Annotated in this window: 197 protein-coding genes, 2 pseudogenes and 2 riboswitches (2 of these 201 running past the window's edge); of the genes and pseudogenes, 89 read left to right on the top strand and 110 right to left on the bottom strand. The window is 61.7% G+C overall.

The genetic code is table 11. The features are described from left to right. From C4J85_RS27725 to C4J85_RS15985, 6 genes and pseudogenes are all read right to left on the bottom strand, one after another. Positions 1-183, bottom strand: a pseudogene (locus C4J85_RS27725) (hypothetical protein) (it extends 234 nt beyond the left edge of the window). Beyond that, a complete protein-coding gene (locus C4J85_RS16005; protein WP_124410189.1) occupies positions 177-461 on the bottom strand; it encodes a hypothetical protein in 285 nt (94 codons plus the stop codon). The pseudogene C4J85_RS27725 and the gene C4J85_RS16005 overlap by 7 nt, the downstream one beginning before the upstream one ends. A gap of 32 nt (positions 462-493) precedes the next feature. Continuing rightward, the gene (locus tag C4J85_RS16000) at positions 494-856 is read right to left on the bottom strand and encodes a hypothetical protein (protein ID WP_256657782.1); all 363 of its coding nucleotides are present in this window, start codon (positions 854-856) and stop codon (positions 494-496) included. Between the two features lie 23 nt (positions 857-879). Continuing rightward, positions 880-5,721 (bottom strand): RHS repeat-associated core domain-containing protein, encoded by a 4,842-nt coding sequence (locus C4J85_RS15995; protein WP_124410187.1) that lies wholly within the window; start codon positions 5,719-5,721, stop codon positions 880-882. Positions 5,722-5,831: 110 nt separating this feature from the next. After that, on the bottom strand, positions 5,832-8,906 hold the full coding sequence (locus C4J85_RS15990) for an efflux RND transporter permease subunit (RefSeq protein ID WP_124410186.1): 3,075 nt from the start codon (positions 8,904-8,906) through the stop codon (positions 5,832-5,834). 2 nt (positions 8,907-8,908) lie between these two features. Beyond that, positions 8,909-10,015 carry an efflux RND transporter periplasmic adaptor subunit gene (locus C4J85_RS15985; RefSeq protein ID WP_124410185.1) on the bottom strand — a complete coding sequence of 369 codons (1,107 nt, stop codon included), beginning with the start codon at positions 10,013-10,015 and terminating at the stop codon, positions 8,909-8,911. Between the two features lie 100 nt (positions 10,016-10,115). On the opposite strand from C4J85_RS15985, the gene C4J85_RS15980 reads away from it, so the two are divergent. From C4J85_RS15980 to C4J85_RS15965, 4 genes are all read left to right on the top strand, one after another. Beyond that, entirely contained in the window at positions 10,116-11,321 is a 1,206-nt protein-coding gene (locus C4J85_RS15980) for a multidrug effflux MFS transporter (RefSeq protein WP_124410184.1), read from the top strand. 76 nt (positions 11,322-11,397) lie between these two features. Further along, the gene (locus tag C4J85_RS15975) at positions 11,398-12,264 is read left to right on the top strand and encodes a pirin family protein (protein WP_124410183.1); all 867 of its coding nucleotides are present in this window, start codon (positions 11,398-11,400) and stop codon (positions 12,262-12,264) included. Positions 12,265-12,544: 280 nt separating this feature from the next. Continuing rightward, positions 12,545-13,990, top strand: coding sequence for a mechanosensitive ion channel family protein (locus C4J85_RS15970; protein ID WP_124410182.1), 1,446 nt, complete (start codon positions 12,545-12,547; stop codon positions 13,988-13,990). Positions 13,991-14,083: 93 nt separating this feature from the next. Beyond that, positions 14,084-14,521 (top strand): carboxymuconolactone decarboxylase family protein, encoded by a 438-nt coding sequence (locus tag C4J85_RS15965; RefSeq protein WP_124410181.1) that lies wholly within the window; start codon positions 14,084-14,086, stop codon positions 14,519-14,521. A 3-nt stretch (positions 14,522-14,524) separates the two neighbouring features. On the opposite strand, the gene C4J85_RS15960 is transcribed toward C4J85_RS15965, so the two are convergent. Further along, entirely contained in the window at positions 14,525-16,687 is a 2,163-nt protein-coding gene (locus C4J85_RS15960; protein WP_124410180.1) for a TonB-dependent siderophore receptor, read from the bottom strand. A gap of 192 nt (positions 16,688-16,879) precedes the next feature. Continuing rightward, positions 16,880-17,773: a LysR substrate-binding domain-containing protein gene (locus C4J85_RS15955; RefSeq protein ID WP_124410179.1), complete on the bottom strand. Its 894-nt coding sequence runs from the start codon at positions 17,771-17,773 to the stop codon at positions 16,880-16,882. Positions 17,774-17,885: 112 nt separating this feature from the next. Between C4J85_RS15955 and C4J85_RS15950 the strand changes: the two genes are divergently transcribed. Genes C4J85_RS15950 through C4J85_RS15940 form a run of 3 tightly spaced genes read left to right on the top strand, consistent with a single transcriptional unit; the run spans position 17,886 to position 20,147 of the window. After that, the gene (locus tag C4J85_RS15950; protein ID WP_124410178.1) at positions 17,886-18,890 is read left to right on the top strand and encodes an aldo/keto reductase; all 1,005 of its coding nucleotides are present in this window, start codon (positions 17,886-17,888) and stop codon (positions 18,888-18,890) included. 16 nt (positions 18,891-18,906) lie between these two features. Beyond that, positions 18,907-19,704 (top strand): SDR family NAD(P)-dependent oxidoreductase, encoded by a 798-nt coding sequence (locus C4J85_RS15945; protein ID WP_124367338.1) that lies wholly within the window; start codon positions 18,907-18,909, stop codon positions 19,702-19,704. A 26-nt stretch (positions 19,705-19,730) separates the two neighbouring features. Continuing rightward, positions 19,731-20,147, top strand: a complete 417-nt coding sequence (locus C4J85_RS15940) for an SRPBCC family protein (RefSeq protein ID WP_124371000.1) — start codon at positions 19,731-19,733, stop codon at positions 20,145-20,147. A gap of 13 nt (positions 20,148-20,160) precedes the next feature. Here the strand turns inward: C4J85_RS15940 and C4J85_RS15935 are convergent, their stop codons facing one another. Beyond that, on the bottom strand, positions 20,161-20,769 hold the full coding sequence (locus C4J85_RS15935) for an AAA family ATPase (RefSeq protein ID WP_124410177.1): 609 nt from the start codon (positions 20,767-20,769) through the stop codon (positions 20,161-20,163). Between the two features lie 65 nt (positions 20,770-20,834). On the opposite strand from C4J85_RS15935, the gene dapF reads away from it, so the two are divergent. Both dapF and C4J85_RS15920 read left to right on the top strand, forming a co-directional pair. Beyond that, positions 20,835-21,650, top strand: coding sequence for a diaminopimelate epimerase (gene dapF / locus C4J85_RS15930; protein ID WP_124410176.1), 816 nt, complete (start codon positions 20,835-20,837; stop codon positions 21,648-21,650). 154 nt (positions 21,651-21,804) lie between these two features. After that, a complete protein-coding gene (locus C4J85_RS15920; protein WP_124410175.1) occupies positions 21,805-23,010 on the top strand; it encodes a YgcG family protein in 1,206 nt (401 codons plus the stop codon). 193 nt (positions 23,011-23,203) lie between these two features. On the opposite strand, the gene C4J85_RS15915 is transcribed toward C4J85_RS15920, so the two are convergent. After that, a complete protein-coding gene (locus C4J85_RS15915; protein ID WP_124363198.1) occupies positions 23,204-24,619 on the bottom strand; it encodes a cytosine permease in 1,416 nt (471 codons plus the stop codon). Positions 24,620-24,869: 250 nt separating this feature from the next. On the opposite strand from C4J85_RS15915, the gene C4J85_RS15910 reads away from it, so the two are divergent. Beyond that, positions 24,870-25,781, top strand: a complete 912-nt coding sequence (locus C4J85_RS15910) for a LysR substrate-binding domain-containing protein (protein ID WP_124363197.1) — start codon at positions 24,870-24,872, stop codon at positions 25,779-25,781. Between the two features lie 214 nt (positions 25,782-25,995). On the opposite strand, the gene argE is transcribed toward C4J85_RS15910, so the two are convergent. The 5 genes from argE to C4J85_RS15885 form a co-directional block, all read right to left on the bottom strand. After that, the gene (argE, locus tag C4J85_RS15905; protein ID WP_124410174.1) at positions 25,996-27,141 is read right to left on the bottom strand and encodes an acetylornithine deacetylase; all 1,146 of its coding nucleotides are present in this window, start codon (positions 27,139-27,141) and stop codon (positions 25,996-25,998) included. Continuing rightward, complete coding sequence (locus tag C4J85_RS15900) at positions 27,138-27,815, bottom strand: DUF1028 domain-containing protein (protein ID WP_124410173.1); 678 nt, start codon at positions 27,813-27,815, stop codon at positions 27,138-27,140. The genes argE and C4J85_RS15900 overlap by 4 nt, the downstream gene beginning before the upstream one ends. An 11-nt stretch (positions 27,816-27,826) precedes the next feature. Then, complete coding sequence (locus C4J85_RS15895; RefSeq protein WP_063030874.1) at positions 27,827-28,237, bottom strand: RidA family protein; 411 nt, start codon at positions 28,235-28,237, stop codon at positions 27,827-27,829. Positions 28,238-28,259: 22 nt separating this feature from the next. Then, complete coding sequence (locus tag C4J85_RS15890; protein WP_124410172.1) at positions 28,260-29,549, bottom strand: NAD(P)/FAD-dependent oxidoreductase; 1,290 nt, start codon at positions 29,547-29,549, stop codon at positions 28,260-28,262. Between the two features lie 121 nt (positions 29,550-29,670). After that, positions 29,671-30,273: a response regulator transcription factor gene (locus C4J85_RS15885; RefSeq protein ID WP_124410171.1), complete on the bottom strand. Its 603-nt coding sequence runs from the start codon at positions 30,271-30,273 to the stop codon at positions 29,671-29,673. An 84-nt stretch (positions 30,274-30,357) separates the two neighbouring features. Here C4J85_RS15885 and C4J85_RS15880 point away from each other — a divergent pair, with 84 nt between their 5' ends. Next, positions 30,358-31,971, top strand: a complete 1,614-nt coding sequence (locus tag C4J85_RS15880; protein ID WP_124410170.1) for a hybrid sensor histidine kinase/response regulator — start codon at positions 30,358-30,360, stop codon at positions 31,969-31,971. On the opposite strand, the gene C4J85_RS15875 is transcribed toward C4J85_RS15880, so the two are convergent. Then, positions 31,961-32,296, bottom strand: a complete 336-nt coding sequence (locus C4J85_RS15875; protein ID WP_124367328.1) for a hypothetical protein — start codon at positions 32,294-32,296, stop codon at positions 31,961-31,963. The two genes, C4J85_RS15880 and C4J85_RS15875, sit on opposite strands and share 11 nt — an antisense overlap. Positions 32,297-32,470: 174 nt before the next feature. Here C4J85_RS15875 and C4J85_RS15870 point away from each other — a divergent pair, with 174 nt between their 5' ends. Further along, complete coding sequence (locus C4J85_RS15870) at positions 32,471-32,983, top strand: GNAT family N-acetyltransferase (RefSeq protein ID WP_124410169.1); 513 nt, start codon at positions 32,471-32,473, stop codon at positions 32,981-32,983. A 98-nt stretch (positions 32,984-33,081) separates the two neighbouring features. Here C4J85_RS15870 and C4J85_RS27720 read toward each other — a convergent pair. From C4J85_RS27720 to C4J85_RS15850, 4 genes and pseudogenes are all read right to left on the bottom strand, one after another. Next, positions 33,082-33,291: pseudogene (locus C4J85_RS27720) on the bottom strand (HIT family protein); the annotation flags it as partial. Beyond that, the gene (locus C4J85_RS15860; RefSeq protein WP_124410168.1) at positions 33,281-33,763 is read right to left on the bottom strand and encodes a copper chaperone PCu(A)C; all 483 of its coding nucleotides are present in this window, start codon (positions 33,761-33,763) and stop codon (positions 33,281-33,283) included. The pseudogene C4J85_RS27720 and the gene C4J85_RS15860, both read right to left, overlap by 11 nt. Further along, on the bottom strand, positions 33,763-34,371 hold the full coding sequence (locus C4J85_RS15855) for an SCO family protein (RefSeq protein ID WP_124370982.1): 609 nt from the start codon (positions 34,369-34,371) through the stop codon (positions 33,763-33,765). Before C4J85_RS15855 ends, C4J85_RS15860 begins: the two co-directional genes overlap by 1 nt. 381 nt (positions 34,372-34,752) lie before the next feature. Then, positions 34,753-35,229 (bottom strand): hemerythrin domain-containing protein, encoded by a 477-nt coding sequence (locus C4J85_RS15850; RefSeq protein WP_124370981.1) that lies wholly within the window; start codon positions 35,227-35,229, stop codon positions 34,753-34,755. A gap of 279 nt (positions 35,230-35,508) precedes the next feature. Here C4J85_RS15850 and C4J85_RS15845 point away from each other — a divergent pair, with 279 nt between their 5' ends. Then, on the top strand, positions 35,509-35,715 hold the full coding sequence (locus C4J85_RS15845) for a hypothetical protein (protein WP_124363189.1): 207 nt from the start codon (positions 35,509-35,511) through the stop codon (positions 35,713-35,715). Positions 35,716-35,779: 64 nt separating this feature from the next. On the opposite strand, the gene C4J85_RS15840 is transcribed toward C4J85_RS15845, so the two are convergent. Further along, positions 35,780-36,340 carry a type 1 glutamine amidotransferase domain-containing protein gene (locus C4J85_RS15840; protein ID WP_124410167.1) on the bottom strand — a complete coding sequence of 187 codons (561 nt, stop codon included), beginning with the start codon at positions 36,338-36,340 and terminating at the stop codon, positions 35,780-35,782. 30 nt (positions 36,341-36,370) lie between these two features. Further along, positions 36,371-36,874 carry a DUF4142 domain-containing protein gene (locus C4J85_RS15835; protein WP_124363187.1) on the bottom strand — a complete coding sequence of 168 codons (504 nt, stop codon included), beginning with the start codon at positions 36,872-36,874 and terminating at the stop codon, positions 36,371-36,373. Positions 36,875-37,068: 194 nt separating this feature from the next. On the opposite strand from C4J85_RS15835, the gene C4J85_RS15830 reads away from it, so the two are divergent. From C4J85_RS15830 to C4J85_RS15815, 4 genes are read left to right on the top strand one after another with little or no spacing between them, the layout of a single operon-like run. Then, entirely contained in the window at positions 37,069-37,278 is a 210-nt protein-coding gene (locus tag C4J85_RS15830; protein WP_124410166.1) for a hypothetical protein, read from the top strand. Positions 37,279-37,280: 2 nt separating this feature from the next. Next, on the top strand, positions 37,281-37,712 hold the full coding sequence (locus C4J85_RS15825; RefSeq protein ID WP_124410165.1) for a DNA methylase: 432 nt from the start codon (positions 37,281-37,283) through the stop codon (positions 37,710-37,712). Next, entirely contained in the window at positions 37,709-38,446 is a 738-nt protein-coding gene (locus C4J85_RS15820; RefSeq protein ID WP_124410164.1) for a DUF72 domain-containing protein, read from the top strand. The genes C4J85_RS15825 and C4J85_RS15820 overlap by 4 nt, the downstream gene beginning before the upstream one ends. Before the next feature lie 49 nt (positions 38,447-38,495). Beyond that, positions 38,496-39,653, top strand: a complete 1,158-nt coding sequence (locus C4J85_RS15815; protein WP_124410163.1) for an alpha-hydroxy acid oxidase — start codon at positions 38,496-38,498, stop codon at positions 39,651-39,653. 195 nt (positions 39,654-39,848) lie between these two features. On the opposite strand, the gene C4J85_RS15810 is transcribed toward C4J85_RS15815, so the two are convergent. Continuing rightward, complete coding sequence (locus C4J85_RS15810) at positions 39,849-40,775, bottom strand: alpha/beta hydrolase (protein WP_124410162.1); 927 nt, start codon at positions 40,773-40,775, stop codon at positions 39,849-39,851. A 182-nt stretch (positions 40,776-40,957) separates the two neighbouring features. Between C4J85_RS15810 and C4J85_RS15805 the strand changes: the two genes are divergently transcribed. The 7 genes from C4J85_RS15805 (at position 40,958) to uvrA (ending at position 52,532) form a co-directional block, all read left to right on the top strand. Beyond that, the gene (locus C4J85_RS15805) at positions 40,958-41,545 is read left to right on the top strand and encodes an NUDIX domain-containing protein (protein ID WP_124410161.1); all 588 of its coding nucleotides are present in this window, start codon (positions 40,958-40,960) and stop codon (positions 41,543-41,545) included. A 789-nt stretch (positions 41,546-42,334) separates the two neighbouring features. Next, positions 42,335-42,952 (top strand): transcriptional repressor LexA, encoded by a 618-nt coding sequence (gene lexA, locus C4J85_RS15800; RefSeq protein WP_124367318.1) that lies wholly within the window; start codon positions 42,335-42,337, stop codon positions 42,950-42,952. Next, positions 42,952-43,566 carry a translesion DNA synthesis-associated protein ImuA gene (gene imuA / locus C4J85_RS15795; RefSeq protein WP_124363179.1) on the top strand — a complete coding sequence of 205 codons (615 nt, stop codon included), beginning with the start codon at positions 42,952-42,954 and terminating at the stop codon, positions 43,564-43,566. Before lexA ends, imuA begins: the two co-directional genes overlap by 1 nt. A gap of 7 nt (positions 43,567-43,573) precedes the next feature. Continuing rightward, positions 43,574-44,989: a DNA polymerase Y family protein gene (locus C4J85_RS15790; protein WP_124410160.1), complete on the top strand. Its 1,416-nt coding sequence runs from the start codon at positions 43,574-43,576 to the stop codon at positions 44,987-44,989. Positions 44,990-45,125: 136 nt separating this feature from the next. Then, entirely contained in the window at positions 45,126-48,197 is a 3,072-nt protein-coding gene (locus tag C4J85_RS15785) for an error-prone DNA polymerase (RefSeq protein ID WP_124410159.1), read from the top strand. Positions 48,198-48,297: 100 nt separating this feature from the next. Further along, entirely contained in the window at positions 48,298-50,010 is a 1,713-nt protein-coding gene (locus C4J85_RS15780; protein ID WP_124410158.1) for an ATP-binding protein, read from the top strand. Continuing rightward, positions 50,007-52,532: an excinuclease ABC subunit UvrA gene (gene uvrA, locus C4J85_RS15775; protein ID WP_124410157.1), complete on the top strand. Its 2,526-nt coding sequence runs from the start codon at positions 50,007-50,009 to the stop codon at positions 52,530-52,532. The genes C4J85_RS15780 and uvrA overlap by 4 nt, the downstream gene beginning before the upstream one ends. 54 nt (positions 52,533-52,586) lie before the next feature. Here uvrA and C4J85_RS15770 read toward each other — a convergent pair whose 3' ends face one another. After that, positions 52,587-53,669 carry an LLM class flavin-dependent oxidoreductase gene (locus C4J85_RS15770; RefSeq protein ID WP_124410156.1) on the bottom strand — a complete coding sequence of 361 codons (1,083 nt, stop codon included), beginning with the start codon at positions 53,667-53,669 and terminating at the stop codon, positions 52,587-52,589. A 331-nt stretch (positions 53,670-54,000) separates the two neighbouring features. On the opposite strand from C4J85_RS15770, the gene glsB reads away from it, so the two are divergent. Continuing rightward, on the top strand, positions 54,001-54,909 hold the full coding sequence (glsB, locus tag C4J85_RS15765; RefSeq protein ID WP_124365164.1) for a glutaminase B: 909 nt from the start codon (positions 54,001-54,003) through the stop codon (positions 54,907-54,909). Positions 54,910-55,029: 120 nt separating this feature from the next. Beyond that, the gene (locus C4J85_RS15760; protein ID WP_124363173.1) at positions 55,030-55,776 is read left to right on the top strand and encodes an SDR family oxidoreductase; all 747 of its coding nucleotides are present in this window, start codon (positions 55,030-55,032) and stop codon (positions 55,774-55,776) included. A gap of 165 nt (positions 55,777-55,941) precedes the next feature. On the opposite strand, the gene mapR is transcribed toward C4J85_RS15760, so the two are convergent. Both mapR and C4J85_RS15745 read right to left on the bottom strand, forming a co-directional pair. Then, a complete protein-coding gene (gene mapR / locus C4J85_RS15750) occupies positions 55,942-57,351 on the bottom strand; it encodes a GntR family transcriptional regulator MpaR (RefSeq protein ID WP_124410154.1) in 1,410 nt (469 codons plus the stop codon). Between the two features lie 240 nt (positions 57,352-57,591). Continuing rightward, a complete protein-coding gene (locus tag C4J85_RS15745) occupies positions 57,592-57,831 on the bottom strand; it encodes a DUF3203 family protein (RefSeq protein WP_124367309.1) in 240 nt (79 codons plus the stop codon). A 123-nt stretch (positions 57,832-57,954) separates the two neighbouring features. Between C4J85_RS15745 and C4J85_RS15740 the strand changes: the two genes are divergently transcribed. Further along, positions 57,955-58,446 (top strand): MgtC/SapB family protein, encoded by a 492-nt coding sequence (locus tag C4J85_RS15740; RefSeq protein ID WP_124367308.1) that lies wholly within the window; start codon positions 57,955-57,957, stop codon positions 58,444-58,446. Here C4J85_RS15740 and C4J85_RS27515 read toward each other — a convergent pair. Further along, positions 58,424-58,600: a hypothetical protein gene (locus C4J85_RS27515; protein WP_164484545.1), complete on the bottom strand. Its 177-nt coding sequence runs from the start codon at positions 58,598-58,600 to the stop codon at positions 58,424-58,426. The two genes, C4J85_RS15740 and C4J85_RS27515, sit on opposite strands and share 23 nt — an antisense overlap. Positions 58,601-58,805: 205 nt before the next feature. On the opposite strand from C4J85_RS27515, the gene C4J85_RS15735 reads away from it, so the two are divergent. From C4J85_RS15735 to C4J85_RS15720, 4 genes are all read left to right on the top strand, one after another. Then, positions 58,806-60,794, top strand: a complete 1,989-nt coding sequence (locus C4J85_RS15735; protein WP_124410153.1) for an alpha-1,4-glucan--maltose-1-phosphate maltosyltransferase — start codon at positions 58,806-58,808, stop codon at positions 60,792-60,794. A gap of 156 nt (positions 60,795-60,950) precedes the next feature. Continuing rightward, positions 60,951-64,298, top strand: a complete 3,348-nt coding sequence (treS, locus tag C4J85_RS15730; protein ID WP_124410152.1) for a maltose alpha-D-glucosyltransferase — start codon at positions 60,951-60,953, stop codon at positions 64,296-64,298. Continuing rightward, the gene (gene glgB, locus C4J85_RS15725; protein ID WP_124410151.1) at positions 64,295-66,532 is read left to right on the top strand and encodes a 1,4-alpha-glucan branching protein GlgB; all 2,238 of its coding nucleotides are present in this window, start codon (positions 64,295-64,297) and stop codon (positions 66,530-66,532) included. The genes treS and glgB overlap by 4 nt, the downstream gene beginning before the upstream one ends. Before the next feature lie 90 nt (positions 66,533-66,622). Next, entirely contained in the window at positions 66,623-67,750 is a 1,128-nt protein-coding gene (locus C4J85_RS15720; RefSeq protein ID WP_124410150.1) for a diguanylate cyclase, read from the top strand. On the opposite strand, the gene C4J85_RS15715 is transcribed toward C4J85_RS15720, so the two are convergent. Together C4J85_RS15715 and C4J85_RS15710 are read right to left on the bottom strand one after the other, a co-directional pair. Beyond that, positions 67,729-69,933, bottom strand: coding sequence for an ATP-binding protein (locus tag C4J85_RS15715; protein ID WP_124410149.1), 2,205 nt, complete (start codon positions 69,931-69,933; stop codon positions 67,729-67,731). The genes C4J85_RS15720 and C4J85_RS15715 overlap by 22 nt on opposite strands. Positions 69,934-70,105: 172 nt before the next feature. After that, positions 70,106-70,957 carry a CAP domain-containing protein gene (locus C4J85_RS15710; protein WP_124363163.1) on the bottom strand — a complete coding sequence of 284 codons (852 nt, stop codon included), beginning with the start codon at positions 70,955-70,957 and terminating at the stop codon, positions 70,106-70,108. A 176-nt stretch (positions 70,958-71,133) separates the two neighbouring features. On the opposite strand from C4J85_RS15710, the gene C4J85_RS15705 reads away from it, so the two are divergent. After that, positions 71,134-71,805, top strand: coding sequence for a GNAT family N-acetyltransferase (locus C4J85_RS15705; RefSeq protein ID WP_124410148.1), 672 nt, complete (start codon positions 71,134-71,136; stop codon positions 71,803-71,805). A 135-nt stretch (positions 71,806-71,940) separates the two neighbouring features. Here the strand turns inward: C4J85_RS15705 and C4J85_RS15700 are convergent, their stop codons facing one another. After that, entirely contained in the window at positions 71,941-72,543 is a 603-nt protein-coding gene (locus tag C4J85_RS15700) for a TetR/AcrR family transcriptional regulator (RefSeq protein ID WP_124410147.1), read from the bottom strand. Between the two features lie 72 nt (positions 72,544-72,615). On the opposite strand from C4J85_RS15700, the gene C4J85_RS15695 reads away from it, so the two are divergent. Next, positions 72,616-73,215 carry an NAD(P)H-dependent oxidoreductase gene (locus C4J85_RS15695; RefSeq protein WP_124410146.1) on the top strand — a complete coding sequence of 200 codons (600 nt, stop codon included), beginning with the start codon at positions 72,616-72,618 and terminating at the stop codon, positions 73,213-73,215. Position 73,216: 1 nt separating this feature from the next. On the opposite strand, the gene C4J85_RS15690 is transcribed toward C4J85_RS15695, so the two are convergent. The 3 genes from C4J85_RS15690 to C4J85_RS15680 all read right to left on the bottom strand — a co-directional run bounded on the left by C4J85_RS15690 (position 73,217) and on the right by C4J85_RS15680 (position 75,541). After that, positions 73,217-73,606, bottom strand: coding sequence for a hypothetical protein (locus tag C4J85_RS15690; RefSeq protein WP_124410145.1), 390 nt, complete (start codon positions 73,604-73,606; stop codon positions 73,217-73,219). Between the two features lie 32 nt (positions 73,607-73,638). Beyond that, a complete protein-coding gene (locus tag C4J85_RS15685; protein WP_124410144.1) occupies positions 73,639-74,895 on the bottom strand; it encodes a 3-phosphoshikimate 1-carboxyvinyltransferase in 1,257 nt (418 codons plus the stop codon). A gap of 91 nt (positions 74,896-74,986) precedes the next feature. Then, complete coding sequence (locus tag C4J85_RS15680; protein WP_124410143.1) at positions 74,987-75,541, bottom strand: UPF0149 family protein; 555 nt, start codon at positions 75,539-75,541, stop codon at positions 74,987-74,989. 161 nt (positions 75,542-75,702) lie between these two features. Between C4J85_RS15680 and C4J85_RS15675 the strand changes: the two genes are divergently transcribed. Then, positions 75,703-76,515, top strand: a complete 813-nt coding sequence (locus C4J85_RS15675) for a crotonase/enoyl-CoA hydratase family protein (RefSeq protein WP_124410142.1) — start codon at positions 75,703-75,705, stop codon at positions 76,513-76,515. A gap of 5 nt (positions 76,516-76,520) precedes the next feature. Then, on the top strand, positions 76,521-77,354 hold the full coding sequence (gene nudC, locus C4J85_RS15670; protein WP_124370951.1) for an NAD(+) diphosphatase: 834 nt from the start codon (positions 76,521-76,523) through the stop codon (positions 77,352-77,354). Here nudC and C4J85_RS15665 read toward each other — a convergent pair. The 8 genes from C4J85_RS15665 to C4J85_RS15630 all read right to left on the bottom strand — a co-directional run bounded on the left by C4J85_RS15665 (position 77,322) and on the right by C4J85_RS15630 (position 84,712). Then, positions 77,322-78,101 carry a TSUP family transporter gene (locus tag C4J85_RS15665; RefSeq protein WP_124367295.1) on the bottom strand — a complete coding sequence of 260 codons (780 nt, stop codon included), beginning with the start codon at positions 78,099-78,101 and terminating at the stop codon, positions 77,322-77,324. The two genes, nudC and C4J85_RS15665, sit on opposite strands and share 33 nt — an antisense overlap. A 177-nt stretch (positions 78,102-78,278) precedes the next feature. Continuing rightward, on the bottom strand, positions 78,279-78,995 hold the full coding sequence (gene pcsA / locus C4J85_RS15660) for a phosphatidylcholine synthase (RefSeq protein ID WP_124363153.1): 717 nt from the start codon (positions 78,993-78,995) through the stop codon (positions 78,279-78,281). Between the two features lie 148 nt (positions 78,996-79,143). Further along, a complete protein-coding gene (locus C4J85_RS15655) occupies positions 79,144-80,064 on the bottom strand; it encodes a class I SAM-dependent methyltransferase (RefSeq protein WP_124410141.1) in 921 nt (306 codons plus the stop codon). A gap of 49 nt (positions 80,065-80,113) precedes the next feature. Beyond that, positions 80,114-80,602 (bottom strand): DUF1289 domain-containing protein, encoded by a 489-nt coding sequence (locus C4J85_RS15650; protein ID WP_124410140.1) that lies wholly within the window; start codon positions 80,600-80,602, stop codon positions 80,114-80,116. A 131-nt stretch (positions 80,603-80,733) separates the two neighbouring features. Next, positions 80,734-81,984: a ribonucleotide-diphosphate reductase subunit beta gene (locus tag C4J85_RS15645; protein ID WP_124367292.1), complete on the bottom strand. Its 1,251-nt coding sequence runs from the start codon at positions 81,982-81,984 to the stop codon at positions 80,734-80,736. A gap of 226 nt (positions 81,985-82,210) precedes the next feature. After that, entirely contained in the window at positions 82,211-82,927 is a 717-nt protein-coding gene (locus tag C4J85_RS15640; protein WP_124410139.1) for an ABC transporter ATP-binding protein, read from the bottom strand. Then, the gene (locus C4J85_RS15635) at positions 82,924-83,745 is read right to left on the bottom strand and encodes an ABC transporter permease (RefSeq protein ID WP_124410138.1); all 822 of its coding nucleotides are present in this window, start codon (positions 83,743-83,745) and stop codon (positions 82,924-82,926) included. Before C4J85_RS15635 ends, C4J85_RS15640 begins: the two co-directional genes overlap by 4 nt. 10 nt (positions 83,746-83,755) lie before the next feature. Then, positions 83,756-84,712, bottom strand: coding sequence for an aliphatic sulfonate ABC transporter substrate-binding protein (locus C4J85_RS15630; protein WP_124410137.1), 957 nt, complete (start codon positions 84,710-84,712; stop codon positions 83,756-83,758). A 316-nt stretch (positions 84,713-85,028) separates the two neighbouring features. On the opposite strand from C4J85_RS15630, the gene C4J85_RS15625 reads away from it, so the two are divergent. Further along, positions 85,029-85,244 carry a molybdopterin-binding protein gene (locus C4J85_RS15625; RefSeq protein ID WP_003173733.1) on the top strand — a complete coding sequence of 72 codons (216 nt, stop codon included), beginning with the start codon at positions 85,029-85,031 and terminating at the stop codon, positions 85,242-85,244. Positions 85,245-85,264: 20 nt separating this feature from the next. On the opposite strand, the gene C4J85_RS15620 is transcribed toward C4J85_RS15625, so the two are convergent. The 3 genes from C4J85_RS15620 to C4J85_RS15610 form a co-directional block, all read right to left on the bottom strand. Further along, on the bottom strand, positions 85,265-85,951 hold the full coding sequence (locus tag C4J85_RS15620) for a hypothetical protein (protein ID WP_124410136.1): 687 nt from the start codon (positions 85,949-85,951) through the stop codon (positions 85,265-85,267). A gap of 83 nt (positions 85,952-86,034) precedes the next feature. Next, on the bottom strand, positions 86,035-87,180 hold the full coding sequence (locus tag C4J85_RS15615; protein WP_124410135.1) for a MalY/PatB family protein: 1,146 nt from the start codon (positions 87,178-87,180) through the stop codon (positions 86,035-86,037). Positions 87,181-87,258: 78 nt separating this feature from the next. Next, positions 87,259-88,110: a LysR substrate-binding domain-containing protein gene (locus C4J85_RS15610; protein WP_124410134.1), complete on the bottom strand. Its 852-nt coding sequence runs from the start codon at positions 88,108-88,110 to the stop codon at positions 87,259-87,261. Positions 88,111-88,353: 243 nt separating this feature from the next. Between C4J85_RS15610 and C4J85_RS15605 the strand changes: the two genes are divergently transcribed. From C4J85_RS15605 to xth, 11 genes are all read left to right on the top strand, one after another. After that, positions 88,354-89,175 carry a transporter substrate-binding domain-containing protein gene (locus C4J85_RS15605; RefSeq protein ID WP_124410133.1) on the top strand — a complete coding sequence of 274 codons (822 nt, stop codon included), beginning with the start codon at positions 88,354-88,356 and terminating at the stop codon, positions 89,173-89,175. Between the two features lies 1 nt (position 89,176). Further along, positions 89,177-89,983: a transporter substrate-binding domain-containing protein gene (locus C4J85_RS15600; protein ID WP_124404426.1), complete on the top strand. Its 807-nt coding sequence runs from the start codon at positions 89,177-89,179 to the stop codon at positions 89,981-89,983. Further along, positions 89,976-91,397, top strand: a complete 1,422-nt coding sequence (locus tag C4J85_RS15595; RefSeq protein ID WP_124410132.1) for an FAD-binding oxidoreductase — start codon at positions 89,976-89,978, stop codon at positions 91,395-91,397. Before C4J85_RS15600 ends, C4J85_RS15595 begins: the two co-directional genes overlap by 8 nt. Further along, positions 91,394-92,596 (top strand): aminotransferase class I/II-fold pyridoxal phosphate-dependent enzyme, encoded by a 1,203-nt coding sequence (locus tag C4J85_RS15590; protein ID WP_124410131.1) that lies wholly within the window; start codon positions 91,394-91,396, stop codon positions 92,594-92,596. The genes C4J85_RS15595 and C4J85_RS15590 overlap by 4 nt, the downstream gene beginning before the upstream one ends. Further along, positions 92,593-93,318: an amino acid ABC transporter permease gene (locus C4J85_RS15585; RefSeq protein WP_124404423.1), complete on the top strand. Its 726-nt coding sequence runs from the start codon at positions 92,593-92,595 to the stop codon at positions 93,316-93,318. The genes C4J85_RS15590 and C4J85_RS15585 overlap by 4 nt, the downstream gene beginning before the upstream one ends. Next, on the top strand, positions 93,308-93,991 hold the full coding sequence (locus tag C4J85_RS15580; protein WP_124410130.1) for an amino acid ABC transporter permease: 684 nt from the start codon (positions 93,308-93,310) through the stop codon (positions 93,989-93,991). Before C4J85_RS15585 ends, C4J85_RS15580 begins: the two co-directional genes overlap by 11 nt. Further along, positions 93,978-94,802, top strand: coding sequence for an amino acid ABC transporter ATP-binding protein (locus C4J85_RS15575; protein WP_124410129.1), 825 nt, complete (start codon positions 93,978-93,980; stop codon positions 94,800-94,802). Before C4J85_RS15580 ends, C4J85_RS15575 begins: the two co-directional genes overlap by 14 nt. A 16-nt stretch (positions 94,803-94,818) precedes the next feature. Continuing rightward, on the top strand, positions 94,819-95,412 hold the full coding sequence (locus C4J85_RS15570; RefSeq protein ID WP_124410128.1) for a cysteine dioxygenase: 594 nt from the start codon (positions 94,819-94,821) through the stop codon (positions 95,410-95,412). 57 nt (positions 95,413-95,469) lie between these two features. Beyond that, positions 95,470-98,193 (top strand): cystathionine beta-lyase, encoded by a 2,724-nt coding sequence (metC, locus tag C4J85_RS15565; RefSeq protein ID WP_124410127.1) that lies wholly within the window; start codon positions 95,470-95,472, stop codon positions 98,191-98,193. A gap of 106 nt (positions 98,194-98,299) precedes the next feature. Further along, on the top strand, positions 98,300-100,024 hold the full coding sequence (gene ggt / locus C4J85_RS15560; protein ID WP_124410126.1) for a gamma-glutamyltransferase: 1,725 nt from the start codon (positions 98,300-98,302) through the stop codon (positions 100,022-100,024). A gap of 76 nt (positions 100,025-100,100) precedes the next feature. Further along, entirely contained in the window at positions 100,101-100,895 is a 795-nt protein-coding gene (gene xth, locus C4J85_RS15555; protein WP_124410125.1) for an exodeoxyribonuclease III, read from the top strand. Here xth and C4J85_RS15550 read toward each other — a convergent pair. Continuing rightward, on the bottom strand, positions 100,892-101,428 hold the full coding sequence (locus C4J85_RS15550) for an AAA family ATPase (protein WP_124411199.1): 537 nt from the start codon (positions 101,426-101,428) through the stop codon (positions 100,892-100,894). The two genes, xth and C4J85_RS15550, sit on opposite strands and share 4 nt — an antisense overlap. Further along, positions 101,425-101,988: a nicotinamide riboside transporter PnuC gene (gene pnuC / locus C4J85_RS15545; protein WP_124370940.1), complete on the bottom strand. Its 564-nt coding sequence runs from the start codon at positions 101,986-101,988 to the stop codon at positions 101,425-101,427. Before pnuC ends, C4J85_RS15550 begins: the two co-directional genes overlap by 4 nt. 808 nt (positions 101,989-102,796) lie before the next feature. On the opposite strand from pnuC, the gene C4J85_RS15540 reads away from it, so the two are divergent. Then, positions 102,797-105,052 carry an Orn/Lys/Arg decarboxylase N-terminal domain-containing protein gene (locus C4J85_RS15540; protein WP_124410124.1) on the top strand — a complete coding sequence of 752 codons (2,256 nt, stop codon included), beginning with the start codon at positions 102,797-102,799 and terminating at the stop codon, positions 105,050-105,052. Between the two features lie 8 nt (positions 105,053-105,060). Then, the gene (locus C4J85_RS15535) at positions 105,061-105,642 is read left to right on the top strand and encodes a GNAT family N-acetyltransferase (RefSeq protein ID WP_124367282.1); all 582 of its coding nucleotides are present in this window, start codon (positions 105,061-105,063) and stop codon (positions 105,640-105,642) included. Positions 105,643-105,667: 25 nt separating this feature from the next. Here C4J85_RS15535 and C4J85_RS15530 read toward each other — a convergent pair whose 3' ends face one another. After that, the gene (locus tag C4J85_RS15530) at positions 105,668-106,576 is read right to left on the bottom strand and encodes a LysR substrate-binding domain-containing protein (RefSeq protein ID WP_124410123.1); all 909 of its coding nucleotides are present in this window, start codon (positions 106,574-106,576) and stop codon (positions 105,668-105,670) included. 183 nt (positions 106,577-106,759) lie between these two features. Between C4J85_RS15530 and C4J85_RS15525 the strand changes: the two genes are divergently transcribed. After that, on the top strand, positions 106,760-107,098 hold the full coding sequence (locus C4J85_RS15525) for a hypothetical protein (RefSeq protein ID WP_124410122.1): 339 nt from the start codon (positions 106,760-106,762) through the stop codon (positions 107,096-107,098). A gap of 49 nt (positions 107,099-107,147) precedes the next feature. Here C4J85_RS15525 and C4J85_RS15520 read toward each other — a convergent pair whose 3' ends face one another. Beyond that, a complete protein-coding gene (locus C4J85_RS15520; protein WP_124410121.1) occupies positions 107,148-107,384 on the bottom strand; it encodes a hypothetical protein in 237 nt (78 codons plus the stop codon). Positions 107,385-107,610: 226 nt separating this feature from the next. Here C4J85_RS15520 and C4J85_RS15515 point away from each other — a divergent pair, with 226 nt between their 5' ends. Next, on the top strand, positions 107,611-108,168 hold the full coding sequence (locus C4J85_RS15515; RefSeq protein ID WP_124363126.1) for an NADPH-dependent FMN reductase: 558 nt from the start codon (positions 107,611-107,613) through the stop codon (positions 108,166-108,168). Between the two features lie 51 nt (positions 108,169-108,219). Here C4J85_RS15515 and poxB read toward each other — a convergent pair whose 3' ends face one another. From poxB to metH, 5 genes are all read right to left on the bottom strand, one after another. Then, on the bottom strand, positions 108,220-109,944 hold the full coding sequence (poxB, locus tag C4J85_RS15510) for a ubiquinone-dependent pyruvate dehydrogenase (RefSeq protein WP_124367277.1): 1,725 nt from the start codon (positions 109,942-109,944) through the stop codon (positions 108,220-108,222). Positions 109,945-111,007: 1,063 nt separating this feature from the next. After that, positions 111,008-111,502, bottom strand: coding sequence for a DUF934 domain-containing protein (locus tag C4J85_RS15505; RefSeq protein WP_124367276.1), 495 nt, complete (start codon positions 111,500-111,502; stop codon positions 111,008-111,010). Next, entirely contained in the window at positions 111,486-113,144 is a 1,659-nt protein-coding gene (locus tag C4J85_RS15500) for a nitrite/sulfite reductase (protein ID WP_124410120.1), read from the bottom strand. Before C4J85_RS15500 ends, C4J85_RS15505 begins: the two co-directional genes overlap by 17 nt. A 387-nt stretch (positions 113,145-113,531) precedes the next feature. Further along, entirely contained in the window at positions 113,532-113,747 is a 216-nt protein-coding gene (locus C4J85_RS15495; RefSeq protein ID WP_124367274.1) for a DUF2970 domain-containing protein, read from the bottom strand. 177 nt (positions 113,748-113,924) lie between these two features. Further along, on the bottom strand, positions 113,925-117,635 hold the full coding sequence (gene metH / locus C4J85_RS15490) for a methionine synthase (RefSeq protein ID WP_124410119.1): 3,711 nt from the start codon (positions 117,633-117,635) through the stop codon (positions 113,925-113,927). A 348-nt stretch (positions 117,636-117,983) separates the two neighbouring features. Between metH and nfuA the strand changes: the two genes are divergently transcribed. Next, positions 117,984-118,568, top strand: coding sequence for a Fe-S biogenesis protein NfuA (gene nfuA / locus C4J85_RS15485; protein WP_017136914.1), 585 nt, complete (start codon positions 117,984-117,986; stop codon positions 118,566-118,568). Between the two features lie 140 nt (positions 118,569-118,708). Here nfuA and cobM read toward each other — a convergent pair whose 3' ends face one another. From cobM to C4J85_RS15465, 4 genes are all read right to left on the bottom strand, one after another. Next, on the bottom strand, positions 118,709-119,458 hold the full coding sequence (cobM, locus tag C4J85_RS15480) for a precorrin-4 C(11)-methyltransferase (protein ID WP_124367272.1): 750 nt from the start codon (positions 119,456-119,458) through the stop codon (positions 118,709-118,711). 70 nt (positions 119,459-119,528) lie between these two features. Next, on the bottom strand, positions 119,529-119,921 hold the full coding sequence (locus C4J85_RS15475) for a cobalamin biosynthesis protein (RefSeq protein ID WP_124367271.1): 393 nt from the start codon (positions 119,919-119,921) through the stop codon (positions 119,529-119,531). Next, positions 119,918-120,622, bottom strand: coding sequence for a CbtA family protein (locus C4J85_RS15470; RefSeq protein ID WP_124407457.1), 705 nt, complete (start codon positions 120,620-120,622; stop codon positions 119,918-119,920). The genes C4J85_RS15475 and C4J85_RS15470 overlap by 4 nt, the downstream gene beginning before the upstream one ends. A gap of 11 nt (positions 120,623-120,633) precedes the next feature. Then, positions 120,634-120,822, bottom strand: a complete 189-nt coding sequence (locus tag C4J85_RS15465) for a CbtB-domain containing protein (protein ID WP_027606475.1) — start codon at positions 120,820-120,822, stop codon at positions 120,634-120,636. Positions 120,823-120,918: 96 nt separating this feature from the next. Continuing rightward, positions 120,919-121,120, bottom strand: a riboswitch (cobalamin riboswitch). A 184-nt stretch (positions 121,121-121,304) separates the two neighbouring features. On the opposite strand from C4J85_RS15465, the gene C4J85_RS15460 reads away from it, so the two are divergent. The 5 genes from C4J85_RS15460 to C4J85_RS15440 all read left to right on the top strand — a co-directional run bounded on the left by C4J85_RS15460 (position 121,305) and on the right by C4J85_RS15440 (position 129,549). Then, entirely contained in the window at positions 121,305-122,729 is a 1,425-nt protein-coding gene (locus C4J85_RS15460) for a M10 family metallopeptidase C-terminal domain-containing protein (protein ID WP_164487867.1), read from the top strand. Positions 122,730-122,775: 46 nt separating this feature from the next. Continuing rightward, positions 122,776-122,976: riboswitch (cobalamin riboswitch) on the top strand. 92 nt (positions 122,977-123,068) lie between these two features. Continuing rightward, positions 123,069-124,130: a cobalamin biosynthesis protein CobW gene (gene cobW, locus C4J85_RS15455; protein WP_124367269.1), complete on the top strand. Its 1,062-nt coding sequence runs from the start codon at positions 123,069-123,071 to the stop codon at positions 124,128-124,130. Positions 124,131-124,133: 3 nt separating this feature from the next. Further along, entirely contained in the window at positions 124,134-127,895 is a 3,762-nt protein-coding gene (gene cobN / locus C4J85_RS15450) for a cobaltochelatase subunit CobN (protein WP_124410118.1), read from the top strand. Then, on the top strand, positions 127,895-128,893 hold the full coding sequence (locus C4J85_RS15445) for an ATP-binding protein (protein ID WP_124404402.1): 999 nt from the start codon (positions 127,895-127,897) through the stop codon (positions 128,891-128,893). The genes cobN and C4J85_RS15445 overlap by 1 nt, the downstream gene beginning before the upstream one ends. A 53-nt stretch (positions 128,894-128,946) precedes the next feature. Next, positions 128,947-129,549: a VWA domain-containing protein gene (locus C4J85_RS15440; protein WP_124411197.1), complete on the top strand. Its 603-nt coding sequence runs from the start codon at positions 128,947-128,949 to the stop codon at positions 129,547-129,549. Between the two features lie 108 nt (positions 129,550-129,657). On the opposite strand, the gene C4J85_RS15435 is transcribed toward C4J85_RS15440, so the two are convergent. Then, on the bottom strand, positions 129,658-130,605 hold the full coding sequence (locus C4J85_RS15435) for a DUF1853 family protein (protein ID WP_124410117.1): 948 nt from the start codon (positions 130,603-130,605) through the stop codon (positions 129,658-129,660). Positions 130,606-130,771: 166 nt separating this feature from the next. On the opposite strand from C4J85_RS15435, the gene C4J85_RS15430 reads away from it, so the two are divergent. Genes C4J85_RS15430 through pepN form a run of 6 tightly spaced genes read left to right on the top strand, consistent with a single transcriptional unit; the run spans position 130,772 to position 137,272 of the window. Next, positions 130,772-131,662 carry an NAD(+) kinase gene (locus C4J85_RS15430; protein WP_057725186.1) on the top strand — a complete coding sequence of 297 codons (891 nt, stop codon included), beginning with the start codon at positions 130,772-130,774 and terminating at the stop codon, positions 131,660-131,662. Next, a complete protein-coding gene (locus tag C4J85_RS15425; protein WP_124367265.1) occupies positions 131,662-132,633 on the top strand; it encodes a metallophosphoesterase in 972 nt (323 codons plus the stop codon). The genes C4J85_RS15430 and C4J85_RS15425 overlap by 1 nt, the downstream gene beginning before the upstream one ends. Then, a complete protein-coding gene (locus tag C4J85_RS15420; RefSeq protein ID WP_124370921.1) occupies positions 132,630-133,499 on the top strand; it encodes a rhomboid family intramembrane serine protease in 870 nt (289 codons plus the stop codon). Before C4J85_RS15425 ends, C4J85_RS15420 begins: the two co-directional genes overlap by 4 nt. A 14-nt stretch (positions 133,500-133,513) precedes the next feature. Beyond that, a complete protein-coding gene (locus tag C4J85_RS15415; protein ID WP_124367263.1) occupies positions 133,514-133,774 on the top strand; it encodes a YeaC family protein in 261 nt (86 codons plus the stop codon). Next, entirely contained in the window at positions 133,771-134,601 is an 831-nt protein-coding gene (locus tag C4J85_RS15410; RefSeq protein WP_164487882.1) for a DUF2797 domain-containing protein, read from the top strand. Before C4J85_RS15415 ends, C4J85_RS15410 begins: the two co-directional genes overlap by 4 nt. Before the next feature lie 13 nt (positions 134,602-134,614). Beyond that, positions 134,615-137,272 carry an aminopeptidase N gene (gene pepN, locus C4J85_RS15405; RefSeq protein ID WP_124410115.1) on the top strand — a complete coding sequence of 886 codons (2,658 nt, stop codon included), beginning with the start codon at positions 134,615-134,617 and terminating at the stop codon, positions 137,270-137,272. A 170-nt stretch (positions 137,273-137,442) separates the two neighbouring features. On the opposite strand, the gene C4J85_RS15400 is transcribed toward pepN, so the two are convergent. From C4J85_RS15400 to C4J85_RS15375, 6 genes are all read right to left on the bottom strand, one after another. Then, positions 137,443-137,844, bottom strand: a complete 402-nt coding sequence (locus C4J85_RS15400) for a cupin domain-containing protein (protein WP_124410114.1) — start codon at positions 137,842-137,844, stop codon at positions 137,443-137,445. 83 nt (positions 137,845-137,927) lie between these two features. Then, positions 137,928-139,361, bottom strand: a complete 1,434-nt coding sequence (locus tag C4J85_RS15395; protein ID WP_124410113.1) for a PLP-dependent aminotransferase family protein — start codon at positions 139,359-139,361, stop codon at positions 137,928-137,930. A 69-nt stretch (positions 139,362-139,430) separates the two neighbouring features. Next, entirely contained in the window at positions 139,431-140,198 is a 768-nt protein-coding gene (locus C4J85_RS15390; RefSeq protein WP_124363102.1) for an SDR family oxidoreductase, read from the bottom strand. Positions 140,199-140,220: 22 nt separating this feature from the next. Further along, positions 140,221-141,288: a phosphotransferase family protein gene (locus tag C4J85_RS15385; RefSeq protein ID WP_124410112.1), complete on the bottom strand. Its 1,068-nt coding sequence runs from the start codon at positions 141,286-141,288 to the stop codon at positions 140,221-140,223. Positions 141,289-141,458: 170 nt separating this feature from the next. After that, positions 141,459-142,412: a 2-hydroxyacid dehydrogenase gene (locus C4J85_RS15380; protein ID WP_124367256.1), complete on the bottom strand. Its 954-nt coding sequence runs from the start codon at positions 142,410-142,412 to the stop codon at positions 141,459-141,461. A 95-nt stretch (positions 142,413-142,507) separates the two neighbouring features. Next, the gene (locus C4J85_RS15375; RefSeq protein WP_124410111.1) at positions 142,508-143,032 is read right to left on the bottom strand and encodes a cysteine hydrolase family protein; all 525 of its coding nucleotides are present in this window, start codon (positions 143,030-143,032) and stop codon (positions 142,508-142,510) included. 395 nt (positions 143,033-143,427) lie between these two features. On the opposite strand from C4J85_RS15375, the gene C4J85_RS15370 reads away from it, so the two are divergent. Then, positions 143,428-144,705, top strand: a complete 1,278-nt coding sequence (locus C4J85_RS15370) for a serine/threonine transporter (protein ID WP_124370915.1) — start codon at positions 143,428-143,430, stop codon at positions 144,703-144,705. A gap of 407 nt (positions 144,706-145,112) precedes the next feature. On the opposite strand, the gene acnB is transcribed toward C4J85_RS15370, so the two are convergent. Next, positions 145,113-147,722 carry a bifunctional aconitate hydratase 2/2-methylisocitrate dehydratase gene (gene acnB, locus C4J85_RS15365; RefSeq protein WP_124368976.1) on the bottom strand — a complete coding sequence of 870 codons (2,610 nt, stop codon included), beginning with the start codon at positions 147,720-147,722 and terminating at the stop codon, positions 145,113-145,115. Positions 147,723-148,118: 396 nt separating this feature from the next. Here acnB and C4J85_RS15360 point away from each other — a divergent pair, with 396 nt between their 5' ends. Next, positions 148,119-148,589 (top strand): DUF1289 domain-containing protein, encoded by a 471-nt coding sequence (locus C4J85_RS15360; protein WP_124410110.1) that lies wholly within the window; start codon positions 148,119-148,121, stop codon positions 148,587-148,589. Between the two features lie 161 nt (positions 148,590-148,750). Here the strand turns inward: C4J85_RS15360 and C4J85_RS15355 are convergent, their stop codons facing one another. Then, positions 148,751-149,614 carry a universal stress protein gene (locus tag C4J85_RS15355; protein WP_124367252.1) on the bottom strand — a complete coding sequence of 288 codons (864 nt, stop codon included), beginning with the start codon at positions 149,612-149,614 and terminating at the stop codon, positions 148,751-148,753. A gap of 146 nt (positions 149,615-149,760) precedes the next feature. On the opposite strand from C4J85_RS15355, the gene C4J85_RS15350 reads away from it, so the two are divergent. Beyond that, on the top strand, positions 149,761-150,363 hold the full coding sequence (locus C4J85_RS15350; RefSeq protein WP_124363096.1) for a tRNA-(ms[2]io[6]A)-hydroxylase: 603 nt from the start codon (positions 149,761-149,763) through the stop codon (positions 150,361-150,363). Here the strand turns inward: C4J85_RS15350 and C4J85_RS15345 are convergent. Next, positions 150,319-151,521: an MFS transporter gene (locus C4J85_RS15345; RefSeq protein WP_124410109.1), complete on the bottom strand. Its 1,203-nt coding sequence runs from the start codon at positions 151,519-151,521 to the stop codon at positions 150,319-150,321. The two genes, C4J85_RS15350 and C4J85_RS15345, sit on opposite strands and share 45 nt — an antisense overlap. A gap of 156 nt (positions 151,522-151,677) precedes the next feature. Between C4J85_RS15345 and C4J85_RS15340 the strand changes: the two genes are divergently transcribed. Further along, on the top strand, positions 151,678-152,385 hold the full coding sequence (locus C4J85_RS15340; protein ID WP_124410108.1) for a winged helix-turn-helix domain-containing protein: 708 nt from the start codon (positions 151,678-151,680) through the stop codon (positions 152,383-152,385). Beyond that, positions 152,386-153,663 carry an ATP-binding protein gene (locus C4J85_RS15335; RefSeq protein WP_124410107.1) on the top strand — a complete coding sequence of 426 codons (1,278 nt, stop codon included), beginning with the start codon at positions 152,386-152,388 and terminating at the stop codon, positions 153,661-153,663. Positions 153,664-153,859: 196 nt separating this feature from the next. Here the strand turns inward: C4J85_RS15335 and ampC are convergent, their stop codons facing one another. The 3 genes from ampC to C4J85_RS15315 all read right to left on the bottom strand — a co-directional run bounded on the left by ampC (position 153,860) and on the right by C4J85_RS15315 (position 157,158). After that, positions 153,860-155,014 carry a class C beta-lactamase gene (ampC, locus tag C4J85_RS15330; RefSeq protein ID WP_124410106.1) on the bottom strand — a complete coding sequence of 385 codons (1,155 nt, stop codon included), beginning with the start codon at positions 155,012-155,014 and terminating at the stop codon, positions 153,860-153,862. 259 nt (positions 155,015-155,273) lie between these two features. Beyond that, complete coding sequence (yghX, locus tag C4J85_RS15320; RefSeq protein ID WP_124410105.1) at positions 155,274-156,161, bottom strand: YghX family hydrolase; 888 nt, start codon at positions 156,159-156,161, stop codon at positions 155,274-155,276. 106 nt (positions 156,162-156,267) lie between these two features. Next, entirely contained in the window at positions 156,268-157,158 is an 891-nt protein-coding gene (locus C4J85_RS15315) for a DMT family transporter (protein WP_124410104.1), read from the bottom strand. 89 nt (positions 157,159-157,247) lie between these two features. Here C4J85_RS15315 and C4J85_RS15310 point away from each other — a divergent pair, with 89 nt between their 5' ends. Further along, complete coding sequence (locus C4J85_RS15310; protein WP_124410103.1) at positions 157,248-158,573, top strand: PLP-dependent aminotransferase family protein; 1,326 nt, start codon at positions 157,248-157,250, stop codon at positions 158,571-158,573. Positions 158,574-158,602: 29 nt separating this feature from the next. Here C4J85_RS15310 and C4J85_RS15305 read toward each other — a convergent pair whose 3' ends face one another. Both C4J85_RS15305 and C4J85_RS15300 read right to left on the bottom strand, forming a co-directional pair. Then, complete coding sequence (locus C4J85_RS15305) at positions 158,603-159,034, bottom strand: nuclear transport factor 2 family protein (protein ID WP_124367244.1); 432 nt, start codon at positions 159,032-159,034, stop codon at positions 158,603-158,605. Positions 159,035-159,390: 356 nt separating this feature from the next. Then, positions 159,391-161,100: an amidase gene (locus C4J85_RS15300; protein ID WP_124410102.1), complete on the bottom strand. Its 1,710-nt coding sequence runs from the start codon at positions 161,098-161,100 to the stop codon at positions 159,391-159,393. A 121-nt stretch (positions 161,101-161,221) separates the two neighbouring features. Between C4J85_RS15300 and C4J85_RS15295 the strand changes: the two genes are divergently transcribed. Next, complete coding sequence (locus tag C4J85_RS15295; RefSeq protein ID WP_124410101.1) at positions 161,222-161,530, top strand: DUF2834 domain-containing protein; 309 nt, start codon at positions 161,222-161,224, stop codon at positions 161,528-161,530. Positions 161,531-161,666: 136 nt separating this feature from the next. On the opposite strand, the gene C4J85_RS15290 is transcribed toward C4J85_RS15295, so the two are convergent. Continuing rightward, positions 161,667-162,878, bottom strand: coding sequence for an MFS transporter (locus C4J85_RS15290; protein WP_124410100.1), 1,212 nt, complete (start codon positions 162,876-162,878; stop codon positions 161,667-161,669). Positions 162,879-162,975: 97 nt separating this feature from the next. Here C4J85_RS15290 and C4J85_RS15285 point away from each other — a divergent pair, with 97 nt between their 5' ends. Beyond that, the gene (locus tag C4J85_RS15285; RefSeq protein ID WP_124410099.1) at positions 162,976-163,797 is read left to right on the top strand and encodes a helix-turn-helix domain-containing protein; all 822 of its coding nucleotides are present in this window, start codon (positions 162,976-162,978) and stop codon (positions 163,795-163,797) included. Here C4J85_RS15285 and C4J85_RS15280 read toward each other — a convergent pair. Further along, positions 163,790-164,977: an MFS transporter gene (locus C4J85_RS15280; RefSeq protein WP_124410098.1), complete on the bottom strand. Its 1,188-nt coding sequence runs from the start codon at positions 164,975-164,977 to the stop codon at positions 163,790-163,792. The two genes, C4J85_RS15285 and C4J85_RS15280, sit on opposite strands and share 8 nt — an antisense overlap. Further along, complete coding sequence (locus C4J85_RS15275) at positions 164,977-165,999, bottom strand: alpha/beta hydrolase (protein ID WP_124410097.1); 1,023 nt, start codon at positions 165,997-165,999, stop codon at positions 164,977-164,979. Before C4J85_RS15275 ends, C4J85_RS15280 begins: the two co-directional genes overlap by 1 nt. A gap of 173 nt (positions 166,000-166,172) precedes the next feature. Here C4J85_RS15275 and C4J85_RS15270 point away from each other — a divergent pair, with 173 nt between their 5' ends. Further along, the gene (locus C4J85_RS15270; protein WP_124410096.1) at positions 166,173-167,096 is read left to right on the top strand and encodes an AraC family transcriptional regulator; all 924 of its coding nucleotides are present in this window, start codon (positions 166,173-166,175) and stop codon (positions 167,094-167,096) included. Here the strand turns inward: C4J85_RS15270 and C4J85_RS15265 are convergent. After that, positions 167,071-167,577: a GAF domain-containing protein gene (locus C4J85_RS15265; protein ID WP_124410095.1), complete on the bottom strand. Its 507-nt coding sequence runs from the start codon at positions 167,575-167,577 to the stop codon at positions 167,071-167,073. The two genes, C4J85_RS15270 and C4J85_RS15265, sit on opposite strands and share 26 nt — an antisense overlap. Positions 167,578-167,628: 51 nt before the next feature. Then, positions 167,629-169,131, bottom strand: coding sequence for a glycine betaine/L-proline transporter ProP (gene proP / locus C4J85_RS15260; protein WP_124367236.1), 1,503 nt, complete (start codon positions 169,129-169,131; stop codon positions 167,629-167,631). Positions 169,132-169,448: 317 nt separating this feature from the next. Between proP and C4J85_RS15255 the strand changes: the two genes are divergently transcribed. Further along, positions 169,449-169,979, top strand: a complete 531-nt coding sequence (locus tag C4J85_RS15255; RefSeq protein ID WP_124410094.1) for a GNAT family N-acetyltransferase — start codon at positions 169,449-169,451, stop codon at positions 169,977-169,979. Positions 169,980-170,121: 142 nt separating this feature from the next. Continuing rightward, on the top strand, positions 170,122-171,525 hold the full coding sequence (locus tag C4J85_RS15250) for an MFS transporter (protein ID WP_124410093.1): 1,404 nt from the start codon (positions 170,122-170,124) through the stop codon (positions 171,523-171,525). A 42-nt stretch (positions 171,526-171,567) separates the two neighbouring features. Here C4J85_RS15250 and C4J85_RS15245 read toward each other — a convergent pair whose 3' ends face one another. Beyond that, a complete protein-coding gene (locus C4J85_RS15245; protein WP_124370892.1) occupies positions 171,568-172,860 on the bottom strand; it encodes a sorbosone dehydrogenase family protein in 1,293 nt (430 codons plus the stop codon). Next, positions 172,857-173,279 carry a DUF2231 domain-containing protein gene (locus tag C4J85_RS15240; RefSeq protein WP_124367232.1) on the bottom strand — a complete coding sequence of 141 codons (423 nt, stop codon included), beginning with the start codon at positions 173,277-173,279 and terminating at the stop codon, positions 172,857-172,859. Before C4J85_RS15240 ends, C4J85_RS15245 begins: the two co-directional genes overlap by 4 nt. 204 nt (positions 173,280-173,483) lie before the next feature. Here C4J85_RS15240 and uvsE point away from each other — a divergent pair, with 204 nt between their 5' ends. From uvsE to C4J85_RS15220, 4 genes are all read left to right on the top strand, one after another. Continuing rightward, on the top strand, positions 173,484-174,512 hold the full coding sequence (gene uvsE, locus C4J85_RS15235) for a UV DNA damage repair endonuclease UvsE (RefSeq protein ID WP_124410092.1): 1,029 nt from the start codon (positions 173,484-173,486) through the stop codon (positions 174,510-174,512). 39 nt (positions 174,513-174,551) lie between these two features. After that, on the top strand, positions 174,552-175,031 hold the full coding sequence (locus C4J85_RS15230; RefSeq protein WP_124410091.1) for an ATP-binding protein: 480 nt from the start codon (positions 174,552-174,554) through the stop codon (positions 175,029-175,031). Continuing rightward, on the top strand, positions 175,028-175,807 hold the full coding sequence (locus C4J85_RS15225) for a nucleotidyltransferase domain-containing protein (protein ID WP_124410090.1): 780 nt from the start codon (positions 175,028-175,030) through the stop codon (positions 175,805-175,807). The genes C4J85_RS15230 and C4J85_RS15225 overlap by 4 nt, the downstream gene beginning before the upstream one ends. Before the next feature lie 140 nt (positions 175,808-175,947). Then, complete coding sequence (locus C4J85_RS15220; RefSeq protein WP_124367229.1) at positions 175,948-176,409, top strand: NUDIX hydrolase; 462 nt, start codon at positions 175,948-175,950, stop codon at positions 176,407-176,409. Positions 176,410-176,432: 23 nt separating this feature from the next. On the opposite strand, the gene C4J85_RS15215 is transcribed toward C4J85_RS15220, so the two are convergent. Further along, a complete protein-coding gene (locus tag C4J85_RS15215; RefSeq protein WP_124410089.1) occupies positions 176,433-176,987 on the bottom strand; it encodes a cysteine hydrolase family protein in 555 nt (184 codons plus the stop codon). Positions 176,988-177,179: 192 nt separating this feature from the next. On the opposite strand from C4J85_RS15215, the gene C4J85_RS15210 reads away from it, so the two are divergent. Then, positions 177,180-180,683, top strand: coding sequence for an AAA domain-containing protein (locus C4J85_RS15210; RefSeq protein ID WP_124410088.1), 3,504 nt, complete (start codon positions 177,180-177,182; stop codon positions 180,681-180,683). 145 nt (positions 180,684-180,828) lie between these two features. Then, positions 180,829-183,030: an OsmC domain/YcaO domain-containing protein gene (locus C4J85_RS15205; protein ID WP_124410087.1), complete on the top strand. Its 2,202-nt coding sequence runs from the start codon at positions 180,829-180,831 to the stop codon at positions 183,028-183,030. Between the two features lie 318 nt (positions 183,031-183,348). Here C4J85_RS15205 and C4J85_RS15195 read toward each other — a convergent pair whose 3' ends face one another. The 4 genes from C4J85_RS15195 to C4J85_RS15180 all read right to left on the bottom strand — a co-directional run bounded on the left by C4J85_RS15195 (position 183,349) and on the right by C4J85_RS15180 (position 187,896). After that, complete coding sequence (locus tag C4J85_RS15195) at positions 183,349-184,515, bottom strand: cystathionine gamma-synthase (protein WP_124410086.1); 1,167 nt, start codon at positions 184,513-184,515, stop codon at positions 183,349-183,351. Continuing rightward, complete coding sequence (locus tag C4J85_RS15190; protein ID WP_124367223.1) at positions 184,512-185,888, bottom strand: cystathionine beta-synthase; 1,377 nt, start codon at positions 185,886-185,888, stop codon at positions 184,512-184,514. The genes C4J85_RS15195 and C4J85_RS15190 overlap by 4 nt, the downstream gene beginning before the upstream one ends. A 302-nt stretch (positions 185,889-186,190) precedes the next feature. Further along, positions 186,191-186,673 (bottom strand): VOC family protein, encoded by a 483-nt coding sequence (locus tag C4J85_RS15185; RefSeq protein WP_124410085.1) that lies wholly within the window; start codon positions 186,671-186,673, stop codon positions 186,191-186,193. Between the two features lie 44 nt (positions 186,674-186,717). Further along, the gene (locus tag C4J85_RS15180) at positions 186,718-187,896 is read right to left on the bottom strand and encodes an MFS transporter (protein ID WP_124370881.1); all 1,179 of its coding nucleotides are present in this window, start codon (positions 187,894-187,896) and stop codon (positions 186,718-186,720) included. A gap of 94 nt (positions 187,897-187,990) precedes the next feature. On the opposite strand from C4J85_RS15180, the gene C4J85_RS15175 reads away from it, so the two are divergent. From C4J85_RS15175 to C4J85_RS28045, 3 genes are all read left to right on the top strand, one after another. Beyond that, positions 187,991-188,884: a LysR family transcriptional regulator gene (locus tag C4J85_RS15175; RefSeq protein ID WP_124410084.1), complete on the top strand. Its 894-nt coding sequence runs from the start codon at positions 187,991-187,993 to the stop codon at positions 188,882-188,884. Between the two features lie 208 nt (positions 188,885-189,092). Next, positions 189,093-191,702, top strand: a complete 2,610-nt coding sequence (locus tag C4J85_RS15170; protein WP_164487866.1) for an AAA family ATPase — start codon at positions 189,093-189,095, stop codon at positions 191,700-191,702. A 135-nt stretch (positions 191,703-191,837) separates the two neighbouring features. Next, complete coding sequence (locus C4J85_RS28045) at positions 191,838-192,152, top strand: 4-fold beta flower protein (RefSeq protein ID WP_372238416.1); 315 nt, start codon at positions 191,838-191,840, stop codon at positions 192,150-192,152. A gap of 185 nt (positions 192,153-192,337) precedes the next feature. Here the strand turns inward: C4J85_RS28045 and C4J85_RS15165 are convergent, their stop codons facing one another. The 3 genes from C4J85_RS15165 to C4J85_RS15155 form a co-directional block, all read right to left on the bottom strand. After that, positions 192,338-192,919 (bottom strand): NADPH-dependent FMN reductase, encoded by a 582-nt coding sequence (locus tag C4J85_RS15165; RefSeq protein WP_065883890.1) that lies wholly within the window; start codon positions 192,917-192,919, stop codon positions 192,338-192,340. Positions 192,920-193,041: 122 nt separating this feature from the next. Next, complete coding sequence (locus tag C4J85_RS15160; RefSeq protein WP_124367217.1) at positions 193,042-193,785, bottom strand: SDR family NAD(P)-dependent oxidoreductase; 744 nt, start codon at positions 193,783-193,785, stop codon at positions 193,042-193,044. 2 nt (positions 193,786-193,787) lie between these two features. Continuing rightward, on the bottom strand, positions 193,788-194,645 hold the full coding sequence (locus tag C4J85_RS15155; protein ID WP_124367216.1) for an SDR family NAD(P)-dependent oxidoreductase: 858 nt from the start codon (positions 194,643-194,645) through the stop codon (positions 193,788-193,790). Positions 194,646-194,794: 149 nt separating this feature from the next. Between C4J85_RS15155 and C4J85_RS15150 the strand changes: the two genes are divergently transcribed. The 3 genes from C4J85_RS15150 (at position 194,795) to C4J85_RS15140 (ending at position 198,725) form a co-directional block, all read left to right on the top strand. Continuing rightward, positions 194,795-195,754, top strand: coding sequence for a LysR substrate-binding domain-containing protein (locus tag C4J85_RS15150; RefSeq protein WP_256657781.1), 960 nt, complete (start codon positions 194,795-194,797; stop codon positions 195,752-195,754). Positions 195,755-196,010: 256 nt separating this feature from the next. Beyond that, positions 196,011-197,654, top strand: coding sequence for a GMC family oxidoreductase (locus C4J85_RS15145; RefSeq protein WP_124367215.1), 1,644 nt, complete (start codon positions 196,011-196,013; stop codon positions 197,652-197,654). Between the two features lie 324 nt (positions 197,655-197,978). Then, positions 197,979-198,725, top strand: a complete 747-nt coding sequence (locus C4J85_RS15140) for an AAA family ATPase (protein WP_124367214.1) — start codon at positions 197,979-197,981, stop codon at positions 198,723-198,725. Positions 198,726-198,969: 244 nt separating this feature from the next. Here C4J85_RS15140 and C4J85_RS15135 read toward each other — a convergent pair whose 3' ends face one another. Further along, positions 198,970-199,272 (bottom strand): hypothetical protein, encoded by a 303-nt coding sequence (locus tag C4J85_RS15135; RefSeq protein WP_124367213.1) that lies wholly within the window; start codon positions 199,270-199,272, stop codon positions 198,970-198,972. Positions 199,273-199,741: 469 nt separating this feature from the next. Here C4J85_RS15135 and C4J85_RS15130 point away from each other — a divergent pair, with 469 nt between their 5' ends. Then, positions 199,742-200,956, top strand: coding sequence for an aldose 1-epimerase family protein (locus tag C4J85_RS15130; RefSeq protein WP_124410082.1), 1,215 nt, complete (start codon positions 199,742-199,744; stop codon positions 200,954-200,956). 20 nt (positions 200,957-200,976) lie between these two features. On the opposite strand, the gene C4J85_RS15125 is transcribed toward C4J85_RS15130, so the two are convergent. The 22 genes from C4J85_RS15125 to C4J85_RS15015 all read right to left on the bottom strand — a co-directional run bounded on the left by C4J85_RS15125 (position 200,977) and on the right by C4J85_RS15015 (position 229,265). Then, positions 200,977-201,597: a LysE family translocator gene (locus C4J85_RS15125; RefSeq protein WP_124410081.1), complete on the bottom strand. Its 621-nt coding sequence runs from the start codon at positions 201,595-201,597 to the stop codon at positions 200,977-200,979. Positions 201,598-201,702: 105 nt separating this feature from the next. Beyond that, a complete protein-coding gene (locus tag C4J85_RS15120; RefSeq protein ID WP_124367210.1) occupies positions 201,703-201,933 on the bottom strand; it encodes a DUF6429 family protein in 231 nt (76 codons plus the stop codon). Positions 201,934-201,973: 40 nt separating this feature from the next. Next, on the bottom strand, positions 201,974-203,119 hold the full coding sequence (locus C4J85_RS15115) for a sensor histidine kinase (protein WP_124410080.1): 1,146 nt from the start codon (positions 203,117-203,119) through the stop codon (positions 201,974-201,976). Positions 203,120-203,279: 160 nt separating this feature from the next. Continuing rightward, complete coding sequence (locus tag C4J85_RS15110) at positions 203,280-203,519, bottom strand: hypothetical protein (protein ID WP_124363049.1); 240 nt, start codon at positions 203,517-203,519, stop codon at positions 203,280-203,282. A 418-nt stretch (positions 203,520-203,937) separates the two neighbouring features. Beyond that, positions 203,938-205,431, bottom strand: coding sequence for a methyl-accepting chemotaxis protein (locus C4J85_RS15105; protein ID WP_124410079.1), 1,494 nt, complete (start codon positions 205,429-205,431; stop codon positions 203,938-203,940). Between the two features lie 170 nt (positions 205,432-205,601). After that, entirely contained in the window at positions 205,602-207,758 is a 2,157-nt protein-coding gene (locus C4J85_RS15100; protein WP_124410078.1) for a TonB-dependent siderophore receptor, read from the bottom strand. Between the two features lie 158 nt (positions 207,759-207,916). Further along, positions 207,917-208,678 carry a PIG-L deacetylase family protein gene (locus tag C4J85_RS15095; protein WP_124410077.1) on the bottom strand — a complete coding sequence of 254 codons (762 nt, stop codon included), beginning with the start codon at positions 208,676-208,678 and terminating at the stop codon, positions 207,917-207,919. 129 nt (positions 208,679-208,807) lie between these two features. Then, entirely contained in the window at positions 208,808-209,467 is a 660-nt protein-coding gene (locus tag C4J85_RS15090; RefSeq protein WP_124410076.1) for a glycosyltransferase family 2 protein, read from the bottom strand. Next, positions 209,464-210,063, bottom strand: a complete 600-nt coding sequence (locus C4J85_RS15085) for an SAM-dependent methyltransferase (protein ID WP_124410075.1) — start codon at positions 210,061-210,063, stop codon at positions 209,464-209,466. Before C4J85_RS15085 ends, C4J85_RS15090 begins: the two co-directional genes overlap by 4 nt. Next, positions 210,060-210,818 carry a PIG-L deacetylase family protein gene (locus C4J85_RS15080; RefSeq protein ID WP_124410074.1) on the bottom strand — a complete coding sequence of 253 codons (759 nt, stop codon included), beginning with the start codon at positions 210,816-210,818 and terminating at the stop codon, positions 210,060-210,062. The genes C4J85_RS15085 and C4J85_RS15080 overlap by 4 nt, the downstream gene beginning before the upstream one ends. After that, positions 210,815-211,813, bottom strand: coding sequence for an acyl-CoA dehydrogenase family protein (locus C4J85_RS15075; protein WP_124410073.1), 999 nt, complete (start codon positions 211,811-211,813; stop codon positions 210,815-210,817). Before C4J85_RS15075 ends, C4J85_RS15080 begins: the two co-directional genes overlap by 4 nt. A gap of 1 nt (position 211,814) precedes the next feature. After that, a complete protein-coding gene (glgX, locus tag C4J85_RS15070) occupies positions 211,815-213,974 on the bottom strand; it encodes a glycogen debranching protein GlgX (protein WP_124363041.1) in 2,160 nt (719 codons plus the stop codon). A 122-nt stretch (positions 213,975-214,096) separates the two neighbouring features. Beyond that, positions 214,097-214,366, bottom strand: coding sequence for a DUF2934 domain-containing protein (locus C4J85_RS15065; protein ID WP_124367203.1), 270 nt, complete (start codon positions 214,364-214,366; stop codon positions 214,097-214,099). A 23-nt stretch (positions 214,367-214,389) separates the two neighbouring features. Next, the gene (locus tag C4J85_RS15060; protein WP_124410072.1) at positions 214,390-217,140 is read right to left on the bottom strand and encodes a malto-oligosyltrehalose synthase; all 2,751 of its coding nucleotides are present in this window, start codon (positions 217,138-217,140) and stop codon (positions 214,390-214,392) included. Then, positions 217,137-219,221 carry a 4-alpha-glucanotransferase gene (malQ, locus tag C4J85_RS15055; RefSeq protein ID WP_124410071.1) on the bottom strand — a complete coding sequence of 695 codons (2,085 nt, stop codon included), beginning with the start codon at positions 219,219-219,221 and terminating at the stop codon, positions 217,137-217,139. The genes C4J85_RS15060 and malQ overlap by 4 nt, the downstream gene beginning before the upstream one ends. Further along, positions 219,218-220,963 (bottom strand): malto-oligosyltrehalose trehalohydrolase, encoded by a 1,746-nt coding sequence (treZ, locus tag C4J85_RS15050; RefSeq protein WP_124410070.1) that lies wholly within the window; start codon positions 220,961-220,963, stop codon positions 219,218-219,220. Before treZ ends, malQ begins: the two co-directional genes overlap by 4 nt. 19 nt (positions 220,964-220,982) lie before the next feature. Next, entirely contained in the window at positions 220,983-222,539 is a 1,557-nt protein-coding gene (gene glgA, locus C4J85_RS15045) for a glycogen synthase GlgA (protein ID WP_124367199.1), read from the bottom strand. 467 nt (positions 222,540-223,006) lie between these two features. Continuing rightward, the gene (locus tag C4J85_RS15035; protein ID WP_124410069.1) at positions 223,007-223,960 is read right to left on the bottom strand and encodes a D-2-hydroxyacid dehydrogenase family protein; all 954 of its coding nucleotides are present in this window, start codon (positions 223,958-223,960) and stop codon (positions 223,007-223,009) included. Between the two features lie 20 nt (positions 223,961-223,980). Then, positions 223,981-224,982, bottom strand: a complete 1,002-nt coding sequence (locus tag C4J85_RS15030) for an alpha/beta fold hydrolase (protein WP_124410068.1) — start codon at positions 224,980-224,982, stop codon at positions 223,981-223,983. 78 nt (positions 224,983-225,060) lie between these two features. Further along, positions 225,061-225,525 carry an SRPBCC family protein gene (locus C4J85_RS15025; RefSeq protein WP_124367196.1) on the bottom strand — a complete coding sequence of 155 codons (465 nt, stop codon included), beginning with the start codon at positions 225,523-225,525 and terminating at the stop codon, positions 225,061-225,063. An 88-nt stretch (positions 225,526-225,613) separates the two neighbouring features. Continuing rightward, positions 225,614-227,608 (bottom strand): methyl-accepting chemotaxis protein, encoded by a 1,995-nt coding sequence (locus C4J85_RS15020; RefSeq protein ID WP_124363032.1) that lies wholly within the window; start codon positions 227,606-227,608, stop codon positions 225,614-225,616. 754 nt (positions 227,609-228,362) lie between these two features. Continuing rightward, a complete protein-coding gene (locus tag C4J85_RS15015) occupies positions 228,363-229,265 on the bottom strand; it encodes an AraC family transcriptional regulator (RefSeq protein WP_124410067.1) in 903 nt (300 codons plus the stop codon). Positions 229,266-229,367: 102 nt separating this feature from the next. Here C4J85_RS15015 and C4J85_RS15010 point away from each other — a divergent pair, with 102 nt between their 5' ends. Continuing rightward, positions 229,368-229,928, top strand: a complete 561-nt coding sequence (locus C4J85_RS15010) for a carboxymuconolactone decarboxylase family protein (RefSeq protein ID WP_124410066.1) — start codon at positions 229,368-229,370, stop codon at positions 229,926-229,928. Between the two features lie 40 nt (positions 229,929-229,968). Then, positions 229,969-230,686 carry the 5' portion of an acyl-CoA dehydrogenase family protein gene (locus tag C4J85_RS15005; RefSeq protein ID WP_124367190.1) on the top strand. 344 nt of this gene lie beyond the right edge of the window, so only the first 718 of its 1,062 coding nucleotides appear in the window; its start codon is at positions 229,969-229,971; the stop codon falls past the right edge of the window.

Genomic DNA, 230,686 nt, shown 5'->3' with positions numbered 1-230,686 from the left:
TAAGTCTGAGCTTTTTTCAACTATATATTTTTTGATTATCTTCTCTCTGTCGGCGGCATTGTTGATGTTGTAGGTTGCAAGCACTTCACCTAACGTTTCTTCGCGATCATAGATGTCGAACGGGCCGAGAAAGTATCGAAGTTTAGGCTCGTAGGGTATGTCTAGGAAGGGATGTTTTAGCATTGGTGGTTACTCACTGGGAATACGGTATAAAGCCTTTTAGTTTCGCGATCGAATTTTGCGATTGCTGCGTCCATATTTTCATCAAGTATAGGCTCGTTCAGGTCTGCTGAATTAGGTATGTATCCTCTACCACAGCCTTGCATTTCTATGCGGACGATGGGGTTGCCGTAGTAATCTTCTCCGGTAAACGGGGGCAGCTTACGGACTTCTCTTGTGGTAGCCTCATTTAGTACGGAAAATTGCATTTGATGGCTTTTAAACTGCGTGCTTAACTGCATGGAAACGTTTTCCTTTTATTTGGTTGAGGGCTTTACAGGTGGTTGTCTGATTGTTGTTCACTTGTGACGGCTTCTAGATTGTAATATTGTAAGCAGCTTAGTAACACTCTCATGAATTCTTGCTGGTCGAGTACTTCAGTGCCGAAATAAGTTGTCATTTTTTTGAATACGCCATCGAAGCTATCGCCAGCCGCCAGGAAGTGCTCGATTGAATCAATAAACCAATCTTGCTCGGATTTGGTGTATTCCAGGAATTCTGGTCTGGTCAGCTCGTTAAAAAGCTCGACGAGTTCTTTTCCATTGTTTACATCTTTTGACGCGATAAACTCTTCTCTTTTCGGGTCGTCGGTATTCTCGATGTCATAAGTAAATAGCAGTCCGCGAATTATTGACATGCTGGGTGCTCTTTTATTCATAATCATAATTCCGCATAAGCTGTTTTAGGGTTGCCATCTCTATTCAGTATTACTCGGGCTTTGGATTGTTGGCTATATTTCATCTCGGCGCCAGAGTATCCTTCGCCTACAATTTTCCCCATATCCATTGGTTTTAATGATTGGGCAAGTCCGTTCCTTCTGAAAATGAGTTGTGCTCGATATATTGCATTTAATTGATCCCGATGGCTAAGAAAGTGGGTTGCAGCAGGTGGGTATTTAGGCTCCCCGATTTGTGGTCCTGAGGTGAAATATTCAACTACTCCTGTTGTTGGATTCTTTGCTGTTTGTAACCTTTCCAGTTGAGACGCGAGCGTTGTCTGTTTTCCGTGTTTTTCTAAAAAATGTGCGCCGGATGTTGCTTTTTCAAGCTCGTCTAAACGCCTATAGGCGTTCGCTTCAGCAAGCTCATCAATTCTAGCCTGCCGTTCCGCACGGGTCAGTTGCGGTAAGCCTGGCTCTCCGTGGTTCACACTCTCCGTAGGGTTTTGAGCACTAACGCTGGGTTTACATCCGTCGCCGCCTGGGCATGTATTCAAGCCTAGCGGGTCTACCCAGCCTGTCGGATTGGGCACGTACTGGTATGCATTGATCCCACCCGCCAGCTTCACCGGGTCAGGCGTCAGGTAGCGGCCAATATCCGGATTGTAGTAGCGATGGCGGTTGTAGTGCAGGCCGCTTTCGTGGTCGAGGTATTGGCCTTGGAAACGTAGCGGGTTGTCAATTTTGCCTACATCGAGACGGCTGATTTCGCCGTAGGCGCGGTAATGGGCGGACCAGACTATTTCGCCGTCGGGATCGGTGAGTTCCTGCGGCGTGCCGAGGTGGTCGAGTTGGTAGTGGTAGGGCTTGGTCTCTGCTGGGCCGAAGCCTTCCAGCAGTGCCAATGGGCGGAAGCTGTCGGGTTCGTAGATGTAACTGCGATGACGATCCGCGTGGTGCTCAGCGACTACTTTGTCGCCTTGCCAGAAGAACTCCGTGGTAATGCCATCCACGGTTTTGCTGATGCGCCGACCGAACGGGTCATAGCGATAATTAGCAGTTTGGCCGTTAGGCTTGGTGATGCCGATCAACCGGTACTGACAGTCGTAACGGTATTCGGTAACGAGTGAGTGACCCTTGCCACGTCGCTCGCGTATCAGGTTGCCGAAGGCGTCGTAGTCGTAATGGTGATCGCCTTGGATCATCAATCGATTACCCGCAACGATGTCCGGGCCCGGTCTGTTTTGCATGAGCAGGTTGCCGGCCGGGTTGTGGCCGAAGCGTTCCTGGACGTCTTGCGAGTGTTCGGCGCGGGTCAGGCGGTGGAGTGGGTCGTAGTGGTAAAGGTGTTCGCCTTTGCGGGTGTCGTGCAGGCGGGTGAGGTTGCCGGTTTTGTCGTAGTCGTAGTGGCGTTGGTAGAGGTGGTTTTGCTGTTGCGTGACGGCGTGGGTATGTAGCCGGTTTTGCTCGTCATAGTGGTAATGGCTGAGCAGTTGGCCTTGTTGGCGTTGGTGTTCGCGACCGGCTTTGAACAGGTGTGAAGTCAGCAACGAACCGTTCAGTTCGACGGTGGCGAGATGACCGCCTTTGTCGTGGTTGAAGGTGAGGCGGTTGTTGTCCGGTAGTCGTAAATGCTGAAGTTGGCCGCAGGCGTCGTAGCCGTAGCGCAGGGTGCCCCAGCCTTGGTGTTCGGCGGTGAGGCGGTTTTGGCGGTCGTATTCGTAGGCCAGGAACCAGTGGCCGTCGTCGACGCTGAGGAGGTTGCCTTGGCGGTCGTAGGCATAATCGACAGCGCTGCCGTCGGGCAGGGTTTTTCTTACGAGGCGGCCGGCGTGGTCGCGTTCGTAGCGGGTAATTAACTGACTGCCGTCGTCGCCGTATTCCGTTTTCTCCAACAGGTTGCCGTTGAGGTCGTAGGCATACGCAGTGCGTTGGCCATCAAAACCGGTTTCCTGCTGGATCAGGCCGTTGGGGTGGTAGTCGAGCTGGTAGGTTTCGCCGACTTCGTTTTCGATGGCGGTGAGCAGTAGCCGGGCATTGTCGTAGCGGTACTTGACCTGGGTGCCGTCGGCATTGATGCGGCGGCTGATCAGGTGCAGGCCGTCGGCGTATTCGTAGCGGGTGACGTGGCCGAGTTCATCGCGCTCGGCGATGATTTTTCCGTAGGGGTTGTAGCTGAATTCCCGGCAAGTACCGTCGGGTTGGGTCAGTTTCTGCAGGCGGCCTACGGCGTCCCATTGATACTGGGTCAGCGAGCCCTGTTCATCCTCACGCGCAACCTGCCGGCCCAGGTCGTTATAGCGGTAGCGCTTGATCCCGCCATTGGGCAACTGCTCTTCAACGAGCTTCCCGCGTTCATTCCACACCAAGCGATGGCAGCTGTTGTCGGGATACCAAACCCCGGTCAGTTGCCCCTGCTGGTCGTAGCTGTAGTCGGTCGCGTTGCCATCCGGATCGATCTGGCGAATGACATCGCCCTGGTCATTGCGCTCATATTTCCAGACCGCCTCACCGCGGCGCATAACCCGTACGAAACCGTTGTCATGCTCGTAGGACGTCGGCTCATCATCCCCCGGAAACAGCGCGATCAAGCGTCCGGCGTCGTCGTATTGATAGGCCGTCACCGCGCCCAGCGGGTCTTGCTCGACCGTCAGGCGGCCCTTGTCATCGTAGGATTTGAAATGCTGGGCGCCGTCGGGATCGATGCGCTGTACCAGCCGCGCCCGCTGGTCATGTACGTAAACTTCCTGGCTGCCGTCGGCGTTGTACACGGTGACGCGACCGTCATCGCCCCAGGCATACCGCGTGTCCATCTGCGAAAAACTGGCCCAGTGCCGAATACAGCGCGCTGCCTTGCCAGCGCGTTCCCATTCCCAGAAGAAACTCGCCCCGCCGGCCAGTTGCCGTTCAAGAATGACGTGCTGTTCGTCGTACCGATAACGCTCACACTCACCGACAGCGTTGGTCGCTGAAACCAGTCGTCCGGCGCCGTCATAGGCGTAGGAAACGACGTTCTGCTCGGTCACCCAGACGAAGGGTTCATGCCCTGTGGCGCGATGAACCTGGTAGTCCACCGCCACGATGCGATCCAGCTCATAGCGCAAGAGCAAAGAGCGGCCCACGCCGTTATCCAGCCGCTCAATCCGTCCCAACCGATCCCGGACAACCAACAACCGGTTGTCATACGCATCGCTGATCGCCGTCAGCACACCGTCGCGAAAATGGTAGAAGCGCGAACCCTGGGCCAACACCAGTTCATCAGGCAACGACCCCAAGTAAATCGCCGCTTCCGCCAGGCTGTTGGTAATCGCCGGTCGAGCAGCCGTCGGCAAGGGCAGGGTGGTCGCGCGATTCTCATGGTCGGTCCACACCACTGAGTCGCCCGCCACCACAAGCCGCTGCGCCAGCGCATGGCTCCAGCCAAACCCCAAGCCACAATCCACTTCCACCGCACTGCTGCGATACAAGCGCGTCCACTCAAACGGCAAGACCCCATCCAGCGCGCCATCGGTAAGGGTCAGCAGTTCCTCGCCGGTAACCATCGACACCGGGCAGCCGTGGGTGACGGTCTTTTCCGCCGGAGCCGCCGCATCGCCCTTCGGATTCGACGCAACAGCAGGCACATCATCCACATGCTCCTGCCGCACCAACGCCGTACGCTGGGTCTTGCTGCGCACCGCCGGCACCGCGTTCGAAACCAGCGTGTCACCCGCCTTCAACGGCGCCACCGGCACCGCCTTGATCGGTATTGGGGCACTGCCCAGCAGCACCGGCTTAAGCGCTTCGGTGTGCTCCTCCAAGCGAGCTGTGCCGAACTGCGCGGCTATCTGCTCCAGCCACCTGCGCACCCGACGTGACTCGATGCCGGCCAGCACTTTGGTGCTGATGCGCACTACAAAACCCATGCCGGCCGACGCCAGTCCCAATAACAGGGTGATGACGATCTCGGCGCCAATCGACCCGAGCATTTCGTTCATATACGGCGGTGGCAGCATGCGCATCCAGCTGACCAGGGCCGCCAGGTGAACGAACAGCAAGGGCTCATCGCTGAGCACCAGCAAACCCTTGGCGAGGGTCTCGGCACTTAACGCGAGTAACTTTTCAAGCTCGTCCTGGGAAAGGTAATGCAGTAGCTTTTCAGCGTTGGCCAGCGGGTCGGACAACCACTGGAGTAACTGCGTGATGTTGTCCCAAACCGAGTAAAGAACTTCGCCAAAGCCTTGGGCATAAGCGCGGTGCAGCGAGAGGTAGCGCTGGAGAAAATTCGCTTCGGAATAGTTCTTCCACAGCGGTTCGAAGGTGGTGTCCCATTCACTGCGCAGCCAGCCTTCCAGTGGCGTGATGACCGACTGATAAGAGGCGTACAGCGCCTTGAAATGCGCCGAGGAAACGTCGGGGTAGAAACTGATCCGGTACCGCTGGTTGCGGTCGCACTCGGTGACTTCGAGGATGCCGCTTGGGCCGATGGTTTTATGGATCGGCTCGCCCAGCGGGCCACCGTCTGGATCGATGCGCTGCAACATCACCGGCGTATTGCCGATCGGCACGAACCGCGAGCTCTGGAACATATGCACCAGCGTCAGCGTGCCGTTGGCCTGGCATGTAGCGACGGTGCTGCTAGGAAAGATCGAACGGTTGATCGGGGCGACCAGCGCCACCTCATTCCCGACCTTGAACACCTGCTCCACATCCAGTGCCGACGCGCTGAAAAAGCCCTGTGCCCAGGTATCGTAGTGGTTGAGGCAGCCGCGAAAATCGCTGAGCACGGATTCGACGTCCCGCGTCTTTGAATCCATCGCGGCCAGCACCAGAAAGCCAATGGCTCGGCCGGTTGCTTCGATCATGGGTGAGCCCCATCGATCAGGGCTCTCACTGGAAAAACCATCTGCACTCCCTCGCGCTGTTTAATCAGGCGAGGGACTTTGCAGAGGTTTTCAGGGCAGGGGAGTAGAGCTTATCCGGCGGTTACGTGGGAAGTTTCAGCAACCCTGTCGCGCAGCACCAGGCTGCACAGCGCCGGCAGGAACAGCAGCGTCAACACCGTGCCCACCAGCACCCCGCCGATCAGCACGTAGGCCAGGGATGACCAGAACACCGACAGCGTCAGCGGAATGAACGCCAGCGCCGCCGCCAGTGCGGTGAGGATCACTGGCCGCGCTCGGCGCACGGTGGCCTCGACGATGGCCTCGCGGATCGGCATGCCGTGGTCCTGGTTCTGGCGAATCTGGTCGGTGAAGATCAGCGTATTGCGCATCAGAATGCCGCCGATGCCGATCAGCCCGAGAATCGCATTGAACCCGAACGGCTGGTTGAACAGCAACAAGGTCGGCACCGCGCCAATCAGGCCCAGCGGCGCGGTGGCGAAGACCATCAACATCACGCCAAAGGAGCGCACCTGGAACATGATCACCGTGAGGGTCAGCAGGATCATGATCGGGAACAGCGCCGCCAGGGCGACGTTGGCCTTGGCGCTTTCTTCCACCGGGCCGCCGATGTCGATCCGGTAGCCGGTGGGCAGTTGGGCGATCAGCGGCTGCAGGTCTTTGTACACGGCCATTTCCACATCGGGTGGTTGTACGCCGTCGATGATGTCGGCGCGCACTTCCACGGTGGTGGCGCGGTTGCGGCGCTTGAGGATCGGTTCTTCCATCACTGCCTGGAAATGCCCGACCTGGGCCAGCGGCACCGACGTGCCGGCGCTGTTGGTCAGGGTCATGTTGTTGAGGTTGCCGAGGTCTTCGCGCTGGCTGCCCTGGGCGCGGGCCACCACGGACACAGTGCGGTTGCCTTCACGCACTTCGGTGATCGGGTTGCCGCTGAGCAGGGCGTTGAGCTGCGACTTGACCTCGTCGGGGGTGAAACCCAGCAGGCGCAGGCGATCCTGGTCGAGCACCAGGCGGTAACCGCTGGCGCGCTCGCCCCATTCGAGAAAGGCGTCGCGGGTCAGTTTGTTGCCGGCCACCACTTGGCGCACCTGCTCGGACAGCCCGCGCAGCGTGTCCAGGTCCGGCCCGGACACACGGAACACCACGGGGAATGGCACCGGCGGGCCGAACACCAGTTGCGTGACGCGCACCCGCGCCGCTGGAAACTCGCCGGCAGCGATGCGCTCGCGCATGCGCATTTTCAAGGCGTCGCGGGCGTGGGAATCCGGGGTTTGCACGATCAGCTTGGCGAACGCCGGGTCCGGCAGCTCAGGGTTCAACGACAGGAAAAAGCGCGGTGCGCCGCCACCTACATAGGTGTCGACCAGGCTCGTCTGCGGTTCCTGCAGCAGGGCTTTTTCCACCTGCGCCACCACCGCTTCGGTGCTTTTGAACGCGCTGCCGGGCGGCATGTACACCTCCAGAATCAGCTCGGAACGGTCGGAGTCGGGGAAGAACTGTTTCTTCACCACCGCCATCCCCAGGCCGCACAGCACAAACGCCGTCACCACCAGCCCGGTCACCAGCCAGCGCCCTCGCACACAGGCCTCCACCAGGCCGCGCAGTTTCTGGTAATAGCGCCCGGCGTAAATCGCATCATGCCCGCCGGGCACCGGCTTGATCTGCGGCAACAGCTTCACGCCCAGATACGGCGTGAACACCACCGCCACCAGCCAGGATGAAATCAAGGCAAAGCCTACGATCCAGAAGATATTCCCGGCGTACTCGCCGGCACCGGATCGCGCGAACCCCACGGGTAAAAAGCCGATGATCGTTACCAGCGTGCCGGTCAGCATGGGCGCCGCCGTGGAGCTCCAGGCATAGGTGGCCGCATGGATGCGGTCAAAGCCTTCTTCGAGTTTCACCACCATCATTTCGATGGCGATGATGGCGTCGTCCACCAACAGGCCCAGGGAAATGATCAGGGCGCCGAGGGTGACGCGGTCGAATTCACGGCCGGTGACGAGCATGATCACGAACACGATCGACAGCGTCAGCGGCACGGCCGCAGCCACCACCAACCCCACGCGAAAGCCCAGGGCCAACAGGCTGATCAGCATCACGACCGCCAGGGCGACGAAGAACTTGAGCATGAACTCGTTCACCGCCAGGCTGATGTTTTTTGCCTGGTCGGACACCTTGGCAAAATTTACCCCCAGGGGCAGGTCGGCCTGGATTCGGGCCTCCTGGGCCTGCAGGCTTTTGTCCAGTTCCAGGCCGTTCCAATGCTTCTGCATGATCACCCCGAGCATCAGCGCCGGGTCGCCCTGGTGGCGGATGCGGTAGCTGGGCGGGTCTTCATAGCCACGCCTGACGGTGGCCACATCGGCGATGCGCAGCACGCGGCCATTGGCTTGCACCGGCACGTTCTCGATCAGCGCCAGGCTGTCGAAGGCGCCATCGATACGGATGTAGGCGCGGGCGCCGGCGGTTTCGACGAAGCCCGAGGGCGCCACGGCGTTTTGCGCGGCGAGGGCGGCGAAGATCTGTTCGGGCTTGATGCCCAGGGTCGCCAGGCGCTCATAGGAGAACTCGACAAACACGCGCTGGGCCTGCTCGCCAAGGATATTGACCTTCTTCACCCCCGGCAGGTTGAGCAGGCCCTGGCGCAGCGCTTCGGCCATTTGCACCTGCTGGCGGTGGGGCAGGTGTTCCGCCTCCAGGGCGTACAGCGCAAAGTAGACGTCTGAATACTCATCGTTGAAAAACGGCCCGATCACGCCCTTGGGCAGTTTCGCGGCTTCGTCGCTGAGCTTTTTACGGGTCTGGTAGAACAGCTCCTGTATCTCGCTCGGGCGCGTGGATTCAAGAAAGGTCATGCGCATCGAGACGAAGCCCGGTTGGGCTATGGTCTCGACGCGGTCGTAATAGTCCAGTTCCTGCAGGCGCTTTTCCAGGCGGTCGGCAACTTGTTCCTGCATTTCTTCGGCAGTGGCGCCGGGCCAGGCGGCGGTGATGGTCATGACCTTGACGGTAAACGAGGGGTCTTCGGCGCGCCCCAGTTTGCCGAACGAGAAGATCCCGGCAGCAATAATCGCGATGATCAGGAACAGCGTGACGGCGCGGTGCTTGACCGCCAGTTCCGAAAGGTTGATTCCACGCATGCTCATTGGTCCTGTTTGCGGTTGAGGGCCAGCGCCTGGGCGGGCAGCAGGCGTACCTTGTCACCGCTGTGCAACAGGTGCACGCCGAGGGCGACGATGGTTTGGCCGGGCGTGACGCCGCTGTCGAGCAGGGCCTCTTCCTGGCCGAGACTGGCGACTTTCACCGGGGCGAAGCTGATCCGGTTGTCTTCACCGATCAGCCATACGCCGGTGCCTTGCCCCGCATCCTGCAACGCACCGATGGGCACGCGGGTTTGTTGGGCCTGGCCGTTGCCTTGCAGGCGCACGGTGATGGTGGAGCCGAGGGCGAAACGTTCGAGCGGGCCATGCAGCACATAGCGCGCGCGGTAGGTGCGGGTGGTGGGGTCGGCGCTGGCGGACAACTCGCGCAGGGTAGCGGTGACGGCCTGGTCCGGGGCGCCGAAGGGGAAGGCCAGGGCGTTTTGCGCGGCCTGGGCGCGCTGTTGTTCGGGCAGGTTGACGATGGCTTCGCGGGCACCGTCATGGGCCAGGCGCGCGACAATCTGCCCTTCGGCCACCACCTGGCCGCGATCGGCCAGGACGTCAGTGATGACGCCGTCGCCATCGGCCTTGAGCACGCTATAAGTACGCCGGTTTTCGATCTGGCTGGCATCCGATTGCGCCGCCGCCAGTTCCGCTTCGGCGACGCGCAGGTTGGTCGCCGACTGGTCGAAGATTTGCCGCGACACCGCGCCGGTACTGGCCAGGCGCTGGTAGCGGTTTTCGTCGTCGCGGCGCTGGCGCAGTTGCGCCTGGGCGGCGTTGACGCGGTTTTTTGCCGAGCGCAACGCCAGTTCGAAATCGCCGATATCCAGCACCAGCAGGGTGTCGCCCCGGGAGACGTGCTGGCCGGGATCGACCTTGCGTTCGATCACCTTGCCGCTGACCCGAAAGCCCAGGTTACTTTCGGTACGGGCGGCAACCACACCGGTGTACGCGCTTTGCTGGGTGCCGCCAGCCTCGACCTTGACGGCCAGTACCGGACGCGGCGGGGAGGTTTGAGCGGCACTATCGGCCTTGCTGTTGCAGCCACTGAGGACCATCAACAGAGCCAGGGGCGTTAAGAGGCGAAGCGGAAAGGGCGACATGACGGACTCCAGGGTGGCCATAGGGCAAAAAATTATGGACATAATTTTTCGCTCATATTATGGTCGAAATATAAATTAATCCAGCCCCCGGACATTCCCCATGGCAAACGCCCCGGCACCTTCGCGCCGCTTGTTGTTCTTACTGGTTGCGCTGACAGCGCTGGGTGAAGTCTCGACGCAATTGATCATCCCGGGCCTGGGCGCCATCGAGCAGGCGCTGGCGGCGCCGCCAGGCTCGGCGTTGATGGCACTGTCGGTATTTGTGGCCGCGTTCGGTCTGGGGCAGTTGCTGTTCGGGCCGCTGTCGGACCGTATCGGCCGCCGCCCGGTATTGATTGGTGGCCTCACGCTGTACGTGCTGGCGACGCTGTCGATGCTGCTGGTGACGGATATTCAGCAATTTATCGCCGCCCGCGTGCTGCAGGGCCTGGGGGCATGCGCCGCGTTGGTGCTGGCGCGCACGGTGGTACGCGATGTGTGGAAAACCGAGGCGGGCCCGGCCCTGGCGCTGACCATGATCGGCATGCTCTATGCCATTGTCATGGCGCCGATGGCGGGCGGCTTGCTGATCAAACTGTTCGGTTGGCACGCGCCCATCGTGCTCGCTGTGGTCATCGGCAGCGTCGTGTTGCTGCTGGCGGTGGCGTTCTTTCGCGAGAGCAACCCTCACCTCGATCCCAAGGCCGCACATTGGCGCACCCTCGGCGGGCAATACCTGGATTTGCTCAAGGGCCGCCAGTACCGCGCCTATGCTGTGGCGCTGGCTTGTACCTACGGCGCGATGTTTGCGGTGATTGCCGGTTCGTCGGCGGTATTCATCAACCTGCTGGGGTTGAGCAGCCTGGAGTACGGCATCAATTTTGGCCTGATCGTGTCGATGCTGATCGTCGGTTCCACCTATACCCGGCGCAACATTTTGCGCCTGGGACCGCAGCGGATTGTGACGATGGGCGTGACGCTGGTGGCGGCCGGTGGGGTGTTGGCTCTGGTGATTTATGTGCTGTTCGGGCTCTCGATGGCCGGCCTGGACCTACCCATCGCCCTGGCCACGCTCGGGGGCGGGCTGGTGCTGCCCGGTGCGGTCACGGGCGGGGTAATGCCCAACGCCCATCGCGCCGGGCTGGCGGCCGGGTTGATGGGGTTTGCGCAGATGTTCGGGGCCACCTGCAGCGGCGTGCTGTTGAGCCATTTACGTGATGGCAGCGCGACACCGATGATCGTCATTCAAGCCGTTTTTGCCGTCGCGGCCTTCGTCGCGTTCCACCTGTTGCGCCAGCGCACGCCGAAGGCATTGTCCTATACATAGAACGCTCAAAGCCGCGTTCGCCGGCTAGTGCTCAACGGTCGGGAGACTTATGGTGTATGCACTTTGGAGGTACACCATGAAAAAACTGATCGGTATCTACACCAGCCCCCGCGCCCATTGGGTCGGCGACGGCTTTCCGGTGCGCACCCTGTTTTCCTACGACACGATGGGCAAACACATCAGCCCCTTCCTGTTGCTGGACCACGCCGGCCCGGCCGATTTCACGCCTACCGAAACACGTCGCGGTGTCGGTCAGCACCCCCATCGCGGCTTTGAAACAGTGACCATCGTCTATGACGGCGAAGTCGAGCACCGCGACTCCACCGGTGCCGGCGGCAAAATCGGCCCGGGTGACGTGCAATGGATGACAGCCGCCAAAGGCATTCTCCATGAAGAATTTCATTCTGAAGCTTTCGCGCGCAAAGGCGGGCCGCTGGAGATGGTGCAACTGTGGGTCAACCTGCCCGCCAAGGACAAAATGGCCGACGCCGGTTACCAGACCATTGTCGATGGCGAGATTCCGGTGTTGGGGCTGCCGGGCGACGCGGGGCAACTGCGCTTGATCGCCGGTGAGTTCGCCGGCACTCAAGGGCCTGCGCGTACCTTCACACCGATTGACGTGTGGGACTTGCGCCTGAAGGCCGGTAAGGCCGTTACGCTGGACCTGCACGCCGGGCGTAACACCGCGCTTGTGATCCTGAGCGGAACGGTGTTGATCAATGGCGAGGAAGTCGCGCGCCAAGGGCAACTGGCACTGTTCGAGCGTGACGGTGACCGGCTCACCCTTGAGCCCAATGACGACGCCAAGGTGCTGTTGCTCAGCGGCGAGCCGATCGACGAACCCATCGTCGGCCACGGGCCGTTCGTGATGAACACCGAGCAGGAAATCCACCAGGCCTTTGCCGACTTCCAGTCGGGCAAGTTCGGGCGGATGCAGGCCTGACAGCCCGTGGGAGGGGGCTTGCCCTAATGCCAGTCAGTTAAGAAGTAGCAGGAGCGAGAGCTAACTTGTGGCGAGGGAGCTTGCTCCCGCTGGGGCGCGAAGCGGCCCCAAACAATGGGACTGCTGCGCAGTCCAGCGGGAGCAAGCTCCCTCGCCACAGGTTCGGTGTCGCCTTGACTGACTGGCATTAGGGCTCGCTCCCTCCCACATTTTTTCCAGCGCTATACCCGCCATCGTCATTTCATGCGATCTTCTCGGCATTCGCCCTGGAGTCGCCTGGATGCCCTCATTTATCGCTGTTCACCCGATGTTGTGCGCCGTGGCGCTGATCCTTATCGACATCGCTGTGTGGCGCCTTATCTCGCCCAACCTCGCCAACTGGAAGCTCGCGGCGCGGCTGGTGATCTTTGCGGTGTTCAGTGCGGTGTTGTTCAACGACGGCATGAACCCCATGCAAGCGGCGCCCTACGCCGATGACACCACCCTGCACCTGGCGGCCACCGCGTTGCAGATCGGCTGGTGGCTGTTCGCCGCGCGCACCCTCACGGTATTGCTCGGCGCGGTGATGATGCAGCGGGTCGGCCATACCGGGCGGTTGTTGCAGGACCTGATGGGCGCCGTGATTTTCCTGATCGCGATCATCGCCGCCATGGCTTACGTGCTTGATCTGCCGGTCAAAGGCGTGCTCGCCACCTCGGGCGCCGTGGCGATCATCGTCGGCCTGGCGCTGCAAAGCACCCTGAGCGACGTGTTTTCCGGGATCGTCCTCAACACCACCAAGCCTTACCAGATCGACGACTGGATCTCCATTGACGGCACCGAAGGCCGCGTCACCGATATCGACTGGCGCGCCACGCGCTTGCAGACGTCCCAGGGCAGCCTGGCGGTTATCCCCAATTCCCTGGCGGCCAAGGCCAAGATCATCAACTTCTCGCGCCCGGCGGATATGTTCGGCCTGGCGGTCAGCCTGCAAGTGAGCCCCCATGCGCGCCCGCAAACGGTGATCGAGGCCCTCGAGCGGGCGATGCAGGGCTGCCGGGCGCTGCTGGCCAAGCCGGCGCCCAGCGTGGCGTTCAAGGTGTCGAGCAGTGGCGGCGTGGAGTATGAAATCAGTGGCTTCGTGCCGGCCATGGGCCTCAAGCGCGAAGTGCGCAACCAGCTTTACGACCTGGCATTCCGGCACTTGCAGGCGGCGGGCGTGGGCCTGTTGTCTGCCACCGAAGGCAGCACGCCCGCCACGGTCTCCGGCGCGCGAGCCTTGCTTGAGCGTTCGTCGATCTTTTCCACGCTGCGCCAGGAGGAAAAAGACACCTTCAGCCAGAACATGACCCTGCACACCTACCGCGCCGGTGACATGATCCTGCCGGCGGGGGAGGTCAGCGACCATTTGTTCATCATTGAATCCGGCGTGGTTTCGGTGATGTTGCTCAAGGGTGGCCATAAGTTCGAAGCCGGGCGCATGGGACCGGGGGAGGTGATTGGCGAGTCCGGCATCCTGTCCGACCAGGCCACGCTGGCGGACTTCACCGCCAAGACTTATTGCACCCTGTACCGCATCGAAAACGAATACCTCAAGCCCTGCCTGGATGCACGGCATGACATCGGCGAAGCCATGAAGGCGCTGTTGGATTTCCGCGTGCATGCCGCCCAGGCGCTGACCGAGGACGCGCCGGTGGTGCCGGTGAAGAAGGGTTTCCTGCAGTGGTTGAAGAATCGTGGCCTGTAGATTGGTCACCTGTTCTTCGCCCGGATTGGCTATTTCTCCAGAACGCCCAGGTGACTAATCTGCTCACCAATCCCACCGTTCTGGAGTTCCACCATGCAAACCCGTACCGATTTCTACACCGCTTCCCCCGACGCCATGAAAGCCATGCTTGCCCTCGAGGCGGCGGTCGGCAAACTGTCCATCGAACTGCCGCTGCTGGAACTGGTGCGCCTGCGCGTCTCGCAGATCAACGGCTGCGCATTCTGCCTCGACATGCACACTGCCGACGCACGCAAGGGCGGCGAAACCGAGCGCCGCCTGTACACCCTGTCGGCCTGGCGTGAAACGCCGTTCTTTACCCCGCGTGAACGCGCCGCCCTGGCCTGGGCCGAAAGCCTGACCCTGCTCAGCGAGACCCACGCCCCGGACGCAGACTTCAACGCACTGGCCGCTGAGTTCAGCCCGCAGGAACAGGTTGACCTGAGCGTGGCGGTCGCCACCATCAACAGCTGGAATCGCCTGGCCGTTGGCTTTCGCAAGATGCCCAAGTAACCCTTAGAAATTCACCGAGGCACTCAGGCGCGCCGTCAGCGGCGCGCCCTGGAACAGGTAGTCATCGCCCATGTATTCGCCCGCGTCGCGCCAGTAGCGCTTGTCGAACAGGTTGTCGACGCTCAGGCGAAACACCGTTTCATAGCCATCGACCCGGGTGGTATAGCGGCTGCCGATATTGACCACCGCATAATCGCCCACTTGCACAGTGCCGTTGCGGTTGGCGTACTTTTTGGCGCTGTATTGCACACCGCCGAGCACCGCCAAGCCATTGACCCAAGGCAGCGCATAGTCGGCATACACACTGGCGCGCAGTTTGGGCACGTTGATCGCCTGGTGCTCTTCGTATTCCGGCGTACCGCTGCCGTTCACCCGCGCCCGGATCGCCGCGACGCTGGTGGAAACCTGCAGGCGCTCGGTGGCCCAGCCGTTGGCCGACACTTCGATCCCGGTGTTTTTCTGCTCGCCTTGTTGCACGTAGGTGAACTCGCCGTCTTCGGGCTTCGCGTACTGATAGGCCTGGCGTGTCTGGAACACAGCGGCGGCGAAGCTGATGCGGCGCCAGTCGTATTTCACCCCGGCTTCGATCTGCCGTGAGGTGGTAGGCGCCAGGGTTTCATCGGCGTTATTCGCAAACCAGGGCGCGGTGCCGCCCAGGGACAGCCCTTTGCTATAGCTGGTGTACAGCGAGACGTTTTCAATCGGTTTGTAGATCAACGAAGCCTGCGGCAGGAACACATACTGTTGGGTGTGGCGGGCCTGGTTGCCGGTGACGCCGTCGAAGGCTGTTTCGTCCAGGCGTACTTCGCGGCCGCCGAGGATGGTTTGCCATTGCTCGTTGAAGCGAATGCGGTCGGTGACGAACAGGCCGTATTGGCGGCTGTCGAGGTTGCGGTGGCTGTCGTTCAACGGTTTGTCAGTCGGCGGGAAGCTCGGCGCATCTGCGTCGATATTGGCGGTGCCAATGAGCTCATTGACCGACTTGCGCTTGTCGATCACCCGGCGAAACGCGCTGGTGCCGAAGGTCAGCTCATGGCCTATGCCTGCGGTGTCGAACAGGCCGGTCATGGCGGCCTGGACTTCGTCGTCACGCCGCGTGTCGTCAGGGCTGCGGTAGTCGTAGACGTCGTAATTGCCTTCGGGGCTGAAGTAGTTCGGCACGCTTGCCGAGCTGCAGCTGGCCGAGCCGTAGCAGCCCCACGCAAATGAGCTGTAATCGTCAATCACCACCTTGCTGCGCGCCGCGCTGATGTTGCCTTTCCACTGATCGCTGAAACGGTATTCGAATTTGCCGTTGAGGTTCAGTGAGTCGATGCCCACTTGTCTGGAACCGGTCTGGTGGCCAAGCAGCTTTTTCGGCGAGGCGTCGTGGGGTACCTCGGTACCGCCGAGCAATTGATAACCCGGCACCGAACGCTGCTGTTTGTTCTGGTATTCGGCATCCAGTTGCAGCACGGCATCCGGGCTGATATTCCAGTCGAAGGCCAGGGACACAAAATCGCGCTGGCCGTTGGCATGCTCCACGTACGAATTCAGATCCTCGTGGGCGACGTTGGCGCGCAGGCCGAACTGCTGTTCACTGCCGAACCAGCCGCCGACATCGGTGGCCACATAACCGCTGCCGCGATCATCGCTGGACACCGTCACCGAACGCACGTCCTCGGGGCGCTTGGTCACGTAGTTGATCACCCCGCTGGGCTCGGAAATCCCGCTTTGCAACCCGGCCAGGCCCTTGAGCACTTCCACCTGTTGCTTGTTTTCCAGGGCGACGTTCTGCTCGCCGGTGATGGTGCGCCCATTGATCTTGTAGCTGCTGGCCGCATTCAGCGAGAAGCCGCGCACCACGAAGTTTTCGTAATAGCCGATCGGCGCGTAGCTGTCGCCCACCGAGGCGTCATTGCGCAGCACCTCACTGAGCAGGCGGGCCTGCTGGTCCTTGATCAGCGCGGCGTTGATCACGCTGATCGAGGCGGGCGTATCGAGCAGGGGCGCCTCATCGAAGCCACCGACCGCGGCGGTTTGCGTGCGATAGCCGGCCTCATCCTGGCCCTGGATCTGCACCGCCGGCAGTTCAACCTGCGCCGCCAGGCTGTGACCGATGCCTCCACTGAACAACAGGCCAAGGGCGAAACGTGAAGTGACGACGGGACGAAAACGCAAAACCATGGGGCAAGGCCTTAAAGCGCTGGGCGGGGGGGCGCATAAGCTAGGGGGAAGTGCGGGAATTTACAAGATGCCAGTATGGACTCGGTCAAACTGTGGGAGGGGGCTTGCTCCCGATTGCGGTATATCAGCCATAGATGAGCTGACTGACCCACCGCTATCGGGAGCAAGCCCCCTCCCACAGTTTGGATTGCGTCAGCCTTGGGGTTCGGTCAGCACTTTGCGAAACGTCTCCACCAGCGGCCGCAGGTTGATCCGGTGCCAGGCCGCCCACAGCGGGGTGGTGTAGCTAAGCCAAGGCAGTTCGCGCAACACCACGCCCGGCGGTGCGTTGCGGCTCAGGCCTTTTTGGACCATGGCTACGCCCAGTCCGGAGGCCACCAGGCCCAAGGCGGTGAAGGGCTCGCTGGCTTCCATGGGGATCTGTGGGGTGAAACCGGCACGGATGCACGCGGCGACAAAGTCGTCAGCCGGGCTGGCGCCGGGTTTGCGCTGTACGCCGATCCATTGTTGGTCGGCCAGGTGCTCGGGCAACAGCTCGTGTTGCTGCGTCAGCGGGTGATGTTCGGGCAAGGCCAGCAGCATGGGTTCATCGAGCACCTGGCGGGCAGTCAGGTCCGGGTCGTCGGCCACTGGTGGTTCGCCCACCAGGGCAATGTCCAGGCTGCGCTGGCGCAGGCCTTCCAACTGTTCAAGGGAGGGCAGGTTATACAGCTTGATATGCACGTTAGGCCGGTCATCGCGCAGCACGCGCAAGGCAGTGGGCAATACCCCGGCGTGCATGGCGTTCTCGATATAGCCGATGCACAAACCGCCTTCTTCCCCCCGGCCCAGGCGCTTGCCCAGGGACTCCAGCCGGTTGGCGTGGGTCAGCAGCGCCTTGGTTTCGGCGAGGAAGGTCTCGCCGTCGCGGGTCAGGCGGATGCGTTGCTGGCTGCGTTCGAACAGCGTCAGGCCCAGGCGCTCTTCAAGCTGGGCGATCTGCCGGCTCAACGGTGACTGGGAGATGTGCAGGCGCTCGGCGGCGCGGCCGACGTGTTGTTCTTCGGCGACCACTTCGAAGTAGCGCAGTTGGCGTAGATCAATCATGTAAGACCTATCGGGACTCAAGTAGGTCGTAGTATGTCTTGGACGGTCCGATCCAGGCAATCTAGGATCTGCTCAACGGTCATCGCGACCCTGAACCGATTGAGGAACCACCATGAGCTTGAAAGACAAACTGCCCGGCGTCCTGGGCTTTGGCACCGCACCGCTGGGCAATATGTTCCGCGCGATTCCTGAAGAAGAAGCCCAGGCCACCGTCGAGGCCGCCTGGAATCACGGCGTGCGTTATTTCGATACCGCGCCGTTCTACGGTTCGGGGTTATCGGAAATCCGCTTGGGCCAGGCCTTGTCCCATTACAACCGCGACGACTATGTGCTCAGCACCAAGGTCGGCCGGGTGATTCTCGACGAGGTCGAAGACAGCGCCCGTGACCTGGGCGAGAAAAGCGGCGTGTTCGAGCACGGCCGTTCGAACAAAATGCTCAATGACTACAGCGCCGACGCCACCTTGCGCTCGATCGAAGACAGCCTTGAGCGCCTGCGCACCGACCGCCTGGACATCGTGTGGATTCACGACATTGCCCAGGATTTCTACGGCGATCAGTGGCTGGAGTACTTCAACCAGGCCCGTACCGGCGCGTTCAAGGTGCTGACGCGCTTGCGCGAAGAAGGCGTAATCAAGGCCTGGGGCCTGGGTGTGAACCGCGTCGAACCGTGCGAGCTGACGCTGGAACTGGCCGAAGCCCAACCCGACGGCTTTCTGCTGGCTGGTCGCTACACCCTGCTCGACCACGACCGAGCCTTGCAGCGCCTGATGGACGCGGCCCTCGCACAGCACGTTGAGATCGTGGTCGGTGGCCCCTACAGCTCCGGCATCCTTGCCGGCGGTGCGCACTTTGAATACCAGCAGGCCAGCCCGGCGATCATCGGCAAAGTCGAGCAGATCAAGGCGATTGCCCAAGCGTTTGGCGTCAGCGTCAAGGCCGCTGCGCTACAGTTTTCCCTGGCTCACCCGGCCGTGGCCGCGGTGATTCCCGGTGCCAGTCGTCCGGGGCGTATTGCCGAAGACGTGGCGGCGTTGTCTGAGCAGATTCCAGCAGCCTTCTGGCAGGCGTTGCGCGATGCGCAGTTGATCTCGCTTCGCGCGCCTCTGCCGCTTTAACTTCAGGAGTTCAACCATGAAAATCGATGTGAGCGGCAAAGTAGCCATCGTCAGCGGCAGCACGGCCGGGATCGGCCTGGGCATCAGCCAGGCCCTGGCGCAATCCGGTGCCACCGTGGTGGTGATCGGGCGTGACAGCGGCAAAGTCGACGCTGCACTGGCGAGCATCCGCCAGGCGGTGCCAGGCGCCGATCTGCGCGGGTGCGTGGCCGACCTGGGCACGGTCGAAGGCGCCGAGACACTGTTCGCCGCCGAACCCCGCGCCGATATCCTGGTCAACAACCTGGGCATCTTCAATGATGTGGATTTCTTCGAGGCACCGGACAGTGAATGGACGCGCTTCTATGAAGTCAACGTGATCTCCGGCGTGCGCCTGGCGCGGCATTACGTACCCGGCATGGTCGAGCAGGGCTGGGGGCGGGTGATCTTTGTGTCGTCTGAATCCGGCGTGGCGACCCCGGCAGACATGATCAATTATGGCGTGACCAAAAGCGCCAATCTGGCAGTGTCCCATGGTTTGGCCAAGCGCCTGGCAGGTACCGGTGTGACGGTCAACGCGATCCTGCCGGGGCCGACGTTCACCGATGGCCTCGAGCACATGCTCAAGGACGCCACGCAACAATCCGGGCGCACCGCGCGGGACGAGGCCGATGTGTTCGTACGCAACGCGCGGCCGACTTCGATCATCCAGCGCGCGGCGAATGTGGATGAAGTGGCCAACCTGGTGGCGTACATTGCTTCACCGCTGTCGTCTGCCACTACCGGCGCCGCATTGCGGGTCGACGGTGGTGTTGTCGACAGCATGGCGATCTGATTTTTTAACGGTCTGGAGTATTTATCGTGGCAACAGCGTCTTCTGTGATTGAAATCCCTGCGTCGGCTGACCAGGTCTGGAAACTCATCGGTGGCTTCAACAGCCTGCCTGACTGGCTGCCCTTCATCGCCAAGAGCGAGCCGAGCGACGGTGGCCGCGTGCGTCACCTGCACACCGCCGATGGCGGCCAGATTGTTGAGCGGTTGCAGACCTTCGACAACGTGGCGCGCACCTACAGCTACACCATTGAGCAGTCGCCGTTTCCGGTGAGCGCATACTTGGCGACCGTGCAGGTTGAAGCGCTGACCGAATCGTCTGCCAAAGTAACCTGGTCCGGCGTGTTCACGCCGGCCGAGGGCACCACGGATGCAGCGGCGGAGACGTTGTTTGCCGGCGTGTACAACGATGGCCTGGAGGCGTTGCGCGCCAACTTCCCCGGCTGACGCCAACCCTCTGTCAGGGCTCGTTCCCACGCTCCCGCGTGGGAATGCCTCCTGGGACGCTCCGCGTCCCCTTGCGCAGGTGACGCAGAGCGTCACGGGCTGCATGCCCACGCGGAGCGTGGGGACGATCAAGCAGTGCGCGGGCCGACGCGATGGCCTGTGCGGGTGTGAGCCGCGCCGTATCGAGCAGGAACGGCGGCTCATCCCAGGCTTCGTATTCATGTGCCAGCACCGACTGCCAAGTCGGCGGCAGCAACCCTGGAATATCGCTTTCACGGCTCTCGACCCTGCGCCGATGCTCCTGCTGATCAGAACAAATTACCTGGATATCGACCAGCTCAACGCCCGCCGCCCGCGCTACGCCTCGCCAAGCCTCGCGGCTCTCCCTCACCGGGTTCACACAGTCAGCGATCACTCGTTGCCCCAGCCGCACATTACTCAGTGCCAACGCATTCGCCACGCCATAACCGCTGGCACCCACATCGCCCGCCAACCCGCCAGCCTCCCGCAACGATTGCTCGATCACGTCGATGCGCAGGTAAACCGCACCCATCTGCCGGGCCAGCTCCCGGGCAATCGTGGTCTTGCCGGTGCCGGGCAGGCCGCTGAATACGATAAGCATGGTCCATCTCCTCGCTGCTACGGGGTGTTAGAGTGGGGCTGTTTCGTTCGACTACAGGACCGTTCATGACCTTGCCCTTCGTGAAAATGCACGCCCACGGCGACGACTTCATCATCATCGACCGCCGTGGCCAGGATAACCCTATCACGGCGCAGATCGCCCGACGCCTGGGCGACCGGCACACCGGCATCGGTTTCAATCAACTCGCGGTCATGTTCGACTGTGACGACGCCGCCGCCCGCATTCAGTTCTGGAACTGCGACGGCACGCCGCTGCAAACCTGTGGCAGCGCCACACGAGGCGTGGCCGACCGCTTGATGCATGAGGCCGGCACCCATGCCGTGGTGCTGCGTACCGACCGTGGGTTACTCACCTGCGTACGCGTGGACGGGCAGCGGGTGTCGGTGGACATGGGCGAACCTTCGTTGGCGTGGGAGGCGGTGCCGCTGGCGCGGGCGATGGACACCCGCGTGCTGCCCATCGACGGTGAGCCGGCCGCCTGCGGCATGGGCAATCCGCACTGTACGTTCTTCGTGGAGGACATCGCTGCGGTGGATGTCGAAGCGGTGGGCCCGGTTCTGGAATATCACCCGCTGTTCCCGGCCAGGACCAATGTGCATTTCGTGCAGGTGCTCGAGCGTAACCGTATCCGCCTGCGAATCTGGGAGCGTGGCGGCGGCGTACCGCTGGGTTCCGGGTCATGTTGCTGCGCGGCGGTGGTCAATGGCGTTCGACGCGGGCTGCTGGATGACAAAGTGGAGGTCGAATGCGATGGCGGAACCCTGACGGTGCAATGGGACGGGCAGGGCGGGGTGGTATTGACGGGCAGCGTCGAGCCGATCATGCAGGGTGCGGCGTACCTGCCTGGAACGTCACGCTGAACGTGGTGCCGCGCGTCGCGCAGGAGTTCACCGCCACATCGCCGCCATGCACCCTGGCCAGTTCGCACGTTAGAGAGTCGCTGGCCCTGGGTCGCGTTTGCGCGTAGATAAGGTAAAGTCGGCGCCTTCAGGAAGAAACTTCAGGTAACAATACATGATGCTGATGCTGCGGCAATCCGTCTTGAGTTTGCTGGCCCTGGTGTTTGCCAGTCTGTGGAGCACCGCCCAGGCCGACACGTTGCCCATCGGCGTTGCGCTGGATAAGCGGGTCATAGACCTGACAAACACCCTCGACGCGGGCAGCGTCTTGCGCCTCAAGCAGCAACTGGCTGACCTTGAGCAGCGCAAAGGCGCGCAGCTCGCGGTATTGCTGGTGCCCAGCACCGGCGACACCGGCATCGAAGACTACGCCAACCAACTGTTCCGCGCCTGGAAGCTGGGGCGCAAGGACGTCGACGACGGCATCCTGCTGGTGGTGGCCAAGGAGGACCGCACCGTGCGCATTGAAGTGGGCTATGGCCTGGAAGGTACGGTCACCGACCTGCTGGCCCATCGCATCATCGAAGAGCGCATCACCCCGGCATTTCGCCAGGGCGACTTTGCCGGCGGCGTTCAACAGGGTGTGGACGCCCTGACCGTGCTGGTGGACGGCGGCGACCTGCCCAAAGTGGCCGGGCCTGGGATCAATCCACAAATCATCGCGGTACTGGCGGCGTTTGTCCTGGGCGGCCTCATTGGGGCGCTGCTCGCCGCCGGCAAGGTGCATTGGCGCAAGGCCTTGATCGTCGCCGTGGCGGCCACGTTATTGCTGGCGCTGCTGGGCGGTGGTCGGGAATGGCCGATGTTTCTGTTTGTAATACCGCTGACCCTGTTGATTGGCGGCGCCACCTTCGGCGCGTTGTGGCAGCTACGGCCGCTGTTTTACGGCGTGGTCGGGCTGCTGGTCTACAGCGCCGCGTTGGGGGTGGCGGATCGGTATGTGAACGTCAGTTTTATCCATTGGCTGGCGTGGCCGCTGGCTGTGTTGGTGGTGTTGGGGTTGTATCTGCTGCTGTTGATGATCATGAGGCACACCTGGAGGACCAGCCGCACAGGCTTTGTCGTGCGGCTGCTGGCGGCAGTCGCCGTCTATGGGGTGGCCGGGTGGATGCTGGATGACGGTCGCGACGGTTGGCTGCTGGCGTTTCCTATCGCTTCGTTCGTGGCGCTGATTATTTTCGGCAAGGTCGGCGAGGGCTCGGGATCGGGGTCTGGCGGTGGGTCGGGTTCGAGTTCCAGCGGTTCAAGCTCCAGTTCCAGCAGCAGCTCGTCCGGTGGTGGGGGTTCCAGTGGCGGCGGTGGGGCGTCGGGGAGTTGGTAGCGCGCCGCTGAGGTGGCTGCCAGGTCTGCCTGATGTATGAAGGTCCAATGTGGGAGGGGGCTTGCTCCCGATAGCGGTAGGTCATTCACTCCACCAGTGACTGATCCACCGCTATCGGGAGCAAGCCCCCTCCCACAGTTTTGATCGAGTTCGACATACGGGCCTTAGTCAGGGGCGCAACCGAGCGTTTGTATCAGACCCCCGCCGCCAACTTGCCCCCCTCCATCCGGCGCTTATACGCACTGTCCCGGCTCGCCAACCAGAAGTACAACGGCGATGTCACCACCAACCCCACCACCCAGGACAGATCCGCGCCGTTGATGTGTTCGGAAATCGGCCCGACGTACAGCGGCGTATTCATGAACGGAATCTGCACCGCGATCCCCACCGCATACGCCAGCAGCGCTTGTGGGTTGTACTTGCCGTAGATCCCGCCATCCACGCGAAAGATCGAGGCGATGTCATATTGGCCTTTGTGGATCGCGTAGAAGTCGATCAGGTTGATCGCCGTCCACGGCACCAGGACCACCAGCAGCACCAGCACCATGTCGACGAAGTGGCCGATGAAGTCCTTGGAGGCGAATACCGCCGCAATCGCGCAGGCGGCCAGCACCACCACCGAGATCACCGCGCGGCTTTTCGCCGTAGGGATCCAGCGGTAGGCGAAGGTCTGCACCAGGGTGATGATCGACAACACCGCGCCGTACAGGTTGAGGGCGTTGTGGCTGATCACGCTGAGCAGGAACAGCACCAGCATCAGCGGGCCGATGGCGCCGGTGGCGAGCTTGACGGCGTCCATGGTGTCCATGCCCACGGGGGTGGCGAGCACGGCGACGGCGCCGAAGATGAAGGCCAGGCTCGAACCCAGCGCGGAGCCCAGGTAGGTGGTCCAGAAGGTGGACGCGACGGGCACATCGGCCGGCAGGTAGCGGGAATAATCCGAAACGTACGGCGCAAAGGCGATCTGCCACAGCGCGGCGAGGGAAACGGTGGCCAGCCAACCGGAAATGTTGAAGCTGCCGCGGGTCAGGAAATCAGTGGTCTGCACATGGGTGAAGATGTAGCCGAAGCCCAGCACGATGCCGGCGCCGAGTACCCAGGTGCCGATGCGGTTGAGCACATGAATGAAGCGATAGCCGATGATGCCGATGATGCCCGAACCAATGGCGCCGATCACGATGCCGACGGGCACCGGCACCGCATCGACCACGCCATGCAAGGATTTGCCGGCCAGCACGATGTTGGAGGCGAAGAAGCCGATATACATCACGCCGGCAATCACCACCACCAGCAACGCGCCGAGGGAGCCGAACTGGGCACGGCTCTGGATCATTTGCGGAATGCCCATTTGCGGGCCCTGGGCCGAGTGCAGTGCCATCAACACACCGCCGACCAGATGGCCGACCAGGATGGCGACGATGCCCCATACCAGGTTGAGGTGGAACAACTGCACCCCCAATGCGCCGGTGACGATCGGCAGCGGCGCGATGTTGCCGCCGAACCACAGGGTGAACAGGTCTCTTACCTTTCCATGGCGATCTTCCGGGGGCACGTATCCAATCGTGTGTTTTTCGATAAGCGGGGCGGAGGATGTTGCAGTGGTAACCATGACGAGCTCCAAGGCAAGGTGAGTACGTGGACGTACTTCGCTGTGCGCAGCAACGGCGGCGCTTTGTTGTTGGAGTGATCATCTGCAATGGGCACGGGGAGGTAAATTAGTAAGTTTGTTGCTATAGACCTTAAAAAAAGTATCTCGCGGCGGTTTTTGCTCCGGTATGTTGCATGGGCTTGAATCGATGAAATAAGCCGGTTTTTCTTGCACGTTTTTGGGGCGAAAACCCCCGTTTTCGGAGGCCCCGATGGCTGCCTACAACCTGCGCCAACTCAGATATTTCGTCACCACCGCCGAATGCGGCAGCGTCGCCGAGGCGTCGCGCAAGCTGTATATCGCCCAGCCGTCGGTGTCCACCGCCATCAAGCAGCTGGAAGACAGTTTTGGTGTGCAGTTGTTTATCCGCCATCACGCCCAGGGTGTGTCGCTGACCCCCAGCGGCGCGCGGTTCTATCGCAAGGCGCTGGAGCTGCTGCGGGTGGCCCATGAGTTCGAACAGAACGCCTTGGCCGACAATGATGTGGTGGCCGGGCAGATCGATATCGGCTGCTTTGAAACCGTGGCGCCGTTGTACCTGCCGCGCCTGATCGCCGGGTTCAAGACACGCTGGCCGGGGGTGGAAATCCGCCTGCGTGACGGTGAGCAACAGGAGTTGGTGCAGGCGCTGACGGCGGGCACCATCGATGTGGCGATGCTGTTCGAGCACGACCTGGGCGGCGCCATCGAAACCACGCCCTTGATGCCGCCGCAGCAGCCATACGCGTTGTTGCCGGCCGATCACCGTTTTGCACGGCAGGCCAAGGTGTCGTTGGTCGACCTGGTGCTGGAGCCGATGATTCTGCTGGACGTGCTGCCGAGCCGGACTTACTTCGTGAGCATCTTTGATGAGCGTGGGTTGACGCCGAATATCGTGTTCAGCTCGCCGTCGATCGAGATGGTGCGGGGCATGGTGGGGCGCGGGTTCGGGTTTTCGATCCTGGTGACCAAGCCGTTCAGCGAGTACACCTATGATGGGCAGAAGGTGGTGTGTATCCCGCTGGCGGAAACCGTCACTGGCTCGGGGTTGTCGGCGGTGTGGCTCAAGCGCGCGCCGCTGACCAAACCGGTGCAGTTGTTCGTCGATTACTGTCGCGAAGAACTCGCCCGATTGCTCGGATAAACACAGAGCCCAATGTGGGAGGGGGCTTGCCCTAATGCCAGTCAGTTAAGCGTACACCGCCCTCTGTAGGAGCGAGCTTGCTCGCGAAAAATGTCAACGATAACGCGTGCTTCCTGAATAAACGCGGTGCCTGTGAGTTTTTCGCGAGCAAGCTCGCTCCTACAAAAAGCCTTAACTTAGGGCTTGCCCCTCCCACATTTGATTTGTGGTGTATTCACATGCGTAGCGAGTCCAGCATCCGCTTCAGCATTGCGTCGCAGCCGCTGAGCTGCTCCACGCTCACAAACTCATCCGGCTTGTGCCCCTGGTCCATGCTGCCTGGCCCGCACACCACGGTGGGAATACCCGCTGCATCAAACAGCCCACCCTCAGTGCCAAATGCCACGGTGCCAAACTCACTGGAGCCGCAAAACGCCGCAATCAATTGCGCGGCATGGCTGTGCTCATCGGTGACCAAGCCCGGGTAGGCGGACAACTCGGTGAACCGGATCGAACTCTGCGTGCTCACGGCCTGCATGCGCGGCAGTACCTGCTGCATGGCGTAGGTGTGCAGTTCGTGCGCCACTTCACCGGGATCCGTCGAGGGCAGGGCGCGTACTTCGAAATCAAACCGGCAGTCGGCGGGCACGATATTCAGGGCCTTGCCGCCGCTGATCACGCCGGTTTGCACGGTGCTGAACGGCGGATCGAAGCGAGGGTCCTGGTGCTCACGCAAGCGTTGGCCAATGCGCCCCAGTTCGCCGATCAACTCGGCGGCATGCTCGATCGCATTCACGCCGGACGGTGCATACGCCGAGTGGCACGCCTCGCCCTGCACATCGCAGCGCATCGCCAGCTTGCCCTTGTGGCCGAGCACCGGTTTGAGCTCGGTCGGTTCGCCAATAATGCACAGCATCGGCTTCACCGGACGTTGCGCCAACACGTCGAGCAGCGAGCGTACCCCGAGGCAGCCGACTTCTTCGTCGTAAGACAGGGCGATGTGTACCGGCAGGCGCAACCGCGCCTCGACCAACTCCGGCACCAGCGCCAGCACGCAGGCGATGTAGCCTTTCATGTCGGCGGTGCCACGCCCGTACAGCTTGCCGTCACGCTCGGTCAGTTGAAACGGCGGCAGCGTCCAGGGCTGTCCATCCACCGGCACCACATCGGTATGCCCCGACAACACGATGCCGGGCAATTCCACCGGGCCGACGCTGGCAAACAGGTTAGCCTTGCTGCGCGACGCGTTGTAGATCAGCTCGCTGGCCACGCCGAACCCCTCCAGGTAGTCGCGCACGAACTCGATCAACTGCAGGTTGGACTCGCGGCTGGTGGTATCGAACCCCACCAGCGTCTGCAACAACTCGCGGCTGCGGCTCATCGCTCGTCTCCGGCCACGCCATAGCCTGGGGAGCGATCAGGGGCAAGGGCGCGGTCGATGTAGTCCTGCATTTGCGGACGGTAGGCGTCCCACAGTGTTTGCAATTGACCGATGGGGGCTTCATCGGCCCAGTCCACGCGCAGGTTGATGATCGGCCAGGTCAGCTCACCCACCACCACCAGCGCGGCGGAATGCACCGGGCCGGCTTCGCCACCGGCGCCGATGGCGGCATGCATTGCCGCGAGCAAGCGGTCCGCCAACTGGCCTTCGCCGTGTTCGAAGGCGCTGACCATTGCCTCGATCACCCCTCGGTCGGCGAGCATATTCCCCGCCGCCACGCATTGCTCGCCCGACACGGCGTTGTGGGTGCCGAGGGTTTCGCTGCCGCTGAAATGCACGCTGCGGCCCAGGTGATCAATTGCGGTCAGCTGGCGGTATTGGCTGTAGCCGTTGCGCGTCAGGGCTGTGTCGACGGCATCCGCCGGCGTGAGGCCTTGCTCCAGGCAGTCGAGCACTTGCGGGCCAAGGGCCGGTAGCGTGATGTTCTGGGTGGCGACCGCACCTACACCCGGCCGCAGCCATGGGCAACGCGCGCCCACGGCGATGCTCGAGGAACTGATGGCGATGCCCAGCTGGCCGGTCTCCGCGCAGCGACCCACGATTGAAAAGGTCATGGCTAGTCTCCTTACTCTGGAATAACCGCGATCACATCGATTTCCATCAGCCACTGCGGCTGGCCCAGCGCTGAAACCACCAGCCCGGTGGAGATCGGGAACACGCCCTTGAGCCACTTGCCGACTTCTTGATACACCGGTTCGCGGTAGCGCGGGTCGATCAGGTAGGTGGTGGTCTTGACGATATGCGACAGATCGGAGCCCGCTTCCTCAAGCAGTTGCTTGACGTTGCGCATGGCTTGTTCGGCCTGGGCACGCGGGTCGCCCAGGCCGATCAGGTTGCCGTCGAAATCGGTGCCCACCTGGCCGCGCACATACACGGTATTACCGGCACGTACGGCTTGGCACAGGTCGTTGTCCAGGCTTTGGTTGGGGTAGGTTTCTTTGGTGTTGAACATGCGGATGCGAGTATGAGTAGGCATCAAAAAAACTCCGGCAAAGGGATCAGGCGCTGACAGGGGAGGGGCGAGCCACTGGGGCGGCTTCGCGGTACTCAAGGTATTGACGCTGAATGGCGATATGGTCGGCCACGTACTTGGCGTCGTGCCACACGCCCCAGATAAACGACGAGCCACGGCGCGACTGCCACGGCAGCCCCAGGAAATAAATCCCGGCTTCGCTGGCTACGCCGCGCTGGTGCCGGGGCTTGCCGGCTGCGTCGAATGCGTCGACCTTGAGCCAGCTGTAGTCCACGGCAAACCCGGTGGCCCAGATGATCGAAGTGATGCCGGCCTGGGCAAGGTCAAGTTCCAGGATCGGATGCTTGATGCAGTCGGCATCCGGGAATACGCGGCGGGCTTCAGGCTCAAGCGGCAAGTCGAGGCCGTTGCGCTCGATGTAGGCATCGGCCGCATCCAGCAGGGCCAGGTAGTTCTCATCGCCACGGGCCAGATTCTCTACCAGGTTCGGTTGGAACGTGGCGACGTTGCCGTTAAACGCTTGGGTGAGACCGACCAGGGTCATGCCTTGCTGGGCCAGTTCCCGAAAGTCGATGGTCTTGCCGCCGTGGGCGCCGCTCACCGCGATGGTCACATGCTCGCGGCCGGGTTTCATCGCGGCCTGGTCCCACTCGCCCAGCACTCCCAGCCACCAGCAGAAATCCCGGTTGCGATAAGCCCGAGGCGGCCGGTCATGGGCGCCGACCGACAGGTACACCTGACGACCGGAACGTTGCAGTTCATCGGCGATTTGTACGCCGGAAGAGCCCGCACCTACCACCAGCACGGCGCCCGCCGGCAGTTGCGCCGGGTTGCGATAATCGGCGGAATGCAGCTGATGCAGCGCGGTATCTATCGGTGCAATCGCCGGAATCACCGACTTCTGAAACGGCCCGGTGGCGGCCACCACGCGGTTGGCTTCGATCACGCCTTGGCTGGTGTGTACGGTAAAGCCTGGACGGCCTTCATTGCGCACCACCGACGTCACCTCCACGCCCGTACGAATCGGCGCATTGAACTTGCGCGCATAGGCTTCAAAGTAGTCCGCCACGCGCTCCTTCGGCGCAAAGCCATCGGGGGCCACATCATCGAATTCCAGGCCGGGAAAACGGTCATGCCAGGCCGGCCCGTTGGCTACCAGTGAATCCCAGCGCCCGGTGCGCCAACGCTCGGCGATACGACTGCGCTCCAGCACCATGTGCGGCACGCCGTGCTTGCTCAAATGCTCGCTCATGGCCACGCCGGCCTGGCCGGCGCCGACCACCAGGGTGTCGGTTTTTGTTATTGCTTGAGTCATGTGTCTGTCCTTGCGTCATGCAGTTGGATTCAACGTGGGCATGGCTTCAAGGCTAGGGGGAGGGTGGTTTTTAATAAAATATTATTAAGCTTGGGAGTGAGCATAAATATCGGATGCAGCGTCAGAGTTCGCCGTAATATTTCACCGCCGCCGCAGCCCGCGACGGCACCTTCAAACTGCGCAGCAACGACGACACATGAATGCGCACGGTAAACGGCGAGATCGCCAGGGCCTTGGCGATTTCCTTGTTGGTCTTGCCCTCGGCGATCAGGCGCAGCACTTCTCGCTGGCGGGCGGTAAGCGTGTGAATGTCGAGGGGCAACAGGCCCGAGGGGGCGAACTTGACCAACACTTCACCTTCACGGATCGCCAACAGCGCCTGGCCGATCTCGTCGGGGGCGATGTTCTTGCCGATAAAACCGTCGACGCCCAGGTTCATCACCTGTTCGATCAGCGCCGGGTCATCCACCATCGACACGACCACCAGCGTGGTGCGCCGCAGTTGTCGGCGCAGGTCGGCGAGCTGGCTCATGCAGGTCAGGCCGGGGAAGCGCAGGTCGAGGATCAGCGTGTCGATGTCGTTGGGGTCAAGCAGCAATCCATGCACGTCATCCAGGGTGCCGGCTTCCTGTACCACGGCCTCGGGTATCAGGCGCTGTACGGTGCGCGCCATGCCTTCGCGAAACATCGGATGGTCGTCGGCGATGATGATCCTGTCGGTCATGGTGGGCTCCTTCCTGGGGCATGGCTGTGCTGAGGCATGTTACTTTACCACCGCGCCCGCAAAGGGCATGTCAAGGATATGACTATGAGTCTTGAGACCAACTCCGAACTCGACCAGGCCAACCTGCGCATCATGGTGGCCGCGATCGCCATTGTGTATATCGGCGTGCTGGGTTTTTTGCCCGGGCATTCGCTGGACACCTATCTGCCGGTAATTCTGTACATTTTCGTGTTCCTGCTCGCGTCCATCGCTCTGCGCCAGGTGATTGCGCGCTGGCCGGGGCATTACCCTGCGCGGCGGATTTTCGGCATGCTGCATGATTACACTGGCACCTCATTCGGCCTGGTCGTGGGTGGTGAAGCGGCGTTGCCGCTGTATGCGGTGATGGTGTGGGTCAACTTGGGCAATGGCATGCGTTACGGCTCGCGTTACCTGGCGATTGCCACCGGGCTGGCGTTGCTGGCGCTGCTGGTGGTGTACCGGCTTACGCCGTGGTGGCAGGCGCAGCCGTTCATGGTGCTGATGCTGATGATCACCAGCACGGTGATCCCGGTCTACGCGCACATACTGCTGGAGCGCACGCGCAAGGCCTCCGAAGAAGCCATCGCCGCCAACCTGGAAAAGTCCCGCTTCCTGGCCCAGGCCAGTCATGACCTGCGTCAGCCGATCCACTCCATCGGCCTGTTCACCGCCTGCCTGCGTGAAGCCCGGCTGGGCGATGAAGAGCGGCGATTGGTGGACAATATCGACCGTTCGTTGCTCAACGTGTCGCAGCTGTTCCGCTCGATTCTTGACCTCTACACCCTCGATAACGGTCGGCTCCTGCCCAAGTACCAGGTGATCGATCTGGGGGAGTTCCTTGCTGACCTGGTGCGCCAGAACGCCGAAGCGGCGCGCTGGGCCGGGGTGCACTTGCAGTTGCGCCCGTGCGCGCACTGGGTGCAGGTGGATCCGGCGTTGTTGGCGACCATGGTGCAAAACGTGCTGTCCAATTGCTTCAAATACGGTGCGCAACGGCCGGTGTTGATCGGCGTGCGCAGGCGTGGCGGTGGTTTGGCGGTGGAGATTCATGACCGTGGGCGGGGAATTGCCGAGGAGCATCTGTCAAAGGTCTTCGAAGAATTTTATCGGGTGCGCCACGTGCGCGACAAAGACGTCGAAGGCGTGGGGCTGGGGCTGTCGATCGTCAAGCGCCTGGGACGCTTGATGGACCTGCAGGTAAGTCTGCGCTCGCGGGTGGGACATGGCACTTCGGTCAGCCTGTACGGCCTGACGCCAGTCTCCGCGCCACGTCAGCCGGCACCGCGCGATGAGGCGCGCCAGGCTGGGCTGCTGACGGGTTTGAAAGTCTGTCTGGTGGAAGATGACTACAACGTATTGCTCGCTACCCAGGCCTTGCTGGAGCGCTGGGGCTGCCAGGTGCAGGCAGAGTCATCAGGGCATGATCTGGTCAGCGACTGCGACATCATCGTCGCTGACTACGACCTGGGCAATCATGCTACCGGCATCGAATGCATCGACCATCTGCGCCGGCAACGCGGTTGGGCGGTGCCGGCGCTGATCCTCACCGGGCACGACGTGGAGAAAATCCAGGCCGCGTTGCACGATCGTCAGATCGCGATCCTGTCCAAACCGGTACGACCTGCGCAATTGCGCGGCACCCTGCGTGAGCTCAGTCGGGAACAAATTACTGCATAAATGGGGTCAGCGCGTTGCCACGTGCCCCTTTGGGTTGGCAGAAAGCGGCAGGCTTTATCAGGCCAAAGCTGCCGACTGCATGCAGTGCGCCACCCACGCCGGTTGAGAGCACGCAGTTATAGTCACCGGACGCGGTGCTCGCGATGTAATAGGTTGTCATGGAGTCGCTGCGCACATTGGCAATACGCTTCACGGGTTCACCCAAGTTGGTCTCCGACAGCGTCTTGAGATGGTCTTCGGTGGGTTTGATATTGCTGCAACCGGCGACGCCGATGATCAGTGCGCCAAGCAGGGCGAGACGAGTAACGGGGGAATGGAGTTTCATGGTGCTTCTTCCTTGGGTTGTTATGGTTTTTCCAATGCGCAACGGCGCCTCACGCGCTGAATACGTGGTGTTGGTTGGCGTTGGAAGTGCCGAGGAATATAGCGCTGGGGGAGATGTGGGTCGATTAGCACAAATGGGCTAATGGCAGTTTGAATCCTGGAGAAGGGGAGCGCTGTGCTGGAGATAAAACGAGCCACACCAGACGACGCTGACAGGGCGTTTGAGATTCGTCGCGAGGCCATCCGCAGCCAGTGCATCGGCGCCTACAGCGCTGAGCAAATGGCGCTCTGGACCCGAGGTCGCGCAAGCGACGGTTACAGCACATTGATGGAAAAATTGTTCTACATGGGTTGGGTGAACGGTGAAGCCGTCGTCACGGGCATGCTTGACCTGGCCAACAATGAACTCGGGGCGTTGTTCGTACGGTCCGCATTCACCGGGCGCGGTTATGGCAAGGCGATGCTTGACCACCTGGAAGACGTTGCGCGGCAGCGGGCGGTTGCAGAGGTGGTGCTTGACTCGACGTTGAACGCGGTGAGCTTTTATAGAGCGTGCGGGTATGTGGGGCATGAGCAGGCGGTGTATCGCTCGCCAGCGGGACTGGTGTTGGCGTGTGTGCCGATGGTGAAAAAGCTTGCGCAGAATTCCAGTGCGGCAGGCGACCAAAGCGAGTGCCTGGTTACGTAATCGCCTGCTCCGTCGATCACCGTCCTGCCAGCCACTGCGCTCAGGTGACGCAGAGCGTCACGGGCTGCATTCCCACGCGGGAGCGTGGGAACGATCTTTACAAACAGCGTCAGTTCAGCCCCATCGGTCAGGGTTTTGGCCTGTGCTTGCGAGCCGAAATTGTGCAGTATGCGATAGCGTTCATCCTGCCAGAACGCTTGGTCTACCCAGTCATAGACAGGGATGAAATGAAAGTGCAGCGCGAATCCAGGCATATGCCCGTAGCGGCTGATATACAGCCACGGCCGGGTTCGAGCCTCAATGCATCTTGCTGTGGTCCATCTGGCTGTGGTCCATCCCGTCAACACCCCGCGCAGCAGCCTTCACTTCAATGCTTTGCTCAGCGCCCTTGGCATCTTTTACCGTCAGGGTCAGCGGCACCTGGTCGCCTTCCTTGATCTGGCCGGTCAGGCCCATCAGCATCACGTGGTAGCCATTCGGGTCGAGGGTCACGGCTCTGCCGGCGGGCAGCGCCACCGAGTTCACCGGGCCCATGCGCATTACGTCGTCCTTCATGCTCATTTCATGGATCTGCACGTCCTTGGCCACGGGCGACGCCACGCGCAGCAACTGGCTGTCGCTGTCGGCGGTGACGGTCATGAACGCGCCGCTGGAGGGCTGGCCCGGCACGGTGGCGCGGACCCAGGCGTCGGTCACTTGCACCTGGGCGCTGGCGTGGGCGGCGAGGCCGAGCAGGGTGAGGCCGAGGGTGAGACGCTTGAGGTGTTGAACGGCAGTCATTAGCAGACCTCCATGACGGTGAGCAGGTCTTCTGCGCACTCTTTAGCGGTAAGGGACGCCTGCAAGCCAAGGCGCAGGTTGCCACGGGTGTCGAATACGAAGCTGGTGGCGGTGTGGGACAGGGTGTAGGTGTCGCCGGCGGGGATCTTTTCATAAAAGATCCCGAACTCCTTGGCGGCCACGGCGATTTCCTGCGGGGTGCCGTAGAGGGCTTCGAAACTTGGGTCGAAGGCCTTGACGTATTTGTCGAGAATCTCGGGGGTGTCGCGCTCGGGGTCCAGGGTGATGAACACCACTTGCATGATTTCACCGTCGCGGCCCATCAGTTTCTTGGCCTGGGCGGCGCGTGCCAGCGTGGTCGGGCAGACCGCCGGGCATTGGGTGAAGCCGAAGAACACCACGGGCATCAGGCCACGGTACGAGCTGAGGGTGACGGTTTCGCCGGCGGTGTTCTTGAGCTTGAAGGTGCGCCCCATGATCTTGTCACTGAGGTCCTTGCCGTACTTGAAATTCAGCTTGGGGCTGTAGTCACAGCCGCCCAGCAGGCTGCCCAGGCCTAACAGGCCCATGCCGGTCAGCACTTTGCGACGGGTGAATAACGTACTCATCAACTGTGCGTCCTGTGAAACGCCTGAATGGCTGTGCAGCGGCCCACCCGGCTTTGAAAAGGAGTAACGAGAAGGGTGCAGAGTCTACCAACCTTGGCCACCGCGCGTAATCTGCGACGTTCTGCCACAGGGCAGCATTGCGCTGCGTCCTTTTGCGGGTTCGGTAGTAGCGGCGGCGCATGAAAAGGGGCGTCTCGGTTTCCGATAAAGGGTTGGCTGACCGGTGTTCCAGTAACATCCCGAACTACTTTGCCTGCTCGAGTGCAGCGCCGTTACCGTCGCGATCATATTCATGATTTTTCAGTTGCGATGGAACGCGACAGGGCCTGTGAGCAGGCCTGTCGCTACCGCAAAATCAGGGAAGGGCTTGAAAACAGGGGATCACGCGGCCAATGGCTTACTCGCCAAAGATTTCTTGTAAGTTGCTTTCATCGCTTCCATTTGCGCGCCCAGCTCGTCCAGCTTCGCCTTGCCCAGCAGTTTCTTGGCCTGGGGAAACATCTCGGTTTCTTCTTCTTCGATATGGTGTTCCAGCAGTTCCTTGACCACTTTGACGCGGCCGGAAAACTCGGTGGAAGACGGATCGGTCTGCTTCAGGTCAGGCAGCACCAGTGAATCGACAGTGCGGTGCTCTTCCTTGGCTTCGTGGTACATGATGTCCTGTTCCTTGCCGCCGGCTTCCCTGAAAGCCGGGTAGAGGATTTCTTCTTCCAGCTTGGTATGCAGGGTAATTTCCATCTCCAGCTTGGCCAGCAACTCGGTGCGTTTTTTCACCCCGCGCTCGGTGGATTCGCTCAGTTGGGTCAGCAGGGTCTTGACGCGTTCATGGTCGGCTTTGAGAAGGTCGATGGCATTCATGTGGAACCTCACGGGTAGTAGTCGGGCATGTCGAAACGCACGCCTCGTGAGTCAGAAGATTGCATTACGCGTACCAACTTTTACGCAAAATAAATTGTCTTAAAAATCATATATATAGCGTCAAGCTAGCGTTTCGCTGTCGTGCAGCTTGCATGATCGGTCGTTGCCGGGATTGCACAACGCACATTTACCGCGTCGGCCCAGCTTCCGGTTGAAAAAATCCAATGGAACCCTTGGCGCTTCTGCTTGACCTAAGCCTTAGACATCAGGAGGTGAAGCATGGAAATAAACTATATCTGGATCGTACTGGCGGTGATTCTGCTGCTGTTGGAACTGTGGGCGATCAATATCGTATTGCGCAGCACTGGGGGCTGGGAAACCAAGGGGTTGTGGGTGGTGGTGCTGGTCTTCGTACCGCTGCTGGGGCTGATCGCCTGGGCGATGTTCGGGCCCAAGCGGGAGATGGCGCAAGAGCGCAAAAACTAAAAGCATTCAGCGATAAAAAAAACAGGCGCCCCATGGGGCGCCTGTTTTGGTTGCGGCCTAAAGATCAGCCCGCGACTGCCTTGGCAATCGCTTCATTGAACGCCGGCAGATCGTCCGGCGTGCGCGAAGTGATCAAGGTCCAGCCATTGGCTTTGCATTCCTGCACCTGGGCATCGACCACGCCGGCGGCACCGGCGTTTTCCAGGTCGATACGCACGCTTTTATACGCGGTGAGGGTCTTGCCTTTGACCACGCCGGCGTCGATCAACGCCCACGGGCCGTGGCAGATCGCCGCGATGGTCTTGCCGGCCTGGGCGAACTCATTGATCAAGCGCAGCGCGGCGGCGTCCTGGCGCAGGGTGTCGGCATTCACGGTGCCGCCGGGAATGACCAGCGCATCGAAGTTGCCGCCGACCACGTCCGACAGTTGCACGTCGGACTCCACGGTCTGGTCCTTTTCCGTATCGCCGACAAAGGTCTGGGTGGTGCCGCCTTTGCTGGAAGCGTGCGTTACCGTCGCGCCGTAACCGCGCAGGGTTTGCAGGGGCTTGAGCAGTTCGTCACGCTCGATGCCGGTGTTGGAGGTGATGACGAGGATGTGCTTGCCGTTGAGTTGCGAACTCATGGTCGAGTGTCTCCTTGGGTCATGGATGGATTAATGGGCGTGTTTGGCTTGCAGCTCCTTGGCCATTTTCAGGTGTGCTTCCAGGGTTGGCAGAGTCTTGGTGGCGAAGGCCTTCAACTCGGCATTGTCCGAGGACTCAGCTTCCTTCTTGAACAGGTCGACGGTTTTTTGATGGGCGTCGACTTGGTTGTTGGCGTACGCCTTGTCGAACGATTCATCGCGCATTTCCAGGATGGCTTTCTTCGCCTTGTCGGTCAGGGCGGCGTCATCCGGTACTTCGATGTCGAGTTTTTTCGCCAGGGCCATCAGTTCCTGATTGGCCTTGGTGTGGTCAGTAATCATATGTTGGGCAAAAGTTTTCACGTCTGCCGAGCTGCTTTTTTCCAGGGCCAGCTTGCCGGCTTCCACTTCGGTGATACCACCCTCGGCGGCATTGTCGACAAAGTCGTTGGACGTGGCGGCCATCGCGGTGGAAATCGAGCCCGCAACCAGCGCGAATGTCAGGCCCATTTGTTTCATCAGTCGAGTCGTCATGGTGTCTCTCCTTGGGAAATGGCGTGATGCCGTTACATCAGTGTTGAGCCGCGCCCTGCGCAAAAGGTTTAAATTTTTTTTGCGTGAATTGACCCAACGGCCAAGCGGGCAATTTCCTTGAACTAATCCAAATTCCCAGGGTTCTGCTGCATAAGGCTGCCGCTGTGGGTGGCCGTTTACCAGGAGATAGCACTGTGACCGATCACACGCCCACCGATAAAACCCCCGCACCCATCAGTTCCGAAGACGCGCAAAAAGGCCATGCCGACGGCGCCAAGGGGCAAACCCTGGAACGTCCGAACCCCAAGACCGAAACCATCGACAAAGTCGTGACGCCGACCTCGATCAAGGATATCGAGCGCCAGACGGATGCGATCAACGAGAAGCTCAGCAAGGGGCAGTGAGCATGGCCCGTTCCATCAGCGCGGCCGAGTTGGGCATCGTGCTCAAGCCTGACGATGACAGCAGCCTGTTCAAGTGGTTTATCGCCAGTTTCCTGATGGGCAAGCGCATTCAGGCGCCCATTGCCGCGCAAGCCTACAAGGTGATCGTTGAAGAGGAGGGCCGCGACACCCCGCGCAAGTTGCGACACTGCACGTCGCGGGAGCTGGTGGCGATGTTGGGGCGCGCGCATTACGTGCGCTACGACGAAACCACTGCGCAGCGCCTGTTGGACCTGAGTGCGAAACTCAACGCCGAGTACAGCGGCAAGATCACCCGCATGCTTGAGGCCAGCGATAACCGCCAGGCGTTCGAAAAACGCTTGGGTGAGTTCGAGGGTGTCGGCCCCAAGACCATCGAGATTTTCATGCGCGATGCCGCCACGGTGTTGTTTTGACAGCACCTCTGTATGTGGGCTGCGCCGGCTGGAGCTTGCCCCGCGAGCATTGGCCGGCGTTCGCTGAGCAGGGCACGCATTTACAGCGCTATGCCTCGCGTTTCAACGCGGTGGAAATCAACAGCTCGTTTTATCGACCTCACCTGCCGAAAACCTACGAACGTTGGCGCGAGTCGGTGCCTGCGGGGTTCCGTTTTTCCGTCAAGATGCCCAAGCGGATCACCCACGAACTGCGCTTGCAGGAGTGTGGCACTGTCTTGGATGAGTTTCTCGCGCAATGCCTGCAACTGGACGAGAAGCTGGGTTGCCTGTTGGTGCAGCTGCCGCCGTCCCTGAGGTATGAGCCGTTAGTTGCCGGCGCTTTTTTCGAGGCGCTGCGCCAACGGTTTGCCGGTACCGTGGTGCTGGAACCGCGCCATGCCAGTTGGCTCGCGGCTGGGGCTTTGTTGCAGTCGCTCGAAATCGGTTGGGTCAGCGCCGACCCTGCGGTGATCGCTGCCGGTGATGCCTGGCACGGCGTGCGTTATTGGCGTCTGCATGGCTCGCCGCGGATTTATCACAGCGCCTATGGGCACGAGCGGGTGCAGGCGTATGCGCGGTTGCTGCGCCAGTCGATTGAAGAGGGCATTCCCACCTGGTGCATTTTCGACAATACCGCCAGCGGCCATGCGGTCGCCGATGCCCTCGACCTGCTCGACGTCTACCCGCACCTCGACGCTTGGCAAGGCTTATAAACGCAACGGCTGGTTAGCTGGGCGAGGGCCGGGTACTCTTTGTGACCCGATGTCGTTGATCACAACCATCGAAGACTTACGCAAGCTTGCGCAAAAACGTGTCCCGGGGATGTTCTACGACTACGCCGATTCCGGCTCCTGGACTGAGAGCACCTACCGGGCCAATGAAAGCGACTTTGCCCGGATCAAGTTCCGCCAACGCGTGGCACGCAATATCGATGAGCGTTCGATTCGCGCCAGTATGATCGGCCAGGACATGACCATGCCGGTAGCCCTGGCACCCACCGGCCTGGCGGGCATGCAGCACGCCGATGGCGAGATTCTCACCGCCCGCGCCGCTGCGGCGTTTGGCCTGCGCTATACCTTGTCGACCATGAGCATCTGTTCGCTGGAAGACATCGCCGAGCACGTCGGCCAGCCCTTCTGGTTCCAGTTGTATGTGATGCGCGACCGTGGGTTTATCGAGCGTTTGATCGAACGGGCCAAGGCGGCTGGCGTTGATGCATTGGTGTTGACGCTGGACCTGCAGATCCTCGGGCAGCGCCACAAGGACCTGATCAACGGCCTGTCCGCGCCGCCCAGGCTGACCCTGCCGAACATCCTCAACATGATGACCAAGCCGCGTTGGGTGATGGGCATGCTGGGCACCCAGCGACGTGGCTTCGGCAATATCGTCGGGCATGTGACGGGGGTGGCCGATATGCGTTCGCTGTCGGCGTGGACCGCCCAGCAGTTCGACCCGCGCCTGAGCTGGGACGATGTGGAGTGGATCAAAAAGTGCTGGGGCGGCAAGCTGATCATCAAGGGCATCCTCGATGTGGAGGACGCGCGCCTGGCGGCCAATACCGGCGCCGATGCGTTGGTGGTCAGCAACCACGGCGGCCGCCAGCTGGATGGCGCGCCGTCGAGCATCAGCCAGCTGCCAGCGATTGTCGAGGCGGTGGGCAAGCGGATTGAAGTGTGGCTCGACGGGGGTATCCGCTCCGGCCAGGATGTACTCAAGGCCATGGCGCTGGGCGCCAAGGGCACCATGATCGGGCGCCCGCACCTGTATGGCTTGGGGGCGATGGGCGAAGCGGGCGTGACAAAAGCGCTCGAGATCATCGCCCGTGAGTTGGATGTGTCGATGGCACTGTGTGGCTATAACGATATACGCGAGGTGAATCGCGAGATCTTGCTGCCTGGCACGTTTCCTGACGGCGCGTGATGCGCAAAAAAAACCTGAAAAAGTAAAAAGAGTTGTCCACGAAAACCGTGGGTATCTCTGTGGATAACTTTGCAAGGGCCCGGCAGCGTTGGCGATTTAACCTGCGGTCAATATTTGATCAACTTTCAATGGGGGCCAATATGGCCAGGGTTTGCGCTTGACAGGCCTGAGCGAACCCAGTGCCGAAAAGCGCATTTATGAGTCGCCCACGCGGCCTGTGGAGTGCGTGACCAGCGGTGAAGGCATGCTCGTTTGCATCAGCTTGTGCAGCGCCTGGCCATAATCGCGCCCGGCCAGGCTCATGCTGTTGTTATGACTGGCACCCGGCACCAGTAACAGCCGCTTGGGCTCCTGGGCGGCTTCAAATAATTGCTGGCTGAAACGCGATGGCACGTAGCGGTCATCGAGGCCATGCACCACCAATAAGGGCATATGGATATCGGCCATCTTGTCGATGGAGTCGAATTTCTGCGAGAGCAACCAGCGTACCGGCAACGAGGTATTGGCAACCGCCGTGGCAACATCTCCCAGGGAAGTGAACGTGGATTCGATCACCAGCCCGCGCACCGGCAGCGGTACCTGTTTGCTCAGCTCTGCGGCGAGGTCGATGGCCACTGCGCCACCCAGGGAATGCCCGTAGAGCAGGCGTTTTCCGGGGTCGGGTTGCAAGGTCTGGAAGCGCTCCCAGGCGATGCGTGCGTCTTCATACACCGTGGTTTCCGAAGGCAGGTCGCCCTGGCTTTTGCCAAAACCGCGATAGTCGATGGCCAACACCGAAAAGCCCATGGCGTGCAATTGTTCGATGCGAAACAGCTGGCCGGTGAGGTTCCAGCGTACGCCGTGCAAGTAGAGGATGGCGGGCGCATCTTTCTGCGCGGCCGGGTACCACCAGCCATGAATATTCTGGCCGGCTTTGAAAGCGGCGGGCTTGATATCGAACTCCTGTACGGCGTTGGGCAGCCCGGTGTACCAGCCTGCGGTGCCCGGCTCGATGCGAAATACCAGTTCGCGCTCCTTGTGTTGCAGCACGGCGCAGCCCACCGGCAGGCCGACGATCAACACGGCCATGCACAGCAGCGCCAGCCAGCGCAGGCCCCGGCGGGGCATAGAACGAGATGACATGAAGGTTCCATTACAAAGGGCGAAGCACGGGTTGTACCAGATGAGCCGGGAGGGGGAGAAATTAATGCGACGGCCGTGACCCAGGATTGCTTGCAAAGTGTTGCAGCGATGCAGCGGGGCGACCGGCTTGACGCTGCATGACCTGCACGCGATGCTCCGTTTCTTTGAGCAAAGGCCCGACCATGGACAACAGCCCCGTGCGCATCACCGCCGAAGAAACCCTTTCGGACAACTGGTACCTCCTGAAGAAATACAGCTTCGAGCTGCGCCGCCGTGACGGCAGTTGGCAAGCCCAGACCCGCGAGGTGTACGACCGGGGCAACGGTGCGACCATCCTGTTGTACAACCGCGAGCAGCGCACGGTGCTGTTGATCCGCCAGTTCCGCATGCCCACGTTTGTCAACGATTACGCCGGCTACCTGATCGAAGCGGCGGCCGGGTTGCTTGACAACGCCAGCCCCGAAGAGCGCATCCGCCTGGAGGCCGAGGAAGAAACTGGCTACCGCGTGGGGCATGTCGAGAAAATCTATGCGGCGTTCATGAGCCCGGGGTCGGTGACCGAGCGGATTCACTTTTTTATCGGTGAATACCAGCCGGGCGACCGGGTTGGGGCTGGCGGCGGCCTGGCGGAGGAGGGCGAGGATATCGAAGTGCTGGAGCTGGGGTTCGAGCAGGCGCTGGGGATGGTGGCCAGTGGGGAAATCGTGGATGGCAAGACCATCATGCTGCTGCAGCATTTGGAACTGCGCATGTTGAAAGAGCGGTGGTAGCTCGATCGAGCATGAAGATCAAAAGGTGGGGAGGGGGCTTGCTCCCGTGGCGGCCTATAGCTATCTGACTGATGCCGCGCGATCCAAATGTGGGAGGGGGCTTGCCCTAATGCCAGTCAGTTAAGCGTACACCGCCGTCTGTAGGAGCGAGCTTGCTCGCGAAAAACGTCAACGATAACGCGTGCTTTCTGAATGAACGCGGTGCCTGTGAGTTTTTCGCGAGCAAGGGCTAGCCGCCCGCCTCGTTCCTACAAAAAGCCTTAACTGACTGGCATTAGGGCTTGCCCCCGATGGCGGCCTGACAGCCGACCAGGATGTTGGATCAAGGCGAGTACATATCCGTTGCTGCGGTAGCGGCGGCTTAGGGTTCCGCCCTTACGGCGTCTCACTTTTGAAAAGCGCAAAAGTAAGCAAAACGCTCTTGCCCCACCACTCGGCACCTCGCCTAGGCTCGGTGTGCCCGTAATCCGACAGTGATTTGGGGGGCCGCCGCCACGCGCCATCCATGGCGCGGGGCGGCTAAACCGGCATCCCTGCCGGTTTACCCCCCAAATCACTGTCGAATTGCGGCCAGCGTGGTTTAACGGGGCGCTTAAGATCAAGAGCAAGATCAAGAGCGACTCGCTTCGCATCGTGGTTACCGTAAGCTGTTACACAGTTGTGTAGATACCCATGGTCATCGAGGGCAAGTCGAATCGTCGCACCGCCCCTCCCACATTTGGACCGAGGTGTATCAGTGGGTCACCGCCGACTGACGGCTATTGTCAGAAATTTCCCACAAGAGTACAAATGTACTCCATGACGACCCTGACCCCCCGCCGTACCGCCATCCTGACCTTCATCCGCGAGCGCATCGCGCAGCAAGGTCAGCCTCCGAGCCTCGCCGAGATCGCCGAGGCGTTCGGCTTTGCCTCGCGCAGCGTCGCCCGCAAGCATGTGGTGGCCCTGACCGAAGCCGGCTTTATCGAGGTCAACCCCAACCAGGCCCGGGGTATTCGCCTGCTCAACCAACCGCCGCGCCCGGAATGGCTGGACATCCCGGTGCTCGGCCGTGTGGCCGCAGGTCTGCCCATCGGCGCGGATGCCGAAGTGCACAATCGCCTGCAGCTGGACCCCGCCACCTTCGCCAAGACCCCGGACTACCTGCTGCGCGTGCAGGGCGATTCGATGATCGAAGACGGCATTCTCGATGGTGACCTGGTGGGCGTGCGGCGCAGTGCCGAGGCCTTGAACGGGCAAATTGTGGTGGCGCGCCTGGACGGTGAAGTCACCATCAAGCGTTTCGAGCGCCATGGCGACAAGGTGCGCCTGCTGCCGCGCAACCCGGCGTATCAACCCATCGTGGTCGGGGTCGATCAGGACCTGGCCATCGAAGGGGTGTTCTGCGGCCTGGTGAGGCAAGGCTGATGGGCGCCGTGGTTGCCCTGGACTCGCTGTTCAATGGCGGGCGAGTCTGGAAGGGTCGGCCCGCCGCGCCACCGGCCAGTGTGCATCCCACCGGGCTTGCGGCGCTGGATGCGGTGCTGCCCAGCGGCGGCTGGCCGGAGGCGGCCTTGAGTGAAATCCTGATGGCCAAGGACGGTGTGGGCGAGCTGCAACTGGTGCTGCCAACCCTGGCGCGCTTGTCGGCGATGGGCGAACGTATTGTGCTGGTGGCACCGCCCTACACGCCGTATCCCCATGCCTGGCAGAACGCCGGGGTGGATGTGCGCCAGCTCGCGGTGATCCAGGCCCAGGAGCGTGACGCGCTGTGGGCGGTGGAGCAATGCCTGCGCTCCGGCAGTTGTGGCGCGGTGTTGTGTTGGCCGCGCAAGGCCGATGACCGTGCCTTGCGCCGTTTGCAGGTGGCCGCAGAAACCGGGCAGACCCTGGCGTTTGCCTGGCGCGCCTTGAGTGAAGCGATCAACCCATCGCCGGCCGCTTTGCGCCTGGCGGTCGAGGCAAGGCCTGCGCAAGTGCGCGTGCTCAAATGCCGGGGCGGCCTGGCCCATCCGGCGCCGATTGCCCTGGCGGGGCATTGAGGTTGCCATGCGCTGGGTCTGTATTGTCTTCCCGCAATTGGCGCTGGACGGGGTGCTGCGGGCCCATCCCGAGCCCGACCAACCGCTGGCACTGCTGGCCGGTACGCCGCAGCGGCGCGTGCTGCAAACCGTCAATGCCGCCGCCCGCGCTCTGGGGTTGCGCCCCGGCCAGTCGCTGACGGCGGCGCATGCGCTGGCCAAGACCTTCGCCTGTGCCGAGTACGACCCGCTGGAAATCGAGCGTTGGCAGCAGTTTCTCGCCGCCTGGGCCTACCGCTTCAGTTCCCAGGTCAGCGTGTATTACCCACGCGCCTTGCTGTTCGAGATCGAGTCGAGCCTGGGCCTGTTCGGGCCCTGGCCGCAGTTCGAGGCGCGTTTGCGCAAAGAGTTGACCGAGCTGGGCTTCCGTCACCGCATCGTTGCCGCGCCCAACCCGGCGGCGGCACGGGTGTTGGCCAACCGTTACGATGGCCTGGCGGTGGCCGACGACAGCGCCTTGATGCAGGCCCTGGCGCCGTTGCCGGTCGACCGCGCCGGGATTGATCCGCAGGCCGCCACCGCGTTGTCGCGCATGGGCCTGCGCACGTTGGCCCAAGTGCAAGCGCTGCCCCGGCACACCCTGGCGCGGCGCTTTGACGCCAGCCTGCTCAAGCACCTCGACGCCCTGAGCGGGCAGCGGCCGTTGGCCCTGGGTTTCTATCAGCCGCCGGACCAGTTCGATGTCCGTATCGAGTTGAATTTCGATGTGCAATCCCACCAGGCGCTGCTGTTCCCCCTGCGCCGTCTGACCGCCGACCTGGCCGCCTTCCTGTGCGGGCGAGACAGCGGCGTGCAGCGTTTCGACCTGCACCTGGAACATGCCCAGGCAGCGGACAGTGTGATCAAGGTCGGCCTGCTGAGCGCCGAGCGCGAGCCTTCGATGCTGTTCGAACTGGCCCGGGGGCGATTGGAGCAGGTGCAAGTCACTGCACCGGTGCGCGGGTTTCGCCTGGTGGCCCAGGACTTGCCGGTATTCGTGCCGCAGCGCCAGGACCTGTTCGACGACCGTCCGCAACAGTCCTTGCCCTGGGAGCAATTGCGCGAACGCCTGCGCGCGCGCCTGGGCGATGAGGCGGTGCAGGGCCTGCGTTTCCACGCCGACCATCGCCCTGAATGCGCCTGGCAAGCCACCGTCGACAACCACCCATGCCCGAGCCTGAACAAGGTCCGGCGCCCTGGCTGGTTGTTGAACCAACCGACCTTGCTGGCCGAGCAGGGCGTACAGATCCTGATGGGCCCGGAACGCATCGAATCCGGCTGGTGGGATGGCGCCGATATCCGCCGCGACTATTACCTCATCCAGACCCGCGCCGGTCAGCAAGGCTGGGCCTACCGCACGGTGGGGCAACAGGATGGCCTGTGGCTGCAAGGCTGGTTTGCATGAAAGCCCATAGGTCGCCACCCTCTGTAGGAGCGAGCTTGCTCGCGAAGGTGGTTAACGATAACGCGGGGCACCAGAATGAATGCGGCGCCCTTGGGCTTTTCGCGAGCAAGCTCGCTCCTACAGGGGCGGGGCAGGCATGAATTACGCCGAGCTGCATTGCCTGTCCAACTTCAGCTTCCAGCGCGGTGCCTCCAGTGCGCTGGAACTCTTCGAGCGGGCTAAACGCCAAGGCTACAGCGCCCTGGCGATCACCGACGAATGCACCCTGTCGGGCATCGTGCGCGCCTGGCAGGCGGCGAAAGCGCTGGAGTTGCCGCTGATTATCGGCAGCGAAGTGCGCATCGAGAACGGGCCGAAACTGGTGCTGCTGGTGGAAAACCTGAGCGGTTACCAGCACCTGTGCCGGTTGATCACCCTGGCCCGCCGCCGCGCCGAAAAGGGCAGCTATCGCCTGCTGCAGGAAGACTTCGAGCAACCGCTGCCCGGCCTGCTGGCGTTGTGGGTGGCGCAGGACAGCGACACCCAAGCCAGCATCCAGTGGCTGCGCTGTACCTTCGCCGAGCGCCTGTGGCTGGCGGTGCACTTGCACTGCGGGCAGGACGATGCACGGCATCTGGAGCAACGCCTGCAGCTGGCGGCCAGCCTGAAAATCCCGGCCGTCGCCTGCGGTGATGTGCACATGCATGCGCGTGGGCGCCGCGCCCTGCAAGACACCATGACCGCCATCCGCCATCACGTACCGGTGGCCGAAGCCGGCCTGCATTTGCATCCCAATGGCGAGCGGCACCTGCGCAGTCTCGACGCCCTGGCCGCGCTGTACCCGCAAGCCTTGCTCGATGAAACCCTCGTCATCGCGCGGCGCTGCAGTTTCGACCTCGGCCAGTTGCGTTACCACTACCCACGCGAGCTGGTGCCCGCAGGCCATGACGCCGAATCCTGGCTGCGCACCCTCACCAAAGAAGGCATCGCCCAGCGCTGGCCCGACGGCATCGATGCCAAGACCCTGAAGCAGATCAACACCGAGCTGGAGCTGATCAGCGAGTTGGGTTACGAAAGCTATTTCCTCACGGTGCACGACATTGTGCGCTTTGCCCGCAGCCGTTCGATCCTGTGCCAGGGCCGTGGCTCGGCGGCCAACTCGGCGGTGTGTTTTGCCCTGGGCATCACCGAGATCAACCCGAGCCTGAGCAACGTGCTGTTCGAACGCTTCCTGTCCAGGGAACGCAACGAGCCGCCGGATATCGATGTGGATTTTGAACACGAGCGCCGCGAAGAGGTGCTGCAATACGTGTTCCAGCGCTATGGCCGCACACGTGCGGCGTTGACGGCGGTGGTCAGCAGTTACCACGCGACCGGCGCGGTGCGGGATGTGGCCAAGGCCCTCGGCCTGCCAGCGGACCAGGTCAACGCGTTGGCCGAGTGCTGCGGGCGTTGGAGTGACGACGCGCCGCCGTTGGAGCGCCTGCGTGAAAGCGGCTTCGACCCGGACAGCCCACTGCTGCGCCGCGTCTTGACCTTGACCCAGCAGTTGATCGGCTTTCCTCGGCATTTGTCCCAGCACCCCGGCGGCTTCGTGATTTCCGAACAGCCGCTGGACACCCTGGTGCCGGTGGAGAACGCCGCCATGGCCGAGCGCACCATCATTCAGTGGGACAAGGACGACCTCGACGCCGTCGGCCTGCTCAAGGTGGATATCCTCGCCCTGGGCATGCTCAGCGCGATCCGCCGCTGTTTCGATCTGCTGCGCCGCCATCGCAACCTGGACTTGAGCCTGGCAGGCATGCCCAAGGAGGATGCGGCCACCTACGCGATGATCAGCAAAGCCGACACCATCGGCGTGTTCCAGATCGAATCGCGGGCGCAGATGTCGATGCTGCCCAGGCTCAAACCGCAAACCTTCTATGACCTGGTGATCGAAGTCGCCATCGTGCGGCCGGGGCCGATCCAGGGCGGCATGGTGCACCCGTATTTGCGTCGCAGGAATAAAGAGGAGGAAGAAACCTATCCGTCGCCGGCATTGGAAGTGGTGTTGAAGCGCACCCTGGGCATCCCCTTGTTCCAGGAACAGGTGATGCAGATCGCCATGGTCGCCGCCGACTACAGCCCTGGCGAGGCCGACCAGTTGCGCCGCTCCATGGCCGCCTGGAAACGTCACGGCGGCCTGGAACCGCATCAAAAGCGCCTGCGCGAAGGCATGCTGAAAAACGGCTACACCGAAGCCTTTGCCGCGCAGATTTTCGAGCAGATCAAAGGCTTTGGCAGCTATGGTTTTCCCGAGTCCCACGCGGCCAGTTTTGCCTTGCTGACCTACGCCAGTAGCTGGCTCAAATGCCATGAGCCGGCGGCCTTTGCCTGCGCGCTGATCAACAGCTGGCCGATGGGCTTCTACAGCCCGGACCAGATCCTGCAGGACGCGCGCCGGCATCGCCTGCAGATCCGCCCGGTGGACGTGCAGGCCAGCGACTGGGATTGCAGCCTGGAACCCATCGACGGCCAGCAGCCGGCGATCCGCATGGGCCTGCGCATGATCAGCGGGTTTCGCGAAGAGGATGGCCGGCGCATCGAGGCCGTGCGCCAGCACCGCGCCTTCAGCGACATCGCCGACCTTGACGCCCGCGCCGGCCTGGATGCGCGCGCCCAAGCGCTGCTGGCGGATGCCGGCGCCTTGCGCGCGTTAGCCGGTAACCGCCACCAGGCGCGCTGGGAAGTGGCCGGCGTGCACACGCAACTGGGCCTGTTTGCCGGCCTGCCGAGTCCCGATGAAGCGCCGGTGGCGTTGCCCCAGCCCACGGTCGGCGAGGACTTGCACGCCGATTACGCCACGCTCGGCACCACGCTTGGGCCGCATCCCCTGACGCTGCTGCGCGCGGAACTGCGCAGGCGCCGCTGTCGCAGTTCCCAGGAGCTGCTGACTGTGGAACATGGGCGCAATGTCAGCGTCGCCGGCCTGGTCACCGGGCGCCAACGCCCGGGCACCGCCAGCGGCGTGACCTTTGTCACCCTGGAAGATGAATTCGGCAACCTCAATGTGGTGGTCTGGCGCGACCTGGCCGAACGTCAGCGCCAGGCCCTGGTCGGGTCGCGCCTGCTCAAGGTGGACGGGCGCTGGGAGGCGGTGGGCGAGGTGCGGCATTTGATCGCTGGGCGCCTGACCGACCTGACGCCGCTGCTGGACGGCATTGTGGTGCGCAGCCGGGATTTTCACTGAGGCCAGTAGTTTCTTCGGCTTAAGTTAGCCAAGATGAAACCATCTATCGCCGCTGCGCTCCAAAACCTGCGACTGTCCTCTCACTGCCCAGAGCCCGAACATGCAATTCTTATCCAACCCCCACGGCTGTGAAGGCTGGTCCGGTGAAATGGCCCAGCGGATTCGCGGGTTTGACTGGTCAACCACCGACCTCGGCCCGATTGATCGCTGGTCCACCAGCCTGGCCTGCACCGTGCAGATGATGCTCGCCTCGCCTGTACCCATGGTGATGTTGTGGGGGCGGGCGGGTTACATGATCTACAACGACAGCTACTCAATGTTTGCCGGCGGACGCCATCCGTACTTGCTGGGCACGCCGGTGGAACTGGGGTGGCCGGAAGTGGCCGAGTTCAATCGGCATGTAGTGGATACATGCCTGGCGGGCGGCACCTTGTCGTTCAACAACAAGGAACTGGTGTTGTCGCGCAACGGCAAGCCGGAAACCTTGTGGATGGACCTCTATTACAGCCCCGTGGCCGGTGACAACCAGCAACCGGCCGGGGTGCTGGCGATCGTGGTAGAGACCACTGAACTGGTGCGGTCCGAGCGCGTGCGCCAGGAGCTGACCCACAATCTGGAGCAGCGCGTAGCCGCCGAAGTGCAGGCGCGTTCCGCCGCAGAAGAGCAGTTGCGCCAGTCGCAGAAGCTGGAAGCGATTGGCGGCCTGACCGGCGGCGTGGCCCACGACTTCAACAACCTGCTGCAAGTGATTGCCGGCAACTTGCACCTGCTGGCCCGTCATGAGCCGGACAACGCGCAGGTGCAGCGGCGTGTTTCTGCCGCGATTGCTGCGGTGGAACGCGGGGCCACCCTGTCCTCGCAACTGCTGGCGTTTGCCCGGCGGCAGCCCTTGTCGCCGGCGGTGTACAACCCGCAACGTATCTACGCCGGTCTCGGTGAACTGCTGCAACGCGCGCTGGGCGAAACCATTCATATCGACGTGCAATTGCCGCAGGATTCCTGGTGCATCAACGTCGACCGCAACCAGCTGGAAAACGCGCTGCTCAACCTGGCGATCAATGCCCGCGATGCCATGCACGGCGAGGGCGTGATTCGTATCACTGGCGAAAACATCATTCTCAACCCGGCCGAATGCGCGGGCAAAAGCATCAAGCCCGGCGAGTACGTGCGCCTGGCTGTCACCGACACGGGCACTGGAATGCCGCCCACCGTGCTCAAGCGTGCGTTCGAGCCGTTTTTTACCACCAAGCGCGAAGGGCAGGGCACTGGCCTGGGGCTGAGCATGGTGTTTGGCTTCGTCCGGCAAAGCGGCGGGCATGTGGACATCTGGAGCGAGGAAAACAAAGGTTCGGTGGTGCAGATGTATTTCCCGCGCAGCCTGGAACCGGAGCATCTGGAGCCGGACATTGGCCAGGAGAGCCCTTGTACCGGCCAGGAAACCATCCTGGTGGTGGAAGACAATGAAGGCGTGCGCCTGGCCGTGGTGGAGCTGCTGCAACAATCGGGCTACACGGTGCTGACGGCCGAAGACGGCGACCAGGCCATGGCCAAGCTGCAGGCCGGCCTGCAGCCGGACTTGATTTTTACCGATGTGGTGATGCCCGGTCGCATCAAGAGCATCGACCTGGCCAACTGGGCGCGTGAGCAGGTGCCGCCGATCCCGGTGCTGTTCACCTCCGGCCACACCCGCGACATTCTTTCCTCCAATCATCTGCTGAGCGCTGATATTCACCTGCTGAGCAAGCCCTACAGCCCCGATGCCCTCACGCAACGGGTGCGCAGCGTTCTCACCGCCAGACAAGGTTGTCCATGACTTCACAACGCAACACCCCAGCACCGACCGCTCAGCACACCGGCTTCGTGCGGGTGCGCGGCGCCCGCGAACACAACTTGCGTAACGTCGATGTGGATATTCCCCGGGATGCCCTGGTGGTGTTCACTGGCGTGTCCGGTTCCGGCAAATCGTCCCTGGCGTTTTCCACCGTCTACGCCGAGGCCCAGCGCCGCTATTTCGAGTCGGTGGCGCCCTATGCGCGGCGCTTGATCGACCAGGTCGGCGTGCCGGATGTCGACAGCATCGAAGGCTTGCCCCCCGCCGTGGCCCTGCAACAGCAGCGGGGCACGCCGAGTGCGCGTTCATCGGTGGGCAGTGTGACCACCTTGTCGAGCCTGATCCGCATGCTGTATTCCCGTGCCGGCAGCTACCCGCCGGGGCAGGCGATGCTGTATGCCGAGGACTTTTCGCCGAACCTGCCCCAGGGCGCGTGCCCGCAATGCCATGGCCTGGGCCGCGTGTATGAAGTGACCGAAGCGCTGATGGTGCCCGACCCGTCGCTGACCATCCGCCAGCGCGCGGTGGCAGCCTGGCCGCTGGCCTGGCAGGGGCAAAACCTGCGCGACATCCTCGTGACCCTGGGCTACGACGTGGATATCCCGTGGCGCGACCTGCCGAAAAAACAGCGCGACTGGATCCTGTTCACCGAAGAAACCCCCACCGTACCGGTGTACGCCGGCTTCACCCCGGCGCAGACCCGCGATGCCTTGAAACGCAAGCTGGAGCCCAGTTACCAGGGCACCTTCAGCGGCGCGCGGCGCTACATCCTGCACACCTTCGCCCACACCCAAAGTGCACTGATGAAAAAGCGCGTGTCGCAGTTCATGCAAGGCAGCGCCTGCCCGTTGTGCGAGGGCAAGCGCCTGACCAAGGCTGCGCTGTCGGTGAAGTTTGCCGGGGTGGATATCGGTGAGTTGTCGCAACTGTCCCTGACCCGCCTGGCCGAGTTGCTGCGGCCGGTGGCGGCGGGGCAGGACAAGATGAAGTTGTCAGTGGAAAAACGCCTGGCGGCCCAACGCATCGCCGCGGACCTGCTCGAACGCGTCAATACGTTGATCGAGCTGGGGCTGGGCTACCTGGCCCTGGAGCGCAGCACGCCGACGCTGTCGTCCGGAGAGTTGCAGCGCTTGCGTCTGGCCACGCAACTGGGCTCGCAGTTGTTCGGCGTGATCTACGTGCTCGACGAGCCGTCCGCAGGCCTGCATCCGGCCGATGGCGAGGCCTTGTTCAGTGCACTGGCGCGGTTGAAAGCGGCCGGCAATTCGCTGTTTGTGGTGGAGCATGACCTGGAAACCATGCGCCGCGCCGACTGGCTGATCGATGTCGGCCCGGCCGCTGGCGAACACGGCGGGCAAGTGCTGTACAGCGGCCCGCCGGCGGGGTTGGCGGATATTGCCGCGTCGCAGACCCGTGAATACCTGTTTGCCGAGCCGCGCCCGGCGAACCCGGCGCGGCGTCAACCCAGCGGCTGGCTGAAGCTGCAAGGCGTGACGCGCAATAACTTGAAGAATCTTGCGGTGGATTTCCCGCTGGGCTGCTTCACGGCAGTGACCGGGATTTCCGGTTCGGGCAAGTCCAGCCTGGTCAGCCAGGCGCTGTTGGAACTGGTCAGCAGCGGCCTCGGGCGCGTGTTGGAAAACGTCGAAGAGCCCAGCCTGGAAGACGCTGCGCCTTCCGCCAGCGAGGGCCGCATCAGCGCCGGGTTGGAACATATCCGCCGTCTGGTGCAGGTGGACCAGAAACCCATCGGCCGTACACCGCGCTCCAACCTGGCGACCTATACCGGGCTGTTCGACAACGTGCGCAAACTGTTCGCCGCCACGCCAGCCGCGAAGAAGCGCGGTTACGATGCGGGGCAGTTCTCCTTCAACGTGGCCAAGGGCCGTTGCCCGAACTGCGAAGGCGAGGGCTTTGTCAGCGTCGAATTGCTGTTCATGCCCAGCGTGTATGCGCCATGCCCGACCTGCCACGGTGCGCGCTACAACCCCGAGACCCTGGCGATCACATGGCAAGGCTTGAACATCGCCCAAGTGTTGGGCTTGACGGTGGAGCAGGCCGTCGACGTATTTGCCGAACAACCAGGCGTGCTGCGCGCTCTGCAGGTGCTGCGCGATATCGGCCTGGGCTATCTGCGCCTGGGCCAACCGGCCACTGAGTTGTCGGGCGGTGAAGCGCAGCGCATCAAGCTGGCGACCGAGCTGCAACGCAATGCGCGGGGCGCCACGTTGTACGTACTGGACGAACCCACCACTGGCCTGCATCCCAGGGATGTCGACCGCTTGCTCAGCCAGCTCAACCAATTGGTCGAGGCGGGGCATACGGTGGTGGTGGTCGAGCATGAGATGCGCGTGGTGGCGCAGAGTGACTGGGTGATCGACATCGGCCCGGGTGCCGGGGACGCGGGCGGCAAGGTGGTTGCCAGTGGTACGCCGCAAAAAGTTGCCAGCAGCAAAACCAGCCGCACGGCGCCGTTCCTGGCGCGGGAATTGAGATTGAGTTAGTCGCCAGGTTAGCCGCCAGAAATGTGGGAGGCGCGAGCGTCCTCCCACCGGTTCTCAAGCGACTTGCCTGGCCCGCTCGCGTTCAGCGACCAACTGGCGGGTCAGCGGTATCAGCGCCTTGCCATAGTCGATCGCGTCATTGAGCGGATCGAACCCACGAATCAGGAATGTGGTGATACCCAGATCGTAGTAATCGAGCAGCGCCTGCGCGACTTGCTCGGCCGTGCCCACCAGCGCCGTGGAATTGCCCTGTGCGCCGAGCAAGGCGGCAATCCCGGTCCACAGGCGTTTATCCAGGCGCGAGCCTTGCGCTGCCGCCGCCAGCAACCGGCGCGAGCCCTCATTGGGCGGTTCGCGCCGCACAAAGCCGCTCTGTTCGGCCAGCGCCGTGGCTTGCTGCAAAATAGTGTCTGCCCGCTGCCACGCCAGTTCCTCGGTCTCGGCCAGGATCGGGCGCAATGACAAGCTGAAGCGAATCGTACGCCCATGCCGGGCCGCCTCGGCACGCACCTGGGTCACGACCTCGCGCACTTGCTCATAGGTTTCGCCCCACAGCGCATACACATCCGCATGCTTGCCTGCCACCGCGATCGCCGCCGCCGACGAACCGCCGAAGTACAACGGGATATGCGGCTGCTGCGGCGACTTCACCGTGGAGTGCGCGCCTTCGACCTGATAGTAGGCGCCGGCGAAGTCGAAGGGCTTGTCGCTCGTCCATTCCTGGCGCACCACGCTCAAATATTCGTCGGTGCGCGCGTAACGCTCGTCCTTGCCGATATGGCTGCCATCGGCGCGCAGTTCGCGGTCGTCGCCGCCGGTGATGATATGCACGGCGGTACGCCCGCCGTTGAACACATCCAGCGTGGCGAACTGGCGCGCGGCCAAGGTGGGTTGGGCAAAGCCTGGGCGGTGGGCGATCAGGAATTTCAGACGCTGAGTCACGCTGGCGGCATGAGCCGCGATCAGCGTGCTGTCCGGGCTGGTGGAGTGGAAGGCCACCAGGGCGCGGTCGAAGCCGGCCTCTTCATGGGCGCGCGCCACACGCTCAACGTAGTCTGGCTGCAGCGTCGGGCCGCTGCGCGGGTGGATCTCGGAGGCGTGGTGGCCGCCGATGTAGCCGATGAATTCGATGCTCATGGTCAGGTCCTTGTTGAAGTCGATAAACAAGCCTCCACCGGGCAGGGGGTCGGTCCGTAGCGTGAAAGTAGGCCGCACGGGCGCGTCTGTAAAAGGCCGATTAGTTCTAACCTAATTATTAAATTATGGAATTATAGTTTTTATTATTATCAGTAGATTGCATTTAGTCGGCGGTCTTGCGTTCGCTTTCACTTGGCGCTGCAAGTTGTTGATCCTGATTTATCGGCTGGTTGCCGAGCGGGCCCTAGAGATTGTGTGGGGCTATCGCGCCCATTGAAGTATCCTGCGCGCCTCGCTCACCACTGATCCAAAGAAGATGACAGGACAAGACATGCAGGCGCTGCTGGAGTCGATCCTCGACGAAGTGCGCCCCCTGATCGGCCTCGGCAAAGTCGCCGACTACATCCCCGCCCTGGCCGACGTGCCCGCCAACCAGTTGGGCATCGCGGTCTACGGCAACGACGGCGCGGCCTACTGCGCCGGTGATGCCGACACGCTGTTCTCGGTGCAGAGCATTTCCAAGGTGTTCAGCCTGGTGCAGGCCATCGACCACGGCGGCGAAACCATTTGGGAACGCCTGGGCCACGAACCGTCGGGGCAACCGTTCAACTCCATGGTGCAGCTGGAATTCGAACGCGGCCGCCCGCGCAATCCGTTTATCAACGCCGGCGCGCTGGTGATCTGCGACATCAACCAATCACGCTTCGCCGTGCCGATTCTGTCGATGCGCGATTTCGTACGACGCCTGTCGGGTAACCCGCAGATCCTGGTCAACAGCGTCGTCGCCGATTCGGAAGCGCAGCACGGTGCGCGCAACGCCGCCATGGCTTACCTGATGAAGGCTTTCGGTAACTTCCACAACGATGTGGACGCGGTGCTGCACAGCTACTTCAATTACTGCGCGTTGCAAATGAGCTGCCTGGACTTGGCCAGGGCGTTCAGCTTCCTGGCCAACGAGGGCGTGAGCGCCCACAGTGGCGAGCAGATTCTGACCGCGCGCCAGACCAAGCAGGTGAACTCGATCATGGCCACCAGCGGGCTGTATGACGAGGCCGGCAATTTTGCCTATCGGGTCGGGCTACCGGGCAAGAGCGGGGTAGGCGGCGGGATTGTCGCGGTGGTGCCGGGGCAGTTTACGGTGTGTGTCTGGTCGCCGGAATTGAACGCGGCGGGGAATTCACTGGCGGGGATGAAGGCGCTGGAGTTGTTGAGTGAGCGGATTGGGTGGTCGGTGTTTTAAGATCGTTGCCACGCTTCTCGTGGGAACGATCCCAACACGCGCACGCGCCTGACAAAAGCCCTGCGTGACGGGTATTCTTCAACCCAACCCCAAACATCAGGTTGAGTCAGGAGACTGCACATGGACAGAGTCGTCATCATTACCGGAGGCAGTCGCGGGATTGGCGCCGAAACAGCCTTGCTGGCCGCTCGCCAGGGCTATCGCATCTGCATCAACTACCAGTCCGACGAAAACGCCGCCCAGCGTGTACTGGAACAGGTGCGCGGCCTTGGCGCACAGGCGATTGCGGTACGCGCGGACGTCAGTAACGAAGATGAAGTGATCGCCCTGTTCAACCGTGTCGATACCGAGCTGGGCCGCGTCACGGCGCTGGTGAATAATGCGGGCACTGTCGGCCATAAGTCGCGGGTCGATGAGATGTCTGAGTTCCGTATCCTGAAAATCCTCAAGACCAACGTACTGGGCCCGATCCTCTGCGCCAAACATGCGCTGCTGCGCATGTCGCCCAGGCATGGCGGGCAGGGCGGCAGTATCGTCAACGTCTCGTCGGTGGCGGCGCGCCTGGGCTCGCCGGGGGAATACGTTGACTATGCCGCGTCCAAGGGCGCGCTCGACACCTTCACCCTCGGCCTGTCCAAGGAAGTCGCGGGCGAGGGCATTCGCGTCAACGCGGTGCGCCCCGGCTATATCTTCACCGACTTCCACGCCCTCAGTGGCGACCCGGACCGGGTCAGCAAGCTGGAGTCCGGCATCCCCATGGCCCGTGGCGGGCGCCCGGATGAAGTGGCAGAGGCGATTATCTGGTTGCTGTCGGACAAGGCCTCGTATGCCACCGGTACGTTTATCGATCTGGGGGGCGGGCGCTGATCGCGCGTTTCCCCAACCGATGCATGCCGACTGTAGGAGCGAGCTTGCTCGCGAAGAACTCAGGGCCCCCGGGGTTATTCAGAATGAATGCGTTGCCTAGACGTTCTTCGCGAGCAAGCTCGCTCCTACAAAGAGCCTTGACTGGCCGGAGCGCCATTGTGCAACTCAAAACGAGCGTACGATCCGGCCCAGGGTCTCCATCGCCTGCTCCGACGCTTCGGTCCACGGGCTGCCGTAGTTCAACCGGATGCAGTTGCGAAAGCGCCGGGTTGCCGAAAAGATCGGCCCCGGTGCGATGCTGATGCCTTGTGCCAGGGCCATCTGAAACAACTTCAATGAATCGGTGTGCTCCGGCAGTTCCAGCCACAGGAAATACCCGCCGGCCGGTTGGCTGACTCGGGTCTGCGCCGGGAAGTAACGGCCGATCGCCGCGAGCATCGCGCTTTGCTGTTCTTCCAGGGCATAGCGCAGTTTGCGTAGGTGCCGGTCGTAGCCGCCGTGTTGCAGGTAATCGGCAATCGCGGCCTGGGCCGGCATCGACGGGCACAGCGATGTCATCAGTTTCAAGCGCTCGACCTTCTGCGCGAAGCGACCAGCCGCCACCCAGCCAACGCGATAACCCGGCGCCAGGCTCTTGGCAAAGGAGCCGCAGTGCAGCACCAGCCCCTCGGTATCGAAAGCCTTGGCCGGTTTCGGCGCATGCTGCCCGTAATACAGCTCGGCATACACGTCATCTTCGATCAGTGGCACCTGGTGGCTGCGCAGTAGCTGGACCAAGGCGCGCTTTTTTTCTTCCGGCACCGTGGCGCCCATGGGGTTCTGGAAGCTGGTCATGCTCCAGCAGGCTTTGATCGGGTAACGCGCAAGGCTCTGCGCCAGGGCGTCAAGGTCGATGCCGTCGCGCGGGTGCACCGGAATTTCCACGGCTTTGAGCTTCAGGCGCTCCAGCACTTGCAGGCAGGCATAAAACGCCGGTGCTTCAATCGCCACCAGGTCGCCCGGCTCGGTGACGGCCTGCAGGCACAGGTTCAGCGCTTCCAGGGCGCCGTTGGTGATCAGCAGTTCTTCCATGGGCAGCATCAGCCCGCCGACCATGTAGCGCAGCGCAATCTGACGGCGCAGTTGCGGGTTGCCGGGGGACATGTCGGTGACCACCAGGCGCGGGTCCATCGCACGGCTGGCACTGGCCAGGGAGCGGGCCAGGCGCGGCAACGGGAACAGCATCGGGCTGGGGAAGGCCGAGCCGAAGGGCACGGTGTTCGGGTCTTTGATCGAATCCAGCACCGAAAACACCAGCTCACTCACATCGACTTCGGTGCTCTCGTGCACCTGCGCGCTCACCACCGGTTCGGAAAACGGGTTGGGCGCATGGGTATTGACGAAGTAACCGGAGCGCGGTCGCGCGCGGATCAGGCCACGGCGCTCCAGCAGGTAGTAGGCCTGGAACACCGTGGACGGGCTGACGCCGTAAGTCTGGCTGGCGTAACGCACCGAAGGCACGCGCTGGCCGGGGCCGAGCACGCCGGAGCGGATCAGTTCTGCGATGTCTTCGGCGAATTTTTCGTAGCGTTTCATGGGGGCCTTGGGTGCTGATTTCCCCCGGGGACTATACCCGCACCTCTGTTTGCATAACAGAATCAAGTAGTGCGACAAAAAGCGGATCAGATGGCGCAACCCGCCTCAAAATGTGGGAAGGGGCTTGCCCTACTGTAGGAGCGAGCTTGCTCGCGAAGAACTCCGGGTCCCCGCATTTATTCAGAATGAACGCGTTGCCTGGGCGTTTTTCGCGAGCAAGCTCGCTCCTACAGGGACAGGTTAAATCACCGAGCCAGGTGCATCAGCCTTCACATGCTGACGCCCATCATGGGCCCCCGCAACGGTCAGGGCGTCGGCCTCGGCTTCGGTGATGTAGATCCGCTCGGCCGCCAATTCTACGTACGACATGGATTTTTCGGTGTCGGTCGCAATATTGACTCGGGTCGCAGGCACGCTGTGTTCCTGAGCATTGTCACCGAGCGTGAAGTAGCACAGCTGATCTTCGATACGTAGGGACATGCCGGTCTCCTTTGTTCATGGGCGATGAAGGTTAGGGCGTTGCGGTTGTAGGCAGGTTCCGCGCAACTGACTGGCGGTCGCCGCTGTCCATCCTTTACCTATAAAAAACACAGGAGGGCATTCATGGACGCTTGGTTGCATGAAGCGTGGCAAACACTGCAGGCTGAATTTGCCGATATCGGCGACGCCAGGCAGCTCACCCAGATGACCGTGCGCCTGCTGATGGCCGCGCTACTCGGTGGCATCCTCGGGTTTGAACGGGAGAGCAAGGGCAAGGCCGCCGGGGTGCGCACCCATATGCTGGTGGCGTTGGGCGCAGCGCTGTTTGTGATGGTGCCGCAGATGTCCGGCAATCAGGCCGATGCCATGAGCCGGGTGGTGCAGGGCGTGATTGCCGGGATTGGTTTCCTGGGGGCCGGCACCATTATCAAGGGCAAGGATGACGATGCCGGCCACGTCAAGGGCCTGACCACTGCCGCCGGTTTGTGGATGACCGCTGCGATTGGGGTTTCGGCCGGTCTGGGCCGGGAATCGACAGCAGTACTCAGTACCTTGCTGGCCCTGGCGGTGTTCAGCGTGATGCCGAAAATCGTCAAGCGTTTCGAGAAGGACTGACGATCACAGGCGGCATCGTGGTCGGCGGTTCCTGCACCGGTGGCGGCTCGTTCTCCGGCGGTTCTTTTTCCGGAATCGGTGCAGGCTCGGTGGGGGGCAGCGTCGGGTTGTCGATGTTCGGGTCCGGGGTTTCAGCCGGGATGGGGATATTCATCGGTGTGGCCTCCTTTGTGCTTTGCTCTATGGGTGGACAGCCGTCGGTGGGAATTGATTCCCCGCCGGGTGGCGGCATATTCACCTGAACTTTTGCCCGAAGCCCAGGCTCGGACCTAATACGGGCCTGCTCAGCGAGCGCGCCGCCATCTCAAGAATTCGGATCAAGCACAGAGCGTCCACAGGGCGTAAGGGGAATATGCTCGATGACTGCTGAAACACTGGTTCCAGAAGAGTCTTTATTGCCGTTGTCCCAGGCGCTGCTATTACCCAGAATTGCGATTGAAAGCACCATGCCGGTGATCGATGGTGGCGAGTTTGCCGTCAAGGCGGTCGTTGGCCAGCGCGTCAACGTGACCAGTAAAGTATTCGCCGATGGCCATGACCAGCTGGCGGTGCTGGTGCGCTGGCGCCCGCGCGGGCAGGAAAACTGGCACAGCGTGGTCATGAGCGATGTGGGCAACAACGGCTGGGAAGGTGCATTCACCGTCACCACCCAGGGGCCCCATGAATACTGCATCGAGGCCTGGATCGATACCTTCGCCAGCTTCTGCTATGAATTGCGCAAAAAGCACGAAGCCGGGGTGCCGGTCAGCCTGGAGCTGCAGGAAGGCCGCAGCCTGGTGCTGCAGGCCGCCGAGCGCAGTGACAACGAACTGCGCGACCGCTTGATGCTGCTGCATCACGAACTCTCCGGCCTGCTGGAAACCGAGCAGGTCGCGCAGTTCCTGCACGAAGACAGTGCACACCTGATGACCCAGGCCGACCACCGCGCCTATTTGAGCATCAGTCGCGTATACCCGATCGACGTGGAGCGCGAGCGCGCCCAGTTTGCCAGCTGGTACGAGCTGTTTCCCCGCTCGATCACCGACGATCCGGCCCGGCATGGCACTTTCAACGATGTGCATTCACGCTTGTCGATGATCCATGACATGGGCTTTGACGTGCTGTACTTCCCGCCGATCCATCCCATCGGCCGCAGCCATCGCAAGGGCAAGAACAATTCCCTGAACGCCGGCCCCGATGATCCCGGCAGCCCCTACGCAATTGGCAGCGAAGAGGGCGGGCACGAGGCGATCCACCCGCAACTGGGCAGCCGCGAGGATTTCCGCCGTCTGGTCAAGGCCGCTGCCGACCACGGCCTGGAAATCGCCCTCGACTTCGCCATCCAGTGCTCCCAGGACCACCCGTGGCTCAAGCAGCATCCGGGCTGGTTCAACTGGCGCCCGGACGGCACGATCAAATACGCGGAAAACCCGCCGAAAAAGTACCAGGACATCGTCAACGTCGACTTTTACGCGGCGGATGCGATTCCCGGCCTGTGGACCGAACTGCGCGACGTCGTGGTGGGCTGGGTGGAAGAGGGCGTGAAGACCTTCCGCGTGGACAACCCGCACACCAAGCCGCTGCCGTTCTGGCAATGGTTGATCAGCGATGTGCGGGCCAAATACCCGGAGGTGATCTTCCTGGCCGAAGCCTTTACCACCCCGGCAATGATGGCGCGCCTGGGTAAGGTCGGTTATTCCCAGAGCTACACCTATTTCACCTGGCGCAATACCAAGGCCGAACTGAGTGAGTATTTCACCCAGTTGAACCAGTCGCCGTGGCGCGAATGCTACCGGCCGAATTTCTTCGTCAATACGCCGGACATCAACCCTGGCTTCCTGCACGAGTCCGGCCGCGCGGGCTTTCTGATCCGCGCCGCGCTGGCCACCATGGGCTCGGGCCTGTGGGGCATGTATTCCGGGTTCGAATTGTGCGAGTCCGCGCCGGTGCCGGGTAAAGAGGAATACCTGGACTCGGAGAAATACGAGATCCGCCCGCGCGACTTCACTGCGCCTGGCAACATCATTGCCGAGATCGCCCAGCTCAATCGCATCCGCCGGCAAAACCCGGCGTTGCAGACGCACCTGGGGCTCAAGCTCTACAACGCCTGGAACGACAACATCCTGTACTTCGGCAAGCGCAGCGAGGACGGCAGCAATTTCGTGCTGGTGGCCGTCAACCTCGACCCGCACAACGCCCAGGAAGCGCACTTCGAGTTGCCGCTATGGGAGATGGGCTTGCCGGACGACGCCCAGACCCAGGGTGAAGACTTGATGAACGGCCATCGCTGGACCTGGTATGGCAAGACCCAATGGACTCGGCTGGAGCCGCAGATGCCGTTCGGAATCTGGCGGATTACCTCTTCCTGAACCTAGTGAAGATCAAAATGTGGGAGGGGGCTTGCTCCCGATAGCGGTGGGTCAGTCACCTGATTTATCAACTGAAGCTCTGCTATCGGGAGCAAGCCCCCTCCCACATTGACCCGGTTTCAGTCCGCAAGAATTATCCAGTTCCAGGAGTTTCCAATGGCGAAAAAACCCAAGGCTGCCACCTTTATCAAGGACCCGCTCTGGTACAAGGACGCGGTGATTTACCAGGTGCATGTCAAATCCTATTTCGACTCCAACAACGACGGCATCGGCGATTTTCCGGGGCTGATCGCCAAGCTCGACTACATTGCCGACCTCGGCGTGAACACTATCTGGCTGCTGCCGTTCTATCCCTCGCCACGCCGCGATGACGGCTACGACATCGCCGAGTACCGTGGCGTACACAGCGACTACGGGACCATGGCCGACGCCAAGCGTTTCATAGCCGAGGCCCACAAGCGTGGGCTGCGGGTGATCACTGAACTGGTGATTAACCACACGTCCGACCAGCACCCCTGGTTCCAGCGCGCCCGCAAGGCCAAACCGGGCTCGGCGGCGCGGGACTTCTACGTGTGGTCGGATGACGACCAGAAATACGACGGTACGCGGATCATCTTCCTCGACACCGAGAAGTCCAACTGGACCTGGGACCCGGTGGCCGGCCAGTACTTCTGGCACCGTTTCTATTCGCACCAGCCCGACCTTAACTTCGACAACCCCCAGGTGATGAAAGCCGTGCTGTCGGTGATGCGTTACTGGCTCGACCTGGGCATCGACGGCCTGCGCCTGGATGCGATTCCCTACCTGATCGAGCGGGACGGCACCAACAACGAGAACCTCGCCGAAACCCACGGGGTGCTCAAACAGATCCGCGCCGAAATTGACGCGAATTACCCAGACCGCATGCTGCTGGCCGAAGCCAACCAATGGCCCGAAGACACCCAACTCTATTTCGGTGACAGGAAGGGCGACGACGGCGACGAATGCCATATGGCTTTCCACTTCCCGTTGATGCCGCGCATGTACATGGCCCTGGCCCAGGAAGATCGCTTTCCGATTACCGACATCCTGCGCCAGACCCCGGAAATTCCGGCCAATTGCCAGTGGGCGATTTTCCTGCGCAACCACGATGAACTGACCCTGGAGATGGTCACCGACAAAGAGCGCGACTACCTGTGGAACTACTATGCTGCGGACCGTCGTGCACGCATCAACCTGGGTATTCGCCGGCGCCTGGCGCCGTTGGTGGAGCGTGACCGGCGCCGCGTGGAACTGCTCAACAGCCTGTTGCTGTCGATGCCCGGCACGCCGACCCTCTACTACGGCGACGAAATCGGCATGGGCGACAACATTTACCTGGGTGACCGCGATGGCGTGCGCACGCCGATGCAATGGTCCATCGACCGCAATGGCGGTTTCTCCCGCGCCGACCCGGCCAGTCTGGTGCTGCCGCCGATCATGGACGCGCAATACGGCTATCAGTCGGTCAACGTCGAAACCCAGGCCCAGGACCCGCACTCATTGCTGAACTGGACGCGGCGCATGCTGGCGGTGCGCAAGCAATCCAAGGCGTTTGGCCGGGGCAGCCTGAAAATGCTGTCGCCGAGCAATCGCCGCATCCTGGCCTATACCCGTGAGTACACCGGAGAGGACGGCCGCACTGAAACAATCCTTTGCGTGGCCAACGTCTCGCGCAGTGCCCAGGCAGCGGAGCTGGACCTGTCGGCGTTCGCCGGCATGGTGCCGGTGGAGATGCTCGGCGGTAACGCGTTCCCGCCCATCGGCCAACTGAATTTCCTGCTGACCCTGGCGCCCTATGGCTTTTATTGGTTCGTGCTGGCGGCGGAAAACCAGATGCCCAGCTGGCATGTGGAACCGGCCCAGAGCATTCCTGACTTCACGACATTGGTGTTGAAAAAACGTATGGAAGAGTTACTGGAAGACCCCTGCCGCACCACCCTGGAGCACACTTCGCTGCCGGCCTGGCTGCCCAAGCGCCGCTGGTTCGCCGGTAAGGACGCCACCATCGATAGTGTGCATATCGCCTACGGCGTGCGCTTCGGCGACGCCCAGCACCCGGTGCTGCTCAGCGAGATCGACGTCACCAGCGCGGGCCAGACCAGCCGGTATCAGCTGCCGTTCGGCTTTCTTGGCGAAGACCAGCTCACCAGCGCCTTGCCGCAACAATTGGCAATGGCCCGCGTACGGCGCAGCCGCCAGGTAGGGCTGGTCACCGACGCGTTCAGCCTCGAGCATTTTGTGCGCAGTGTGATCCAAAGCCTGCAGGCCGGCACCGTACTCAATAGCAGCGAGGGTGACCTGCGCTTTGAGGCCACGCCGCACCTGGCAGCCTTGCAGCTGACGGATGAATCAGCGGTGCGCTACTTGTCTGCCGAGCAGTCCAACAGTTCGGTGGTGGTCGGCGAGAGCCTGGTGCTCAAGCTGATCCGCAAAGTCAGTGCCGGGGTGCACCCGGAACTGGAAATGAGCGCCTACCTGACCGCAGCCGAATACCCGAACATTTCGCCGTTGATGGGCTCGATGAGCCGGCGCGACGCCGAGGGCCAGGACAACCTGCTGATGATTGCCCAGGGCTACCTGAGCAACCAGGGCGACGCCTGGAGCTGGACCCAGAACAACCTCGAACGCGCCATTCGCGACGAACTGGCCGAGGCGATTTCCGAACAGGAGCAGCATTACAACGCCCTGGGCGAACTGGCCGACTTTGCCGGCCTGCTCGGCCAGCGTCTGGGCGAGATGCACGTGGTGTTGGGCGCGCCCACCCAGAACAAGGACTTCAAGCCCGAAGTCACTTCGGTCAAGGACACCCAGGCCTGGGCCAAGGATGTGGGGGCGCAGATCGAGCGGGCCCTGCAGTTGCTCAAAGTAAATCAAAGCCAGTTGAACCCCGCCGATCAGGCGCTGGTCAGTGAATTACTGGCGCAGAAAAAAGCCATCGGCAGCCATGTCCAGGCACTGGCGAAAGCCACGCTGGGCGGGTTGCGGATTCGCGTCCACGGTGACTTGCACCTGGGCCAGGTACTGGTGGTCAAGGGCGATGCCTATTTGATCGACTTTGAAGGCGAACCGGCGCGCCCGCTGCATGAACGGCGCGGCAAGCACAGCCCCTACAAGGACGTGAGTGGGGTGTTGCGCTCCTTCGATTACGCAGCGGCCATGGCCCTGAACGTGCAAGGGGTTGATCAATCGCCGGAAGCCGACGCCGCGCGACGGCGCGTGACCGAGCGTTACCTGAGTGAAGCCCGCCAGGCATTTACCCAGGCTTATCAGGCGGCGACGGCTACACTGGCGCATGACTGGCAGGATGCCAACGGCCAGGACGCCGCGCTGACGTTGTTCAGCCTGGAGAAGGCCGCGTATGAAGTGGCCTACGAAGCGGAAAATCGCCCGAGCTGGTTGCCGGTGCCCTTGCAAGGGTTGCACGGTTTGCTCAGCGGGCTTACACCTGAATCGAAAACTGCACGCGGTGGGGAGACGTCATGAGTTTTACGCAAAGAGAACCGCTGCAGCCCAAGTTGACTGCAATGCCGGCGTCCAAGGACGTCGAGGCGCTGGTACGCGCCGAGCACCACGATCCATTCTCGATCCTTGGGCCGCATGATGATGAGCAGGGCGGGCAATTTATCCGCGCGTTCCTGCCCGAAGCCTTGAGTGTCCAGGTACTGGCACGTGACAGTGGCGAGCCGATCGGCAGCCTCGACGCCAGCCAGGTGCCGGGGCTGTTCGTCGGGCACTTCAGCACGCGTCAGGCCTACCTGCTCAAGATCCAGTGGGCCGGTGGCGAGCAGATCACCGAAGACCCGTACAGCTTCAACCAATTGCTGCTCGGTGAAATGGACCTGTACCTGTTTGCCGAAGGCAACCATCGCGACCTGGGCAGTTGCCTGGGCGCCCAGGTGACCACGGTCGACGGCGTGCAGGGCGTACGTTTCGCCGTGTGGGCGCCGAATGCCCGGCGGGTCTCGGTGGTGGGCGACTTCAACATCTGGGACGGTCGCCGGCATCCGATGCGCCTGCGCCATCCATCGGGCGTGTGGGAGATTTTCATCCCGCGTCTGCAACCGGGGGCGGCCTACAAGTACGAGATTCTCGGTGCCCACGGCATTTTGCCGCTCAAGGCCGACCCGATGGCCCTGGCCACCCAGCTGCCGCCGGACACCGCCTCGAAGGTCGCCGCGCCGTTGCAGGTGGACTGGCAGGACCATGAGTGGATGCAGGCTAGAGGTGACAAACAGAAATCCACCGCGCCGCTGTCGATCTACGAGTTGCACGTAGGGTCATGGCAATGCGAGCTGGACGAGGCCGGGGAAGTGTCACGCCAGTACGGCTGGCGCGAACTGTCCGAGCGGCTGATTCCCTATGTGCAGCAACTGGGCTTCACCCATATCGAGCTGATGCCGATCATGGAGCATCCCTTCGGCGGTTCGTGGGGCTATCAGGCCTTGTCCCAGTTCGCGCCGAGCGCACGCTTTGGCTCGCCGGAAGATTTCGCGTATTTCGTCAACGCCTGCCACCAGGCGGACATCGGCGTGATCCTTGACTGGGTGCCGGCGCATTTCCCGACGGACACCCATGGCCTGGCGCAGTTCGACGGCACCGCGCTGTACGAATACGCCAACCCGCTGGAAGGTTTCCATCAGGACTGGGACACGCTGATCTACAATCTGGGCCGTACCGAGGTGCACGGTTTCATGCTCGCCTCGGCATTGCATTGGCTCAAGCACTTCCACGTCGACGGCCTGCGCGTAGATGCGGTGGCGTCGATGCTGTATCGCGACTATTCGCGCAAAGCCGGTGAATGGGTGCCCAACCGTCACGGTGGCCGCGAGAACCTGGAAGCCATCGATTTCCTGCGCCACTTGAACGACGTGGTGGCGCTGGAGGCGCCGGGCGCCCTGGTGATCGCCGAGGAGTCCACCGCGTGGCCGGGGGTGAGCCAAAGCACCCAGCAAGGTGGCCTGGGCTTCAACTACAAATGGAACATGGGCTGGATGCACGACTCGCTGCATTACATCCAGCAAGACCCGGTGTACCGCGCCCATCACCACAACGAGCTGAGTTTCGGCCTGGTGTATGCCTGGTCCGAGCGGTTTATCCTGCCGATTTCCCACGACGAAGTGGTACACGGCAAGCACTCGTTGATCGACAAGATGCCCGGCGACCGCTGGCAGAAATTCGCCAACCTGCGCGCCTACCTGAGTTTCATGTGGATGCACCCCGGCAAGAAGCTGCTGTTCATGGGCTGCGAGTTCGGCCAGTGGCGCGAGTGGAACCACGACCAGCAACTGGACTGGTACCTGTTGCAATACCCCGAGCACCGTGGGGTGCAGAAGCTGGTGGGCGACTTGAACCGCCTGTACCGCGAGGAACCGGCGCTGCACGAGCAGGATGACGCGCCCCAGGGCTTCCAGTGGCTGATTGGCGACGATGCGATCAACAGCGTCTATGCCTGGCTGCGCTGGAGCAAGGACGGCAAGCCAGTGCTGGTCGTCGCCAACTTCACCCCGGTGCCGCGTGAGGCCTATGCGGTCGGCGTGCCTTTCGCCGGACGCTGGAGCGAAGTGATCAACAGTGACGCCGACATGTATGCCGGGTCCAACTACGGTAATGGCGGTGCGGTACAGACCCTGGATGAGCCCCGCCACGGGCAGCCGGTGTCGCTGTCGCTGAACCTGCCACCCTTGGGTGTGTTGATTCTGCGACCACAGGAGAGTTAAACGCGCCTGGCGCGACGGATGCTGTTGTCCGGGCTACTGGCAGGGTGCCACAATGGCACCTTTGTCGTAGCACTCAGACAGGCGAATCGCATGAATAGCCATGGGCTTGGGCAAGACCCGGACCGTGTTATCGAACAGCAGGTGCGCACCGACCGTTTGCACCAGCTGTTTCGCCAGTCATTCCCGGCGCTGTTTGGCAGCTACCTGGCCGCTCTCATGCTGTGCTGGCTGTGCTGGGAGCGCTTCGACCAGCAGCTGATCCTGGTATGGCTGGTGCTGCTGGCCGGTTCCTCACTGCTGCGCCTGCAATTGTTCCTTGAATGGTTCCGCTGTCCCGACAGCGAGCGTACGCCGGCGCGGTGGGAGCGGCGTTACTGGCTGACACTGATGCTGTCGGCGGGCATCTGGGGGGGCGGGGCGCTGGCGGTGATGCCGGTGGATGACCGCGTGTCCCAGGTGCTGGTCATGCTGTTCGCCGTGGGCATGTCGGTCGGCGCGGTGTCCTGCTATTCGGCCTATCGCTACATGTCGCTGGGGTCCATGGGCCTGGTGCTGTTGCCTTGTACCCTGTGGTTGCTGTTCCAGCCATCGCCGATGCAGGTCGGCGTGGCGCTGGCGGTATTGGTGTTCTCGTCCTTTGTGGCGGCCGCCACGCACAAACTGTCCGACGCCCTGGAAAAAGCCTTTCGCCTGACCCGGCAAATGGAGCGCGCCCACACCATTTCAACCCACGCCTCCCAGACCGATGAGCTGACCGGGTTGATGAACCGTCGGGCCTTTTTCGAACAGGCCCAGGCGCTCTATGCCCAGTGCCGGCGCGAGCAGCAGCCGCTGTGTGTGCTGATGCTGGACATGGATCACTTCAAAACCATCAATGACACCTACGGGCACCAAGCCGGTGATCAGGTGTTGCGCCAGATTGGCAGCGTGATCAGCACCTCGTTTCGCCAGGTCGATGTGTACGGCCGCCTGGGAGGCGAAGAGTTCGCAATATTGCTGCCCAATACCTCCCTGGAAACCGCGCGCAGCATCGCCGAGCAACTGGTCCAGGCCATTGGCGACCTGAGGGCCGACCCAGTGCAGGGCTTGAGTGCCAGCCTGGGCCTGGCTTCGACCCATACCCAGGCGCTGGACTTGTATGGCTTGATGGACAGCGCCGACAAGGCGCTGTACCGGGCCAAGGCGCTGGGCCGCAATCAGGTGGCCGTGGCGGGCTGATCCTTGGCCATGGCCTTGGCCAACGCGCGCGCAACCTGTTCGGCGGAGTAGGGTTTGGCGAGGAATTCAAAGCCTTCATAACCACTGTCCGCCAGTTCTTCGCTGTATCCGGAGACCAGCACTACCGGCAGGTCCGCCCGGCGCTGGCGCATCAGCTTGGCCATGGCGACGCCAGTCATCCCAGGCATCACCACATCCGAGAACACCGCGTCGAAGGCCTGGGCGTCGTTGCCGGCCAGCGTCAGCGCCTGTTCGGCGTTGGTGGCCCAGGTGGTCTGGTAACCCAGATCCTTGAGGATCTGGCTGGCGAAGCGTCCCACCTCCAGGTTGTCCTCCACGATCAGTACATGCCGTTGGGCCAGGTCCAGCGGGGGTGGAAGGTCTTGCTCTGCGTCCTGCCGGGGCGCGGCTTCGCCTTCCACCTCGGGCAGGTACAGGGTGAACACCGTGCCTTGCCCCAGGGTGCTGGCCACATCGATATTGCCGCCCGATTGCTTGGCAAAGCCGAACACCTGCGACAAGCCCAGGCCGGTGCCCTTGCCGACGGCCTTGGTGGTGAAGAACGGCTCGAAAATGCGTTCGACGGTATCGCCGGGAATGCCCACGCCCGTGTCGGCCAGGGAAATAGCGATGTAGGGCAGGCGCGACTCGGCATCCCCGCGGATGCGCGGCAGCGGTTGCTGGGCGGCGACCTTGATGGTCAGGCTGCCCTGGCCGTCCATGGCGTCGCGGGCATTGAGGGCGATGTTGATCAGGGCGGTTTCGAACTGGCTGGGATCGATGCGCGCATAGCAAGGCTGGTCAGGCAATTGCACCTGCACCTGAATGCGTGCGCCGGTGACGCTCTCGAGCATGTCGCCGATGTTGCGCACCCGTTGGCTGACATCGAACACCTGCGGATTCAACGGCTGGCGGCGGGCGAAGGCGAGCAGTTGGCTGGTGAGCTTGCTGGCCCGCTCGACGGTATCGGACACCGCGCCCATATAGCGTTGCCGGCGTTCTTCCGAGAGCCCCGGCTGGCGCAGGAAGTCCACGGATGAGCGAATGATCGTCAGCAGGTTATTGAAATCATGGGCGACGCCGCCGGTGAGTTGGCCGATGGCCTCGAGCTTTTGCGACTGGCGCAACGCGGCTTCGGCCTGGGCGAGGGCGCGTGTGCGTTCTTCGACGCGCTGTTCCAGGGTCGCATTGAGTTCGGTATAGGCCGCCAGGCCCTCACGCACCACAGCATCGGCGCGTACGCGCTCGATATGCGCCCAGGAACGTTCGGTGACTTCGCCCAACAGCGCCAGGTCATAGGAGGACCAGTGGCGGGGCTGTTTGTCGTGCACGGCCATCAGCGCGGTGAGGCGGCCGTCTTTGATCAACGGCATACAAATCGTCGCCGTTACACCGAGTGCCTGGAAGTTCGCGGCTTCATGGGCCGGCAACTCGAGCAGGTTATTGCCGATCACCAGAGGCTCGCCGGCGCGCAGGCAGGCCACCGCGCGCTCACCGAACGCAGCCAGGCTGTAATGGCCGATGATGCTCGGCGAGCCTTGCGCCGACCAGTCGCCGCGAATGGTAAAGCTGTCTTGATCGTCTTCCATGTCGGCGTAGGCGCAAATCGACACTTGCAGGTGTTCGGCCAGCAAGCGGGTGGTCGACATCATGATCGCTTCGGGGTCGGTGGCCGTGGCAACGCTGTTGCCGATGGCGTCCAGCACGGCCAGGCGCCGGGTGAGGAAGACCGTGGCGGTGGTTTCGGTCACGGTATCGAGCAACCCCACTACCGCGCCTTTTGCATCACGGATCGGGCTGTAGCAAAAGGTGAAGTACGCTTGTTCAGGCGTGTCGTCACGCAGGATCAACAGCGGAAAGTTTTCGATATAGGTGGCCTGCCCGGCGAACGCGGTGTCGGCGATAGGGCGGATGTCATCCCATGCCTCGTGCCACACCTCGTTGAACGGACGGCCCAGGGCGTCGGGCTTGTTGCCCAGGATCGGCACGAATGCATCGTTGTGAAGCGTGATCAACTCAGGCCCCCAGACGATGGCTTGGGGAAAGCTGGAGGCGAAGCACAGCGCAACGGTTGTCTTCAACACGTCCGGCCAGTGTTCAACCGGCCCCAGGGGCGTACTGGCCCAATCATGCCGACGAACCCGCTCTGCCATTACGCTGCTGCCTTGCAGCCAATTCATCATTGGGTTCACACCTTGCTCGCTACGCGTTGTTAGGCTTTGAAGAGGTCAGACCGACTAGCAACAGACCGGCCTGACCTGGATCAGTTCAGCGCGATTATCTCCTAGATAGCACTTTGATTTCATTGCCCATTTGGCGGGGCGAGTCGTCGCAGGGCCGGGCCGCCGCCCACCGTTATTGCGCGCCGAACAGCCCCGTCCAGTAGATGCCCGCATCGCTTTTCGGGTCCATCGCATAGGCCGCGCCCAATTCACGAAATTGCGGGTTCATCAGGTTGGCGCAATGGCCGGGGCTGGCGAGCCAACCGTCGAGCACCTTGCGTGGGGTATCGAGGCCGGCGGCGATGTTTTCGCCGATGTTTTTTGCGATATACCCGGCCAGCTCGGCGCGATCGCCGGGGGTACGGCCGTCGTGGTCGAGATGATCGAAAAAGTTGCCGTTGGCCATGTTGCGGGTATGGCTGTTGGCGGCACCGGCCAGATCGTCGTTCCACGACAGCGGCGTAGTCGCCGTGAACGCCTGGGTGCCGCACTGGCGCGGCTGGGCGCGGGCGGCGTTGATCAGGTCGAGCAGTTTGCGGCCTTCGGTCTGCCAGTCGCCCAGGCCGCTGGTCAGCAGCGGGCGGGCGAGCACGATGCGCCAGTCCTGGCCGCTGTTGCTCACGCCGATGTCGACGAATTGCGGGTCGAGTACCACGCGACAGAAGCTTTCACGCACCGCTTTCATGGCGGCTTCGGCATCCCTGGGCCCGGACAGGCTGATGGCCTGCACGTTGACCATGGGGTACGCGGCCCGCGCCAGCGACTGCTGCAAATCACCGACATTGGTGGCCGGCAGCACCAGCCGTGTATCGCTGTTGAGCGGCGGCAACTCCTGGGAACCCTGGTCGCCGCAGCGCTGCACCTGGCTGCGGTACTGGTTGATCTGTTGCACCAACTGACTTTCTTCATTCGCCATCGCGCTGGCGCAGAACACCGTACTGGCGGCCAGCGTCGTAAGACCCATCATCAATGACAGAACGCGCATGGACGTTACTCTTGAGCTTGAAAGTGCCCATGATGCGCGATCCAGGTGCGTGCATGCACCCGTTGGTCCGAACTTTTTTTGTTCAATGCTTGAGTGCCGGCGGTTCAGGGCCGAGGCTTCACGGCGTGCAACAGGTACAATCGCCACTGCCTTGACGTGAAACCCCAGGAATTTGCATGTTCAGCCTTACCCGCTACACCACGCCGTGCCCCGAACCGATCAACAGCCAGATCCTGCAGCTGGTGGTCGACAACCTCACCGACATCAGCAGCGTGGCACTGGCGCCCAGCAACCTGCTCTACAACATTTACCAGTACGCCATCGGGTTTGAGGTGCACCTGTACCTGGAGGCGCTGGATGGATCGAAGGGCATCAGCGTTGAACTGCTCGTGGCGATGCAGGAGGAGACCGTCGTTGGCTTTTGCCTGTACCTCCCGGTGAAGGACGACCCTCAAGCCTGTGGCGTGGCCTTTATGGCCGTGCACTCGGGGTTCAGGCGCCAAGGCGTGGCCCGGGCCATGCTGGGTGACGTGTTGGCGCGCTATCCCCATGGGGAGCTGGCGTGCTCGGTGGAGAAGGTCCCGGCATTCGAAGCGATGGGCTTGCAGGTGCGCGGCGCGCGTGGCACCCAAGTGCTGATGAATACGCGGGACTACGGCACCGATGGGTTGATGGGCGTGCTCGACGTGGCGGCTATCTACAGCTCATTGGAAGTGCGGCAGATCCATACCTACCTGCTGCAAAAGCACGGAAAGCGCGCGATGGTGGACGCGGAAAAGCAGCGCGACCGGCACCTGGATCAATTGACGCGCAAGGTGCAGCGGTTTGTAAACGAACGCTTGGGTTGAGAACCGGTGACACTGTGGGAGGGGGCTTGCTCCCGATGGCGGTGTGTCAGTCACCTATCAATCGACTGAACCACCGCTATCGGGAGCAAGCCCCCTCCCACATTGATCTGCTTTTAGCCGATGACCTTTCCAGCCTCAGGCGGCGCCGCGCTTGACCATCGCCAGGATGGTCGCCAGCAGTTCCTGCTGCGCTTCTTCGCGGCTGATTTCCGCGCTGGCTGCGGCATGGGACAAGGCTTCGGCCGCGCCCAGCATGGCGCGCAGGCCCGCTTGGGAAAGCGTGCCTCCCGGCGCGAAGGGCGCCAGGGCATCGCGGCATTTGTCGAGGAAGATGGCCTCGTACTTGCGCTTGAGCGCCTCCAGCTCCGGCGAGCCACTGAGCGCCGCCGTCACCCCCGGGATCTCGCGGCCCTGCAGCAACACGCAATCCACATAGGACGAGGCAATCACCCACGCACGCGCTTCAAGCGTCGCGCTGCTGGCCTCGATGGCGTCGACAAACACCTGGTTCTGGCGCCCATCGAAATCTTCATACAGCGCGGCCAACAGGCCAGAGCGCGTGACGAAATGGTCGTACACCACCGGTTTGGTCACTCCGGCCAGCTCGGCCAGACGGCCCAGGGTCAGGGCGTCGGTGCCTTCCTCGCGCACCAGTTGCCAGGCGGTTTCCAATAATTGTTGCAGGCGTTCTTCGCGGGAAAGACGTCGACGCGGGGCAGGGGATTGTTCGCTTGACATGCTTATATACCAAAAGTAACTTAAATAAGGTAACTTACTAAAAGTAGATTAAGCCTAAAAGGAGTCAATGTCATGCATGCACTCATCGTTGTGGCTCATCACGACAGCCAATCCCTGACGCACAGCGTGGCCGCGCAGGTGGGTGGCGGTTTGAGCGCCTCCGGGCACACCTTTGAAATCGCCGACCTGGCGGCCGAAGGTTTCGACCCGCGCTACACCGCCGCCGACCACCAGGTACACCGCAGCCGCGCCACGCCGCCGGCGGATGTCCTCGCCGAACAGGCCCGCATCGAGCGCGCCGACGCGTTGGTCGTGGTGTTCCCGATCTACTGGTGGTCCATGCCGGCGTTGCTCAAGGGCTGGATCGACCGTGTCTTCGTCAACGGCTGGGCGATCGATTACGGCCCGGATACACCGGTGACCAAGAAGTTGCGGCACTTGCAGGTGCACCTGCTGGCCTTGGGGGCTGCCGATGCCGATGCCTTCGACCGGCACGGTTATGCCCAGGCCATGCGCACGCAGATCGACTACGGGATCTTCGACTACTGCGGAGCGCAAGTGTTGACCTCGCAGTTGCTGCTGGAGTCGGAAAGCGACAGTGCCGAGGCGCATCTGCGCAAGGCCAGGGAGACAGGACAGACGCTGTTTGTGCGCGAGACGGTAGCGGGGTGATTCAAACGTCGCGAAACAGGTCGTGGGCGTCCAGCAAGCGGTAGGCAATCTCGGGCTGCTTCTCCAGGCCGCGACGGATCGCCGCCGGAATCGATTGGCGGGTCTTGCGACACAGGCCGGGCAGCTCGTCGATGACGATCTGGATGCCGCGCATGCTCTTGACCTCGGTGTGGCCCGGCGCGATATGCAGGCGGATGCCCAACTGTTCGAACATCCGCTGCTGCAGATGCTCGAGGTCTTGCAGGCTCTTGAGGTTCTCCAGGCGCTCGAGCAGGCGTTTTTCTTCCTGGCGTGTCAGGTTGAGAATGCGCAGGTCGGGCTCGGGCGCCTCCAGTAAACGTTCGCGCTCGCAGTCACAGACGCCGGGCGGGCAGGGTTGGCGAATGGTCATGTGCGTGCCCTCCCTGAACCTGCGCTGTTGGCTTAGTAGCTTAGCGTTACGCCCAGGCTGCCCAGGGCTTTCCAGTACCCAGGGTAGGTCTTGGCCACGCAGTCCGGGTCCTGGATGCGAATGCCCGCGACTTTCAGCCCGGCCAGGGCAAAGCACATGGCGATGCGATGGTCGGCGTGGGTATCGATCAAGGCGCTGCAGGACGTGCCCGCCAGGGCCGGGTCAGCCGCAACCAGCAGATCGTCGCCCTCGATGGTCGCCAGGCCCGCACGGATTGCGTTGAGGCCGTCGTGCAGCGCCTGCACGCGGTCACATTCCTTGACGCGCAGGTTGGCCAGTTCCGTGAAACGCACCGGGGTATTGTTGAACGCGGCGAGCACCGCCAGGGTCGGGATGGCGTCCTGCATTTGCGAGCCCACCACCGTGGCCTGCATGTTCGGGAACTGGGCGATCACCGCCTGGGCCTTGGCGTCCGGCTGGGTGAACGCCTCGGCGGCGACACCGATGTCGATACGGCCGCCGGTCAATACCTCTGCGGCCCACAGGTAGGTGGCTGCGGAGGCGTCGGGTTCGATCAGGTAATCATGGGCGGTGTAGCCGGTCGGGGCCACGCGCCAGGTGGTGTCGTCGACGGCTTCCACCTGGGCGCCGAAGGCACGCATGCAGTCCAGCGTCAGGTCCACATAGCCACGGGCGCCGATGTCCTTGCCGGTCAGGGCGACTTCAATCGGCGCTTCGCCGCATGCCGCGAGCATCAGCAGCGCCGAGACATACTGGCTGGACAGGCCGCCATCGATCTCGAAACGCTTGGCCTGGACTTTGCCCACGCCGTGCACGGTCACCGGTGGGCAGCCGGTCGGGCTGTCGACCTGGATGCCGTTCTGGCCGAGGGTGGCGAGCAGCGGCCCGATCGGGCGCTTTTGCATGTACTCGTCGCCGTCCAGCACCACGGTGCCGTGCACGGTTGCCACGGCAGCGGTGAGAAAGCGCATGGCGGTGCCGGCATTGCCGAGGAACAGCGGTTGTGGCGGCAATTGCAGTTTGCCCTGGCCGGTGACCACGAACGTAGTGTCGTCCGGCTCGTCGATACTCACGCCCATCTGCCGCAGGGCCACCGACATGTGACGGGTGTCGTCGCTCTTCAGGGCGCCGCTCAAGCGGCTGGTGCCCTTGGCCAGGGCCGCCAGCAGCAGGGCGCGGTTGGTAATGGATTTGGAGCCGGGGGGCGCGACCTTGCCATTGAGAGGAAAGTTGGGCGGGGTAACGGTCACGGTTTTCTGCGAACTCAAGGGACAAGGCTCCTGATCAAGGCGAGGTGGCATGGAGTGGCCGACGGGGCGGACCCGAATAATCGGCCAAAGGTGCGGTGCTTGTCGAGATTTAGCGCTTGCTCAGCCAGTAATCGTGCAGCGCCCGCGCCGCCGGTTCGATTTCGCTGACCCGCTGCTGATGGGCCTGCACATCCAGGTCCGTCGGTAATTCGAAATTATCCTGCTCGGCGCACCAGGAGATTTTCTCGAACTGAGTGGCCAGTTCGGCGGGCAGCGGCGGCCAGTTGCCGATGGCCGCGCCACGGATATAGCCGAAGCACCATTCTTCGGCGAGGGTCACGGACTGGCCGTGGTGCTCTTTTTCATCGAACAGCGCCTTGAACGCCTTGGAATTGCCGGCCAGTTGCGCCGCCAGCGTATTGAAGTGGCGTACACACAGGTCCAGGACCTGCCCGGCCTCTTCGGGGCTTTCCCAGTCCGGGTTCTGCCCGCCCCAGATGGCCGGAAACCACTCGGCGATATCCACCTGCGTCGGGCTCGATACCAGCGCGGTGAAATAGCCGTCGAGTTCGGCTACGTTGAGCACCGAAAGGTCGTCGCCGTACTTGAGCAGGGTTTCTTCGATCTGGTCGAACTCGGCGGGGGTGAGCGGCTGGGCGTGCATGGGGCATATCCTTCAAACGTCGAACGCCGCAGTGGGGCGGCTTAAAGCGCCAAGGATGGCGCCTGGCAAGGTTTTTTGCCAGTCCCGCTTTTGGCCGATGCGCCGTTGCCTGCCCTTGTTATAGTTCGGGCCTTATCACTCGCCAGTCAGGGATCACGGCCATGTCCGAATACCAAGCGTTCGTAGTGGAACTCAGCGGCAACGTTGCCCATGTGCAGATCAATCGCCCGGAAAAGATCAACGCGATGAACGCGGCGTTCTGGAGTGAAATCATCGAGATCTTCCAATGGGTCGACGACACCGATGCCGTGCGCGCCGTGGTGCTCAGTGGTGCTGGCAAGCATTTTTCTTCCGGCATCGACCTGATGCTGCTGGCCTCGGTGGCCAATGAGTTGGGCAAGGATGTGGGCCGCAATGCGCGCCTGCTGCGGCGCAAAATCCTCGGGCTGCAAGCCTCGTTCAATGCGGTCGACAACTGCCGCAAGCCGGTACTGGCAGCGATCCACGGCTACTGCATCGGCGGCGCCATTGACCTGATCAGCGCCTGCGACATGCGCTACGCCGCCGAGGACGCGCAGTTCTCGATCAAGGAAATAGACATGGGCATGGCCGCCGACGTCGGCACCTTGCAACGCCTGCCCCGCATCGTCGGCGACGGTATGTTGCGCGAACTGGCCTACACCGGTCGTCAGTTCGGTGCCGAGGAAGCGCGCAGCATCGGCCTGGTCAATCGCGTGTTTGCCGACCAGCAAAGCCTGTTGGCCGGGGTCATGGCCATTGCTCATGAAATCGCCGCCAAGTCGCCGATTGCCGTGGCGGGCACCAAGGCGATGATCAGCTATATGCGCGACCACACTCTCAACGACGGCCTGGAATACATTGCCACCTGGAACTCGGCTATGTTGCAATCCAACGACCTGCGCGTGGCCATCGCCGCCCATATGAGCAAGCAGGCACCCGAATTCTTGGATTGATCGATATGACCCCAGGCTGGATTACCACAACGCTGTTGGACAATGACGCTGCCGGCGGCTGGGCCGTCGCCCGCAGCCGCGACGGCTTTTTGCAGGATGCCAATGGGCCGCTGTTCCCTCGGGAGTGGCTCAAGCGCCAGGACCTGTCGGTGTTTGCCGAACATGGCATCGGCCACCTCGATGGCGAGCCGGTGTACCTGCTGGAACTCGACAGTGCTGGCGAAGTGCCGGGTTGCAGCTGGCAGGGCCTGCGCGGCTTTATGCTGCAAGGCGACCACACCCTGTACAAAGTGCTGGGCTATGCCGCGCAGATCGGCACCTGGGCGCGCGAGCATCGGTTCTGCGGCAGTTGCGGCCAGGCCATGGTCCAGGTGCCACGGGAGCGGGCGATGTACTGCCAACCCTGCGACCTGCGCAGCTATCCGCGAATTTCGCCGAGCATGATCGTGCTGGTGACCCGTGGCGATGAGGTTCTGCTGGCCCGTTCGCCGCGCTTTGTCACCGGCGTCTACAGCACCCTGGCCGGCTTTGCCGAGCCGGGTGAGTCGGCCGAAGACTGTTTGATCCGCGAAGTGCGCGAAGAAGTGCAGCTCGAGGTGAAGAACCTGCAGTACATGGGCAGCCAGTGCTGGCCGTTCCCGCATTCGATGATGCTGGGTTTCCATGCCGAGTATGCCGGTGGCGATATTGTGCCCCAGGCCGACGAGATCGAAGACGCGCAGTGGTTCAATATCCACGACCTGCCACCGTTGCCGGCGTCACGCTCGATTGCGCGTTACCTGATCGACCTGTATGTGGCCCGTCGCTTAGGCCACGCTGAACCAGTGCTGCCAGGCTAGGCGCACCGTCAGGCCGAGCACCACGGTGATGAATACCGGGCGAATGAACTTGGCGCCGCCGCTGATTGCGCTGCGCGCGCCAAAGAACGCGCCGCCCATCACCGAGATACCCATTGCCAGGCCGACCACCCAGTCCACCGAGCCGTTGATGATAAACACTGTCAGCGCCGCGGCATTGCTGACGAAGTTCATGCTGCGCGCCACGCCGCTGGCCTTCACCAGGTCGATCGGGTGCAGCAGCATGGTGCTCACGGTCCAGAACGCACCGGTTCCGGGCCCGGCCACGCCGTCGTAGAAGCCCAGGCCGAAGCCCTGGGTGGCCTGCCATTTCTTCTTGATCGGCGCCTCGGCGTCCAGCGGTGCCTTGGGCGTGCCGCCGAACAGCAGGTACACCCCGCAGGCGAACACAATCACCGGCAGCATCTTGTTCAGGGTCTCGGCGGGCAAATAGTGCGCGACCACGGCGCCGGTCAGCGCGCCGATCAAGGTACCGACGATGGCATGCACCCACTGGCGCGGGTGGAACAGCTTGCGGCGGTAGAAGGTGAAGCTGGCGGTGGCCGAGCCAAAGGTGGAACTGAGTTTATTGGTGCCCAGTACCAGGTGCGGCGGCATGCCGGCGGTCAACAGGGCAGGGGTGGTAAGCAAGCCACCCCCGCCGGCGATGGCATCGATGAAGCCGGCGATAAAAGCCACGACGGCGAGAATGGCGAGGGTGGTCAGGTCAACGCTGAGTTCGAAGGGCATGGGCAGGGCTTATTGTTGGGTGAGCACGCAGGCCCGCCATCTTACCTGCCGGATGTGCGCATAACCAAATGTGGGAGGGGGCTTGCTCCCGATGGCGGTCTGTCAGTGACAAATAAGCTGACTGATCCACCGCTATCGGGAGCAAGCCCCCTCCCACATTTTACTGTGTTCGCCTGGCTATTTATGGGTTCCCATCCACTCCAGCGCCGTGCGCCAGATGCAAATGCCCAGGAAGTACGCCGACATCAGCGACCATAAGCCGAACGTCCACGGGTTGGTGTTCGGATAATCCACCACCATCAGGAAGCTGCACAGCAGCCAGATTGTGGTTACCGCGATATTGATCGGCATGAACCGCTTGACCCGGAACGGGTGCAGGAACTTCATCGGCGTCACGGTCAGCAGCGCCAGGCCGATTACAGTGAGCAAGGTGATCCAGGCGTCGGGCTGGATGATGTACACACACAAGGCCACCACGTTCCATGCCGCCGGGAAGCCGACGAAATAGTTGTCCTTGCTTTTCATATTGACGTTGCAGAAGCAGAACAGCGACGACACCAAAATCACCGACACCGCAAACAGATGGGTGAAGTCCGGCAGGTCGATATAGCGGTAGATAAACAGCGCGGGGATGAATACGTAGGTGAGGTAATCGATCACCAGGTCCAATACCGAGCCGTCAAAGCTGGGCAGTACCGTGCTGACGTTGACCCGTCGCGCCAGGGAGCCGTCGACGCCATCCACCACCAGTGCCAGGCCCAGCCACAGCAAGCAGGCCTTGGGGGAGTTTTCCAGCAGCGCCAGGGTGGCCAGGAATGCCAGTACCACACCGGTGGCGGTAAAGCCGTGGGCGCCCCAGGCTTTGATTCTGGCTACATGCAGGGTCGATATCACGGGCGGTTCTCCAAAGGGTCAAACGGGGCAGCCGACAGCGTAACGCTGTCGAGTCTGGCCGGGGAATGCAGGTATCGACCGGGAAGGCAGGGATAAGGTTCACCGCCCGGCGTATGCCCTAGCGTAGCAAGCGTAGGACTTTTCGGCATCAGCCTTGGCGAAACACCAGGGCCTTCAACCCGCTTTGCGGGTCGATATCCGGGAATTCCGGTGGGTTTGCCAGGCGTTCTACAAAGCGCAGGCCCGGTGCCTCGCGGGTGACGCCGTCGATCAGGAAGTCTTCGCCAAACGCCGGATCGTTCATGCACGCCAGCACCGTGCCCTGGGCCGTGAGCAAATCCGGCAGGCGGCGCAGTACGCGCTGGTAATCCTTGGTCAGCAGAAAGCTGCCCTTCTGAAAGGACGGCGGGTCGATGATCACCAAGTCATAGGGGCCGCTGTTGGTGACTTTGGCCCAGGACTTGAACAGGTCGTGGCCCAGAAAGCTTACCTTGCTCAGGTCGTGGCCATTCAGGCGATGGTTGTCGCGGCCACGGCTCAGGGCGCCACGGGCCATGTCCAGGTTCACCACGTGGTCGGCGCCGCCTTCGATAGCGGCCACGGAGAATCCGCAGGTGTAGGCGAACAGATTAAGCACGCGCTGGCCCCTGGCTTGCTCGCGCACCCAGTTGCGCCCGTAACGCATGTCGAGGAACAGGCCGCTGTTCTGCTTTTTACCCAGATCGATCAGGTAACGCAGGCCGCCTTCGGTGATGGTCAGCTCATCGATTGCCTGGCCCACCAGCCACTCGGTGGTGCTTTGCGGCAGGTAGCGGTGTTGCAGCGCCACGGTATGGGCACCGAAACTTACCCAGTCGATCTGCAGCAACTGCTGTTTCAGGGCCTGCAGATGCTCGGTTTCCTTGAACAGCGCTACCAGCACCACGCCTTGCAGCCAGTCCACCGTCACCTGCTCAAGGCCCGGCCAGCAGCGGCCACGGCCGTGAAACAGGCGCCGGGTTTCAGCCGGAGCGCTGGCCAGGGCGGTGAGCAGATGGGCGTGCAGGGTAGCGAGTGCGTCTGGGGTCATCGTTGAGCGTCAGTCGTTGAGCGGGCGGCATTTTAAACACAATTGCGCGTCAGAACGTGGCGATCAGGGCTGGACCAAAGGAATCGCGCAGAAAAACCGGCGCGATATAGCGCTCGTAATGTGCCTCGGACAACAGGAAAAACTCCCGGTCAATCGCATCGCGCAGGTCCGTGAGGCTACGTTCACGAAACTCCGGCAGCAACGCCAACCCATAGGCGTCCAGCTTCGACATCACCCGCGCACCCCGCGCAATCAGCTGGTATGCCCAGCAATACGGCGACTGTTGCGGCATGAAGCGAATCTTGCGGTCTTCCAGTTGTTGGCGCAGACGCTGCGGGTCGACCACTTCCAGCTTGCTGGCCATGACCTGCACCAGCAACTGCTCGAGGCGCAGCCACACCGCGTGTTTTTCCTCGGCGTTATAGCCGTTCCACTGGATCACTTCGTGGTGGTAACGCTTGCAGCCCCGGCAGACCAGGTCACCGTAGACGGTGGAGCACAGGCCTACACAGGGCGTCTTGATGGTTTGGTTGGGCATAAAAGGCAATTTCGTTCTCAATGTGGGAGGGGGCTTGCTCCCGATAGCAGTGGTTCAGTTAAAGCAGCTGTGACTGATACACCGCTATCGGGAGCAAGCCCCCTCCCACATGTTGGATCTGTGCTGCTAAATCAATCCCAGCTCAACGCGCCGCCGGTCTGATACTCGATCACCCGAGTCTCAAAGAAATTCTTCTCTTTCTTCAAGTCCATAATCTCGCTCATCCACGGGAACGGGTTGGTCGTGCCTGGGTACTCTTCCTTCAAGCCAATCTGCGACAGGCGACGGTTAGCGATGAACTTCAGATAGTCCTCCATCATCGCGGCATTCATCCCCAGCACCCCACGCGGCATGGTATCCCGCGCATATTCGATCTCCAGTTGGGTTCCTTGCAGGATCATCTGGGTCGCTTCTTCCTTCATCTCGGCATCCCACAAATGCGGGTTTTCGATTTTGATCTGGTTGATCACGTCGATACCGAAGTTCAGGTGCATCGACTCATCGCGCAGGATGTACTGGAACTGCTCGGCCACGCCGGTCATTTTGTTGCGGCGGCCCATGGAGAGGATCTGGGTGAAGCCGCAATAGAAGAAGATGCCTTCCAGCACGCAGTAGTAGGCGACCAGGTTGCGCAGCAGTTCCTTGTCGGTGTCGACGGTGCCGGTTTCGAACTTCGGATCGGAGATCGAACGGGTGTATTTCAGGCCCCAGGCGGCCTTTTTGGCCACCGATGGAATCTCGTGGTACATGTTGAAGATCTCGCCTTCATCCATGGCCAGGGATTCGATGCAGTACTGGTAGGCGTGGGTGTGGATCGCTTCTTCGAAGGCCTGGCGCAGGATGTACTGGCGGCACTCCGGGTTGGTGATCAGGCGGTACACGGCCAGCACCAGGTTGTTGGCGACCAACGAATCCGCCGTGGAGAAGAAGCCCAGGTTGCGCATGACGATGCGGCGTTCGTCGTCGGTCAGGCCTTCGGGGTCTTTCCACAGGGCGATGTCGGCGGTCATGTTGACCTCTTGCGGCATCCAGTGGTTGGCGCAGCCGTCGAGGTACTTCTGCCATGCCCAGTCGTACTTGAAGGGCACGAGCTGGTTGAGGTCGGCGCGGCAGTTGATCATGCGTTTTTCGTCAACGGCGACGCGGGCGGAGGCGCCTTCGAGCTCGGCGAGGCCTTCGGCGACGTCGAGTTTGTCTAGGGCGGCCTTGGCGCGCACGATGGCGGCGGAGTCATTGGCGGTGACGGCGCGTGCTTCGATGGCGGCGGCGGCGCCGGCACCGTCGAGGCGGTCCATGTTGGCTTCGGTGGCGTGGCCAGCGTTGGCGCCTTTGATCACGGGGGCAACGCTGTCTTCGCTGTCGACTTCATCCCAACTCAGCATCGAAATACTCCTTCCTGATCTGTTTTGACGGTGCGTGGAACCGTCCAAAAAATATGCGGTTTGCAGGCTTCAAGGCATTGAAATACGGCGCATAGTGTGGTCGGAAATTACCGAGGCTGCACACTATATAGTGGTTCGTTCTGTTTGTGGGCACACTATATGGTGTGTGACGGCGATGGTCAACGCGCAAGTCGGAGCCTGGGCGTTGACCGCTGGAAGGGAAAACTCAGATGACGTGGGCGTGTTGCAGCTCGGTCAGGCACAGCGCCTTGAGCCGGGCCAGCGACGGATCGCGCCGGTCCCGCGGGTGCGGCAAATCCACCGCCAGCACCTGGCGAATGCTGCTGGGCCGATTGCCCATCACCAATACCCGGTCGCTGAGGTACAGCGCCTCGTCCACATCATGGGTCACCAGCAGCAAGGCGATGGCATGGTGTTCGGCCAGTTGCAGCAGCAGGTCCTGCAGCTTCATGCGCGTGAACGCATCCACGGCGCTGAACGGTTCATCCAGCAGCAACACCTGCGGCCGTGAATACAGGCCCCGTGCGATCGCGACCCGTTGCGCCATGCCGCCGGACAACGCCTTGGGCAGCGTCTGGGCAAAGCCCGTGAGGCCGACTTCTTCGATCAACTGCGTGACCCAGGCCTTGTCGTAGTGATTGTCCGCGCTGAATCCGATGTTTTGCTCCACCGTAAGCCAGGGCATCAACCGGGGTTCCTGGAACACGAAGGCCACCTCGCCGTTGGGGCTGCGCAGTTCGCCCTGGTAGTCGTTGTCCAGTCCCGCGACAATGCGCAACAAGGTGCTTTTGCCGCACCCGCTGGGCCCCAGCAGGCTCACGGTTTCGCGCGGTTGCAAGGCCAGGCGCACATCGTTCAATACGGTGGCGCTGTCGAAGCTTTTGCGCACAACGTGAATGTCCAGCAGCGGTTGCACACTCATTGTCCGGCTCCCTGGAAAGTGTCGCGCCAGGCCAGGCAGCGCTTTTCCAGTGCCGCGAGCAGGCCATCGCTGACCTTGCCGAGCAGCGCCAGTACGATGATTGCCGCCAGCACGATATCCGGCCGCGAGGTTTCCCGCCCATCGCTGAGCAGGTAACCCAGCCCTTTGGTGGCCGCGATCAACTCGGCCGCCACCAGAAACATCCAGGCCAGGCTCAGGCCGCTGCGCAACCCGGTAAACAGGCCGGGCAGGGCCGCCGGTAAGAGGATGCGACGTACCAGGCGGCGCCGATTGAACCCATACATTTGCCCGACTTCCACCAGCTTGCGATCGATATCGCGGATGGCCGCAACGCCATTGAGGTACACCGGGAAGAACGCGCCAATCGCGATCAGCACGATCTTGGAGGTCTCGTCGATGCCCAGCCACAGCAGCAGCAATGGCACCCAGGCCAGGCTCGGGATCGAGCGCAACCCGGCGAAGGTCGGCTCCAGATAGGCCTCGGCTTCGCGGCTCAAGCCCACCCAGGCGGCGAATACCAAGGCCAGGCTCGCACCAATGGCAAAACCCAGCAGCACCCGCACCAGGCTGGCGCTGATGTGTTTCCACAGGGAGCCTTCGGCGAGGTCCGCCAGGGTCACGGCGATCTCGCTGGGCGCCGGCATCTGGTACGACGGCAGCCAGCCCACGCGCACCACCGCCTCCAGCACCAGCAGAATCAGTACTGGCAACACCAGGCCCTTGAGCCGTCGCGGCCAGGCACTGCGGTTGATCTGCCGTGGCGGGGCGAGTGGCAGGGCTTGGGTTTTGCTGGTCATCACGCGCTCCTCAGCGGCCGAACGAGGTGTCGAGCAACTGGTCGATCACCTGGTCCACATTCACCCCTTTGCGCACCAGCTCTTCGGACACCAGGATCGGCGCGGCGGCCTTGGAGGCGAGCACATCCTTGCTGCTCAAGAACGGCGTGCTCAGGTCGGTACGCGACAGCTGCAGCTTGGCCACTTCCAACGGCAGGCCGGATTCATCGGCGAGCAGCTTGGCGAACTCATCCGGGTGCTTTACCGCCCAGTCCCGGGCTTTTTCATAGGTGCCCAGTACCGTGGTGATGGTCTGCGGATGCGCCTTGGCGAACTGCTCGGTGACGCTGACCACGCCGTAGCTGTTGAAGTCCTTGTTGCGATACAGCAGGCGCGAACCGGCCTGTATCTGGCTGGCGGCCATATGCGGGTCGAGGCCGGCCCAGGCGTCAACGTCACCTTTTTCCAGGGCGGTGCGGCCGTCCGGATGCTGCAGGTGCACCAGTTCCACATCGTCCTTGTTCAGCCCGGCCTGTTGCAGGCTGCGCAGGGTGAACAGGTAGGGGTCGGTGCCTTTGGTAGCGGCGATTTTCTTGCCCTTGAGGTCGGTGACGCTGTTGAAGGGCGAATCCTTGCGCACCACCAGGGCCGTCCACTCGGCGCGGCTGTACACATACACCGATTTGATCGGGCTGCCGTTGGCCCGGCTCAGCACCGCGGACAAACTGGCGGAAGAGGCGAAATCCACGCCGCCGCTGTTGAGGTATTCCAGCGAACGGTTACTGCCCTGGCTCAATACCCAGCCTACCTTGGAATTCGGCAAGGCTTGTTCAAGCCAACCAAAATGCTTGAGCACCAGGCTGACGGGCGAGTAGTAGGCGTAGTCGAGATTGACTTTTGCGGGATCGGTGTCGGCGGCCTGGGCCAGCGGCTGCAGGCACAAGGCGAGGGCGCATGCGCCAAGTAAGCGTTGGGCGAAGGGTTTCATGGAACAGCTCCGGGCACGTGGGCGTTTAGAGGTTTTCTTATATTCAGAAAATTAGTTCGCATGTTCCATCATGCTTTTCAGGAATATGCAGTCTCTATGCCATCTGCGTTGTCGCGTGTTTGCGCGTGTGTGCCGAGTGGAGGCTGTGGTGGATGCAGGCAGATTGTTGAAGTGCTGTTGGCTGGGCAACAGTTTTTATATATCCATATCGAATAAATAAAGAGTTATATATTCCTTTTATTGTTCTTTCCGAAAGCGCATTTTGAGTGCCTGCGCATTCGTGCGGATTGACTCAACAGCCAAAAGGAAAGCCGACATGACCATTAAAGCGATCAATGTGCGCAACCAGTTCAAGGGCGTGATCAAGGAAATTCTGCTGGGTGAAGTGGTGTCGGAAATCGACGTGCAAACCGCGTCCGGCATCGTCACGTCGGTGATCACCACCCGCTCGGTGCGTGACCTGGAGTTGAAGGTGGGCAGTGAAGTAATTGCCTTTGTGAAATCCACCGAAGTGTCGATCGCCAAGCTTTAAAAAGCCTCAGGCGGGCGCTTTCAGTCGACGCGATCAAACACGCTGGCGACGTCTTCGCGACTGAGTACCCCTTTACCGGGTCCGTCGAGCAATTTGAAGGTGCCATCGGCATTGATTGTGATGCCGGTGGAACTGGCCAGAGTCACTGCCGCGCCTGAGCGGCCGATGAGCAGGTCCCGTAGCGGCTGCTCGCCGTGCAGGGTTTGCCCGATGGTCGTTGCCATGCCTTGCAGGGAACTTGAATTCACCCCGGCTACCAGGATCACATGACTGTTCTTGTCCAGCGATGCCTGCAATCTGTGCATCAATGCTCGAGTATCGCTATTTCCCGGATTCAGGCCCAGCTCCAGATTACTGCCGGTAAGATGCATCAAGGTGCGATTCTGGTAGGTGGATCCGTTCCAGCCGGTGAGCACTGCCAGCGCCGAGCAGTCCGACAACCCGCGGGTAGCAAGCGGGTCGTGGCCTCCATTCAAAGAGACTGACCGGCCCATTTCAACCTCCACAGTCTTGATGTCTGAACGCGTGCCGGGCGGGTTAGCCAGAGGATGTTTCAGCCCCACAAAGCGCATCAATCGATGCGATGCGGTGGAGGCAGCGGCCTTTAGAGCCGAGCCCGTTGGTGCAGGTTCGCGCGGTGACGGGTTCGGCTTGAATGCTTCTGTGAATTGCACAGGGCCGTTGGTTGCAGGGCGTGTCGACAGCATAGGGCGCAAAGCTCCGGGAAAGGTTCAGCCGCACAAGGGGATTCCCTTGAGTGCTGAAAAAGCCTTTCGCGGTTCCAGCCCATTCAGCGGTTTTTCAGGCTGCGTTCCATGCGCTGCAGGCCTTCTTCCAGCATCGACCGTGGGCAGCCGAAGTTCAGGCGCACGAACTGCTGGCTGTCATCGCCGAACTCAATGCCGGCGCTCAACCCGACCTTGGCCTGTTCCAGGAAGAACTGCTGCGGGTCTTCCAGGCCCAGGGCGCTGCAATCGAGCCAGGCCAGGAAGGTGCCTTGCGGCGCATGCATTACCACGCCGGGCAGGCGGGTGTGCACGGCATCGAGCAGGTAATCACGGTTGGCTTGCAGGTAGTGCTTCAGCGCGTCGAGCCAGGCGCCGCACTCGCTGTAGGCGGCGCGGGTGGCTTCCAGGCCCAGGGGGCTGACGCTGTCGACCATGCCGCAACGGGCCTGGTTGAAACGCTCGCGGACCTCGGCATTCTGCACCACGGCAAAACAGGTCTTCAGGCCGGCCACGTTATAGGCCTTGCTCGCCGACATCAGGGTGATGGTGCGCTGGGCAATCTCTTCGCTGAGGCTGGCGATCGGGATATGCCGACGGCCGTCAAAGCACAGTTCGGCATGGATTTCGTCGGAGATGATCAGCGCACCGCTTTCCAGGCAGGCGTTGGCCACAGCCAACAGTTCTGAGCGGGGGAAGACTTTGCCGATGGGGTTGTGCGGGTTGCTCAACAGCAGCGCACCGGCGCCGCTCAGTGCCTGGCGCAGCGCCGGCAGGGGCGTGCGGTATTCGCCCTCGATCCACTCGAACGGGAGTTCAATGCGTGGCAAATTCCAGTGGCCGGGCGCCAGGCGAATCGGCCGGTAGTTGGGGGTTTGCAGCACCACCGGCTGGCCTGGCTGGACAAACGCGTGCAAGGCCATATTGAAACCCGGCTCGACGCCCGGCAGGAACAGCAGTTCATCCGGTTGCACGCGCCAGGCGTACTTGGCCCACAGGTCGGCGATGATCGCCTCGCGCACATCCGGGCCGGCGACGCTGTAGCCGAGCACCTGCTGGTCGAGGCGCGCATGCAATGCTTGAAGGATGGCAGGTGGGGCGGCGATGTCCATGTCGGCGATCCACATTGGCAAGACGTCTTGCGGGTAGCGGTTCCACTTGGTGCTGCCGGTGCCGAGGCGTGGGTGGATCGTGTCGAAATCAAAGCTCATGGAGGGGCTCGTATCAGGAAGGCGGGCAGGATAGGGCGGTGATTCTAACGGGATAACATCCAGTTGCCAGCAGCGTGTTTACAAGCCCTGGCTCCCACGAATCAAGTCATAGGCTTTCCTGGCAATCGGGTTGGCCGTGTTCGGGCGGATCCAGAGGTAATACGTCACCTCCGGCAGGCGCGGCAGCCCGTCCGTTTCGCCCAATACGCGCATGTCCGGGCCAAGCATCTCCATGCTGCGCGGCGTCACCCCCAGCCCGGCACGGGTCGCCGCCTTGATCCCGATCAGGTTCGACGCCAGGTACGCCTGGCGCCAGGCAATATTGGCCCGCTCCAGCGCCTCCAGCGCATAGCGCCGGTAAATGCTCGGCTCATCCACCAGAATCAATGGCAACGGCTCGCTGGGCTGGTGAATGTACTGCGCCGAGCAAATCCACCAGACCGGCGAGGTGCGCAAGGCAAACCCTTCCAGGGTGGGGTCGGAGCGGGTGGAAATGACCATGTCGACCTTGCCTCGGTGCAGGTCGTCCATCAGGAACGGGCTGCGCCCCACATCGATTTCCAGGCGCAGGCGCGGCGCCGAGCGGGCGATGTGGCTGAGGATCGGCGGCAGGATGGTATCGGCAATGTCGTGCGGCGAGCCGATACGCAACACGCCGCTCAGGCTGCTTTCACGCAGGGAATTCAGCACCTCGTCATTCAACGACAGCATCTGGCGCGCATGGCGCAGCAACTGCAGTCCGGGCTCGGTCAGTTGCTTTTGCCGCCCGCGCTTCTCGAACAGGCTGACCCCCACCTGCTGCTCCAGGCGCTGCATATGCTGGGTCACGGAAGATTGGGTGCGGGCAAGGTGCAGGCCGGCTTCGGCGAAGCTGTGGTGATCGACCACGGCGACAAAGGTGCGCAACAGTTCTAGGTCGAGGGTCGACATGGCCGGTTCCGGAGGCGGTTTTATATCAACGGTGTGAAGTTAAACATTACATTTTTTTATGTTTGGGGGAAGCCTGTTTTTATTCAGTCCAGCAAAGCATGGCTTATTGCGCAATCGAAGGTGGCGCCTCAAAGGAAAGTTATAACGATATGAGATATTTGCATTTCCGTTGCCCGCCCACTCTCCCTAGCATGCCCCTCCATCAGGTCGGGGCTACGCCGATCATTCGCCAGGTGAAATCCAATGAAGTTGAAGAAATGGTTGCCGGTGGCTCTCGGGTCGATGATCGCCCTGGGCGCCAGCGTGGCGGCGCAGGCCGATGCGACCCTGGACAAGATCGAGCAGCGCCATGTGCTGGTGGTGGGCGTGCTGTTGTCCGGCGGGCCGTTCGGCAGCATCGACCCGACGACGCAACAGCCCAAGGGCTTGAACGTGGACCTGGCCAACGAATTGGGCCGCCAGCTTCAGGCCCAGGTGCAACTGGTGCCGGTACTGCCCGCCAACCGTGTGCAGTTCCTGCAGCAGGGCAAGGTTGATCTGCTGATCGCGAACATGGAATGGACCGCCGAGCGCGGCGAAATCCTCGGGTTTGTGCCTACTCCGTTCTACCGCGTCGGCGGCGCCGCAGCCGTACTCAAGAGCAGCAAGATCGCGCGCTGGGAAGACCTCAAGGACCAGCCGGTGTGCACCTCCCAGGGCAGCAGCTACGTCAAGCCTCTGACCGAATCCGGCGCGCAGATCAAGGCGTTCAAAAGCTCCTCCGAATCGCTGCTGGCCCTGCGCGGTAACAACTGCGTCGCGGCGGTGCATGACGCCACCCTGATCAACCCGCTGATCAACGACAGCGCCGAATGGCAGGACTACCGCGTCATCGGCCCGGAACTCAACCCGGCGCCATCGGTGATCTGGACCCGTCGCGGCGAAAGCGACACCCAGGCCAGGCTCGACCCGATCATCAAGCGACTGCACGGCAGCGGCTGGCTGATTGAAGCCCAGACCCGCAACCGCATCAGCCCGGCCTCGCCGGCGCTGGTGGAGTTGCAGCAACAGTTCAAGGGGGCCTGACATGCCGTTCAAAAGCCTCCTCGCGCTCGGCCTGGCCCTGTGCGCAGGCGTGGCCCATGCCGACGCCACCCTCGACAAGATCGGCCAGCGCCACGCCATCAGCGTCGGGGTGATCCTCAGCGGCCCGCCGTTCGGCACCCTCGACCCCAAGACCGGCGAGCACCTGGGTTACAACGTCGAACTGGCCAAGGCCGTCGGCCAGGCGCTGGGCGTCGAGGCCAAGACCGTTTCGGTGCTGGCGCCCAATCGTGTGCAGTTCCTGCAGCAGGGCAAGGTCGACATTCTGATCGCCAATATGCAGTTCACCGAAGAGCGCGCCGAGATCCTCGACTACGTGCCCACGCCGTACGAAGAAGTCGGCGGCGCGGCGTTGATTCGCAAAGGTGCGGGCATCAAGCAATGGGCCGACCTCAAGGACAAGCCGGTGTGCGTGTCCCAGGGCAGCAACTTCATCAAGCCGTTGCAAGACACCTACGGCGCGCAGATCAAGGCGTTCCGCAGCCAGTCCGAATCGCTGCTGTCGTTGCGCGGCAATGGGTGCGTGGCGGCGGTGCACGTCAGCCCGACCATGCACGCCTTGCTCGGCGACGCCGAGTGGGCCGGTTATGAGATACCGCTGCCGGGTGACCTGATTCCCTCCAACTCGGTGATCTGGATTCGCAAGGGCGAGCACGACACCCAGGCCCGGCTCGATGCCATCGTGAAGGGCTGGCATAAAAGCGGCTTCCTGATTGCCCTGGGCGAGCGCACCGGCATGGCGCCGTCCCAGGCCCTGCGCGATTTGCACGAGCAGTACAGCCATGAGTGATGCGCTGTTCGCCACCCTGCAGCAACTGCTCGGCAGCGCCCATGTGCAGAGCAGCGCGCAGGCGGCGCAGTACCTGACCGACAAGCAGGGGCGCTACACCGGCCAGGTCGTCGCGGCGGTGCACCCGGCCAACACTGAAGAAGTGGCGGCGGTGGTGCGTGCCTGCGTGGCATTGAAGGCGCCGATTGTGGTGCAGGGCGGTAACACAGGGCTGATGGCCGGCGCCACGCCGGATGCCAGCGGGCGCTCGGTATTGCTGTTGCTGGACCGGATGAACCGCGTGCGCGATGTCGATACCGACAACGACACCCTGACCGTGGAAGCCGGTTGCATCCTGCACGACGTCCAGGCCACGGCGCGTGCGGCCGGCCGCCTGTTTCCCCTGAGCCTGGGCGCCGAAGGCAGTTGCACCCTCGGTGGCAACCTCGGCACCAATGCCGGCGGCACGGCGGTGCTGCGCTACGGCAATACCCGCGAGCTGACCCTGGGGCTGGAAGTGGTGACGGCCGAAGGCGAGATCTGGCATGGCCTGCGCGGTTTGCGCAAGGACAACACCGGCTACGACCTGCGCGACCTCTACATCGGCAGCGAGGGCACCCTTGGCATTATCACCGCCGCCACCTTGAAGCTGTTCCCGCAGCCCTTGGCCCAGGCCACGGCGCTGCTGGCGTTCGATGAACTGGCCCAGGCCGTCGCCTTCCTGTCCCATGCCCGTGCCGGCTTCGGCGCGAACCTGACTGCCTTCGAATTGCTCTCTGCCGATTGCCTGGCGCTGCTGCGCGAGCAGTTCCCCCAAGGCCCGCAGCCGTTCAAGGGCGCGCGCCAACCCTGGTTCGCCCTGATCGAACTGTCCGACAACCACGGCGAAAGCCATGCCCGCGAAGCCTTCGAACACGTCTTGGGTGAGGCCTTCGAACAGCGATTGATCAGTGATGCGCTGATCGCCGAGAGCCTGGCGCAGAGCCAGGCCCTGTGGCTGCTGCGCGAAAACATGAGCGAGGCGCAGAAACGCGCCGGGCGCAACATGAAGCACGATATCTCGGTGCCGATTTCCCAGGTGGTGGCGTTCGTGGCCCAGACCGATGCGTTGTTGCAGCAGCACTTTCCCGGCGTGCGCCACTTCACCTTCGGCCATCTGGGCGACGGCAACCTGCATTACAACGTGGCGCATCCGCTGGGTTCGACGGTGGAGGCGCACATGGCGCACTACGCGCAGTTGAGCGCGATGGTGCACGACAGCGCCCACGCCCACGGTGGCTCGATCAGCGCCGAGCATGGCATCGGCCAGCGTAAGGTCGGCTTGCTGGGTCGCTACAAAAGCGCGGTAGAGCTGGACCTGATGCGCCGTATCAAGCAAGCGCTCGACCCGCACAACCTGCTCAATCCCGGAAAAGTCCTCGAGGTGCAGCCATGAGCGTACGTCTGTCGCGGCGCGTGCAGCGGGTGTCGCTGTCCGCCAACGCCGCCGCCAAATCCCGCGCCACCGAGTTGCGCGAGGCCGGGCGCGACATCCTCGACCTCACCACCGGCGAACCGGATTTCGACACCCCGGAGCCCGTCAAGCAGGCCGCGTATGCCGCCATCGCCGCCGGCGCGACCAAGTACACGCCAACGCCGGGGGTGAAGGCATTGCGGCTGGCGGTGCAGGGCAAGCTCGCCGCTGAAAACCGCTTGGACTACCCGCTGGCCGGCATCGTGATCGCCAATGGCGCCAAGCAGATCATCTTCAATGCCTTCGCCGCCACGCTGGATGACGGCGATGAAGTACTGGTGCCGACGCCTTACTGGCCGTCGTTCCCGGACAGCGTGCGCTTCAACGGCGGCGATCCGGTGTTGATCGAATGCGGCCTGGAACAGGGCTGCAAGTTGCTGCCGGCCCAACTGGAACAGCACCTCACCCCGCGCACACGCTGGTTGATTCTCAACAGTCCGGGCAACCCCAGTGGCGCGGTGTACAGCCAGGCCGAGCTGACGGCGCTGGCCGAGGTGTTGCGCCGCCATCCCCAAGTGCTGATCCTGCTGGATGAACTGTATGAACATATTCGTTTCGACGGCCGCCCGGCGCAGAGCCTGTTGAATGTCGCCCCGGACCTGCAGACGCGTTGCCTGCTGGTGGGCGGCGTGTCCAAGACCTACGCCATGACTGGCTGGCGTATCGGCTTCGGCGCCGGACCGCAAACGCTCACCGACGCCATGACGGTGGTGCAGTCGCAATCCACCTCCGGTGCGTCATCGGTGGGCCAGGCCGCCGCGTTGGCGGCGTATTCCGGCGGACTGGATTTTCTCGCGGAACAGGTCGCCACTTATCAAGTGCGTCGGGACAGGCTGGTCCAGGCGTTGAGGCAGGTCGACGGCCTTGACGTGCTCGAGCCCCAAGGCGGTTTCTTCGTGTTTGTGCGCTGCGCCGGGCTGCTGGGACGCTTGCGCCCGGATGGCCTGCGCCTGGACGACGACGCTGATGTGGTCGCCTGGCTGCTGGAACAGGGCGTGGCGGCGGTGGCGGGCAGCGCCTATGGCCTGTCGCCGTGGTTTCGCCTGTCCATTGCCACGGCGACCGACAGCGTTGTCGAGGCCGGACGGCGTATCGCCAACGCCTGCGAGCAGTTGCGATGATGGAAGTGTTCGTGCACTGGGCCGCCGGTATTGGCCTGAACTACAGCTTTCTGCTCGATGCCTACCAGCGCGGCTCCCTGGTCCAGGGGGCGTTGACCACGGGTTTGCTGTGCCTGTTCACGGTCATCGGCAGCCTGCTGGCGGGCATCGGCCTGGCGGCGATGCTCACCTCGGGCAACCCGTGGTTGGCCAGGCCTGCGCGGGTATTTATCGAAGTCACACGCAATACGCCCACCCTGGTGCAGCTGTATTGCGCGTTCCTGGTGCTGAACATGCTGCTGACCCAGGCGGTCGGCGCGGCCAACCCGCTGACGCCGTTCGCCTGGGTGGTGATCGTGATTTCCCTGCACAAGGGCGCGTTCCATGCCGAGGCCTTGCGCGCCGGCATCGAGGCGGTGCCCGCGGTGACGCTGGAGGCCGCCAGTTCCCTGGCCTTCAGCCGCCGCCAACTGCTGTGGAATGTGCAACTGCCGCTGGCGCTGCGCTTTGCCTTGCCGTCGCTGATCAACAACCTGATCGACCTGGTGAAGATGACTGCCGTGGCCTCGGCCATCGCGGTGGGCGACATCACCTACGCGGCGATCATGATCTGGACCCAGAGCGACAACGTGCTGGAGCTGATGATCCTGATCCTCGGCTTTTTCGGCCTGCTGAGCTTTATCGTCAATTGTGTGGGGCGCTGGCTCGAAGCGCGCCTGAGGATGCCCGGCTATGGCCACTGATTCATTTGCGGTGCTGTCGGCCTTGCTACAATGGTCGCCGGCGCTGCTGGCCGGTTTCGGCCAGAACATTCTGATCAGCCTGCTGGCGATTGCCATCGGTTCGGTGCTGGGCCTGTTGATTGGCGCACTGGCGCTGTCGCCCCTGGGGTTTGTCGCACTGCTGTGGGTGCAGGTGTTTCGCAATGCGCCGTGGCTGGTGCTGATCTATTTCACCACCTACGTGTTTCCGTTCGAAATCCACATTGGCAACAGCTACGTGTCGTTCCCCGATTGGGTCAAGGTCACCCTCGGCCTGGCGCTGCCGGCCAGCGCCAACGTGGCGGAGATCTTTCGCGGCGCCATCGGTTCGATCCCCAGCACCCAGTGGGAAGCTGCGCGCTCGCTGGCCTTCACCCGTGGCCAGTTGTTCCGCTCGATCATCCTGCCGCAGTGCTTCAAGCGCATGTTGCCGCCCTGGATGAACCTTTACGCCGTGGTCACCATGGGCACCGCACTGGCCTCGCTGGTGGGCGTGCATGACGTGATCGACACCGCGCAGATCGCCAGCAACACGGTGAACATGACCGGCTTCACGGTGGTGATCTACCTGAGCCTGTTGGTGCTGTTCTTCGCCTATTGCTACCCGATCTCCCGTCTCACCCAACACCTGGAGCGCCGTTATGCCTTCTATTGAACCCTTGGTGAGCCTGCGGGATGTGCACCTGTCGTTCGGCGCCAACCCGGTGCTCAAGGGCATCGATCTCGAGGTGCTGCGCGGCCAGGCGGTGTCGATCATCGGCCCGTCGGGCTCGGGCAAGTCCACGATCCTGCGCTGCATCACCGGGCTGCTGCAGCCCCAGCGCGGCAGCATCCGCGTGGGCCAGACCCAGGTCGACACCCTGGCCCAGGAAGCCCAGCGCATCGAGCTGCGCAAGCGCGTCGGCTTTGTGTTCCAGCAGTACAACCTGTTTCCGCACCTGTCGGTGCTGGAAAACCTGGTGATCGCGCCGCGCAAGGTGCTCGGGCGCAACCGCGCCGAGGCGGAAAAAGACGCGCGGGCGCTGCTGGCCAAAGTGCGCATGGAGCACAAGGCCGATGCCTACCCCGGCCAATTGTCCGGCGGCCAGCAACAGCGCGTGGCGATTGCGCGCGCCCTGGCGATGCGCCCGGAGCTGATCCTGTTCGATGAAGTGACCTCGGCGCTCGACCCGGAAACCGTCGGCGAAGTGCTGACGGTGATCCGCGAACTCACCGAAGAGGGCATGACGTGCGTGCTGGTCACCCACGAAATGCGCTTCGCCGAAGAGATCAGCGATGTCGTGTACTTCACCGAACACGGGGTGATTGTCGAGCATGGCAGCGCCGCACACATCTTCCAGAACCCGGCCAACGAGCGCACCCAGACGTTCCTGCGCCATGCCCTGGGCGACGCGGGGCGCCGTGGCCCGATTGCCCACGACCCGTACCTGCTGGCCAATTTGAGCCGCTACAGCCTGTCTGTCTGACCTGAGGAAATTCGTCATGAGTACCGAAAACCGTGCCGCCGTCATCGAAGCGTTTTTGCAACAGGTCCGTGTGATCAACCAGCGTGGCGTAGACCGCGCAGCGCTGGTGCAGATCGTTGGCCTGCTGGAACGCCTGGCCGAACGTCGCGACCTGTTCAACTTCGACCAATTCCCCGCACCGGTGCCGGGGCAGGGCAGCACGGCGTTCCGTTATCGCCTCAACGATGACGGCGACACCCCGACGCTGTACCTCAACTCGCTGTTGCCGGGCAAAAGCACGATCCCGCACAACCACGAGACGTGGGCGATCATCACCGCGATTGAAGGCCAGGAAATCAACTACGTCTATAGGCGCAGCGACGCGGGCCGCGAACCGGGCTTCACCACCCTGACCCTGGAACAGGAAGTGATCGTGCAGCCGGGCACCTCGATCTCGTTCCTCGGCGAAGACCTGCACGGCATAAAGGTTGAAGGCGAACAGGCGACGTTGCATTTCCACCTCTACGGCCTGCCCTTGGAATCGTTGAACGGCCGTTACGGCGTGGAAGCGGACGGCCGCATCCTCAACTACAACGCCTCGCAGATGGCACCGTCGATTCGCGCCTACTGATCGTTCCCCTGTGGGAGGGGCGTCGCAGTCACTTTTCTTTTAATTGTTGGGACTTCCATGAGCCAGACCATCACCCCGCATCAACTGCAGCAGTGGCTGTTCGACGGGCAGGAAATTGCGCTATTCGACGTGCGCGAACTCGGGCAATACGGCGAGGCCCACCTGTTTCACGGGGTGAACCTGCCCTATAGCCGCCTGGAGCTGGAAGTACGCCGCCTGGCGCCCAACCCCCAGGTGCGCCTGGTGATCTACGACCAGGACGGCGGTGAGGTCGCGGCAGCCGTGGCCACGCGGTTGCAGGCGCTGGGCTACAGCCGTGTGAATGTGCTGGAGCGCGGGGCGGACGGCTGGCAGGCGGCGGGCTTGCAGTTGTTTGCCGGGGTGCATGTACCGTCCAAGGCCTTCGGCGAATTGGTCGAAGCGGCCAGCCATACGCCCCACATCACCGCGCGGCAATTGGCCGAGTGGCAGGCGCGGGGCGAACCGCTGGTGCTGCTGGACGGGCGACCGTTCGAGGAGTACCGCAAGATGACGATTCCCGGTTCCATCTGCTGCCCCAACGGCGAGCTGGGCTATCGCGTGCATGACCTGGTGCCGGACGACACCACCCCCATCGTCATCAACTGCGCCGGTCGCACCCGCAGCATTATCGGCGCGCAGACCCTGATCAACCTCGGCTTGAAGAATCCGATCTACGCCCTGGAAAACGGCACCCAGGGCTGGCACCTGGAAGACTTGCCGCTGGAGCACGGCAGCACGCGACGCTATGCCGATCCCGCCAGCCCGCAGCTGGATCGCCAGCGCCAGGCCGCACGGCAGCTGGCTGAGCGGGCAGGTGTGGAACAGGTTTCGGCGGATCAGGTGCGCCAGTGGGCCGACGACAGCCAGCGCAGCCTGTTCCTGTGTGATGTGCGTACCTTCGAAGAATTCGCCGCCGGCAGCCTGCCGGGTGCGCAACATACCCCGGGCGGGCAGTTGATCCAGGCCACCGACCTCTACATCGGCGTGCGTCAGGCGCGGGTGGTCGTGCTGGACAGCGAGGACGTACGCGCGCCGATCGTCGCCAGTTGGCTGCGCCAGCTGGGGCATCAAGCCTACGTGTTGAGCGGCGGCATCGACAGTGGCCTGGCGTTGCCGACAGTGCAGCCGGTGGCGTACGAACCGCTGCCGTTGATCAGCGCCGCAGCCCTGGCGCTGGAATTGAACGAGGTGGACCTGGTCGACCTGCGCCCCAGCATGGCGTATCGCAAGGGGCATATCGCCGGCTCGCGCTGGTCGATTCGTCCGCGACTCACGGCGGGGCATCGGCCCCAGGTGCTGGTGGCGGACGATCCCGCATTGGCGGCCTTTGCCGCGCAGGGGCGCGCGGTACGCCTGCTCGAGGGTGGTTTCGCGGCCTGGGTCGCGGCCGGCCTGCCGGTGGATGCAGACCCGCACTCGCCGCCCGACGCGCAGTGCATCGACTTTCTGTTCTTCACCCATGACCGTCACAGCGGTAACAAGGACGCGGCGCGCCAGTACCTGGCCTGGGAAATCGGCCTGCTGGCGCAGATGAGCGCGGCGGAGATCGCCAGCCTCAAGCCGTTGGCGCCGGTGTCGCGGGTGCGTACGCGGTTGATTCACGCCGCTCGGACTGAAAGGGGCCACGGCGGCCGCGCGGTCAATGTGCCGATCACGCGCCTGAGTACGGTGCTGTTCGACAACCTGGCGCAGATGCGCGACGCCCGGGCCCGGCGGGACAGCGAGCGGGTGCTGAGTTACGGCGCGCGGGGCAACCCGACGGCCCATGCCCTGGAAGACCTGGTCACCGAGCTGGAAGGCGGCTATCGCACCCGGCTGTATGGCACCGGCCTGGCAGCGGCGGCCCAGGTGTTTCTGGCCTACCTGCGCCCCGGCGACCATGTGTTGATCACCGACGCGGTGTATTCACCGGTGCGCAAGCTGGCCCGTGAATTTCTCCAGCCGTTCGGCATTGAGGTGAGCTATTTTCCCGCCGATGGCCAGGGCCTGGAACACCAACTGCAGGCCAACACCCGGCTGGTCTACGCCGAAGTGCCGGGTTCGCTGTTGTATGAGCTGTGCGATCTGCCGGCGATTGCCGCGCTGTGCAAGCCACGCGGGATTCTGCTGGCGGTCGACAATACCTGGGGCTCGGGCTACCTGTACCGGCCCCTGGCACTTGGCGCGGATATTTCCATCATGGCCCTGACCAAATACCTCGGCGGCCACAGCGACGTGATGATGGGCAGCGTGTGCACCACCGCCGCCGCCTGGCCGGCGCTGGGCAGGATGAGCGATACCTTCGGCAATGCGGTGAGCGCCGACGATGCCTACCTGATCCTGCGCGGCGCGCGCACCCTGGCGTCGCGCCTGGATGTGCATGAACGCCAGGCCTTGCACATTGCCCAGTGGTTGCAGGCGCAACCGCAGGTCAAGCGGGTGTTCCATCCGGCGCTCCCCACCCATCCTGGGCACGCCTTGTGGCGCCGGGACTTCACCGGCAATAACGGCTTGTTATCGTTTGAGCTGGCGAAGGCTGACATCGGCTACCTCGAACGTTTTATCGATGGCTTGCAGCTGTTTGGCCTGGGCGCCTCGTGGGGCGGCTATGAAAGCCTGGTCACCGTGGCCGACACCCAGGACCGCGACAGTGCCACCGACCGTGGGTTGAACCCGGTGGTGCGGCTGCATATCGGCTTGGAAGATGTCGCGGCATTGCTTGAAGATCTGCAGCGCGGCTTTGCACGGGCCGGTGAACGGCTTGAAGGCTCACCGGCTTGACGTGCGTTCCATGACCGACAGGTTCTGTAACAAAAGCGCCATCGCGCTGGGGATTGAATAAGGGAAGGGCTATTTTGGTGCATCTCAATAAATAGAGTAGCCATGGATGAAATACCAACCCTTCAGCTGCACCTTGATTGCCACTGCCCTCCTGTTGACGGTCAGTGGTGTGCACGCCGCTTCCCAGGCCCCGGTGGCCGGTGAAAATGGCATGGTGGTCACCGCCCAGCATCTGGCCACTCAGGTCGGCGTGGAGGTGCTCAAGGCCGGCGGTAACGCGGTGGATGCGGCGGTGGCCGTGGGCTATGCGCTGGCGGTGGTGTACCCGGCGGCGGGCAACCTGGGCGGCGGCGGTTTCATGACCGTGCAACTGGCGGACGGGCGCAAGACCTTCCTCGACTTTCGCGAAAAAGCCCCGCTGGCGGCCACGGCCGATATGTACCTGGACAAAGACGGCAATGTGGTCGAAGGCCTGAGCGCCAAGGGCCACCTGGCCGTCGGTGTACCTGGCACTGTCTCCGGCATGGAGTTGGCGCTGAGCAAGTACGGCACCCTCAAGCGCGCCCAGGTGATCGCGCCGGCGATCAAACTGGCGGAGAACGGCTTTGCCCTGGAGCAAGGTGATATCGACCTGCTGCACACCGCCACCGGCGAATTCGAGAAAGACCAGGATCTGCGCGGGATCTTCCTGCATAACGGCCAACCGATGCAGGTCGGCCAGAAACTGGTGCAGAAGGACCTGGCCAGGACCCTCAAGGAAATTTCCGCCAAGGGCAGCGATGGCTTCTATAAAGGCTGGGTCGCCAACGCCCTGGTGGAGTCGAGCCAGGCCGGCAAGGGCCTGATCACCCAGGCTGACCTGGACACCTACAAGACCCGCGAACTGGCGCCTATCGAGTGCGATTACCGTGGCTACCATGTGGTCTCGGCGCCGCCGCCAAGCTCTGGCGGCGTGGTGATCTGCCAGATCATGAACATCCTCGAAGGCTACCCGATGGCAGACCTGGGGTACCACTCGGCCCAGGGCTTGCACTACCAGATCGAAGCGATGCGCCACGCCTATGTAGACCGCAACAGCTACCTCGGCGACCCGGATTTCGTGAAGAACCCGATCGCCCATCTGCTGGATAAAAATTACGCGGCCAAATTGCGCGACGCGATCGAGCCACACAAGGCCGGGGATTCCCAGGCGATCAAGCCGGGCGTGCCGCCCCATGAAGGCAACAACACCACCCACTATTCCATCGTCGACACTTGGGGCAACGCCGTTTCCGTCACCTACACCCTCAATGACTGGTTTGGCGCGGGCGTGATGGCGAGCAAGACCGGGGTGATCCTCAACGATGAAATGGACGACTTCACCGTCAAGGTCGGCGTGCCGAACATGTACGGCCTGGTCCAGGGTGAAGCCAACGCCATTGCGCCGGGCAAGGCGCCGCTGTCGTCGATGAGCCCGACTATCGTGACCAAGGATGGCAAGACGGTGATGGTGGTGGGCACGCCAGGCGGCAGCCGCATTATTACCGCGACCTTGCTGACCATCCTCAATGTCATCGACTACAAGATGAACATTCAGGAGGCCGTGGACGCGCCGCGCTTCCACCAGCAGTGGATGCCGCAGACCACCAACCTTGAAACCTTCGCGGTGAGCCCGGACACCCAGAAGATCCTCGAGAGCTGGGGGCATACGTTCGCCGGTCCCCAGGACGCCAACCACCTGGCCGCGATCCTGGTGGGCGCGCCGGCGCTGGGTGGCAAGCCGGTGGGCAACAACCGCTTCTATGGTGCGAATGACCCGCGTCGCAACACGGGCCTGTCGTTGGGTTACTGAGGCCGACTCGCTCGCGCATGGAACATCTGCGGCATTTCGGGGCTCTATCCCAAGAGCCCCGAAAGGACCCCACCCCATGAAAGCGCTGAAAATCGCCACCTTCAACATCAACGGTATTCGTGCCCGTCTGCCTAACCTGCTGCAATGGCTGGCCCGCGAGCAGCCGGACGTCGTTTGCCTGCAAGAACTCAAGGCGCCGGAAAGCCTGTTTCCCTATGCTGATTTCGAAGCGGCCGGCTACGGCGCGATCTGCCTGGGCCAGGCCTCATGGAACGGTGTGGCGATTCTGGCCAAGGACGCGCAGCCGCTGGAAAGCCGGCGGGGCCTGCCCGGTGACGAGGGCGACCAGCAAAGCCGCTATATCGAGGCGGCCGTGCACGGCGTGTTGGTCGGCTGTTTGTACCTGCCCAACGGCAACCCGCAACCGGGGCCTAAATTCGACTACAAGCTGGCCTGGTTCGAACGCCTGATCGACTATGCCCAGGCGTTGCAAGCCAGTGATCACCCGGTGGTGCTGGCCGGGGATTTCAATGTGGTGCCCACCGACCTGGACATCTACAACCCACGCTCCTGGCTCAAGGATGCGCTGTTGCAACCCGAGAGCCGTGCCTGCTATCAACGCCTGCTTGACCAGGGCTGGACCGACTCAGTGCGTCATTTGTACCCCGAAGAGCGGGTGTATACGTTCTGGGACTATTTCCGCCAGCACTGGCAGAAAAATTCCGGCCTGCGCATCGACCACCTGTTGCTCAATCCTGCGCTCAAGCCCTATCTCAAGGACGCGGGCGTCGATGCCTGGGTGCGTAACGAGGCGCATGCCAGCGACCACGCGCCGACCTGGATTCAGCTCGGCACGCGCAAAAAGCGTTAACCGACCGTTGTCGCCCCGAGCAAGCGCTCGACGGCGGCAAACGCTGCGTCCCGGCGCGCTTGCCAGTCTCCCCGGATCACCACCACAGGCTGGTGGTGCGCGTGCAGCCAGTCCAGGCTGGCCTGGAAGAACGCTCGGCGGTCGGCCAGGTCGGGTTGGCAGCGCTGGCCGTCGGCGCTCCATTCCACGTCTTCGGGCGACAACAGCAGATGCAGGTCGTAGTGACGGGCCAGCAGTTCGCTGTCGAGCCAGCTGGGGCAGTCGCCGAACAGGGTCTGGCTCCAGAGTGTGTTGGTCAGCAGGTGGGTGTCGAGGATCAGCAGAGCAGGCTGTGCTGCGCGGGCGGCGTCTTCCCAGGCCAACTGGCCCTGGGCAATCGCCGGGATATCCGCCAGGCAGGTATCGCGCTGGTGATGGTCGATGAAATGACGCACGTATTCACCCACCATCAGCCCGCCGAAGTGCGCGTGCAGCTCAGCCGCCAGCCAACTTTTGCCGCTGGATTCAGGGCCCGCCAGCACCACCACTTTCATGCGTGCAACGCCGGGTCGGCGCGCCATTCACGCCAGCCTTGCACGGCAATCACGGTGAACAGTGCGTAGAGCGCGGCGGTGAGGTAGAGACCTTTGTAGAGGAATAGCCCGACGAAAATCACATCCACCACGATCCACAGCGGCCAGCACTGCACGCGTTTTTGCGCCATCCACAACTGCGCTACCAGGCTGAAACCCGTCAGGGCCGCGTCGAGCCAGGGTTGGGCGGCGTCGGTCCAGTGGGCCATGGCGGCGCCGAGCAACAGGCTGAACACCGCGCCGACGACCAGGGCGGTCAAGATCGCCGGCCAGCTCAGGCTGCTGACCTGACGGCCTTGCTTGACCGCGCCGGCACGGGTCCATTGCCACCAGCCGTAGACTTGCAGCACGGCATAGACCCCCTGCAGCAACATGTCGGAATACAGCTTCACGTCAAAGAACACCCAGGTATAGAGCAACACCATCACCAGGCCGATAGGCCAGCACCAGGGGTTCTGCTTGACCGTCAGCCACACAGCGATCACCCCCAGGGCGGCGGCGAACAGTTCAAGCCCGGACATGGCGGTTCCTTGGGAGAGTGGAAGAGGGCGCTGATTGTACCTACAGGTCATCCATCCTCAAACAGCGGAGGGCTAATGTGGCAATGGGCGGGTTCCCGAAGGCTGGGATCAGTCGCTGGTGGCGGTGACTGACACACTGCCATCGAGGCATAGGTATCTACACAACTCTGTAGCAGCCTACGGTAACCACGATGCGAAGCGAGTCGCTCTTGATCTTGATCCTGCTCTTGATCTTAGGCGCCCCGTTAAACCACGCTGGCCGGAATTCGACAGTGATTTGGGGGGTAAACCGGCAGGGATGCCGGTTTAGCCGCCCCGCGCCATGGATGGCGCGTGGCGGCGGCCCCCCAAGTCACTGTCGGATTACGGGCACACCGAGCCTAGGCGAGGTGCCGAGTGGTGGGGCAAGAGCGTTTTGCTTACTTTTGCGCTTTTCAAAAGTGAGACGCCGTAAGGGCGGAACCCTAAGCCGCCGTTACCGCAGCAACGGATATGTACTCGCTCTGATCCAGCATCCTGGTCGGCTGTCAGGCCGCAATCGGGGGCAAGTCGAATCGTCGCACCGCCCCTCCCACATTTGGAACGTGGGGCATCAGTTAGAGAGGCTTCGGGTCCCGAGCCGCCACAGGTTCAGGGCCATACCAAAGTTGTGTAGATACCCATGGCCATCGGGCGCAAGCCCTAATGCCAGTCAGTCAAGCGAAAGTGGTCCACTGTAATTGATCTTCATTGTCTGTGAAAATCTTCATTCGCCACTTTCGCTTCCAGCTTCTACCCTGAGTGCAAGCCCTCAGGAGTAGGAGCGCCCATGTACAAAGACCTGAAGTTTCCCGTCCTTATCATGCACCGCGACATCAAGGCCGACACCGTTGCCGGTGATCGGGTTCGAGGCATCGCCAGGGAGTTGGAGCAGGAGGGCTTCAGTATCTTTTCCGCCGTGGACTACGCCGAAGGGCGACTGGTGGCGGCCACCCACCACGGCCTTGCCTGCATGCTGATCGCCGCCGAGGGCGCCGGGGAAAATACCCATTTGCTGCAAAACATGGTCGAGCTGATCCGCCTGGCGCGGGTGAGGGCGCCCAACCTGCCGATCTTCGCGCTGGGCGAGCAAGTCACCCTGGAAAACGCCCCGGCGGATGCCATGAGCGAACTCAACCAGTTGCGCGGCATCCTGTATCTGTTCGAAGACACCGTACCGTTTCTCGCGCGCCAGGTCGCGCGTGCGGCGCGCGCCTACCTCGATGGTTTGTTGCCGCCGTTCTTCAAGGCCCTGGTGCAACACACCGCCGACTCCAATTACTCCTGGCACACCCCGGGCCACGGCGGTGGCGTGGCGTATCGCAAAAGCCCGGTGGGGCAGGCGTTTCACCAGTTCTTCGGGGAAAATACGTTGCGTTCGGACTTGTCTGTCTCGGTCCCCGAGCTGGGTTCGCTGCTCGATCACACCGGGCCGCTTGCGGAAGCCGAAGCCCGCGCGGCACGCAATTTTGGCGCTGACCACACGTTTTTCGTGATCAACGGCACCTCCACCGCCAACAAGATCGTCTGGCACTCCATGGTCGGTCGCGATGACCTGGTCCTGGTCGACCGCAATTGCCACAAGTCGGTACTGCATTCGATCATCATGACCGGCGCGATCCCCTTGTACCTGTGCCCGGAGCGCAACGAGCTGGGGATCATCGGCCCCATCCCCTTGAGCGAATTCAGCGCCGACTCGATCCGCGCCAAGATCGACGCCAGCCCGCTGACCCATGGCCGTCCGGCGAAGGTAAAGCTGGCGGTGGTCACCAACTCCACCTACGACGGCCTGTGCTACAACGCCGAGCTGATCAAGCAGCAACTGGGTAACAGCGTCGAGGTGCTGCACTTCGATGAGGCCTGGTATGCCTACGCGGCGTTCCACGAGTTTTTCGCCGGGCGCTACGGCATGGGTACCTCGCGCACGCCGGACAGCCCGCTGGTGTTTACCACGCACTCCACCCACAAACTGCTGGCGGCCTTCAGCCAGGCGTCGATGATTCACGTGCAGGACGGCGGAGCGCGGCAACTGGACCGTGACCGCTTCAACGAAGCGTTCATGATGCATATTTCCACCTCGCCGCAATACAGCATCATCGCCTCCCTGGACGTGGCGTCAGCGATGATGGAAGGCCCGGCGGGTCGCTCGCTGTTGCAGGAAATGTTCGATGAGGCCCTGAGTTTCCGTCGTGCGCTGGCCAACCTGCGTCAGCATATCGCCGCTGATGACTGGTGGTTTTCGATCTGGCAGCCGCCGTCGGTGGCCGGTATCGACCGGGTCGTCACCGCGGACTGGCTGCTGCACCCTCAAGATGACTGGCATGGTTTTGGCGACGTGGCTGAAGATTATGTGCTGCTGGACCCGATCAAAGTCACCCTGGTTATGCCCGGCCTAACCGCCGGCGGCGCCTTGAGCGATCGCGGGATTCCCGCCGCCGTGGTCAGCAAGTTTCTCTGGGAGCGCGGCCTGGTGGTGGAAAAAACCGGGCTGTATTCTTTCCTCGTGCTGTTTTCCATGGGCATCACCAAAGGCAAATGGAGTACCTTGCTCACCGAGTTGCTGGAATTCAAACGCAGCTATGATGCCAATACCAGCCTGGCCAGTTGCCTGCCCTCGGTCTATGCCCAGGGGCCGGTCCGTTATCAGGGCCTGGGGTTGCGCGACCTGTGCGACCAGTTGCACAGTTGTTACCGCAGCAACGCGACGGCCAGGCATCTGAAACGCATGTACACGGTGTTGCCGCAGATCGCGATGAAACCGGCCGATGCCTACGACCAGTTGGTCAGGGGCGAAGTGGAAGCGGTATCCATCGATGCCTTGCCAGGACGCATCGCAGCCGTGATGCTGGTGCCGTATCCGCCGGGTATTCCGCTGATCATGCCGGGCGAGCGCTTTACCGAGTCAACCCGTTCGATCATCGACTATCTGGCGTTTGCCCGGACGTTCGATAGCAGTTTTCCCGGTTTTGTCGCCGATGTGCATGGGTTGCAACACGAAGATGACGGCAGTGGTCGTTGTTACACCGTCGATTGCATCAAAGGTTAAGGAACGTTATGCAAGCTGTCATGAACCCGAAGTATCCAGGGCTCAGTGTGCGAGTCGCCGACGAAGGCTTCGACGCTTATGTATGGGGCAATGACTTCAGTTTTGAGGTCAGCGCCTATGGTGTGCCGCAGATGGGCAAGCGGGTCGATCAATGGCCGGTGGAGCGCATCCTGCCGTACCGCAAGTGTTACGGCATCGACCCTGAAGAATTCGCCAGCTTTCGCAGTGCGGCCGACAGCGCGGTCTTCATGGCCTATCTGGATGATTGCGCGGTGGGCCACGTCGTGATCAGTACCAACTGGAACGGTTTTGCCCATGTCGACGAGTTGGCGGTGGCGCTGCCTGCGCGGCGTCACGGTGTCGCCAAGGCGCTGTTGGACGTGGCGCAGTTCTGGGCACGCAAGAAGAACCTGCCGGGCATGATGCTCGAAACCCAGAACAACAACCTCGGTGCCTGTCGCCTGTATGAACGTAGCGGGTACGTGATGGGGGGTATCGATCAACTGCGCTATCGTGGCATCGACCCGCAAACCCGCGAAGTGGCGATTTTCTGGTATCGGCTGTTCAAGAGCGAAGTCGAATCGATCTGAGACGGGGTAGCACGTCAGCTCGCGTCTACTGCGGCTTGGTGTCGTTGGACAGCAGGTTTTCGGCCTTTTGCGTGACGATCTCCAGCAGTGCATTCAGGGCCGGTGAAGCGGCCCCGTCCTGCAAGGTCAATGCATACAGGTTGACGCTGATCGGGGGTGATATCGGGCACACATCCAGCCCCGCGTCCCGCGCACCGAAGGCGGTGAACGGGTCGACCACCGCCAGGCCTTCTCCCGCCTCGACCATGCTGCGCATCATCTGGTACGTCTGTACCCGCGTCTGCACCACCGGCAGCGGGCGCAGGGCCTGCAGCTTGGCGTCCAGCAGACGACTCAGCGGGTCGTGGCCTTCCAGGCCAATCATCGACTGTCCCGCCAGATCCTGCAGCGCAATGTACTTCTGCTTGGGTTTCAGCCAGCCATGGGGGGCAAGCAATTGAAGTTTGCCTTGGGCCAGCACGCGACTCTGAATGTGCGGGTGTTGCGGGTCATGCAGGCTCAGGCCCACATCGGTTTCATGCAGCAACAGGCGCCTGACGATCTCCCGGGTCGGCTGGCTCGACAGGTTGCACGGCGTATCCTGGAACCGTCGGCGCAGCAGGGCGATGCTCTGGGGCAGTAATTGGTTGGCCAGCGGCGGGGTGCACAGCACGCGCAAGGTCGGCGCGTGATGGTGTTTCAAGCGGCTGGCCAGGCGCTGTATTGGCTCAAGCGCGTCGTACAGGGGGGCGATTTGCGCTTGCAGTTCCAGGGTTTCGCGGGTGGCTTGCAGGCGCCCGCGAACACTGGCAAACAGCATGAAGCCCAGTTGCAGTTCGGCATCCTTGAGCGTGGCGTCTACCTCGCCCACGGAGAGCTGCAACCACTCGGCGGCCGTGCCGAGGTGTCCGGTCTGCAAGATGGCCTGAATCACTTCGATATGACGTAAACGCATGGCCGGAGTCTATGTGCAGTGGGGTGGGGATTCAATGGCGCAGGTCCCCGTGCGCAAAAAAGACTGCACGGGTCGCCCCTGCCTATGGCGTTAAGCCAGGACCTCACTAGAATGAGGCGTCTGATCAGCAACGACCAATGCCGGGTACCCCGGTACTTACAACAAAAACAGGTCTGGTCTCAAATGCCTCTACCCTCGACGCTTTTCGGGGTAACGGCCAAGCAACTCCTGGTCCTGGTGACCGTGGGCTGCATGGCGGCTTACTTCTTCAATAATCACGATGAATACGCGCCGGAAAACCTCGCACTCGAAGCGTTTATCCGTTCCCAGGAACAGGTCGCCGAGCAGGTGGGCGCGGTGCTCGGTATGACGTTGATCAGGCAGGTGGAGGCGTATCCCGCTTACGATCGGTCGGGCTACAAGCGTTCGATGTATGCGGTGGAGGGGGAGAGAGGGCAGTTGGTGGTGACGCTCAAGCAAGGCGAGCAGGGCATTGAAGTAACGGAAATCCGCAGCCCGTAAGCATCCCCAGCCCAGTCGCCGGGACTGGGCAGGTGGACAGGGCGAAATCTTATGACACGCTGGTGGTTTTGGATTCGCGCACGATAATCGTGCCCAACTGGATCAATTTGAACTCATCACCTTCCAGTTTTTCTACACGGTCGCCAATGGCCAGCTTGTAGGAGGTGGTAGACGCCGAGCCAGCCAGGTCGCCGTGCGCCGGGTTGGATTCCTGGAACTCATGCACCGAATACACGCGGCCTTCCGCGTCTCTGGCATGAAACTGTCCGACTAATACTGCTGCCATCTGTTTAGAACCTCTGGAGATAAACACTCGATTTGCGGTTCTGTAGACCGTCAGTGAGCGGGGTAGTTTACCTATAAGAAAAAAATACTATTCGTTTAAAGTTTCAGATGTTTCCTACGCGGGCGCGAGCGTGGCGACTTCTTGGGCATTCGCAAAACACTCTGGTGCACGCGCCGCGAAGCCTTTATAACTACTCGCTCCTTTAGTCACACGTCGGGAAACCTCAATGAGCAAGGTCTACACGATTGCCGTCCTGGTTGGCAGCCTGAGAAAAGAGTCGATCAACCGCAAGGTCGCCCTGGCATTGGCCGAACTGGCCCCCGCCAACCTCAAGTTGAATATCGTCGAGATCGGCGATCTGCCGCTCTACAACGAGGACATTGAAGGTGCGGCAGCGCCCGAAGCCTACAGTACTTTCCGCAAACAGGTGAGTTCATCCGACGCAGTGCTGTTCGTGACCCCGGAATACAACCGTTCCGTGCCCGCGCCGTTGAAGAATGCCATCGACGTAGGCTCTCGCCCTTATGGGCAGAGTGTCTGGGGCGCCAAGCCGGGGGCGATCATCAGCGTGTCGCCGGGCGCCATGGGTGGCTTTGGTGCCAACCATCACCTGCGCCAGTCTTTGGTGTTTCTGGATGTTTGGTGCATGCAAACGCCGGAAGCCTACCTGGGCGGCGCGGGCAGTGTGTTCGACGAGGCGGGCAAGCTGTCGGAGAAGACCAGGCCGTTCCTGCAGGCATTTATCGATGCCTTCGGCCAGTGGGTCGAAAAACAAAAGGGCTGAATTGACAGGGCGTGCTGATGTGGGAGGGAGCAGGCTCCCTCCCACATGGCATCATCGCAGCCAGTTGGTGCGTGCCAGCTCGATCACTTCATCGCCACGCCCGCTCATCACGGCCTTGAGCATATACAGGCTGAACCCCTTGGCCTGTTCCAGCTTGATGCTCGGCGGCATCACCAGCTCCTGAGTCGCGGTCACCACATCTACCAGCACCGGGCCGTCGTGGGCCAGGGCGCGGCGCAGGGCCGGCTCCAGGTCTTCGGATTGCTCCACACGGATCCCCAGGATGCCCATGGCGTTGGACATGGCCGCGAAGTCCGGGTTTTTCAGCTCGGTTCCTGTGTCCAGGTAGCCTGCGGCCTTCATCTCCATCGCGACGAAACCCAGTGACGCGTTATTGAACACGATCAGTTTCACTGGCAGGTTCAATTGCGCCAGAGAAATGAAATCCCCCATCAACATGGTGAAACCGCCGTCGCCAGACATCGAGATCACCTGGCGCCCAGGGAATGCCGCTTGGGCGCCGATGGCCTGGGGCATGGCGTTGGCCATCGAACCGTGGTTGAACGAGCCGATCAGCCGGCGCTTGCCGTTCATTTTCAAATAGCGCGCGGCCCATACGGTCGGTGAGCCGACATCGGCGGTGAAGATCGCGTCGTCATCGGCCAGCTCGCTGAGCAAACGTGCGACGTATTGAGGGTGGATCGGCCGATCCGCCTTGGACGGTTGCGCCAGGTCATCCAGACCTTGGCGGGCTTTTTCGTAGTGCTTCAGGGACGTTTCGAGAAAGCTGCGATCCGTCTTGCGGGTCAGGCGTGGCAGCAACGCATCGAGGGTTTCACTGACATCGGCGGCGATGCCCAGGTCCAGGGTCGTACGTCGTCCCAGGGCCTGGGGGTCGCGGTCGACCTGAACGATCGTCGCGTCGGTCGGGTAGAACTGGCGGTAGGGGAAGTCGGTGCCGAGCATGATCAGGGTGTCGCAATCGAGCATGGCGTGGTAACCGGAGCTGAACCCGATCAGGCCGGTCATGCCGACGTCGAACGGGTTATCCCACTCCACATGCTCCTTGCCGCGCAGCGCGTGCACCACCGGCGCGCCGAGGGCATCGGCCAGCGCGACCACTTGATCATGGGCGCCAGCGCAACCGCTGCCGCACAGCAGGGTGACTTTTTCACTGCTTTGGAGGATCTCGCTCAGCCGCTGCAGATCGGCCTCTGCCGGCAAGGTGCGCGGTGCATGCAGCGCCGGCCAGGGCTTGAGCTTGTCCTCCACTTCCAGCAGCGAGACATCCCCGGGGATCACCACCACCGCCACGCCCCGATTGAGGATCGCCGAACGCATGGCGCGATGCAGCACCTGGGGCATTTGCTCGGGGTTGCTCACCAGCTCGATGAAATGGCTGCACTCCTTGAACAGCTCCTGGGGATGGGTTTCCTGAAAGTAGTTCAGGCCGATCTCCGAGGACGGAATTTGCGCGGCAATCGCCAGTACCGGCACATGGTTGCGATGGCAATCGAACAAGCCATTGATCAAGTGCAGGTTACCCGGCCCGCAACTGCCGGCGCACACCGTCAGCTCACCGGTGGCGGCGGCTTCGGCACCGGCGGCGAACGCGGCCACTTCTTCGTGGCGCACATGCATCCACTCGATGCTGTCCATGCTGCGCAGGGCGTCGGTAAGGCCATTGAGGCTGTCGCCGGTCAGGCCCCAGATGCGCTTGATACCCGCCTGTTCAAGGGTGGTTGCCAACTGCTGGGCCAGGTTGATTTTCGCCATGAAGAACTCCAATCGTCAGTGAGGTGAATAACTGCTGATCAGTAGAGGACAGTTCGATCACGGCGAATGCTCCGCCTCTAATGTGAAGATTGCGTCATGGCTGCGCGGTATTGGCGGGTGCGTCGAGTGAGGAGCCATTGGTCACTTGACCGTGTTCGCCTGGCTATATGTGGATTGCTATCTATTCCAACGTCGTGCGCCCGCCGCAAAAGCTGCCGGATGTACGCAGATCCAACTGGGGAGGGGGCTTGCTCCCGATGACGGTGGGTCAGTACCTACTAAGCTGGCTGACCCACCGCAATCGGGGGCAAGCCCCCTCCCACATGTTTAACCGTGTTCGGCTGGCTATTTGTAGGGTTCCCATCTACTTCAACGCTGTGCGCAGATGCAAAATCTGCCGGATGTACGCAGATCCAAATGTGGGAGGGGGCTTGCTCCCGATGGCGGTGTGTCAGTCCCATCTAAGCTGGCTGGCCCACCGCCATCGGGGGCAAGCCCCCTCCCACATGTTTAACCGTGTTCGGCTGGCTATATGTGGGGTGCTATCTGTTCCGACGTCGTGCGCCAGCGCAAAATCTGCCGGATGTACGCAGATCCAAATGTGGGAGGGGGCTTGCTCCCGATGGTGGTGTGTCAGTCCCATCTAAGCTGGCTGGCCCACCGCAATCGGGGGCAAGCCCCCTCCCACATGTTTAACCGGGTTCGGCTGGCTATATGTGGGTTGCTATCTATTCCGACGTCGTGCGCCAGCGCAAAAGCTGCCGGATGTACGCAGATCCAAATGTGGGAGGGGGCTTGCTCCCGATGGCGGTGTGTCAGTCCCACCTAGGCTGGCTGGCCCACCGCAATCGGGAGCAAGCCCCCTCCCACATGTTTAACCGTGTTCGCCTGGCTATTTGTAGGGTTCCCATCTACTTCAACGCTGTGCGCAGATGCAAAATCTGCCGGTTGTATGCAGCACCCAATGTGGGAGGGGGCTTGCTCCCGATGACGGTGTGTCAGTCCCACCTAAGCTGGCTGACCCACCGCAATCAGGAGCAAACCCCCTCCCACATTTTTTTACTCAGCGACGCCGGAACAGCGGTAGCGGCTCATCCGTTGCAGCCTGGTACGTCACCGAAAAATCCTTGAGACTTTCCAGCGCTTCGTACGGGTCTTTGTCGGCGCGCAAGGCGAAGGCATCGAAGCCGCAGCGGCGCAGGTAGAACAGTTGGTCGCGCAGCACGTCGCCAATCGCCCGCAGTTCGCCCTTGTAGCCATAGCGCTCACGCAGCAGACGGGCGTTGGAGTAGTTGCGCCCGTCGGTGAAGGCCGGGAAGTTCAGGGCGATGACCTGAAAATGCTCCACATCATCACCGATCTCCTCGGCTTCTTCATCGGCGTCCAGCCACACGCCCAGGCCGCCGTCGCGGGCCTTGAGGGCGTGGCCGTGTTCGCGCCACAGGGCCAATGGGACGATCAGGTCGTCGCAGTTGGAAATGCCGTCGAAGCTCGCGTCCTTGGGCAGCAGGTGCCAGGTTTCGTCGACGACTTCGTTGTGCTTAATGATTCGCTGCATAGACGCGCTCCTTGAACAGGTCAATGCCGATGCGCTGGTAGGTGTCGATGAAACGCTCATCTTCGGTGCGCTGTTCGATGTACACGTCGATCAGCTTGCCGATCACCTCGGGCATGGCTTCCTGGGCGAAGGACGGGCCGAGGATTTTGCCCAGGCTCGCCTCGCGGCTGGCGCTGCCACCCAGGGACACTTGGTAGAATTCTTCGCCTTTCTTGTCGACGCCCAGGATGCCGATGTGGCCGACGTGGTGGTGGCCGCAGGCGTTCATGCACCCGGAGATGTTCAGGTCCAGCTCGCCGATGTCGAACAGGTAGTCCAGGTCGTCGAAACGGCGCTGGATCGATTCGGCGATCGGGATCGACTTGGCGTTGGCCAGGGAGCAGAAGTCGCCGCCCGGGCAGCAGATGATGTCGGTCAACAGGCCGATGTTCGGCGTAGCGAAACCGCCTTCGCGCAGTTCGCCCCACAGGGTGAACAATTGGCTCTGCTCGACGTCCGCGAGAATGATGTTCTGCTCGTGGGAGGTGCGCAGCTGGCCGAAGCTATAGCGGTCGGCCAGGTCGGCGACGGCGTCCAGCTGCTTGTCGGTGATGTCGCCTGGTGCCACGCCGGTGGGTTTGAGCGACAGGGTCACCGCCACATAGCCCGGTTGTTTGTGCGCCAGGGTATTGCGCGTGCGCCAGCGGGCGAAGCCCGGATGCTGCTGGTCGAGCGCCGCGAGCTCGGCGTCCTGATTGCTCAGGGTTTTGTATTGGGGGTCGACGAAGTGCTTGGCCACGCGCTGCACTTCCGCTTCGGTCAAGGTCGTCTGGCCGCCGCGCAGGTGTTCCATCTCGGCGTCGACTTTCTGCGCGAACACCTCAGGGGTCAGCGCCTTGACCAGGATCTTGATCCGGGCCTTGTACTTGTTGTCACGACGGCCGTAGCGGTTATAGACCCGCAGGATGGCGTCAAGGTAGCTCAACAAGTCCTGCCACGGCAGGAACTCGTTGATAAACGCGCCGACTACCGGCGTACGGCCCAGGCCGCCACCTACCAACACGCGGAAACCCAACTCGCCGGCGGCGTTGTGCACCGGCTCAAGGCCGATATCGTGCACTTCGATGGCGGCGCGGTCCGACGTCGAGCCATTGATGGCGATCTTGAACTTGCGCGGCAGGTAGGCAAATTCGGGATGGAAGGTGGTCCATTGACGCACGATTTCACACCAGGGACGCGGATCGATCACTTCATCGAAGGCGACGCCGGCGAATTGGTCGGTGGTCACGTTGCGCAGGCAGTTACCGCTGGTCTGAATGGCGTGCATCTGCACGGTCGCCAGTTCAGCCAGGATGTCCGGCACGTCCTCCAGGGCCGGCCAGTTGAACTGCACGTTCTGGCGGGTACTGATGTGGGCGTAGCCTTTGTCGAAGTCGCGGGCGATCTTGGCCATCATGCGCGTCTGGCGCGAGGTCAGTTGGCCATAGGGCACAGCCACCCGCAGCATCGGCGCAAAGCGCTGAACATAAAGGCCATTTTGCAGGCGCAGAGGGCGGAACTCTTCTTCGCTCAGTTCACCTGCTAAGTAGCGTCGGGTCTGATCACGGAACTGCTTGACGCGGTCCTCGATGATGCGCTGATCGTATTCGTCGTATACGTACATATAGGTCCTGTTCTCGGCAAATCTGCGCGCACGGCCGCGCACTCCCAACGGAGCCGGCGCACGATACCAGTTTGCGTTTATGCGCAAAAGTGATGTTTGAGTATATGCAAATAACCAAAATGACTAATGGGAAGGGTTATTGCGATATCCACATTTGTCATAGGGGCAAGTCTGGTCTTTACTGGTGTCGAGTCTTAGGGCGATCACCTATAAAACCGACAAGAGGCGATGCGATGAGCAATTCGACAAAAATACGTAAACCCGACAGCACCGTGGATGCCTGGGCGATTCTGTTCCTGATCATCCTTGTAGTGGGCACCGCTGTGTTCTGGGTCAGCCACCAGTAGTCATCCTTTCAGCTTGCAGTCCTTGCCGCCTCGGCCGGCTTCATACCCCGGCCAGGTGCAGCACCAGCTTGACAATGCCAAACAGCGTCAGCGCAAACACTGCCGTGAATACAATACCCATTATCACGAAGTGGCTCGGCTTGCCGTGAGTGAAGTCGCGGGCGCGGTTCTTGCCGCTTTGCACGCCAAAGGCGGCGGCCATGACGCTGTGGAGCATCTGCCAGAACGTGGGCGGTTTGTGCTGTGGGTCGTCCATGGATTCCTCGCAATGAGGTGCGACTGAGTGAGGTACGACAAAGCATAGCCGAGCCCCCGCGCCATGGCGGCCCATATAGCTAACTACCGCCTACACGATTACCGGTGCTTACCCGTTTGGTTTGTAGACCGCAACGCCCGTGCAGGGGCTCGGCAAGCCCCTGCACGGCGGGGGTCATCAGTTGTCGTAGCCCAGATTCGGCGCCAGCCAGCGCTCGGTCACGCTCAGGTCCTGGCCCTTGCGCACGGTGTAGCTCAGCACCTGGTCCTTGTCGACCTTACCCACCGCAAAGTACTGCGCCTGCGGGTGGGCGAAGTACCAGCCGCTGACGGCTGCCGCCGGGAACATCGCATAGTGCTCGGTGAGGAACACACCGCTGCGGCCGGCCTGCATTTCGCGGGCCTCTGGGTCGAGCAGCTGGAACAACTGGGCCTTCTCGGTGTGGTCCGGGCACGCCGGGTAGCCTGGGGCAGGGCGGATGCCGCTGTATTGCTCCTTGATCAGCGCATCGTTGTCCAGCTGTTCGTCCTTGGCGTAGCCCCAGTGTTCTTTACGCACTTGCTGGTGCAACCACTCGGCGCAGGCTTCGGCCAGGCGGTCGGCGAGGGCCTTGACCATGATCGAGTTGTAGTCGTCGCCGGCGTCCTGATAGGCCTTGGCGACCTCTTCGGCGCCGATGCCGGCGGTGGTGATGAAGCCACCGATGTAGTCGGTCACGCCGCTGTCCTTGGGCGCGACAAAGTCGGCCAGGGAGAAATTCGGCTTGCCGTCGGTCTTGATGATCTGCTGGCGCAGGTGGTGCAGCCGGGCGATCGGCTGGCCGTCTTCGCCATAGACTTCCAGGTCATCGTCCTGCACCTGGTTGGTCGGCCAGAAGCCGAACACCGCGCGGGCGCTGATGAGTTTTTCATCGATCAACTTCCTGAGCATTTCCCGGGCATCGGCATACAGCGCGGTGGCCGCTTCACCCACCACTTCATCGGTGAGGATGCGTGGGAATTTGCCGGCCAGGTCCCAGGAAATGAAGAACGGTGTCCAGTCGATGTACTCGGCCAGCACCTTGAGGTCGATATTCTCCAGCACCCTGGTGCCGGTAAAGGTCGGCTTGACCGGGGTGTACGTGCTCCAGTCGAACTGCGGCTTCTTGGCAATCGCCGCCGGGTAGCTCAGGCGTTCGGTGCGGGCGCTGCGGTTGGCGGTGCGCTCGCGTACGTCGATGTATTCCAGGCGGGTTTTCTCGACGAAACCGGCTTTCAATTCCTTGGACAGCAACTGCGTGGCCACGCCCACGGCACGCGAGGCGTCGGTCACGTAGATCACCGCGTCATTGCTGTACTTGGGCTCGATCTTCACCGCCGTGTGCGCCTTGGAGGTGGTTGCGCCACCGATCATCAATGGCAGGTGGAAGTCCTGGCGCTGCATCTCGCGGGCCACGTGCACCATCTCGTCCAGGGACGGGGTGATCAAGCCGGACAGGCCGATGATGTCGCACTTCTGTTCCTTGGCCACCTGCAGGATCTTTTCCGCCGGGACCATCACGCCGAGGTCGACGATGTCATAGCCGTTGCACCCCAGCACCACGCCGACGATGTTCTTGCCGATGTCGTGCACGTCGCCCTTGACCGTTGCCATCAGGATCTTGCCCTTGGCCTCGGGTTTGTCGCCCTTTTCCAGCTCGATAAAGGGAATCAGATGGGCCACGGCCTGCTTCATCACACGGGCGGACTTGACCACCTGGGGCAGGAACATTTTGCCGGCGCCGAACAGGTCACCGACGATGTTCATCCCGGACATCAGCGGGCCTTCGATCACCTCGATCGGGCGCGCGAACGACAGTCGCGACTCTTCTGTGTCTTCGACAATGTGTGTGGTAATGCCCTTGACCAGCGCGTGTTCCAGGCGCTTGTTCACCGGCCAGCCACGCCACTCTTCGGTCTCGGCTTCCTTGACGCTGCCGTCGCCCTTGTACTTGTCGGCAATGGCGAGCAGGGCGTCGGTGCCGTCCGGGGTGCGGTTGAGCACCACGTCTTCCACCGCATCGCGCAGCTCGGCCGGGATCTGGTCGTAGATCTCCAGTTGGCCGGCGTTGACGATACCCATGGTCAGCCCGTTGCGGATCGCATACAGCAGGAACACCGAGTGGATCGCCTCGCGCACCGGGTTGTTGCCACGAAACGAAAACGACACGTTGGACACGCCACCGGAGGTCAGCGCGTAGGGCAACTCGTCGCGGATGTAGGCGCAGGCATTGATGAAGTCGACGGCGTAGTTGTTGTGCTCTTCGATGCCGGTGGCGACCGCGAAGATGTTCGGGTCGAAGATGATGTCTTCCGGCGGGAAGCCCACTTCATTGACCAGGATGTCATAGGAGCGTTTGCAGATTTCCTTCTTGCGCGCTTCGGTGTCGGCCTGGCCGGCTTCGTCGAACGCCATCACCACCACGGCTGCGCCATAGCGCTTGCACAGCTTGGCGTGGTGAATGAACTGCTCCACGCCTTCCTTCATGCTGATGGAGTTGACGATGCCCTTGCCCTGGATGCACTTGAGGCCGGCTTCGATAACTTCCCACTTGGAGGAGTCGATCATGATCGGCACGCGGGAGATGTCCGGTTCGCCGGCGATCAGGTTGAGGAAGGTCACCATGGCCTTCTTCGAATCGAGCATCCCCTCGTCCATGTTGATGTCGATCACCTGGGCGCCGGCTTCCACCTGCTGCAGGGCGACTTCCAGGGCTTCGGTGTAGTTGTCTTCACGGATCAGCCGGGCGAACTTGGCGGAACCGGTGATGTTGGTGCGCTCGCCGACGTTGACGAACAACGAGCTGCGATCGATGGTGAACGGCTCCAGGCCGGACAGGCGGCAGGCCTTGGGAATGTCCGGGATCGAGCGCGGCGCATAACCGGCCACGGCCTTGGCGATGGCTTCGATATGCCCCGGCGTGGTGCCGCAGCAGCCACCGACGATATTGAGGAAGCCGCTCTGGGCGAACTCTTCGATGACCTTGGCCGTTTCCGAGGGCAGTTCGTCGTACTCGCCGAACTCGTTGGGCAGGCCGGCGTTAGGGTGCGCGGAAACGTGGGTATTGGCCTTGTTCGACAATTCTTCCAGGTACGGGCGCAGTTCGCTGGCGCCGAGCGCGCAGTTCAAGCCGACCGAAATCGGCTTGGCGTGGGCTACGGAGTTCCAGAACGCTTCGGTGGTCTGGCCGGACAACGTGCGCCCGGAGGCATCGGTGATGGTGCCGGAAATCATGATCGGCAGCTCTACGCCCAGTTCCTCGAACACGCCTTGCACCGCGAAGATCGCGGCTTTGGCGTTAAGGGTGTCGAAGATCGTTTCGATCAGGATCAGGTCGGCGCCGCCTTCGATCAGGCCCTTGGTGGCCTCGGTGTAGTTTTCCACCAATTGATCGAAGGTCACGTTGCGGTAGCCGGGGTTGTTCACGTCCGGCGACAGCGAGCAGGTGCGGCTGGTGGGGCCGAGAACGCCGGCGACGAAGCGCGGCTTGGCCGGGTTCTCGAGGGTCTTGGCGTCGGCCACTTTACGGGCCAGGCGCGCGCCTTCCACGTTTAACTCGTAGGCCAGCTCTTCCATGCCGTAGTCGGCCATGGAAATGCGCGTGGCGTTGAAGGTGTTGGTTTCAAGGATGTCGGCACCGGCATCCAGGTAGGCCTTTTCAATTCCACCAATCACGTCAGGGCGGGTGAGCACCAGCAAGTCATTATTGCCCTTGACGTCGCTTGGCCAGTCGGCGAAGCGTTTGCCACGGTAGTCCTGCTCCTCAAGCTTATAGCTCTGGATCATCGTGCCCATGCCACCGTCAAGGATCAGGATGCGTTCCTTGAGGGCTTGGTGAAGGGCTTGCAGACGAGCGCTACGATCGGACATGGGACTACTCTAAGTCAGGCATTACGGAGGGTATCGATCATACCAAACCTGTGCGAATTTTAAGCGTGCCGGGATTAACATGAATATCACTCATGTTGGCGAAGGCGCTGGCCGTTGGGATCGCCGCCACTTAATAGAGCGCATACATTGAACCCGGACCGGGTACCTATACGCTTGGTGTAATCGTCAGCGCCGTCCTGGTGCTGGAGAAGGAAAGGAAACCTATCGCTCGCTCAAGCGTTGGCTAGGCGTGGAGGATCGGGTAATTATTTCCCGACAAAAATACTAGGACTTTGTACCTCTGTAATGATTTGGCGTAAACTGCCGGCAAGCCTGTGAGGAGTTTCCATGACTGCCATAACCATTACCGACGCCGCCCACGATTACCTGGCTGACCTGCTGTCCAAGCAGAACACCCCAGGCATCGGCATCCGCGTCTTTATCACCCAGCCCGGCACCCAGTACGCCGAGACGTGCATTGCCTACTGCAAGCCTGGGGAAGAGAAACCTGAAGACACCGCTCTGGGGCTGAAAAGCTTCACCGCGTATATCGACAACTTCAGCGAAGCCTTCCTCGACGACGCCGTAGTCGACTACGCCACCGACCGTATGGGCGGCCAGTTGACCATCAAGGCGCCGAACGCCAAGGTGCCGAACGTCAACGCCGACAGCCCGGTCAACGAGCGCATCAACTATTACCTGCAGACCGAGATCAACCCGGGGCTGGCCAGCCACGGCGGTCAGGTCAGCTTGATCGATGTGGTTGAGGACGGCATCGCCGTATTGAAATTCGGCGGCGGCTGCCAGGGCTGTGGCCAAGCGGATGTGACCCTGCGCGAAGGCATCGAGCGCACCCTGCTGGAGCGTATTCCAGAGCTCAAGGGCGTACGCGACGTGACTGACCACACGCAGAAAGAAAACGCCTACTACTGAGTAAGGTGTTCACTGCGAGCATAAAAACGGCGCCCCGTGAGCGCCGTTTTTTATTGTTTTTTTTCAAGTAGTTGCGCGACATTGCTGACGCAGAACATTAACTGTGGGAGCAAGCCCCTCTCCCACAGTTTTGGCGGTGTTTATCCGGGGCGATAGAGATGGGCATGGCCGGCACGGTAAAGCGATGACCCGCTGAAGCTGTCATTGGTCAGCACGCGGCCCACCAGGATCAGCGCGGTACGCCGGAAACCTTTTGCCTCAACCTTGGCCACAATATCCTCAAGCGTGCCAACTGCCCAATCCTGATCTGGCCACGTCGCCCGATGCACCACGGCAATCGGGCAGTCCGCGCCGTAATGCGGCAACAGTTCGGCGACGATCTTCTCCAGGTGGTTGACCCCCAGGTGAATCGCCATGGTCGTGCCGTGTCGCGCCATGCTGTCGAAGTCTTCGCCCGCCGGCATGCTGGTTTTATCGGCGTAGCGCGTCAGGATTACGCTTTGGGCGATGTCCGGCAGGGTCAGCTCGGTCTCAAGCAGCGCTGCACACGCCGCTACTGCGGTGACGCCAGGAATGATCTGGAACGGTATGCCCAGCTCGCGCAAGTAACGAATCTGCTCGCCAATCGCGCCGTACAGGCTCGGATCTCCGGAGTGCACGCGTGCCACATCCTGGCCATTTGCATGGGCGACCTTGATCAAGTCGATGATCTGCTCCAGGTGCAGTTCAGCGCTGTTGACCACGTGTTCGGCGTTATGACCTTCCAGCACCGCCGTTGGCACCAGCGAGCCCGCGTAGATGATCACCGGGCAACTGCGAATCAGCCGCTGGCCTTTGACGGTAATCAGTTCCGGATCGCCGGGGCCGGCGCCGATGAAGTAGACGGTCATGGGAGATTCCTGTCGAAAAACGGGCGAGCATGAAGACTGCTCATGATCGGAAGGGACGATTATCGAGGTTTTAACCGGCGCAGGCCAATGCAAAGGTGGCCTGGGCGGTTTTTTTGCGGGTGATCAGCAGGCGTGCGGGGGCGTTGGCAAGATGTTCGGCGAGGGCCAGGGCAGCGCTTTCGGCGACCCCGTGGCAGCCGGTATGCGTAAAGGCAACGGCCGATTTATGGCTCAGCCGATCTTCATAGACGGCCAGTTGTTCAGCGCTGAAACACTGCAACGGCAAGCCCAGCAATCGGGACAGGGCGAGCAGCCCCGGTTCCTCGCGCTTGAGGTCGATACTTGCCAGTGCGGTAATGCCTTGGCGTTCAATCCCGCCCTCGGTGAGGGCGGTGTCAAAGAGGCTCAGCAGGGTGTGAAGATCACAACCGCGCTGGCAGCCCAGGCCGACCACCAGGGTCATGCCGAGTATTGATCGTCGCGGTTGCGGCGAAACAGCCAGGCGCTGATCAGGCCCAGTGCCAGCCAGAACGCCACGTTGGTCAGCTGCGACGCGATCTTGAACTGGGCCTCCAGGGCTTCTGGCGCGAGCATCGAATGCACTTGCGGTTGCGGCGCACCGACCACATGCGGCACGGCCAGGATCGCCACGCCCAGCACTTTGAGCAGCCAGTTGCGGCCGAACACGATCAGCGCAATACCGGCGGCGGTAGAGGCGGCAGTACCGATCCACCAGATCTGGCGTTGGGCCAGGTCAGCGGCAGCGGTGCCCGGCAGCTCTGGCGGCAGGCCCAGGGTCGGCGCCAGCACGAAGGTCGCGTAACCGGCCAACCCCCATAGCAGGCCTTGGGCCGTGCGGGTCGGTGCGCGCAGCGTGTAGAGGCCGGCCAGCATCAGGGCGAACCCGACGGCAACTACCAGGTTGCCACCGGTTGTGGACAGCACGCGCTGCCAGCCGTCTTCCGGCTCCCAGGCTTCGGCATCGTGGGTATGGGCGGCGGCGCCTGCGGCATGTTCATGCGCTGGTTCGGTGGCTGCCGGGGCGTTTTCAAAGGTTTCCGCCTGCAGAATCAGCGGGGCGACCCAGAAGCTTTGCAGCAGGGTCAGCAGCAGGGCGGCCAGCAGGCCTGTGAAACCTGCGGTTTGGGCAATACGCTTGATCATGTCGACAGGTCTCAGTGGCACGGGAACGCGGCGCTGTGGCGGGTATCGTGAGCAGCGTTGTGCACGGCTTCGATGTGTGAGAAACCCGCGAAATACACCAGGCACGCGCCGAGGATCGACGCCCCGATAGCGGCGGTCAGGCGTTGGCTCAGGGTGGCGGAGCTGCTGGCGGTGTGCGAGGTGCTGCTGATGATCGACATGGCGCGTCCCTTCTGGGTGTCAGGGTGAAACGAGCGCATGAAAACCCCGCGAGCCGGGCACGCAGGGTTCTGAACAGCGCCCGCCCACCGCGGGTTTGTTATCTGAATTTTTCGGGCCGGTCTCCGGGCTTGCGAGGGGCGCTAGGCCTGTCAAGCATCTCCTTCCCATGCACAGCACAGTGGATTTGACGCTTCGCTCGCTTACCGTTGCGGGGGCAGCACCGGACTTGCCATGGGTCTATGGCGCACCGGTTTCCCGTTTCACCCTGTGAAGGGCACCCGAAACAAGTTGCATAGGAAAACACGGGCGAGACCTGGGCGTCAATTGAGGTGGGGGCGGGCGCTGGATGGGGAGGGCGTGAGCAGCTGATGAGTAATATCTTTAATTGGTTTGTGTGGGTGTCGCGCTTTATTTTGAATGTTTCTTGTTGGAAGCTGGGCGCCTTGAATGTTGATGTGTCATTTATGAGGCTTAGTTCACGATGAGTGTATCTCGCGCCAAGTTTAATCCGGGTAATGTTTGCGCACATACGGATCAACCGCACAAGTTGCCCGAGTCCCAGCAAGCATTCTCAAGCGTTAACGCCCCTGCGCATGGAGATCGCTCCCAGCGCGCCGATGATCCGTATTCCCGCGCAAGCTTCAATAAACCTGTGTGGTCGTTGAGCGATATGGCGCACCAGATCGATCGTAAGGGGCGTAGATTGAATGACAGTAATGGCGACCACACAGTGCAACTCTCTTATACGTTTAATGAAGTTGCAAAAAATGAAAGTAAGTTTAATGAAATACAAAAAAATCAGGCCCGACGCTCAATGCAGTCCTGGGCGGATGTTGCGAAGGTTACTTTTAAAGAAGATGCCATTGAATCCGAAGGCAGGTTACGGTTTGTCAACGACAAGGCGCCCACAGTCGCCGACGCTTTGTTCTCACATTATCAGGGCCGGGTGCGTGTGAACCCCGGCTATGCGGATAACCGTGCACCGCAGGTCAACGGCTTCGGGCGCCAAACGCTCACGCACGAGATCGGCCACATCCTGGGCGCCGCACATACAGGCGATTATGACGCTACTCGTGGCCCCGCCACCTACCACGCGCAGGCCGCCTATGCACAAGACAGTCGGGCCTACTCAGTCATGAGCTATTTTGACGTGAGCCATACTCATCAGGATTTCAAGGGGCAACACGCCTCCTCGCCATTGATGGCCGACATCGCCTGGGCTCAGAGGGTGTTTGGTGCCAACCATCAGACGCGCAATACAGATACTACCTACGGGTTCAACTCCAATACCCAGCGAGACGATCTGTCCTTGAATTCGTCTCGCGACGGTGCTGTGTTTTGCGTCTGGGACGGCGGCGGCAACGATACGTTGGACTTCTCTGGATATCATCAGGACCAGGTGATCAACCTGCGCGCCCAGTCTTTTTCCGATGTAGGAGGAATGAAGGGCAATGTTTCCATCGCCAAGGGCGTTACCCTGGAAAACGCCATCGGTGGTTCAGGTAAAGACGTGCTGATCGGAAATGACGCTGACAACCGCCTCACCGGCGGCGCCGGCGCGGACCACATGCGAGGAGGCGCGGGCAGCGATACGTTCATCTACCAGCATGCCAGTGATTCGACGTTATACGCCCCGGACCAGTTGATGGACTTTGTCAGTGGGCAGGACAGCATCGATATTTCCCCGCTGTTGCGCAGGCATGGCCTTGGCTCGCTGATTTTTGTCAGCCAGTTCACTGGGCGGGCAGGCGAGGTGGGCGTGGGTTACGATCCGCAGACGGACGAGTCATGGGTTGTACTCGACCTGACCGGCAACGGCGAAATTGATTTCTATCTCCAAAGCCACGGGCAGATACGGCATACCGACATTGTTGGCGATGTGCCTGTCAGCTTTCATCACGCGTGAACCCTGCCTCCCGGGTAGGGGACATTGACCGCCGACCCTGCACTGCGTAGCCTTGCTCGCTCGAGGTTCTTCGGCCCAGGCCGAAGCTAAGAAGGGAACGCGGTTCAAGCCGCGGCTGCCCCCGCAACTGTGAAGGGTTCTACTGACTGCCACGCCACTGCCGATCCGGCGGGAAGGCGCAGTCAGCGCCGGTCGCAAGACCCGCAAGCCCCAAGCCAGGAGACCTGCCTCGCACTCGATTTTTCAATTCAACCGGGCGGGGTGATCCGGTGACGAAATCCGCTGCTGCGCGCCGTCGCAGGGCCTATCGTCCCGTATGCCCGCCCCAAAGGGCATCCGATGAAAACACTGGCCAAACTCCCCGTCACCATCGTTACCGGTTTCCTCGGCTCGGGAAAGACCACCTTGCTGCGCCATATGCTCGACAACGCCCAGGGCCGTCGCATTGCGGTGATCGTCAACGAATTCGGCGAGCTGGGCATTGACGGGGACATCCTCAAGCAGTGCTCCATCGGTTGCACCGAAGAAGAAGCCAACGGCCGCGTGTACGAGCTGGCCAATGGCTGCCTGTGCTGCACCGTGCAGGAAGAGTTCTTCCCGGTGATGCGCGAACTGGTGGCCCGGCGTGGCGACCTCGACCATATCCTCATCGAAACCTCGGGCCTGGCCCTGCCCAAGCCGCTGGTCCAGGCGTTCCAATGGCCGGAAATCCGCAATGCCTGCACCGTGGACGCGGTGATCACCGTGGTCGACAGCCCGGCCGTGGCCGCCGGCACCTTCGCCGCGTTCCCGGACCAGGTCGACGCCCAGCGCAAGCTCGACCCGAACCTGGACCACGAGTCGCCCCTGCACGAGCTGTTCGCCGACCAACTGGCCAGTGCCGACCTGGTGATCCTCAACAAGGCCGACCTGATCAGCGCCGAAGACCTGGCCCGCGTGCGCCTGGAAGTGGCCGAGGAGTTGCCGCCGGCGGTGAAAGTCATCGAAGCCAGCAGCGGTCGCGTACCACTGGACGTGCTGATCGGTCTGGGCGCCGGCTCCGAGGCGCATATCGACGCGCGCCATAGCCATCACGACCATCATCATGAAGGTGAGGACGATCACGACCACGACGCGTTCGACTCCATCTCCATCGACCTGCCGCCAGCCGACGAAGCCCTGCTGCTCGACGCCCTGACGCAATTGGTGGTGCAGCACGGCATCCTGCGCGTCAAGGGCTTCGCCGCCATCCCGAACAAACCGATGCGCCTGCTGATCCAGGGTGTGGGCACACGTTTCGACAAGCATTTCGACCGTGCCTGGGGCGCCGATGAGGCACGCACCACACGCCTGGTGCTGATCGGCCAGGCGCTTGACGCGGCAGGCCTTGAAGCGCAACTGCGCGCCGCCATCAGCGCCTGACCCATGCACCTGCTCAGGACCCAGCCCGGTGGCTTCGTCGCGGACGACAACATCGCCGACCTTGGCCAAACCCCCGCCGAGTTGGTGATCCTGTGCAGCGGCGATTCCAGCCTGGCGCTGCTTGCCGAGGCGGCCCGGCAGTTGCCCGAGGATTACCCCAGCCTGCGCCTGGCCAACCCGATGCAGGTGCAGAACCATGCCTCGGTCGACCTGTACGTCGATGACGTGCTGCGCCACGCCAAGGTCATCCTGATTTCGCTGCATGGCGGCATCGGTTACTGGCGCTATGGCGTCGAGCGTCTGGTGGCGTTGGCGGAGCGTGGCGTCACGCTGATCCTGGTACCGGGGGATGATCGCCCAGACCCGGAACTCAGCGGCTTGAGCAGCGTGGAGGCGCCCGAGCGTGACCGGTTGTGGCAGTTCCTGCGCCAGGGCGGCCTGGGTAACGCGCTGGACTTCTATCGCTGCCTGGCCGCCAGCTATCTGGGGCGCGACTATGCCTGGGCTGAGCCGCAAAGCCTGCCGCGCACCTCGATCTATCACCCGCTGACCGCCAACGCCCACCTGGCTGATTGGCAGGCGCAGTGGCGCGCGGATTATCCGGTGGCGGCGGTGCTGTTCTACCGCTCGCACTTGCAGGCCGCCAATACCGGGTTTATCGACGTGTTCTGCCAGCGCCTGCAGGCAGCGGGCCTTAACCCCTTACCGATCGCAGTCGCCAGTTTGAAAGAGCCCGGTTGCCTGGCGGTGGTCGAGGACCTGTTGGATGAGGTGCAGGCGGCGGTGATCCTCAACACCACCGGCTTTGCTCAATCGAGCCCCGAAGCGCCGCATCTGCGCCCGTTTCGCCGCAATATCCCGGTGATCCAGGCGATCTGCGCCCAGGACAACCAGCCCGGCTGGCAGGCCAGTGAACAAGGCCTGGGCCCTCGCGACCTGGCGATGCACATCGCCTTGCCGGAGCTGGACGGGCGCATCATCAGCCGGCCGATCAGCTTCAAGGACCTGGCCTGGCGCAGTGAGCGCAGCCAGTCGGACGTGGTGTGCTACCGCGCCGCGCCCGAACGCATGGATTTTGTCGCCGAACTGGCGCGCCGCTGGGTCGAGCTGGCGCGGGTGCCGAATGAGCATAAGCGCGTGGCCTTGATCCTGGCCAATTATCCAACCCGCGACGGCCGTATCGGCAACGGCGTGGGCCTGGATACGCCGGCGGCGGCGCTGAATATCCTGCGCGCGCTGCACGCCGAAGGGTATCCGGTGCCTGCCACCTTGCCGGACAGCGGCACGGCCTTGATCCATGCGTTGCTGGGCGGCGTCACCAACGACCTCGACAGCCTCGACCTGCGCCCGTGTCATCAGAGCCTTGCGCCGGACGACTACGCGGCGATGTTCCAGCGCCTGCCCGAAGCCAATCGCCAGGCGGTGCTGGAGCGCTGGGGTGCGCCCCATCAGGACCCGATGTGCCGCGACGGTCGCCTGATGATCGCCGGCCTGCGCCTGGATCAAACCTTTGTGGGCATCCAGCCGGCGCGCGGTTACCAGGTCGACCCGAGTGCGGTGTATCACGACCCCGACCTGGTGCCGCCCCACGGCTATCTGGCGTTCTATTTCTGGCTGCGCCATACCTACGGCGCCCATGCGCTGATTCACGTTGGCAAGCACGGCAACCTCGAATGGCTGCCGGGCAAGGGCGTGGGCCTGTCGGAGAACTGCTGGCCGGACGTGCTGCTCGGCCCGCTGCCGAATATCTACCCCTTTATCGTCAACGATCCCGGCGAGGGCGCCCAGGCCAAACGTCGCACCCAGGCGGTGATCATCGACCATTTGATGCCGCCCCTGACCCGCGCCGAAACCTACGGCCCGCTGCGCAACCTGGAGCTGCTGGCCGACGAATATTATGAAGCGCAGTTGCTCGACCCACGACGCGCGCTGGAACTGCAGAAAGACATTCTCAAGCTGGTGCGCGAAACCCATATCGACGAGGAGCTTGAGCTGGACGGCAATGCCGATGCCGACAGTTGGTTGCCGCGCCTGGATACCTACCTGTGTGACTTGAAGGAATCCCAGATCCGCGACGGCTTGCATATCTTTGGCGAGTCGCCGGCGGGGCGCTTGCGCATCGATACCTTGCTGGCCTTGTTGCGCATCCCTCGGGGCGATGGCCGTGGCGCGCAATCGAGCCTGTTGCGGGTGCTGGCCAAGTCGTTCGAGCTGGGCTTCGACCCTCTGGACTGCGCGCTCGCCGAACCGTGGACCGGGCGTCGGCCCGAGGTGTTGCGCGACCTTGACGCGCAGGTGTGGCGCACCGCCGGCGACACCCGCGAGCGTCTGGAGCTGTACGCGGCGCGCTTGATCGAGCAGGCGCTGGAAGGGCCGCTGGAAGAGCTGGAGGAACCTGGCTGGGAGGACGTGAAGGCCGTTGTCGAAAGCCTGCGCGTGGTCGTGGCGCCGCGTCTGGATGCCTGCGGCCCGGCAGAAATGCGCGGCCTGCTGGACGCCTTGAGCGGTCGCTTCGTGCCGGCCGGCCCCAGCGGCGCGCCGAGCCGCGGCCGCCTGGATGTGCTGCCCACGGGGCGCAATTTCTTCACGGTGGACGTGCGCAACCTGCCGACCACCACGGCCTGGCGCATTGGGTTCCAGTCGGCCAACCTGCTGCTCGAACGGCATCTGCAGGACCACGGCGATCATCTGCGCCAGATGGGCCTGTCGGTGTGGGGCACGGCCACCATGCGCACCGGCGGCGACGATATCGCCCAGGCCATGGCGCTGATGGGCGTGCGGCCGGTCTGGGCCACCGGCAGCCAGCGCGTGGATGACTTCGAAATCCTGCCGATCAGCCTGTTGGATCGTCCCCGCGTCGACGTGACGTTGCGGGTGTCCGGCTTCTTCCGCGATGCGTTCGCCAACCTGATCCGCCTGTTCGATGCGGCGGTGCAAGCGGTCGCCGCCCTGGACGAGCCGGACGACATGAACCCGCTGGCCGCCAAGGTGCGCAGTGAGCGCCAGGCCTTGCGCGAATCGGGCCTGGATGAAGAGGCTGCGGCGAAACAGGCCGGTTGGCGCATTTTCGGCGCCAAGCCGGGCGCCTATGGCGCGGGCGTGCAGGGCGCGATTGACGGCCGCCTGTGGCAAAGCCGCGAAGACTTGGCCGAGGTCTACCTGAACTGGGGCGGCTACGCCTATGGCGGCGCTGACGAAGGCACCGCCGCCCGCGAGCAGTTCGCCCAGCGCTTGAGCCAGGTGCAGGCGGTGTTGCAGAACCAGGACAACCGCGAACACGATGTGCTCGACTCCAATGACTACTATCAATTCCAGGGCGGCATGCTCGCCGCCGTGGAAACCCTGAGCGGCGCAAAGGCCGCCAGCTACCATGGCGACCACAGCCAGCCGGACCTGCCGAAGATCCGCACCTTGAAGGAAGAGCTCAACCGAGTCATTCGTTCCCGCGCGGCCAACCCGAAGTGGATCGAGGGCGTGAAGCGTCACGGCTATAAAGGCGCGTTTGAAATGGCCGCGACCGTGGACAACCTGTTCGCCTTCGACGCCACCACGGCGCTGATCGACGACCACCAGTACGCGCTGCTCGCCGACGCCTATCTGCTCGACCCAGACACCCGCGCCTTTGTGCAACAACACAACCCCGACGCCCTGCGCGACATGGCCGAGCGCCTGCTCGAAGCCCAGCAGCGCGGCCTGTGGCAAGCGCCGGGCGCCTACCGCGAAGCATTGGAAAACCTGTTGCTGGATATAGAAGAAGACCGCTGATGACCGATATTCCGCATTTCCCGCTGGCCGCCGTGGTCGGTGCCGACGCGCTGAAACTGGCGCTGTGCCTGACCGCGATCGATCCTCAAATCGGCGGTGTGCTGATCGAAGGCCCGCGCGGCATGGCCAAGTCCACCCTGGCCCGTGGCCTGGCAGACCTGCTCGCCAGTGGGCAGTTTGTCACCTTGCCCCTGGGCGCTACCGAGGAGCGCCTGGTGGGCACCCTGGACCTGGACGCCGCGCTCGGCGAGGGCCGCGCACAGTTTTCCCCCGGCGTGCTGGCCAAGGCCGATGGCGGCGTGTTGTATGTCGATGAAGTCAACCTGTTGCCCGATCACTTGGTCGATCTGCTGCTGGACGTGGCCGCCAGCGGCACCAACCTGATCGAGCGTGACGGCATCTCCCATCGGCACTCGGCGCGGTTTGTGCTGATCGGCACGATGAACCCGGAGGAGGGTGAGTTGCGTCCACAACTACTCGACCGCTTTGGTTTCAACGTGGCGTTGAGCGGGCAAACGCTGCCCACCGAGCGTGGGCAGATTATTCGTCGTCGCCTGGATTTCGACCGTGATCCCGCTGCGTTCTGTCAGCAGTGGCATGAGCCGCAGGCGGCGCTGCGCGAGCGCTGCACCCAGGCGCGGGCGCGGCTGGACGGTATTGAACTGGATGATCATGCCTTGGCGCAGATTACCGAACGTTGCTTTGCCGCAGGCGTCGACGGTTTGCGCGCCGACCTGGTCTGGCTGCGGGGCGCCCGCGCTCATGCCGCGTGGCGGGGCGCTGACAGGATTGCCGAAGAAGACATTGAAGCGGTTGCGGAATTTGCCTTGCGTCACCGGCGCCAGGAACAGTCGCCACCGGCCAGCCCGCCAAATCCAGGGCAGTCGCCGCAACCCTCGGATACCTCGCCGGGCCAAGGCCAATGGGGCGACATGCCTGCGCCGGCCCTGGCCACCGGTTCCCGTCGCGATGTGCCCACCTGGCCAAAAAAGCCCTAGGCATTCGCCCCCGACCTGACGCGGGGGCGGATGCCCGGCCCAAGGCGGGGCGACTGGACAATGGCAGGCAGGGCAAGGCGCGCAGTGCGAAGCTGGGGTTGATCAACTGGCCGGGCACCTTGCTCGGTGGCAGGCCGCAGCGCCATGAGGATCTGCGCTGGCAGGTGCGCAACCGTTCGGCCCATGAGCTGTGGCTGGTGATTGTCGACGCCTCGGCCTCCACCCGACGGCATCGGGCGTTGAGCGATGCCAAGGGCCTGTTGGCGCAGCTGTTCGATGACGCCTACCGGCAACGGGCGCGCCTGGCGTTGTTGACCGCCAGCGGGCAGTCGCCGCAGTGGCAGGTGCAGGGTTTGAAGGCCTCGAAAGGCTTGGCGGATTGGCTGGAACAGCTAGGCGCTGGTGGCGGTACGCCGTTGCTGGCAGCCTTGAGCGAGGCGGCCCATTGGTTGGTGGCGCGGCGTAAGCGTTACCCGGCGGAGCAGCAGCGGGTGCTGGTGATGACGGATGGGCGGCTCAAGGCGATCGATGGGTTGGCGCAGTTGGCGTGTCCGGGGTTACTGGTGGACATCGAGCGCGGGCCGATCAGGCTGGGGCGGGCGCAGGAGCTGGCTGCCGGGTTGCAGCTGGAGTATCGGCATATCGACCAGTTATAGCGCCTGAGCCAATGCATTCGGGAGCAAGCCCCCTCCCACATTTGGAATGCATTCCCCTGTGGGAGGGGGCTTGCTCCCGATAGCGGTCGCCAGTACAGCACAGATTTATCAGCCAGCCCCCGGCACATTCGGCCAAAGATCCGCCACTAGAAACAGCCGCTCGGCTTCCTCCCAGTCCTCATCCTTCTGCACCAACCGCACCAGTAACTGTGCGGGCGCCATCGGGTCCAGGTCTGCCAGCCAGCCCTGCATCTGTTCCTCGCTCCACACCTCGCTTGCCGGGTAATGCGCCGGCGCCAGCCAGGCATGCCGAGGCAAGGGTTGCCAGCGGCCTGCCGCGCTCGCGCTGACAAAGTCCGGCCAATCCCGCTGATGCAACCACCGCCCACGCAAGTGCTGCGGATGGGCGCCATGGGGTGATTCGGCCTGGCCCGGCCACGGATACAGCAGATATCCACCCAGCCACAAGTGCGCATCGAACTGCTGGATATCCAGCGCCGCCAGGGCTTCGCGGCTCTCCGGGCGTGCTGAGATCGGTAATTGATGCTGGGCCAGGTGCGCCAGTTTGCGGTCGAGTCGGTCATGGCAGCCCGGCCCCAGCCACTGCGCCGTGTCGCGGCCGTTGCCAGCCTGCGGGCCCAGATACAGCTTGATCGCCAGTTCCAAGTGATGCACGCCATCGCGGTCGCGCAGCAGCATGTCCAGCTCGCCCAGGGTGTGCCCGGCGCGGCGGATCGGCAGGTTGGCCGCCAGCAGCTCCACGCCCGGCGCATGTTGCACGGCAAACTGCCACAGGCGCTCGTAATAAAGGCCCAGGCGGCGGGTGCGCGCCAGGCTCAGCCAACGCTGTAGCGCGCTGTTGTCCTGATCGAGCGCACGCAACCAGGCTTCGAGCAACTGCGGCGCCTGTACCCAGTCACTGCCAGCCAGCGGATGGCGCTGCGGCCAAGGCGTGTGTGCGAGCATCGGTGGCGCCAGCATCACCCACGCCAGGTCGCGCACTTCGGGGTGTCGCAGTTGGCGGGGCAGGGCGTGCAAGTCGGGGAACAGAGTCATGGTGCGAGCATAGCCTCTTAAGTTGCGTGCAGGTGCCTGAGAACCGCCTGGGAACCGCCTGAGAACCATTGTCATCAAGGCGCGGCGGCGACAAAGGATTTTGCCTGAGCCGGCCTTTCGCCCATAATCCTTTCTTTTTGCCGCACCCTATGCCCGCAGGAGCCCCATGGAGCAATTTCGCAATATCGGCATTATCGGTCGCCTGGGCAGTACCCAGGTGCTGGACACCGTCCGCCGGCTGAAAAAATTCCTGCTGGAACGCCACCTGCATGTGATCCTCGAAGACACCATCGGCGAAATCCTGCCGGGACACGGCCTGCAGACTTCCTCGCGCAAGATGCTCGGCGAAGTGTGCGACATGGTCATCGTGGTCGGCGGCGACGGCAGCCTGCTCGGCGCAGCCCGGGCGCTGGCGCGGCATAACGTGCCGGTGCTGGGGATCAACCGTGGCAGCCTGGGGTTTCTCACCGATATCCGTCCGGATGAGCTGGAAGTCGAAGTGGCCAAGGTGCTCGACGGCCATTACCTGGTGGAAAACCGCTTCCTGCTGCAGGCCGAAGTACGCCGCCACGGCGAAGCCATCGGCCAGGGCGATGCCCTCAATGACGTGGTGCTGCACCCCGGCAAATCCACGCGAATGATCGAGTTCGAGCTGTACATCGACGGCCAGTTCGTGTGCAGCCAGAAGGCCGACGGCCTGATCGTCGCCACGCCGACCGGCTCGACCGCGTACGCGCTGTCGGCCGGCGGCCCGATCATGCACCCCAAGCTCGATGCCATTGTGATCGTGCCGATGTACCCCCATATGTTGTCGAGTCGGCCGATTGTGGTCGATGGCAACAGTGAGCTGAAGATCGTGGTGTCCAAAGATATGCAAATCTACCCACAAGTGTCCTGCGACGGGCAGAACCATTTCACCTGCGCTCCCGGCGACACCATCACCGTGAGCAAGAAGGCACAGAAGTTGCGCTTGATCCACCCGCTGGACCACAACTACTACGAAGTGTGCCGCACCAAGCTGGGCTGGGGCAGCCGCTTGGGGGGTGGAGGCGACTGATGCTCGATCCCGCGCGTAGCTACGACCTGATTGGTGACGTGCACGGTTGCGCCCACACGCTGGAGCACTTGCTCGACCAGATGGGTTACCACAAGCAGGGCGGCACCTGGCGCCACCCGTCGCGCATGGCGGTGTTTCTCGGCGATATCATCGACCGCGGCCCGCGCATCCGCGAAGCGCTGCATATCGTCCACGACATGACCGAGGCCGGCCAGGCGCTGTGCATCATGGGCAACCATGAGTTCAATGCGCTGGGTTGGACCACGCCGGCACCGCCGGGCAGTGGCAAGCAGTTCGTGCGCGAGCACACCCCGCGCCATGGGCGGCTGATCCAGGAAACCCTGACCCAGTTCGAGCAGCACCCGGCCGACTGGCACGACTTCCTCGGCTGGTTCTACGACATGCCGCTGTTTGTCGACGCCGGGCGTTTCCGGGTGGTGCATGCGTGCTGGGATGAGGGGTTCATCCAGCCGCTGCGCGCCACGTTCCCGGATGGCTGTATCGACCAGCATTTCCTGCAGGCCGCCGCCGTGCCTGGCAGTTTCGCCTGCAACGCGTTCGATCGCCTGTTGCGCGGCACCGACATGCGCTTGCCCCACGGGCTCACCCTGACCGGTGGCGATGGCCTGACGCGCTCGTTCTTTCGTACCAAATTCTGGGAAGACGACCCGAAGACCTACGGCGACATCGTGTTCCAGCCCGATGCCTTGCCCGAGCCGGTGGCGCGCACGCCATTGTCCTCCACTGAAAAAAATTCCCTGCTGCGCTATGGCGTCGACGAGCCGCTGTTGTTCGTCGGCCATTACTGGCGCAGCGGCAAACCGGCACCGATCCGCCCGAACCTGGCCTGCCTGGACTACAGCGCGGTGCTGTACGGCAAGCTGGTGGCGTATCGCCTGGACCAGGAAACCCAACTGGATCCGCATAAATTCGTCTGGGTCGACGTTGAGCGACCTGAGGTTAGTCAATGAGTACCGTGGCTGTATTGCGCCTGCCCCTGAGCGTCGACCTGGGCGGTTTCGTCAAGTTGCTGCAACGCATGCAGGTGCCTCATCGCGTCAGCGAGGAAGCCGGCGAACAAGTGCTGTGGGTGCCCGAGAGCATCAGCGACGATGTGCGCGTGTTGTACCAACGCTTTCCCGCCGGTGACCCGGACCAGCAACTGGACATTCCCGAACAGGCGCCCGTGGCGCGGCCAGGGTTTGTCCAGCAGGTACGCCATAGCCCGGTCACGGCGCTGGTGCTGTTGGCCAGCCTCATCGTCGGCGCGGTGACGCTGCTCGGCGAAAACCTGCAAACCATGGCCTGGCTGACCTTCCTGCCGTTCCGGGTGCTGGGCGAATACATCCAGTTCACGCCGCTGGCCGACAGCCTGGCGTCCGGGCAGTGGTGGCGGTTGGTCACGCCAATGCTGATTCACTTCGGCATTCTGCACCTGGCCATGAATGGCATGTGGTACTGGGAGCTGGGCCGGCGCATCGAAGCGCGCCAGGGCAGCATCAACCTGCTGGGCCTGACCCTGTTGTTCAGCCTGGTCTCCAATTACGCGCAGTATGCGTACGGCGGCCCGGGCCTGTTTGGCGGTTTGTCCGGCGTGTTGTATGGCCTGCTCGGGCATTGCTGGATCTTTCAACTACTCTCGCCCAACCCGGCATATCGCCTGCCCCGTGGGGTGCTGGCGATGATGCTGGTGTGGCTGGTGCTCTGCCTGTCGGGGCTGGTCTCGATGATCGGTTTCGGCGAAATCGCCAACGCGGCCCATGTGGGCGGCTTGGTTATCGGTTGCCTGACCGGTTTGCTGGGCGGGCTGTACAACCGTCGCAAATCGTCTATTTGATAAGGAAGAGCCTTATGTCCTCTTTTGCTGAAATGATCGAAAACATCACCCCGGACATCTACGAGAGCCTCAAGCTCGCCGTGGAAATCGGCAAATGGTCCGACGGCCGCAAGCTCACCGCCGAACAGCGCGAGCTGTCGCTGCAAGCGGTGATTGCCTGGGAACTGCAGAACCTGCCCGAAGACCAGCGCACCGGTTACATGGGCCCGCAGGAATGCGCGTCGAAATCGGCACCGGTGCCGAACATCCTGTTCAAGTCGGATGCGATCCATTGATTGAAATCGGTCGCGGTGCAGTCAGCAAAATGTCGGCGAAACTCGGTGAGCCGACCGTTCAATACGCGTTTCGTCTTGGCGACACCGAGGTTGCGGTCAACCCGTTGATCGGCACCCATATTCGCCTGGAATACCTGGGTGCCATTCATTGCAGCCATTGCGGGCGCAAGACCAAAAACAGCTTCAGCCAGGGTTATTGCTACCCATGCATGACCAAGCTGGCCCAGTGTGACCTGTGCATCATGAGTCCCGAGCGCTGCCATTACGACGCTGGCACCTGCCGCGATCCGGGCTGGGGTGAAACCTTTTGCATGACCGACCACATGGTGTACCTGGCCAACTCGTCGGGGATCAAGGTCGGCATCACCCGCGCTACGCAGTTGCCGACCCGCTGGCTCGACCAGGGCGCCAGCCAGGCGCTGCCGATCATGCGCGTGGCCACCCGCCAGCAATCGGGTTTTGTCGAAGACCTGTTTCGTAGCCAGGTGGCCGACAAAACCAACTGGCGCGCGCTGCTCAAGGGCGACGCGCAGTCGGTCAACCTCAAGCAGGTACGCGATGAGTTGTTCGCCTCCTGCGCCGAAGGCTTGCTGGGGTTGCAGGAACGCTTTGGCCTGCAGGCCATCCAAACCATTGCCGACATCGAACCGATCGAGATCCGTTACCCGGTGCAGCAGTACCCGGCCAAGATCGTCAGCTTCAACCTGGACAAGAATCCGATTGCCGAAGGCACGCTGCTGGGGATCAAGGGCCAATACCTGATCTTCGATACCGGCGTGATCAATATTCGTAAATACACGGCCTACCAGCTCGCCGTGCATCAGTAGAAGGATGCCACCCATGCGCACCGAACAACCGAAGATGATTTACCTGAAGGACTATCAGGCGCCGGACTACCTGATCGACGAGACGCACCTGACCTTCGAGTTGTTCGAGGACCACAGCCTGGTCCACGCGCAGCTGGTGATGCGCCGCAACCCCGAGCGCGGCGCCGGGCTGCCGCCGTTGGTGCTGGACGGCCAGCAACTGGAGCTGCTGAGCGTGAACCTCGCCGATCAAGCGCTGACGGCTGCTGACTACCAGTTGACCGACAGCCACCTGACGCTGCAGCCACAGAGCGAAACCTTCACCCTCGACACCACGGTCAAGATTCATCCGGAAACCAACACCGCCCTCGAAGGCCTGTACAAATCCGGTGGCATGTTCTGCACCCAGTGCGAGGCCGAAGGCTTTCGCAAGATCACCTACTACCTCGACCGTCCGGACGTGATGAGCGTATTCACCACCACGGTGATCGCCGAGCAGCATCGCTACCCGGTGCTGCTGTCCAACGGCAACCCGATTGCCAGCGGCCCCGGCGAAGACGGGCGGCACTGGGCAACCTGGGAAGACCCGTTCAAGAAGCCGGCCTATCTGTTTGCCCTGGTGGCCGGTGACCTGTGGTGTGTCGAAGACAGCTTCACCACCATGACCCAGCGCGAAGTCGCGCTGCGCATCTATGTCGAGCCGGAAAACATCGACAAGTGCCAGCACGCCATGACCAGCCTGAAGAAATCCATGCGCTGGGATGAACAGACCTACGGCCGCGAGTACGACCTCGACATCTTCATGATCGTGGCGGTCAACGACTTCAACATGGGCGCCATGGAGAACAAGGGCCTCAATATCTTCAACTCCAGCGCCGTGCTGGCCCGCGCCGAAACCGCTACCGATGCGGCCCACCAGCGTGTCGAAGCCATCGTCGCCCACGAATACTTCCATAACTGGTCGGGCAACCGCGTGACCTGCCGCGACTGGTTCCAGCTGTCGCTCAAGGAAGGCTTTACCGTGTTCCGTGACTCGGGCTTTTCCGCCGACATGAACTCGGCCACGGTCAAGCGCATCCAGGATGTGGCGTACCTGCGTACCCACCAGTTTGCCGAAGACGCCGGCCCCATGGCCCACGCGGTGCGCCCGGACAGCTTTATCGAAATCTCCAATTTCTACACCCTGACGGTGTACGAAAAGGGTTCGGAAGTCGTCGGTATGCTCCACACCTTGCTCGGCGCCGAAGGCTTTCGCAAAGGCAGCGACCTGTATTTCGAGCGCCACGACGGCCAGGCCGTGACCTGCGATGACTTCATCAAGGCCATGGAAGACGCCAACGGCGTCGACCTCAGCCAGTTCAAGCGCTGGTACAGCCAGGCCGGCACGCCACGCCTGGCGGTGAGCGAGTCCTTCGATGCGGCGGCCAAGACCTACAGCCTGACCTTCCGCCAGAGCTGCCCGCCAACCCCGGACAAGGTGGAAAAACTGCCGTTCGTGATCCCGGTTGAGCTGGGTCTGCTGGACGGCAACGGCGCCGCTATCGCCTTGCGTCTGGACGGTGAAGCCACGGCCGGCGCTACCTCCCGCGTGATCTCGGTGACCGAAGCCGAGCAGACTTTCACCTTTGTTGACGTCGCGCAAAAACCGTTGCCTTCACTGCTGCGTGGCTTCTCGGCACCGGTGAAACTGAGCTTCCCGTATGACCGCGACCAACTGATGTTCCTGATGCAGCACGACAGCGACGGTTTCAACCGCTGGGACGCCGGCCAGCAATTGTCGGTGCAGGTGCTGCAGGAACTGATCGGCCAGCATCAGGCGGGGCAGCCGCTGAAGCTCGATCAACGCCTGATCGACGCGTTGCGCACGGTATTGAGCGACGAACGCCTGGACCAGGCCATGGTCGCCGAGATGCTCTCGTTGCCGAGCGAAGCCTACCTGGCCGAAATCAGTGAAGTGGCGGATGTCGATGCGATCCACGCCGCCCGCGAATTTGCCCGCAAGCAACTGGCCGACAACCTGTTTGAAGGGCTGTGGCTGCGCTATCAGGCCAACCGTGACCTGTCCCGGAAAACGCCCTACCTGGCAGAAGCCGAGCACTTTGCCCGGCGCGCCCTGCAGAACATCGCGTTGTCCTATTTGATGCTCAGCGGCAAGCCTGAAGTGCTGGCGGCGACGCTGGATCAATTCGACACCAGCGACAACATGACCGAGCGCCTGACGGCCCTGGCCGTGTTGGTGAACTCACCATTCGAAGCGGAAAAAGCCCAGGCGCTGGCGGTGTTTGCCGAGAACTTCAAGGACAACCCGCTGGTCATGGACCAGTGGTTCAGCGTACAGGCCGGCAGCACCCTGCCGGGCGGCCTGGCGCGGGTCAAGGCATTGATGGAACATCCGGCGTTCACCATCAAGAATCCGAACAAAGTGCGCGCCCTGATTGGCGCCTTTGCCGGGCAGAACCTGATCAACTTCCACGCGGCGGATGGTTCGGGCTACCGCTTCCTGGCGGACCTGGTGATCCAGCTCAACACGCTGAACCCACAGATTGCTTCGCGCCAGTTGGCACCGCTGACGCGCTGGCGTAAATACGACGCCGCACGGCAAGCGCTGATGAAGGCGGAACTGGAGCGCATCCTGGGCGCGGGCGAGCTGTCCAGCGATGTGTTCGAGGTGGTCAGCAAGAGCCTTGCCTGACAATGTAGGAGGGGGCTTAGTCTGTAGGAGCGAGCTTGCTCGCGAAAAACTCACAGGCACCGCGTTCATTCAGAAAGCACGCGTTATCGTTGACGTTTTTCGCGAGCAAGCTCGCTCCTACAGGAAGCCAGGGCAAGCCCCCTACCACATTGATCGGAACGGGATGCAGCTTATTGGGCAAGCGGCGTCAGCACCTCGGCCTTGTCATCCAGCACCATCACCACCAGCAGCCTGGCAGGCTGGGTCTGGCTGGCGTTGCTCGATTCGAAGTGCCGTGAACCGGCGGGCTCGTAGAACGACTCGCCGGCCTTGTAGGTCACGGCTTTCTCATCGTTGACCCGTGAAGTGACTGCACCTTCCAGCACATAAGCCACGGCAGTGCCGGTGTGGCTGTGGGGCACGGTGGCCTGGCCGGGGGCGTAGTCCACGGTGAGCATGATGGTTTTCTTGCCGGGCACGTTGGTCAAGGCGTGCGCTTGCAGCACCTTGAGGGTTTCCTGGTTGTACACCGGTTCATGGGCGTACGCCGTGAGCGACGTGAGTATCGCGGCGGTGGCGAGCAGTCGTTTCATGATGGGATTCCACGAGGTTGGAGACCTGTTCACCCTACGCCCGGGGGCAGGATCGACCAATGACCAATCCGCCGGAAAACCCCCTAGCCAATCCGCAACAGGATGTCGCGCACCCTATCCAGCGCCGGGTCGATATCGAGGGTTTCGATGGCACCGAAGCCGAGAATCAGCCCCGCGCGTGGCGCAACGTCGTGGAAAAAACCATCCAGAGGGTACAAACCCACCTCCACCTCCCGCGCCAGCTGCATCAACAGCGGGATATCCATCGGCACCTTGCACAGTGCTGCCAGGTGGAACCCGGCTACCGTCGGCACCGCCTCGAACCAGGGCGACAGGTCGCCCGCCAGGCGCTGCAGGATCCGTTCGCGCCGCCCCGCATACACGTTGTGGCAGCGGCGAATATGTTTGAGCAGATAGCCTTCGCTGATGAACTTGGCCAGCGCCCATTGCGGCAGGGTAGAGCTGTGCTGGTCGGTCAATTGCTTGGCCTTGAGCACCGCGCCATGGATCGCCGGCGGCAGCACCGCGTAGCCCAGGCGCAACTCGGGTAGCAGGGTTTTCGAAAAGGTCCCGACGTAGGTCACCACGCCTCGCGTGTCCAGGCTTTGCAGGGAGTCGGTGGGGCGGCCCTGGTAGCGGAACTCACTGTCGTAGTCGTCTTCGATGATGATCGCGCCGAGTTCGATCGCGCGGTCCAGCAAGGCTTTGCGCCGCGCCAGGCTCATGGGCATGCCGAGGGGAAACTGGTGAGACGGCGTCACGTAGACGAGCCGCGTGCCCTCGGGGATCTGGTCGACCTGAATGCCCTGTGCATCGACCGGAACGCTGGCGACCTTCGCCCCCATCGCCACGAACAACTGGCGCGCCGGGCTGTAGCCAGGGTCTTCCATGGCGACGATGCTGCCTGGCTCGAGGACCACGCGGGCGATCAGGTCCAGCGCCTGCTGCGCGCCATTGGTGACCACGATGTCACTGGCGCGGCATTTCACCCCGCGTGAAAACGCGATATGCCCGGCGATGGCCTCGCGCAGTGCCGGCAAGCCCTCCGGTTGGCTATAGAAACCGCTGTTCTTGGCGATACGGCGTAACGCATCCTGGGTGCAGCGCCGCCATTCTTCCTGGGGGAACTGACTGCGCGTGGTTGCCCCGCCGATGAATTCGTAGCGCAGGATGTCGCCGCTGGCGGGGTGGTGCATAGGCGAGGGCAGTGCCGCCCATTTGCTCAGGTTGGCGGCGCAAGCCAGGTCGGTGGCGGTCTGTACACGGTCGGGCTGCGGGGCCCAGGCGTTGACGAAGGTGCCTCGGCCAATCCTGCCGACCAGCAGGCCTTCATACGTCAAGGTGGCGTAGGTATCCGAGACCGTTTTGCGCGATACGCCCAATTGCTCGGCGAGCAGCCGGCTGGGCGGCAATTGCGCGCCGGCTGCCAGCCGCCCGGTGGCGATGGCTTCGCGCAGTTGCTGGTAAAGCTGGGCCGCCAGGTCCTTGCGGCCATTGATGACGAGGTGCAGTTCCATGTTTCATCCTGGGGCAGATCGATCTGCGCCAAGGTTACGCGCAAATCGATCGGAAGAAACCCGGCGGCCTCAGGACAGGAAACCACCGTCCACATTCAACGACACACCGGTGGTGTAGCTCGACGCATCGCTGGCCAGGAACAGCACCGCGCCGGCCATTTCGCTGGGGTCGGCCACGCGCTTGAGCGGTATCTGCGCCAGGGCCATCTTCAGGATCGCGTCGTTCTTGACCAGCGCCGAGGCGAACTTGGTGTCGGTCAGGCCTGGCAGCAGCGCGTTGCAACGAATGCCGAATTCGGCGCATTCCTTGGCGAACACTTTGGTCATGTTGATCACGGCGGCCTTGGTCACCGAATAAATGCCCTGGAACACGCCAGGGGAAATGCCGTTGATCGAGGCGACGTTGATGATGCTGCCACCGCCGTTGTCACGCATCAGCTTGCCGGCTTCCACCGACATGAAGAAGTAGCCGCGGATGTTCACGTCGACGGTTTTCTGGAACGCGCCGAGGTCAGTGTCCAGCACGTTGCAGAACTGTGGGTTGGTCGCGGCGTTGTTGACCAGGATGTCCAGGCGGCCGAACTGTTCACGGATACCGGCGAACACCTGGGTGATCTGCTCCATTTCACCGATATGGCAGGCCACCGCAGTAGCCTTGCCGCCGTCGGCGATGATCGCGTCTGCAACGTGCTGGCAGCCTTCGAGTTTGCGGCTGGAGACAATCACATGGGCGCCTTGCTGGGCCAGCAGCTTGGCGATGGCCTCGCCGATGCCACGGCTGGCGCCGGAAACGAAAGCGATCTTGCCGTCGAGGTCGAACAGGTGGGTCTTGGACATGAAGGGTTCCTTGTGATTGTTATCAGAGGGCGGATTTGCCGATGACCGCCAGGCTCATCTGTTCCAGCAGCTTGTTCATGTGGATGAACTGGGCAAAACGTTTGTCCTGGGTCTGGCCATGGAAGAAACGGTAGTAGATCTGCTGCACGATGCCGGCCAGGCGGAACAGACCGTAGGTGTAGTAGAAGTCGAAATTGTCGATCTGGATGCCCGAGCGTTCGGCGTAGTAGTCGACGAACTGGCGGCGGGTGAGCATGCCAGGCGCATTGCTTGGCTGGCGACGCATCAACTGCACGGGCGCGGGGTCAGCGGCTTCGATCCAGTAGGCAAGGGTGTTGCCCAGGTCCATCAACGGGTCGCCGAGGGTGGTCAGCTCCCAGTCGAGCACGCCGATGATCTGCATCGGGTTGCGCGGGTCGAGAATCACATTGTCGAAGCGATAGTCGTTGTGCACGATGCTGGAGGTCGGGTGGTCGGCCGGCATTTTATCGTTGAGCCAGGCGCGCACGGCTTCCCAGCGCGGGGCATCGGGGGTCAGGGCTTTTTCGTAGCGCTCGCTCCAGCCGCGGATCTGGCGTTCCACGTAGCCTTGGGGCTTGCCCAGGTCGGCCAGGCCGCAGGCGGTGTAGTCGACCTGATGCAGTTCGACGAATTTGTCGATAAAGCTTTTGCACAACGCTTCGGTTCGGCTCGCGTCCAGGCCCAGTTCGGCCGGCAGGTCGGAGCGCAAAATAATCCCATTGACCCGTTCCATGACATAGAACTCGGCGCCGATCACCGTTTCATCGGTGCAGTGCACGTAGGCCTTGGGGCAATACGGAAAGCCATCCTTGAGCTGGTTGAGAATGCGGTATTCACGCCCCATGTCGTGGGCAGACTTGGCCTTGTGGCCGAATGGCGGGCGACGCAACACGAATTCCCGGTCCGGGTATTCCAGCAGATAGGTCAGGTTGGAGGCGCCGCCGGGAAACTGGCTGATCTTGAGCGTGCCGTGCAGGCCGGGAATATGGGCCTTGAGGTAGGGATCGATCAGGCCGGCATCAAGTTCTTCGCCGGGGCGAATCTGGGTCGATTGGTCGTTAAGCGCCATGCTTATCCCTTCTGCTTATTTTAAAGGCCTTGGACTATTGGCTAATCTAATGCGCGTCACCGCCCAGCGACAAGGTCGGGGCGGCTTAATAGGTTAGCGTGTTGGGGAATGATCAGCGGGCCTGATCCACGCAAATCACCAGGGCGGCACGGCCCCGGCGCGGGTATTCGCTACGGGTTGCGCGACGGGAGTGTCACGGGGGTCAGTACAGGGCGACCGGCAAAGTATTCCACCAGATTGTCGGCGACCCGTTGCACGGTGTCGTGGGTGGCTTCGGGCGACAGGCCGGCTACATGGGAGGTCAGCACGGTATTGTTCAGGCGCTTGAGCGCATCGGGCACCTTGGGTTCGTCGTCGAAGACGTCCAGCGCGGCGCCGCCGATACGTCGCTGTTCCAGCGCAGCCACCAGGTCGGCGGTGACCACCACGCTGCCACGACCGATATTGACCAGATAACCGTTCGGCCCCAGGGCGTCGAGGGCGTGGCGATCGATCAGGTGGCGAGTGCTGGCGCCACCGGGCGTGGCCAGGATCAGGAAATCCGAAGTGCGTGCCAATTCCACGGCGGTTGAGCAGTAGGTGTAATCCACGTCATCGCGGGGTTGGCGGTTGTGGTAGCTCACCTCCATGCCAAACCCCAGGGACGCGCGCTTGGCGATCTCCAGGCCTACGGCGCCCAGCCCGAGAATCCCCAGTTGCTTGCCGCCCAGGGAAGGGCGCATCACCTTTGGCCATTCACTGCGGCGCACGGCGGCGTCAGTCTGGGGGATACCGCGCACCAGCGACAGCAGCAAGGCCATGGCATGGTCGGCCACCGACGGCGCATTCACCCCGGCGCCGTTAGTCACCACAATCCCACGGTTGGCGGCGGCCTGCAGGTCTACATGTTCGTAGCCGGCACCGATCACGCAGATAATCTCCAGCAGCGGCAGCGCGGCGATTTCCTCGGCATACAGCCCAAGCGGGCCACGGGTGAGCACAGCCTTGATCTGCCCGCCATGGACCTTGATCGCCTGGGCTCGTTCGACAGGCGTCGGTGCCAGGATCACATGGAAATCATTGCTCTCGATGATTTGCAGGTATTCGTTGATGGTCTCAACCAGGACCAGAACAGTGGTAGTCATGCAAGGTTCTTCCTGAAGTGCTTGAGCGCATGAGTATGCGGGATTTGTAAGACGGAACGTAGGTTGCTGTAGGAGCTGGCGCTCCTACGGTAGTTTCAAAAGCCAATCTCGGCGGCTTGCATGCGCTTCACAAACGCTCCGGCCAACGTCTCATTGTGGTGATCAATGATCGCCTTGGCCGTCAACGCCGGGGTATCCATGCACGTATGGGCGTCCTCCGGCAACATCACCGAGAAGCCCAGCTCTACCGCCACTCTGCAGGTGGCGTCGACACAGAACTGGGTTTTCATGCCCACAATTACCAGTTCATCGACCTGCGCTTGCTTCAATTGTTGCGCCAGATCGGTGCCCAGGAAACAGCTCGGGCGGGTCTTGTCGAACAGGTAATCGCGGGATTCGTCGACCTCCAGGCCGCTCCACAGCTGCCACAGCGGGCTGCCCGCTGCGATGGGCGAATCGGCGGGCCCGGTATGACGTGCGACGAAGATGGGGGCGCCGGCCGTGCGGGCGCGCCGGATCAGCTGGTTGATGGTGTGCAGCACCCGTTCACGCTCGAAGGGTTTGTGCGGTCCGTCGTACAGGCCAGTTTGCATGTCGATAATCAAAAGGGCGGCTGCCATGGTGTTGCTCCTGGTGAGTGCCGGATGGCGGAGCAATAAAAAGGCCCCGTCCATCGCTGGCGGGGCCTTTGGGTGCTTCAGGGTGTCGTTAGATGAACCCCCCACAGCAACCGCACGGCCCGCCATAAGCGGTCGTGGTGGTGGTGCGGGTGAGGCGCATCTGAATAAGGCTCATGCCCGGATCATGCTGGGACGGGTGCGAGGCTGTCAACGCGCAGACGGTTTTTTCTGAAGCCATCAACGACCTGCGGGGGCTGCACCACCGAACCATTCCTCAGCTAAGTCTTTGCTTATTCGAGAGAATCCCGGACAATCGCGTCCCTGTTGAGGTCGGGGCGCTGCCTGTCAGGTTTTTCTGACTCGTCCCGGCCGTGTGAATGCGGAGATCCGACCGGATGAATGATCAGGCCAATAGCGTCGACGAACGCTATGCAACGACACCTGCAATGCTCACAAGCTGGAGCCGCCAGGACACCACCTGGATGCTTGGGCTGTTCGGCACCGCCATCGGCGCCGGTACTTTGTTCTTGCCGATCAACGCGGGCCTGGGGGGCTTCTGGCCGCTGGTGATCCTGGCGCTGCTGGCCTTTCCAATGACGTTCTTTGCCCACCGTGGGCTGACCCGTTTCGTACTCTCCGGCCGGGAAGGTTCCGACATTACCGATGTGGTCGAAGAGCATTTCGGCATTAAAGCCGGCGCGTTGATCACCTTGCTGTACTTCTTTGCAATCTTCCCGATCCTGCTGATCTATAGCGTGGCCCTGACCAACACCGTCAGCAGCTTCATGGAACACCAACTGCACATCATGCCGCCGCCTCGGGCAGTCCTGGCGTTTGTGCTGATCCTGGGCTTGCTGGCGGTGGTGCGTTGCGGCGAAAAGGTGATCGTCAAGGCCATGAGCCTGATGGTGTATCCGTTTATCGTTGCCTTGCTGTTCCTTGCCGTGTACCTGGTGCCGCATTGGACGGGCGGCATCCTGAGTACCGCCCGTGAGATTCCGGCGCCGTCGGCCTTGCTCAACACCTTGTGGCTGGCGATTCCGGTAATGGTGTTCTCGTTCAACCACTCGCCGATCATCTCGGCCTTCGCGGTGGACCAGAAACGTCAGTATGGGGCACACGCCGACGAGCGCAGCTCGCAGATCCTGTCCCGCGCGCACCTGTTGATGGTGGTGATGGTGCTGTTCTTCGTGTTCAGCTGCGTACTGACCCTGTCACCGGCGCAGTTGGCCGAGGCGAAAGCGCAGAACCTGTCGATCCTGTCGTACCTGGCCAACCACTTTGACAACCCGACCATCGAGTTCGCCGCGCCGTTGATTGCATTCGTGGCAATTGCCAAGTCGTTCCTGGGCCACTACATCGGTGCCAGCGAGGGCCTCAAGGGCCTGGTGCTGAAGACCGGCCGCCGTCCGGCAGCCAAGTCCCTGGACCGCATGACGGCCGCCTTCATGCTGGTGGTGTGCTGGATTGTCGCCACGCTTAACCCGAGCATCCTCCGCATGATCGAGACCCTGGGCGGGCCGGTGATTGCATCGATCCTGTTCCTGATGCCGATGTACGCCATCCGCAAAGTGCCGGCCATGGCCAAGTACCGGGGGCAAGCGTCGAATGTGTTTGTAACGGCGGTGGGGTTGGTGGCGATTACTGCGTTGGTGTATTCGCTGATGGCTTAAGGTCTGACGCAATCTCCAAGGCTGTCCCAGAACTAAATGTGGGAGGGGGCTTGCTCCCGATAGCGGTATGTCAGTCACCTATGAATTGACTGAACCAACGCTATCGGGGGCAAGCCCCCTCCCACATGTGTTTCGTGGTGTTGCTGGGATTGTATTCCAGGCCTAAAAATGCCGCGTATCTCTGCTCTGGTTGACTCGCTGATGGCTTAAGGTCTGACACAGCCCGCAAGGACTCCAGAGATCCAATGTGGGAGGGGGCTTGCTCCCGATGGCGGTGTATCAGTCACCTATGAATTGACTGAACCACTGCTATCGGGGGCAAGCCCCCTCCCACATTTGTTTGTATTCCAGGCATAAAAAACGCCGCGTACCTTGCGATACGCGGCGCCTGTCACATCAACACACCGTTAAGCTTGAATCACCGGGATGTTGGCGCTTGCCGCGATCTTGCGGAACTCGGCGATCTGGTCGAAGTTCAGGTAGCGGTAAACGTCACTGGCCATGGTGTCCAGTTTCGCCGCGTAGCCCATGTACTCTTCGACGGTCGGCAGGCGACCCAGGGTAGAGGCGACTGCCGCCAGCTCGGCCGAGGCCAGGTAGACGTTGGCGCCATCGCCCAGACGGTTCGGGAAGTTACGGGTCGAGGTCGACACGACGGTCGAATTCGGCTCTACACGTGCCTGGTTACCCATGCACAGCGAGCAGCCCGGCATTTCCATGCGCGCGCCAGCCCTGCCGTAGATGCCGTAGTAGCCTTCTTCGGTCAGCTGGTGAGCGTCCATCTTGGTCGGCGGCGACAGCCATAGGCGGGTTGGCAACTGGCCCTTGACCTGCTCCAGCAGCTTACCGGCAGCGCGGAAGTGACCGATGTTGGTCATGCACGAACCGATGAACACTTCGTCGATCTTCTCACCGGCAACGCTCGACAACAGACGGGCATCGTCCGGGTCGTTCGGTGCGCAGAGGATCGGCTCGTTGATTTCCGACAGGTCGATCTCGATGATTTCGGCGTATTCGGCGTCGGCATCGGCTTCCATCAGCTCCGGGTTGGCAACCCAGGCTTCCATCGCTTGGGCGCGACGTTCCAGGGTGCGTGGATCGCCGTAGCCTTCGCCGATCATCCAGCGCAGCAAGGTGATGTTGGAGTTCAGGTACTCGGTGACGGAGTCCTTGGACAGCTTGATGGTGCAACCGGCAGCCGAACGTTCAGCCGATGCGTCGGACAGCTCGAAAGCCTGTTCCAGCGTCAGGTCGTTCAGGCCTTCGATTTCCAGGATGCGGCCGGAGAAGGCGTTTTTCTTGCCTTTCTTCTCTACGGTCAGCAGGCCAGCCTGGATCGCGTAGTAAGGAATGGCATGCACCAGGTCACGCAGGGTGATGCCAGGCTTCATCTTGCCTTTGAAGCGCACCAGGATCGATTCCGGCATGTCCAGCGGCATCACGCCGGTGGCAGCAGCGAACGCGACCAGGCCGGAGCCGGCCGGGAACGAGATGCCCATCGGGAAGCGGGTGTGGGAGTCACCACCGGTACCGACGGTGTCCGGCAGCAGCATGCGGTTCAGCCAGCTGTGGATGATGCCGTCGCCTGGACGCAGCGATACACCGCCACGGGTCATGATGAAGTCAGGCAGGGTGTGGTGGGTGGTCACGTCGATCGGCTTTGGATAAGCCGCGGTGTGGCAGAACGACTGCATCACCAGGTCGGTCGAGAAGCCCAGGCACGCCAGGTCCTTGAGTTCATCACGGGTCATTGGACCGGTGGTGTCCTGGGAACCGACGGTGGTCATCTTTGGTTCGCAGTAGGTGCCAGGGCGCACGCCTTTGCCTTCCGGCAGGCCGCACGCCTTGCCGACCATTTTCTGCGCCAGGGTGAAGCCCTTGCCGGTGTCGACAGGCGCTTCAGGCAGCTTGAACAGGTCGGTAGGGCCCAGGCCCAGTTCGGCACGGGCCTTGTCGGTCAGGCCGCGACCGATGATCAGCGGAATACGGCCGCCGGCGCGTACTTCGTCCAACAGCACCGGGGTCTTCATTTCGAAGGTGGTGATGACTTCATCGGTGCCGTGTTTGCAGACTTTGCCAGCATGCGGGTACAGGTCGATCACGTCGCCCATGTGCATGTTGGTGACGTCGAACTCGATCGGCAGTGCGCCCGCATCTTCCATGGTGTTGTAGAAGATCGGAGCGATCTTGCTGCCGAAGCAGAAACCGCCGGCGCGCTTGTTCGGAACAAAGGGAACGTCGTCGCCGAAGAACCACAGTACGGAGTTGGTCGCCGATTTACGCGACGAACCGGTACCGACCACGTCGCCAACGTAGGCGATCGGGAAGCCTTGGCCGCGCATTTCTTCGATCTGCTTCATCGGGCCGGTCTTGCCTTGCTCGTCCGGCACGATGCCTTCACGGGCCATTTTCAGCATGGCCAGGGCGTGCAGCGGGATGTCAGGGCGCGACCAGGCGTCCGGGGCAGGGGACAGGTCGTCGGTGTTGGTTTCGCCGGTGACCTTGAACACGCGCAGGCTGATCTTGTCGGCCAGGGTCGGACGGTTGCGGAACCATTCGCCGTCGGCCCAGGACTGGATCACGCCTTTGGCGTGTTCGTTGCCATTGCGGGCTTTTTCCGCCACGTCGTGGAACGCATCGAACATCAACAGGGTGTGCTTGAGTTGGGCGGCCGCGACAGGCGCCAGCGTGGCGTCGTCCAGCAGCTCGACCAACGTCACGATGTTGTAGCCGCCTTGCATGGTGCCAAGCAGTTCAACAGCGCGCTTTTTGTCGATCAGGGGGGAGGTGGCTTCGCCCTTGGCCAGGGCGGACAGGAAACCGGCCTTGACGTAGGCTGCTTCGTCAACGCCCGGTGGAATGCGGTTGGTGATCAGGTCAACGAGGAATTCTTCTTCGCCAGCCGGGGGATTTTTCAGCAGCTCGACCAGGCCTGCGGTTTGTTCGGCGTTAAGCGGCTGGGGCACGATACCCAGGGCGGCACGCTCTTCGATATGTTTGCGGTAGGCTTCAAGCACAGTTATTACCCTCATCAGTGGTCCCACGGGACGCTCATCCAGGAATGACCGGCACGCGTGCGCTCGGGGGCTTTTTGGGCCGCAAAGCCAGCGCTGCCGACCGTCCTTACAGAAGCTGCTTTCAAAGTTTTACGCCTGCAGAACGGAGCTGATGAGGGTTGGCGCAAGTGTTGACCTACCTGGGTCAAACCTGCGCCAACACCGTTCTGAAGGAACGACTGTGCTCGTGACGCTTTGAAAACAGCTTCCAGCGGATTATTGGCGCCTTACAAGGCCGGGTGATTCTACGGCAAAAAAAATCTAAAGGTAAGTTGCGTCACCAAGTTTGCAGGGTGATCAACCTTAGACAAAGGGCTAACATGGCGCACTGTTTCGCTGATCTGCGTGTTTTCGCCCATGTCCAACCAAACCATCAAGACCCCCTGCGTCGGCCTGTGCTCCACGGTCTACGGCGATCTCGTGTGTCGCGGCTGCAAGCGCTTTCACCACGAAGTGATCCAGTGGAATGGCTATAACGAAGAAGAAAAGCGTGCGGTCTGGCTCAGGCTCGAGCAATTGCTGGTGCAGGTGATGGCCGGCAAAGTCGAGGTTTTTGCCCCCAAGACCCTGCGCGGGCAGCTGGAACAGCGCAAGATTCGCTTCGTGCCGCACCAGTCCGAGTATTGCTGGGCCTATCAGTTGATTGCGCGTGGGGCGCGGGTGATCAATAACCTGGAGGCCTATGGCATGGTGCTGCTACCGGAGTTTCGCGAGTGGCCCTTGCCAGACCTGCGCGATGCGATTGATCGGGAGTTCTTTATCTTGTCCGAGGCGCATTACCAGCGTTATATCGCACCGGGATTCCTGAAGGATGCGCTATCTACCTGACGGTACAGGGGGCCCCTGTAGGAGCGAGCTTGCTCGCGAAAAACGCCCAGGCAACGCGTTCATTCTGAATAAACGCGGGGGGCCTGAGCTCTTCGCGAGCAAGCTCGCTCCTACAGAAAAGCCTTGAGGCAAGCCCCCTCCCACATTTGATCTTCATTGGTTCAGGCTTGGGTGGCGAGTTCTTCGAGATGGTCCATCAGCGTCTGCGGCTTGAGCACCAGCACATCGCTTTCCACCGCATCCAGCACCACCTCTGCCGTATTGCCGATTAACGCCCCGGAAATTCCAGTGCGCGCCACGGTGCCGATAATCGTCAGTGCCGCCTGCAACTGGTGGGCGATATGGGGAATCAGCACATCCGCCGGGCCTTCCTTGATATGCAGGTGTGCGTCATCCACATCGAATTCGGCCTGGAAGGCCTGGCACTGCTCGCGATAACGCGCCTCGATGGTTTCCCTGAGTTGAAACGTCGGGTCTGCCGCCGACAGCATCGGCGAGGGATGCGCGCTGATCACATGCAACTGCGCCTTGGCCAGGCTGGCGATATCAAAGCCGTGGTCGATGATGGAATTGTGCAGCGAGCGGTGTTCGCCGTCGGAATTGCCCACGTCGACGGCCGCCAGAATCACGCCGCCGGCCCAGGGCGTGGCGGTCTTGACCAGCAGCACGGGCGTCGGGCAATAGCGCAGCAGTTTCCAGTCTGCCGGCGTCAGCAGGGCCTTTTTCAGCGGGCTGTCGGCAAAGTGCTGCTTGATCACCAGGCCGCAGCCCTCGGCCTGCTGCACGTCGACGATGGTTTCATGCAAGCTGTCGTTCCACGCCTGTTCGGTCGTGACGCTGTACCCGTCCTCCTGCAGGCCGGATTTGAGCAGGCTCAGCAGCGCCGAATGTTCATGCTTTCTGTCACAGACCAGCAAATGCAGGTGCGCGTCGGTGACCCCGGCGATCAGCTTCGCGCGCTTGAGGGCCAGGCTTTCGGGATGCTCGGGCTCGATGACCACCAGGATGCTGCGGATGGCTTGCATGGTCGGTTCTCCAGGAGTGGGCCTGCAACAACTATAGTTGCTGCACGCGTGCCGTCATCTTGATGTACATCAAGGCCCATGGCTGGTGGTCTGCGGCGTGGTCGGTATAATCGGCGCCCTTTTGTGATCCTTTGCCCGTGAGCCCGATGATCCTGCCCGAAATCCACGAATTCCTCGGTTGCCGCACCCCCGACGCCTGGGTCCAGGCCGCGCTGGCCGACCAGGACACCCTGCTGATCGACCACAAGAACTGCGAATTCAAAGCCGCCAGCACCGCCCTGAGCCTGATCGCCAAGTATCACGGCCACCTCGACCTGATCAACATGATGTCGCGCCTGGCCCGTGAAGAGCTGGTGCACCACGAGCAGGTCATGCGCCTGATGAAAAAACGCAAGGTTGAACTGCGCCAATTGTCCGCCGGCCGCTACGCCTCGGGTTTGCGCAAGGTGGTGCGCAACCATGAGCCGGTCAAGCTGGTGGATACCCTGGTGGTGGGGGCCTTTATCGAAGCGCGCAGTTGCGAGCGTTTCGAAGCGCTGGTGCCGCATTTGGACGAAGAACTCGGCAAGTTCTACTTCGGCTTGCTCAAAAGCGAAGCGCGGCACTTTCAGGGTTACTTGAAACTGGCCTACCAGTACGGTGACGCCAAGGACATCGCCCAGGTGATCGAGCGGGTGAGGGCGGCCGAGCAGGCGTTGATCGAGTCAGCCGACGTCGAGTTCCGCTTTCACAGTGGCGTGCCAGCCTGAGGCCACGGCTACGCCGATCAAGGCGCTGAATCCGGTCAGCAGCAGAATCACCGTTTGCGTGCCAAGCGGCGCTGCCAGCACCGCAATCAGCAAGCCCGCCAAGGGCTGGGCGAGGTTGTTGAGCAGGGTGATCACTCCCACGGTTTTGCCGAAATCCTGCACCGGAATCACCCGCTGACGGGTGCTGCGCATGTACACGTTGAACATCTTGTCGAAACCGCTCACCAGCAGGAAGCCCACGGCGTACACCCATACGCCGGGGCTGAGGGCGGTGATCAGCGCGCCCACGGCAATCATCGAATACGACAACCCGCCGAGCACCTTCAGCGCCAGGCTCGAACGCGCGAGGTAAAACAGAATTACCAGGGTGACCACCGCGCCAGCGGCTTGCAGCAGGGCGTAGGCGTCCTTGTCCGCCGCATATTGCCCGGTGACCAGGGCCGCCGACGTGGCCAGCGTCACGCCGACGATCAGGTTCACACCGATGGCCAGGGTAATGATGCGCTTCAACTCCACCCGGCTGCGGATGTGGCCCAAAGCGGTGCGCAGCGGCTGCAGCCAGAGGCCCGGGTGCTGCGGCGCATGGAGCTGCAGGTTCACGCTGGTATGGCGCTGCCATGTCAACATCGCCAGGTCCGCCAGCACAAACAGTGCGGCGATGCCCAGCACTACCCAGGGCCACGCCCAGACTTCCAGCATCAGCGCCGCCACCAACGGCCCGAGTACCAGGCCGCTCTGGTCGGCGATCTGCGAATAAGACAACGTCCTGGTGTAGGTGTAATGCTGGAAAATATGCGGCATCAGCACTTCCCGCGCCATGATGCCCTGGGTGGTCAATACCCCGCACAACGCCGACAGGATCACCAGCCATTGGATACCGTCGAACAGCCCGTACAGCGCCACCGCTACCACGCAGGCCAGCGCCCGATACACTTGGCTGACATGCAGGATGCGCACGGGTGAAAACCTGTCGCACAACGCCCCGCACACCGGAAAGGCCAGGTAGCGCGGCAGTGACTCGACAAAGAACGCCAGACCCGCCCAAGACACACTCTGGGTGGTCTGGAACACGATCAGCGGCACGATGAACAGCAGAATCTGGTCCGCCAGCCGCGACAGGAACAGTGAAACGAAGAACGCCAGGTAATCCTTGCGCATATAACTCCCTGTAAATGGCGTAAAAGAGTGCAGGCTATTTGTTAAAAACTCTTAAAAGCATGAAGCTTGCTGGCGCCCTGCGTGCGGTGGCTCCCGTTGGGCAGCTTGCCACCTATACTGCCGGCCTTTCAATCGGCGTTCGCACAATGAGAACTTATGGAAAACCTGGGTCTGGGCAAAGTCCTGCTCGTCGAGGACGATGAGAAGCTGGCAGGACTGATCGCGCATTTTCTGTCGCAACATGGTTTCGAGGTGCAGGCGGTGCACCGGGGCGATTTGGCCTTGGCGGCATTCCTGGCGTTCAAACCGAAAATCGTCGTGCTCGACTTGATGTTGCCGGGCCAGAGCGGCCTGCATGTGTGTCGCGAGATCCGCGCGGTGTCCGACACACCGATTGTGATCCTCACCGCCAAGGAAGATGACCTGGACCATATCCTGGGCCTGGAGTCCGGTGCCGATGACTATGTGATCAAACCCATCAAACCGCCGGTATTGCTGGCGCGCCTGCGGGCGCTGCAACGTCGGCAAGTGCCCGAGACGACGGTACGCGATTACCTGGAATTCGGCCGGTTGTCGATCAACCGCAGTTGCCGGGTGGTCAGCCTGGGCGATGAAAAAATCGACCTCACCACCATGGAGTTCGAATTGCTCTGGTTGCTGGCGAGCAGCTCGGGAACCATCCTTTCACGCGACGACATCCTCAACCGCATGCGCGGCATTGCGTTCGATGGCCTGAACCGCAGCGTCGATGTGTACATCAGCAAACTGCGCGGCAAGCTCAATGACAACCCGCGCGAGCCGGTGTGCATCAAGACCATCTGGGGCAAGGGCTACCTGTTCAATCCGTTCGCCTGGGAGATGTAGATGCTGCGCCTGTATCTGCGCTTGTACCTGATCCTCGCGCTCGGGTTGGCCGGTGCGATCTGGTTGGTCAACTATGGCCTGGACGCGTACATGCCCGAGTCCAATGAAACCTATAATCGCGAGGCCCTGCGCGGCCCAGCGTGGGCCCTGGTGGAACAACTGCGGCCGGTGCAGGGCGAGGCGCGCCAGGCGCGTCTGGATCAGTTGCAACCGCATTACGGCCTGCGCCTGCAACTGGTGCAGCGCGACAGCCAGCACCTGAGCGCGCGCGAACAGGCACTGCTGGCGGCCGGCCAAGTGGTGGTGCGCGAGGACTTCATGAAGTTCCTCGCGCCCATCGACGACGGCCCGCAGTTGCTCGAAATCCAATTGCCGGAAGAACCGAAATGGTTGTATCTGTGGGCCTACGGGCTCCTGGGCGTGAGCCTGGCCATCGTGTTGTACTTCTGGGTGCGCCCGCACTGGCGCGACCTGGAGCACATCCGCCTGGCGGCGCAGCGCTTTGGCGACAACGACCTCGGCTCGCGCATCCTGTTGCCGCGTCGCTCCACCGTGCGTGCGCTGGCCGGGCACTTCAACCAGATGGCCGAGCGCATCGAAAGCCTGATCGCCAACCAGCGCGAACTGACCAACGCGGTATCCCACGAACTGCGCACGCCGATTGCGCGCTTGTCCTTCGAGCTTGACCAGCTCAAGCAACAGGCCGATCCGCGCCAGAGCCGCGAACTGATCGCCGACATGTACGCCGACCTTGGCGAGCTGGAAGAAATGGTCTCCGAGCTGTTGACCTACGCCAGCCTGGAGCGCGGCGCGACCCAGGTCACCCGCGAAAGCATCGAGGCCCACAGTTGGCTGGACAGCGTGATCGGCAGCGTGGCGCTGGAGGCCGAGGCCGCAGGTGTGCAGTTGTCGCTGCGTACCTGTGAGGTCGATGTGATTCGCATCGAGCCACGATTCATGGCGCGCGCGCTGATCAACCTGCTGCGCAACGCCATTCGCTATGCCGACCGGCGGGTTGAAGTGTCGTTGATCAAGTTCGGCAGCGGTTACGAACTGCAGGTCAGCGACGACGGTCCCGGTATTCCGGTGGAGGGCCGCGCCAAGATCTTTGAACCCTTCATGCGCCTGGATTCAAGCCGCGACCGCCGTACCGGCGGCTTTGGCCTGGGCCTGGCGCTGGTCCAGCGGGTCAGCCAATGGCATGGCGGACAGGTGCAGGTGCTGGACTCGGAGTGGGGTGGCGCGTCGTTTCGGATGACGTGGGCGTATGCCGAGTAAGTATCCGTAAACAACGACAAGCCGATGTGGGAGGGGGCTTGCCCTAATGCCAGTCAGTTAAGAACCAGGAAGGGTAAAAAGTAACCTGTGGCGAGGGAGCTTGCTCCCGCTGGACTGCGCAGCAGTCCCATTTTTGGGGCCGCTTCGCGGCCCAGCGGGAGCAAGCTCCCTCGCCACAGGTACAGTGCGCTGGGTATTATTTATCCAGGGCACTCAAGATCCCATGGGCCACTTTCACCCGTTCGGCATTCGGGTAGTTCCTGTTGGCCAGGATCACCACGCCAATATCCCTGCTCGGTACATACGCCACGTAGGCGCCGAAACCATTGGTTGAGCCGGTTTTGTTATAGAGCACATTGGCCGGTTGGGCCTGCGCCGGTTGCAGCCACTTGACGGTGTGCGACTCCAGCGCCATTGGTGTGGAGTTGCCCTCTATCAAGGCCTGCTGGGTGATGGGGTAGGGGTAGTATTCCCAACCCAGGCCCTGGGTCATGCCGTCGACGCTGTAGTAACCGCTATGTGTGGTGGCGATCGCCTGTTGCAGCGGCGCGCTCAAGGTCTCGGGGTGCAGGTTGAGCATCACGTAGCGCGCCAGGTCCTGGGTGCTGGTCTTGATGCCGTAGGCTTCGCTGTCGAGTGCGCCTGGGCCCACGCGCACGGGTTTGCCCTGCTTATCGTAGCCTTGGGCGTAGTGGCCCAGCTTGTCGGCGGGCACGTTGAGGTAGGTGTTCTTCAAGCCCAGCGCCGGCAGCAAGGTCTGTTCCATGGCGACATTGAACGGCTGGCCCAGGCTTTTGGCCGCGAGGTAGCCGAACAGGCCGATGCTCGGGTTGGAGTAGAGGCGTCGCGTACCGGGGGTGTCGGCGGGTTGCCAATGCCTGTAGTAATCGAGCATGGTCGCGGCGCTGTCGGCTGCGCTGGGGAATTGCAGCGGCAGGCCGCCTGCGGTGTAGGTCGCCAGTTGCAACAGGCTGATGTGGTCGAACGCACTGCCGGCCAGTTCGGCCCAGTGCTGGCTGGCGCGGTCCGACAGCTTCAACTTGCCGCTGGCCTGGGCAAAGCCACCGAGGGTTGAAGTGAAGGTCTTGGACACTGAGCCGACTTCGAACAGGGTGTCTTGCGTGACGGGCTGCTTGCCTTCCCTGGACGCCACGCCGTAGTTAAAGTATTGCGCCTGACCCTTCTGCACCACGGCCACCGACAGCCCGACGATGCCCTGTTGTTGCATCAGCGGTTTGACGCGACTGTCCACCACTTCGCGCAGGTCGGGTGCTGCCAGGCACGGAGTAGCAACCAGCAGAGACGCTGAAATCAGCAGGTTTCGTACGCTAAAACGGGATTTTTCCTGCATGTTATTTTCGTTTCCCTGTAACGGATTGACTTAGGGTGAAGCCTGCGCGGGTGCCGCCATCGGGGGCAAGCCCTAATGCCAGTCAGTTAAGGCTTTTTGTAGGAGCGAGCTTGCTCGCGAAAAACGTCAACGATAACGCGTGCTTTCTGAATGAACGCGGTGCCTGTGAGTTTTTCGCGAGCAAGCTCGCTCCTACAGACGGCGGTGTACGCTTAACTGACTGGCATTGGGGCAAGCTCCCTCCCACAGCTGGAGTGTGTCAGGCAAGGTACTTGCGAAACCATCCCAGGGTGCGCTCCCACGCCAGGTTCGCTGCTGCCTCGTCATAACGCGGCGTCGAATCGTTGTGAAAGCCGTGGTTGGCTCCCGGGTAGATAAATGCCTCATACGTCGTGCCGGCGGCTTTAAGCGCCTGCTCGTAGGCCGGCCAACCTTCGTTGATGCGCGCATCCAGCTCCCCGTAATGCAGCATGATCGGTGCCTTGATGCGGGGTACGTCCTTGGCCTCGGGTTGACGCCCGTAGAACGATACGGCCGCCGCCAGTTCCGGGTAGGCCACCGCCGCCGCATTGGTCACGCCACCGCCATAGCAGAAGCCGGTGATGCCGACTTTGCCGGTGCTGCTGTCGTGGTGCATCAGCCACTCAATGGCCGCGAAAAAGTCGTTCATCAGTTTGGTGGGGTCGACGGTCTGCTGCAGGGCCACGCCTTTTTCATCGTTGCCGGGGTAGCCGCCCACCGAGGTCAGGCCATCGGGCGCCAGGGCGATAAAGCCGGCTTTGGCCAGGCGCCGCGCCACGTCTTCGATATACGGGTTGAGGCCGCGGTTCTCATGCACGACCACCACCGCAGGCAGTTTGCCGGCGGCCTTGGCCGGGCGCACCAGGTAGCCGCGCACCGTGCCGTTACCCTTGGGTGACGGGTACGTGATGTAGTCGGCAACGATAGCGGGGTCGGTGAATTTCACCTGTTCGGCGAGTGCGTAGTTGGGACTCAGGGCGGCGAGCAGGGCCGAGGCGGTCAGGCCACCGAAGGTAAACAGCGCGGCGCGGTCGAGAAACTCGCGGCGGTTCAGCGTGCCGTGGGCGTAGCCATCGTAGAGTTCCAGCAGTTCGGGAGCGAAGTCTTTGGCGGTGAGACGAGTCATCGGTGCAGTCCTCGATTAGCGGTTGCCGTCAAATGTAGACCAGGATCAACCCGTGCGACCACGGGCGCGGACGCCATTTCTGTTTAGCAGCCCCTGGCCCGTAGCGCTAGCGCGCGAAGCGCTTCGCGCCGGCCACGCAGCCGATCACCGCCACCGTGACCAGCAGCATGCCCAGGCTGACCTGCTCATGCAGCAGGCCCGCCGCCAGCGCCAAACCAAAGAACGGTTGCAGCAACTGCAACTGGCCGACCGCAGCGATGCCACCCTGGGCCAGGCCGCGATACCAGAATACAAAGCCGATCAACATGCTGAACAGCGCGACGTAACCCAGGCTCAGCCAGGCCGGCAGGCTGATGCCGGTGAACGACGCGGGCGCCAGCAGCCAGCTCAACGGCGCGACGACGGGCAGCGACATTACCAGGGCCCAGCAAATCACCTGCCAGCCGCCCAGGCTGCGCGACAGCTTGGCGCCTTCGGCATAGCCCAGGCCGCAGACCAGCACCGCCAATAGCATCAGCAGGTCCCCGGCGGGCGCGGCGCTCAGGCCCTGGGTGAAGGCGTAAGCCATCACCAGCGCACTGCCCAGCCCCGAAAACAACCAGAACACCGGTCGCGGCCGCTCGCCGCCGCGCAGTACGCCGAAGATCGCCGTCGCCAGCGGCAGCAGGCCGATAAACACAATGGAGTGCGCGGAGGTCACGTATTGCAGCGCCAGCGCCGTGAGCAGCGGAAAGCCGATCACCACGCCGAACGCGACGATGGCCAAGGGCGCCCATTGCGGGCGGGTGGGGCGTTTTTCGCGGAACCACCACAACAGGCACAGCCCCAGGATGGCCGCAAGCGTCGCGCGGATCATGGTCAGGAACACCGGGTCGAATTCCATCACCGCCAGGCGCGTGGCCGGCAACGAACCGCTGAAGATCACCACGCCAATAAAACCGTTGATCCAGCCTTGGGTGCTGCTGTCCAGGGTGCCGAAAGGCGAGGTGCGTTCCATAGGGGTATGTCCGAAAAGGGAAGTTGCGTACTCGGCATCCTAGGGCTGAAGATTAAGGCAATCAAAAAATTGTCATGGATACATCGCCAATGCCGCGCGCCCGCTACAAGTCGCTGGTCGATACCTTCGCCGAGGCCATTCGTGCGGGCAAAATGCCGCCCGGCACGCGCCTGCCCACGCACCGCCAACTCGCCGCCGAGCATGGCTTGGCGCTGGTTACCGCGAGCCGCGTGTACGCCGAGCTGGAGGCGATGGGGCTGGTCAGTGGTGAAACCGGGCGCGGCACTTTTGTGCGCGAACTGGCGTTACCGCCGGGCCAGGGCAGTGGGCAGATGCCCGTCGCGGCAGGCATGCTCGATTTGAATTTCAACTACCCGTCATTGCCCGGCCAGGCCGAGCTTTTGCGTGGCGCACTGCGCCAGTTGGCGTTATCCGGCGACCTGGAAGCGCTGTTGCGTTACCAGCCCCACGCCGGCCGCCTGCATGAACGCGCGGCGGTCGCGCAGCACCTGTTGCAGCGCGGGCTGGCGGTGCAGGCCGAACAGGTATTGCTGGTCAGCGGAGCCCAGCACGGCTTGGCGGTAACCCTGATGGCGCTGCTCAAACCCGGCGATGTGATCGCCGTCGACGCATTGACGTATTCGGGCTTCAAGGTATTGGCCGAGACCCTGCACCTGGAAATCGTCGCGATCCCGGCCAGCGCCACCGGCCCGGACCTCGATCACCTGCAGGCCCTGTGCCGCAAGCGGCCGGTGCGCGCGGTCTACAGCATGCCCACCCTGCATAACCCGCTGGGCTGGGTGATGAGCCTGGCGCAGCGCGAGCGCCTGGTGGCGATTGCACGAGAGCACCACTTGATGATCATCGAGGACGCCGCCTACGCCTTCCTGGCCGAACACGCACCGCCGCCGCTGGCGAGCCTGGCGCCTGAATGCACTGTCTACGTGGGTGGGTTTTCCAAAAGTGTCGCCACCGGCTTGCGCGTCGGTTTTATCGCGGCGCCCCTGGCTTGGGTCAAGGTATTGGAGCGCACCGTCATGGCCACCACCTGGAACGTGCCGGGGGTGATGAGTGCGATTACCGTGGCCTGGATCGAAGATGGCACCGTTGCGCAGTTGGAGGCGCAAAAACGTGCAGATGCCCAGGCGCGACAAGGTTTGGCGGCGCAAGTGCTGACGGGGCTGAGCTATATCAGCCATCCCTCATCGTATTTTTTGTGGCTGCCGCTGGGCGAAGATGTCCGCGCCGATCAGGTGGCCATGACCTTGCAGCGCGAAGGTATTGGCGTTTCCACCGCCGAGCCGTTTGCCGTCTCGGCCCATGTGCCCCATGCGCTGCGCCTGGCCTTGGGGTCGGTGTCGATGACGGCGCTGCGTGAGGCGTTGCTCAAGGTGCGCAAAGTAGTGCAATGGTGAGCCGTGGCTGAGCGGCTCACCGGCAAGGGTCAGTATTTGTAGGCCTGGCGGCCGATCAGCAGCCATTGGCCTTTCTGTTTCTGCCAGACCTGGAAGTTATCGATATCGGTCGGCACTTCGACGCCACTGTTCACCGCCAGGGCGTGAAAGTGGTTGCGCACCAGAGCGGTATCGCCATTGAGGGTGATGCTCTGGTTTTGCATTTCCAGGGTCTTGAACGCGCTCTTGTGAGTTTCCAGGTCTTCGATGAACTGCGCCTTGTTCTGCACCTTGCCGCTGGAATGGCCGTAGGTGAGGGTGTCTGCGGTCAGCGCATGCAGTTGCTTGAGGTCCAGGTGCAACATAGCCTGGGTCAGTTGGTCGACCGCCTGGGCTACTTCCTTCTCGGCGGGCGCCGGTGCGGCCGCGACGTAGCCGGAGAACAGGCACAGGAAAGCGATCAGCACTTTGAGATTTTGCATGGGGAGTCCTTATTGTTGTTGGGGAGCGACACGATGAGGTCTGTCGTCGTACAACCATGCAATAAATTGGCAGGGGAAGGAAAGGGGGTTCTTGAAATATTCTGAAATTACTTATTTGCCGACGTGGAACTCGGCTGAACCTGTGGGAGGGGGCAAGCCCTAATGCCAGTCAGTTAAGGCGACACCGAACCTGTGGCGAGGGAGCTTGCTCCCGCTGGACTGCGCAGCAGTCCCATTGCTTGGGGCCGCTTCGCGCCCCAGCGGGAGCAAGCTCCCTCGCCACAAGTTAGTTCTCGCTCCTGCTACTTCTTAACTGACCGGCATTAGGGCAAGTCCACACCCACATGGGGCGGTGATCAGCCGGCTGACAACGGCGGTGTACGCGGTGGAATCATGCGTTTGCTGCCGGTGGCTTCGTACGCTGACGCCAAGCGCAACAGAGCCGAATCGTCATACGCCCGCCCGGCAAATGTCAGCCCGACCGGCATGCCGATATCGGCCATCACGCCCATCGGCACGGTGACGGTAGGCACGCCAAGATGGCGAATGGCGAGGTTGCCGTTGGCCACCCACACGCCATTGCTCCAGGCGATATCGGCGGAGGCTTCGTTGACATCGGCATCGGCCGGGCCCACGTCGGCCACGGTGGGGAACAGCACCGCGTCGAGCCCCAGGCGGTCCATCCAGTCTTCCAGGTCCAGCCGGCGGGTTTGCTCGAGGCCGCGCAAGCCGTCGGGCAAGCTGCTGATCTCGTTCCACGGCGTGATGCCGCGCTGGGCCATGCGCACGTATTCATCCATGCCGGCGGCCAGGTCGTCTTCGCGGTTGGGCAGGGTGCCGGGGTCGTGGGGGAAGATCTTCGGGCCATCCACATCCGCCAGGTGGTTCAACGCCGGGTCGCCGTTGGCACGCAAAAAGTCATCGAACGCCCAGGCCGACAATTCCCACAGTTCATCGTGGAGGAATTGCCGGGACACCAGGCCACGGTTGAACACTGTGGGCGCGCCGGGGCGGTCGCCTTCGCAATTGGACACCAGTGGGAAATCCACTTCGATGACTTCGGCGCCTGCGGCTTCCAGGGCGTGGCGTGCGGCTTGCCACAGCTCGATCACTGAGGCGCGGGTGTGGATTTTCTGCCCGGTCGGTCCGCCGATCCCTGGTTTCTCACTGGTGCCGGCCTCAGGGTCGGCGTTGATGTACATGCGCGGCACGCCGAAGCGTTTGCCGGCCAGGGCCGCGCTGCCCGCCGCGAGTTCGGCGTAGGACGCCGGGCGCACCGAACTGACGCTGGGGATCGGCACCCAGGGTTGCAGGCGCCACAGGTCGCCACGGGTGTGCGGGTCTTCGGCGACCACCACGTCGAGTACTTCCAGCAGGTCAGCCATGGTGCGCGCATAGGGCACCACCACGTCCATGGTCGGGGTCAGCGGCCAGTTGCCGCGTACCGAAATCACCCCACGCGAAGGCGTGTACGCACACAAGCCGTTGTTGGAGGCCGGGCCGCGACCGCTCGACCAGGTTTCTTCGGCCAGGCCAAACGCGGCGAAACTTGCCGCCGTGGCCGTGCCGGCGCCGTTGGACGAACCCGAGGCGAACGGTGCGGTGAGGTAATCGGCGTTGTACGGGCTTTCGGCGCGGCCATAGACGCCGCGTTGCATGCCGCCGTTGGCCATGGGCGGCATATTGGTCTTGCCCAGGCAGATGGCCCCGCCAGCGCGCAAACGCTCGATGGTGAAGGCATCACGCTGGGCGACCAGCTTGGCGAACGCCGGGCTGCCGGACGCGGCGGTGAGGCCCTTGACCAGGTAACTGTCCTTGGCCGTATAGGGAATGCCATCCAGCGGCCCCAGCGTCTGGCCTTTTGCCCGGCGTGCATCGGACGCCTCGGCTTCCTGCAAGGCCTCGGGGTTGCGCACCACCACGGCGTTCAGCGCGGTGGCGGTCTGCGGGCCGTCATAGGCGTCGATCCGCGCCAGGTAGGCCTGCACCAGTTCAACGGCGCTGGTCTGGCCGGATTCAAGCGCAGCGCGCAATTGAGCAATGGAGACTTCGGTAACTTGCATCAGGTTTTTTTCGCCGCCTTCAAGTGGAGGTATGGCGGCAGTCTACGTACAGATATTTCCCAGTGCCAGCTTGCTGCTAAGGTAAGCGGCTTGATGATCCATATTGCACTCCAAGGAGGAGAACATGCCCAGACCCTATATCGCCCTGGCCGGTTTGCTCGGGTTTTCGCTGTATACCGTGGCGACCATGTTGACGGCCGAGCAATCGCTCATTGCGTTTGGGCAGGAGTTGATGTCGCGGCCAGATACGGCGCAGGTGGTGATTGACCTGTACCTGATGGCGATACTGGCGTGTGTGTGGATGTACCGGGATGCGCGGGGCCGGGGGCGCTCCGTGGCGTCGTTGATCCCCTATTTCCTGCTGACGGCGGTGTTCGTGTCGATAGGGCCGCTGCTGTATATCGTCGTCAATGGGTTCACGCGACGCACCTGACGACAAAATACCAATGTGGGAGGGGGCTTGCTCCCGATAGCGATGCGTCAGTTGACATCTACTTGACTGACACACCGCCATCGGGGGCAAGCCCCCTCCCACATTGTTCAGCGTGGTCACTTGGACAGCGGCAGCCTCACACCCCTTTGGTCGACGGCAACAATATCGTCAAAATGCCCGCCAACGGCAGGAACGAGCAGATCTTGTAGACGTATTCGATACCGTGGCTATCGGCGAGCAAGCCCAGCAGTGCCGCGCCGATCCCGCTGAAACCGAACATCAGGCCGAAGAAGATCCCGGCGATCATGCCGACATTGCCCGGCACCAGTTCCTGGGCGAACACCACGATGGCCGAGAACGCCGAGGCGATGATAAAGCCGATGATCACGCTGAGTACGGCAGTCCAGAATAGGTCGACATAGGGCAGGGCGAGGGTGAACGGCGCGGCGCCGAGAATCGAAAACCAGATGACTGTCTTGCGCCCGATCTTGTCGCCGATCGGCCCGCCGGCGAAGGTGCCCACGGCCACCGCGCCGAGGAACAGGAACAGGTACATCTGGGAGTTGGCGACCGACAGCTGGAATTTTTCGATCAGGTAGAACGTGAAGTAGCTGGTCAGGCTGGTCATGTACCAATATTTGGAGAATACCAGCAGCGCCAGCACCACCAGGGCAAAGGTCACCCGGCCTTTGGACAGGCCATGGGTCGGTTTGCCGCCTTGCTTGAGCTTGAACAGGTTGAGGTGGTGGCGGTACCAGCGGCTCAAGCCGTACAGCACCAGGATCGCGAACACCGCGAACAGGCCGAACCAGGCGATATGGCTCTGGCCGTAAGGAATGATGATAGCCGCCGCCAGCAGTGGACCGAAGGCGCTGCCGGTGTTACCGCCGACCTGGAACGTCGATTGCGCCAGGCCATAGCGGCCGCCGGAGGCCAGGCGTGCCACGCGGGACGTTTCCGGGTGGAACGTCGACGAGCCGACACCGACCAGCGCCGCCGCCAGCAAAATCAGCGGGAAGCTGCCGACAAACGCCAGCATCAGAATACCGATCAAGGTGCAGACCATGCCCGCCGGCAGCAGCCAGGGCTTGGGATGACGGTCGGTGTGGTAGCCGATCCAGGGCTGCAGCAGCGATGCGGTGAGTTGGAAAGTCAGGGTGATCAGGCCGACCTGGGTAAACGTCAGGCCGTAGTTGGCCTTGAGCATTGGGTAGATCGACGGCAGCACGGCCTGGATCAGGTCGTTGATCAGATGCGCCAGGGCGCAGGCGCCGAGCACGCGCATGACCAAAGGGCTGACCTGAGGCGTCGCGGTGGCAGCGGCGGGTGTCGCGGTGAGGGTCGACATGCAGGCATTCCATACAAGGCAGCGAACAGGGGCCGACACTACTTGAGCGGGCGGCCCATTTCTAATTATTTCGGGAGCCATGCTAGAGTCGACGCAAATGCCTGTCTCGCGCAATTCGGGCGTAATTCATCGCAAAAAGGGCGAAATCATCAAATCCCTCGACAAATTCCTCCAGGAGATCGATGAAGGCGATTGGGCCGTCATCAGCTCGGCCACTGACTACCCGGAAAACTGGGTGATTCCCGAGCACAGCCACAACAAGCATCAACTGCTCTACGCTATTGGCGGCGTGATGGTGGTGTATTCGGCGTTGAACCAGTGGACCGTGCCGCCCAATCGCGGGTTCTGGATGCCCTGTGGCCAGGTGCATGCGCTGCGTTGCGTGGGCACCTTGAAAATGCGCAGCGTATTCGTGCGCCCGGACAGCTTTCCGGACCTGCCGACCGAGCCGAAGACGGTGACGGTGTCGCCGCTGCTGAGTGAATTGATCAAAGTCTCGGTCAGCTTGAAACCGCCCTTTGCCGAGGATTCGCGCGACGCCAGGATCATGCGCCTGATCCTCGATGAGCTGGCTATCCTGCCCGCGCTGCCATTGTCGCTTCCTCAGCCCGCCGACCCGCGCATCAATCACATCTGCCTGACGCTGCAGCAAGACCCGGGCGATGCGTCCACCGTCGCCGATTGGAGCCAGCGCCTGGACCTGGATCAAAAAACCATTCAACGCCTGTTCCGCCGCGAAACCGGGATGACCTTCGGCCAGTGGCGCCAGCAGGCCCGTTTGCTGTTGGCGCTGGAGCGCATCGCGGTGGGCGAGAAAATTATCGATGTGGCCCTTGAGTTGGGCTACGAAAGCCCCAGCGCCTTTAGCAGCATGTTCAAGAAACAGTTCGGCAAGACGCCGAGTCAGTTTTTCAGCTAGCGCTGCTGATAACGCGGGCAGGCCGCGGGCGGCGTGACGCCAGGTAGGCCAGCACGGTGGCGACCACCAGCAAGGCCGCGCTCAGTTCGAAGGTCGCCTGGTAACCGCTCAGGTCAAACGCCACGCCGCCGACCGTGGCGCCTGCGGCAATCGCCAATTGAATGATGGCGACCATCAAGCCACCGCCGGCCTCCGCGTTGTCAGGCGTGGTTCTCGATAACCATGTCCACCAGCCCACCGGCGCGGCGGTCGCCACCAGGCCCCAGCTGCCCAGCAACACGCTGGTCATGAGGGTGGAACTGCCGAACGCCACCAGTGCAAGGGCGATGCCTGCCATTATCAGTGGGATGGCAATCAGCGTCGGGTACAGGTGGTGCTTCAGGAAGCGTTCAATCAGGAACGTCCCCGCCAGGCCCGCCAGGCCGAGCACCAGCAGCATCAACGACAGCGTGGAGACGTCAACCCGGGTCACGCTTTCCAGGAACGGCCGCAGGTAGGTGAACAGCATGAACTGGCCCATGAAGAACACGCTGACGGCCACCATCCCCAGGGCTACCGTGGGGTTTTTCATCAGGCTCAGGACATTGCCGGCTTTCGCCTCGGCCTTGTTCTTCAGCGCAGGCAGGCTCACCAGCAGCCACACCAGTGCAATCACGGCCACCGGCACCACACAGAAAAACGCGCCACGCCAGCCGATGATGCCGCCCAGAAAGCTGCCCAGCGGTGCCGCGATCACCGTCGCCAGTGCGTTGCCGCCGTTGACGATGGCCAGGGCACGCGGCACCTGGGCTTGGGGCACCAGGCGCATCGCCGTGGCCGCCGACAGTGACCAGAAGCCGCCAATCGCCACGCCGATCAACACACGACCGAGCATGAACACCAGGTAGTTCGGGGCGAACGCCACCACGCTGCCGGAGACGATCATCAGCAGTGTCAGCGTCATCAGCAGGCGCTTGCGATCCACTCGCGCGGCGATCGAGGCGATCACCAGGCTGGTGAGCAGGGCAAACACCCCGGACACCGAAATGCCCTGGCCAGCCTGGCCTTCAGTGATGTGCAGGTCGGCGGCCAGGGGTGTCAGCAGGCTTACCGGCATGAATTCGGAAGCAACCAGCGCGAATGCCGCCAGCGACATCGCCAGCACGGCGCCCCAGCGTTGGGTTTGGGATGTAGCAGACATCACTTCAAATAGCCCTGGAAGAAGGTGGTGAGTGTGGCGAACGGGATCAGGTCGACCCGGTCGTAGAGATCGACGTGCCCCGCGTTCGGGATGATCAGCAATTGCTTGGGCTCGGCGGCGCGCTGGAAGGCGTCTTCGCTGAATTCACGGGAGTGCGCGTCGGCCCCGGCAATCAGCAGCAGCGGGCGTGGGGAGATCGTCTCGATGTCGTTGAACGGGTAGAAGTTCATGAACTTCACGTTGCTGGTCAACGTCGGCCGGGTGGTGGTGAGCTTGGAGGCGCCTGGCGGCGTGACTTCACCGCGCGGGGTGCGGTAGAAATCGTAGAACTCATCGCCCACCGCGTCGCCGGTGAGGGTCTGGGGCGTGCCGCCGGTGTAGACGGTCTCGCCGCCCTGGAACTCGACATAGCGCTGGTTGGCCGCCTGGCGCAACACCTGCTGGCGCTGTTGCAGCGTCACGCCGTGCTTGAGGCCGTTGCGGTTGGCGGCGCCCATGTCGTACATGCTGACGGTCGCTATCGCCTTGATGCGCGGATCGATCTTCGCCGCGCTGATCACGAAGCTGCCGCTGCCACACACGCCGATGGCACCGATGCGTTCACGATCGACCTGGGGGCGGGTGCCGAGGAAGTCCACGGCGGCGCTGAAGTCTTCAGTGTAGAGGTCGGGCAGCACCGCGTTGCGCGGCGTGCCGGCGCTTTCGCCCCAGAACGACAGGTCCAGGGACAGCGTGACGAAGCCCTGTTCGGCCATTTTGGTGGCATAGAGGTTGGCGCTTTGTTGCCTGACGGCGCCCATGGGATGGCCGACGACAATGGCGGCGCTTTTGGATCCGGCGGCGAGGTTTTTAGGCGTGAACAACGTGCCCGCAACCTGCATACCGTATTGATTGTTGAAAGTGACGTTCTCGGCCGTCACCGTGTCGCTGGTGTAGAAGTTATCAGCACCGTTGGACATGTCGGCTCCTGATGAAGAAAGGGAGGTCACCAGCAAACCCAGCGCGAGCAGGAGGCGTTTCATAGGGATGTTCCTTGCGAAGTGTCCGAGCATTTTCCCGATGGCGGCAGGGCTTCTGTAGTGCATTTGAGTGGATTACTTGCCTGATCCTCTGAGTTTCACGGTTTGGCGGCGACGCCTGCGCCTGGCGCGGGTAAAGTCCTGCCAAGACAGTCAGTGAAGCAGTGGAGGGCCCTATGACGATCCATCAATCACCGCTGGACGCGCTGATCCAGGCCATCGGCTCGCGCATCCCGGCGCCCGGCGACTACCCGATGCCGATCCCGGGCCTGGGGTTCTATCGGCGTGAACAACCGGCCGCGCCGGTGGTGTGCATGGTCGAACCGAGCATCGTGCTGGTGGTACAGGGCGAGAAGCGGTTGTGGGTCGGCGGTGAGGGCTATCCCTACGACAGGTCGCGATTTCTGCTGACCTCGCTGGATATCCCGGCCAACTCCGAAGTGCTGGTCGCCAGCCCCGGGCAACCGTGCCTGGGGCTGATGTTCAAGCTGGACCTGCGCATGCTGGCCGAGCTGATCGCCCAGGGCGGCCTGCCGCCAACCCGTGAGCGCGCGATGATGAAAGGGGTTGGCATCGGCCGGGTGACGGACGGCATGCTGGCAGCATTCGCGCGCTTGGTGGCATTGCTGGATGAACCTGACGCAATCCCGGTGCTGGCGCCGTTGATCCAGCGCGAGATTCACTACCGGTTATTGAAGAGCGACCAGGCCGGCCGACTGCGCCAGATCTGTTCAGTGGACGGGCAGGGGTATCGGATCGCCAAGGCCATCGATTGGCTGAAATTGAATTTCGACAGCGCGCTGCGCGTGGAAGAACTGGCCGCACGCGTGCAAATGAGCGCGGCAACCTTTCACCATCACTTCCGCCAACTGACCTCGATGAGTCCGTTGCAGTATCAGAAATGGCTGCGCTTGAACGAGGCCAGGCGCTTGATGTTGAACGAGCACCAGGACGTGTCCAGTGCCGCGTTCAAAGTCGGTTATGAAAGCCCGTCGCAGTTCAGCCGTGAGTACAGCCGCCTGTTCGGCGTACCGCCCAAGCGCGACATGGCCGCGCTGCGGGGCAGGGCAGGTGTTACTGATCTGACGGAGTCAAGTTAGCGTAAAAGATGCAACCGATCAGTCGTGCGAACAGGCTCAGGGTTTCCGGCAGGTTGGGGTCGTCGAACAGCATGGCGCGCGAATCCAGCGCGCACAGTGCGCCGAACAGGCGCCCGTCGGGCAGGAAAATCGGCGCGCCGGCATAGCTCTCGATGGCGAATTGCTTGACCACCGGGCGTGCGGCAAAGCGGCCGTCGAGGCTGATCTGCGGGACGAACAAGGCTTGGGGATCGACGCAAAACTCACTGCACAGGGTGGTTTCCAGGTCGAGCACGTCGTCGACATGGATGCCCATCTGCATGGGGTCGTAGGCCGAGCAGACTATCCATTCCAGGTCAGTGAATTTGGCGATGCCGGCGAAGCGCATGCCGGTCAGGCGGGTGACCAGTTTAAGGATGTTGGTGGTCGCTTCGATTTCTGCGATGGCAGCGCGTTCGTCGGCGCTCAGCAGCGATTGGGCAGAGGTGACGCTTGGAATCATGTGAACGCTCCAATGGCGTGGCCGCAAGCAGCGACCACGCACAGCCAGGTCTTAATTGATCCGTGGATGCTGCTGCACCAAGTTTTCGCGCTTGGCTTGGAGCGCCGCAATCTCAGCATCGATGTCCTCGATCTTCTGCTCGATATTGTCATGGTGCTCCTGCAACAATTCCTTGGCTTCTTCCATGTCGGAGGCCGCCGGGGCCGCCCCTCGCAGTGGTTTATTGGCAGTTTCCTTCATGGTCAGGCCCGTGACCAGACCGACCACGGCGAATACCATCAGGTAGTAAGCAGGCATGTACAAGTCATTGGTGCTTTCTACCAGCCAGGCCACTGCCGTTGGCGTGATACCGGCGATCAATACCGAGACGTTGAAGGCACTCGCCAGCGCGCTGTAGCGCAGGTGAGTCGGGAACATCGCCGGCAGCGTCGATGCCATCACGCCGATAAAGAAGTTAAGCACAATTGCTAGAATCAGCAGGCCGCTGAAGATCAGCCCGGTCTTGCCGCTGGTAATCAGCATAAACGCCGGGATCGACAGAAACAGCAGGCCAATGCTGCCGGCAATGATGAAGGGCTTGCGGCCGATCTTGTCGCTGACAAAGCCAATGAACGGCTGCACGAACAACATGCCGACCATGATCGCGATGATGATCAGCACACCGCTGTTTTCGGCGTAATGCAGGTTGTGCGACAGGTAGCTGGGCATGTAGGTGAGCAGCATGTAGTAGGTCACGTTGGTGGCCGCGACGATACCAATGCAGGTCAGCAGGCTGCGCCAATGCTTGGTGGCGATCTCTTTGAAGGACACCTTGGGGCCATGGCTGAGGCCTTCGCGGTCACCCTGTTCGAGTTTTTCGACATGTTGCTGGAACGCCGGAGTCTCTTCCAGCGCGTGGCGCAGGTACAGGCCGATGATGCCCAGGGGCAGGGCCAGGAAAAACGGCAGGCGCCAGCCCCAGGCCTCGAAATCCGCCTCGCCGAGCACGGTGGAAATCAATACCACCACGCCGGCGCCCAGCACGAAGCCGGCAATCGAGCCGAAGTCCAACCAACTGCCGAGGAACCCGCGCTTGCGGTCTGGGGCGTATTCGGCGACGAAAATCGACGCGCCGGTGTATTCGCCGCCCACCGAGAAGCCCTGGGCCATTTTGCACAACAGCAACAGGATCGGCGCCCAGATGCCAATGGACGCGTACCCCGGAATCAGGCCGATGGCGAAGGTGCTCAAGGACATGATCACGATGGTGGCAGCGAGGACTTTCTGTCGTCCGTACTTGTCACCCAGAGCGCCGAAGAACAGACCGCCCAGTGGGCGGATCAGGAAGGGCACCGAGAAGGTGGCCAGTGCCGCGATCATTTGTACGCTGGGGGACGCGTCGGGGAAGAACACCTTGCCCAGCACATAAGCGACAAACCCATAGACGCCAAAGTCGAACCATTCCATGGCGTTGCCCAGTGCGGCGGCGGTGATTGCCTTGCGCATCTTGTTGTCGTCGACAATGGTGATGTCGTTCAAACCGATGGGTTTGACGCGTTTCTTACGTAATTTCATGCGGGCCACTCTAGAAGCTGAACGGGAGGTGCCATCGCAGCGATGGCACCGCTCTGTCACTTCAGATACAAGCGGACACTAAATAATTCACCCATCGCGGGATTTTTTCTCGCATTGGCGAAATATCGTTGGTGTGAGGCCTGTGGGAGGGGGCTTGCTCCCGATGGCGGTGTATCAGTCAGCAAATTCGCCGCTGACCCACCGCCATCGGGAGCAAGCCCCCTCCCACATTGTCCAGTGCTGTGCATGACAGAGGTGTGTCTTTGCTGGTTACACTGGGCTCGCAGCGTTATGCCGCCAATAGGGAGGTCATTTGTATGCCAAACAACCCTTCACGCCTCATCTACCGCCAACCACAGCCTGCTGACGTGGGGCGATTATTCGCCATCTACAGCGACCCCCAGACCAACCTGTTCAACCCTGCCGGCCCCATGGCCAGTCTTGACGATGCGCAGCGCCTGCTGAAGCGCTGGCTCGACCAATGGACTGCCCTGGGCTACGGCTGGTGGGCGGTTGCACGGCGTGAGGCTCCCGAACACGTCATCGGCTTCGGTGGCATTGCGCCGCTCAACTACTTGACAGTGCCGCGCATCAACCTCGGCTATCGCTTCGCCGTCGAAGCCTGGGGGCAGGGCTATGCCACTGAGTTGGGGCGCGATGCCTTGGTGCTGGCATTCGAAACACTGGGCTTGCCGGAGGTTTTCGGGTTGGTACGACCGGAGCATGCCGCGTCGATCCGGGTGTTGGAGAAGATCGGCATGCAGCCATTCGGCCTGCTCGATGATGTGCCCGGCCAGGCACCAAGCCGGGTGATGCGCGTTTGTCATCCTATAACTGCTTCAGCCTGACAGTTTTCACACCCCTGTAAATCCTCGTTCACAGCAATCTTTCAGATTGACACTGTCCAGACAGCCCGATATAAAAGCCACAGTTGTACGACGACATATGACGTTACATATGTCCTACCTAACAAAAATAAAAAGTGATGCCATGAATCTGAACGAGCCCATCAGTGCCCATCGTGTCGGCCAGGCGGTCGGCAGCTATCGCTGGACGATCTGCGCGATGCTGTTTTTCGCCACTACCGTCAACTACCTCGACCGCCAGGTGCTCAGCCTGCTGGCGCCGCAGTTGTCCACGCAATTTGGCTGGAGCAACACCGATTACGCCAACATCGCGGCGGTGTTCCAGTTCGTCTACGCGATTTCCATGCTGTTTGCCGGGCGGTTTGTCGACAAGATCGGCACCAAGGCCGCCTACGTCGTGGCGATCGGTATCTGGTCCACCGGCGCGATCATGCATGCCTTCTCGGTGCAGATGGGCGAGGGCCTTGCGGCAGTCAGCACTGCGGTCGGGCTGGCGGTGATTCCGGTGTCGATTGCCGGTTTCATGCTGTCACGCGCGGTGCTGGCGATTGGCGAGGCGGGCAACTTTCCCATCGCGATCAAGGCCACGGCCGAGTACTTCCCCAAGAAAGAGCGTTCCTTCGCCACCGGGATCTTCAACTCGGGTGCTAACGTAGGCGCGATATTGGCGCCCATCTGTGTGCCATTGATCGCCGGGATGTGGGGCTGGGAAGCGGCTTTCATGGTCATCGGCATGCTCGGCTTCGTGTGGGTGGCCGTGTGGGCCGCCGTGTACGAAAAACCTGAGCAGCAAAAACGCCTGTCGGCCGAAGAACTGGCCTACATCCGCAGCGACCAGACCGTACAACCCTTCACGCCATTGGCTGCGGGCGTAACGCCGAAAAAAGTCTCGTGGTTCAAGTTGCTGACCTATCGCCAGACCTGGGCCTTCGCTTTCGGCAAGTTCATGACGGACGGCGTCTGGTGGTTCTTCCTGTTCTGGCTGCCGACTTACCTGTCGGCGCAATACGGCATGAAGGGCGCCGATATCGTGATGCCGCTGGCCGTGCTGTACAGCATGACCATGGTTGGCAGTATCGGGGGTGGCTGGTTTCCTAGTTATTTCATGGCACGGGGCGACGCGCCCTACGATGGCCGCATGAAAGCCATGCTGGTGATCGCGCTGTTCCCGCTGGTGGTGCTGCTCGCGCAGCCGTTGGGCTACATCAGCTTCTGGGTCCCGGTATTGCTGATCGGCGTGGGCGCCTCGGCACACCAGGCGTGGTCGTGCAATATCTTCACCACAGTATCGGACATGTTCCCGCAAAAAACCGTCGCTTCGGTGGTCGGTATCGGCGGCATGGCGGGAGGCTTGGGCGGAGTGGTGATGACCAAGATCGGCGGCTGGGTGTTTGACTACTACAAATCCATCAACGACATCCACACCGGCTACATGATCATGTTCGCGATCTGTGCCCTGGCGTACCTGGTGGCGTGGAGCGTGATGAAGACGCTGGTGCCGCGCCATAAGGAAATCACCGACCTCTGAGTGAGAGTGCCGGAGCGGGCAAGCCGCTCCGGCAGTGTCGGTTCAGCGATTACGCGTTACCCGCCACACTGTGTTGGCCAAATCATCGGCAATGATCAGCGCACCTTTCGGGTCCACCGTCACACCGACCGGGCGACCACGGGTCTTGCCATCCTCCCCGCGAAAACCGGTGGCGAAGTCCACAGGCTCGCCAGCCGGTTTGCCGTTGCTGAACGGTACGAAGATCACCTTGTAGCCCACCGGATTATCGCGGTTCCAACTGCCGTGTTCGCCAACGAACACGCCGTCGGCGAATTTTTCGCCCATGGCCGGGATGGAGAAATCCACACCGAGTGCCGCAACGTGCGAACCGAGGCTGTAATCGGGCTTGATCGCCGCAGCCACTTTGGCCGGGTTCTGCGGTTGTGCACGCGGGTCGACGTTCTGGCCCCAGTAGCTATAAGGCCAGCCGTAGAAGGCGCCTTCGCGCACCGAGCTGAGGTAATCCGGCACCAGGTCCGGGCCCAGTTCATCGCGCTCGTTGACCACCGTCCACAGCTGCCCCGAACCCGGTTGGATAGTCAGCGCCGTCGGGTTGCGCAGGCCGGTGGCATAGGGCTTGTGCGCACCGGTCGCGGCATCGATCTGCCAGACCATCGCCCGGTCGATTTCCACTTCCATGCCGCGCTCGGTGATGTTGCTGTTGGAGCCGATCCCGACATAGAGCTGGCGACCGTCCTCGCTCACCGCCAGGGATTTGGTCCAGTGGTGATTGATCTGCGCCGGCAGGTCGGTGACCTTGGTCGGGGCGCCGCTGGCCTTGGTCTGGCCGTCGGCATAGTCGAAGCGCACCAGCGCATCCTGGTTGGCCACGTAGATTTTCCCATCGGCGTAAGCCAGGCCATAGGGCGCGTTGAGGTTGTCGGCGAACACGGTCTTGAGTTCATAAGTGCCGTCACCATCGGCATCGCGCAACAGCGTGATGCGGTTGCCGCTCTTGACCTTGGTATTGCCCTCGGCCTTGATCAGGCTGGCGATCACATCCTTGGGCTTGAGCTTGGCCGCGCTGCCGCCACGGCCTTCGGCGACGAGGATATCGCCGTTGGGCAGTACCAGGGTCTGGCGCGGGATGGCGAGGTCGGTGGCGATCGCCGTGATGCTGTAGCCCTCGGGTACCTTGGGTTTCTGGTCGCCCCAGGCGACGGGCTCGGCGATCTTCATGCTCGGCAGCAGGCTGCTTTGTTGGGCCGGTAACTTGGGGTCGGGGCCGTGGACCTGAGTCTTGTCGCCTTCGCCGCCGCACGCGGCCAGCAGCAACGCTGCGCTTAACAGGGTCAAGGTGTGGGTGGTTTTCATTGGTCAGCTCCCGAGCGCAGGTTAGTCAGGCCGATCCACGTCGCCACCATCGCCAGCAGCGTGACGATCACCGACAGCACCAGGCCGGTCGGCATCATGGCGTAGGCATCCTTGGCGTGCTGGAAGGCGTTGATCAGCCCCAACACCCAAGCGGCCAACAACAGCAGAAAGTAGGCGGCAGGGCGCCCGGCCTTGCGTTCGGCGCGCAGCAGGTTGACCAGAGCGAATAACAGGGCAAACCCACTGAACACCAACGCACCGGCAATCAGCCAGGAGGCGAAATTGGCCCACTGAATCTGGTAGGTCTGGCCGTAGGCAATGTCACTGAGCGTAGCGCCGAGGAACAGCGGCACGCTGCCGGCGAGCAAGGTCGCATGCAGCGGGCCTGGCGTGCAGCGGTAGGCGGGAAGGGTAGTCATGGGGGATGCAGCTCCTTATCGTTCGGCACGCCTGGCTAGGCGTGCGATGACTTTGCATAGGCTTTGCACATAGGCTTTGCATAGGAAAGGAGCGCGCTGTTTGTGAGAAAGTTCACCGAAGGTTCGTGTCCGGATGTTTTTCGAACCCTTGGCCGCCGGATTCACCTAAGCCTCTAACCTTCATTGCTTATTACAGGCGTTCCCATGACCCACCCGCGCATCGGCTTTGCATGCCAGTACAAGCATCCCGAACGACTGCCTTCGGCCAGTGCCTTGAAGCTGATCGAAGGCCCGTTCAACCCGCGTACCACCACGTTGCGCTGGATGAACAGCGTCGAGCCCAAGGTGGCGCGGGATAAACTGGTCGAGGTAGTCACCCATAACCTCGCCGCCCAATTGCGCCTGCTGGCGTACGTTGCCGAGCTGCCGCCGACCCTGCGCATGCTGCGCCTGAGCAGTGACCTGTTGCCGTTCTACAGCCACCCCGACGTTGCCGCTGTGTATCAGGACCCGGCGATCCAGCGCCAATTGCAGGAAGGGTTTGCCGCCATCGGCGAGCTGGCGCGGACGTCGGATATCCGCCTGTCGTTTCATCCCGGCCAGTACTGTGTGCTGGCTTCGGAAAACCCCGGCGTGGTGGAGAACAGCCTGGCCGAATTCGAATACCACGCCGACATGATTCGCATGATGGGTTACGGCCGGCGCTTCCAGGACCTCAAGTGCAACGTGCATATCGCCGGGCGCCTGGGTGTGGAGGGCACGCGGGCGGTGTGGTCGCGCCTGTCCGAAGTGGCGCGCAATTGCATCACCTTTGAGAATGACGAGAAAACCTACGGCCTGGACCATTGCCTGCAAGTCGCCGACCTGGCACCGGTGGTACTGGACATTCACCATTGCTGGATCAACGAAGACCACTACATCGACCCCGACTCCCCACGCGTCGCCCAAGTCATCGACAGCTGGCGTGGCGTTCGGCCCACGATGCATTACTCCCAGCCCCCGGAAAGCCTGCAGGCACTGGGGTTTGACGCCGAGCACAAACTGGAAATGGCAGCCTTGCTGAAGGTGGTGTCCAAGCGCGACCTCTACGCCCACAGCGCGCAGATGTGGAACCGCTGGACCAACGACTATGCCCTGCATTTTCTGGATCGCTTCGACATCATGCTCGAAGCCAAGGACAAGAACATCGCCGCCCTGGCGTTCTATACGTATTGGCAGCACCGATCCGCCTGAAACATGGCATGCTTTGCGGCCCCACAAAGGAACCGTCCCATGGCTACCCTGCATCTGCTTTGCGGCAAGATTGCGTCCGGCAAGTCTACGCTCGCCAGCAGTCTTGCCACCGATCACGCTGCCATCTTGCTCAGCGAAGACCATTGGCTCGCCACGCTGTATCCCGGTCAGATCAAGACGATTGCCGATTACCTGGCCTGTGCCCGGCAGATCCGCGGTGTCGTGGAGCCGCTGGTGATCGATCTGCTGAAGTCGGGCGTCAATGTGGTACTGGATTTTCCGGCCAACACACTGGCCAATCGCGAATGGCTGCTCACCCTGGCGCAGGCCGCCCAGGCACCGCATTGCCTGCATTACCTGGCGCTGGATGACGCCACCTGCCGGACTCGACTGCACGCACGCAACGCCAGCGGCGAGCATGATTTCGCCGCCACCGATGCCGAATTCGACCTGATTACCCGCCACTTTTGTGTGCCGAGTGAGGAGGAAGGGTTGGTGATCGAGGTGCATAGCTTATGAGTGCTGAACCACCTGTCGGTGTTGACGCCAATGGCTATGTTGTCACCGTGGGCGCCGCGCCCGTGCAGCCAGAATTCGAGCCTTTACTGGCGGATGTGCTGGCGACGCTTTCACAGCCGGCGTTCGGGCTGGATGGCATCTATCTTTACGGCAGTGTTGCCCGGGGTGATGCCAGTGCCGAGGCGTCTGATCTCGATCTGACTCTGGTGTTGAGTGATCCCCCTCAGGCAGCCGTGCTTGAACAGCTTGAACGGGCGCGGCTGGCGCTGGAGCAGCGGCATCCCTGTGTCACGAAGGTGGATTTCGACATTGGCCACCGCGCACAGGTATTGGCACCGCAGAACCATAATCGCTGGGGGTTTTGGCTCAAACATCATTGCCGGTGCCTGTGGGGCGATGACCTTGGGTTGCGGTTCGAGCCATTCCGGCCAAGCCGCGATATCGCCCTGGCACTCAACGATGATTTCGTGCAGGTGCTGACCCGCTATCGAACAGACATCGTGCAGGCCGCGAACACACCGCACCGCCTGCGTTTGCAGCGCGAAGCCGCGCGCAAGTTGATCCGTTCCACGCATACGCTGCGGTCAGCAGAAGCCACGATGTGGCCGCAGACGCTGGAGGAGCATGTGGCGCTGTTCCGGCAGCGTTATCCGACCATGATTACCCAAATCGCCTACTTCCTGTTCGAAGCCAGAAATCCCGGTGCCGAGCGCGAGGCGTTCCTGCTGCGTCTCGATGCATTTGTTGACTGGATGGCCTCCCAGCCAAACCCATAACCTGTGGCGAGGGAGCTTGCTCCCGCTGGGGCGCGAAGCGGCCCCGCTCTTCGCTTTAAAAGAATGGGCCTGCTGCGCAGTCCAGCGGGAGCAAGCTCCCTCGCCACAGTGACCGTTGTGATCGGAAAGGAATCAATCTAATGCGCGAGCGCAAAGCCTCACGACTACTGGTAATAAGCCCCTCGAACGAAGTACTTCTTTTCAGGTTTGTCCATAAAGCAGGCGCCCTGGCCGGTAACGACTATTGGGCCACGCCAGGCGGAGGCGTTGAAGCCGGCGAAACCTTCGAGGCTGCAGCGATTCGCGAGCTGCGCGAGGAAACCGGCCTTACGGTCAGCGGTGTGCAGCCCCCTGTAGCAGAGCGCAGCTTCCCCTTGAGGCTGCCGAGCGGCGAAACGGTGCTGGCGATTGAACGCTACTTCGTCGTGCATGCGCCAAGTGAGGCAGTGTCCCGTGCCGAATGGACTGAACAGGAAGCGCAGGTCATGGCCGATCATCGCTGGTGGTCGGCCCAGGCACTGCGTTCGACGGATGACACCGTATGGCCGCAAGGGTTGGCCGAGATGTTGGTGGATGCCGGGGTTTTTCGATCTGCGCCTTGAGCGGTTTACGCCTGAACAAGCGCTCAGGCCAGCAGCGCTTGGGCCTCGACCACCCTCGCATAGTCCATCGCCAGGTTACTCAACGACAACGCATGTACATCTTCCGCCGGCCACAGCCGCCCCGATAGATCAGTCTGATCGAAGGTAAAGCAGGCGTCTGCGACCACGATCACGTCAAAGCCCAGATTGCCAGCCGAGCGGGCCGTTGCCTCGACGGAGTTGTTGGTAATGACGCCAACGATCACCACTTGCCTGATCGAGCGCGTATGCAGCCAGCGCTCAAGGCCCGTGGTGATGAACGCATCCGGGACGTTTTTTTCCATCACCTGTTCATGGGCGAGGGGCTGCAGCGCGTCCTGGAATTCGCAGCCGGGTTGACCAGGCCAGAACACCGAGCCAGGGGAACGAGAGATATGTCGCACATGAATAATTGGACGTTGCGCCTGTCGCCACGCGGTAAGAAGCTGCTGCATGCGTAGTTCGGCGTCTGGGTTGTTGCGTCGACCAAGAGTGGGGTCGCTCATGCCTTTTTGCATGTCGATGATCACCAGCGCCGCATTTATCGCTAACGGTTCCATGGGCTGTCCTTTTGCGTGTGAGGCGCGAAACATAGCAGTCAGGGCCTGTATTCAAACAGTAATTCATCAAGCCTGCGCCGTTTGCTTTTAAACCCAAGTGATTGCCCACCTGCTCCCTGAACCGTTACCCTCGGTCCACATCCCCACCCACCGACCGTAACAGTGAGTCACGGTCTGCACTGAATCAGGACGATGAACGATTATTCTCTGAAGCTTGCCAACTACTGGCGCACCTCGCTGGCCGACGCGGAAAACGGCAATGGCGCCTTATCCCCGAGCCATGTCAAAACCTACTCCTCAGTACCCTTGGCTTCGCTGGCCGCCGGTTGTTTGCCGGTTGAGCACGTGGACAGCCTATTTGCCGACGAACCGGCCCAACGGCTCCAGGTGGAGGTCACGCTACGCCCGTTCGTGTACGCCTCACGCCAGGAGCACCGTCAGGCGCGCAACGGGCTGCCGGCGTTCATCACGCCGATCATTTGCCGCGTGTCGGTCACCCGCGACGGGCTGATCTATCCGACCGGGCCCACGCTGGTGCCGCGCGATATTCTGGAGCCGTTGGATCGCGACAATTTCACCATCGGCGCCCAACATGACCTGGATACGTTTCTAACCGCACAAGATGCGCCGCAGTTCGAGCCGCCACCCGCCGGCACAGAGGTGCAGCCGGAGCACTACCGCGAGCAGTGGATTACCTACCTGCGCTATTGCAAGACGATGTTCCAGACCGTCTGCAACGCCTGGAACGGCGCGGAGGACGGTTTTGATCCGGTCAACTATTGCTATGTGTTCAAGGAACAGAAGGCCGAAGGTTTCAGCCGCAATATCGTGGCGCTGTACGATCATTTGCGCGTTGGCAAACCGGATGCGCCGTTGTTCGAGCGGTTCGCACAACGCGAGCGCATGCCCGATGAGCCGTGCCTGCCTGCCAACAGCCTGTTCGCCGGGCGAGGAGGGCATGCCGGCGACGAATACGCGCTGGCGCCTGCCCAACGCGACAGCCTCGCGCACCTGCTGGCGGGCAACGCCGGGGATATCCTGGCGGTCAACGGGCCGCCGGGTACCGGTAAGACCACGTTGCTCTTGTCGGTCGTCGCCTCGCTCTGGGCCAAGGCCGCTGCCGAGGGCGGCGAGCCGCCGGTGATTGTCGCCAGTTCTACGAACAATCAGGCGGTCACCAACATCATCAAGGCATTTGGCAAGGACTTCTCGGCAGGCACCGGCCCCTTTGCTGGGCGCTGGCTTCCGGATATCAACAGCTTTGGCGCTTACTTTCCAAAGGCCGCTGCGGAAGCGGAGATGGCCCGCACCTACCAGACCAAAAGCTATTACCTGGAGCTGGAGACGCAGGCCTATCTGGATAAAGCGCAGCAGGCTTATCTGGAGCATGCCGCCATCGCCTTTCCCGGGCCGTCGCAGCCCACGCTCAAGGGCACCGTCGACAAGCTGCAGGCCCTGATTCAACTGCGCCAGCAGCAACTGGGCGATATCGAGAAGGGCTGGGCAAGATTGAACGCGGCGCGCGACGCCATGAAGGCCTTGCTCGGCGATAATCCATACACGGCGATTGCGACGCTTGAAGGGCAATGTCGGGCGCAGTCCGATCAGTTGGCAAGCGCCAAGGCACGCCTGAAAGATTTCAAGCATTACCTGGCCCATGAGTCATTGATTTACACGCTGTTCGGCTGGTTCGGCCCGATTGCCGCCAAGCGCCTGCGCTTGGCGAAACTGCACATTGATGAGACTGATGCACAGCTGCAGAGCGCCAACGATGTGCATGAGATAGAGCGCCTGCTGACGGCCGCCGTGGCGCACACCGCTCAAAGCTTGAAAATCCTCGAAACCCAGCGTGAGCGTGTTGAGCACTTGCGGCGCGATGAGCAGCGTGAGCTGTTGAACTGGCAGGCGGTGATTGCCCGGTTACCCAATGCCGTCGGCAAGCCCGCCGCCGAGGTGACGCTGGAGGACTGCGACCGTTGGGCGGACACCTCGCTGCGCTTCGAGACGTTCCTGCTGACCACGCATTACTGGGAGGGCCGCTGGCTGTTGGAAGTCGCCGATGAGCTGCCACTGATTCTTAAAAGCCGCAAAAAAAACGGCCGCAAGACCCTGGAAAAAAACTGGCGGCGCTGGATGAAGCTCACGCCTTGCGTGGTGGCGACGTTCTACCGCTTGCCGGCCGAGCTGTCGTGCAGCCGCCGTGACGGCAATGGTTATGTCGCCGATTACGCGCTGAACTTCATCGACCTGCTGATCGTAGACGAGGCGGGCCAGGTGCTGCCCGAAGTAGCGGCGCCGTCGTTCGCCCTGGCGCGGCAAGCGTTGGTGATTGGCGACACGCAACAAATCGAGCCGATATGGTCGGTGCCGCCGTCGGTGGATATCGGCAACTTGCTCGCTGCCGGCCTGCTGTCGCGCAGCCGTGTGGACGATGAGTACGAGGCTTTCTGTGACAGCGGGCGCAGTGCCGCCAGTGGCAGCGTCATGGCGATTGCGCAGTCCACCAGCCGCTATCACTACGACCGCGACCTGGCCCGCGGCCTTTATCTGTATGAACACCGCCGTTGCTATGACTCGATCATCGATTACTGCAATGCGCTCTGCTACAAGGGCAAGCTGCAACCGCGACGCGGCGCCAAACCGCAGGGTGGTTTGCCGGGCCTGGGTTACCTGCATATCGACGGGCTCTGCCAGCAGAAGCAAGGCGGCAGCCGTCATAACCTGCTGGAGGCACAGACCATCGCTGCCTGGATCAAGGCCAATGAACAGCAACTGACCCAGCGCTATGACAAGGAGCTCTGGGAAATCCTCGGGGTGATCACCCCCTTTGGCGCGCAGACCCAGGCCATTACCGAGGCATGCACCGCCCTGGGTATCCGTACCGGCAAAGGCGACGGTGAAATGACCGTCGGCACCGTGCACTCCTTCCAGGGCGCCGAACGACCGGTGGTGATTTTTTCTGCGGTGTATTCCAAGCATGCCGACGGTGCGTTTATCGACCGTAGGGACAGCATGTTGAACGTGGCGGTTTCCCGCGCCAAAGACAGTTTCCTGGTGTTCGGCGATATGGACCTGTTCAGCCAGATCCCCGCCAGCAAGCCGCGTGGCAGGTTGGCGCAGTACTTGTTGAACAGCGCGGACACTGCGCTCACCTTTGATTTCCAGCCTCGGGCGGATTTGCTGACGGCGCGAACCGGGTTGAGCCACCTGCATGAGTTTGCCGAACATGATCAGTTCCTGTTGCAGACCCTGGAGACGGCGCAGCAGCAGGTGCAGATCGTGACGCCCTGGGTGCGCCTGAGGGGGATGCGCGAAAGCGGCGCCCTTGAGGCCATGTGCGGCACCGTGCAGCGCGGGGTGCCGGTTACGGTGTATACCGATTTGCACTTCAATACTGGCATCGGCCGCAGCAAGTCCGAGGGTGACCCCGGCAAAGTCGCCGAATTCAAGGATGCGCTGGCCACTTTGAAGCACCACGCCGTGCAGGTGCGAGTGGTCAACAAGGTGCACAGCAAGCTGGTGATGGCCGATGAAGCGCTGTTGTGCGTGGGCTCGTTCAATTGGCTGAGCGCAGCGCGCTCGGGCGATTATGTGCGCCATGAAACGTCCATGGTCTATCGCGGGCCGGACGTCAGCAGCGAGTTGGCGATCAATCGAACCAGCCTGGCGCAACGCCTGATTTCGCGCGAACTCTGACCGGCCATCACGTTATGCCAGCGGCTCGAGCGCTGCTGGCATAGCGATACCGATCAGCAGCCCACACGCAAAACCCTGAGACTTCCCGACGAAAATCTTCATAATGGCGGCCATTTTGTTTAGCCCGTTATTCTGGTGTGCCCGCATGGAAATTAAGGTCAACTTTCTCGACAACCTTCGGCTTGAAGCCAAGTTCGATGATTTCACGGTGATTGCCGACCAGCCGATTCGCTACAAAGGCGACGGTTCGGCGCCGGGGCCATTCGATTACTTCCTGGCTTCGTCGGCGTTGTGTGCGGCGTACTTTGTGAAGTTGTACTGCGCCACGCGCAATATTCCCACGGAGAATATTCGCCTGTCGCAGAACAACATCGTCGACCCGGAAAACCGCTACAACCAGATTTTCAAAATCCAGGTCGAGCTGCCGGCGGATATCTCGGACAAGGACCGCCAGGGCATCCTGCGCTCCATCGACCGTTGCACCGTGAAGAAAGTGGTGCAGGCCGGGCCGGAGTTCGTGATCGAGGAAGTGGACAACCTCGACGCCGACGCCCAGGCGCTGTTGATGCCCAGCTCGACGTCGGAGGCGGGCACCTACATCGCCGGCAAGGACCTGCCGCTGGAGCAGACCATCGCCAACATGTCCGCGATCCTGGCGGGCCTGGGCATGAAGATCGAAATCGCCTCGTGGCGCAATATCGTGCCCAACGTCTGGTCGCTGCATATCCGCGATGCCCACTCGCCGATGTGTTTTACCAACGGCAAGGGCGCGACCAAGGAAGGCGCGCTGGCGTCGGCGTTGGGCGAGTTCATCGAGCGGCTCAACTGCAACTTCTTCTACAACGACCAGTTCTGGGGTGAGGAACTGGCCAACGCGCCCTTCGTGCATTATCCCGACGAGCGCTGGTTCCAGCCGGGCCCGAACGACGAGTTGCCGAGTGAAATTCTGGATGCCTACTGCCTGAAGGTCTACAACCGCGACGGCGAGCTGCGCGGTTCGCACCTGTTCGACACCAACTCGGGCAACGAAGCGCGGGGCATCGTCTCGCTGCCGTTCGTGCGCCAGTCCGATGGCGAGGTGGTGTATTTCCCCTCCAACCTGATCGAAAACCTTTACCTGAGCAACGGCATGAGCGCCGGCAACACCCTGGCCGAAGCCCAGGTGCAGTGCCTGTCGGAGATTTTCGAGCGGGCGGTGAAGCGCGAAATCATCGAAGGCGAATTTGCGCTGCCGGATGTACCGGCTGAGGTACTGGTCAAATACCCCGGCATAGTGGCCGGTATCGAAGGCCTGGAAGCCCAGGGCTTCCCGGTGCTGGTCAAGGATGCGTCCCTGGGCGGTGAATTCCCGGTGATGTGCGTGACCCTGATGAACCCGCGCACCGGCGGCGTATTCGCCTCGTTCGGCGCGCACCCAAGCATGGAAGTGGCGCTGGAGCGCAGCCTCACCGAACTGCTGCAAGGCCGCAGTTTCGAGGGTTTGAACGACTTGCCGCAGCCGACCTTCGAAGCCCAGGCGGTGACCGAGCCAAACAACTTCGTCGAGCACTTTATCGACTCCAGCGGTGTGGTGTCGTGGCGCTTCTTCAGCGCCCAGTCCGATTATGAATTCGTCGAATGGGACTTTTCCGGCCACGGCGACGACTCCAACGTCCAGGAAGCCGCGACGCTGTTCGGTATTCTGGAAGGCATGGGCAAAGAGTCGTACATGGCGGTTTATGAGCACCTGGGCGCCACCGCTTGCCGCATCCTGGTGCCGGACTACTCGGAAATCTACCCGGTGGACGACCTGATCTGGGACAACACCAACAAGGCGCTGTTTTTCCGTGAAGACATCCTCAACCTGCACCGCCTGGACGAAGCGCAGTTGCAAGCGCTGGTCGAACGTTTAATCGAAAGTGAGCTGGACGACTACACCGACATCACCACGCTGATCGGCATCGAGTTCGACGACAACACCGCCTGGGGCCAACTGACCATTCTGGAGCTGAAGCTGCTGATCTTCCTCGCGCTGCAGCAGCACGAGGAGGCCAAGGAATGCGTGGAAATGTTCCTGCAGTACAACGACAACACCGTCGAGCGCGGGCTGTTTTACCAGGCGGTGAACGCGGTGCTGGAGATGGAACTGGACGACGACTTGGACCTGGCCGACTACGAAGCCAACTTCCGCCGCATGTTCGGTAACGAACGCATGGACGCGGTGATTGGCTCGGTCAACGGCAGCGTGCGGTTTTATGGGCTGACGCCGACCAGCATGAAGCTGGAAGGGCTGGACCGGCATTTGCGCCTGATCGACAGCTACAAGAAACTGCATGCGGCAAGGGCAAACGCTACCTCGGCACATTGATGGCTATCTGATGCATGAGGGGCAAAATGTGGGAGGGGGCTTGCCCTAATGCCAGTCAGTTAAGAAGTAGAAAGGGTAAAAAGTAACCTGTGGCGAGGGAGCTTGCTCCCGCTGGACTGCGCAGCAGTCCCATTTTTGGGGCCGCTTCGCGGCCCAGCGGGAGCAAGCTCCCTCGCCACAGGTACAGTGTTCGTCCTTAACTGACTGGCATTAGGGCTTGCCCCCGATAGCGGTGGTTCAGTCACCTGACCCAGTGGCTGACAGACTGCTATCGGGAGCAAGCCCCCTCCCACATTTGGATCGCCGGTGTTTGGGGATTTATATGCGGGCCAGGGCTTGGGCCAGATCCGCGCGCAAATCCTCTATATCTTCAACTCCCACCGACAACCGCACCAACCCATCGCCAATCCCCAACTGCGCCCGCGTCGCTGCCGGGATGCTGGCGTGGGTCATGATCGCCGGGTGTTCGATCAGGCTCTCCACGCCACCCAGGCTCTCGGCCAGGGCGAAGATCTTTACGTTTTCCAGGAAACGCGTGGCGCCCGCCAGGTCAGTGTTCAGGTCCACTGAAATCATCCCGCCAAACCCGCGCATCTGCCGTTGGGCCAGTTCATGCTGTGGGTGGGATTTCAGGCCCGGGTAATACACCCGCGACACCTGCGGTTGCTGCTCCAGCCAGGTCGCCAGTTCCAGCGCGTTGCGGCAATGGCGCTCCATGCGCAGGGCCAGGGTTTTCACGCCGCGCAGGGTCAGGAACGCATCGAAGGGCCCGGCGATGGCGCCCACCGAGTTCTGCAGGAAGCCCAGGCGCTCAGCCAAATCAGGGTTGTCGCCGACGATGGCGATGCCGCCGATCACGTCCGAGTGGCCGTTCAGGTACTTGGTGGTGGAGTGCACCACGATGTCGCACCCCAGCTCCAACGGGCGCTGGATCCATGGGCTGGCGAAGGTGTTGTCGGCCACGCAGAGAATGCCGCGGGCGCGGCAGAGGCGGGCGATGGCGCTGAGGTCGGTGAGGCTCAGCAACGGGTTGCTGGGCGTTTCGACCCAGACCATGCGCGTGTCGTCGCGCAGCGCCGCTTCAAACGCCGATACATCACTCAGGTCCACATAGCTGAACCTATGCCCGGCGCTGCGCTGACGCACCTTGTCGAACAGGCGGAAGGTGCCGCCGTACAGATCATTGCCGGAAACGATATGCGCGCCGGCATCGAGCAATTCGAGCACCGTGGAAATCGCCGCCAGCCCCGAGGCAAACGCGAAGGCCTGAGTGCCGCCTTCAAGGTCGGCAACGCAACGTTCCAGGGCAAAGCGCGTGGGGTTATGGGAACGGCCGTAGTCAAAGCCCTTGTGCACGCCGGGGCTATCTTGCAGGTAGGTGGAGTTGGCGTAGATCGGCGGCATCAGCGCGCCCGTGGTTGGGTCCGGCGACTGTCCGGCATGGATCACACGGGTGGCGAATGCGCTTTTATCGGGCTGGCTCATGCAAGGGATCTCCGTAGGTGGTTGAGCAGGTCGACGCGGGTGATCAGGCCATGGAAGCCCGAGGCGTCGGCAATGATGGCGACCAGGCCGCGATCCAGCTCCGCCTGCAGTTCGGCCAGGCTGGCGCTGGGGGCCAGCGTGTGCAGGGTGCGGGTCATGGCGCTGGCCACGCTCATGGAAAAATGCGTGGCGTCCTGGTGCAGGCCCAGCAGCAGGTCGGACTCATCGATAACGCCCGCCAGTTGCTTGCCGTCCACCAGCACCGGCAGTTGCGAGACATCCGCCAGGCGCATGCGCTGGAAGGCGGTGAGCAGGGTGTCGTCGGGGCTCACGCTGATTACCCGGCCATCTTCGAAGCGGCGGGCGATCAGGTCGCGCAGGTCGCCGTAGTGCTTGTACTGCAACAGGCCAGCGTCGTTCATCCATTGGTCGTTGTAGACCTTGGACAGGTAGCGCGTGCCGGTGTCGCACACGAAGGTGACCACGCGTTTGGGCTCGGTCTGCTCGCGGCAATAGCGCAGCGCGGCGGCGAGCAGGGTGCCGGTGGACGAGCCGCCGAGAATGCCTTCGGCCTTGAGCAGTTGGCGGGCGTGGTCGAAGCTTTCTTCATCGCTGATGGAGTAGGCCTGGCGCACGCTGGACAGGTCGGCAATCGACGGGATGAAATCCTCGCCGATGCCTTCCACCGCCCAGGAACCAGGGGTTTCAAGCCGACCGCTGCGGCTGTACTCGGCCATCACCGAACCCACCGGATCGGCCAGCACCATGGCCAGCTCGGGCTGCACGCGCTTGAAGAAACGGGTTAAGCCGGTGAGGGTGCCGGCCGAGCCGACGCCCACCACAATCGCATCCACATCATGCTGGGTCTGCGCCCAGATCTCCGGCGCGGTGCTGGTTTCATGGGCCAGCGGATTGGCCGGGTTGTTGAACTGGTCGGCGAAGAACGAGCCCGGAATATCCTTGGCCAGGCGCGCGGCCACGTCCTGGTAATACTCGGGGTGGCCCTTGCCCACATCGGAGCGAGTGATATGCACCTCAGCGCCCATGGCCTTGAGGTGCAGCACTTTTTCCGTGGACATCTTGTCCGGCACCACCAGCACCACCCGGTAGCCTTTGGCCCGGCCGACCAGTGCCAGGCCCAGGCCAGTGTTGCCGGCGGTGGCCTCGATAATCGTGCCGCCGGGACGCAGGCGGCCGTCACGCTCGGCGGCGTCGATCATCGCCAGGCCGATGCGGTCCTTGATGGAACCGCCGGGGTTTTGCGATTCAAGCTTGAGAAACAGGGTGCAAGGGCCAGTGTCAAAGCGGCTGACCTTGACCAGCGGCGTGTTACCGATCAGTTCAAGTACGGCGGGGCGGGGGAGGTTAGGCATGTCGTCACCTGGTTACGGAATGGGCGTAGGGTGGGGGACAGCAACAGCATGGCTTGAAACATAGGCCGCTATCGCCAGGCTCGCAACCAGGCGGTCCGATGCATGACTTTTTTTGGCGCATGGAGGGTGAGGGGGGAGGTGGATGGCGGGCACAGCACCCGCAGGCAATGCAGATCAAATGTGGGAGTTGTCGAGCCCCAGCGAGGCTACGAAGGCGGCGGTGCTGCTGGCCTATAAACCACCTGACCCACCGCTATCGCGGCCTCGCTAAAGCTCGTGCGCTCCCACATTCACACACCCCGTCAGCGCCCGGCGATGGCGGCTTCAATAGCGGCAATGTCAATTTTGCCCATGGTCATCATCGCGTCAAACGCACGCTTGGCGACCGCCGGGTCCTTGCTTGTCACCGCATCGACCAACACCCGTGGCGAGATCTGCCACGACAGGCCCCATTTATCCTTGCACCAGCCACACGCGCTTTCCTGGCCGCCATTGCCGACAATGGCGTTCCACAACCGGTCAGTTTCCTCCTGGTCATCGGTCGCCACCTGGAAGGAAAACGCTTCACTGTGCTTGAACATAGGGCCGCCATTCAGGCCCAGGCACGGGATGCCCAGCACGCTGAATTCCACGGTCAATTCATCGCCCTGCTTACCGGCCGGGTAGTCGCCAGGCGCGTAGTGCACCGCCTTCACTTCGCTATCGGGAAACGTCTTGGCGTAAAAGGTCGCCGCCTCCAGCGCATCGCCGTTGTACCAGAGGCAAATCGTATTTTTGTTGTTCATCGCAGGCTCCTCGGGTTGAAAGGTGCCTGGAGTCTAGACGATCGTTACGCCAGGGCGTCTTTACCACAAGCACCCGCGCGCCGCGAACGCCAGCCCAACCCGAGCACCATCAACAAACCCAGGCCAGCCATCAACGCACCTGCCAGGGAAATGGCGGGGTAGCCCAGCCCGGCATTGATCACCGCACCGCCCAGCACCGCACCGATGGCATTACCGAAATTGAACGCGCCGATGTTCATTGCCGAGGCCAGGTTAGGCGCATCTTTGGCGGCCTCCATCACGCGCATCTGCAATGGCGGTACCAGGGCAAAACTCGCGGCGCCCCACAGCAGGATCGATAGCGCGGCGGGCAGCGGCCATTGCATGAGCACCGAAAAGGCCAACAGCACGGCGATCAACACCACCAGCGATGTAATCAACGTGCGGTCTACCGAACGGTCCGCCGACTTGCCACCCCACACGTTGCCCAGGGTCAGCCCGATACCGAACAGCACCAGCATGCCAGTGACAAAGTTGGTCGACGCATGGGTGACATCGCGCAAAATCGGCGCGATGTAAGTGAACACCGTAAACATTGCACTGGAGCCCACCACGGTCAGCGCCAACGCCGCCAGCACCGGCCCGCGACCGAGTACGCGGATTTCCGCCATCAGGCTGCCACCTTTTGGCGCGGGTGCATTCGGCAGTGCCCACCACAGCGCGGCCATCACCACCGCGCCCAGCCCGCTGATGCCCCAGAATGCAGTGCGCCAACCGAAGTTCTCACCAAACCAAGTGGCCAGCGGCACGCCGCCAATGGTCGCCAGGGTCAGCCCCAAAAACATCGCGGCAACTGCCCCCGCGCGCTTCTCCGGCGCGACCACACTGGCCGCCACAATCGAACCGATACCGAAAAACGCCCCGTGGTTCAGCGATGTCACCAGCCTGGCGATCATCAAGGTCTGGTAATTGGTCGCCAATGCCGACAGCAGATTACCCAAAGTGAAAATCGCCATCAGCCCGATCAACAGATACCGGCGCGGCACCCTGGCCGTCGCGAGCGTCATGATCGGCGCGCCGATCAGCACGCCGATGGCATAGGCGCTCACCAACAGTCCGGCGGCGGGGATGGATACGCCAAGGTCGGCGGCAATACCGGGCAACATGCCCATGGGGGCAAATTCCGTGACCCCGATGCCAAAGGCACCGATGGACAAGGCTACAAGGGGTGGATTGATACGCATGGGTGACTCCTCATCTGTGTGCCGAATGCTACAATCCAGCCTTTTGCAGCAGTAGCCCCTGGTTGGGAACTACACCTTTGCGCAGGAGGCACAAATGGACATCGGCGGCCGCTCGGGAGAGATGGAAGTGTTCGTCATGGTCGCCGAGCACGGCAGCCTGTCGGGCGCCGCGCGCGCCCTGGGGCTGACGCCGTCGTCCATCAGCCGCATCATCACCCGCACCGAACGACGCATCGGCACCCGGCTATTGCTGCGCACCACCCGCGCCATCACCTTCACCGCCGAAGGCGAAGCCTACCTGCGCGGCGCCCGGCGGATCCTGGCCGACATGGCCGAAGTCGAAGACGCCATCACCGACCAGGGCGCCCCCCGCGGACGCCTCAGAGTCAGCGCAGCCCTGGCCCACGGCCGCCTGACCGTCGTGCCGCTGATCGCCGCCTTCAGCGCCCGCTATCCCGCCATCGTGGTCGACCTGATGCTCGGCGATGAAATCGTGGATATCCTCGCCGGCCAAGCAGACGTCGCCATCCGCTTCGGCCACCTGGCCGACAGCCCCCTGACCGCCCGCCACATCGGCTCCACCGGCCAGGTCATCGTCGCCTCACCCGACTACCTGGCCCGCCACGGCACCCCGGTGACGCCGCAGGATCTACTCGAGCACAACTGCCTGCGCTTCAACTTCCGCAGAGCGGCGCCAGATTGGCCGTTTCGGGTGGATGGGAAGGATTTTTCGTTGAAAGTGGCGGGGACGATTGAAGGGAACAGCGAAGAGGCGTTGGCGCAGTTGGCGAAGCTGGGCGCGGGGATTGCGCGGGTGGGGGCGTTTAGTGTGGCGCAAGATCTGGAGCGGGGGGAGTTGGTGCCGTTGCTGGAAGCGTATAACCCGGGGGATGTGGAGCCGATTCATGCGGTGTTTGTGGGTGGGGCGGCGATGCCGGGAAGGGTTAGGGCGTTTGTGGATTTTTTGGTGGGGGGGGATGGGGTGTGAAGGGGGAGTGTGGGTTGGATGTAGAAGAGGAGCGTGACTGGCGGATTTCGGCCAAAAGCGGACACGGAGAATCTCAAATATCTACGCATGAGAGGCTACATTCAGGGTGTCATAGCAATTTTTCAAAATGACGGTGCAGAGGCTAAATTCCGCTAGTATCTATTTGCTACCTAGCTGCCTCCTTGCTTATCCGTCCATGGAAGTGAAAATGTCGATACTCAATGATGTATTGCTCTGGTCTGAGAAGGATCTATCACTGTGGCTGAGAGACGCCGCGCGTCGACTCTTGCTAAACCAGCAATTGGATTTGCAGGACTTCAGGGACCTGTATGCATTACTGAAGCATGATAAAGGCATTGAAATCCCTGGAGGGCTAAAAGCGGTGCCTTTGAGCGCTGACCATATTCCCGCAGGCGGCGAAGCCGCATTCAGCGTTACGCTTCATTCGATGAGCAATTTGCAAAACGTCAACAGAATCATGCCGGGACAAACGCTCCCATTCTCGGAGAAGGGAGTCACGGTGATTTATGGAGGCAATGGCGCAGGAAAGTCAGGGTATGCGCGAGTTCTGAAGCATGCTTGTCGAGCGCGTGATAGGGGAGGGGATATTCTTGGCGATGTGACCAAGGCTGGAGTACCAGGTGGAAAGCCTAGGGCGACGTTTACGGCGTGCCTGAATGGAGACGTAAAGAGTTTCCATTGGACCAGTGGCTCAGTAGCACCTCCCGAGCTGTCCTACGTCAGCGTCTTTGACTCATTTTGCGCCAACGCCTACCTCCTCGAAGGCGATGCGGCTTATCTACCTCGCGGCTTAGATGTTGTGGAAGCTCTCGCGGGTAAAGTTGTACCAGAAGTGCTAGCGCTCTTGAACGAAGAACTCAATAGTGTCGAAGTGTCACTTGATATTCTTTCAGGCTTCGATAAAAAAAGTGCTGTGGGCAAGCTTTTTCAGGGATTTGGCGAGGACACCAACCGAGATGAAATATCTCGATTGGGAACACTGTCGTCGGAGGAGGTTGAGCGGCTTGGTGAGCTGGAACTAGCAATTGCTGAGCCAGACCCGATACTCAAGTTTCAAAGCCTGAAAACTTCTGCATCCCATATCAAAAGTTTGGCGAAAACAATCAAGGAAAAAGAGAAATTCACTACTCAAAAAGCATTGGAAAAATTGCAGCGTTTCGCCAAGGAGTCAGCCGATGCCAAGGCGGGAGTTGACGCGGCTGCACTACTGCTTAGGGCTGAGGATGAGCTGTTGCCCGGTACGGGGGAGACCATTTGGAAAGAGTTGTTCCTAGCTGCGAAAAAATATTCAATTGAAGTTGCTTATGTTGGGCATGACTTTCCAAGCGAAGGTGAGGGAGCTGCATGTGTACTCTGCCAACAACCGGCTAAGTCTGTAATCGGTAGAATGCAGCGCTTCAATAATTTCATTAGCGAAAATGCCACCAAGGTAGCATCTGAAAAAAAAGCTGCATTAGAAAAAATTTTAGATCAGATAGATCGTTCAAGTTTTGACTTTGGGCTTAATCAAGCATTGGCTGTAGAGTTGGAGGGTGCGTCAGCGAATCTAGTAGGAAATTTAGAGTTGTATCAGAAACAGCTAGATGCATACAAAGTATGGATGCTTGAGGCCGCAAAATCCTTAGAATGGGAAGTGGTTCCAAAGCTGGCTAAAAGTCCAGTGGCTGAATTGAGGCAATTTGCTGCCAGTAAAATTTGGAAAGGGCGAGTATATAAAAGAGCTTCAGATCCAGAAAAGTTAAAGAAGCTATCTGAAGAACTGGTTGAGCTTAAAGCTAGGCGGCTGCTTGTGCCTCTAACAGAAGCAATCTTAGCGCTGCACGATAGGGTAATTTATCGAGCTAAACTCGAAACCTGTAAGGCCGATTTGAATCCTAGGGTTTTGTCTGCGAAGTCTAAGGAAATTGCAGGGAAAATTATCACCGACTCGTTACGAAAAGCACTTGATGAAGAGTTTACAAAGCTCGGCATTGGGCACATTAAGACGAAGCTAAAAGAACGAGTCGATCGTGGGACTGTAAAGTTTACTCTGCTGTTAGATCTTCCAGCGGCAAAGAAAATTGAGCACGTACTGAGTGAGGGTGAGCAGCGTGCTGTATCACTAGGTGCATTCTTGGCTGAGCTTAAACTATCAGAGCATCGAGGGGGGATCATATTTGATGACCCTGTTTCCTCGTTAGATCATGTAAGGCGACGCCTCGTGGCAAAACGTCTCGTGGAGGAAGCGGCTAACCGCCAAGTTATAGTCTTGACCCATGACATCTCTTTCCTAAGCGAACTTATCGATACTCTTAATGAGGAAAAGCAAATTCCCCATCTTGTCCATCACTTAGAATGGGTCGGCGAAGCAGCTGGAGTAGTCAAACAAGGACTACCTTGGGATAAAACTGGTTATAAAGAACGGGTAAAGCAGCTGGGGGATCGAGCGAAAAAAATGGAGCCTTGGCCTATTTATCCTGGTGAGGATTTAGTTAGAGATGTTCGACTGTTATACAGCGATATTCGCTCCACTGTTGAGCGAGTTGTCGAAGATGTAGTGTTAAATGGTATTGTGACGCGGTTTAGTGATATGGTTGGTGTAGGGAATCTTCATAAAATCACTGGTCTACGAAAGCAGGACGCTGATGACATCGTTGCGCTCTGGAAGAAAGGTCATCGAATCACTGAGGCGCATTTCCAAGCCCCTAACAAGGAGATGCCTGTGGCTAACTTGGACGAAATAAAAAATGATATTGAGTCTATTCAAAGGTTGGCTGATAACGTCAATAAGTTTCGCGTTAAACCAATTGAGGTCTAACAGTATCGGGTCCTAGTACGCCACATAATCATGGTGGACGATGTTTGAACGATTTTTTCAATCGTGCTCTGCCCCGATTCAACGACTAACTTGAGCCCGCTCGATAGCTAATCGCTAGATAAATGAGGGTGTTATATGACTCCGGTTTACAGATGGAACGGTGAGTATTTTGGATTCTTTAATAGTTCTGGTCGCCTATTCAATGCAGCATCGAGGTATTTAGGGTGGGTTACAGACGATGGGCGTGTTTGGGGTGCTAATGGGCGTTTTTTGGGGGAGGTTGTGAGCGAGAACTACATACTCCGGCGCACCTCTACGGCTACGCCAGCAACAAAAGCATCCAGGGCAACTCCCGCAACACCTGCCACTCCAGCGCGTAAAGCAAATCGAGCCGGTAAGGCTGGAAAAGCAGGCTGGGTGGATGCGTTAGATGAGTTTGCGGCAGCCTAATAGTGTGCTTAATTGCAACTCACTTCGTTCACTTGACAGTCAAAGTCTGAGCGACCGCTTCTGGCCGATTGCAGCCGATTGCGACAGGCAGAAAACGGCCATTAGCGGACACTAAGGCCGTACGTGAAACCTGAGACGACTCATACAACGCCTTAGATCAGCCAAAGCAGAGAGTTTCTAGCGCCCTAGATTAAACCCGTTGACTTGGCGGTATTGATTTCGACCCATGCAGCAAAGGCGTCAATGAATTTTTTCAAGAACTGAGTAGTTCCGTCGTCATTCAAATTTCCGCCTGGCCCCAGTAGCCTTGTCGCCCCACCGATATACGCTTCCGGCTGCTGCAAAAGTGGCATGTCCAGAAATACCATAGACTGACGTAAATGATGGTTAGCACCGAAGCCGCCGCTGGCACCGGGCGATACGCTTACGATAGCTGCAGGTTTGCCTGCCCACACAGACTCGCCGTAAGGGCGAGAACCAATATCAATGGCGTTCTTCAATACACCAGGAACTGACCTGTTGTATTCGGGAGTGAAAAACAGTACTCCATCTTTCGACGCCATATTTTGGCGAAAACGAGTCCAGGCTTCAGGGGCACTCTTACCGTTTTCTTCCAAGTCTTGGTTAAACAGATTCAGTTCATTGATCTCGACTATTTCTAATAAAAGGCTCGGTGGCGCAAGCGCGATTACTTCTTGAGCAAATAGGCGGTTCAACGACTCTTTGCGCAGGCTGCCGACAATGACGGCGATCTTTTTAGGCGACATGATGGGACCTTGATTTAAGTGGCTTTAAAGGGGGTAATCAATTTGAAAAGAACAAAAAAACGGACGTCGAACGGTGGCCGAACGATGAGGACTGCCCCACCGCCTGGTCATGCGGGTCTGCCCTATACTTTGGCGGCGCCGTTGACAACCAGGTGATGACCGGAAATCCAAGCTGCATCGTCACTTGCCAGGAAAAGCACGGCGCCTTCGACATCGGAGACAGAGCCCAAGCGCGCAAATGGCGACAACTGTGCCAATGCCTGATAGTCATTTTCCTGAAGGTTAGCGATGACACCGGCGTCACGTAGCGGCCCCGGTACCACACCGTTCACCGTGACGTTACGCTTGCCCATTTCCTGCGCGAGACATTCAACGTAAAGCCGGCCGGCGGCTTTGCTTCCGGCATACGCGGTGAAGCCTGCGTTCGGTACGATCGTCGTAGTGGACGAAATCACGATGATGCGTCCACCATCGGTAACATGGCGCGCACTTTCGCGAAGCGTATAGAAGGTGCCAAACACATTGGTTTTGGTGACAGCCTCGAACATCGCGTTATCGATTTCCGTGATCGGTGTGTCGATAAGCTCCCGCCCAGCATTGGCCACGACAATATCGATGCGCCCAAATCGAGCCAGCACTGCTGCGAATATGGCTTTGACAGCGTCCGGGTCGCTGATGTCTCCCCCGATGGCCATTGCTTGAGCGCCCTCAGCAACGAGCGCCTCGACATTTCGGTCGGCTGCGGCAGCGTCAGTGTTGTACGTCAACGCAACGGAAGCCCCCTCTCTGGCAAAACGACGTGCCAGTGATAATCCGAGCCCGCGCGATGCGCCGGTAATCAGTACAACTTTGTTGGTCATTCGCATGATCAGATTCCGTTGATGCTGCGTTCTGTAGAGGTTGCGTTGCCCTGCCACTGGACAAGTTCCTGCTCGACTTTGGCCATTTTTGCACGCATTCCGCCCATCGCATCGGCACCCAAGGCCGCGTGTACGGGTGGATGATCCGACTCCATCAGGTTGATAATCGCCAACGCCCCTTTTCCTGGAACATTCGGCTGCTTACCTTGCAGACCACCTATAGCTACACGGAACTTACCGACGGGTGTGCCTTCATAGTCATCGATTTTTTGCTCGACGTAAGCCAGTGAGCGACCCGCAAATTGGGTCTCGAATACACCGATGGTCAACACAGTCGTGGCGATGTTAAAGGGTGCAAGTTCACCTGCCAGTGCTTCCCCCAGGATGTCAGTAGCGCCCTTCGCGGCCGAGTACACGCCCATGCCCGGGTAGCCAATGAAGCCACCGATTGCAGAGAATTGAATGATGTGCCCGCTGCGCTGCTTGCGCATCGCAGGGGTTACAGCGCGAATGATGTTCAGGCCGCCAAAGAAATTCAGATCGAATACACGCCGCGCTTCTCGATCCGTCATTTCTTCAACTGCACCCACTGTGCCAGCACCCGCACAGTTGGCGACAATGTCGATACGGCCAAAGTGATCCAGCACCTGGGCCACACCCGTTTTGACCGCCACATCGTCTGTCACGTCTACCAAAACGCCCATGCCCTGCGCAGCATGTTTACCGTTATAGAAATCCACTTCTTCTTGCTTGCGAAAGGTGGCTGCGACTAGCGCACCTTTTTCCAGCAGTTGATGCACTAACTCGCGCCCCAATCCCGATGAGGCACCAGTAACGAGGACGACTTTGCCATTTATTGATTTCATTCTCTGCTCCGGGGTTTGGCTATTCACCGGATGTTAGGTATTGGGCCTCCCCCCAACAAGCCGGTTTGTCCAGATTCAACTTCCCGCTCATTGGACGCTCATTCCCAGCGAAACATTGCCAAATAACCACATAGTTCTAGACGGTACCCTTGGAAATCTTCAAGATTAAAAATTGCCTTCCTATGATTGGGCCATACGTGAATCGGCTGGACCTGAACGATCTGTTTATTTTTGTCAATGTGGTCGATCGCGGTGGGTTTACTGCCGCAGTTGCAAGTACCGGTATGCCCAAGTCAACGCTTAGCCACCGCATGCAACAATTGGAGGGCGAATTAGGTGTGCGTTTGCTCAGCCGAACGTCGCGTCGCTTCGGTATGACCGAGGCAGGAGAAGAGTTCTACCAGCACGCGCTGGCCGCGCTGCGAGAAGCGGAGATGGCAGAAATGTCAGTGCGTCAGCGGTTGTTGGAACCCGTCGGGACCATCCGGTGTACCGCTGGAGTCGCGACCATGAATTTCGCCATGGCGGGCATGATCGCTGACTTCCTTCGTGTCTATCCCAAGATCAATATGGTCGCTCATGCGGCCGATCGAACCATCGATATTGTTGGCGAAAATTACGACGTCGCCATCCGGGCGCATGAGGCTCCATTGCCGGACTCCGATCTTGTCCAGCGCATGCTCGGGGTCGCTCCCTGGTTTCTGTTCGCCGGATCAAGCTATCTGGCCGAACATGGCGCACCGGCCACGCCAGCGGAGCTAAGCAGCCACGCCTCGATTTTCTTTGCGCGAGCTAATGCCCCCATGAACTGGCGGTTGCGCCATGTCACTCTATCGATCGAAGAAATTGCTGTGCCCATCATGCCGCGGCTGCAAAGCGAAGACATGCTCAGCCTGCAACATGCAGCTATCAGCGGGCTTGGGATTGTGGCCCTGCCGAGTTACATCGCGCGGGCGGCCGTTGCGCGTGGTGAGCTTCATCGAGTTCTGCCCGAATGGATAGCTGGCGATGCCAGGATCACTGCACTGGTACCTTCCCGCAAAGGATTGCTGCCGTCAGTACGTGTTTTCTTGGATCACTTGGCTTCGGAGTTTCCCAAGATCCTCTAGCTGTAAAGCCATCCTTAATACGCTGGGCAAATCGTTGCAGCGGCTTCTCCATGAATACAGCACATTTTTTTACCGAATACAGCAACTACGGCGGCACTACCGAGCGGGTAGGCGCCGAAGATAGGGGGAGTTCTCGACGTCCATACCACCGGACACAGATTCCAGAAACCCCGTCTTGCTGGGTCAGGTACGCATTCCTACCATGGTTTCTTGCCTCTCATCCTCGACGGCACAAACGATACCTGATCTGGAATCTATGACTTTGACAATCACACGACGCGGCGCGATAGCTTTGGGAGCACAGGCAGTGCTGGTTGCAATGACGGCAGGCGCTGCTACGTTTGCCTCTGGTGCAACGCGCAGCTCCAGTAAAACTAAAGAGACCACTCGGACTGGCAAGCAGTTTGACGTGGTGATCGTCGGTGGTGGATCTGCCGGTGCCGTCCTTGCAGCACGTCTCAGTGCCGACCCGCTGCGCAGTGTGCTGCTGCTCGACGCAGGTCCCGACTTTGCGCCCGATCGGTATCCAGCAGTGCTGACGAACGCCGACCTAGTTGCCGCCTCTCCCGAATACGACTGGCATTACCATAGTGACGACTCAGCTCGGATAGGTCACGACATAGCCATCCCACGCGGCCGAGTGATCGGTGGTAGCTCCGCGGTCAATGCTGCTGTGGCGATGCGTGCGCGTCCTGCCGACTTTGCGCGCTGGGCCGGACGCGGAATCGAAGGTTGGGCTTGGCCGGAAGTGCTGTCCGCCTACCGAGCGATGGAAAACACGCCCACTGGCGAAGATGCATGGCATGGACGTACCGGCCCATTTCCAGTGCGTCAGCGCACTGCTGCGCAGAATACTATCTCAATGCGTGCTTTCGTGGCGGCTGCCGAGTCAGTTGGACTGCCGCTCGTGGATGACTTCAACGGCGCGCGCCAGCACGGCGTAGGTCCCTACCCGTTGAATGTCATCAACGGCACCCGAATCAATACCGGCATGGCTTACCTAAGTGCAGACGTGCGGGCTCGCGCCAACCTCACTATCCGCGGCCACGCTGAAGCCGACCGCGTCCTGATAGAACGAGAACGCGCCATAGGTGTATTGCTAGTAGACGGCGAGATAGTTCCAGCCGGCGAAGTGATCTTGTCGGCCGGTGCCATAGGCAGCCCCGCTATCCTGCTACGCTCCGGTATCGGCCCACAAGGCCATCTTCGCGAGATGGGAATCGCCACCGTCGCTGATCTACCGGTAGGTGAACGGTTGCAAGAACATCCGTTTTTCTTCAACGTCTACGCGCTGAAGACCTCCGCAATTGCTATGACCCCAGCCGGCGGCGCCATCGCCTGGACTCGTTCGCAACACGCCGCACCGGACGATCTGGACTTACATATCTCCGGTACACACCTGATCGACCCAAAGGCAAGCCCTACCGGCGGTGCGATAGTGCTGGCATGCGCCGTCACATTACCTAAATCCAACGGTAGCGTACGCTTGACCAGCCGTGACCCCCGAGTTGCGCCGAACATCCGGTACAACTTTTTTGAACAGGAAAATGACTTGGATCGCATGGTCGAAGCTGTAGAACTGTCTCGCAAGATTGGCCGCAGTGCACCGTTTGCTGACTTGGTTGACCATGAAATGACACCGGGTAGCAGCGTACTTGAAGGCAAGGCTTTGCGACAAAACATCGTAAACAATGTCGCCGGCTATCAGCACCCCACGTCGAGCGTGCCGATGGGCGCGGACGGTGACAAGGCCGCCGTAGTCAACAATTGGGGCGCGGTGCGAGGTATAGCGGCACTGCGTGTTGTGGATGCCTCTATCATCCCGGATATCCCATCGGTGGCGACAAATCTTACTACTATCATGCTAGCCGAACGGATTGGTGCCCACCTGACTCGATAATTTCCCCGAACGCAGCGTAAAACTGGAGCATCAATCATTGGATCGCTAAAGCCGAACTCTGCAATAAGAACCACAATCTGAAATTGAATAAAATATACGGAGACCGTTGAGCAAACGCAGTCAATAGACGATAAATTGGAGATTAGGAGTTTGACCGAAACAGCGGCGCAACTGCGGCGCGAGCCAAGAATGGTTTACTTTTATGTCAGACATATCTAGTGCTTATAAAAAAGAGTCAAACCACAGAAAGACCATTTATAATTACCTTAACTATCATACATATAACTATAACCATTAAATAAGATAACTACAGCTAGGAAGTTAATGCCTTACATTAAGAGAATTGAAATCTTAGAGAACTATAGAGAAGAGAATAATTTCCCCTTCTATTTGCCTTCAATTCAATCAATTAGCAAAATCGAGCTTCACCCCGTGATAAATTTTTTCGTTGGAGAAAACGGTAGCGGTAAGTCAACCCTCTTAGAGGCTATTGCAGTTTCATGTGGCTTTAATCATGAGGGAGGCAGTAAGAATTTCAAGTTTTCTTCCAGCGATGAAAAATCCCTACTGTCCAAGGCATTGCGCTTGTCACGCACCGCAAAGCGACCTCGAGATGGCTATTTTTATCGCGCAGAAAGTTTTTATAATGTAATTACAGAGATGAATAAGTTGGATTGCGGACCTGGCGGGCCAGCTATTAAGGACTCATACGGGGGGAACGATCTTCATACGAGGTCTCATGGGGAGGCTTTTATGGATCTGATTTTACATCGGTTCGGAGGAAACGGATTGTATTTACTAGACGAGCCTGAATCTGCGCTATCTCCCCAACGCCAATTATCTCTGCTGGTACGTATAGCGGAACTCGCAAAACAAAATTCGCAGTTCATAATTGCAACTCACTCACCAATTTTAATTGCTTACCCGGGCGCCAGAATTTGGGAGTTTACCAATAGTGGATTGGAAGAGAAGGAATATTCAGAAACTGAAAACTACCTAATTATGAAAAGTTACTTTGCTAGCCCTGAAAGCTTTATGAGCAAGCTATTTGATGAAAAGCATGATTTTTAGTTAGTCCAGGCACTAAATAACATCGATGGTTAGAGCGTTTATCAAGTTCGCTGGCGCAAAAAAATGAATTGTTGCCGCTCGCGACTTAATAGATACGACGGCATTACTGCCTTGTTTAGCGTAGATCGAGATGCCGCCGATTTCGAGGAGAATGGCCGCTTCTGGCCGATTGCAGCCGATGAGAAAGCACCCACTGCTTTCACCACACGCTGGCCTAGTTGCGCCAGCGCGTGGAGATTTTTCATTATCCCGGCGTAGCAACAGACCCCGCTTCCATCTCCGAAACCTGCTCGCGCAACCGCCGCCCAATTACCTCCATCAAATCACACCCGTCCCGCAACGGTATCGCCAGCAGCTGCGCAAAATCCGAAAGCACGACGCAATCAGCGTCCACCTCACCCCGGAAAGCGATGTTTTCCAACACCTGAGTCACAGTGCGCATGCGATAGTCAGCCATCGCTTGCAGTACATCGAGCGGTGCTTCTGAATCAATGAGCAGGGATGCTGGAACCAGATCGATTCCGGTAAGGGGGATGTATCTTTCCATTTTTGAATCTCCGATAAGTGCAGTGGCTTACCACCACCCAGTCGTCGCCAAACGATGGGGTGGCAGCTGTACGCAGGTTGGCGAACCGGTATCGGAGACCCGGCAGACCCGAAGGTCTCCCGCGCACAGCCGCCATTGAGGCAGCTTTGCGAATGTGCAGCAGCATCTGCAAAAAAGCACAGTGCTTTTGCATCCGATAGTCAGGTCGCCAAACCTGATCGCCATGTGGGCGACGGGGCGGACTATAAGCGTCAACGCGCTGGAGGATCAACCTTGAGGTTGTAAACAGCATTGATACGCTGAAATCCATTCCTTTTACGCTCCAGTCTCATCGCAATGACATCGACTAACCCTCCCAATCAGTTTCACTCCCTGCTCGGCATTTCCCTTCACCGTCTCGCCTTTTACGCTTGCTGAAACGTTTAATCGAGTCTATAAAACTGCCACAACTCCAAGAAAGGCTACCGCCATGACCCCACTCAAATTCGCTGTCGCCCTCACCGCACTCTCCGCCGCCTCCCACGCCATGGCCTGGGACTATGTGCTCCTCGACACCGACAAAGCCGCGCAGAATTGGCAGGTCACCAGCCAGCAACTCGGCGTACAAACCGACAAACCCTTCAGCGTTACCCTGCGCACGCTGCACGGCGGTCGGCAGGAGGGGGTGAGCATTGTCGACATCGATAACGGCACGATGAAGCTCTCGGTGGTGCCGACTCGCGGTATGAACGTGTTGCAGGCTTCGGTCGGCGATGTGCGCATGGGGTGGGATTCGCCGGTCAAGGAAGTGGTCAATCCTTCCTTCATTGAGCTCAATGGTCGCGGCGGGCTGGGCTGGTTGGAAGGGTTCAATGAGCTGGTCACCCGTTGCGGCTATGAATGGGTCGGTCACCCTGGCATCGACAACGGCGAATTGCTGACGCTGCATGGCAGGGCCGCGAATATTCCTGCGAACAAAGTCACCCTGCACATCGATGAAAAGCCGCCGTACGCCATCACCCTGCGCGGCGAACTGAAAGAGCAGGCGTTCAAGAAGGTCGATTTTTCAGTGGCGACCGAACTGGTCACCGAGCCCGGCAGTGTAGTGTTCGCTCTCAACGACACCCTGACCAACAACGGCGACTATCCGAAGGAATACCAGGCGCTGTATCACAGTAACTTCAGCACCCCGTTCCTGGAGCAGGGCGCGCGTTTTGCCGCACCGGTGAAGCAGGTGTCGCCGTTCAACGACAAGGCCAAGGGCGAATTGGCCGACTGGCAAACCTACCGCGCACCCACCAAGGACTACGACGAAACGGTCTACAACGTGGTGCCCTATGCCGATGCCAAGGGCGATACCTTGACCGTGCTGCATAACAAAGCTGGCAGCCTGGGCGTGTCGGTCGGTTTCAATACGCAGACGTTGCCGGTGTTTTCCCTGTGGAAGAACACCGATACTCAAGGGCAGGGCTATGTCACGGGGCTGGAGCCGGGGACGAGTTTTTCCTACAACCGCCGTTATCAGCGGCCACTGAACCTGGTACCCACCATTGGGCCCAAGGAACACAAGCAGTTCCGCATCAGCTACAGCTTGTTGGTGGATAAGGTGGCTGTGGACAAGGCCTTGAAGCAGGTCAGCGAGATTCAGGCCGGGCGCGAGACTGAGGTGCGGCAGACGCCCTTGGTTGATTTGACCAAAGGGTAGGGCGCCTGCAGGCGCGGGAGTTACGCCCGGCGCGCCGTCAACAACACCGTTGCGGCCGCCGACAACAACCCCGCGCAGCACCGATTGAAGATCCGCTTACCCCCAGGCTCGGCAAACCAGCGGCGCATATGCAGGCCCATATAGGCGTAGACGCTGATGGCGATCCATTCCAGGGCCAGGAACATTGCGCCCAGCAGGGCGAATTGCGCGGTAATAGGTTGGCCGGGCACCACGAACTGCGGGAGGAAGGCGGTGAAGATCAGGATGGCTTTGGGGTTGCCCGCCGCCACCAGAAACTCTTGCCGTACCAAGGCCCATAAGCCCACCTTGCTGGCGGTTATTTCCGCTTCTGCCCGCGGGTCTGCGCGCCACAGCTGATAGGCCAGGTAAAACAGATACGCCGCACCAAGCAGCTTGATCCCATAGAACAACAACTCCGAGGTTTGCAGCACCACCGCCAACCCGGCGGAGGCGAGGGCGATCATGCCGGCGAAGGCCAGCAAACGGCCGAGACCGGCGAGGCAGGAAGTGCGGTAGCCGTAGCGGGTGGCGTTGCTCACCGACAGCAGGTTGTTGGGGCCGGGCGCCATGTTCAGGGCAAAGCAGGCGGGCAGGAAGAGGGCGAGGGTGGCGAGGTCCATGGCGGCTCCGGATTCGGTCGGACGGGAGCGTCGAGGATAAGGGAGTGGGGGCGGTGCGGCAATCGCGGCCGCGTTATGTCGACTAAGGTACAGGTTGTCCTTGACCTAAGCCCTCGTCCCAAACAGCCGATCAGCCAGTTCCCGACCGCGCTCCAGCCCTTGTGGCGTCAACCAGACCGATTTGTTCTTGTTTACCGGGTTATCGATAAAGCCCTGTTCATGTAATCGGTTCATTATCTGAAAATCGTGCCCCTTCCAAGAGTTTCCGTCATCGGTGCTGAAGACTGTCAGCAGGGCCAGCACGGCTTCCTCTATCAGCTTTTCGTCGTATTCCATAGTGGTTACCCCTCTCGCGAATCGGGGCGCCGCTCGTTTCTCAGGCAACGCTGTTCTCTGGTTTATCGATCGGCACTCGCACACTAAACACCGTGCCCTGTTCCGTATCAGAACTCACCTCAATCGACCCACCATGAGACGCCACGATTTCCGAGGCAATGAACAGGCCCAAACCCAACCCCTCCGTGGGGCCGTGATTGATCGCGGTACGCTGGGAGAAGCGGCCCATGGGGTTGAAGATGAACGGGAGGACGTCCTCGGGGATCGCTTCACCGCTGTTGTGCACGGTGAAGACCGCGAAGCCCTCGCGTATGCCCAGCTCGACTTGGATCGGCCGGGTGGTGTCCCCATGCTGCACCGCATTGCTGACGATGTTCGAGAAGACCTGCTCCATGCGCGGGCCGTCGAATTGCCCGGCAACCGAGGTTTTGGCGTCGAACATCACGATAGCTTCAGGATGAAAGGTGCGGATTTCTTCTATGACGCGTTGGCACAGCGGTGAAAGGTCGATATCGGCGGTTTTGACCGGGATGCCCGGCCCCATCTGGCAGCGGGTCAGGTCGAGCAGGTCGCCGACGATCTGGCTCGCGCGGCGTACGCTGGTGTAGATCTGGTTGGCGATTTTGGTCGCGCGGGCGCCGGCGTCCTGTGAACGGCGTAGCACGTCGGACCCCAGCAGGATCGCGCCGAGCGGGGTGCGCAAGTCGTGGCCAAGGATGCCCAGGAACATATTGCGTGACGCCTCGACCGCGCGGGAGTAGCTGGCGACGGACTCGGCCAGGGCCTGATCAATGGCTTCGTGGAAGCGGGTCATGTCGTCGACATTGATCGGGGTGCCGTCCTTGATCTGGCGCATCCACTGGCTGACCACGCTGGTGCGCAGCGCGCGGTATTCCGAGACCATCTGATCGATGGTGAAACCCGCCATCAGCCGCGTCATGGCATGGGTTTCCGCCGCGGTTTCCTGATCGTCCGTCGGTGCCTGGCCCTGGGCCTTGGCTATTTGTTCCTGGCGGGTCTGCTTGGTTCGCAGGTCGCTGACGATGGCCCGCAACATCTGCTCGGCATGGTCGCGCAGCCCGACACTGTCGAGTTCCTCGCCCGGTGTCTCGATGGTTCTGGCGAAATCTTCCCAGGCTTGCAAGATTGGCTCGAGGTTTTCCAGGATGAAATCGGGCAGGCGCATGTCTGTAAATCCTGATGCGAGTCGGGCAGAAGAGCGAGGCTGCGCAGATGAAGGGAAATTCCCGGCAGTGTAGGAGGTTGTTCGCCGCTTTTAAAGGGCGGCCGGTGCCGGGGCTGCCGTGGATCCAATCTACGCGCGCACAGCGGTCATGCGCCTGACCTTACAGGCCCAATGTCAGGGCCCTCAGCCTCTGTTCTACCACGCTGTCGAAATGGCTTGCCAACTGCTCGCAGCGCTCCGAAGTCAGCCCTTCACAGCAGGTAATGCCCAGCACGAACCCCTGGGCTTTGGCACCGCTTTTGACGGCCAGGATCATCGACCCTGCCAGTTCGATCTCACGCAAAATTCGGTCAGCCTGTCGTTTTATAGGGCCGGGCAAATCGCTAATGGCTTCTTTCATGGCCGTCTCCGCAGGCATTCACTACACACACAAAGCACCCGAGGCACTGTCGGCCTCTTGAAAGCATCGACCGGCGGAAGGTTCAGGAGTTTCGTAGTGCGCGAGCGGGAGGCGATGACCTGCAGTTGCGCAGGTACAGTTGTTCGCTAGTTTCAGGCCGCCATCGGGGGCTTGCCCTAATGCCAGTCAGTTAAGAAATAGCAGGATCGAGAACTAACTTGTGGCGAGGGAGCTTGCTCCCGCTGGGGCGCGAAGCGGCCCCAAACAATGGGACTGCTGCGCAGTCCAGCGGGAGCAAGCTCCCTCGCCACAGGTTCGGTGTCGCCTTAACTGGCGGGCATTAGAGCAAGCCCCCTCCCACATTTGGAGCGCGGGGCTGCAGTTAGAGAGGCTTCGGCTGCTGCCCCGATGGCATGACTCAGGGGTGAAATCTGCGCCCCAGCGCATCCAGGCGCACGGCAATTGGTGGCAGGCGTTCGCTGCTGCGGGCCAGGGTTTCCACGTCGTCGGCGGTGTTTTGCGCGATGTGCTGCACCGATTGCAGGCGCTCGACAATTTCCAGGTTTGCCGAGGTCTGCTCGCGGGTGGTGGTGGCGATGCGGCCATTGAGTTGGTCGATATGCGCGATGTCTTCGCCCACGGCGCGCAGCATGTCGACGGCCATCTGGCTGTCTTCCACGCACCGCTCCACGCCCTGGCGGCTGTCGTGCATGGCTTCGACGGCCTGGCGGCTGCCTTGCTGCAGGCCTTCGATGATGGTCTTGATTTCCTGGGTGGAGAGGGCGGTGCGTTGGGCCAGGCTGCGCACTTCGTCGGCGACCACTGCAAAGCCACGGCCTTGCTCGCCGGCGCGGGCGGCTTCGATGGCGGCATTGAGGGCGAGCAGGTTGGTCTGGTTGGCGATGCTGCTGATCACCTCCAGCACCGAGCCGATTTGCTCGGCCTGCACCGCCAACGACTGTACGGTGGATTGCGTGCCATTGATGCGCGAAGCCAGTTGGGTGATTTCATGCCGGGCGCGGCCAACGCTTTCCTGGCCGCGCACAATCTGCTCGCTGGCCTGGCCGGCGTGTTCCACCGCTTGTTCGACGTGCAGGGTGATATGGCCCATGGCGTCTTCCATGCGCTGCATCGAGCCGGTCATCTCATTGATCTGCGTTAGTTGATGCCGCGCGCCTTTTTCCAGGGTGCCGCTGGTCGTGGCCAGTTCCTGGCCGAGTTGGCCGAGGCCATGGGAGTCGCGTGCGACGCCGTCGATCAGGTGGGTGAGTTGCTGCAGGAAGTGGTCGAAGCGCTTGGCGAGGGACACGCGCACCTTGTCTTCACCCTGGGCGGTTTCGGCTTCGAATTGCGAGGTGACAGCGAGCATTTTTTCGAGCATTTCCTGGCTTTCGACCGCCTCGGCGTGGCTGTGCACGGCGAGGTAGAGCAGGGCGATCGTTTCCATCACCACGTAGAACGCGTGCACGAAGATCATCGTCCAGCCGCCATGATGCGCCATCACGAACACGGGCAGGCCTTGATGCTGCAGGGCATGGAAGACCAGGTGATGCACGGCGATGGTCAGCGCCGCCACCAGGATCGGCAGCCAGTCACGGTAGAACGTCAGCACCGCCAGCAGCGCGAAAATACCGAAGTGCGCCTCGATCACCCCCTGCGCCTGATTGATGTGCAAGGCCGCCATCACCATCAGGCCGGCACCGAGCACACACCGCATCACACGGGTGCCTCCAATGGCGCGGTAGAGCGCGGTCAGCACCACGCCGGTGCCGCCCCCGACGATCAGCGCCTGGGTGAAGGTGTCATGCCAGAACGCCAGGCCCAGGGAGAACAGGAACATCAGCCAGATCAACGCCAGCATGATGCGGTCGGCCTTGCGGTAGTGCTCCATAAAGCGTGTGCGGTTGAGCATTCACGTGTACTCCATGTGGTTTGGCCAGGAACCAAGCATGCGGCGTGCCACGCTGGCCGCAGGAAAAGCCGGTGTGGCGAAGGGGGCCGGACTAAACCCGACAGACGGTTATCGGCAAGTCGAGAGGAGACTTAAGCACGGCCGCCCGAGCGGGCAGCCGCGGATGACGATCAGAAGCTGTACTTGGCCGTCAGCATCATGTTGCGTGGGCTGCCGTAGGAATCGCCGCCATAGGTGACCGCGTCGGAAATGGACTGGTAGTAGTGCCGATCAAAGATATTGTTGGCGTTGAGCTGCAGGTCCAGATTCTGGTTGACCCGGTAGCCGGCCATCAGGTCGGTGACGGCGTAGCCGCCTTGTTTGAGGCGATAGGTGCTGCCGTCCGCCAGCTGGATGTCGTTGTACATGCGGCTCTGCCAGGAGACGTTGCCGCCCACGCGGAGTTTTTCCAGCGGGCCCTGGAAGTTGTAGCGGGTGGTGACCTTGAACAGGTGCTCCGGGGTGTCGGTGTCGAACTGCTTGTTGACCTTCTGCGGGTTGGCGGCGTCCTTGAGGGTGTGGGTGCGCGCATAGGTGTAGCCACCGCCGACCTGCCAGTTCTCGGTCAAGGCGCCCTGCAGTTCGAAGTCGATACCCTGGCTGCGAATCTCGCCCGAGGCCTGGTAGCAGGAGGCCTGTGGGCAGTCCGGCACGACGATCTGCACGGCGCGGTTTTCCTGGTCGATCCGGAACAGCGCCACGCTCGCATTCAGCGCGCCGCCCAGGTATTCGCCCTTGATGCCGACTTCATAGTTTTTGCCGACGATGGGCTTGAGCGGGGTGGCGCCGGTGCTTTTTTCACGTTGCGGCGTGAAGATGTCGCTGTAGCTGGCATACACCGAGTGCTGGTCGTCCAGGTCGTAGATCAGGCCCGCGTAGCGGGTGAGGTTACGGGTGACTTTATAGTCGCCGTCGCCATCGCGGTTGTCGTAGTCATACCAGTCCAGGCGCCCGCCAAGGATCAGCTTGAGCGGGTCGGCCAGGCTCAGTCGGGTGGTGACGTACACGCCGTCCTGGGTGGTGACATCGCGCTGAGTGTTGGTGTGGGTAAAATTCGGTTTGCCGGCGTTGATCGGCCAATTCAGATCGTACGGGCTGTAGTTGCGGGTGGTCAGATCGTAGATGCGCTTGCTGGCGCCCACGACCAGCTCATGGGTGCGCCCGAACGCCTGGAACGGGCCGCTGGCAAAGGCGTCGAACCCGGCCTGCTTTTCATCGGCGGCGGACTGGTACACGGTGCGGGCCAGGGTATTGTCTGTCCAGCGCGACTGGTAGGAGCCGGAAAACAGTGCGTCTTGTACGGCATAGTTGGCGTTGACCTGCAGCGCCCAATCATTGGCCAGTTGCTGGCGCAGTTCGACGAAGACGGTGTTGATTTCCTGGTCTTTGTTCTCCCAGTCGGTGCCGGGATTGTACGAACGCGACAGGTCGAGGTGATGACCGTCCAGGCCGATCATCGACGAGCCCCAGAAGTAGTTGGTCTTGTCTTTCTGGTTGGAGTAGCCGAGGGTCAGGCGGGTGTCTTCGCTCAGGTCGGCTTCGGTCACGGCGTAGAATAAACCGTGATCCTGCTCGGCCTTGTCGATGAAACTGTTGGCGTCGCGGTAAGAGGTGACCACTCGGCCACGCCAGGTGCCGCTGTCATTGAGCGGGCTGGACGCGTCGAGTTCGCCACGGTAGTCGTCCCAACTGCCGGCGGCGCCGGTCAAGGTGACTTTCTGCTCGGCCAGGGGCCGCTTGCGAATCAGGTTGATCGCCGCCGAGGGGTTACCGGCGCCGGTCACCAGGCCAGTGGCACCGCGAACCACCTCGACGCGATCGAACATCGCCAGGTTCGGCTGGGCACCGACGTTAACGCCGTCATAGCCACTGGGAATGCCGTCGTACATGAGGTTGTCGACGTTGAAACCACGCGCGGTGTAGCCCTGCCGACCGGGGCCGCTGGAGTAGTTGAGGAACAGTCCTGGCGTGGCGTTGACCACATCATTGATGCTGGTCATCGCCTGGTCATCCATGCGTTGACGGGTAATCACGGTGACGGCCTGTGGGGTTTCACGCAGGGTCAGGGGCAGTTTGGTTGCGGTTTTCATCGAACCGGTGGTGTACGACTCGCTGCCTTCAGTGGTTTCGCCAAGCTGGTGCCCCGAAACCTCGGTAGCGCCGAGCTCAATGGTAGTGGGCGGGGCGTCGGCTTCGGCCGCGAAGGTCGCCTGGGTGGTGGTCAGGCAGATAGCCATTGCTACCGAACTCGGTGAAAACCCTTTGCCGCCATGGTGTCGCACAGACATGAATGTAGCTCTCCCTGAACGCCATCCTTAGCGAATAATAAATCTGTTGATAATTATTCGCATCAGTGTGGCAGATTGAGTCTGTGGGAAAAAGCCTACGAGATGAATCAGTTAACGAAATTTTCATGCGCTGGGTACCGGCGTTTTGCCACCTTTGCCTAGATGAACACAATTTCGTAGGGCTCGCGCATGCGCTCCAGCAACACCTGGGCAAGCATTGGCGCAAGGCCGATCGCGGGGTCGCCCATCAGCTGGCTGGCGTAGGCGTGCACGGCGTGCAGCTTGTGCGCCACGCTCCAAGTGTCGAGGCACAACTTGCGCGCGCGTTGCCAAGGGATCACCGAGCCTTCGCGTGCCGGCCAGTGCCAGGCCCACATCGGCAGTTCATAGAGTTGCGCGCCCACCAATTTGCACGCGTTGGCGCTGGCACGGCCGACGGCTTCGTGGTCATCGTTGCCATCATGGCGCCAGGTGGTGAACACCACATCACCTGGCTGCAGGTAGCGGGCGATGAATTGGCTGATCGGTTGTTCATGGCTGGCCAGGGCGTTATCGCGAAAGCCGCCACGAATCCATTTCAGGCTGTGCAGTGGCACGCCCAAGCGGCGCAGGGCCTCGGCGCTTTCCTGGGGGCGCACCGCGCTCAGGCGGTTGGCCGACCAGACCTGGGAGCCAGGGTGGCTGGCGCTGCCATCGGTGATGGAAATTAATTTCAACGGGTGCGCGCGGGTGCTGAGCAGCTGCAGCAGGCCCCCGCATGCGAGCACTTCATCGCCGGGGTGAGGGGCAATCACCACCACCCGGGCGCCGGGCGGTACCAGGCTGCTCAGCGAGATAGCGGGAATATGCGCCAACTGCGGCGCGCTGTTCCAGATTTGCGCGGGGCCGCGACGGCCCTCGCTTAACGAGGCGGTTTTCATGGGGTATTACATCCTTGTCGGTTCAAGCGTGTGTGCTCATCCCAGGCTCTGCTGAGGTGAGTGCGCGGCGCTCCGATCCTGGAGCGCTATGCAGTGGGTTATAAGCATAGACAAGAAATGTGGTTCTTTTTACGAAACCTGCACCAGGCTCTTCAAATAGTCACCAAAACCACCCTGGGCGCGACACTCCAGGCGGGCGCTGGTGATCACTTGCAGGCTGTGGCTCCAGGCGATGGACGCACCGCAACGTTCCAGGTTGCGCACCAACTGCACATCTTCATGGCACGCCAGGGGTTCAAAGCCACCGGCCTGCAGATAGGCGCTGGCGCTTACGCCGAGGTTGGCGCCGTGGATATGCCGATGCCCGTCGCGGGCCTGGTAAGCCTGGTGATAGCGAATCTGCGCCGCCGCGTCGAAGTCTGCACTCCAGGCGTCCACGGTCACGGTGCCGCACACGGCGTCGCAGCCCAGCGCCAGTTGCGCCACCAGCCAGTCCGGAGCCACGAGGCTGTCGGCGTCGGTGCAGGCGATCCAGCGCGCGCCCAGGTTCAGCAGATGTTGCGCGCCAACCCCACGGGCATGCCCGACATTACGCGCCTGCACCGCCAGGCTATGCACCCCGTGCGCGCGGGCAATGGCTTCACTGCCGTCGCTGCAGCTATCGAGCACCACCAGGATCTGTACCGCTTCGCCGTGCAGATCCGAATGACGGGCGGCTACTTGTGCAGCCCTCAGGCACTCGCCCAGCAACGCTTCTTCGTTGTGCACTGGAATCAGAATGCCAATCATCCCAGGCCTTCAAGGCTGGCGACCGAGGCGCCGTCGCGGCCCCACAGGTCGAGCAGGAAATCTTCTTCATGGTGACGCACGACCGAATGCAGGCCCAGCCGCTGCTGGAGCAAGGCGTGGACCTGTTCAGCAGTTTGCGGGCAGCCTTCAATGGGCGGGCGCCAATGGCACGCCAGCAGTTGGCCGTCATCCGTCAAGGTGTCGAGGCAGCGGTCAATCAGGCGCTCGAGATCAGCGGCGTCAAGGTAGTAACACAGCTCACTTAACACGATCAGCTCGAATTGCCCCGATGGCCACTGTTCGGGCAACCGGCATTGCTCCACCTGTACGTTGGAAAACCCTGCGAGCCGCTTCTTGGCCAGCGTCACCGCAGCGCTCGCCGTGTCACAGCACAGCAAGCGATCACAGCGCGCCGCCAGCTCGGCGCTCAACTCGCCGTTCGCACAGCCCGGTTCGAAGATCGAGGCATAACGCGCGCGCGTCAGTACCGCCAGGGTCATGGCGCGCTTGCGCCGTTCGTACCAACGCTGGCGGAACGCCCAGGGGTCGTCGTTGCCGGCGAACATCTGGTCGAAATAGGGGGTTGTCACACTCAAACGAACACCACTTCAAAAGGTTGCAACAAGCGCTCCACCACATAGGGCGCCAGCACGGGTGGCAGGCCGATCTGGGGGTCGCCCTCCAGCTGGCTGGCGAAGGCGTGGATGGCATGGCGTTTGCGCGCCACCCTCTCGGGCGTCAAAGGGATCTTGCGCGCACGGTGCCACGGCACCATGCCGTCTTCGGCGGTCGCCCAGTGCCAGGTCCACACGGGCAGTTCGTACAAGGTGGCGCCCACGGCCTGGGCGGCTTTCGCACTGGCGCGGCCGACAGCCTCATGGTCGCAATGACCGTCTTCGCGCCAGGTGGCGAACACCACGTCGTCGGGTTTGAGGTAGCGCTGGATGAACACGGCCAGTTCTGCCTCGCGCTCGGCAACTTTGCTGTCGGTGAACCCGGCGCGCAGCCACTTCAGACTGTGCATCGGCAAGCCCAGGCGATGCAGGGCCTGGGCCGACTCCTGGGGGCGCACCACGCTCAGGCGTTGCACCGGCCAGCGTTGCGAGCCTGGATGGCTGGCGCTGCCGTTGGTGACCGAGATCAACTGAATGGGCCGGCCCAGATCGGCCAGGCCTTGCAGCAAACCGCCGCAGCAGAGCACTTCATCGTCCGGGTGCGGGGCGATGATGACCGCACGGTGCCCCTCCGGTACCAGTTGCTCAACGCTGATATGCGGCAGTTCAGCAAGGCGCGACGAGGTTTGCCAGTAATGTAGGGAGGTGCCTTGGCCGACAATCGGGTTGGGTTTCATAACTGCCACCTCCCTGAAGGTTCGCCGGCGACCTGCATGCCCAGGGCGGCCAAGTCGCGTTCGGCGTGGCTTTGGCGTACGTACACTGGCAAGTCCGCCATCAATTGGGCGAAGTGCGGGTCCTTGCAGTAAGGCCCCGCGCCTACACCACGGCCGACATGCTGGATCACCTGCTCGACGGTTTCCTCGACGCACGCGCGCACTTGCTGGGCCAGCAACCGGGCATCGGCGGTCGGTGCCCGGTCGATCTGCTCGGCACTGGCGCGCAGCACGCAGGCTGCGCTGTTCAATGCACTGTCCACCGCGCCGAGGTGGGCCAGGGCATGCGGCTCAGGGTGCTTGCTGCATTGCTCGCGCAGCACTTCGGCCAGGCGCTGCGCCGCGCCATACCAACACGCCGCAATGCCAATGCCGCCATGCCAGAACCCCGGGCGCGCCAGATAGTCGCCGGGCCCGCCGACTGCGAGGCCCCTGGCCTCGCTGAAGACGATCTCGACACTGCCGGTGGCGGCCATGCCCACCGCATCCCAACCTTCATCCGTTACCGTAACGCCCGGCTGGTCCATTTCCACGGCCACCAGTTGCTGACGGTCCTCCTCGTCCCACGCGGTCAACAACCCGTGCGAGACCACGGACGCACCGGAACACCAGGCTTTACGCCCGTCGACGATCAAGCGCTGGCCGTCGCGCCGCACGCGCACCTTGGCGCTCGGCGGCTCGGCGGCCCACATCCCCCAGGTGCTGCCCAAGGGCGGCAGCGGGCTGTCGAGTTCAGCAATGATCGCCAGCGCATCGGTGTGGCCTTCGAACAGCTTGCACAGGCGCAGGTCATGGCCGGCGACTTGCGCCAGCCCGCTATAGCGCGAAAGCGTCTGGCCGCTGCCGGGCAACGGCAGTTGGTCCAGGCCTTCTTCCTGAAGGTCCTTCAAGGCCTTGCCCAGGGCTTGCGTGTCCGCATAGCCCCGGTAGCCGGAAAGGAATCCGTGCAACGCCATCTCACACCTCGTCGTCGTGTTGCAGCTCAAACAGGAGCAGCGAGCGGCCGGTGGCAGCGTACTCGTGTTCGAAGTCAAAGCGCTCCTGGCCACGCACCGCAGGGTCGTTGGTATCGAGCAGGCAATTCCAGAACTCGCCCTGTGGCACCGGTGGCAGGCGGAAATTGACCATGTCGTGATGGGCATTCACCACCAGCAACAGAGTGGCATCGGCACCGGCACGACGAATCCCGGTCTCCTGGGCGCGGCCATCCATCAGCATGCCCAGGCAACGACCGTTGCTGTCTTCCCACTGCTCAGTGGTCATTTCATTGCCATCCGGCGCCAGCCAGGTGACGTCCTTCACGCCAATGTCTTCGTTGTAGTCGCCGACCAGGAAGCGCCCACGACGCAGGATCGGGTAAGCCAGGCGCAACTTGATCAGGCGTTTGACGAACTTGAGCAGCGCCTTGCCGTCGTCGTCCAGGTCCCAGTTGACCCAACCGATTTCGCTGTCCTGGCAGTAGGCATTGTTGTTGCCGTGCTGGGTGCGGGCGAATTCATCGCCGGCCACGATCATCGGCGTGCCTTGGGCCAGCAGCAGGGTAGCGAAGAAGTTGCGCATCTGGCGCAGGCGCAGCTCATTGATTTCCGGATCGTCGGTAGGGCCTTCGACGCCATGGTTCCACGACAGGTTATTGTTGCTGCCGTCCTGGTTGTTTTCGTCGTTGGCTTCGTTGTGCTTGTCGTTGTACGACACCAGGTCGTGCAGGGTAAAACCGTCGTGGGCGGTGATGAAATTCACCGAGCTGTAAGGTCGGCGCCCACGGTGGTTGAACATCTCGCCCGAGGCCGTCATGCGCCCGGCGAAGTCCGCCAATTGGCCGTCGTCGCCTTTCCAGAACGCACGCACGGTGTCGCGGAAACGGTCGTTCCATTCTGCCCAGCCGGGTGGGAAGTTGCCCACCTGATAGCCGCCGGGCCCGCAGTCCCAGGGTTCGGCGATCAATTTGAGCTGGCGCAGGATCGGGTCCTGGCGGCATGCCACGAGGAAGCTGTGACGTTCGTCGAAGCCGTCGCGGTAGCGCCCCAGAATCGTCGCAAGGTCGAAGCGGAAGCCGTCGACGTGCATCTCGGTGGCCCAGTAACGCAAGGAGTCGGTGACCATCTGCAGCACGCAGGGGTGACTCAGGTCCAGGGTGTTGCCGGTGCCGGAATCATTGATGTAGAAGCGCTTGTCATCGGGCATCAACCGGTAGTACGAGGCATTGTCGATGCCGCGCATCGACAGGGTAGGGCCGCGCTCGTTGCCTTCGGCGGTGTGGTTGTAGACCACATCGAGGATCACTTCGAGCTTCTGCTCATGCAGGTGCGCGACCATCTCCTTGAACTCGGCGATCTTGCCGCTGGCCAGGTAGCGCGGGTCGGGCGCAAAAAACGCGATGCTGTTGTAGCCCCAGTAGTTGGTCATGCCTTTTTCCAGCAAATGCTGGTCGTTGACGAAGGCGTGGACCGGCAACAGCTCGACCGAAGAAACCCCCAACTGGCGGATGTGCTTGAGCACGTCATCTTCCATCAGCCCGGCGCAGGTACCGCGCACGGATTCGCCCACCGAAGGGTGGCGCATGCTGATGCCGCGCAGGTGGGTCTCGTAAATGATGGTGCGGTCCCACGGCACGCGCACCGGCTGGTCATTGCCCCAGGTGTGCGCCGGGTCGATGACCTTGCATTTGGGCACGAAGGGCGCACTGTCGCGCTCGTCGAAGCTGAGGTCGTCGTCGGGGTGGCCGATGGTGTAGCCGAACAGGGCTTCGGACCATTTGAGTTCGCCCACCAGTTGCTTGGCATAGGGGTCGATCAGCAATTTGTTGTGGTTGAAACGATGGCCGTTGGCCGGGTCGTAGGGACCGTACACACGGTAGCCGTAGATCAGCCCGGGGTGGGCGTCGGGCAGGTAGCCGTGGAAGATCTCGTCGGTGTATTCGGGCAGTTCGATGCGCTCCAGTTCCACCTCGCCAGCATCATCGAACAGGCACAGTTCGACCTTGGTGGCGTTGGCCGAAAACAGCGCGAAGTTGACGCCCAGGCCGTCCCAGGTGGCGCCAAGAGGGAAGGGCAAACCTTCACGAATCCGCGACGGCTCGTGGTCCGGCGTCGTTGAGGCTTTTTCGGGCTTGCTCATGGTGTTGCTCCTGCAGGGATTCTTTTTTTCGGGCCGAACGCGGCCGTACTGACAGTTATTCAGCGTATGACGTAAAGAGATAAAAGCTCCCCCGACAGCAAGGCAGTCAGGGGGCGCGGCGATCAATGAGCGGGAGGTTTGGGCTTTTTCGGCGCAGCGGGCTTCTTTGGCGCCGGTTTGGCGGCGGCAGGCTCAGCCGGCTTGGCTTTGGCCGTTGCCTTTGGGGCCGTCTTCGGCTTGGCGGCCGGCTTGGGCTTGCTTGGCGTCAGCGCCTCGGCTTCGGCCAGCTTGCGCGCCATCTCCCAATGACGGGCATCTTCACCGTGAGGCTTGCCTTCGGACTCCCAGATCTGATGCGCCAGTTCGCGGATGCGTTTGTCTTCATTACTCATCACACACTCCTCAGAGAAAATGTTCAGCTTTCTTGACTATCGGAATTGATAAAGACATTGACCGGGAAATCCCCCAGGGCAGCGCTGATCAACAGCTCCTTGTCTGGTGTGACTACGCTCGTCTGAAAAAGTCCCTTCCAGTTTTGCGTTGCGGCGGCGAACGGTAACTTCACCCGCGTATCGCCCCAAACCTGCGCAGGAATCAACGGCTGCAGCGCATTTTCGAGCAAGCGCCGGGACCAACGTGGCACCACTACCAGCACATGGTTGCCTTGGTGTTCGCGGCAGAAGGCCACGACGTGCTCGGCCTGTTGCCCAACCACCTCCAGGGCAGTGTAGGCACCGTCGCTGAACAGCTCGAGGTTAGCCTTGCGCAAGGTCAGTACCTGTGCGATCAGCGCCTGTTTGATACGCCCGTCGCGCCAGTTGGCCAACAGTTCAGCGGTGTCCACTGGCGCCTCCAAAGCGCGTTGCCGCGCCTGGAAGTCCACCGGGCGGCGGTTGTCCGGGTCTACCAGGCTGAAGTCCCAGAACTCATCGCCTTGATAGACATCCGGCACGCCCGGCACGCTCAGGTGAAGCAAAGACTGCGCCAGCCCGTTCAAGGCACCAGCGGGTGCAATCGCCTCGGCCGCAGCGGTAAGGGCGCTGCGCAGCGGGGCGCCGGCCTCACTGAGCAACACGCGCTTCAGGAACGCTTCGACGCCCTGTTCGTAGGCCTCATTGGGCGCGCTCCAACTGCTCTGCAGCTTGGCTTCGCGCAGGGCTTTTTGTTGCCATTGCCACAGGCGTTGCTGATAGGCCTCAAGGTCGGGGTTCGGCTCCAGCGGCCAGCTGCCGAGCAGCACCTGATACAGGATCAGTTCATCGCCTGCCGAAGGGCTGTCGGCGCTGTCGCGCAGCGGCGCGGCCAGGCTGCGCCAGTGTTCGACCTGCTCGGCATACCAGGAAGCGCACTCGCTCAGCACCGCCAGACGGGCGCGGGTATCTTCGCCGCGTTTATGGTCGTGGGTGGCGGTGGCCAGCAGGTTGTGCGGAAAGCACTGCAGCCGCTGCTGGTTGACCGCGTGAAAATCGGCCAACGGCGCGCTGAACTGCTCCGTGCTGAAGCCCACATCGTTACGCGACAACAGCACCGCCGAACGGTAGAACGCCGTGTCTTCCACGGCCTTGGCGGCGGCGGGCGAGGTCAGTTGCTGGAAGCGCACGCAGGCATGCTTGAGCATCTTGCGCTCGCGGCCCAGCGGGCGATTGCGCCAGGGTTGCCCACCGAGCCATTTTTCCAGGTGATCGAGCACCGGCCAGTCACCTTCGCTCAGGGTGCTGCGCGCGCCGTCCATGGCCTGCTGGAACACTTTGTCGTCAGCCGCGCTGCGCCCGCGTGCGCTGATATAGGTGCGGTACACCGGGAAGTGCACGATCAGTTCCTGCAAGGCGCGACGGATCGCACCCAGGGTCAGGTCGCGGGTCATTACGTCGTCACGCGCCACTTGCAACAGCGCCTGGGCCACGCTTTCGAAATCGCCGCCCAACGAGCCATTGAGAATCTGCTGGCGCGCCAGTCGGGCTTCTTCGATAAATGCCGAAGGCCGTTCGCTGTGGCGTGACCACAACTCGGCCAGCGGCGCGAAACCGTCCGGATGGTGTTGCAGCAACGACAGTTGGTTCATGAATTCGTAGCCGGTGGTGCCGTCCACTTGCCAGTCTTCGCGCAGGGTCTCGCCTTCACCGAGGATCTTCTCCACGAAGATCGGCAAATGCTTCTGCGGCGACAATGCATCCACCCGGCGCCGCAGCTTGCGGCAGTAACCGCGCGGGTCGGCCAGCCCGTCGATGTGGTCGATGCGCAGGCCATCGATCAAGCCTGCGCTGATCAACTCGAAAATCTTGCCGTGGGTGGCCTCGAACACCGCCGTGCGCTCCACGCGCAGGCCGCCCAGCTCGTTCACATCGAAGAAACGGCGCCAGTTGATGTCGTCCGCCGCCGTGCGCCAACTGGCCAGGCGGTAGCTTTGTTGTTCCAGCAGTTGATGCAGGCGCGCGAAACCTTCCGGTGTACGCCCGTCGAACGCGGCGAGGCGCTGTTCGATGGCGGGCAGCAGTTCGCTGGCGCGCTCAGCCAAGGCCTGTTTGAGCAGGGCGGCTTCGGCGTAGGCGTCATCCTGATAAGCCAGGGTGGCGAAGCGATCGGCCAAGGGCTTGAGCTCCTCGTCGCCGCCAAGCACCAGGGCGTAGTCCCGCGGGCAGATCGGGAAACGGTGTTCGTAGTGCTCGACGTAAAATGCGCCCTGCGCCGCGTCAAACTTCAGCACCAGGCTGCCGCTCTGCAGTGCTTCGCCGTAATCGCTGCCAAGGAACGGCATCAGCAATTGGCCCTTGAGCAGCGGGTCCGGGGAGTGCCATTGAATATCGAAGAATTCGCTGTAGGGGCTCAAGCGCCCCCATTCCAGCAGGTCCAGCCACCAGGGGTTATCGGCACCGCCGACGGCCATATGGTTGGAGACGATGTCGAGGATCAGGCCCATGTCGTGTTCGCGCAACGCGGCCACCAGCCGGTGCAGTGCCGCCTCGCCGCCCAGTTCCGGGTTGACGCGGGTGGGGTCGACCACGTCGTAGCCGTGCATCGAACCGGCACGGGCTTTGAGCAGGGGCGAGGCATATAGGTGGCTGATGCCCAGTCGGGCGAAATACGGCACTAATGGCACCGCGTCATCCAGGGTGAAGCCTTTATGAAATTGCAGGCGCTGGGTAGCGCGCAAGGGCAGTGCTTTCATCGGTCACGCTCATAAGCTTGGTTGCGCGCGACGGCCAGCAGCTCGAGGCGGCGCGCAGCGCCCACATTGTCGAGCAGGCTGGACGCTTCGCCTGGCAGGCGGCGGCGCCAATTGGGGTGGGTGTCGGTGGTGCCGGGCAGGTTGGGTTGTTCCTCCATGCCCAGCGCATCCTCCAGCGGCAGCAACACCAGCGGCGCACGGGTGTGGCCGAGGTAGCGCACGCTGGCATCGATCATGTGGTCGGTGTCGTTGCGGATTTCATCGACGAAGTTCTGCGGGTCCTGGCTCAAGGCCTGGCGCAGGGCCTGACGTTCGCGCAGGCGGTGTTCGCTCCATTGGTCCACGGTTGGCGCGTCGATCAGGCCCAGCTGGATATTCCATTCGATGTCGCGGCTGTGCCACCAGCCATTGAGGGTCGGCAAGTCGTGGGTGCTGGTGGTGGCCAGGGCGTTGTCGGGCCAGTCGAGGATAGGCCTGAACTGGCCCTCATGGTTTTGCTCGAACAACAACACGCGCATGCCGAGGATCGCCCGGCTGCTGAGTTTTTCGCGCAGGCCGTCGGGCACGGTGCCCAAGTCTTCACCGAGCACAATGGCTTGGTGACGATGGGATTCCAGGGCCAACAGGCGCAGCATGTCGTCCACCGGGTAATACAAATAGGCGCCTTCGCGCGGCGATGCGCCGTTCGGGATGACCCACAGGCGTTGCAGGCCCATCACATGGTCGATACGCAGGCCGCCCGCGTGGGCGAAATTGGCCCGCAGCATTTCAATGAAGGCGCGGAAACCGTTGCGCTTGAGGCCCTCGGGGGAAAACGCGGAAATGCCCCAGCCCTGGCCCGCACGGTTGAGAATGTCTGGTGGCGCGCCGACGGTCAGGTCGGCGAGCAATTCATCCTGGCGACTCCACGCCTGGCTGCCGGCGCCGTCTGCGCCCACCGCCAGGTCGGCGATCAGGCCGATACCCATGCCGCTGCCACGCGCGGCCTGTTGCGCACGTTGCAGGCTGCGCGCGATAAGCCATTGGGTGAAGGCGAAATAGCCGATCTCCTCGCGGTGCTCCTCGGCGAACTGCACCAGCGCCGGGCTCTGCGGTGTACGCCAGTCTTGCGGCCAGTGGCGCCAATCGAGTTCTTCGCCGGCGGCGGCGCGCAACGCTTGCACGGCTTCGAAACGGCAGTGGTTTTCCAGGGCCTCGCCGCCATTTTGGCGAAAGCTCTGGAAGTCAGCGTGTTGCGGATGGTGACCGTGGCGGAAATCTTCATACAGGGCGCGCAGCAGACGTTGCTTGGCCTTGGCGGCGGCGGGCCAGTCGATAAGCGTGAGCTGTTCCAGCTCATGCAGCTCCTCGGCGAGGCCTGCGGTTTCGATGGCATTGCGCACTTCACGTTCACCCAAAATGCAGGCCGGCGAGGCATACAGGCTATTGAGAAACAGCCGGCTGGAAGGCGAATAGGGGCTGTAGCGCTCGGCGTCGGCGCTGAACATGGCATGCATCGGGCTGATCGCCAGGGCGTCGGCCCCGCGCTCGGCGGCTGAGCGGGCCAGGTGCTCCAGGGCCAGGGTGTCGCCGAAACCACCGTCGCCCAGGCGGCGCAACGAGTAGAGCTGGGCGCTCAGGCCCCAGGCGCGGGCGGGGTTGGTGTCGACCGCTTCGGCCACGCTATAGCATTGAGCGGGCGCCACAGCGAGGGTAAACGTCTGGCCGTCGATATGCGCTTGATGGTAGCCCACGGCGATGACGCCAGGCAGCACGGCATCCCCGTCCAGACGCAGCTCCAGGGTTTCACCGTTTTCCAGATGGACGCGGCACGGCGTGTCGGGTGCAAAGAAACGCGCCAGGTCCAGGCCTTCACCGCTGTCGATGGTCAGCAGTGGCGGCAGATGCTTGTCCTGCTGGGCCTGCTCCAGTTCTCGCAGGCTGGCGTCGATCTCGGCCTCGGTATCGGCCGGGTGCCCCAGCCCTTTGAGCACGGCGCGCAGGGCGTCGGGCTGCACATGTTGCGGGCGACCGTTGGCATCGATCCAATCGACGGCCAGGCCCGCGCGGCTGGCGAGTAGTTCCAGGTTCGCTTCGCTCAAAACTCTTCTCCGACGGGGAATAAGGACACGCGTGCGCTCAACGGCGGCAGGTGCGCCACGGGCTCGGCAGGCGTTTGAAAGATCACATGTGCCGAGGCAGGCTGGTCGATGGGCTCGGCGCTCAGGTTCAGGTCGATTTGCAACACGCTGCCATCGCCCAGGCGCCAGCGCGCAGTCACCGCGCTGTCCGCCAGCACCTGCGCGCCCAGGGCCACGCTGCCGGGCAGATGGGGCACCACGTATTGACGGCGCAGGCCCAGCAAGTGGCGATAGAGCTGGGTATGCTCGTTTTCGACCAGGGACGGCTTCGATTGCAGGAAGGTCGTCAATGCGTTGGGATCGGGAATCCGTTCGCGCTGCTCGGGGTCGTGAAACGCGGCGAAATCGGCGAACTCGTTACGTCGGCCCTCACGGACGGCCTGCGCCAGTTCACCGTGATGGTCGGTGAAAAACAGGAACGGCTGCGCGGCATTGACTTCATCGCCCATGAACATCAGCGGGATCATCGGCGACAGCAGCAACAGCGCGGTCGCTGCCTTCAACGCCTGGGGCGGGCACAGTTGATGCAAGCGTTCGCCCAGGGCGCGGTTGCCAATCTGGTCGTGGTTCTGCAGGAACGCCACGAAAGCGGTCGGCGGCAGCTCCGCACTGGGTTCGCCGCGTGTATGGCCGTGGCGGGTGGGCTCGCCCTGGTAGATAAAGCCTTCACCCAGGCAGCGTGCCAGTTTGACGGTAGGCTGCTCGGCGAAATCGCTGTAGTAGGCATCGGTTTCGCCGGTGAGCAGTACGTGCAGCACGTTATGGAAGTCATCGTTCCATTGCGCGTCGAAATCCTGTTCGAGCAGGCTGGCCTGGTTCAGCTCGTTCTCCAGCATCAGCCACACGTGGCGGCCGGTGTCGACCTGCTGGCGCACCCGCTGCGCCAGCTCCCGCAGGAACTCGGGGTTGTCGATGGCGTGTACGGCATCCAGGCGCAGGCCGTCGAAGCGGTATTCAAGCAGCCACATCAATGCGTTATCCAGGAAGAAATCCCGTACTTCACGGCGTTCGAAATCAATCCCCGCGCCCCATGGGGTGTGCACGTCTTCCTGGAAGAAGCCCTTGGCGTACTGGCCCAGGTAATTGCCATCCGGGCCGAAGTGGTTGTAGACCACGTCGAGGATCACCGCCAGGCCATGCCCGTGGGCACTGTCGATCAAGTGTTTGAGTTGTTCGGGTGTGCCGTAGGTAGAGTGGGGTGCGTAAGGCAGTACCCCGTCGTAGCCCCAGTTGCGCTCACCGGGGAATTGCGCCAGGGGCATCAGTTCGATGGCGGTTACACCCAGCTCGGCCAGGCGCGGCAGCTGCTTCTCGACTTCAGCGTAACCGCCCATGGCGCCGACATGCAGTTCGTAGATAACCGCTTCGTGCCAGGGGCGGCCTTGCCAGTGGCTGTGCCGCCACTCATACGCAAGCGGGTCGACGACGCGGCTCCAACCGTGCACGTCCAGCGCCTGGGCCCTGGAGGCGGGGTCGGGAACATCCCGTTCGCCGTCGATATTGAAGCGGTAAAGCGTTCCGGCAGGGCAGGCCACTTCTACTTCGAACCAGCCATTTGCCTGGGGCAACATGGCGATGGATTTCCCGTCCTGCAATTCAACGCTGACATAAAACGCGTCTGGCGCCCACAAGGCAAAACGCGTGTGTTGCGCGTCCAGCATCAGTGCGCCGTGGGGCCAGGTTTCCAGAGTCCGTAACGGCATCTATGAAGACCTCTCTTGATTATTTAGTCGATTTCCCCAGTGCTTTAACCACCAGTTGTTCATACAGCTCGGCGTAGGGTTCCACCGCCTGTGACCAGTTGAAGGGTTGGGTCATGGCGCGGCTGCGCATGGCGTTGAGCAGGCCTGGGAACGAAAACACTTTGAACGCGCGCTCCAGGGCGGCTTTGTAGCTGTCGACGGTGGATTCGTTGAACAGGAATCCGGTGACGCCGTCTTCAATGGTGTCGGCCAGGCCGCCAGTGTTGCGCGCTACCGGCAACGAGCCGAAACGCTGGGCATACATCTGGCTCAGGCCGCAGGGCTCATAGCGCGATGGCATCAGCAGGAAGTCGCTGCCGGCGAACATGCGGCGGGCGTCGGTCTCGTTGAAGCCGATGCGCACGCCAACCTGGCCTGGGAAGCGCAGCGCCAGCTCACGCATGGCCTGTTCTTCTTCCGGCTCGCCACGCCCGATGATCGCGATCTGGCCACCGTTTTCAACGATGAAGCTGGCGACCGCTTCGGTGAGGTCCAGGCCTTTCTGGTAGACCAGGCGCGACACCACGGCGAACAACGGGCCGGTGGAATCATGCAGGCCGAACAGCTCGCGCACTTGGGCGGCGTTGATGGCCTTGCCTTCCCAGTCACCAATATTGAAATTATGGGTCAGATGGGGGTCGGTCGACGTTTCCCAGCTTTCGTCAATGCCGTTGGGAATCCCGCTGAGCAGGCCTTGCTGGGTTTTACTGGCCAGGAAGCCATCGAGGCCACAGCCGAATTCCGGCGTGGTGATTTCCTCGGCATAGGTGGCGCTGACCGTGGTGATGTGGCTGGAATAAGCCATGCCGGCCTTGAGGAACGACATCTTGCCGTAGAACTCCATGCCTTCCTGTTGCAGGGCATGGGGCGGGATGCCCAATTCGGGAGTGCAGCCCAGGCTCACCACGCCCTGGTAGGCGAGGTTATGAATGGTGAACAGGGTGGGCGTGCGTGAACCACGCCAGTGCATATACGCCGGGGCTAGGCCAGCGGGCCAGTCGTGGGCGTGCACCAGGTCCGGGCACCAGTGAATCTGGGCCAGGTTGGCGGCCATGTCGGCGGCGGCCAGGCCCAGGCGGGCGAAGCGGATATGGTTGTCCGGCCAGTCGCGGCCATTGTTGGCGCCGTAGGGCGTGCCTTCACGCTCGTACAGCTCAGGGCAGATCAGTACATAGATGACCAGGCCGTCCTTGAGGTCCATGCGCCCGATCTTGCACGGTGGCAGTGCCGCGTGGCCGCCCAGCTCACCGACGATATGGATCGGGTTATCGCTTTCCATCACCTGCGGGTAACCGGGAATCAGCACCCGCACATCGTGCAGGTGCGCCATGGCGCGGGGCAGGGCGGCGGAGACGTCGCCCAGGCCACCGGTCTTCACCAAGTCGGCAAACTCGGAGGTAACAAACAGCACTTTCTTTCGATTCGGGTTCTTACTCACGATCGGCCGCACAGTGTTGGGCAGGTCGGCCAACGATGTAGGCCCCCCTGCCGGCTGACTAAAACGCTCTCCCTGAGTTACTACTGCGGCACTGATCATAATGCACTCCCCTTGTTTCGTTGGTCGGCTAATGGCCCGCTGCCATCAGCTCCGATTGACCGCATCCTGCGGCCAGGCGCACAAGCGCAATACAAACTGGCAAGGCGTATGCCAGTTGCACGGTTAGCTGAAATAGTTTGGATGGGCGGGCATGCGGCCTGAACCGGATATGTTCGCCTTACCTAAAACTGGACCTGCGGCAGAGTTCGAAAGTTTCGATTTTTTGCGGGGTTTTTGTTTTGGAACGGACCCATCGGTCATCAGTCTAGGACAGATTCCAGCGCCTGCAGGGTTTATTCGGGGAAATTGTAGGACAAAAACTTATAAGATTAAGCAGGCTTAAACAGTGTGGCGAGGGAGCTTGCTCCCGCTGGAGTGCGTAGCGCTCCCTTATTTTGGGGGCGCTGCGCGCCCCAGCGGGAGCAAGCTCCCTCGCCACAAGTGGGCGCCTGCACTGAAACGGTGCGTCAGCCGAGCACCCGAATGGGCACGCCGTTCGTCCAGGCCTGGATGTCTTCGATCATCTGCTGATAGAACTGCCGGTAGTTCTGTTCGCTCACATAACCGACATGGGGCGTTGCCAGCACATTCGGCAGGGAGCGGAAGGGATGTTCAAGCGGTAGTGGCTCTTGGCTATATACGTCCAGCGCCGCGCCGGCCAGTCGCCCGCTGCTCAATGCCTCAACCAGCGCCTGTTCATCCACAATCGGCCCGCGTGCCGTGTTCACCAGCCGGGCACTGGGTTTCATCCAGCTCAACGCCTGCGCATCGACAAGGCCGCGACTGCGCTCGCTGAGTACCAGGTGGATGGTAAGAATGTCAGCCTGTTCGAACAGCTCGCGCTTGCTGACCCAGGTCACGCCGGACTCAGCCGCCCGTTGCGGCGTGAGGTTTTCGCTCCAGGCAATCACGCGCATGCCGAATACCTGGGCGAACTGTGCGACTTTTTGCCCGATGCTGCCCAGCCCGAGGATGCCCAGGGTCTTGCCATACAGATCGCCGCCCAGGCCGACTTGCCAACCGCCTGCGCGCAGGGAATTGGCCTCGGCCAGCAGGTTGCGTGTCGAGGCCATGATCAGCGCCCAGGTCAGCTCCGGCGCGGCCTGCTTATAGCTGTCGGTGCCGCACACCTGGATACCCAACGCCTTGGCAGCGGCGATGTCGATGGCGGCGTTGCGCATGCCACCGGTCACCAGCAATTTGAGCCTGGGCAGCCCTTGCAGTAAGGTCTGGTCGAACAGGGAGCGCTCGCGCATCACGCAAATAACGTCGAACGCCTGCAAACGCTCGGCCATCGTGGCGGTATCGGCGGGGTAGTCATGAAGAAAATGCACCTGGCCCAAGGGCGCCAGCACCGACCAATCCACCACGCTGCTGGCCACCTGCTGCCAATCATCAATGACTGCGATCTGTAGCGACATGCACGCGTGCCTCACTCAGGTTAAAGGGCATTCAAACCCTGCAACAGCGCTTGATGAAACCGCGCCGGTTCTTCCATCTGCGGCGCATGGCCCAAGCCGTCGAACTCCACCAAGGTCGCATGGGGAATCAGCTTGGCCACCTGCTTGCCCAGCACCTGGTAGTTGCCAACCCTGGCCTTCACGTCCGGTGGCGCCAGGTCTTTGCCGATGGCGGTGGTGTCGCTGGTGCCGATCAGCAGCAGGGTGGGCGCTTGCACGTCCTTGAACTCGTAGTACACCGGTTGGGTGAAGATCATGTCGTAAATCAATGCCGAGTTCCAGGCCACCAGGGTATGCCCCGGTCCTTGGTTGAGGCCGACGAGCATGTCCACCCAGCGCTCGTATTCGGGCTTCCAGCGGCCCACGTAATAGGTGTCGCGCTCGTACTTGCGCACGCCATCGGCGTTCAGTTTCAACTCGCGCTGATACCACTGGTCAACGCTTTGGTGCGGCACGCCCAAGGCCTTCCAGTCTTCCAGGCCGATCGGGTTGACCAGTGCCAGTTGTTCGGTTTGTTCGGGGTACATCAAGGCATAGCGCGTGGCGAGCATACCGCCGGTGGAGTGGCCGAGCAGCGTGGCTTTTTGAATGCCGAGCTTTTCCAGTAACTGGTGGGTGTTGAGCGCCAGTTGCTGGAAGCTGTACTGGTAGTGCTCAGGCTTGCTGGAGGTGCAAAAGCCGATCTGGTCCGGCGCGATCACCCGGTAACCCGCGTCGCTCAAGGCTTTGATCGAGTCTTCCCAAGTGGCGCCGCAGAAGTTCTTGCCGTGCATCAGCACCACGCTGCGGCCGTTGGCTTTACCTTTGGCCGGGACGTCCATATAGCCCATCTGCAGGCTTTTACCTTGGGACTCGAAGTTGAAGCGTTCAACCGGGTAGGGGTATTGGAAGCCTTGGAGTTCAGGGCCGTAGGTGGCGGCGAACACAGGCGCGGCGCTGGCGGTAAGCAGGCCGGCGACGCATAAGTCACGGATGGAAGGCATGGGCATCAACTCCGGGAAAAGATGCTCCGAATGCTGTTTGGGAGGGATTAACGGGGGATTAACACACCCGCTGCAGGGTTACTGCGTCGAGCCGCTGGCGTGTTCCAACCGATGCTTGAGCCGGTCCAGCGCGATACGCGAGAGCTCGATCATGCGCTCATGCAAGGTCATCAGTTGCAGTTCGGTCTCATAGGTCAGTACCCGCGTAAACAGCGTGCCGCCAGGCTGTGTCTGTAGGCAATAATGCAGGGAACCGTCGACCACCACTGAGGTGAACACGGTCATGAACTCAAAGGGGCAGCGCGCAATGTGTACGCGGTAGCTCAGCGGCACGCGGATGCCCAGCAGGTCGATGATTTCGGTAAAACGCGCACCGGTCGGCAGGGAGCCGTGGGTGCCGGTGTCGGCGCTGAGGGAGGTGGGGTGCCATTCGTGCCAGCGGTCGGGTTGGGTCACGTAGTCGTAGACGGCCTCGACCGGGGCGTGGATGAACCGTTCCTGGCTGATTCGCTCCACGCGGATCGGATGCTCGATAGCGTGCATGACACACCTCCTGTGTGGCGGGTTTTAAACCAGGAGCTGTGAGAATAGTCCGACTCCCGCGCTTTGCACGGGAGTATTCAGGCGTGGATCAACGCACTTTGAAGCGCCCCATCAAGGCAATCACTCGGCCATTCGCTTCCAGCAGGCTGTGGGTATTGGTTTCAGTGGCATGGCCGCTTTCGACCAGCTCTTCTACCATATGTCGGATCTGTACCATGCTGCGGTTGATCTCTTCGGTCACCGCGCTTTGTTGCTCGGCGGCCGTCGCGATCTGGGTGCTGAGGTTGTTGATATGGCTGACCGAACCGGCCATTTCATCGAGCCCGCTGTTCACCCGCGCCGTGGCATCCGCCGCCGACTGGCAGCTGGCCTGGGTGTTTTCCATGGCGGCGACCGATGAGCTTACGCCGGTGGTCAAGCGCGCCAGCATCTCGTTGATCTGCGAGGTGCTGGCCTGGGTGCGTGCGGCGAGTGCGCGTACTTCATCGGCCACTACGGCAAAACCGCGGCCTTGTTCACCGGCCCGCGCCGCTTCAATTGCGGCGTTGAGCGCCAGCAGGTTGGTCTGGCCGGCGATGGCGCCGATCACGCCGAGGGTTTCGGTGATACGTGCGGCGTCCTGGCGCATGTTCTCAACGGTGTGGGTCGCGCTGGCGACTTCACCGATCAAGGCGCTGACACTGGTGGACGCTTCGCCCACCACCACCCGGGAACGATCGGCGTGTTCGTTGGCGCGCTGGGTGAACGCTGCGGTTTCAGCGGCGTTTTGCGCGACGGTGTCGGCGGTGGAGCTCATTTCGGTGATGGCGGTCACCGTCTGGTCGGTTTCTGAAGCGTGGCGCACCAGGATCTGGTTGGTGTGCGCGGAGGTCTGCTGCAGCTGCGCAAGACCCGAGGCCATGGCGCCGGTGGCCTGGGTCACTTCGCCGATCATGTTTTGCAGGTAGACGATAAAGTGGTTCACCGAGTGACCGATAGCGCCCAGTTCGTCTTCGGCGCGGATGGTGATGCGTCGCGTGAGGTCGGCGTCGCCGGCGGACAGCGCGTCGATATTGCCCTTGAGCGCTTTCATGCGCTGTACCAGCTGGCGAATGGCATACGCCGCGAGCAGCACCAGCAGGATCACCATCGGGATTTGCAGCAACGCCAGGCTGCCGAGCACGTCATTACGTTGGGCGGTGATCAGCGAGGTGGGCAGGGCGGTCGCCAGGAACCACGGGGTGCCCTCGATCGGACGCATGTAGAACGTGCTGGCCACGCCCTGGTTGTCGAACTCGCTGCGTTGCAAGGCCTGGTCACGATGGGCCAGGGCTTTGCTGACCTGGGCGGCAAAGGCCGAGGTGCCGGTCAGTTCGCTGATGTTCTTCAACACCACCGGGCTGCTGATGCGCGAGCTGTTGCTGATGATCTTGCCGTCGCCTTCGACGATCAGCATCTGCCCGCCGATGTCTTTTTCCTTGCTGGCCACCAGGTCATTGAAGAAGCCCAGGGTCACGTCGATGGTCGCCACGCCATAGGCGGCGCCGTCACGCTGGATCGCCATGGCGCAGTTGGTGCGCGGCTCCTGACTGGCGTCGTCCTTGTAGGCGGCGGCCCAGGCGCATTGGCCACGGGGCGAGGCGAGGCCGCCCTTGTACCAGCTCTGGTCGTAATAGTTGGGCGCGGGGTCACTGTTCCAGAAGGTGTTGACCGCCAACTTGCCCGAGGCGTCACGGTGCCAGAACGTGCTGTGTTTGTTACGCCCAGGCGTGCGCTGGTTGGGCAGCGGCCAGATACCGCCGCCGAATACTTTCAGCTCGCCGTACTGATCCACCAGGCCGGGCAGGACCTTGTCGATGGCGTCGCTGTCGAGCAGCGGAATCGTTTGAGTGATGGTGCGTTGCTGGGCCTGAACCTTGTTCAGTTCGCCCTGAATCTGTTCGGCCACTTCGCCGATGCGATTGAGTACCACCTGTTCTTCGGTGTATTGCAGCTTGGGCGCGACCAACTGGCCGATACCCACGACAGTCAACACCAATAACACCAGGACGAACAGCACCAGGAACAGGGTATAGCGAGCTTGGATGGAGCGCAGTGGGGGCATGGGATCGTCCTTACGAAGCGTTATTGTCGGCGCGGCTTTGTTAGAGCTTCGTAGGGCTATCGGCTTGGACGGTAGGAGCTTTAGGTAGGTGTGTGTAAGAAAGTGCCGACGCCGTCGAGCGGCGCCGCCAAATCAGATCTGGAGCATGGTCATGACTCAAATGTGGGAGGGGGCTTGCCCTAATGCCAGTCAGTTAAGGCTTTTTGTAGGAACGAGGCGGGCGGCTAGCCCTTGCTCGCGAAAAACTCACAGGCACCGCGTTTATTCAGGAAGCACGCGTTATCGTTGACGTTTTTCGCGAGCAAGCTCGCTCCTACAGACGGTGGTGTACGCTTAACTGACTGGCATTAGGGCTTGCCCCCGATAGCCATAGGTATCTACACAACTTTGTAGCAGTCTAAGTAACCACGATGCGAAGCGAGTCGCTCTTGCTTGTGATCTTGCTTTTGATCTAAGCGCCCCCCAAATCACTGTCGGATTACGGGCACACCGAGCCTAGGCGAGGTGCCGAGTGGTGGGGCAAGAGCCCTTTGGTTACTTTGGGGCTCTTTTCCAAAGTGACCCGCCGTCAGGGCGGAACCCTAAGCCGCCGTTACCGCAGCAACGGATATGTACTCGGTCCAATCCAACATCCTGGTCGGCCCAGAGGCCGCCATCGGGGGCAAGCCCCCTCCCACACTTTGACCTCATCCACTCAGGCTGGTGGAGGCCGACCATGGCGTCTGTGCGCCGCGCCGAGCAATGGCTTGCGGCGCTAGCTTTGCGCGCGGCGGTAGGCGCCCGGTTGTTGCCCGGTGACTTTATGGAAGGCGCGGGTAAACGCTGCCACTGATTGATAGCCCACCGCCAGCGATACATCCGCCACGGTCTGGTCCGCCTTGAACAACTGGCAGGCGTGGCGCATGCGCATCATCAACAATACCTGGCCGGGTGATTGTCCGCACAGTTCATTGAAACGCTTGAAAAACGCCGAGCGTGACAGCCCGGTGCAGGCGGCCATGCTCTCCAGCGTCCAGTTTTCGGCCGGGCGTGCAATCAGCTGTTCCAACAAATTGGAAAATGCCGGGTGCCGAGCGAGTGCCGCCAGGCCGCCCAATTCGGCGTTGTCGAGCACTTGTTGGCGCAGCACATATAGAAACAGCAAATGACAGAGGCGTTCGAGCAGGGCCGAGGAGGGCGCCGGCTGGCGCTCGCACTCTTGCAGGATCAGTTCGAACAGATTGCGCGCGGCAGTCAACGACGGGTCGCCGGCGCGCAGGATAATCCAGGCGGGCAGGTTGTCGACGATCATCGCCGACAGCCCGGACTGGAAATGAAAGAAGCCGCAGACCAGGCCCACACCGTCCGTGGCGTTGTTGTCGAGCGCCAGCATCGGGCGGCGCGGGCATTCCTGCGCGCCCTGCGCAGTGTCTGCACCGGACAGCCGATATTCCAGATCGCGCAGCAGGAATACCGCATCGCCGTTGTTCAGGTACTGCGCCGGCTGGCCGTGGATGTGCAGCCAGCATTCGCCTTGCACAATCAGATGAAAACTCGCCCTGGCCAGCCCATGGGTGCTCGCATGCCAGTCGCCGCAGTAGCGGCCGACGTGGAACAGGCTAGTGTTGAGTTCGAGGCTGTCTAATAACCAATCGACGAGTGCGCTGGACGAATTCATCTAATGAAAAGACTCTAGAGCAAGTAATCGCTACTTTAGCCTATTGAGCGGTTTTTTTATAACCAACAGACTGGAGTCATTCACCCATGAGGAGACCACTCCATGTCCCGCGTACCGCTGCTCACCCCTGAAACCGCGCCGCAAGCCGCCAGGCCCTTTCTGGAAAACGCGCTGAAAGGCTCAGGGTTCATTCCCAATCTGCTCGCCGTGCTGGCCAATGCTCCGGCCGCGTTGGAAACCTATATCACCGTTTCCGGCCTGAATGCCAAGTCGGAACTGAGCCTGGCTGACCGCGAAGTGGTGCAACTGATCGCAGCCACCCAGCACGGTTGCGATTTTTGCGTGGCCGGGCACACCGCCGTCGCGCGTAACAAAGCCAAGCTGCCCGAAGACGTGATTGACGCGCTGCGCCAGCGCGGTGAGTTGCCCAATGCGCGCTATGAGACACTCGCCGCGTTCACCCGCGAAGTGATCGCCACCCGCGGTGATGTCAGCGATGCAGGCTATGAAGCGTTCCGCGCCGCCGGCTACACCGACGGACATGCGCTGGAAGTGATCCTGGGCGTCAGCCTGGCGACGCTGTGTAACTTCGCTAACGTGTTTGCGCGCACGCCGCTGAACCCGGAGCTGGCGCAGTACCGTTGGGAAAAACCGGCAAGCTGAACCGGCGATGGTCCACCTGTAGGAACAAGGAGAAACGTACATGCTTGACCCAATCTTGAGCCGTTGGCTCGATGTTCAAGCGCAGGCCCTGGACGTGGGCAGTTGCGATCCACAGGAAGTGCTGCCACGGCTGGCAGAGGCCAATGTGTTGCGCGTTGGCGTGCCCAAAGCCCTGGGTGGCCTGGGCGGCGACGTGGCCGGGGCCGTGGAGGCCATCGCCAATATCGCCAGCCATTCCCTGGCGGCCGCGTTCGTTTGCTGGGGCCAACGCTCGTTTATCGAATACCTGCTGCAGAGCCCCAACGCGCCGCTGCGCGAGCAACTGCTGCCGGACTTGCTCAGCGGCAAGCTGGCCGGCGCCACCGGGCTGTCGAATGCGATGAAGTTCCTGTCCGGCATCGAGACGCTGCAGATCAGCGCCGAACCCAACGATCACGGCTGGACCCTCAATGGTCGCCTGCATTGGGTGACCAACCTGCGCAAGAGCGGCTTCGTCGCCGCAGCGGCCGTTGAACACGCGGCTGGCGGCGCGCCGTTTATCCTGGCGATTCCGGATTCGGTGGCCGGCTTGCTGCGCTCTCGTGACCTGGAGTTGCTCGGGCTGCAGTCGAGCAATACCGCCGCCCTCGGCCTGGAAGGCGTGGAGCTGAGCCGCGACTGGTTATTGCATGAGGACGCGCGCCAGTTCCTGCCCGCCGTGCGCCCGGCGTTCCTGGGTTTGCAATGCGGCCTGTCGATCGGGCTGGCGCGCCGCTCCC

Source organism: Pseudomonas sp. R4-34-07 (assembly GCF_003852375.1).
Classification (GTDB): Bacteria; Pseudomonadota; Gammaproteobacteria; order Pseudomonadales; family Pseudomonadaceae; genus Aquipseudomonas.
Note: the sequence above shows the minus strand (reverse complement) of the source record. Positions and strands in the feature narration are given on the sequence as shown.

Coding starts and splice junctions, on each gene's coding strand:
- C4J85_RS16005 (WP_124410189.1), bottom strand. CDS start 461: ATGCAGTTAAGCACGCAGTTTAAAAGCCATCAAATGCAATTTTCCGTA.
- C4J85_RS16000 (WP_256657782.1), bottom strand. CDS start 856: ATGTCAATAATTCGCGGACTGCTATTTACTTATGACATCGAGAATACC.
- C4J85_RS15995 (WP_124410187.1), bottom strand. CDS start 5,721: ATGATCGAAGCAACCGGCCGAGCCATTGGCTTTCTGGTGCTGGCCGCG.
- C4J85_RS15990 (WP_124410186.1), bottom strand. CDS start 8,906: ATGCGTGGAATCAACCTTTCGGAACTGGCGGTCAAGCACCGCGCCGTC.
- C4J85_RS15985 (WP_124410185.1), bottom strand. CDS start 10,015: ATGTCGCCCTTTCCGCTTCGCCTCTTAACGCCCCTGGCTCTGTTGATG.
- C4J85_RS15980 (WP_124410184.1), top strand. CDS start 10,116: ATGGCAAACGCCCCGGCACCTTCGCGCCGCTTGTTGTTCTTACTGGTT.
- C4J85_RS15975 (WP_124410183.1), top strand. CDS start 11,398: ATGAAAAAACTGATCGGTATCTACACCAGCCCCCGCGCCCATTGGGTC.
- C4J85_RS15970 (WP_124410182.1), top strand. CDS start 12,545: ATGCCCTCATTTATCGCTGTTCACCCGATGTTGTGCGCCGTGGCGCTG.
- C4J85_RS15965 (WP_124410181.1), top strand. CDS start 14,084: ATGCAAACCCGTACCGATTTCTACACCGCTTCCCCCGACGCCATGAAA.
- C4J85_RS15960 (WP_124410180.1), bottom strand. CDS start 16,687: ATGGTTTTGCGTTTTCGTCCCGTCGTCACTTCACGTTTCGCCCTTGGC.
- C4J85_RS15955 (WP_124410179.1), bottom strand. CDS start 17,773: ATGATTGATCTACGCCAACTGCGCTACTTCGAAGTGGTCGCCGAAGAA.
- C4J85_RS15950 (WP_124410178.1), top strand. CDS start 17,886: ATGAGCTTGAAAGACAAACTGCCCGGCGTCCTGGGCTTTGGCACCGCA.
- C4J85_RS15945 (WP_124367338.1), top strand. CDS start 18,907: ATGAAAATCGATGTGAGCGGCAAAGTAGCCATCGTCAGCGGCAGCACG.
- C4J85_RS15935 (WP_124410177.1), bottom strand. CDS start 20,769: ATGCTTATCGTATTCAGCGGCCTGCCCGGCACCGGCAAGACCACGATT.
- dapF (WP_124410176.1), top strand. CDS start 20,835: ATGACCTTGCCCTTCGTGAAAATGCACGCCCACGGCGACGACTTCATC.
- C4J85_RS15920 (WP_124410175.1), top strand. CDS start 21,805: ATGATGCTGATGCTGCGGCAATCCGTCTTGAGTTTGCTGGCCCTGGTG.
- C4J85_RS15915 (WP_124363198.1), bottom strand. CDS start 24,619: ATGGTTACCACTGCAACATCCTCCGCCCCGCTTATCGAAAAACACACG.
- C4J85_RS15910 (WP_124363197.1), top strand. CDS start 24,870: ATGGCTGCCTACAACCTGCGCCAACTCAGATATTTCGTCACCACCGCC.
- argE (WP_124410174.1), bottom strand. CDS start 27,141: ATGAGCCGCAGCCGCGAGTTGTTGCAGACGCTGGTGGGGTTCGATACC.
- C4J85_RS15900 (WP_124410173.1), bottom strand. CDS start 27,815: ATGACCTTTTCAATCGTGGGTCGCTGCGCGGAGACCGGCCAGCTGGGC.
- C4J85_RS15895 (WP_063030874.1), bottom strand. CDS start 28,237: ATGCCTACTCATACTCGCATCCGCATGTTCAACACCAAAGAAACCTAC.
- C4J85_RS15890 (WP_124410172.1), bottom strand. CDS start 29,549: ATGACTCAAGCAATAACAAAAACCGACACCCTGGTGGTCGGCGCCGGC.
- C4J85_RS15885 (WP_124410171.1), bottom strand. CDS start 30,273: ATGACCGACAGGATCATCATCGCCGACGACCATCCGATGTTTCGCGAA.
- C4J85_RS15880 (WP_124410170.1), top strand. CDS start 30,358: ATGAGTCTTGAGACCAACTCCGAACTCGACCAGGCCAACCTGCGCATC.
- C4J85_RS15875 (WP_124367328.1), bottom strand. CDS start 32,296: ATGAAACTCCATTCCCCCGTTACTCGTCTCGCCCTGCTTGGCGCACTG.
- C4J85_RS15860 (WP_124410168.1), bottom strand. CDS start 33,763: ATGACTGCCGTTCAACACCTCAAGCGTCTCACCCTCGGCCTCACCCTG.
- C4J85_RS15855 (WP_124370982.1), bottom strand. CDS start 34,371: ATGAGTACGTTATTCACCCGTCGCAAAGTGCTGACCGGCATGGGCCTG.
- C4J85_RS15850 (WP_124370981.1), bottom strand. CDS start 35,229: ATGAATGCCATCGACCTTCTCAAAGCCGACCATGAACGCGTCAAGACC.
- C4J85_RS15845 (WP_124363189.1), top strand. CDS start 35,509: ATGGAAATAAACTATATCTGGATCGTACTGGCGGTGATTCTGCTGCTG.
- C4J85_RS15840 (WP_124410167.1), bottom strand. CDS start 36,340: ATGAGTTCGCAACTCAACGGCAAGCACATCCTCGTCATCACCTCCAAC.
- C4J85_RS15835 (WP_124363187.1), bottom strand. CDS start 36,874: ATGACGACTCGACTGATGAAACAAATGGGCCTGACATTCGCGCTGGTT.
- C4J85_RS15825 (WP_124410165.1), top strand. CDS start 37,281: ATGGCCCGTTCCATCAGCGCGGCCGAGTTGGGCATCGTGCTCAAGCCT.
- C4J85_RS15815 (WP_124410163.1), top strand. CDS start 38,496: ATGTCGTTGATCACAACCATCGAAGACTTACGCAAGCTTGCGCAAAAA.
- C4J85_RS15810 (WP_124410162.1), bottom strand. CDS start 40,775: ATGTCATCTCGTTCTATGCCCCGCCGGGGCCTGCGCTGGCTGGCGCTG.
- C4J85_RS15805 (WP_124410161.1), top strand. CDS start 40,958: ATGGACAACAGCCCCGTGCGCATCACCGCCGAAGAAACCCTTTCGGAC.
- lexA (WP_124367318.1), top strand. CDS start 42,335: ATGTACTCCATGACGACCCTGACCCCCCGCCGTACCGCCATCCTGACC.
- imuA (WP_124363179.1), top strand. CDS start 42,952: ATGGGCGCCGTGGTTGCCCTGGACTCGCTGTTCAATGGCGGGCGAGTC.
- C4J85_RS15790 (WP_124410160.1), top strand. CDS start 43,574: ATGCGCTGGGTCTGTATTGTCTTCCCGCAATTGGCGCTGGACGGGGTG.
- C4J85_RS15785 (WP_124410159.1), top strand. CDS start 45,126: ATGAATTACGCCGAGCTGCATTGCCTGTCCAACTTCAGCTTCCAGCGC.
- C4J85_RS15780 (WP_124410158.1), top strand. CDS start 48,298: ATGCAATTCTTATCCAACCCCCACGGCTGTGAAGGCTGGTCCGGTGAA.
- uvrA (WP_124410157.1), top strand. CDS start 50,007: ATGACTTCACAACGCAACACCCCAGCACCGACCGCTCAGCACACCGGC.
- C4J85_RS15770 (WP_124410156.1), bottom strand. CDS start 53,669: ATGAGCATCGAATTCATCGGCTACATCGGCGGCCACCACGCCTCCGAG.
- glsB (WP_124365164.1), top strand. CDS start 54,001: ATGCAGGCGCTGCTGGAGTCGATCCTCGACGAAGTGCGCCCCCTGATC.
- C4J85_RS15760 (WP_124363173.1), top strand. CDS start 55,030: ATGGACAGAGTCGTCATCATTACCGGAGGCAGTCGCGGGATTGGCGCC.
- mapR (WP_124410154.1), bottom strand. CDS start 57,351: ATGAAACGCTACGAAAAATTCGCCGAAGACATCGCAGAACTGATCCGC.
- C4J85_RS15745 (WP_124367309.1), bottom strand. CDS start 57,831: ATGTCCCTACGTATCGAAGATCAGCTGTGCTACTTCACGCTCGGTGAC.
- C4J85_RS15740 (WP_124367308.1), top strand. CDS start 57,955: ATGGACGCTTGGTTGCATGAAGCGTGGCAAACACTGCAGGCTGAATTT.
- C4J85_RS27515 (WP_164484545.1), bottom strand. CDS start 58,600: ATGAATATCCCCATCCCGGCTGAAACCCCGGACCCGAACATCGACAAC.
- C4J85_RS15735 (WP_124410153.1), top strand. CDS start 58,806: ATGACTGCTGAAACACTGGTTCCAGAAGAGTCTTTATTGCCGTTGTCC.
- treS (WP_124410152.1), top strand. CDS start 60,951: ATGGCGAAAAAACCCAAGGCTGCCACCTTTATCAAGGACCCGCTCTGG.
- glgB (WP_124410151.1), top strand. CDS start 64,295: ATGAGTTTTACGCAAAGAGAACCGCTGCAGCCCAAGTTGACTGCAATG.
- C4J85_RS15720 (WP_124410150.1), top strand. CDS start 66,623: ATGAATAGCCATGGGCTTGGGCAAGACCCGGACCGTGTTATCGAACAG.
- C4J85_RS15715 (WP_124410149.1), bottom strand. CDS start 69,933: ATGATGAATTGGCTGCAAGGCAGCAGCGTAATGGCAGAGCGGGTTCGT.
- C4J85_RS15710 (WP_124363163.1), bottom strand. CDS start 70,957: ATGCGCGTTCTGTCATTGATGATGGGTCTTACGACGCTGGCCGCCAGT.
- C4J85_RS15705 (WP_124410148.1), top strand. CDS start 71,134: ATGTTCAGCCTTACCCGCTACACCACGCCGTGCCCCGAACCGATCAAC.
- C4J85_RS15700 (WP_124410147.1), bottom strand. CDS start 72,543: ATGTCAAGCGAACAATCCCCTGCCCCGCGTCGACGTCTTTCCCGCGAA.
- C4J85_RS15695 (WP_124410146.1), top strand. CDS start 72,616: ATGCATGCACTCATCGTTGTGGCTCATCACGACAGCCAATCCCTGACG.
- C4J85_RS15690 (WP_124410145.1), bottom strand. CDS start 73,606: ATGACCATTCGCCAACCCTGCCCGCCCGGCGTCTGTGACTGCGAGCGC.
- C4J85_RS15680 (WP_124410143.1), bottom strand. CDS start 75,541: ATGCACGCCCAGCCGCTCACCCCCGCCGAGTTCGACCAGATCGAAGAA.
- C4J85_RS15675 (WP_124410142.1), top strand. CDS start 75,703: ATGTCCGAATACCAAGCGTTCGTAGTGGAACTCAGCGGCAACGTTGCC.
- nudC (WP_124370951.1), top strand. CDS start 76,521: ATGACCCCAGGCTGGATTACCACAACGCTGTTGGACAATGACGCTGCC.
- C4J85_RS15665 (WP_124367295.1), bottom strand. CDS start 78,101: ATGCCCTTCGAACTCAGCGTTGACCTGACCACCCTCGCCATTCTCGCC.
- C4J85_RS15655 (WP_124410141.1), bottom strand. CDS start 80,064: ATGACCCCAGACGCACTCGCTACCCTGCACGCCCATCTGCTCACCGCC.
- C4J85_RS15650 (WP_124410140.1), bottom strand. CDS start 80,602: ATGCCCAACCAAACCATCAAGACGCCCTGTGTAGGCCTGTGCTCCACC.
- C4J85_RS15645 (WP_124367292.1), bottom strand. CDS start 81,984: ATGCTGAGTTGGGATGAAGTCGACAGCGAAGACAGCGTTGCCCCCGTG.
- C4J85_RS15640 (WP_124410139.1), bottom strand. CDS start 82,927: ATGAGTGTGCAACCGCTGCTGGACATTCACGTTGTGCGCAAAAGCTTC.
- C4J85_RS15635 (WP_124410138.1), bottom strand. CDS start 83,745: ATGACCAGCAAAACCCAAGCCCTGCCACTCGCCCCGCCACGGCAGATC.
- C4J85_RS15630 (WP_124410137.1), bottom strand. CDS start 84,712: ATGAAACCCTTCGCCCAACGCTTACTTGGCGCATGCGCCCTCGCCTTG.
- C4J85_RS15625 (WP_003173733.1), top strand. CDS start 85,029: ATGACCATTAAAGCGATCAATGTGCGCAACCAGTTCAAGGGCGTGATC.
- C4J85_RS15620 (WP_124410136.1), bottom strand. CDS start 85,951: ATGCTGTCGACACGCCCTGCAACCAACGGCCCTGTGCAATTCACAGAA.
- C4J85_RS15615 (WP_124410135.1), bottom strand. CDS start 87,180: ATGAGCTTTGATTTCGACACGATCCACCCACGCCTCGGCACCGGCAGC.
- C4J85_RS15610 (WP_124410134.1), bottom strand. CDS start 88,110: ATGTCGACCCTCGACCTAGAACTGTTGCGCACCTTTGTCGCCGTGGTC.
- C4J85_RS15605 (WP_124410133.1), top strand. CDS start 88,354: ATGAAGTTGAAGAAATGGTTGCCGGTGGCTCTCGGGTCGATGATCGCC.
- C4J85_RS15600 (WP_124404426.1), top strand. CDS start 89,177: ATGCCGTTCAAAAGCCTCCTCGCGCTCGGCCTGGCCCTGTGCGCAGGC.
- C4J85_RS15595 (WP_124410132.1), top strand. CDS start 89,976: ATGAGTGATGCGCTGTTCGCCACCCTGCAGCAACTGCTCGGCAGCGCC.
- C4J85_RS15590 (WP_124410131.1), top strand. CDS start 91,394: ATGAGCGTACGTCTGTCGCGGCGCGTGCAGCGGGTGTCGCTGTCCGCC.
- C4J85_RS15585 (WP_124404423.1), top strand. CDS start 92,593: ATGATGGAAGTGTTCGTGCACTGGGCCGCCGGTATTGGCCTGAACTAC.
- C4J85_RS15580 (WP_124410130.1), top strand. CDS start 93,308: ATGGCCACTGATTCATTTGCGGTGCTGTCGGCCTTGCTACAATGGTCG.
- C4J85_RS15575 (WP_124410129.1), top strand. CDS start 93,978: ATGCCTTCTATTGAACCCTTGGTGAGCCTGCGGGATGTGCACCTGTCG.
- C4J85_RS15570 (WP_124410128.1), top strand. CDS start 94,819: ATGAGTACCGAAAACCGTGCCGCCGTCATCGAAGCGTTTTTGCAACAG.
- metC (WP_124410127.1), top strand. CDS start 95,470: ATGAGCCAGACCATCACCCCGCATCAACTGCAGCAGTGGCTGTTCGAC.
- ggt (WP_124410126.1), top strand. CDS start 98,300: ATGAAATACCAACCCTTCAGCTGCACCTTGATTGCCACTGCCCTCCTG.
- xth (WP_124410125.1), top strand. CDS start 100,101: ATGAAAGCGCTGAAAATCGCCACCTTCAACATCAACGGTATTCGTGCC.
- C4J85_RS15550 (WP_124411199.1), bottom strand. CDS start 101,428: ATGAAAGTGGTGGTGCTGGCGGGCCCTGAATCCAGCGGCAAAAGTTGG.
- pnuC (WP_124370940.1), bottom strand. CDS start 101,988: ATGTCCGGGCTTGAACTGTTCGCCGCCGCCCTGGGGGTGATCGCTGTG.
- C4J85_RS15540 (WP_124410124.1), top strand. CDS start 102,797: ATGTACAAAGACCTGAAGTTTCCCGTCCTTATCATGCACCGCGACATC.
- C4J85_RS15535 (WP_124367282.1), top strand. CDS start 105,061: ATGCAAGCTGTCATGAACCCGAAGTATCCAGGGCTCAGTGTGCGAGTC.
- C4J85_RS15530 (WP_124410123.1), bottom strand. CDS start 106,576: ATGCGTTTACGTCATATCGAAGTGATTCAGGCCATCTTGCAGACCGGA.
- C4J85_RS15525 (WP_124410122.1), top strand. CDS start 106,760: ATGCCTCTACCCTCGACGCTTTTCGGGGTAACGGCCAAGCAACTCCTG.
- C4J85_RS15520 (WP_124410121.1), bottom strand. CDS start 107,384: ATGGCAGCAGTATTAGTCGGACAGTTTCATGCCAGAGACGCGGAAGGC.
- C4J85_RS15515 (WP_124363126.1), top strand. CDS start 107,611: ATGAGCAAGGTCTACACGATTGCCGTCCTGGTTGGCAGCCTGAGAAAA.
- poxB (WP_124367277.1), bottom strand. CDS start 109,944: ATGGCGAAAATCAACCTGGCCCAGCAGTTGGCAACCACCCTTGAACAG.
- C4J85_RS15505 (WP_124367276.1), bottom strand. CDS start 111,502: ATGCAGCGAATCATTAAGCACAACGAAGTCGTCGACGAAACCTGGCAC.
- C4J85_RS15500 (WP_124410120.1), bottom strand. CDS start 113,144: ATGTACGTATACGACGAATACGATCAGCGCATCATCGAGGACCGCGTC.
- C4J85_RS15495 (WP_124367274.1), bottom strand. CDS start 113,747: ATGGACGACCCACAGCACAAACCGCCCACGTTCTGGCAGATGCTCCAC.
- metH (WP_124410119.1), bottom strand. CDS start 117,635: ATGTCCGATCGTAGCGCTCGTCTGCAAGCCCTTCACCAAGCCCTCAAG.
- nfuA (WP_017136914.1), top strand. CDS start 117,984: ATGACTGCCATAACCATTACCGACGCCGCCCACGATTACCTGGCTGAC.
- cobM (WP_124367272.1), bottom strand. CDS start 119,458: ATGACCGTCTACTTCATCGGCGCCGGCCCCGGCGATCCGGAACTGATT.
- C4J85_RS15475 (WP_124367271.1), bottom strand. CDS start 119,921: ATGACCCTGGTGGTCGGCCTGGGCTGCCAGCGCGGTTGTGATCTTCAC.
- C4J85_RS15470 (WP_124407457.1), bottom strand. CDS start 120,622: ATGATCAAGCGTATTGCCCAAACCGCAGGTTTCACAGGCCTGCTGGCC.
- C4J85_RS15465 (WP_027606475.1), bottom strand. CDS start 120,822: ATGTCGATCATCAGCAGCACCTCGCACACCGCCAGCAGCTCCGCCACC.
- C4J85_RS15460 (WP_164487867.1), top strand. CDS start 121,305: ATGAGTGTATCTCGCGCCAAGTTTAATCCGGGTAATGTTTGCGCACAT.
- cobW (WP_124367269.1), top strand. CDS start 123,069: ATGAAAACACTGGCCAAACTCCCCGTCACCATCGTTACCGGTTTCCTC.
- cobN (WP_124410118.1), top strand. CDS start 124,134: ATGCACCTGCTCAGGACCCAGCCCGGTGGCTTCGTCGCGGACGACAAC.
- C4J85_RS15445 (WP_124404402.1), top strand. CDS start 127,895: ATGACCGATATTCCGCATTTCCCGCTGGCCGCCGTGGTCGGTGCCGAC.
- C4J85_RS15435 (WP_124410117.1), bottom strand. CDS start 130,605: ATGACTCTGTTCCCCGACTTGCACGCCCTGCCCCGCCAACTGCGACAC.
- C4J85_RS15430 (WP_057725186.1), top strand. CDS start 130,772: ATGGAGCAATTTCGCAATATCGGCATTATCGGTCGCCTGGGCAGTACC.
- C4J85_RS15425 (WP_124367265.1), top strand. CDS start 131,662: ATGCTCGATCCCGCGCGTAGCTACGACCTGATTGGTGACGTGCACGGT.
- C4J85_RS15420 (WP_124370921.1), top strand. CDS start 132,630: ATGAGTACCGTGGCTGTATTGCGCCTGCCCCTGAGCGTCGACCTGGGC.
- C4J85_RS15415 (WP_124367263.1), top strand. CDS start 133,514: ATGTCCTCTTTTGCTGAAATGATCGAAAACATCACCCCGGACATCTAC.
- pepN (WP_124410115.1), top strand. CDS start 134,615: ATGCGCACCGAACAACCGAAGATGATTTACCTGAAGGACTATCAGGCG.
- C4J85_RS15400 (WP_124410114.1), bottom strand. CDS start 137,844: ATGAAACGACTGCTCGCCACCGCCGCGATACTCACGTCGCTCACGGCG.
- C4J85_RS15395 (WP_124410113.1), bottom strand. CDS start 139,361: ATGGAACTGCACCTCGTCATCAATGGCCGCAAGGACCTGGCGGCCCAG.
- C4J85_RS15390 (WP_124363102.1), bottom strand. CDS start 140,198: ATGTCCAAGACCCACCTGTTCGACCTCGACGGCAAGATCGCTTTCGTT.
- C4J85_RS15385 (WP_124410112.1), bottom strand. CDS start 141,288: ATGGCGCTTAACGACCAATCGACCCAGATTCGCCCCGGCGAAGAACTT.
- C4J85_RS15380 (WP_124367256.1), bottom strand. CDS start 142,412: ATGACTACCACTGTTCTGGTCCTGGTTGAGACCATCAACGAATACCTG.
- C4J85_RS15375 (WP_124410111.1), bottom strand. CDS start 143,032: ATGGCAGCCGCCCTTTTGATTATCGACATGCAAACTGGCCTGTACGAC.
- C4J85_RS15370 (WP_124370915.1), top strand. CDS start 143,428: ATGAATGATCAGGCCAATAGCGTCGACGAACGCTATGCAACGACACCT.
- C4J85_RS15360 (WP_124410110.1), top strand. CDS start 148,119: ATGTCCAACCAAACCATCAAGACCCCCTGCGTCGGCCTGTGCTCCACG.
- C4J85_RS15355 (WP_124367252.1), bottom strand. CDS start 149,614: ATGCAAGCCATCCGCAGCATCCTGGTGGTCATCGAGCCCGAGCATCCC.
- C4J85_RS15350 (WP_124363096.1), top strand. CDS start 149,761: ATGATCCTGCCCGAAATCCACGAATTCCTCGGTTGCCGCACCCCCGAC.
- C4J85_RS15345 (WP_124410109.1), bottom strand. CDS start 151,521: ATGCGCAAGGATTACCTGGCGTTCTTCGTTTCACTGTTCCTGTCGCGG.
- C4J85_RS15340 (WP_124410108.1), top strand. CDS start 151,678: ATGGAAAACCTGGGTCTGGGCAAAGTCCTGCTCGTCGAGGACGATGAG.
- C4J85_RS15335 (WP_124410107.1), top strand. CDS start 152,386: ATGCTGCGCCTGTATCTGCGCTTGTACCTGATCCTCGCGCTCGGGTTG.
- ampC (WP_124410106.1), bottom strand. CDS start 155,014: ATGCAGGAAAAATCCCGTTTTAGCGTACGAAACCTGCTGATTTCAGCG.
- yghX (WP_124410105.1), bottom strand. CDS start 156,161: ATGACTCGTCTCACCGCCAAAGACTTCGCTCCCGAACTGCTGGAACTC.
- C4J85_RS15315 (WP_124410104.1), bottom strand. CDS start 157,158: ATGGAACGCACCTCGCCTTTCGGCACCCTGGACAGCAGCACCCAAGGC.
- C4J85_RS15310 (WP_124410103.1), top strand. CDS start 157,248: ATGCCGCGCGCCCGCTACAAGTCGCTGGTCGATACCTTCGCCGAGGCC.
- C4J85_RS15305 (WP_124367244.1), bottom strand. CDS start 159,034: ATGCAAAATCTCAAAGTGCTGATCGCTTTCCTGTGCCTGTTCTCCGGC.
- C4J85_RS15295 (WP_124410101.1), top strand. CDS start 161,222: ATGCCCAGACCCTATATCGCCCTGGCCGGTTTGCTCGGGTTTTCGCTG.
- C4J85_RS15290 (WP_124410100.1), bottom strand. CDS start 162,878: ATGTCGACCCTCACCGCGACACCCGCCGCTGCCACCGCGACGCCTCAG.
- C4J85_RS15285 (WP_124410099.1), top strand. CDS start 162,976: ATGCCTGTCTCGCGCAATTCGGGCGTAATTCATCGCAAAAAGGGCGAA.
- C4J85_RS15280 (WP_124410098.1), bottom strand. CDS start 164,977: ATGTCTGCTACATCCCAAACCCAACGCTGGGGCGCCGTGCTGGCGATG.
- C4J85_RS15275 (WP_124410097.1), bottom strand. CDS start 165,999: ATGAAACGCCTCCTGCTCGCGCTGGGTTTGCTGGTGACCTCCCTTTCT.
- C4J85_RS15270 (WP_124410096.1), top strand. CDS start 166,173: ATGACGATCCATCAATCACCGCTGGACGCGCTGATCCAGGCCATCGGC.
- C4J85_RS15265 (WP_124410095.1), bottom strand. CDS start 167,577: ATGATTCCAAGCGTCACCTCTGCCCAATCGCTGCTGAGCGCCGACGAA.
- proP (WP_124367236.1), bottom strand. CDS start 169,131: ATGAAATTACGTAAGAAACGCGTCAAACCCATCGGTTTGAACGACATC.
- C4J85_RS15255 (WP_124410094.1), top strand. CDS start 169,449: ATGCCAAACAACCCTTCACGCCTCATCTACCGCCAACCACAGCCTGCT.
- C4J85_RS15250 (WP_124410093.1), top strand. CDS start 170,122: ATGAATCTGAACGAGCCCATCAGTGCCCATCGTGTCGGCCAGGCGGTC.
- C4J85_RS15245 (WP_124370892.1), bottom strand. CDS start 172,860: ATGAAAACCACCCACACCTTGACCCTGTTAAGCGCAGCGTTGCTGCTG.
- C4J85_RS15240 (WP_124367232.1), bottom strand. CDS start 173,279: ATGACTACCCTTCCCGCCTACCGCTGCACGCCAGGCCCGCTGCATGCG.
- uvsE (WP_124410092.1), top strand. CDS start 173,484: ATGACCCACCCGCGCATCGGCTTTGCATGCCAGTACAAGCATCCCGAA.
- C4J85_RS15230 (WP_124410091.1), top strand. CDS start 174,552: ATGGCTACCCTGCATCTGCTTTGCGGCAAGATTGCGTCCGGCAAGTCT.
- C4J85_RS15225 (WP_124410090.1), top strand. CDS start 175,028: ATGAGTGCTGAACCACCTGTCGGTGTTGACGCCAATGGCTATGTTGTC.
- C4J85_RS15220 (WP_124367229.1), top strand. CDS start 175,948: ATGCGCGAGCGCAAAGCCTCACGACTACTGGTAATAAGCCCCTCGAAC.
- C4J85_RS15215 (WP_124410089.1), bottom strand. CDS start 176,987: ATGGAACCGTTAGCGATAAATGCGGCGCTGGTGATCATCGACATGCAA.
- C4J85_RS15210 (WP_124410088.1), top strand. CDS start 177,180: ATGAACGATTATTCTCTGAAGCTTGCCAACTACTGGCGCACCTCGCTG.
- C4J85_RS15205 (WP_124410087.1), top strand. CDS start 180,829: ATGGAAATTAAGGTCAACTTTCTCGACAACCTTCGGCTTGAAGCCAAG.
- C4J85_RS15195 (WP_124410086.1), bottom strand. CDS start 184,515: ATGAGCCAGCCCGATAAAAGCGCATTCGCCACCCGTGTGATCCATGCC.
- C4J85_RS15190 (WP_124367223.1), bottom strand. CDS start 185,888: ATGCCTAACCTCCCCCGCCCCGCCGTACTTGAACTGATCGGTAACACG.
- C4J85_RS15185 (WP_124410085.1), bottom strand. CDS start 186,673: ATGAACAACAAAAATACGATTTGCCTCTGGTACAACGGCGATGCGCTG.
- C4J85_RS15180 (WP_124370881.1), bottom strand. CDS start 187,896: ATGCGTATCAATCCACCCCTTGTAGCCTTGTCCATCGGTGCCTTTGGC.
- C4J85_RS15175 (WP_124410084.1), top strand. CDS start 187,991: ATGGACATCGGCGGCCGCTCGGGAGAGATGGAAGTGTTCGTCATGGTC.
- C4J85_RS15170 (WP_164487866.1), top strand. CDS start 189,093: ATGTCGATACTCAATGATGTATTGCTCTGGTCTGAGAAGGATCTATCA.
- C4J85_RS28045 (WP_372238416.1), top strand. CDS start 191,838: ATGACTCCGGTTTACAGATGGAACGGTGAGTATTTTGGATTCTTTAAT.
- C4J85_RS15165 (WP_065883890.1), bottom strand. CDS start 192,919: ATGTCGCCTAAAAAGATCGCCGTCATTGTCGGCAGCCTGCGCAAAGAG.
- C4J85_RS15160 (WP_124367217.1), bottom strand. CDS start 193,785: ATGCGAATGACCAACAAAGTTGTACTGATTACCGGCGCATCGCGCGGG.
- C4J85_RS15155 (WP_124367216.1), bottom strand. CDS start 194,645: ATGAAATCAATAAATGGCAAAGTCGTCCTCGTTACTGGTGCCTCATCG.
- C4J85_RS15145 (WP_124367215.1), top strand. CDS start 196,011: ATGACTTTGACAATCACACGACGCGGCGCGATAGCTTTGGGAGCACAG.
- C4J85_RS15140 (WP_124367214.1), top strand. CDS start 197,979: ATGCCTTACATTAAGAGAATTGAAATCTTAGAGAACTATAGAGAAGAG.
- C4J85_RS15135 (WP_124367213.1), bottom strand. CDS start 199,272: ATGGAAAGATACATCCCCCTTACCGGAATCGATCTGGTTCCAGCATCC.
- C4J85_RS15130 (WP_124410082.1), top strand. CDS start 199,742: ATGACCCCACTCAAATTCGCTGTCGCCCTCACCGCACTCTCCGCCGCC.
- C4J85_RS15125 (WP_124410081.1), bottom strand. CDS start 201,597: ATGGACCTCGCCACCCTCGCCCTCTTCCTGCCCGCCTGCTTTGCCCTG.
- C4J85_RS15120 (WP_124367210.1), bottom strand. CDS start 201,933: ATGGAATACGACGAAAAGCTGATAGAGGAAGCCGTGCTGGCCCTGCTG.
- C4J85_RS15115 (WP_124410080.1), bottom strand. CDS start 203,119: ATGCGCCTGCCCGATTTCATCCTGGAAAACCTCGAGCCAATCTTGCAA.
- C4J85_RS15110 (WP_124363049.1), bottom strand. CDS start 203,519: ATGAAAGAAGCCATTAGCGATTTGCCCGGCCCTATAAAACGACAGGCT.
- C4J85_RS15105 (WP_124410079.1), bottom strand. CDS start 205,431: ATGCTCAACCGCACACGCTTTATGGAGCACTACCGCAAGGCCGACCGC.
- C4J85_RS15100 (WP_124410078.1), bottom strand. CDS start 207,758: ATGTCTGTGCGACACCATGGCGGCAAAGGGTTTTCACCGAGTTCGGTA.
- C4J85_RS15095 (WP_124410077.1), bottom strand. CDS start 208,678: ATGAAAACCGCCTCGTTAAGCGAGGGCCGTCGCGGCCCCGCGCAAATC.
- C4J85_RS15090 (WP_124410076.1), bottom strand. CDS start 209,467: ATGATTGGCATTCTGATTCCAGTGCACAACGAAGAAGCGTTGCTGGGC.
- C4J85_RS15080 (WP_124410074.1), bottom strand. CDS start 210,818: ATGAAACCCAACCCGATTGTCGGCCAAGGCACCTCCCTACATTACTGG.
- C4J85_RS15075 (WP_124410073.1), bottom strand. CDS start 211,813: ATGGCGTTGCACGGATTCCTTTCCGGCTACCGGGGCTATGCGGACACG.
- glgX (WP_124363041.1), bottom strand. CDS start 213,974: ATGAGCAAGCCCGAAAAAGCCTCAACGACGCCGGACCACGAGCCGTCG.
- C4J85_RS15065 (WP_124367203.1), bottom strand. CDS start 214,366: ATGAGTAATGAAGACAAACGCATCCGCGAACTGGCGCATCAGATCTGG.
- C4J85_RS15060 (WP_124410072.1), bottom strand. CDS start 217,140: ATGAAAGCACTGCCCTTGCGCGCTACCCAGCGCCTGCAATTTCATAAA.
- treZ (WP_124410070.1), bottom strand. CDS start 220,963: ATGCCGTTACGGACTCTGGAAACCTGGCCCCACGGCGCACTGATGCTG.
- glgA (WP_124367199.1), bottom strand. CDS start 222,539: ATGATCAGTGCCGCAGTAGTAACTCAGGGAGAGCGTTTTAGTCAGCCG.
- C4J85_RS15035 (WP_124410069.1), bottom strand. CDS start 223,960: ATGTCGCTACAGATCGCAGTCATTGATGATTGGCAGCAGGTGGCCAGC.
- C4J85_RS15030 (WP_124410068.1), bottom strand. CDS start 224,982: ATGCCTTCCATCCGTGACTTATGCGTCGCCGGCCTGCTTACCGCCAGC.
- C4J85_RS15025 (WP_124367196.1), bottom strand. CDS start 225,525: ATGCACGCTATCGAGCATCCGATCCGCGTGGAGCGAATCAGCCAGGAA.
- C4J85_RS15020 (WP_124363032.1), bottom strand. CDS start 227,608: ATGCCCCCACTGCGCTCCATCCAAGCTCGCTATACCCTGTTCCTGGTG.
- C4J85_RS15015 (WP_124410067.1), bottom strand. CDS start 229,265: ATGAATTCGTCCAGCGCACTCGTCGATTGGTTATTAGACAGCCTCGAA.
- C4J85_RS15010 (WP_124410066.1), top strand. CDS start 229,368: ATGTCCCGCGTACCGCTGCTCACCCCTGAAACCGCGCCGCAAGCCGCC.